Raw genomic sequence first — 230,686 nt, forward strand, 5'->3', positions numbered from 1 at the left:
AGACTCCAGGTCGAGAACGGCAGGTCGTGTTCGACCGGCCTGGACTTGACGATCTTCTTGATCTCGCGGCGTTCGGGCAGCGTGAACGTCCTGGGTCGACCGCCGGAGTATTTCGGATACAGCGAGTCGAAGCCGTCGGCGTTGAAATTGTGGATCACGTCCCGGACCCGGTCAGCACTGGTGAACGTCACCTCGGCGACCCTGGCCACCGCCATGCCCTGGGCGGACAACAGCACCATCTGCGCCCGTCGCCATGTCACCACCGACCCGGTGCCCCGACGGACGATCCGCACCAGCCGCCGACCCTCGTCCTGATCGATCTCCCGGATACGTACTCGCTCTGCCACCGGGCCAGCCTGACGCACACCCACCGCCCGGACCGAGAACCCGAGCGGCGCGTCATGTCATAGCAGGGCGAACCTTGTCTGATGCGGCACTAGTCGACGCCTTGCATCAACGCCTTGATCCGGGGCGAGAGCACGAGCAGCAGCACGCCGAGCCCGATGGCGATGGCGCCGAGCACCCCGAAGTACACGACGGACGAGTCGTCGCTGTAGAGCTTCACGACCTGCGCCCCGACGCCCTGACCAGCGGCGCTGGACAGGAAGAACAGCCCCATCGTCTGCGCCGCGAACGCGCGCGGCGCCAGTTTGGTGGTCACCGAAAGACCGACCGGGGAAAGCAGCAGCTCACCGCAGGTCATCACGAAGAACACCAGCACCAGCCAGAGCGGGGACACCTTGTCGTCGGGTCCGCCGGACTGGCTCGCCGCCATCGCGACGAGGAACGAGAGCCCGATGAACAGCAGACCGCCGCTGAACTTGCGCGGAGTGGCGGGCTGGCGGGTGCCGAGCTTCGTCCACAGGAATGCGAACACCGGCGCCAGGACGATGATCATCACCGGGTTGATGGACTGGAAGAACGACGGCGGGAACTCGATGCCGAAGATGCTGTTGCGCACGCTCGTGTCGGCGAAGGCCGCGATCACCGTGGAGGTCTGCTCGTAGAGCAGCCAGAAGATCACGGCGGCGACGAACAGCGGGATGTAGGCGACCAGCCGGGTGCGCTCGACCGGGGTGGTCTTGGCGCTGCGCATCATGACGGTGAAGTAGACGACCGGCAGCACGACGGACAGCACGCTGAGCAGGTTGACCATGCCCTCACCGGACAGGACGCCGAGCACGATCAGCAGCACCAGGACGACGACCACGGCCGCGGAGACGCCGGCGATGCGGCCGATGATCAGACCGCGGTGCTCGTCCGGCAGCGGGTTGGCGGGCCGGTCGCTGGCCTCGCCGAGGTTCTTGCGGCCGAGCTGGTACTGGACGAGGCCGAGCGCCATGCCGACCGCGGCGGCGCCGAAGCCCAGGTGCCAGTTGACCTCCTGGCCGAGGAAGCCGCAGACCAGCGGGGCGACGAACGCGCCGAGGTTCACGCCCATGTAGAAGATCGAGAAGCCGCCGTCGCGCCTCGGGTCGTGCTCGTCGTAGAGCCCGCCGACGATGTTCGACACGTTCGGCTTGAGCAGCCCGGTGCCGAGCACGATGAGGATCAGACCCAGGTACACGCCCGCGAGCCCGATGGGCAGCGCCAGCGCGATGTGCCCCAGCATGATCAGGGCACCGCCGTAGAGCACGGCGCGCTGGCTGCCGAACACGCGGTCGGCGAGCCAGCCGCCGCCCACGCCCGCCATGTAGACCGACGAGCCGTAGATCGCGACCAGCGAGAGCGCGGCGCTCTTGTCGACGCCCAGACCGCCCTCGGACACCGAGTAGTACAGGTAGTAGGCGAGGATCGCCTTCATCCCGTAGTAGGAGAACCGCTCCCACAGCTCGGTGAAGAACAACGTGCTCAGGCCCTTCGGGTGACCGAAGAACCCTTGCTGCGGTGCCTTGGCTGCGCTTGTGGCGCTCAAAGCTCAACTCCCTCACGTCGACGTCGGCACACCGGCGTGCCGACCACGCAGATTAGGCCGTACGGGTGTACCGGCCGAACCGGGGCGTCCACCATGTGGCCCAGGCCACTTCCTCGAGGTGCGTACCCCGAAATCCTTTGGTCCACTCGTGGGTGTGGAACTGATCGAGGCACACGGACTGGCCATCAGGGAGTTCGACCGGCGGGTGCGGCGGGTGCGACCGGAGCAGTGGTCGCTCGACACGCCGTGCGAGAAGTGGTCGGTCCGGGATCTGGTGGGCCACATCGTGCACGAGCAGCTGTGGGCGCCCGAACTGCTGGCGGGCTGCACGCCGGAGCAGGTGGGCGACCGCTTCGACGGCGACAACCTCGGCGCCGACCCGGTGCACTCGTGGGTGCTGGCCGCGGCCGCCGCGCGCGAGGCGTGGATCACGCCGAAGGCGCTGCTGCGGCCCGTGCACCTGAGCTTCGGCAAGAGCACCGCCGTGGAGTACGGGTGGCAGATGACGACCGACCTCGCCGTGCACTCGTGGGACCTGGCGCGGGCCATCGGCGCGGACGAGCGGATCGACCCGAACCTGGCGCTGGCCGTGCTGGAGTACCTGGAGCCGCAGGTCGACTCGTGGCGCTCGATGGGCGTGTTCGGGCCCGCGGTACCGGTTCCGGACGACACCGACGTGGAGACCCGGCTCCTCGCCGTCACCGGCAGAACGCCCTAACCGGACATAGATCCAGGTTTCACCCACCGCCCTTGACCGCCGTCGGCCGCCGGGGCCATAGTCAGCACGCCGCCGCATTAGAAAGGAAACTTTCCTATCGAAAGAGGTGGCTATGCGTAGGCCCTCCCGCTTCGGCGCCGGTCTGCTCGTCCTCGGCGCGGTCGTCGCGTCGACCCTGACCTCCGCCGGCGCGCAAGCCGACGTCCGCGGCCCGGACACCGCCGCACGGGACGTGTCGGCGCAAGCAGGTCCGACCGCCGCCGCGCTGCTCGCCAAGCTCACGTCGTGCTCCCAGATCTCGTCGGGCAAGTACCGCTCCGACGAGGAGACGTCGGCGAACATCCCGGTCTGCGGCAAGAACGGAGCCGTCTGGTACAAGGCCGACCTCGACATCGACTGCGACGGCAAGGTCACGGCGAAGTGCAACGGCGACACCGACCCGTGGTTCCAGGACGACACCGCGTTCCACGACTCCAAGGGCGCGCCGCTGCAGGCCGACAAGCTGCCCTACGTCGTCGTGCCCAGCCCGAGCGGCACGTGGGACTACCGGAACTCCGGCATCTCCGGCGGCGGCATCGTCGCGGTGATCTACAACAACAAGGTCGAGTACGCGGTGGTCGGCGACACCGGACCCACCGCGATCATCGGTGAGGCGTCCTACGCCACCGCCGTGGACCTGGGTATCAACCCGGACCCCGAGAACGGCGGCACCGACGGCCCGGTGCACTACCTCTACTTCAAGAACTCGAAGGTCTCCCCCATCGAGGACCACGCGAAGGCCACCTCGCAGGGCGCCGCGCTGGCGCAGGCGTTCATCGACCAGAACTAGCGCCTTCCAGGTCGGGTCATGGGTTCGCCCATCGGGAGCTCACCCATGACCCCTACCTGGAACGGGCGGGGCTCCCGAACCATGCCTCGGACCCGCGTTCCGCCCCCTCGGCCTCTCCCCCTGCGGTCGAGGGGAGCGGAACGCGTCGTGCGGCCGTCGCCATGCCCCTGGCGGCCCCCCGGTCCGCCGCACCACACCGTTCTAGCCGCTGGGCGTTGTCCGGTGTCGGCGAGGCGAAGCCTGACAACCAGGTCCGGACAACGCGAGGGCCGCTCGTGATCGGTTCAGGGGCCGTTGACGCCCGGCTGCCAGCTCTCCGGGTGGCCGCTCTCGGTCAGCAGCAGCTGCCAGTCTCCGAACCCGGCCGGGGCAGTCGGCTGCCACGGCCAGTCGCCCTGCGGGGTCGGCACGACGAGCTGCACCGCCGGGAAATCGCCCTTGTAGTAGAGCAGGAACGCGCTGCCGAAGAACTCCGGGTAGAACCCCTTGAACACCCGCTCGAACGTGACCGGGACACCCTGGAAGAAGTCGTGGTAGAGCTGCCCCGGCACGAACCGCTCACCCTCGCGGGCGCGTTTCGCGTAGGCGTTGAGGAGCACGGTGGCGGCGTCACCGGGCAGTCCGACGACGACCGCCTCGGCCACCCCGAACCGCCGCCAGTTGCCGACCGTGAACGAGTACGGCGCGCCCTCGGAGTCCTCCGGCACGCACACGACGGCGTGGCCGTGCAGGTCGGCCTGCTGGAGCAGCCAGGCACGGAGGTCGATTTCCTCTTGGGGGTAGGGCGGGATCGTCACGCCCCCATTCTGCCTGCCCCGCACAACGGCGAAGGGACCCCCACCGACGGTGGGAGTCCCCCCTGGCACGGCGAGCTCTAGTCGATCTCGGCCATGACCTCGTCGGAGACGTCGAAGTTCGCGAAGACGTTCTGCACGTCGTCGCAGTCCTCCAGGGCGTCGATCAGCTTGAAGATCTTGCGGGCGCCCTCGGCCTCCAGGGCCACGGTGACCGACGGCAGGAAGTTCGAGTCGGCCGAGTCGTAGTCGTACCCGGCGTCCTGCAGCGCCTTGCGCACGCCGACCAGGTCCGTCGCCTCGGACACGACCTCGAAGCTGTCGCCCAGGTCGTTGACCTCCTCCGCACCCGCGTCGAGCACGGCCATGAGCACGTCGTCCTCGGACAGCCCGGCCTTGGGCAGGATCACGACGCCCTTGCGGCTGAACATGTACGACACCGAGCCGGGGTCGGCCATCGAGCCGCCGTTGCGGGTCATCGCGGTGCGCACCTCGCCCGCCGCGCGGTTGCGGTTGTCGGTGAGGCACTCGATCAGCACGGCCACGCCGTTCGGGCCGTAGCCCTCGTACATGATCGTCTGCCAGTCGGCGCCGCCCGCCTCCTCACCGCCGCCGCGCTTGCGGGCGCGCTCGATGTTGTCGACCGGCACCGAGTTCTTGCGCGCCTTCTGGACCGCGTCGTACAGCGTGGGGTTGCCCTCGAGGTCACTACCACCGGTGCGAGCGGCCACCTCGATGTTCTTGATCAGCTTCGCGAAGAGCTTGCCCCGCTTGGCGTCGATCGCGGCCTTCTTGTGCTTGGTGGTAGCCCACTTGGAGTGGCCGCTCATCTTTCCTCCGTCACATGCGACACAACACGCTCAGCCCGCTGAGCGAACGATTTCCACGAAAAGGCGGTGCACTCGCCCGTCACCGGTCAGCTCCGGGTGGAACGCGGTGGCGAGGACGTGCCCCTGCCGGACCGCGACGATCCTACCGGCGGCCTCGCCCGCCGTCGGGGATTCCGGCACCCTGGCGAGCACGTCGACACCGCCGCCGGAGGACTCGACCCACGGGGCGCGGATGAAGACGGCGTGCACCGGGCCGTCCTCGACACCCTGGAAGTCCAGGTCCTCCTCGAACGAGTCGACCTGCCGGCCGAACGCGTTGCGGCGCACCACGACGTCCAGCCCGCCGAGCTGGTGCTGGTCCGGCCGCCCGTCGATGACCTTGTCCGCGAGCAGGATCATCCCCGCGCACGACCCGTAGGCGGGTAGTCCGTCGGCCAGCCGGGCGCGCAGCGGTTCGAGCAGCTCGAACGTGTGCAGCAGCCTGCTGATGGTGGTCGACTCGCCACCGGGGAGCACCAGGCCGTCGACCTCGGCCAGCTCCTCCGGGCGGCGCACCGGGCGGGCTACGACGTCGCACTCGGCGAGGGCGATGAGGTGCTCGCGCACATCGCCCTGGAGGGCGAGCACGCCGACGACGGGCTGGGCTGGCGACACGGCTGCGTTTTCCCCGGTCTGGTCGTGGGCTTCGGTCGCACCACCCTAGTACGACGCGTGATCACGGCTGGTGAAGGGCCGTGGTACCGGCGGACGGGCGGTCCGTCCGCCGGTGGCGGGCTCAGTTCTCCGGGAGGGCGACCCGCTCCTCGTCGGGCACGACGGCGGGGCGGCGGGCCTGGACGGCCTTCCAGCCGACGGTCAGCACGACGACGAGGACGGGGATGGACCAGAACGCCACCCGTTCCGCCGTGCCCGCGAACGCCATCAGCACCAGCACCAGCGCGAGGAAGCCGAGGGTGGCCCAGTTCGTGTAGGGCGCGCCCGGCATCCGGTAGCCGGGCCGTTCGACCTCGCCGCGCAGGGCCGAGGCCCGCAGCCGGAGCTGGCAGACGATGATCGTGGCCCAGGTCGCGACCACGCCGAGCGAGGCGATGGCGATCGCGATGTCGAACGCCTCCTTCGGCACGACGTAGTTCAGGACCACACCCGCCAGGTAGACCACCGACGTGAACAGCACGCCGCCGTAGGGCACGTGGTTGCGGCTCATCCGGCCGGTGAAGACGGGCGCCTCGCCCTTCTGCGCCAACGACTTGAGCACCCGGCCGGTGGAGTAGAGGCCGGAGTTGCACGACGACAGCGCGGCGGTGAGCACGACGGCGTTCATCACGTCGCCCACCCACGCCAGGCCGAGCTGGGAGAAGACCGTGACGAACGGGCTCTCCAGGCCGCTGTAGGCGTGCCACGGGAGCAGCATCGTCAGCAGCAGCACGGAGCCGACGTAGAACACCGCGATCCGGTAGACCACGCCGTTGATGGCCCTCGGGAGGACCTTGCCGGGCTCCTTGGTCTCCCCCGCCGCGATTCCGACGAGCTCGATACCCGAATAGGCGAAAATCACCGCCTGGAGGGTCATCAGCGCGATTCCGACACCTGCCGGGAAGAATCCACCGGATCCGGTGACGTTGTGCAGCCCGGCCGTCGTGCCGCCGATCTCGGCACCGCCGACCACGAGTGCGACACCGGTGAACAGGAACACCACGATCGCGGTCACCTTGACGACGGAGAACCAGAACTCCAGCTCGCCGAACAGCTTCACCGACAACAGGTTCACGACCACCAGGAACGCGAGCGCCACCAGTGCGGTGATCCACTGCGGCAGGTCCGGGAACCAGCGGTGCATGTAGATGGCGACCGCCGTGATCTCCGCGATCCCGGTCATCGCCCAGTTCACCCAGTACATCCAGCCGGACGCGAACCCGGCCCACGGGGCGATGAACTCGCGGGCGTACTCGACGAAGCTGCCGGTCGTCGCGCGGTGCAGGACGAGCTCCCCCAGGGCTCTCATCACGAAGAACGCCGCCGTGCCGCACAACGCGTAGGACAGGATGAGCGCCGGGCCCGCCGTGGCGAGCCTGCCGCCGGCACCCAGGAACAGCCCGACCCCGATGGCGCCGCCGATCGCGATCATCTGCACCTGGCGCTTGCTCAGCGCCTTGCTGAACTCGTCGGCGTCGGGCACGTCGTCGCCCTCCGCGGGCGTCGTTGCCTGCACGGTGAAATCCTTTCGCGAATTCGTTTCGCGTCGGAACCTCCCGCGTTCCGACCCGGACCCGCGGGTGACGCGCGCCACCCGCAGGTCGCAGGACGTTAGAGGTTGTGCACGCTCAGTGGGAAATCGCTTGAGGAAGCCTTGACGTAATCGAGGTCACAGGAATTCCATTCACGCGAAAGGGCTTTGTCGAGATCTTCCCAAATGTCCTCGACGTCCTCCAGACCGACGCTGAGCCGCAGCAGGTTCTCCGGGACCCCGCACGCGTTCCGGTCCGCGCTGGGCACGAGCCGGTGGGTCAGCCCGGCGGGGTGCTCGATCAGCGTGTCGACCGATCCGAGGCTCACCGCGGGCGTGATCAGGCCCAGTCCGCGCACCACGTCCGTCGGGTTCTCGCGGGTGGTGAACGCGAGCACCGCGCCGGGTCCGCGCAGCTGCCGCCCGAGCAGACCCGCCGGGTCGGCGCCCGGCAGGCTCGGGTGGCGGACCGCGCCGACGGCCGGGTGCTCGGCCAGCCTGCGGGCGATCTCGACCGCGCTGCGCTGCGCGGCCTCCACGCGCAGCGGCAGCGTGGCCAGACCGCGGTGCATCAGGTAACCGCCGAGCGGGTGCAGCACCGCGCCCGTGACGATCCGCACCTGGCGCAGGGCACCCGCCCGTTCGGCGTCGCAGGCCACCACGCCGCCCAGCACGTCGCCGTGGCCGCCGAGGTACTTGGTGCCGGAGTGCAGGACGTAGGCGGCGCCGTGGGCGGCCGGGTTCTGCAGGACGGGCGTGGCGAAGGTGTTGTCGACCATCACCGGGACGGTCCCGGCCCCCGCGACGACCGCGGCGATGTCGGCCAGGTCGAGGTTCGGGTTGGCGGGCGTCTCCAGCACGACCAGACCGGTGTCCGGAGTGATCGCGTCGGCCACCCGGTCCGCGGTGGCGTAGGTGGTGCGCACGCCGAGCAGGCCGGAGGACAGCAGGTGGTCCGTGCCGCCGTAGAGCGGGCGCACGGCCACCACGTGCGACTTGCCGCGCAGGACGGTCGCGGCCTGGACGACGGCGGTCACGGCGGCCATGCCGCTGCCGAACGCCACCGCCTGCTCCGTGCCCTCCAGCCGCGCGAGCGCGCGCTCGAACCGCGCCACGGTCGGGTTGTGCAGCCGGGCGTAGACCGGCGACGCGGCCTCCGCCGCCCCGTCCGCGAAGCTCTGCAACGCCTCGCCGCCCGCGGCCTGGTCCGGGATCGGGTAGGTCGTCGACAGGTCGATCGGCGCCGCGTGCACCCCCAGCGCTCCGAGGTCCTCGCGTCCGCCGTGCACGGCAGTCGTCCGCATACCCGCCATCACTGACCTCCTGTGGATCGTTCGGCCGCTCAGGTGGATCGTGGCAAGAGTTGCGGACGGTCGGTGATACTTCCGCAGGACCTTCGGTGTGATGAGGAGATGACCGTGATGGATTCGGTGGACGCCGCGATCGTGCACGAGTTGCAGAAGGACGCGCGGCTGGCGAACAAGGACCTGGCCGACCGCGTGAACGTCGCCGCCTCCACCTGCGTGGTCCGCCACCGCGCCCTGCGCGACCGCGGCGTGATCACCGGCTACCACGCGGAGATCGACCTCGCCGCCATCGGCAGGCCGGTGCAGGCGATCATCGCCGTCCGCATCCGCCCCCACACCCGTGCGATCGTCGGACCGTTCATGGAGTACGCGCTGTCGCTGTCCGAGACGCTCGCGGTGTCGCACGTGACGGGGCCGGACGACTTCCTGGTGCACGTGGCGGTGGCCGACACGGCGCACCTGCAGCGGTTGGTGCTGGACGGGTTCACCGCGCGGCGGGAGGTCGCCGAGGTGCACACCAACCTGCTGTTCGAGCACGTTCGCAAGCACACGGTGCCCGCGCGGTAAGCGGCGGCGCCCCCGCGGCTGTGCTAGAGAAGTGCATGCCGACCGATGTCCTGCGCGACCTCCTCGACGGCCGGTGGGCCGATCTCCGACGGACCTCCCGCGAGCTGCTGGCCACTGTGGAACCGGCACCGCCGGGGGACCTTGAGTCCCAGCGGGCCCGGACGTTCGAGCAGCTCCGGCTGCTCGCCGACGGCGGCCACGCGCTGACCGGGTTCCCCAAGGCCTACGGCGGGGCGGACGACGTGGGCGGGTCGGTGGTCGCGTTCGAGGTCCTGGGGTTCGGGGACCTGTCGTTGATGGTCAAGGCAGGCGTGCAGTGGGGGCTGTTCGGCGGGGCCGTCCAGGCGCTGGGCACGCAGGACCACCACGACCGGTACCTGCCGGGGATCATGAGCCTGGCGATCCCCGGCTGCTTCGCGATGACGGAGACCGGCCACGGGTCCGACGTGCAGCACCTGCGGACCACCGCGACCTACGACGCGGAGACACGGGAGTTCGTGGTCAACACACCGGACCGGGACGCCCGCAAGGACTACATCGGCAACGCGGCCCGCGACGGGCGGATGGCGGTGGTGTTCGCGCAGCTGGTCAGCGGAGGCGAGGAGCACGGCGTGCACGCGCTGATGGTGCCCCTGCGCGACGAGCACGGGCAGGCGCTGCCGGGTGTGTCCATCGAGGACTGCGGCCCCAAGGCCGGGTTGAACGGGGTGGACAACGGGCGGATCTCGTTCGACCACGTGCGGGTGCCGCGCACGGAGCTGCTCAACCGGTACGGGGACGTGGCCGAGGACGGGACGTACAGCAGCCCGATCGACGGCGCGGGGCGGCGGTTCTTCACGATGCTCGGCACGTTGGTGCGCGGGCGGATCAGCGTCGCGGGCGGCGCCGGGAGCGCGACGAAGAAAGCGCTCGCGCTGGCGGTCCGGTACGGGGAGGAGCGCAAGCAGTTCACCCGACCGGACGGCGAGGAGGTCGTGGTGCTGGACTACCTCGCGCACCAGCGGAAACTGCTGCCCGCGTTGGCGAAGACGTACGCGCTGCACTTCGCGCAGGAAGAGCTGGTGTCCGCGCTGCACGACGTGCAGGACGACCGGGGCAAGCGCGAGGTGGAGTCGCGGGCGGCCGGGATCAAGGCGGTCGCGACGTGGCACGCGACGGAGACGATCCAGGTGTGCCGGGAAGCCTGCGGCGGAGCCGGGTACCTGGCGGAGAACCTGCTGCCCCAGCTGAAAGCCGACACGGACGTGTTCACGACGTTCGAGGGCGACAACACGGTGCTGCTGCAACTGGTCGCGAAGGGGCTGCTGACGAGCTACCGCGACCACGTCGGGGACCTGGACGCGTTGGGGATGGTGCGGTTCGTGGCCGACCAGTTCGTCGGGGTGGCCATCGAGAGGACGGCGGCGCGGGCGATCATCGCGCGGCTGGTGAGCGGTGGGGACGACGGGCTGCTGGAGCGGGGGTGGCAGCTGCGGCAGCTGGAGTTCCGGGAGACGCACGTGCTGGAGGGGTTGGCCCGGAGGTTGAAGAGGGCTGGTGCTGGGGACGCGTTCGAGGTGTTCAACGCGGCGCAGGACCACGTGTTGCATGCGGCGCGGGCGCATGTGGACCGGGTGGTGATGGAGGCGTTCGTGGCGGGGGTGGATCGGTGTTCGGATCCTGGGGTCGCGGAGTTGTTGGGGAAGGTTTGTGACTTGTACGCGCTGTCGGTGATCGAGGGGGATCGGGGGTGGTTCTTGGAGCACGGGGGGTTGACGGCGGCGGGGTCGAAGGGGGTTACGCAGGCGGTTAACGGGTTGTGCGGGGAGTTGAGGGGGAGGGTTGGGGAGTTGGTGGAGGGGTTCGGGATTCCGGAGGTGTGGATGAGGGTGGGGATGGTGGGGTGAGGGTTTGGTTGTGGTCGCTGGCGACTGGGGGGCCCGGCCCTCGGTTGCGTTGTGGCCACCCGTGGGAAGCCCGGCCCCCGGCGCGCGATTGTCTCAATGCTCGATCTTGCTTGTCAAGACGATAGGGCTGTCTTGACAAGCAAGATCGAGCAGGAGGGCGCTGTGGATCGGGGGCAGAGGGGAAGTCTGGCTTCGCCAGCATCGAGCTGCGCTCGACAGGGCATCCTCGCTCCGCGTCAGACGAGGCATCGGGCTCCGCCCGACAAGGCATCCTCGGCTGCGCCGTCGGACAAGGCATCCTTGGCTTCGCCGTTGGACGGGGCATCCGCGCTTCGCGGCGGACAGGGCATCCTTGCTGCGCGGCGGACAAGGCCCCAGGCGCTTCGCGCCGGATGCGCGCTGGCGGGCTGCGCCCAGCGTGGAGGGGGTTGGTGGGTGCTTGTTTTGCGTTGGGCTGGGTGGGCGTTAGTAGGTGGTTGGTGGGGTTAGAGGCATTTTGCGTTTGTGTCGCGTAGTTGGACGAAGGTGACTTCGTTGGTTGTGGGGTTGAAGTCGAAGTCGAGCATCCAGCCTGCTTGGCCGTGGGCGGGCATTTCGTAGCGGCCCGGGGAGGTCAGGCCGAGGCCGCGGCCTAGGTAGGTTTTGCGGAGGTCGGTCAGTGAGGAGCCTTGGCCGATTCCATCAGCTGTTCTGGCGGTTTTGGGGGCGCCGATGAGGCGGAGTTTGCCTTGGCCGAAGGAGACGACGCCGGTGGGGTTGGTGGGGCCGACCAACTGGGCGATGCGGTCGGTGGTGGAGGAGGCCATGACGGCCGCGGCGCTGACCGCCAGAGCGGCGTCGGCGCTGCGGGAGGCCCAGGAGAGCTGGTCTGCGGCGGGGGCGTCGGGGGCCGGGGAGGGGCCGATTCTGGTGGTGAGGTCTTCGACTCTGCGGACGGCGTCGCGGTAGGCGGTGTCGTTGGCCTGGTCGGCGGCCAGCGCGGCGGGGTCGGGGGTGGGGCCGTTGGTGAAGGAGTAGTAGTCGCAGCCTGCGATGACGGCCAGGGGCTCGGGTGAGAGCTCGCCGGTGGCGAGGGCCTCCTGTTTCGACATGCCGGGAGTGAGCGGGCCCCAGCCCTCCGCGCCGAAAACCCGGGTCGCGGGCGGCCCACCGTCGGTCGCGGGCATGCACGCCGTGGTGGCGAGCACCGCGGCGACCGCGGTGAGCCCGGCTAATCGGCCAGTGTTCACAAGATCGACGGTAGAGGAGAAAACCATTGCGGCGAAAAGGTTTCCACGCCAACGGGGAATAGTCGGGCTAGGCGACTCCGGCAAGCCGCAGTCCTGCGGTCGTGGCGGCGGCGAGCACGACGACGAGGACGAACGGGGCCTTGCGCCAAGCGGCCAGACCGCCGACGGCCACGCCGACGGGGAGCGCCCAGCCTGCGAAGTGGGCGCTCTTGGTGAGCGAGGCCGTGGCGACCAGGGCCACCAGGAGGACGGTGGCGGCGGTGGACATGAGCTCGCGGACGCGGTCGGACAGGGTGATCCGGTCGCGCAGGAACGGGCCCGCGACGCGGAACGCGTAGGTGCCGACGGCGAGCAGGAGGACGGCGAGGACGGTCATCGGCGCACCGCCGGGACGGGCAGGCGGAGGGCCAGCAGGCCGACCAGGGCCAGCAGGACGGGCACGCCCGCGGGGACGAACGGGGTCGCGACGAGGGCGACGACCGCGCCGAGCACGGCGGCGCGCAAGGTGGCCGAGTCGCGCAGGGAGGGGAGCACGAGGGCCAGCAGGGCGGCCGGGAACGCGGCGTCCAGGCCGAACGCGCCGGGGTCGCCGATCGACTGGCCGACGAGCGCACCGGCGAGGTCGCCCGCGTTCCAGGCGACGAACAGGGTGGCGCCGCAGGCCCAGTAGGCGGTGCGGGCGCGCACGGGGTCGCGTTGGGCGAGGGCGAAGGCGACCGTCTCGTCGACCAGCAGGTGGCTGCCGACGAGCCTGCCGAACCAGCTGCGACCGAGCAGGTCGCCGAGGGCCAGGCCGAACGGGAGGTGCCGGACGTTGAGCACCAGACCAGCCAGCACGGCCGCGGCGGGCGAGCCGCCCGCGGCGACGATGCCGACCGCCATGAACTGGGCACCACCGGCGAAGATCACCACGGACATGAGCACCGGCATCCACCACGGGGAGCCGGAGGCCACCGTGATCGCGCCGAACGAGGCGCCGTTCACCGCCGCCCCGGCCGCTATCGCGAGGACGTCGCGCAGCAGCGCCGCATCGAGTGTTCGCCAAATCGAACGCATGGTCCTCTACGATGAACACCGGACCGCCGTTCGTCAAGGCGAACGCCAAGACTGCTGTAGCGAACACAGGAGCACCATGGAACGGACCACCGCGCCGCTGGAGGTCATCGCGGCGGCCCTGCGCCGGGAACGCGGCCGCGTCGGCCTGTCGCTCAGCGAGCTGGCGAAGCGGGCGGGCATCGCGAAGTCCACGCTGTCGCAGCTGGAGTCGGCGAGCGGCAACCCCAGCGTGGAGACGCTGTGGGCACTGGGCGTGGCGCTGAACGTGCCGCTCAGCAGGCTCGTCGACCCGCCGGTGGGCCGGGTCCAGGTCATCCGCGCGGGCGAGGGCCCCGCGATCTACTCGGAGCGCTCCCACTACACCGCGACGCTGCTGGCCTCCTGCCCGCCCGGCGCCCGCCGCGACGTCTACCACGTGGCCCTGGAACCGGGTCCGGCGCGCGAGTCCGAACCCCACATGGCGGGCACCGTCGAGCACATCGTCGTCAGCACCGGCAGCCTGGTCGCGGGTCCGCTCGACGCCCCGGTCGAGATCGGCGTCGGCGACTACCTCGTCTACCCCGGCGACCTCGCCCACACCTGCCGCGCCCTGGAGCCCGGCACCACCGCGATCATGGTGATGGAGCACGTGTAGCGGGGCCCCGGAACGCCGGAAGGGCCCACACCCCTTCGGGTGCGGGCCCTTCCGGACGGACGAGGGACTACCAGCCGCGCTCGGCGAGGCGGTGCGGCTCCGGGATCTCCTCCACGTTGATCCCCACCATCGCCTCGCCCAGCCCGCGCGAGACCTTGGCGATCACGCTCGGGTCGTCGTAGAACGTCGTGGCCTTCACGATGGCCTCGGCGCGCTGCTCCGGGTTGCCGGACTTGAAGATGCCCGAACCGACGAACACGCCCTCGGCGCCCAGCTGCATCATCATCGCCGCGTCCGACGGGGTGGCGATGCCGCCCGCGGTGAACAGCACGACGGGCAGCTTGCCCGCCTCGGCGACCTCGCGGACGAGGTCGTACGGCGCCTGGAGCTCCTTGGCCGCCACGTACAGCTCGTCGGGGCTGAGGTTCTGCAGCCGGCGCAGCTCGCCGCCGATCTTGCGCATGTGGGTGGTGGCGTTGGAGACGTCACCGGTGCCCGCCTCGCCCTTGGAGCGGATCATGGCCGCGCCCTCGGTGATGCGGCGCAGCGCCTCGCCGAGGTTCGTCGCACCGCAGACGAAGGGCACGGTGAACTGCCACTTGTCGATGTGGTTGGTGTAGTCCGCCGGGGTGAGCACCTCGGACTCGTCGATGTAGTCGACGCCGAGGGACTGGAGGACCTGCGCCTCGACGAAGTGGCCGATGCGCGCCTTCGCCATCACCGGGATGGACACGGTGGCGATGATCTCGTCGATCATGTCGGGGTCGCTCATCCGCGACACGCCGCCCTGCGCGCGGATGTCGGCCGGGACGCGCTCGAGTGCCATCACCGCGACGGCACCGGCGTTCTCCGCGATCTTCGCCTGCTCGGCGTTGACCACGTCCATGATCACGCCGCCCTTGAGCATCTCCGCCATGCCGCGCTTGACGCGCGAGGTCCCGGTCACCTGACCGGCGTCGGAGTCGGAAGAAGTGGTCACGGCCAGCCTTTCGAAAAGGGGTGTTCGGACCAGGCCATCCTACGACCGACGTGGACCGCCGGCGCGGGCCAATCCAGCCCGTTCCCGGCAGTCCACTTCACATCCCGCCGCAGGTGGTGGCCTACGCCACGTGGAAGGGCCACCTCGTCGGCGTGCGCAGGTCCGCCTCCCAGCCGAGGACCACCCTCGGCCGGACCAGGAACGCCGAGCCGACCGTCCCGTCACCGTCGCGCACGCCGTCGCCGTCCGGCTCGAACGTCCAGGAGTACTTGGCGTTGTAGGCCGCGAGCGCCTCCGGGGACACGTCGACCGAGGCGGCGCCCTCGACGACGACCACCTCGTCGGCCGCGGCCGGGTGCACGGAGATCTCCGGGTTCTTGGCCAGGTTCCGCGCCGCGGACGACCCGGTGGAGAACCAGAACCCGCTGTCCAGCCACACGCCCCAGACCGGCCGGGTGTGCGGACTGCCGTCCGGCCTGGTGGTCGCGATCCAGAAGTCGCGAGCGCGGTCGAGCCGCTCGCGCGCCCACGACCAGGGCAGCAGCTCGCCCTGCGCCACCGGCTGACCGAACAGCACCGGATGCTCCGGAATCGGCTCCAACGTCTTGTCCCCTCAGCGGGTTCGGGTGTGAGATCGGACACTAAACACCGGCAACCGTTGACGTCCGCGGGTCATGGAGGGCAGATCCATGGGAACCAAGAACAACGACAACGGCCACTCGGCAGGCCCGGTCGCTGTGGACGACCCGGCCAAGGTCCGCAACGTCGTGCTGGTCGGCCCCTCGGGGGCGGGCAAGACCACGCTGACGGAGGCGCTGCTCGCCGCGAGCGGCGTCGTCTCGCGGGCCGGGTCGGTCACCGAGGGCACGACCGTGTGCGACCACGACCCCGCCGCCGTGCGCCAGCAGCGCTCGGTCGGCCTCGCCGTCGCCCCGCTGCGGCACGGCGACTTCAAGATCAACCTCATCGACACCCCCGGTTACGCCGACTTCGTCGGGGAACTGCGCGCGGGTCTGCGGGCCGCCGACGCCGCCCTGTTCGTCGTCAACGCCTTCGAGGGCCTCGACGCCTCCACCACCGCGCTGTGGGCGGAGTGCGCCGCCGTCGGGATGCCGCGCGCGGTCGTGGTCACCAGGACCGACCACCACCGCGCCGACGTCCGCGACGCGGTCATCGCCTGTCAGAACGCTTTCGGCGCCGGTGTGGTTCCCCTGTACGTGCCGCGCGGCGACGGGCTGGTCGGGTTGATCACCGGCGACCCCGCCGTCCTGGAGGGCTACGCGGCCGAACGGGCCGAGCTGATCGAGGGGATCATCGCCGAGAGCGAGGACGAGACGCTCATGGAGCGCTACCTCGACGGCGAGGAGATCGACCAGTCGACGCTGATCGCGGACCTGGAGACGGCCGTGGCGCGCGGCTCGTTCCACCCGGTGCTGACGGTGTGCGCGGCGACCGGCATGGGCCTGACCGAGCTGCTGGACGGCATCGTCCGCGCGTTCCCGTCGCCGCTGGAGCACGCGCTGCCCGACGTGATCGGCCTCTACGGCTTCCCCCGCCCCCGGCTGGCCGCCGACCCCGAGGGCCCGCTGGTCGCCGAGGTCGTGCGCACCGCCGTCGACTCCTACGTCGGCCGGGTGTCGGTCGTGCGGGTGTTCTCCGGGACGCTGCGGCCCGAGCGCCCCGTGCACGTGTCCGGGCACGGCATGGCCGACCGCGGCCACGAGGACCACGACGCCGACGAGCGGGTCGCGCACATCTACTCGCCGCTGGGGTCCGCGCTGCGCGAGGTGCCCTACTGCGTGGCGGGCGACGTGTGCGCGTTGACGAAGCTCGGCTCGGCCGAGACCGGCGACACGGTGTCCGACCCCGACAAGCCGATGCTGATGGCGCCGTGGCCGATGCCCGAGCCGCTGCTGCCGGTCGCGGTCGTGCCGCGCAGCCGCAGCGACGAGGACAACCTGGCCCGCAACCTCAACCGGCTGGTCGCGGGCGACCCGACGCTGCGGCTGGAGCGCAACGCCGAGACCCACCAGATGGTGCTGTGGTGCATGGGTGAGGCGCACGCCGACGTCGTGCTGGCCAGGCTGCGCGCGGGCGGCGCGGAGGTCGACACCGAGCCGGTGCGGGTGTCGCTGCGCGAGACGTTCGCGGCGGCGGCGAAGGGCCACGGCAGGCACGTGAAGCAGTCCGGCGGGCACGGCCAGTACGCGGTGTGCGACATCGTCGTCGAACCGCTCCCCCGCGGCGGCGGCTTCGAGTTCGTGGACCGGATCGTCGGCGGGGCCGTGCCGCACCAGTTCGTCCCCAGCATCGAGAAGGGCATCCGGGCGCAGCTGGACCGCGGTCTGCAGGACGGTCACCCGGTGGTCGACATCCGGGTCACCCTGGTCGACGGCAAGGCGCACTCGGTCGACTCCTCCGACGCCGCGTTCCAGACCGCGGGCTCGCTGGCGCTCAAGGACGCCGCCGCGAACTCCCGCCTGGCGCTGCTGGAGCCCACCGACGAGGTCTCCATCCGCCTGCCGGACGAGCACCTCGGCACGGTGCTGGGCGACCTGTCCGGCAGGCGCGGACGGGTGCTCGGCACCGAGACCGACTCCACCGCGCACACCACGATCCGCGCCGAGGTGCCGAGCTCGGCGCTGCTCCGGTACGCCGTGGAGCTCCGCTCGCTCACCTCGGGCACGGCGTCGTTCAGCAGGCGCTTCGTCCGCTACGACCCGCTGCCCGGCTGAGCCCCGTCACCACTTGCCGAGCTCGGCGGTGCGCGGGCCGGACATGTGCAGGCGGAACACCGCGACGCCGTGGCTCGTCCTGATGTCCACGACCTCGCAGATCTGCCGGGTGATCCACAGCCCGTCGCCGGTCTCGCCCGAGGCGTGCATCTCCGGCGGGCGGAACCCGGCGAACGGGCCCAGGTCGCCGGACGCGGCACCGCTGAGCTCGCAGACCACGGCGCCGCCGTCGACCCACATCGCCACGTGGCCGTCGTCGCGCAGGAACGCCAGCGCCTCGCCGACCGCGACGGTCAGCATCGCCGCGCTGTCCTCGGACAGCCCGAGGTCGACCGCCGTGCCGACGATGAAGCGGCGCAACGCGTTCGGGTCGCCGCGCAGCGGCTGCACGGCGGCGTCGGCCGGGCGTTCGGGCAGCGGCACGGCGTCGCAGGCGTGGGCGTACTCGACCGGGTCGACGTACTCCGCCGACGGGACGTACTCGGTGCCGCGCACGTCGGCCGGGTGCGTCCTGAGGGCGTGCGACACGCCCTCCTCCGACACGACCCTCGTGTCGTACGGGCAGATCATCCACACGTTGGTGTCGGCGAGCACGACGTTGAGGCCGGACTCCATCCGCCGCCACGCGCGCACGTCGCGCTCGGTGCGACCGGCCCACAACGGCTCCGCGAGCACGCGCACGTTGCGGCCGGAACCGGGCGACCTGCGCTGCCAGTAGCGGAAGAACTCGGTCGCGCGCTCCGGCGGTCTGCGGCCGAAGTACGCGGTCTCGGCGTGGTCGAAGTCGTCGGCCCGCCCGCCCAGCGCGCGGCGGAGCAGGTCGATGTTGGCGGGCGTCGTGGTGACCAGGACGGGCTCGCCGAGGTCGAGCCCGCCGACGACGAACGGCACGGCCATCGCGAGGAACTCCTCGTCGCTGCCGTACACCGCCGCGTCGTGCCGGAAGTTCGCGTTGGTCATCGCCGCACTTCTCCGTTCACCATGACCAGGCCGGGGGCGTTGGCCCACCCGACAGCACCGATGGCCCATTCGTGGTGGGGCGCGAGGGCGAGGACGAGGCTGCGGCCGTCCTGCGCCAGCTCGCCCGCGGTCCTCACCAACGTCCGCACGGTGCCGAGCAGCAGGAACGGAACCTGCCGCACGTCCACCCTTACCTCGCCGTGGGCGGAGGTGCTGCCGTCGAGGAGGGCGGATCGCAGGGTGTCGAGGTCCGCGACGCCTATCGTGCCGGTCAGGACCAGGCCCGGAGGGTCGCCGTGGGGCGTGATGACCACTTCTTCTGTGCTCCTTGCGCGAAATTCCGCGGACACCACCCCGGCCCCGGACGGGATGCGCACGTTCCGGGAAACCGTACGTGATCGGATGTCGCGCGTTCAACTCACCCGATCAGGTAAACGTCATTCCACTCCGACGCGAAACGGGGACCGCCCGAGAACTGCGGTCCCCGTCGGATTCCTCAGCTCACGGGGTGACCGGGACCAGCGCGATCGCGTTCACCTGCGGCTGGTCCTCCTTGCCGCGGATGAAGTCGATGGTGACGGTCCCGGACTCACCGACCACCGCCGTGAAGTCGCGCTCCACGCCGAAGGAGTTCGTGCCGTCGGCGCCGCGGGCGATCGCGGTGGCGATGATGTCGAAGTCGGTCAGCACCTTGGTGCCGTCGACGGCGACGTCGAAGACCCGCTTGCCCGGCTTGCCCTTGAAGTACCAGTCCATGAAGTACAACCGCACCTCGTAGGTGGCGCCGGGCGTGAGACCGGTGACCGCGTAGGTGGACTCCAGGTAGCGGGACGTGTGCCAGATGTCGGCCGGGATCGGGTGCGCGGTCGTGGGCCCCCAGTTGGGCAGGCTCGGCGCGCTCGCGGGCTTGGTCTCGGTGAGCCCGCCGGTGCCGAAGGCGTCGGGGGCGAAGGTCGCGTCACCGGCACCTCCGACGTCGATCAGCACGGCCGTCGGGTCGGCCTGCGCCACGCCGGCACCGCCGAACGCCAGCGCCAGCGCGGTCACCACCGCCGCTGTCGTCCGAAATGGGGAGAAAGCAGTCTTCACGAGCACTCCAGTCCTTGGAACGGGGACTTCCCTCGAACTCCAAGCTAGAGCGGAGGACTGGTGAAAAGAATGTACGCACGGGCACGAAGCCCATCCCGAAAACACCCGGAGAACAGGGGTCGGAAAATGGTTATGGGGCGTGCACCCCATAACCACTCCCGACTTTCCTCCCGATCAGGTGTTGCGCGGGAACCCGAGGTTGACGCCGCCGTGCGACGGGTCGAGCCACCGGCTGGTGACGACCTTGGTGCGGGTGAAGAAGTGCACGCCCTCCGGGCCGTAGGCGTGCGAGTCGCCGAACAGCGAGTCCTTCCAGCCGCCGAACGAGTAGTAGGCGACCGGCACCGGGATCGGCACGTTCACGCCGACCATGCCGACCTCGACCTCGTTCTGGAACCGCCGGGCGGCACCGCCGTCGTTGGTGAAGATCGCCGTGCCGTTGCCGTAGGGGTTGTCGTTGACGACCTCCACGGCCTCGTCGTAGGCGGGCACCCGCAGCACGGACAGCACCGGACCGAAGATCTCGTCGGTGTAGACGCTCATGTCCGTGCCGACGTGGTCGAACAGCGTGGGCCCGAGCCAGAACCCGGCGTCGGCGCCGTCGATCGGGTGCCCGCGGCCGTCGACCACCAGCGACGCGCCCTCCGCGACGCCTGCCTCCACGTAGGACACGACCTTGTCGCGGTGCGCGCCGGTGACCAGCGGCCCCATCTCGCAGCCCGGCCGACGGCCGTCGCCCACGTGCAGGTCGGCGATCCGCTCGCGGATCTTGGCCACCAGCTCGTCGCCGACCGGGTCGACCGCGACCACCACGGAGATCGCCATGCAGCGCTCCCCCGCGGACCCGAACCCGGCCGACACCGCCGCGTCCGCGGCCAGGTCGAGGTCGGCGTCGGGCAGCACGACCATGTGGTTCTTGGCCCCTCCCAACGCCTGCACGCGCTTGCCGTTGGCCGTCCCGGTCTCGTAGACGTACCGCGCGATGGGCGTGGACCCGACGAACGACACCGCCTTCACGTCGCGGTGCTCCAGGATCCGGTCCACGGCGACCTTGTCGCCGTGCACGACGTTCAGCACCCCGTCGGGCAGCCCGGCCTCGGCGAAGAGGTCCGCGATGAAGTTCGCCGCGGACGGGTCCTTCTCGCTCGGCTTGAGCACCACGGTGTTGCCGCACGCGATCGCGTTCGGCACGAACCACAGCGGGACCATCGCCGGGAAGTTGAACGGCGAGATCACCCCGACCACGCCGAGCGGCTGCAGGATCGAGTACACGTCGACCTTCGTCGAGGCGTTCTCGCTGAAGCCGCCCTTGACCAGGTTGGGGATGCCGCAGGCGAACTCGACCGCCTCCAGCGCCCGCTGGATCTCCCCCGCCGCGTCGGGGAGGACCTTGCCGTGCTCGGCCGTGACGATCGCGGCCAGCTCGTCCTTGCGGGCGTTGAACAGCTCGCGGAACGCGAACATGACCGAGGCCCGCTGGGCGAGGGAGGCGCCGCGCCACTTGGCGAACGCGCCCTTGGCCGCGGCCACCGCCTCGTCCACGTCGGCCGTGCTCGCGAAGTCGACCGTGCTCGCCACCTCGCCGGTGGCCGGGTCGTAGACGTCGCCGGTCCGCTCGCCGACACCGGCCCACGTCTTGCCGCCGATCCGATGCGTGATCCTCACGCGGACGCCTCCCCGATAGCTCCGCGCAGCGCCACGAGCGCCTCCTCGACCTCGTCGGCCGTCACCGTCATCGGCGGTGCGAGCCGGATCACGTTGCCGTACAAGCCGCCCTTGCCGATCAGCAGGCCGCGTTCGCGGGCGCCCTCGAGCACCGCGAGCGCCGCCTTCGGGGCGGGTTCGCCGTCCGGGCCGACCAGCTCGATGCCGACCATCAGGCCCTTGCCGCGGACGTCGCCGACGACCGGGTTGTCCTCGGCGATCGAGCGCAGCCCCTCGGTCAGCCGGGCGCCGAGCTTGAGCGCGTTGGCCTGGAGGTCGTGCTCCAGCACGTAGTCCAGCGTGGCCAGGGCTCCGGCCGTGGAGACCGGGTTGCCGCCGAACGTGGACAGCGAGTTCGCGCCGAGGCAGTCCATCAGGTCCGCGCGCGCCACGACGCCGCCGATCGCGAGCCCGTTGCCCAGGCCCTTCGCGAACGTCATCGCGTCCGGCACGACCCCGTGCGCCCCGATGCCCCAGAAGTGCTCGCCGGTGCGACCCCAGCCGGTCTGCACCTCGTCCGAGATGAAGAGGATCCCGTACTCGTCCAGGACCTCCTTGAACGCGCCGAACAGCCCGTCCGGCGGGGTGGTGAACCCGCCGACGCCCTGGATCGGCTCGGCGATCATGCAGGCGACGTCGCCCGCCGTGGTCACCTCGATGACCTCGCGCAGGTCGTCGACGCAGGCCTTGACGTAGTCGGCGTCGGACAGGTGGCGGAACGGGCTGCGGAAGCGGTAGCCGCCGTGCACCCAGCTGACCTTGACCGGGCTCAGCGAGCTGGCCGACCAGCCGCGGTTGCCGGTGATGGCGACGGTCGCGAACGCGCGGCCGTGGTAGGAGTTGCGCAGCGCCATGACCTGGTCGCTGCGGCGGTACTGGGTGGCGAGCATGAGCGCCGTCTCGTTGGCCTCGGTGCCCGAGTTCGTGAAGAACACCTTGGCGTCCGGGATGCCGGACAGCTCGGCGATCCGCTCGGCCAGCTCCACCTGCTTGTCGATCAGGTAGAGCGTCGAGGTGTGGAACACGCCGGTGTCGAGCTGGGCGCGGATCGCGTCGGAGATCTCGGGGACGTCGTAGCCGACCGCGTTGGTCAGGATCCCCGCGAAGAAGTCGAGGTAGGTGCGGCCTTCTCGGTCGGTCACGCGCCTGCCGCTCGCGCTCGCGATCTCGATCGGCTCGTCGTAGAACAGGGCCATCCAGTTGGGCATGACCGCTCGGTGCCGGGCGAGCAGTTCCCGGTGTGCCGCCATCGCGTCCTCCGTCTGTAGTCCTGTCCCCGAGTCTGGTGGGACCGGTGTCCGGCCACCATGCACAACCTGTACCCCTTTGCCGTTGATCGCATTACGTTGTGTCCATGTACCCCACGGTCGCCGAAGCGCTGGCCCTCCCGGTGGTCCGGCGCGGCAGGCCGCGGGTGATCGCCGGGGCCGCGGGGATGCAGGGGCGGGTGCGCTGGGCGCACGTGGCGGAGGTCGCCGACATCGCGCACCTGCTGCGCGGCGGCGAGCTCGTGCTGACGACGGGGCTGCTGCTGCCCGCGGACGACGCGGGGCTCACCCGGTACGTCGACGACCTGGCCGCGGTCGGTGCCGCGGGACTGGTCGTGGAGCTGGTGCGGCGGTGGAGCGACGAGGTGCCGGGCGCGCTGGTGAGCGCCGCCGAGCGGCACGGGCTGCCGCTGGTCACGCTCGCCCAGGAGACCAGGTTCGTGACCGTGACCGAGGCGGTGGTGGCGCTGATCGTGGACGCGCAGCTGGCCGAGCTGCGGGCCGCCGAGCAGGTGCACGAGACGTTCACCGCGCTGACCGTCGCGGGCGCGGAACCGGCCGAGGTGCTGCGCGAGGTGGCCCGCACCGCCGGGCTGCCGGTCGTGCTGGAGACGCTGGGCCACGAGGTGCTCGCCTACGACGCGGCGGGCGAGGACCCGACGGCGCTGCTGGCCGACTGGGGGCAGCGGTCGCGGGCGATCTCGGTGTCCGAGCGGACCGCCTACCACGAGGAGTCCGGCTGGCTGGTCACCGTCGTCGGCGCCCGCGGCGCGGACTGGGGGCGGCTGGTGCTGGTGTCGCCGGAGGCCCCGCCGCACCGGCACGTGGTCGTCGCCGAACGCGCCGCGTCCGCGCTGGCCGTGCACCGGCTCGTGGCGCGCGACCGGGAGTCGTTGGAACGGCAGACCCACCGCACGCTGCTGGCCCAGCTGCTGGGCGAGGCGCAGCCGCCGACGGACCTGTCCGCGCGGGCGGCGGCGTTGGGCGTGCCGCTGGAACGCAGGCAGCTGGTCGGCATCGCGATCCGGCCGGGCACCTCGCCGTCACCCGCGCAGGCGTTGGCGACGCAGGAGGTGCTGCGGGACCTGGCGGAGGCGACCGCGTTGGCCGCGCGCCGGGTGACCGTGCCCGCGCTGGTCGGTGTCGTGGACGACACCAGTGTGCGGGCCCTGCTGTCGCTGCCGTCGACGGCCGGGCTGGACGGGGTGCTGCGCAGGCTGGCCAAGGAGGTGCACCGGATGGCCGCCACCACGCAGCACGGACTGCCCGTCGTCATGGCCGCGGGCACCACCGTGACCGTCGTGGCCGACGTGCGCCGCAGTCTCGGCGAGGCCGCGCACATCGCGGGTGCGGCGCTGCGGTCGCCGGGCACCCGGCTGTACCACCGGCTCGACGACGTGCGGCTGCACGGGTTGCTGCACCTGCTGCGCGAGGACGAACGGCTGCGCGCCTTCGCCGACCGCGAGCTGGGGCCGTTGCTGGCCCGCGACACCGCGCAGGGCAGCAGGCTCGTCGAGCTGCTGCGGTGCCTGTGCGAGCACGGTGGCAACAAGTCCGCCGCCGCGGCCGCCGCGCACCTGTCGCGAACGGCGTACTACCAACAACTCGCGAGGATCGAACAGGTGCTGGGGGTTTCGCTGGAGGACCCGGAGTCGATCCTGTCCTTGCACGTCGCACTGCTGGTGCACGACCTCAAGGCGTGAACGCACAACAAGCCCATGACGCAGGTGCCACTGCGTCATGGGCTCGTCGACGTTGTGCGGGGGCCTAGCCCAGTGCGGGCAGACCCGTCGACGGCAGCGGGCCGACGACCGGGAGCGACGGCAGCTCGTCGAGCTGGTTCACCGGCAGCTGGTTCACCGGGAGGTGGTCCGCGGACGGCACGGCGGGGGCGGCCGGGAGGGCGCGCTCCTCGGCGGCGGCGGGCAGCGCCGGGGCGGCGGGCTCGGACACGGGCAGCGCGTGCGAGGGGTCCGGGGCCTGCGGTACCTGCGGGGTGTTCGGGACCTGCGGGGCCTGCGGCAGCGCGGCGGGCGCGGGCAGCTTCACGGTCTTGCCGCTCGCGATCTTGCCGGTCTGGTCGGACACGGTGGACTTCAGCTCCGGCGCGTCGCCGACGTTGCCGTTGACGCCGTCCAGGGACGGGGCGGCGGCCGCGGAGGCGGCACCGGCGAGGAGCGGGGAGACACCGACGGCGAGCAGGGCGGCGGCGCGGAGGGAACCACGCGGGCGGGTGCGAAACACAGTGTTCCTAACCTGAGGGGACCTGACGGGGGACCCCTTTCACATCGGCAGGGGTCCCGTGGACCTACACCCACCCGATGGGGTGACTGACTCTGCGTGCCCCCGTCACCCTGTCGTGGAAACCGCGAACCGGCGGTGATCCGGGGACGAACACCGACGCCGCACGCCAGACTGGGCGGATGTCCACTGCAGACGACGCGCACACGAGGCACCTGGCCGCCGCGGACCCGACGGGCTGGTTCGAGCACCTCTACGCGGAGGCGGAGAACGGCACGGCCAACGTCCCCTGGGACGTCGGCGACCCGCACGGCCTTCTCGTCGCGTGGGCGCGCGACCTCGACGGCACCGGCAGGCGGGCCCTCGTCGTCGGCTGCGGCCTCGGCCGCGACTCGGAGTTCGTCGCCGCCCGCGGCTTCGCCACGACCGCGTTCGACATCGCCCCCACGGCCATCGCCACCACCCGCCGCCGCTTCCCCGACTCCCCCGTCGACTACCGCGTCGCCGACCTGTTCGCCCCTCCCGCCGACTGGCACCGCTCGTTCGACCTGGTCGTGGAGAGCATCACCGTGCAGGCGCTCCCCGTCGCCCTGCACCAGCGGGCCATCGCCGCGATCGCCGACTTCGTCGCCCCCGGCGGCACCCTCCTCGCGATCGCCGTCGCCCGCGACGACGTGGTGCCGGAGGGCCCGCCGTGGCCGCTCACCGAGGCGGAGGTCCGCTCGTTCGCCACCGGCGGGCTGCGCGAGGTGTCCGTCGACCGCCCGGACGGGCGGTGGTGCGCGGAGTTCCGGCGCGGGTAGAACTGTCCGATGCGCAACGAGAACTCCGGCACCGTGCACGGCTCGTTGGTGCAGGCCGAGTCGATCGGCACGGTGAACGTCACCACCGCCCCGTCGCTCCCGGCCGCGCTCGACGGCCTGCCACCGGTGTCGGGTGCGTTCGCGGGCCGATTACCCGAGCTGGAGCGGCTCAAGGCGGGCAGGGGACTCACCCTCGTCCACGGTCTCGGCGGCATCGGCAAGACCCAGCTGCTCCTGCACTACGGGCACGACTCCAAGGCCGACTTCCCCGGCGGGCGGCTGTACATCGACCTCCAGGGCTACAACCCGAACGGACGGGTGGAGCCGACCGACGCGCTGGCCTCGCTGCTGTGGATGCTCGGCCGGGAGAGCCCTCCGGGCGAGGCGGAGCGCGCGGCCCTGTTCCGGACCGAGATGGCCGCCCGCGAGGGCGTGCTCCTGCTGCTGGACAACGCGTCGGCCACCGACCAGGTCGCACCGCTGCTGGTCGCGGGCCACCGGGTCGTGGTGTCCAGCCGCAACACCCTGGCCAGTCTCCAGGCGGAGTCGCTGGAGCTGGGCGTGCTCACCCCCGCCGAGGCCGTCGAGCTGGTCGGCGACGAGGAGATCGCCGAGCTGTGCGGGCGGCTGCCGCTCGCGCTGCGGATCATGGCCTCGCTGATCGAGTCCGAGCCGGACACCGACTGGGCGGCGGAGCTGCGCGACACCCGGCTCGACGTGCTCGACGACGGCGACGACAACGCCGTGCACAAGGCCTTCCGCTTGTCCTACAACGCACTCGAGCCAGACCGGCGGAGCCTGTTCCGCCTGCTGTCCCTGCATCCCGGCGACATCGACCCGGAGAGCACGGCGGCACTGGCGGACCTGCCCATCCCGAAGGCCCGCAGGCTGCTGGCGGACCTCCGTGCGGCGCACCTGCTGGAACGGGGGAACCGCTTCCACGACCTCGTGCGGCTCTACGCGGGCCAGTGCCTGGTCGAGGCGGGCGTGCCCGACCCCGACAGCGCGGCGGCCCTGCTGCGGCTGGTCGCGTACTACCCGCGGGCGGCCGCCGAGCGCGCCAAGTCGATCCAGAACCACCGCTGCGACCCGAAGGCGTTGGCCTGGATGGACCGGAACCACCCCGCGGTGCTGGTGATGGCGATCTTCGAACGCGACCGGGGCCGCAACGTGGTGCCCGTCGCCAACGCGATGTTCCGCTACTTCTCGCTGCGCAAGCACCTCGCGCCGTGGCTCCGGTTGCAGCGGATGGCCGTCGACTCCGCGCGCAAGGCGGGCGACCGCCGGTCGCTGGCCACGGAGCTGAACCGGCTGGGCACCGCCCACCGGCAGGCACGGCGGTTCGAGGAGGCGATCGCGCTCGGCGAGGAGGCGCTGCGGATCAACGAGGAGGTCGGCAACCGGATCGGCATCGGGTCCACGCTGATCACCCTGTCCGCGACCTACCGCAACATGGGCCGCCCCGACCTGGCGCTCCCCTGCTGCGAGCGGTCGCTGCGGATCAGGCGCGAGATCGACGACCGGTACGGGCTCGGCATCACCCTGACCAACCTCGGCGACACCCACCTGGCCCTCGGCGATCCCGACCTGGCGATCACCCACTACCTGGAGGCCCTGGAGCTGCAGGAACGCCTCGGCTACGAGGGCAGCGTGGCGATCACGCTGCACGACCTCGGCAAGGCGCACCAGGCCAAGGGCGAGCCGGACCTGGCCGTCGAGCACTTCCTGGCCGCGCTGGAGGTCCACCGGCGGCGCGACGACCGGTTCCTGGCGGGCGTGACGCTGCGGGACCTGGGCACCACCTACCGCGGGCTGGGCCGGGTGGCCGAGGCGCACGAGGCCTACCGGGACGCGCTGGCGGCGTTCGAGGAGGTCGACGCCAAGTACGACGCGCACACCGTGCGGGACCTGATCACCGCGCTCACCCCGTAGGGGCGAGTGGCGCGGGATCGGCGTGCAACCTACAGAGTGTTCACTGATCATGGGAAGCGTGGACACTTCGACACTGCCCTCGGCGCACCCTCCATCCCAGGATTCCGGGATGGAAAGCGCACACCGACCACGCTGTTTCGCCAGCGTAACAGGGATGTGACCGATGGCCGTCGACCCGTCAGAGCCCACCTCAGCAAGCCAGGTCACAACGACCAAGCAGATCAGTCACCCGGATGGCCGAGTGGAGTTGCGCGACTTCTCCGGGATCTCGGAGAGCCGGTACTTCAACCCGGAACTGGCACCGGTGCCGCTGGAGCAGCGGACCTGGACGACGTACAACTTCTTCGCGCTGTGGATGGGGATGGCGCACAACATCCCCAGCTACACGCTCGCGGCGTCGCTGATCGCGCTGGGCATGGACTGGGTCCAGGCCTTCATGACGATCACGCTCGGCAACCTGATCGTGCTGGTCCCGATGCTGCTGAACAGCCACGCGGGCACGAAGTACGGGATCCCGTTCCCGGTGTTCGCCCGCGCGTTCTACGGCGTGCGCGGGGCGAACCTGGTGGCGCTGCTGCGGGCGTTCATCGCCTGCGCGTGGTTCGGCATCCAGACGTGGGTCGGCGGGCTGGCGCTGCACGTGATCGTCGGCAAGCTGGTCGGCGGCTGGTGGCTGACCGCGCCTGAGGTGCTCGGTCAGAAGTGGACGCTGTGGCTGTGCTTCCTGGGCTTCTGGGTGGTGCAGATGCTGATCATCTGGCGCGGCATGGACGCGATCCGCCGGTTCGAGAACTGGACCGCTCCGCTGGTGTCGGTCGGGTTCCTGATCCTGCTGGCCTACGTCGCGGTGAAGGCGGGCGGTTTCGGGCCGATCCTGTCCGAGCCGTCGAAGCTGGGCTGGGGCGCGGACTTCTGGAAGATCTTCTTCCCGTCGCTGATGGGCATGATCGCGTTCTGGTCGACGCTGTCGCTCAACATGCCGGACTTCACCCGGTTCGGCGGCAGCCAGAAGAAGCAGGCGCTCGGCCAGGTCCTGGGCCTGCCGACCACGATGTCGTTCATCGCGATCGTGGCGATCCTGACCACGTCGGGGTCGATCGCGCTCTACGGCGAGGCGATCTGGGACCCGGCGACCCTGGCGAGCCGGTTCGACAACCCGCTGGTCGTGGTGGTCGCGCTGGTGGCGCTGGTGCTCGCCACGATCTCGGCGAACCTGGCGGCGAACGTGGTCAGCCCGTCCTACGACTTCTCCAACGCCTTCCCGCGCCGCATCACGTTCGCGGTCGGCGGGTTGATCACCGGGGTGCTCGGCGTGGTGATCCAGCCGTGGCGGCTGATCTCCGACCCGAGCATCTACATCTTCGCGTGGCTTGGCTTCTACGGCGGCCTGCTGGCGTCGGTGGCCGGTGTGTTCATCGCCGGGTACTGGCTGCTCGGCAGGACCAGGATCGAGCTCGACGCGCTGTACATGGACGGCAAGGGGGCCTACTGGTTCGCGGGCGGGTGGAACTGGCGCGCGGTCGTGGCGACCGTCGTCGGCGGTGTGCTCGCGGTCGGCGGCGCCTACGGCGGCCCGTTCCCGGCCGACGGGCTGGTCCCGTTCCTCAAGCCGCTCTACGACTACAACTGGGTGGTCGGCCTGGTGGGCGGGCTCGTCACCTACCTGGCACTGTCGCGGACAGCGACCGACCGCTCCAACGAGGGGATGATCAAGTGACGAACATCGTCCGGGCAGGTCTGATCCAGGCCAAGTGGACCGGTGACAAGGAGTCGATGATCGCCAACGCGGTGTCGGCCATCGCCACCGCCGCCTCGCAGGGCGCGCAGGTGGTCTGCCTGCAGGAGCTGTTCTACGGCCCGTACTTCTGCCAGGTGCAGGACGCGGACTACTACTCCTACACCGAGGGCATCCCCGACGGTCCGACGACCGAGCTGATGTGCCAGGTCGCCGAGCAGCACGGCGTCGTGCTCGTGGTGCCGTTGTACGAGCAGGAGCAGCCGGGCGTGTACTTCAACACCGCCGCGGTGATCGACGCGGACGGCACGTACCTCGGCAAGCACCGCAAGAACCACATCCCGCAGGTGAAGGGGTTCTGGGAGAAGTTCTACTTCAAGCCCGGCAACCTGGGCTACCCGGTGTTCGACACCGCGGTCGGCCGCATCGGCGTCTACATCTGCTACGAGCGCCACTTCCCGGAGGGCTGGCGGGCGCTGGGCCTGGCGGGCGCGAAGATCGTGTTCAACCCGTCGGCGACCAGCCGCGGCCTGTCGGAGTACCTGTGGCGGCTGGAGCAGCCCGCCGCGGCCGTGGCGAACGAGTACTTCGTCGGCACGATCAACCGGGTGGGCGTGGAGCCGTTGGGCGACAACGACTTCTACGGCCAGACGTACTTCGCGGACCCACGCGGCCAGCTGGTCGGCGAGGCGGCGTCGGACACCGAGGAGGAGATCGTCGTCCGCGACCTGGACATGGACCTGCTCGCCGAGGTCCGCGACCTGTGGGCGTTCTACCGCGACCGCAGGCCCGACACCTACGACTCCCTGGTGCAGCCATGAGCACGCTGATCCGCGGCGGCACCGTCGTCAACGCGACGGGCGCGGTGGCCGCAGACGTGCTGGTGCAGGGCGAGAAGATCGCCGCCCTGGTCGCGCCCGGCTTCGAGGTGCAGGCCGACACGGTGATCGACGCGACCGGGAAGTACGTGATCCCCGGCGGCATCGACGGCCACACCCACATGGAGATGCCGTTCGGCGGGACGTCGTCGGTGGACACGTTCGAGACCGGCACGATCGCGGCGGCGTGGGGCGGGACGACCACGATCGTCGACTTCGCCGTGCAGGCCAAGGGGACGTCGCTGCTGTCCACGTTGGACAAGTGGCACTCGAAGGCCGACGGGAACTGCGCGATCGACTACGGGTTCCACATGATCGTCTCCGACGTCAACGACACGTCGTTGAAGGAGATGGAGTCCTGCATCGACGCGGGCGTGAACACCTTCAAGATGTTCATGGCCTACCCCGGCGTGTTCTACGCGACCGACGGCGAGATCCTGCGCGCCATGCAGAAGGCGCGCGAGACCGGCGCCACGATCATGATGCACGCGGAGAACGGCATCGCGATCGACCAGCTCGTCGCGCAGGCCATCGCGAACGGCGACACCGACCCGGTGCAGCACGCGCTGACCAGGCCGCCGGAGCTGGAGGGCGAGGCCACGTCGCGGGCCATCGCGCTGGCGAAGGTGACCGGGGCGCCGCTCTACATCGTGCACCTGTCCGCCGCGCAAGCGCTGGACGCCGTGACGAAGGCCCGCGACACCGGGCAGAACGTGTTCGCGGAGACGTGCCCGCAGTACCTGTACCTGTCGATCGAGGACCTGGCGAAGCCGGACTTCGAGGGCTCGAAGTACGTCGCCTCTCCCCCGCTGCGCCCCAAGGAGCACCAGGGCGAGCTGTGGCGCGGGCTGCGCACCAACGACTTGTCGCTGGTGTCGACCGACCACTGCCCGTTCTGCTTCAAGGACCAGAAGGAGCTGGGGCGCGGGGACTTCTCGAAGATCCCCAACGGCATCCCCGGTGTCGAGCACCGGATCGACCTGCTGCACCAGGGCGTCGTGCGCGGCGAGCTGACGGTGGAGCGGTGGGTCGAGATCAGCTCGACCACCCCCGCCCGGATGTTCGGCCTCTACCCGCGCAAGGGCGTCATCGCGCCGGGTGCTGACGCGGACGTGGTGGTGTACGACCCGATGGCCCGGCAGACGCTGTCGGTCGAGACGCACCACATGAACGTGGACTACTCGGCCTACGAGGGCATGGAGCTGACCGGGAAGGTGTCCACGGTGCTGTCGCGGGGCAAGGTCGTCGTCGACGACGACGGCTTCCACGGCGGCGCCGGGCACGGCAGGTTCCTCGGCCGCGACCTCAACCAGTACCTCGTCTAGGAAGGGCGGCAACGTGGACTTCGGTGTCGTACTGCAGACCGACCCGCCCGCCAGCGACGTGGTGGCGGGCATGAAGTCGGCCGAGGACAACGGGTTCCGCTACGGGTGGACCTTCGACTCGGCGGTGCTGTGGCAGGAGCCGTTCGTCATCTACTCGCAGGTGCTGGCGGCGACGTCGACCCTGGTGGTGGGGCCGATGGTGACCAACCCGAGCACGCGGGACTGGTCGGTGACGGCGTCGTTGTTCGCGACGTTGAACGACATGTTCGGGAACCGGACCGTGTGCGGGATCGGGCGCGGTGACTCGGCCCGACGGGTGATCGGGCAACCGCCCGCGTCGTTGGCCACCCTGAGCCGGGCCATGACGGTGATCAAGGAACTGGCCGAGGGGCGCGAGGTCGAGCACCACGGGACACCCGTGCGGATCCCGTGGGTGCGGGACGGGAAGCTGGAGATCTGGATGGCGGCCTACGGGCCGAAGGCGCTGAAGATGGTCGGGGAACAAGCCGACGGTTTCATCCTCCAGACCGCCGACCCGGACATCGCGCGGTGGACGATCGGGTCGGTGCGGGACGCGGCGGTGGCCGCCGGGCGCGACCCCGAGGCGATCACGATGTGCGTGGCCGCCCCGGCCTACGTGGGCACGGACCTCGGGCACCAGCGGGACCAGCTGCGGTGGTTCGGGGGGATGGTGGGCAACCACGTCGCCGACCTGGTGGCCCGCTACGGGGACTCGGGTGTGGTGCCGAAGGCGTTGACGGACTACATCAAGGGGCGCGAGGGGTACGACTACTCGCACCACGGGAAAGCGGGGAACCGGTCGACGGACTTCGTACCGGACGAGATCGTGGACCGGTTCTGCCTGACCGGGACCGTGGAGTCGCATGTGGACCGGCTGGTGGAGCTGAAGGAGATCGGGGTGACGAACTTCGCCCTGTACCTGATGCACGACGAGAAGGAGAAAACCTTGGCTGCGTATGGGAATGAGGTTATTCCGCGCGTGTGAACTCCCACTTAGGCTGCGGCGAACGGGTGTCACCCGTTCGCCGCAGGGGTGTCTCAGGTGGGTGGGAATTTTGTCCCGTGTTTTTCACCCCGAGTCGCCTAGTGTTCTACACCCGTCGAACCTTGTCAAGACGATAGGGCTATCTTGACAAGGTTCGACGGGTGTAGAGGGGCTTTCTCGTCGGGGTGCGTGGGGGGAGTGTGGGTGGGAGGGCATCCGACGCTCCGCGACGGACAGGGCATCCTTGGCTTCGCCGTCGGACAGGGCATCCTTGCTGCGCTGCGGACAAGGCCCCAGGCGCTCCGCGCCGGATGCGCGCTGGCGGGCTGCGCCCAGTGGGGGATCCTCGGCTGCGCCGTCGGAAGGGAAGGCATCCTTGCTGCGCGTCGGACGAGGCGTGGTGGGGGTTCTGTGTTGGGTGGGTTGCTTTGTTAGCGGACTGGGCGGAGGGAGCCGTCCCAGTCGGCGCGTAGTAGGTCTGGGAGGAGTTCGGCTAGTTGGGCGGGGTAGACGGCGTCCTCTGTGGTGCGCAGCTCTTCCGCGGACCACCAGCGGTGGCGGCGGATGGTGCGGGTTTCCACTTCGTTGAAGCCGGAGGTGTCGACGGTGAAGTGGGTGGGGAGGGTGGGGCGGGCGAGGAAGAACCATTCTTCCGCGGCGTAGCTGAGGCCGTCGAGGCTGAAGACGGTGTGGCGTTTCCAGATCGGGCCGACGAGGTCGTTCCGGGTGAGGGTGAGGCCGGTTTCCTCGGAGACCTCGCGGATGGCGGCCTCGTGCAGTTCCTCGCCGGGGTCGACGCCGCCGCCGACGGTGAACCAGAAGGACTCCTGGGGGCGGGCGGGGTCGTAGCCCTCGAAGAGCAGGACGCGGCCGGAGGCGTCGGTGACGAGGACGCGGGCGGCGGTGCGGGGGGTGAGGACGCTGGACTCGGCGGCCTCCATGGGTTCGGCGATCTCGAAGTACTCGGGCTGGGGGGCGGTGCCCGCGAGCTTGAGCCAGCGGATGAGGCGGCGGCGGCGCAAGGACAGGGTGTCGCGGACGGCGTCGTTGTGGACGCGTCTGGAGAGGACCACGCGCTGCTCGGCGTCGGCCAGCTCGGCGGCCAGCACAGGGGGCAGGGCGCTGCGGTCGAGGTCGGCGAGGAGGCCGCTGAGCTCGTTCTCGGCGGCCTCGCGTTCGGCGCGGGCCGCGCGTTCCGCGCGGTCGGCGACGTTGCGGAGCATGGTGGCCTGGTCGGGTTCCAGGCCGACGACGGTGCGGGCCACGACGGCGCGGCGGGCGAGGGAGGCGTCGAGGCCCGCCCAGGCGGCGTCGGTGCGGACGTGGAGGCGGTCGAGGCGGTTGGCCATGCCGAGGACCCACGGGCCGACGAGCAGGAGCAGGGCGAGCACCACGAGGAGGGTGGTGGCGAACCAGGAGCTGCTCACTCCGCGGCCTCCGCCACCCGGCGGGGGTCGGCGGCCATGGCGCTCTCGTACACGCGCAGCACCTGGTTGGCCACGACGGACCAGTCGAACGTCATGACGCGCTGCCGGGCGTTCTCGGCGTACTGGGCGCGCAGGCCGGCGTCGGCGAGCAGCCCGCGGAGAGCGGCCGCGAGCGCGGCCGAGTCCTCGACGGGGGTCAGGACGCCGGACTTGCCGTCCTCGAGGACGCGGCGGAAGGCGTCGAGGTCGCTGGCCGCCACGGCGGTGCCCGCGGACATGGCCTCGGTGAGGATGATGCCGAAGCTCTCGCCGCCGGTGTTGGGGGCGCAGTAGACGTCGACGCTGCGCAGGGCGCGCGCCTTGGTCTCGTCGTCGACCTGGCCCAGCAGCACGATCCGCTCGGCGAGCTCGGGACCGGCGGACTTGAGCAGCTCCTCGTCGTCGCCGCGGCCGACGACGAGCAGGCGGAGGTCGGGGAGCTCGGGTGCGAGCAGGCGGACGGCCTCCAGCAGCACGGGCATGCCCTTGCGGGGCTCGGTGTAGCGGCCGACGAACCCGATCGTGCCGCCCTCGCGCGGGTAGCCCTCCAGCGGCGCGGCGTCGGCGAAGAAGCCGACGTCGACCCCGTTCGGGATCTCCACGGCGTCACCGCCGAGGTGTTCGACCTGGACGCGCCTGGCCAGCGCGGACACCGCGATCCGGGCGGTGATCTTCTCCACGAACGGCTGGAGCACGACCTGGAACGCGGCGAGGATCTTCGACCTGGGCGTGGAGGTGTGGAACGTGGCGACGATGGGCCCGTCGGCCACCATCAGCGCGAGGAAGGACAGGCTGGGCGCGGTGGGCTCGTGCAGGTGCAGGACGTCGAAGTCGTTCTCCCTGATCCAGCGCCGCACCCTGGCGTAGGACACCGGCCCGAACGAGAGCCGAGCCACGGAGCCGTTGTACGGGATGCCGACCGCGCGGCCCGCGGAGGTGACGAAGTCCGGTAGCCCGCTGTCCTCGTCGGCGGGCGCGAGGACGTTCACCTCGTGCCCTAGCCTCTTCAGCGCGCGTGCCAGGTCGACAACGTGGGCCTGGACACCACCGGGGACGTCGAAGGAGTACGGGCAGACGATGCCGACCTTCACATCGACTCCCGCCTGCGGGACAGCGCGCGCTGCCTGCCCTCCGGCAGGTCGGCCAGCCAGAGCTTCTGGAGCATGTGCCAGTCCGCGGGGTGCGCGGCGATGTCGGCGGCGAAGACGTCCGCGAGCGCTTGCGTCGCCACGCCGACCTGCGCGGTGCCGGAGACCCTGATCGGCGGGTGGATGCGGAACACCCAGCCGTCGTCGGTGAACCACAGGCCCACCGGCAGCAACGCGGCACCCGTGGTCGCGGCCAGGTGCGCCGGGCCGGCGGGCATCATCGTCTGCTCGCCGAAGAACGTGACCGGGACGCCGGTGGAGGTGAGGTCGCGGTCGGCCAGCAGGCAGACGACCTTGTTCTCGCGCAACCGCTCGGCCAGCACCTTCGCGGGCGCGCGGTCGCCGCCGGTCAGCGGCAGCACCTCGAACCCGAGCGTCTCGCGGAAGTCGATGAACCGCCGGTAGAGCGACTCGGGCTTGAGCCGCTCGGCGACGGTGGCGAACGTGCCGGAGTGCCCGACCAGCCACACGCCCGCCATGTCCCAGTTGCCGCTGTGCGGCAGCGCGATGACCGCACCGGTGCCCTGGGCGAGGGCGGCGTCCAGGTTCTCCTGGCCGCTGACCAGGGAGTCGCAGGTGGCGTAGACGGCCTTGAGGTCCATCGAAGGCAACCGGAACGCCTCGCGCCAGTACCGCGCGTAGGAGCGCAGCGACCGGCGGACCAGCTCGTCCAGCTCCTGGGCGCCCGCCTGCGGGACGACGCGGGACAGGTTCGCCCGCAGCTGCCTCGTGCTCGGCCCACCGCGCTTGGCGGCGCGGTCCGCGGCGAAGTCGAACACGGCCCGGACCCACCGCTCGGGCAGCACCCGGACGAGCTTCCACCCCGCCGAGTAGCCGAGGACGGTCAGCTTCTCGCCGATGCTCATCCGACGACCTCCGTCGCGGCGCGGTGCACCAGGACCAGGCGCTGCACGACCGTCGCGGCGGTGAGCACCGCGCACAGCCACAGGGCCACGTCCAGCACGTACGGCACGCCGAGCCCGGACAGGCCGGAGCCGACCAGCGTGATGATCAGCCGCTCGGCGCGTTCGGCGATGCCGCCGTCCGCGCTGAGCCCGGACGCCTCGGCGCGCGCCTTCACGTACGACACGACCTGGGCGCTGACCAGGCTGACCAGCGCGGCGACCGCGAGCCAGCGGTTGCCCGCGACGAAGGCGTACCAGGCGAGCGCGGCGAACAGGGCGCCGTCGGCGATGCGGTCGCAGCTCGCGTCCAGCACCGCCCCGAACGGCGTCCCGCTGCCCTGCGCGCGCGCCATGGCGCCGTCGAGCAGGTCGAACAGCACGAACGCGGTGACCGCGATCGTGCCTGCGAACAGTTGGCCCCTGGGGAAGAACCAGAGGGTGGCGGCGACCGAGCCGATGGTGCCCAGCACGGTGATGGAGTTCGGGGTGAGCCCGCGTCGGACCAGCCACGCCCCGATGGGATCGGTGACGCGCGAGACCGAAGCGCGGGCGAAGATGTTCAGCATGGGGCTGCGGCTGCACCTACCGGCGGGGACGATGTGTCCACGGCAGCGTAACCGCCCAGCTCAGCCGAGCTGGCGGTGGTCCCTGGAGATCCTGGCCAGCAGTGCCTCCAGCTGGTCGCCGCGGGCCGCCAACCGCTCCAGCCTGGCGAACAGCGCGACGTACTCGCGGACGTCGTGCGGGTCGGTGATGGTGGCGTTCCCGGTGAGCACGCTGACGGTCACGACGCGCTCGTCGTAGACCTGGAACCCGTGCAGCGCGACCATGTTCGCGTCCGCCGACCAGGGCACGACGCCCAGCTGCACGTTGGGTCTGCGCATGGTCAGGGCGAGGTGGTCGATCTGGTCGCACATGAGGTCCGCGCTGCCCATCCGCCACCGCAGGGCGCTCTCGCTGAGCAGGAAGACGAACTTCTTGTTCGGGTCGTCGAGCCGGGCGCGTCGGGTCCGCAGGGTGCTGATGGCGGTGTCCTGCTCGCGGCCGGGGGTCGCGGCCAGCACCACGCGGAGGTAGCTCTCGCTCTGCAGCAGCGACGGGACCCCGGCGAGCTGGAAGAAGCGGCTGGTCGTGGCGCGGGCCTCGATGCGGGCGACGGTCTGCTGGTGGCGGTGGGCGCCCCGGTGCAGCACAACACGGCGCGTTTCCGCCTCCGCGTGGAGTTGGCGGGCCAGTTCGACCAGCTCTAACCTGGTCTCCCTGGTTGCCGATAACTCCGCCACCAGACGTTCGACATCGATCACGGACGGCAGCAGCATGCCGTTCTCGATCTTGGACAGTTTCGACTGGCTCATACCGGTCGCCTGCGCCGTGGCCGTACCGGTCATCCGGGCCTCGGTCCGCAGCCTGCGTAACTCGCGCGAGAGTCGATCTCGCGCGAGCCTTGAGCGCTCGGGTGCGGTCATGGGTCGCACCGTATCGATCGGAGTCGCCTCTTGACGATCAGCCAAGTGGGTCTGCAAGCGATCAACCGGATGCGGAGAGTGATCCATGACACAGGCCGGAATAGCTTGATACTTCAAGCGTTTTAGTTCAATATTCAACAGAACCGCAAGTCGTACCCAACGGAGGACAACGCCATGACCACTGCCATCCAGATCCCCGGCTACATCGCCGGCACCTGGGTCATCGACGCCGCGCACAGCGATGTGTCGTTCAGCGTTCGGCACCTGATGGTCAGCAAGGTGCGCGGCAGCTTCCGCACCTTCGAAGGCACCCTGGTTACCGCCGAGAACCCCCTGGAGTCCTCGGTCACGGCGACGATCGACCTCGCGTCGATCGACACCAACAACGCCGACCGCGACGGCCACATCCGCTCCGCGGACTTCTTCGAGGTCGAGAAGTACCCGACCATGAAGTACACCTCCACGGGCGTCCGCGTGGACGGCGACGACTTCATCGTCGACGGCGAGCTGGACCTGCACGGCGTCACCAAGAGCGTGCCGCTGAAGCTGGAGCTCAACGGCTTCGGCCCGGACCCGTACGGCGGCAAGCGCGCCGGGTTCTCCGCGACCACGGAGATCTCCCGCAACGACTTCGGCATCGACATCCACATGCCGCTGGACGGCGGCGGCGTGGTGATCGGCGACAAGATCTCGATCACGCTGGAGATCGAGGCCGTGCTGCAGGGCTGATGTGAGGTGTGCGAAGGGGCCCCGTCGTCGACGCGGGGCCCCTTTTGCGTGTTTGGGGGTGTCGCTCGGGTGGGTGGTTTTTGTCGCCCGTTGGGGTGGGCCGCTGTGCGGGTTTTGAGGTGCCCATCCCCGGCGAGTCCGGCTCCCGACCCTCCCACCCCCGGGAAGCCCGGCCCCCGGCGCGCGATTGTCTCAATGTTTGATCTTGCTTGTCAAGACGATAGGGCTGTCTTGACAAGCAAGATCAAACAGGAGGGCGCTGTGGATCGGGGGCAGAGGGGAAGTCTGGCTTCGCCAGCATCGGACTCCGTCCGACACCGCATCAGGCTTCGCCTGACTCAGGCATCCTCGCTGCGCGTCGGACAAGGCCCCAGGCGCTGCGCGCCGGATGCGCGCTGGCGGGCTGCACCCGACGTGGAGGGGGTTGCGCTCGGCTTTGCCGTCGGGTGGCGGGCTAGGGCTTTGGTGGGTGGCGTAGGCCGGCGATCAGGGCGTCGATGAGTTTGGGGGCGTTGTAGGTGGGGTCTTCGTGGGCGCCGATGCAGAGGTTGCCGATGCCGCGCATGAGTTCCAGGGGGCGGATGTCGGAGCGGATTTCGCCGGCTGTTGCGGCGGCGTCGAGGAGTTGGGCGCAGACGGGGACGAGGCGGTCCAAGAAATAGGCGTGGAGGGTGTCGAAGCCGGTGTTGTCGGAGCGCAGGACGGCGGCCAGGCCGTGTTTGGTGACGAGGAAGTCGACGAAGAGGTCGATCCAGTGGCCCAGGGCGGCGTGAGGGGTTGGACCTGCGGCCAGCAGGGCTGGGCCGGCCTCGGCGCAGGCCTCCACCTGGTGGCGGTAGACGGCGATGATGAGGTCGGCGCGGGTCGGGAAGTGGCGGTAGATGGTGCCGGTACCGACGCCCGCCCTCGTCGCGATGTCGCGGACCGGGGCCTCCACACCCGAGGCGACGAAGACCGCCGCGGCGGCTTCCAGCAGGGACTGCTCGTTGCGCTTGGCGTCCGAGCGCTTGGGTCGGGCGGTGCCGTCGTCGCTCACCACGACACTCCTCTCCAGCCACCTTGCAAAGCGGAACAAGGTTCCGTATCGTCAGCGGAACAAGGTTCCGTTTGCACATCGTGCCAGAGCACGGGCCTTGTGACCAAACCAGGTGTGCCGCGCGCGGAGGCGTCGCGGTCCTCGGCGTGCGCGTTTTCGCCGAGTGCGAGAGATGGAAGAACAGCCATGAGCAAGTCGAACTTCGGCACGCCGACGCCGGTCATCTCGGTGACGCCGGTGGTGCTCGCCGCCCCCGGACGCGGTGAGGAGCTGCGGGTGCGGGTGTCCGCGCCGACCACGGGGGAACAGCTGCCGGTGGTGGTGTTCTCGCACGGGTTCGGGCAGTCGTCGGACAGCTACGACCCGCTGGTCGACTTCTGGGCCTCCCACGGGTTCGTGGTGGTGCAGCCGACCCACCTCGACTCGCGGACGCTGGGCCTGCCGCCGGAGGACCCGCGCACGCCGCTGATCTGGCGGATCCGGGTCGAGGACCTGAGGAGCACCGTCGACCAGCTCGACGTGGTGGAGGCCGCCGTGCCCGGACTGGCGGGTCGCGTGGACCGGGACCGGGTCGCGGTGGCCGGGCACTCGTGGGGTGGGCAGACGGCGAGCATGCTGCTGGGGGCGCGGGTGGTCGACCCGGCCGGTGGGCCGGGTGAGGACCTGTCGGACGCGCGGGTCAAGGCCGGGGTGCTGCTGGCGACGCCGGGGGCCGGTGGCGCGGACCTGTCGCCGTTCGCGGCGGAGAACTTCGCGTTCATGAACCCGGACTTCGAGAACATGACCACGCCGGCGCTGGTGGTCGCGGGTGACCACGACGAGTCGGCGCTGACGGTGCGCGGACCGGACTGGTTCACCGACCCCTTCACGCTGAGCCCCGGCGACAAGAGCCTGGTGACGTTGTTCGGGGGCGAGCACTCGCTCGGCGGGCTCTCCGGCTACACCGTGACGGAGACGACGGACGAGAATCCGGAACGGGTCGCGGCCGTGCAGCGGCTGACGTGGGCCTACCTGCGCAGCGCGCTGGACCCGACCGACCCCGCCTGGACGCTGGCGCGCGACGAGTTCGCGGGGGCGGCCGAGCCGCTGGGGCGGATCGAGGGCAAGTGAGCACCGCGGGAGCCCCCAGCTTCGGGATCATGACCGCCCCCATGCAGGTCGGGTACGACGACCTGCTGCGGGTGTGGCGGGAGGCGGACGGGATCCCCGAGATCGAGCACGCGTGGCTGTTCGACCACCTGATGCCGATCGGCGGCGACCCCGGCGGACCGGCGTTCGAGGGCTGGACGCTGCTCGCGGCGCTGGCCGCGCTCACGGACCGGGTGCGGCTCGGGGTCATGGTGACCAGCAACCGGTTCCGGCCGCCCGCGGTGCTGGCCAAGATCGCCACGACGGTGGACGTCGTGTCCGGCGGGCGGCTCGACTTCGGCATCGGCGTGGGCTCGCGGCCGGACCACCCGCTGGCGCGGCGCGAGTACGCGGCGCACGGGCTGCCGTTCCACGACACCGCGCACGCCGTGGCGAGCCTCGCGGAGGCGTGCACGGTGATCCGGCGGCTGTGGACGGAGGAGGAGCCGTTCGACTTCCACGGCGAGCACGTCGACCTGGTCGGGGCGTTCGGCAGCCCCAAGCCCGTCCAGCGCCCGCACCCGCCGATCCTGATCGGCGGGCGGTCGGTCGCGACGCTGCGCGTGGTGGCCCGGCACGCCGACCTGTGGAACATCCCCGGCGGCGACCTCCAGGACGTCGTGCAGCGCAGCGCGATGCTCGACCGGTACTGCCGGGAGATCGGCCGCGACCCGGCGTCGATCACCCGCTCGATCCACCTGCCCGTGTCCTACGACCAGCCGGGGCCCACGGTGGAGGCGATCCGGGAGGCGGTCGACGCCGGTTTCGGGCACGTCGTGCTCGGGCTGCCCGCGCCGTACCCGGTGGGGGTCGCGCGGTGGGTGGCCGACGAGCTGATCGGCCCGTCGACCTGAGCCGCGCCGAGCGGTGGGCACCGACCGCGGCCGGTGCCCACCTCGGCGACTAGTCGACCTCGCCCCAGGAGTCCGCGAGCAGCTGGCGGGTCTCCCCCAGCAGCTGCGGCAGCACCTTGGTCTGGCCGATGACGGGCATGAAGTTGGCGTCGCCGCCCCACCGGGGCACCACGTGCTGATGCAGGTGGGCGGCGATGCCCGCGCCCGCGACGACACCCTGGTTCATCCCGATGTTGAACCCGTGCGGGGCCGCCGCGTGCCGGATGACGCGCATGGCCTTCTGGGTGAACTCGGCGAACTCGACCGTCTCGGCCGGGGTGAGGTCGGTGTAGTCGGGCAGGTGCCGGTACGGCAGGACCATCAGGTGGCCGGGGTTGTACGGGTACAGGTTGAGCACCGCGAACACCGCCTCGCCACGGGCGACGATCAGGCCGTCGGCGTCGTCCATCCCCGGCACCAGGCAGAACGGGCAGCCGTCCGGCTCGCTGCCGACCGGCTTGCCCTCGCCCTTGATGTAGGACATGCGGTGCGGGGTCCACAGGCGCTGCAACGCGTCGTGGACCCCCACACCACCCTGCTCCTCCAGTTCGGGGGTCACTGGACCGCCGTGACGGACTCCGCGGTCGGCGAGGAGTTCTCCCGCCGCGCGACCCAGTCCACGATGGTGTCGACCGCCTTCTCCACCGGCACGCCGTTGACCTGCGTGCCGTCGCGGAACCGGAACGACACTGCGCCGGACTCGACGTCGTTGCCGCCCGCGACGAGCATGAACGGCACCTTCTGCATGGTGTGCGTGCGGATCTTCTTCTGCATGCGGTCGTCCGAGGCGTCCACGTCGACGCGGATCCCCTTGGCGCGCAACGCCTTCTGCACACCCAGCAGGTGGTCGACGTGCTCGTCGGCGATCGGGATGCCGACGACCTGCACGGGCGCCAGCCACGCCGGGAACGCGCCCGCGTAGTGCTCGGTGAGGACGCCGAAGAAGCGCTCGACCGAACCGAACAGCGCGCGGTGGATCATGACCGGGCGCTGGCGGGTGCCATCGCTGGCCGAGTACTCCAGCTCGAACCGCTCGGGCAGGTTGAAGTCCAGCTGGATCGTGGACATCTGCCACGTGCGGCCCAGCGCGTCCTTGGCCTGCACGGAGATCTTCGGGCCGTAGAACGCGGCGCCACCGGGGTCGGGCACGAGCTCGAGACCCGAGTCCTCGGCCGCGACGCGCAGCGCCTCGGTCGCCGTCTCCCACACCTCGTCGGAGCCCACGGACTTCTCCGGGTTGCGGGTCGACAGCTCCAGGTAGAAGTCGTCGAGGCCGTAGTCCTTGAGCAGCCCCAGCACGAAGCCGAGCAGCGACTTCAGCTCGTCCTGGATCTGGTCGGGCGTGCAGAAGATGTGCGCGTCGTCCTGCGTCATGCCGCGCACGCGGGTCAGGCCGTGGATCACGCCGGACTTCTCGTAGCGGTACACGGAGCCGAACTCGAACATCCGCAGCGGCAGCTCGCGGTAGGACCGCCCGCGCGACCGGAAGATCAGGTCGTGGAACGGGCAGTTCATCGGCTTGAGGTAGTAGTCCTGGCCGGGCTTGCGGACCGTGCCGTCCTCGTTGTGCTCGGCGTCCAGCTGCATCGCCGGGTACATGCCGTCCTTGTACCAGTCGAGGTGACCGGAGGTCTCGAACAGCGAGCTCTTGGTGATGTGCGGCGAGTAGACGAACTCGTAGCCCGCCTCGGTGTGCCGCTGCCGGGAGTAGTTCTCCATCTCCTGCCGGATGATGCCGCCCTTGGGGTGGAACACCGCCAGGCCGGAGCCGATCTCGTCCGGGAAGCTGAACAGGTCCAGCTCGACGCCGAGCTTGCGGTGGTCGCGGCGCTCGGCCTCGGCCAGCAGCTCCAGGTGCGCGTCCAGCGCCTCCTGCGACTCCCACGCCGTGCCGTAGATGCGCTGCAGCTGCGGGTTCTTCTCGTTGCCGCGCCAGTAGGCCGCGGCCACGCGGCTGAGCTTGAACGCCGGGATGTGCTTGGTCGTGGGCACGTGCGGACCGCGGCACAGGTCACCCCACAGCCGGTCGCCCGACCGCGGGTCGAGGTTGTCGTAGATCGTCAGCTCGCCGCCGCCGACCTCCATGACCTCGGCCGTGTCGACATCGGACTTGATGTCGACCAGCTCCAGCTTGAACGGCTCGGCGGCCAGCTCCCGCTTGGCGGCCTCGACCGACTCGACCACGCGGCGGGAGAACCGCTGCGAGCCCTTCACGATCTGCTTCATGCGCTTCTCCAGCGCGGCCAGGTCCTCCGGCGTGAACGGCCGTTCGACCTGGAAGTCGTAGTAGAAGCCGTCCTTGACCGGCGGGCCGATGCCGAGCTTGGCCTCCGGGAACTGCTGCTGCACGGCCTGCGCGAGCACGTGCGCCGCGGAGTGCCGGATGACGCTGCGGCCGTCGGGCGTGTTGGCCGCGACGGCCTCCACCTCGACGTCCACCTGCGGCACCCAGGACAGGTCGCGGAGGTGGCCTTCGGGATCGCGGACGACCACGATCGCGTCGGGGCCCTTGCCGGGCAGATCGGCTTCGCGCACCGCCGCCCCCGCGGTAGTCCCCGACGGCACCACCACGCGCGGTGGGGTGACGACGGCTGCGGGACGCGACTCGGACACGGTGACTCCTCGTTGGGTGAACTGCGGTGCGAACCAGTCAGATGTTATCGGTGCTCACCACCGCCATGAGCAGAGCGTCGTGCCACTCCCCCTCCCAGAGCAGCGCGTCGCGCGCCCTGCCCTCCTCCACGAACCCGCACTTGCGGTAGGACGCGATGGCGCGCGGGTTGAAGTCGAAGACCTCCAGCTCGACCCGGTGCAGGCCGACGACGTCGAACGCGTAGCGCAGCAGCAGCCGGATCGCCTCCGTCCCGTAGCCCCTGCCCTGCTCCGCGACCAGGGCGATGCGGAACCCCATGCTCAGGTTGTCGGCGTCGAGGTCGTTGAGCACGATGTCGCCGAGCACCTTCCCGTCCACGGCCCGCAGGACGGTCAGGTCCACCCGGTCGGTCTGCTCGGCACGGGTGGCCGCGTGCCGCTCGACCTCCTCGAACGTGAACACCCGGTGCGTACCGGTGAGCCTGCGGACCTCGGGGTCGTTGACCCCCTTGAACAGGTCGGGGGCGTGCTCGGCGACGAGCGGGACCAACCGGACGAGATCACCCGACAGGGTGGGCTTGTCGACCAGGGCCTTGAGGTTCAGCATGACCTGATCGAACCCCTTCCGGGGACGGTTGTCGCGCCGATTTCCGCCGCTCAGGCGACCGACAGGTCGTGATAAGGGTCTTCACAGGTCCGAGGCGCATCCTGGAGGCCGGGGCGGTGACGGACCGACCCCGCCGAAGACCAGGAGCACGCCATGTCCGACCCGAAGGTTCCCGAGGGCAGTAGGCCTGAGCCGGTGTCGCAGCCGGGGCAGTCTGTGGAGCAGGGGGCGACACAGCCGATTGAGCAGCCGGGGCAGCCTCAGGGTGGGCAGTCGGGGCAGCCGGTGGTGGAGGAGCCGGCGGTGGCGCCTGTTGGGCAGGGGGTGCCGGTGGGGGCTGCGGCTGGTGGGGCGCGGGGGCGGTTTCGGAGGGTGGCGGCGCATCGGGGGGCGCAGTTGGTGGCTGTGGGGGTGCTGGGGTTGATCATCGGGGGTGGGGTGGTGGCTTTGCTGGACCACGACGGGTACGGGCGGGGTCCTGGGAGGGTGGGGATCTCGCGGATGGATGAGCGGGGGCCTGGGCCTCGGGTGGGGCATGGGCCGCGGGGGTGGGAGAACCACGGGCGGTTCGAGAGGTGATCTTGCTGTTGGTGTTGTGCTGGGGCGGCGCGTGTAGCTGAGAGTGGTCAATCGGCGGGGGTCGCATCCGCCGTGCGTTGATGCCGGGTATGGGAGGCGCCGTGTTGTCTCGCCCGGTGTCGCTACCACGGTCTCCGGGTGCGGTCGGCTTGACTTGGGGCCCCTTTTTTGGGCTTCGTCGGGCGAAAAAGGGCAGGTGGTAGAGCCTGCCCGCCGCCGCAAGTCTAAGCCCAAAAACCCCAAGTCAAGCCGACCGCACTAGCGGACGAGCACTGCTCGCTTCCAGCTTCGTTGGGCGGCTTGTGTTCGCTTCCAGCGTCGTTGGGCAGGTTGCTCGCTTTCAGCATCGTTGGGCTGTTACCGCTGTTGCCTGGCTGGGTTAGGCCAAGAAGCCGCGTAGTAGGGATGCGGTGCCGTCGAGGTGTTCGGCCATGGCTTTTCTTGCCGCGTCCGGGTTGCCGTTGAGGATGGCGGTGATGATGCGTTCGTGCTGTTCGTTCGAGTGGGCGAGGTTGGGTTCGAGCAGGGGGATGGTGTCGAGGAGTTCGGTGACGCGCATGCGGACGTCGGCGACGGCGGCGGTGAGGGAGGCGGAGCCGGTTGCTTCGGCGATGGCCAGGTGGAGGCGGGAGTCGCGGCGGCGGTATTCGGTGATGTCGGAGGTGAGGCAGTCCTGGAGGCGGGCGCGGAGGTTGTGGTGGTCGGACTGGTCCAGGGGGCGGGAGGCGGCGGATTCGGCGGCGCCGGATTCGAGGACGTGGCGGAGGGTGAGGGTGTCGGGGAGGTCGACGGGGCCGCGGTCGGAGAGGGGGTGGGGGGTGGGGAGGACGTCGTTGACGAAGGTGCCGCCGTAGCGGCCGCGGCGGGACTCGACGTAGCCGGCCTCGTGCAGGGAGCGGATGGCCTCGCGGAGGGTGACGCGGCTGACGCCGAGGCGGGTGGCGAGCTCGCGTTCGGCGGGCAGGCGGTCGCCGGGGACCGCGACGCCCAGCCGGATCGCTTGGAGCAGGCGTTCGACGGTCTCCTCGAACGCGTTGCCCGCGCGAACCGGCCGGAACACCGCGGCGTCCGCTGTGGACGGTGCCTCCCGCCGGGAACCGGTCACTACAACGGGGTCACGTAGGCGCCGGAGATGCCGCCGTCGACCAGGAAGTTCGACGCGGTCATGAACGACGAGTCGTCGCTGGCCAGGAACGCGACCGCGGCGGCGATCTCCTCGGGCTCGGCGAACCGGCCGAGCGGCACGTGCACGAGGCGGCGGGCGGCGCGTTCGGCGTCCTTGGCGAACAGCTCCTTGAGCAGCGGGGTGTTCACCGGGCCGGGGCTCAGCGCGTTGACGCGCACGCCGTCGCGGGCGAACTGGACGCCGAGCTCGCGGCTCATCGCCAGCACACCGCCCTTCGACGCGGTGTAGGCGATCTGCGAGGTGGCGGCGCCCATGGTGGCGACGAAGGACGCGGTGTTGATCACCGAGCCCTTGCCCGCGTCGAGCATGTACGGGATGACGTACTTGCAGCACAGGTACACCGAGGTCAGGTTGACCCTGTTCACCCGCTCCCACGCCTCGATGCCGGTGGTCAGGATCGAGTCGTCCTCGGGCGGCGAGATGCCCGCGTTGTTGAACGCGATGTCGATCCGCCCGTGCATGCCGTGCACGGCGGCGTAGAGGGCGCGGACCTCCTCCTCGCTGGTCACGTCGACCGGGTAGAAGTCGCCGCCCAGCTCCTCCGCGGCGGCCTTGCCCGCGGTCTCGTCGATGTCGACGACCACGACCCTCGCGCCCTCCGAGGCGAGCCTGCGCGCGGACGCGAGCCCGATGCCGCTGCCGCCACCGGTGATGACCGCGACGCGGTCCTCCAGCCGTCGTACCATCAGATCCGCTCCTCAGACGAGATGAACACGTTCTTGGTCTCGGTGAACGACGCGAGCGCGTCGGGACCGAGCTCCCGGCCGAGACCGGACTGCTTGAAACCGCCGAACGGCGTGGAGTACCGCACGGACGAGTGGGAGTTGACCGACAGGTTGCCCGCCTCGACACCGCGGGAGACGCGCAGCGCGCGGCCGACGTCGCGGGTCCAGATCGAGCCGGACAGGCCGAACTCGCTGTCGTTGGCCAACCTGACCGCGTCGGCCTCGTCGGTGAACCGGAGCACCGACACGACGGGGCCGAAGATCTCCTCGACCGCCGCCGGGTCGCTCGGCGACACGGGCGCGAGAACCGTTGGGGGGAACCAGTAACCGGGTCCGTCGGGGGCGCTGCCGCGGAACGCGACGGGCGCGTCGGACGGCACGTAGGACGAGACCTTGGCGTGGTGGGCCGCGGAGATCAGCGGGCCCATCTCGGTCTTGTCGTCACCGGGCGCGCCGACGACGACGCCCTTGACGGCCGGTTCGAGCAGTTCCATGAAGCGGTCGTAGGCGCTGTCCTGCACCAGGATCCGCGACCGGGCGCAGCAGTCCTGGCCCGCGTTGTCGAACACGCCGTACGGCGCGGTGGCGGCGGCCCGCTCCAGGTCGGAGTCGGCGAACACAATGTTCGCGCTCTTGCCGCCCAGCTCCAGGGTCACCCGCTTCACCTGGTCCGCGCAGCCCGCCATGATCTGCTTGCCCACGGCGGTGGAGCCGGTGAACACGACCTTGCGCACGTCCGGGTGCGTGACGAACCTGTTGCCCACCACCGAACCCTTGCCGGGCAGGACCTGGAACACGTCCTCCGGGATGCCCGCCTCGCGGGCCAGCTCGCCGATCCTGATGGCCGTCAACGGGGTCAGCTCGGCGGGCTTGAGCACCACGGTGTTGCCCGCCGCGAGCGCGGGCGCGAAGCCCCAGCCCGCGATCGGCATCGGGAAGTTCCACGGCACGATCACGCCGACGACGCCGAGCGGCTCGTGGAACGTGACGTCGACCCCGCCCGCGACCGGGATCTGCCTGCCGAACAGGCGTTCCGGGGCGGCGGAGTAGTAGTGCAGCACGTCGCGGACGTTGCCCGCCTCCCAGCGCGCGTTGCCGATGGTGTGCCCGGAGTTGAGCACCTCCAGGGCCGCCAGCTCCTCGACCGCCGCGTCCACGGCGTCGGCGAACCGGCGCAGCAGCCTGCCGCGGTCGGCGGGCGTGACGTCGCGCCAGGCCGGGAAGGCCTTCCGGGCACGGGCGATCGCCGCGTCGGTCTCCTCGAGCGGGACGAGGTCGACGGTGCGCACGACCTCCTCGGTCGCCGGGTTGATCACGTCGAACGTGCTGGTCACCTGCTGGTCCTCTCCTTCGCGGTGCGGACCAGTGCGGCGAACAGCCGCACGTCCTCGATGTCCTGCTCCGGGTGCGACTGCACGCCGAGCACGAAGCGGGCGCCCGCCAGCTCGACCGCCTCGACCAGTCCGTCCGGCGCGGTCGCGACCACGCGCAGACCGGTACCGAGCACGTCCAGGGCCTGGTGGTGGTGGCAGTGCACGGTCGTGCGCGCGCCGACGATCCCGGCCAGCGCGCTGTCCGGCACGACCTCGACCTCGGTGCGCTCGAACACGCCGGGGCTCGGGTTGTGGCCGGGGACGTGCTGGTGCAGCGTCCCGCCGAGGGCGGTGTTGAGCACCTGCATGCCCCGGCACACGCCGAGCACCGGCAGGTCGAGCTTGAGAGCGGCGTCCAGCAGCGCGAACTCGGTGTCGTCGCGGCTCTGCCGCGACGGACCGGTCAACGGGTGCGGCTCCTGGCCGTAGCTCGCCGGGTTGAGGTCGGCGCCGCCGGTGAGGACGAGGCCGTCGAGCCAGCCGAGGGTCTCGGCCCGCCAGTCGCCACCGGGCGGCAGCAGCACGGGGTTGCCGCCCGCCAGCCGCACCGAGTCGAGGTAGGCCTTGTGCAGCACGGCGGCCTCGGTGTCCCAGACGCCGAACCTGGTCGGCTCCAGGTACGTGGACAGGCCGATCAGCGGCCTGGTCTCAGAGCCGTTCGAAGCCACGGATCCGCTCCCAGTCGGTGATCGCGGCGTCGAACGCCGTCAGCTCGACCTTGGCCGCGTTGAGGTAGTGGTCGACCACGTCGTCGCCGAACGCCTCGCGGGCCAGCGCGCTGCCGGCGAGCGCGGCGGCGGAGTCGCGCAGCGTCGTGGGCACGGTGTCGCGGTCGGAGCTGTAGGCGTTGCCGGTGAACGGGTCCTCCAGCGCCAGCCCGTCGTCCACGCCCTTGAGCCCGGCCGCGATCAGCGCGGCCACGGCGAGGTAGGGGTTCACGTCGCCGCCGGGCACCCGGTTCTCGAACCGCAGCGACTGGCCGTGGCCGACGACCCGCAGCGCGCACGTCCGGTTGTCGTGGCCCCAGGCGATGGCCGTCGGCGCGAAGCTGCCGGGCACGAAACGCTTGTAGGAGTTGATGTTCGGGGCCAGGAAGTAGGTCAGCTCGTGCAGGTGGGCCAGCTGGCCCGCGAGGAAGTGCTCCATCAGCTCGGTGAACCCGTGCTCGCGGTCACCGGCGAACGCCGGCTGGTCGTCGTCGGTGCGCAGGCTCAGGTGGATGTGGCAGGAGTTGCCCTCGCGCTCGTTGTACTTCGCCATGAACGTCAGGCTCTTGCCGTGGTTCGCGGCGATCTCCTTGGCACCGGTCTTGTAGATGCTGTGGTTGTCGCAGGTGGCCAGCGCCTCGGTGTAGCGGAACGCGATCTCGTGCTGGCCGGGGTTGCACTCGCCCTTCGCCGACTCCACCTGCATCCCCGCGCCCTCCATGCTGTTGCGGATGTCGCGCAGCAGGGGCTCGATCCGGCCGGTGCCCAGCATCGAGTAGTCGACGTTGTACTGGTTCGCGGGCTTGAGCCCGTGGTAGGCCTTGTCCCAGGCCTGCTCGTAGGTGTCGTTGAAGACGATGAACTCCAGCTCGGTGCCCACGAACGCCCGCAGCCCGCGCGCGGCGAGCCGGTCGAGCTGGCGCTTGAGGATCTGCCGGGGCGAGGCGGTGACCAGGTCGCCGTTCTCCCACTGCAGGTCGCACACGACCAGCGCGGTGCCCTCCTGCCACGGGATCCGGCGCAGCGTGGTCAGGTCCGGGAGCATCACGAAGTCGCCGTAGCCGGTGTCCCACGACGACATCGCGTACCCGCCGACGGTGTTCATGTCGACGTCCACGGCCAGCAGGTAGTTGCAGCCCTCGGTGGCGTGCGACAGCACCTCGTCGACGAAGTACCGCGCGGCGCACCGCTTGCCCTGCAACCGGCCCTGCATGTCGACGACGGCGACCAGCACGGTGTCGATGTCACCCGCGTCGACGGCCACGCGGAGCTCCTCGACCGTGAGCAAACCCTCGCTGCGCATCGCGGTCCCTTCCCTAAAGGTCTACTGCGGAACCATTGCAGCTATTGCTACACGGGCTCACCAGCGCTGTCAACGGATGCCTTGCGCAGGCGGACGCGCGTCATCACCTGGCACTCCCGCGCGGTCCGCCACCGTCAAAAGGCCTGTCGGGCACGCGGTGGACCGCTCAGCGAACTCGTTCCCGGAGCCACTTCACCAACTGCTCAGCCTGATCCCGAACCGAAGGATCGCGCAGGCACAACTGGGCCATCTCGTCGACGAACTTGCGCCTGCCACCCAAGACCCGCGACAGTTCGATCACCCAATCGTGGTGGTCCAGCCCGTCGTACCGTTCCAACGCCAACTGCAGCGCGTGCCGACCTCCGGGGAACGACGGCGTCCACTCCGGGTCGGCGTCCGCGCGCCAAGCGGCAGCGAGGTCCCGCATCACCTCTTCAGGAGCGACATCCCCCATCAGGTAACCGAACTCCGCGCCTTCCGCACGCTGATCGCCGTCCAGGACTCCCAGGACGGCGAACGCCGTCGAGGACTCGGAAGCCTTCAGTTCGGCAACGGTTCGCCTCACGCCTGACTCACCCGACTCCGCGAACTTGATGCTCACCTTGGAAGCCAGGTCAGGAGCGGTGTGGTCCAACACCGACGCGAGGAACTCCGCAGCGACCACGTCCTCCACGACAAGAATGGCGTCACGCGCGGGCTGGAGCCCCAGGTGCTGCGCGACCTCGGAGGTCGTCAGTCCGGAACGGATCAGCGGGACAGGTGACGCGCTGAGCATGATCGCGTGATCCAGAGGCAGTCGATGGATGAACCCCGGCGAGTGGCTCGACACCACCACCGTCAGATCCCTCTCCACGACGATTCCCACCACGACTTCCGCCAGAGCCTGCTGGGAGAACACGGCCAGATGACTTTCCGGCTCCTCGAGAAGAACCACCGACCCTTTCTCGACAGCACCAAGCCTCCAGATCAGGTATGCGGCGGCCAGCTCGCCGCGACCCATCTGAGTGAGGTCGTACTTCTGTCCCATAGATTCGAGCGTGAAGAAGGGCGTCGGCGTGTCGTCTTCACTGAAGGCCGTGATCTCGAAAACGTTCACTTCGGTGTAACTGCGCCGCAGCACGTATGACAGCAGATCGACCTGCTCCGCAAAGAAGGGCGCCGAGTCGATCCCTTCGACGAGGTCACCAGGGTTGTCGTCCTGTCGGATCAACGTGAGGATCCGCTCTGTTTCTGCGGATGCGTCGATGTAGACGACGGGGATCGGGCAGGTCCCACTCCGCGTCGCGCTTGCGCAGTCGTAGTGCGCTTCCCAAATCTCACCGTGGTAAGAACCTTTCACGGTGATACCGGCGAGCCAGTACGGCACACGTGCGAAGGTGGATGACTCCGCTTGATCATCACCCAGACAACGCAGGATCGCGCCTAGCATCGACGACTTGCCCGCACCGTTGCCACCGCAGACAACGGTTACCCCAGGAGCGAAAACCATTTCATGACTACCCGCCTCGGAGCCGTTCAGCAACGCCGAGGTCAGCGACGTCGTGTATTTTCGCCGCGCCAAGCTCGTAAACGTTTTTTCACGTTCCGCAAACCTCACAACCATTCTTTGCCGCCCCACCTGTTGGCGGCCGCCCAGTCACTCAGCCGCTTCTCCGGACTGGGCCCGGTACCCGTCACCTTCCAAGCCTCGACAGCTTGCTGCAGGAATACCGCGTCGCGCACGCCCACCCGGCTGTCACGCACGAAGATCATCCACCCCGTGAGGTCGCGCAGCATCACCGAGGACGTGTCCGCGACCCTCGATGTGGACCTGTCGTGGAACACCCCCAACGCCTTGGACCTCGGATCCTCGTCCGCGGCACTGCGATTCAACCGCGCCCGCTCCACGTACTCCACCGTGGCCGCCAACTCCGATCGCATACCCTGGAGGATGCCGTGCCTGTGGAGCTTGGCCGCCATGCAGAGCCACGAGTGGATGGTCGCCTTGTTGGGCTTCAACCCGCCCACCCTGTTGTCGAGGAGGTCAAGCCCCAGGAAGAAGTTCAGGGACGCCTTGGCCGCGACCACGACGTCCTCGGAGAACGAAAGAGCGTCCCGGTACCTGTTGGTTATCCGCGCCGCGGTGACCTTCTCCAGCAAAGTCCGCTGCTCCAACGTGATGAGGAACCTTGCAAGAAGGTCGTCATAACTCATCCGGGCATTCGAGAAACCGATTCTACTCGCTTCCATGCCGATAGCCTCGGACCACTTGACGAGATCCTTGACCTGGTTCCTCGGCCCGCCGATGAACGCGTTCCTCTTCTCGGCTTCGGTCAGGGCCGTGGGCTGATTCAAGCGAAAAAAGAGCTCGTGCGGTTCCTGCGGTGTGTAGTCATGGAGTTCGAATACTCGGATCGGGAAGCTCTCGAACTGATTTCTGACGCCTTCAGGAAGTTGGTTGAACCGCAGCCCGTCCAGTGTCTGCAATTTCTCCTCGTGCGGCTCGATGCTGGCATCGACACCGAACAGTCCGTCGACAAAATCCCGGATGGCGGTCAAGCGCTGCTGACCGTCCAGGACGTCGAAAAGTCCCTCGTCCTTAGCTACGAGGTGAATGGGAGGCACGTGCCACCGTCGCAGGATGGTGTCGATCAGACGTTGCTTCTTGTTCGTGGACCAAACCTCACCTCGTTGGAACTCAGGTTGGAGGTCGATCACTTTGCGCTCGATCCTGCGCACGATCGTCGCGATATCCGGATCACTGGTATTGAACTGCACTACACCTCCCGACGGGTAACCCGGATCACAGTACACCGGAAGAATAGACCGAGATCCCGCGAGGCCGTTTACCCACAGCGGAGACCGAGCCGTCCCGCAGCCGTCCGATTGGCTCGATCACATCGACGCACCCGACAAGTCGGTGACACTCGAACCGCCGCTCTCGGCATCCCCGCCCCGAGTGCGGAGGGAATCTTCACCCTGCACCTGTCACTGAATCCACCATTTGGCGGATCAAGGGGGAGGTCGTGGGGTAACCCAGTGGATGTTTCCTGGGCTTTCCCTCCGCGTCACCAAGATGGAAAACACGAACGGTTACCGGGATCACTCGAACGAGTTAGGGTGTTGGCCGCCAGGTCTGGGGGCCTCTGCTGGTAGCTCACGACGTCCCCTTCCGACGAGGGGTCACACGTGAGAGCCAGACAGCTCGCCCTGTTCGCCACCGCAGGCCTGGTCGCGACGACGCTCGCCGCGATCTCGGCGCCCGCCGCGCACGCCGTCGGCGCCACCTGCGCGCCCGCGGCCCGCATCATGGTGGTGAAGGCCGACGGGACGCTGTGGAAGTACGACCACACCGGTGTCGCCGAGGGCGTGAACTCGTGGGGAGCGGCCGCGCAGATCGGCTCCGCGTGGGGAGGCCGCACGCTGGCGGGCCCCGACGGCGTGGTCTACAACATCACCGACACCGGTGAGCTGCGCCGCTTCCGCTACACCGACACCGGCGGCTGGGCGACGTTCCCGAACGGCCTGGGCTACGAGGTGCTCGGCACCGACTGGGAGGCCTACGTCGACGAGGCGTGGCGCGACCGGATCGCCGTCGACTCGCTCGGCCACCTCTACGCCGTCGACGTCGACAACCACCTGCGCGTGTGGGTGGACCAGCCCGGCCCGTGGCTGCCCAACTCCACCGGGCGGCTCGTGGACGCGCGCAAGACCGGTCCCCTGGTGTTCGGCGAGATCACCGCGGCGGGCCCCGGCGTGATCCTGGAGCGCGACTTCTTCACCGGCGAGCTGCGCCGCTACCGCTACGAGTACGCCTCGCAGCGCATGGTCGTCGAGCCCGTCGTCTCGGGCTCCGGCTGGGGCGCGTTCAGCACGGCCTTCTCCCCCGGCGGCGACGTGATCTACGGGATCCGCGCCGACAACGGCGAGCTGGACTGGTTCCGCTACGACCAGGACACCAACACCACCCCCAGCCCGACCGCGCGGATCGTCGGTACCGGGTGGAACGGCAACAAGGACGTCATGGCCGTCCCCAACTCGTGCGACCGCACCGATCACGTGGTCACCCCGCGCCCCGCCGTCGTCCAGGCGCAGAACACCCCGAGCTCGGTGGCGGAGACCGCGAACGGCCTGCTCGTGCAGTACCGGGTCAACAACTCCGGCCAGCTCGTGAAGCTCACCGAGAAGGCCAACGGCACCGGCTTCAGCCAGAAGGTCGTCGCGAACACCGCCGTGAACGGCGTGCCGCAGGGTGTGCTGAACCCAGACCTGCCCGAGGAGGTCTTCGCGGGCGCCCAGAACAGCGAGGTGCTGCGCGGCGACAGCACGGCGCTGGCCGTGTCGCTCGGCGGCTTCTTCCCCACCGAACCGGCCGCGGTCAAGCGGTCCGGCGGCCGCACCGCGCTGTACGCGGTCGGCGAGGACGGCGCGCTGTGGGCGACCAAGCGGGTCGAGGACGAGGGCGACTTCGGCGCCTGGCGCAAGGTCGGCGGCACGAACCTGGTCGGCCCGGCGGCCGCAGTGGTCGGCGACAACGACGGCGAGTGGGTCGTCGCGCGCACTTCCACCGGCTCGGTCGTGCGCTACCGGCAGGACGAGGACGGCGTGCCCGGCGAGCTCGTAGACCTCGGCGCGGTCGGGGCCGCGGGCACCCCCGCACTGGCGATCTCCAACGGCAAGCTGTGGACCGCGACCCGCGACACCTCCGGCGGCGTCCAGGTGCAGCTCGGCACCGGGGGCTGGGTGGGCGTGCCCGGTGTCGCGGCGGCGGGCTCGCCCACGATCACCCGCTACGGCGACCGGGTCGAGCTGGCCGTGCGCGACGCCGCCGGCCGGGTCTACACGACCGGCACCGTCGGCGTGGACACCCCGGTGTTCCGGCCGTGGACCGAGGTGCTGGAGGACTCCGACGACGCGGGCTCGCACGTGAAGGCCGTGCTGGACCCGACCCTGTTCACCAGGGCCGACGGCGCGGTGGCGCTGGTGTTCCGCAACGTGCACCCCGGCGTGACCGTCGAGGAGCTCTACGACGCGGCGCCCGACCAGCTGACCCCGGACTACGTGCGGGCCTTCGGGGCCTGAGCCGCTGGTCGTGGAACAGGGCTGGCGCGCACGTCCTGTTCCACGACCTGGCACCATCGCGGTGTGAGCGACATTCAACGTGTGGGCGTGGTCGGGTCCGGGCTGATGGGTTCGGGGATCGCCGAGGTGTGCGCGCGGGCGGGCCTCGACGTGCTGATCGCCGAGGTCGACCTGGGCGCCACCGAGGCGGCGAAGGCGCGGATCGCGACCTCGCTGGGCCGGGGCGTGCGCAGCGGCAAGCTGTCCGAGTCCGACCGCGACGCGGCGCTGGACCGGATGCGGTTCACGACCGACGTGGCCGACTTCGCCGACCGCAACCTGGTCGTCGAGGCGGTCGCGGAGAACGAGCAGGTCAAGACCGACGTGTTCACCGCGCTGGACAAGGTCGTCGAGGACCCGGACGCGATCTTCGCGTCGAACACCTCGTCGATCCCGATCATGAAGCTGGGCATGGCCACCAGCCGTCCCGAGCAGGTCATCGGGGTGCACTTCTTCAACCCGGTGCCGGTGCTGAAGCTGGTCGAGCTCGTGCCGTCGCTGCTGACCGGCCAGCAGACCCAGGACCGGGCGCGCGACTTCGTGACGACCGTGCTGGGCAAGGAGGTCATCCGGTCGCAGGACCGCGCGGGCTTCGTGGTCAACGCCCTGCTGATCCCCTACCTGCTGTCGTCCATCCGGATGCTGGAGTCCGGGTTCGCGTCGGCGGAGGACATCGACAGCGGCATGGTGCTGGGCTGCGCCCACCCGATGGGCCCGCTGCGGCTGACCGACCTGATCGGCCTGGACACCACGAAGGCCATCGCCGAGTCGATGTACGACGAGTTCAAGGAGCCGCTGTACTCCCCGCCGCCGCTGCTGCTGCGGATGGTGGACGCCGGCCTGCTCGGCAAGAAGAGCGGCCGCGGCTTCCACAACTACGCCGGGTGAGCGCTCCGTGAACGGAGGCCGTACCGCCGACGCGGTGCGGCCTCCGTTCACGAGCACGTCCGATCGGATCCGCACCTTCGACCTGCCGCGCGGTCGCCCGCACACCCCTGTTGAGCAGACCGCTGTCGGCGGTGGTTGCGAAACATCTCGGCCGAGATCGATACTGCGAATGCACGTGCGGACGACTGCGCGTTCCGCGGACGGGACCGCGCCAGGTCGAGGTGGAGGTGCCGGGGTTGGTGGACGAGGACCCTCGTGAAGCCCTTGGTTCGTTACCCACCTTCGCCGAACGACTCGACCACCTCATGTCCCACATCCCCCGGTCACGTCCCGACGAGAACCGCCGTCGCCGGTCGCCGTACTACTCGAACGCCGAGATAGGCCGCTTGATCGGCAAGAGCGAGCCGTACATCTCCAACTTGCGCAACAACAAGAGCGACAACCCGACCATGAACGTCATCATGGCGATAGCGGAGGTGTTCGCCGTGCACCCGGGAGACCTCATCCCGGTGGCCACGTCGACCCGCCGCACCCACTCCGGCCGGGCGATGCGCATCGCCGCCCGTGCCCAGAACCTGAGCCCCAGGTCGCTGGAGGCGCTGGAGGCCATGATCGAGCACTTCACCGCGACCGACGCGGTGCACGACGGCGTGTGACCGGCGCTGTTCGTCCACCTGCGGACTACCGCACACGAGCGCTGTTTGCCGGCCCGCGAAAGACCGACATGTGATAGCGCGTGCCGTGCCGGGATCCCAGCCGGTGAGCAGGACATCCGACCCTTTCACCAGAATCGCCGCGCAATACCGGTCTCGATTTCCGCAACTTCAGTTAAGTTCACAACCCCGGTGAATGCGCGGAAATCACCATCGGTAACGATCGGGACGGCCAGGCTACTGCAATCGAATGAACTTCCCTGAGACGGCCAAGCCGATCAGACCAGCCACCCCTGGGTCGTCGATCCACAAGTGGCCCTTAATTGACGCTTGACGACAAGTCAATAGTGTGAAGGTTCACTCATATGCGAGTCAACCGTTCCTGCATTCGGGTGGACAAGTACGTCTACTAAAGAGTAGCTTTCCCTGCGCCACGGACAAGGAGTGTCGCACCGTGAACAGCACAGACGTCTCGATTCGAGATTTCGGCAGCCGACAGTTGCACGCACTGCTACATTCCGTCCACCTGGGCGATCTCGCGAATAATTCAATCGAACTCTTGTGCGAATCACTCGGGCCAGGTGGGTTTCGACCATTGTCCACAGTGCCTGCTTGGACTTCCGGGGTGGCCGACGACGGCACGCCGTTCGAGTTCTCCACGGCTTTCGCCGAGGGCCAGCCGACCACGGTCCGCGTCCTGCTGGAGCCGACCGCCGCGGACCCCAGCCCGATGGGCAACATGGACGCCGCGGTCGACGTGCTGGAGGCGCTGAGCCGTCGCCACCACCTGCCGCTGGACCGCTTCGAGGCCGTGCGCGACCTCTTCCTCCCCTCCGACCCCCAGGGCCACTTCTCGCTGTGGCTCTCCCTGGTGTTCCGCAAGGACGCCCCACCGGCCGTCAAGGTGTACCTGAACCCCGAGGTGCGCGGTGAGGCCGAGGCTCCGCTCCTGGTCAGCGAGGGCCTGGCGCGACTGGGCTACGGCGCGGGGCACGCCACGATCGTCGAGCACGCCCGTCGGCGCGGCGACGGGCTGGACCACTACTCGTTCTTCGCGCTCGACCTCAACGACTCCCCCAGCGCGCGGGTCAAGGTGTACCTGTCGCACCGGGACGCCACCGCCGACGACGCCGCCCGCGCGGCGGTCGGGGCGCGCGGCGTGTCCGGCGACAGCGTGCGCGACTTCTGCGTGATGAGCAGCGGCGGCGCGGGGCCGTACACGGAACGGCCGCTCGTCTCCAGCTACACGTTCCTGCCGGGCGACGTCGACCGGCCACGGGGCTACTCGCTGTACATGCCGGTCAGGACCTATGTCAACGATGACGTGGAGGCCCGCGAACGGGTCCTCGCGGTGCTGGACCACCACCGCATGGACCCGGCGCCGTTCGAGAACGCGCTCGCCGCCGTCTCCCGTCGTCCGCTCGCCGACGGTGTCGGACTCATCGCCCACGTGTCCCTGCGCGCGGGCGTGCCCCGACCGGGGGTCACCGTCTACCTGTCGTCCGAGGCCTACGCCAAGGCGTCACCGCGAGTAGCAACACTGGTCAGCTAGGGGAGAAACCGCCGCAATGCCCATCATGGAGCCGTACCGGATCAAGGTCGTCGAGCCGATCCCGATCACCACCCGCCCGTACCGCGAGAAGGCCATGGCCCGCGCCGGGTACAACCCGTTCAACCTGACGGCCGAGGACGTCACGATCGACTTCCTGAGCGACTCGGGCACCAACGCGCTGTCGGCCGAGCAGCAGGCCGCGGGGATGCGCGCCGACGAGACCTACGCGGGCGCGCGGTCGTTCTTCCGGTTCAAGGACGTCGTCTCCGAGCTGACCGGGTACGAGCACATGTTCCCCGTGCACCAGGGCCGGGCGGCCGAGCGGATCCTGTTCACCACGCTGCTCAAGCCGGGCCAGGTGTCGGTCAGCAACACGCACTTCGACACCACGCGGGCGAACGTGGAGATGGCGGGCTGCGTGGCGCGGGACCTGCCGTGCCAGGAGGCGGCGGACCTCGACAGCGACGCGCCGTTCAAGGGCGACATCGACCTGGAGGCGCTGCGCGGGGCGCTGGCCGGGCCGGACGACGTCGGCGTGGTGCTCATGACGATCACCAACAACGGCGGCGGGGGCCAGCCGGTGTCGATGGCCAACCTGGAGGCCGTCGCGAAGCTGGCCGCGGAGTTCGGCGTGCCGTTCTTCCTGGACGCCGCCCGCTTCGCCGAGAACGCGTGGCTGGTGAACCAACGCGAGCCCGGCTACCGGGACGTGTCGCCGCGCGAGATCGCCCGCAAGGCGTTCGCGCTGGCCGACGGGTGCGTGGCGAGCCTGAAGAAGGACGGCATCGTCCACATCGGCGGGATGCTCGCGATGCGCGACCCGGAGCTGGCCAAGCGGTGCGAGCTCGTGCTCATCGCCACGGAGGGCTTCCGGACCTACGGCGGGCTGTCGGGCCGGGACCTGGACATGCTCGCGCAGGGCCTGCTGGAGGTCACCGAGCCGACCTACCTGCGCGCCCGCGCCGAGGCCACCGCCTACCTCGCCGACCAGGCCCGGCTGGGCGGGGTCGACAGCGTGCGCCCGGCGGGCGTGCACGCCCTCTACCTCAACGCCGGACGCCTGCTGCCGCACATCCCGCCGGAGCGGTTCCCCGGCCACGCGCTGGCGTGCGAGCTGTACCTGGCGGGCGGCATCCGCTGCGCGGAGCTGGGGTCGCTGTACCTCGGCGAGCTGGACGACGACGGCAACCTGCTCAAGCCCGCGCCGTACGAGCTGGTGCGGATGGCGATCCCGCGGCGGGTCTACACGCAGAGCCACCTCGAGTACGTGGCCGAGGTCCTGACCGGGATCGCGAAGGCACCGGAGAAGGTGCCCGGCTACCGGCTGACCGAGGTGCCCAAGCTGTTGCGGCACTTCAACTGCCGGTTGGAGCAGGCCTCGGACTGAGGACCGGGGCCCCGGTCCGCCGGGGCCCACCGGGTCTCACGCCTCGACCGGCCACCGCACGGGCAGCGCGCGCACACCGCGCAGCACCCCGAAGGTGCGCTCCGGCTCGAAGCCCGGCTCCAGCTCGAACGACGGGATCGCGGCCAGCAGCTCCTCGAACACCACCCGCAGCTCGACCCGCGCCAAGTGCTGGCCGAGGCAGCGGTGCACGCCCGCCCCCCAGCCCAGCTGGCGGCCGCGTCCCCGGCCGAGCCGGAACACGTCGCCGTCGTCCACGACGTCCTCGTCGCGGTTGCCCGAACCCCAGAGCAGCAGCAACCGCTCCCCCGGCTTCAGGTCCACCTCGCCGATGCGGGTGTCGACCAGGACGCGACGACCGGTGGCGGCGACCGCGGACTCGTGCCGGACGGACTCCTCGATCAGCTCCGGAATCAGAGCGGGGTCGGCGACGACCCGGCCGCGCAGCTCGGGGTCGAGCGCGAGCACCAGCGCGGTGTTCGCGATGGTGTCGGTGGTCGTCAGGTGGCCCGCGGCGACCATCAGGAACGCGAACTTCAGCAGCTCGCCGTCGGAGGCCGGGCCGCGCCCGAAGTCGGCGTTGACCACGGCGGTCAGCACGTCGGAGCCGGGACGGCCGCGGCGGTCCCGGATCTGCGCGGACAGGAAATCCGCGAACGCCTCCCCGGCGGCGGCCGCCTCCGCCGCCGACGTCGCGGAGGTCATCGAGCGGGCGTGGCGGGCGAGGTCGTCGTGCTGCTCCGGCGGGACGCCCAGCAGCACCGCCACGAGCACCGGCGGGATCCTGGCGGCGAGGTCCGCGACGAGGTCTGAGCGGCCCTGTGGGCGCAGCTCCCGCACTACCCGGCGGGTGAGCACCCGGACGCGCTCCTCGTGCTCCGCGGCGGCCGTGGGGGTGAAGAACGGCGACATCAGCTTGCGCCAGTCGTTGTGCTCGGGCGGGTCGCTCTCGAACAGCGGCGCGTTCACCCCGCCGGTGCCCGGCAGGAGCATCGTGGCGCCGATGCCGTCGACCGCCGAGCTGAACTCGTCGTGCCGCATCGCGGCGGTGATGATGTCGGCCTGCTTGGTGAGGGCGACGAACCCGCCGTGCGCCCCGCTGCGCGCGACGGGGCACCCGCGCCGGAGCTCGGCGGTCGTCTCGTGGATCACCCGCGCGACGGCGGGGTCGAGGTGGTCGAAGTCCTTGGCGAGGTCGTGCGCCGAGGCGCCCCCCGGTTCACCGTTCGACCGCAACGAGCCCCCCGACTTCCCGAACCAGTAGGCACATCACGCTAGTCATGCGCCCGGCACGTGTCGACACCGCCGTGCCGATGGCCTTCCCCCGCTCGCGGCGGAAGGCCCGCGTCCTCAGGCCATCGCGTCGAGCCGCGACAGCGCGTGCTCGATGATGCCCACCAGCACGGCCTTGCTCGACTCGCGGTTGCGCACGTCGCACAGCACGACCGGGATCGACTTGTCCAGGTCCAGCGCGCCGCGCACCTCGTCCGCCGTGTACTTGTGGGCGTCGTCGAAGCAGTTGACGGCCACGATGAACGGGATGTCCCGGCGCTCGAAGAAGTCGATCGACGGGAAGCTGCTGTCCAGCCTGCGGGTGTCGACCAGGACGACGGCGCCGATCGCGCCCTGCGCCAGCTCGTCCCACATGAACCAGAAGCGGCCCTGTCCGGGTGTCCCGAACAGGTACAGCACGATCTCGGGGCTGATCGTGATGCGGCCGAAGTCCAGCGCGACCGTGGTCGTCGTCTTGCCCTCGACGCCCGCGAGGTCGTCGACGCCGACGCTCGCCTCGGTCAGCAGCTCCTCGGTGTGCAGCGGGGCGATCTCGCTGACCGACTTGACCATCGTCGTCTTGCCGGTGCCGAAGCCACCGGCGATGACGATCTTGACCGGGGTGGGAACGAGCAGCTCTCCGCCCGGCCGCTCAGATTCCACGGACGCCATTCAGCACCGCCTGCAGTAGGTTCCTGTCTGGAATTTCCGCGACCCGCGCGGGGTCCCGGATGACGACGTCACCGCGCTGGATGAGATCGCTCAACAACACCTTCACCACGACGAGCGGAACATCGAGGTAGGCCGCGACCTCGGCGACCGACAGCGGCCGCCTGCACAGCTCCATGATCTCCAGGTGCTCGACCGTCAGCGACTCCGGGTCGGAGGCCGACGGCATCGCCCGCACCTGCGTCACCAGGTGCAGCTCGGCGGTCACCGGACGGGTGCGGCCGCGCACCATCGCGTACGGGCGCACCACCGGACCCGCGGCCTCGTCGTACCACCAGTCGTCGCGGCCGTTCATCAGGACGACCTACGAGCCGAGGGCAGAGGCGGGACTACTTCGGCCCGCGGCGCCGAGGAGAGGTAAGTTCCGACTCTTTTCACGAGCATGTTCATCTCGTAGGCGATCATGCCCATGTCGGCGTCCTCCTCCCCGAGCACAGCGAGGCACGCCCCGTGGCCCGCCGCTGTGACGAAGAGGTAGGCGTGCTCCATCTCGACGATGGTCTGCCGCACCGCGCCGCCGCCGAACTGGCGGCCGGTCCCCCTGGCGAGGCTCTGGAACGCCGACGCCATCGCGGACAGGTGGTCCGAGTCGTCCTTCGACAGTCCGGGCGAACGGCCCAGGAGCAGGCCGTCGGCGGAGAGGACCACGGCGTGCCGCGCCCCCACCACTCGACTGACCAGGTCTTCCAACAACCAGTTCAGCTCGTTGTGCTGGCTGTTCATGTCGTTCATGTGGAGATTGCCCCTTCCCAGGCTCACGTCATCCACGACGAATCACGGTTCGAGGTCGTTGTCGCCGCGACGGGCCTCGCGCGCGCCCTTCTGGAATGCGGCCAGACCCTGCCGAGTGCGTTCGGCGGACCTCTCGATCTCGGCCTCCGCGATGGGCTCGGGGGCGATGAGGTGGTCGTCGGTCGCCAGCTGTGGTGCCAGGTTCTGCTGGCGACGTCTACGGGGGAGCTCAGGCCTGCTCCGCGGCAAGTCCATCTTCATCTGCACGGTCTCCGGCGCCTCCGGGTCGTCCACCGGCCACTGCGCCTCCCTCGACCTCCGGGGCAGCTCCACCTGCGCGATCACGGGGGACCGCTGCGCTGCGTGGGAATCTCCGGCGATCTCCGTCTCGGCCTTGGCCCAGAAGTCTTCCACTCCACTGGAGGACTCGCCCGGTGCTCCGGGAAACCGGGCCTCCCCGCTGAGGTCGCCCTGGCGGGCCGCCTCCGAGTGGACCAGGTCGTGCTCCGGCGCACCACGCCGCGCGGTGATCTCGTTGGCGTTGGCGGGCTCGACGTTGGACGAGGGGCCCGCGACGATCTCCGAGGGGATCAGCACGAGCGCGAGGGTTCCGCCGTAGAGCGACTCGCGCAGCTCCACGCGGATCTTGCGGCGGTCGGCGAGCCGGGCGACCACGAACAGGCCGAGCCGGGACTCACCGCGCAGCGACATGGCGTCGAACTCGGGTGGGTTGGCTAGCATCTCGTTGGCTCGGGCCCGGTCCTCCGGGCTCATGCCGAGGCCGTGGTCCTCGATCTCGACCACGATGCCCTGGGGCACCTGACTGCTGTGCACCTGGACCTGGGAGCGGGGCGACGAGAACGCCGTGGCGTTGTCGACCAGCTCGGCGATGAGGTGGATCGTGTCGGCGACCGCGCCGCCCACCAGGGCGGTGTCGGGCACCGGGTTCATCTTCACGCGCACGTACTGCTCGGTCTCGGCGACACCGGCGCGCAGGATGTCGATCATGCGCACGGGCTTGCGCCACTGACGTCCCGGCTGCTCGCCCGCGAGGATGATCAGGTTCTCGGCGTTGCGGCGGGCGCGGGTGGCGAGGTGGTCGAGCTGGAACAGCGCGTCCAGCTGCTCCGGGCTCTCCTCCTCGCGCTCCAGCTTGTCGAGGATCTTGAGCTGGCGGTGCACGAGCCCCTGGTTGCGGTGGGCGATGTCGAGGAACACGCGGTTCACACCGTCGCGGACCTGGCTCTCCTTGACGGCCGCGGCGACGGCGGTGAACTGCGCCGCGTTGAACGCGTCGGCCACCTGCCCGATCTCGTCCTGGCCGTAGTCCAGCGACGGGACCTCGGCCTCCACGTCGACGTGCTCGCCCTTGCGCAGCCGTTCGACGATGTCCGGCAGCCGCTCGTGCGCCAGGTCGAGGGAGTCGTTCTTCAGCTTGACCAGTCGCGAGATGAGGGCGCGGTTGACCAGGCGGTTGGAGATCCGGACGGCGACGAAGATGCCGATGACCACCGCGAGGAGCGCGATCAGGCTGCCGATGAGGACCGTGTTGAACTTGTTCTCGCCGTTGACCAGCGTGACGTCGGTGGCGTCGACGGACTGCTCCGTCACCAGCTTCGTCAGCTCGGTGCCCAGCGCGCTGGTGGCGGCCTGCCAGTCCTGCAGCGAGACCACGCTGGTGGGCCGCTCGCCGTCGCTGCGGATCAGCCCGGCCTGGTAGTTCTCGACCTTCTTCCAGTCCTCGCTCTCGGTGATCCGGCGGTGGTGCTCGCGCACCCGCGGCTCGGCGTAGGGCTGGATGTCGCTCAGCGACGACCGGTAGGCGCCGACCAGGTTCGCGAACTCCACCCGGTCGTCGTCGGTGAACTCGTTCGCCGCCAGCGAGCCGGACGCGATGGACGTCGCGCGGGACATCCAGTCGGCGGCCTGGAAGTACTGGGTCGAGGCGAGACCGCCCTGCACCGCCACCGGGTCGGGCACGATGCGCGCCTGCGTGGTGAACAGCGTGTGGGCCGCGTCGAGGAGGCTGTTGTAGTAGTCGTAGATCTCGCGCTTCGGGGTCTTCCCGGCCTCGACCTGGGCGCGCCGGTTCGGCAGCTGCGACAGCAGGCCGTTCATGTTGTTGATGCCGTCGACCACCTGCTGCGGCGCCGATCCCGAGAGCGTGGCGAACGCGGATCTCATCACGCCGAGGCCCTCGTCGGTCCGGGCCTGCTGCGCGCGCAGGTCCGCCGACGATCCGGGCTGGCTCAGGCTCGTCATCGTCAGCTCGCGCTCGCGCTGGATCGCGGCGAACGTCTGGACGGCCGGAATGGAGGCGTCCTTCACGCCCTGGGCGACAGCTCGCTGGTAGAAACCGTCAAACACGGTGTACGACGAGAACAGCGCCCACATCAACAACAGCACGACGCTCGGGACGACCACGACACCGGTCAGTCGTGTCCGGATGGTCTTGTAGTTCGTCTCCGAACTGCTCTTCTGCTTCACAGCGCTCCGCAGCTTCGTGAATCTGGTTTTGCCAGGGCAGGCGCTGCACGTGAGATCCGCCTGCGGCCACGTCACTCGATTGGCCACGAAACGGTAACACTGGAAGATCATCATTACCAACAGGCAGCGATCACTCGCACGGCGCGAGCGAGAGGGTACCCATTCGTGTGAGGCATGGGAACACGGGGCCGACGTGGAATCCCGCGAAAATCCACGCCGACCCCGTCACCACCTGGTTTACTGCGCGGTTTGCCCGCGGGCGGCCCTCACGGTTTGGGGATCGCGACCGCGTTGTAGGTCGTATCCGGCGTCGGCGGCGTCGAGAACCGCGCGTTCGGCAGGTACAGCGACTTGCCGAACGAGGCCACCGTGGTCGGGACGTCGAACCGGGGATCGGTCACCGAGGTCACCAGCTCACCGCGGGTTCCGGTGCGGTTCAAGGAGAACTCCGCGACCGTGTTCAGCCGGTTCTGCACCACGTAGAGCGACCTCCCCAACACGAGCAGTCCATCACCATTGGCCAAAACCTGCCCTCCCAGGTCGACCTCCTTCGTGACCCCGTTCGCCGGGTCGACCCGGAACAGCTTCCCGGTGTTGCTCTGCACGACGAGCAACGCCCGACCATCGGGCGTCTCCGCGATCCCGTTGGCGTTGTTGACACCGGGGGTCAGCACGAGGTCACCGGTCAGCGGCACCGTCTCGGCGGCGTCGGGCAGCTCGCCGTGCCGACCGAGGGAAACCTTGTACAGCACCGACTTGCGCGAGTCCGTGAACCACGCGGCCCGGTCGGTGACCACCACGTCGTTGACGAAGGTGTCGGCGTCCGGCGAGAACTGGTAGCTCTTCAGCACCGCGCCGCCGCGCGCGTCCACGACCCTCCCGTTCCCGGCCCCGCCACCGGCCACGAACAGCCTCCCGCGGTCGTCGACCTTCAACCCGACCGACGGCGTACCAGGCCCTTTGCTGAAAACCTCCCCCTTCCCGGTCCTCAGGTCGACCCGGTAGAGCGACCCGTCGCCCCGCGACCCGAAGTACGCCGTCGGCTCGTCCCCGATCGCGATCCCCTCCGGCAGGAACCCGTTGGGGAGCGCGAGCTCGGTCGGGAACACCCGCCCCCGGTCCGCACCTGCGGGACCCGCTCCCACCAGCGAGATCCCCAGCACGCCGACGGCGACCAGCACGCCAAACCCATGAGACATGTCCAACTCCTGTCGTTCGCACGGTTCGTCCCCACGACCTCCGGAGTCTTTCGCAGCGAGAACACCGCAACCACCGCCGCGAGGACCGCTTCAGCGAACCGACAGGTCGGTTAGCGGTTCCGATCCGCCATAAGAGACGTGAATCGGTCTCATGGTCTGCCGAAATGGAGTCGAATGTCGCAAGAAGTGGACAGGGGGATCGGGAAACCGACGCACAGCCATTTCGTCCACCGTCCAAGCCCGTTCGGACACCGGCGTCGACGGAATCGGCGACCTCTCCGGATCGGATCCGCGCCCGGCCCGATTGACCGATTGCCGGACAAGTCGCGGGCGGTTCCGACCGGAACGGCGCTTCCCGATGATCCACAAGTCGTCGGACCGCTCGCGACTATCGCGCCGAACAGCGGTGACAGCACCTCGAACGGGCCGAAAACCGTTGCCGCCCAAGGAGTTCCGCCAGACCGCGCGGTCTGGGGACCGAACGGTCCGCAGGGTCTCCGGTTAGCGGTCGGTGGTGACCGAATCACCAACTGCCAGGGAATCGTGAAACCGCACGTCATGCGCCCTGCGTGACCGGCGTGCCGCACTCGGTGAACATAACGAGCCGATAACGACGAGGTCGCGGAGGAGCATCGGGAGCGGATTGGTACGTATGCCCCAGTGTCCACCGCCGTCAGGCGGCCGGGGATCGAAGCGCACTGCGCGTACCAAACGACGAGGTGACACATCACATGACGCGTTCCCAGGGACGGCATTCCTTCTCCCGCCGCGCGAAGCTGACCGCTGGAATGACCGGATTGGCACTCACGGTTGGTCTGGCCGTCGCGTTCACCACGACCGGGGACCAGGGGGAGGCTCGTGCCGATGGCGCGGACAAATCGCTGTTCGTCGACATCACCACGGTCAAGCCGAACGTCAAGACGCCGAAGGCGCAGCAGGACGCGACCACCGGCACGTTCACGGTCGACTGCGGGTTGAACGAGAACAAGCACTTCAACGGCGACAACTTCATCGCGGCCCCTGGGGTGAACAACGGCGCGGAGCACCTGCACGACTACGTGGGCAACCTGACGACCGACGCGAACTCCAGCAACCAGAGCCTCCAGGCGGGCGGGACCACCTGCGCGAACGGCGACAAGTCGGCCTACTTCTGGCCGGTAATCCGGATCGACAAGGGCGAGGAGGAAGCCGCGGCGGGCGGCGACGCGGCAGCCGACGGGGATGCGGCTGCCAGCGCCCAGCCCAGCGCGACCAACCAGAACGGCCAGAACGGCCAACGCGGTCAGCGCGGCGGCCAGGGCGACCAGCAGGGTGACCGCCAGGGCGGCAACCAGCAGGGCGGCAACCAGCGCGACGGCCAGAACGGCCAGCAGGACAAGCCGCAGGGCTTCCAGCGCGACAACGGCCAGAACGACAACGACAACCAGCAGCAGCGCAACGGCCAGCAGGGCGGCAGGCAGGGCCAGGGCGGCAAGGACCAGGCGGCCAAGGACTCCGCGGCAGCCGGCTCGAACGCGGCGGACGCGAACGCCGGTCAGGACGCGAACGCCGACGCCGACGCCGCCCAGAACGAGGCCAACCTCGGCAAGGACGCGGCGGAGGACCTCCCCGGCAACGACGGCGTGATCCAGGAGCCGAAGGCCGCCGACATCACGTTCCGCGGCAGCCCCGTCGGCGACGTGGTCGCGATGCCGAAGTTCCTGAAGATCCTCTACGGCGACGCGAAGCGCTCGATCAACGGCGACAAGAACACCAAGGCGTCCTGGACCTGCGCGGGCTTCGAGGACAAGGTGCTGCTCGACAAGTACCCGATCTGCCCGAACGGCGCGGCCGTCAAGCGGATCCACGACTTCCCCGGCTGCTGGGACGGCAAGAACACCGACAGCGCCAACCACCGCGACCACGTGGCGTTCGCCGACGCCAACGGCCAGTGCGGCAACGGCTTCAAGGCCATCCCGCAACTGCGCATCACGCTGACCTACGACATCCCGGCCGATGTGCAGCGCAACGCCCAGTACAAGGTCGACTCGTTCCCGGCCGAGGAGCACGACCCGCTCACCGACCACGACGACTTCGCCAACGTGATGTCCGACCAGATCATGAACAGGCTGGTCGACTGCATCAACGGCAACAAGACCTGCAAGGAGTGAGCCGTGATCGAGGCGCACTACTCCGTCGCCGTCGAGGGAGACCGGAGTTGGCTCGGCCAGGTCGACGAACTGCGCCAGGGCGAGGACGTCAGACGGCTCCTCGACAAGCTCACCGATCCCCGTAGCGACAACGCCCTGCTCATCCACACCGACCGCCCCACGCTGGACTCCGGCTACCCGGACCACGAGGTGACGGTCGGGGTGCGGGGCGACCGCGGCGCGATCCTCTTCACCGACAGCAACACCGGCACGTGGGTCACGCTGGGCGAGGGCCCGGCGCGGCGCACGGTGTACGCGGGGATCGAGTTCCCCACGCACTGCGAGATCCCGGTCCCGTCCCTCGTCTCGGCCATCGAGGAGTTCCTCCTCACCGGCGAGCGCCCGACGAGGGTGCCGTGGCAACAGGCCCGGTGACGTCCCCCGTCATCGGAACCGCCGTGGAGGAGCGCACCCTCCTCCACGGCGGTTCACGGGATCACGAGTCCCGCGGTCCTCAACGACTCCTCGACGCGCAGCCGTTCCAGCTCGCGGTCCATGCCCTCGGGCAGGTAGCCCAGCCGGTGGTCGACCTCCACGGCCCGGCACGCCTGCACCAGCAGCGCGTCGTAGGCCTGCCGGGTGCCCGCCCTGCGGACCGCCGGGATGCCCGACTCGTAGCCCGCCAGGATCCGGTGCACGCGCCGGAGGTCGGCGGAGACCTGCTCGATGGACGGCCCCGCGGGCACGACCGGCACGCGGCGGCGGCGCTTGAGCCGCCGGACCACCTTCGGCACCACGATCGCCGTCCAGCAGAGCACCGCGGGCGTCGCCGTCAACGCCGCGTACGCCACCAGGTTCTGGACCGGGACCTCGGCCATCCCCCGATTCTACGGCTTTCCGGGCCCCGCTTGGAGTGCCAAGTACAGGTCCACACGGGTGGCGAAGTCGCCGAGGTCGACCCCGAGCAGCTCCTCCACCCGGCCGATCCGGTAGCGCAGCGTGTTCACGTGGACGTGCAGCTCCGCGGCGGCGGTCGTCCACGACCCCGAGCCGTCCAGGAACGTCCGCAGCGTGCCGACGAGGTCGGTGCCGTGCTCGGCGTCGTAGTCCAGCACCGCGCCCAGCAGCCTGCGCCGCACCGACGAGCGCAGCTCCTCCGGCACCCCGGCGAGCAGCAGCTGGTGCAGCGCGATCTCCTCGCCCGCCACCACGCACGTGCGGCCGGGCCGCGCCTCTCCCAGCCGCCGCGCGTGCGACGCCTCCTCGACCGCGCCGCGCAGCCCGGCGACGCCGGTCGGTGAGCTGATCCCGACCAGGAGCCGGGTCGAGCCGAGGCCGGGTTCCAAGGCGCGCAACGCCTTGCGCGCCACGTCGGCGGGCCGGTCGACGTCGGCGGGCGCCAGCGCGTACACCTCGGTGCCGACCGCGCCGACGAGCGCCCGCGGGGCGATCTCCGCGACCAGCTCCTCCAGCACGGCCGTGGCGAGGTCGACCCGGTGGTCGGACGTCGAGACCGCGAGCACGCGCAGCGGCGCGTCCGGCTCGAACCCCGCGGCCGAGACGCGCGAGCGCAGCTCCCCCGGTCCGGCCGAGCCGTCCAGCACGAGCCGCAGCAGCGGTCCGGTCGCGCGGTTCTCGATCACCCGGCCCTGCGCGATCCGCGACCGCTCCAGCGCGACCAGGCTGGCCAGCTCGGCGGCGACCTCGTCGTCGCGCCGGTCGCCGGTCGCGGCCAGGATCCAGCCGGTCAGCCGTCCCCCGCCGCGTTCGGCCACCGGCAGCAGCGTCGTGCCGCGGACGAGCTTGGGCAGCCGGTCGGCGCGCAGGAAGTCGCGCACCAGCGCCGCGGGCTGGTCGACCTCGGCGCCCGCGACCAGCCTGCCGGTCGTGGACAGCACCGAGCACGCCGCGCCCAGCTCGCGGGCGCCCGCCTCCACCAGCGCGGGCAGGCCCTCCGCGACCACGGTCAGCAGCCTGCGGTGCCGCCCGAGCATCGTGCCCGCGTCCCCGACCCGTTCGGCCGCCAGCTCCAGCACCACCCGTTCGGTGATGGTCGCGAACGACAGGTCGACGGGCACCTCCAGCAGCGGGACGCCGTGCCTGGCGCAGGCCTCCAGCAGCGCCGCCGGGAGCTCCCGCGCCTCGGCCTCGCTGGCCGCCAGCGCCGCGACACCCGCGCGGGCGAGCGAGGAGACGAACACCTCGCAGTCGGCGGGTCCGCGGTGCCACAGCAGCCCGGTGAGCACCAGCTCCCCGCCGGAGAGGTACCGGGCCGGATCGGGGAGCTCGGTGCCGTAGAGCCTGGTCACGGGCCGGTCGAGCAGGTCCTCACCGCACCTCGGGCGCAGTCGCAGCTCGGGCATCCCGAGCAGGGCCCGCACGAGCACCGCGACCACCTCCCTCGTCCGATCGGGTTTGTAGGAAAGCACAACCGCACCGACTGTAGGAGCCTGGGTTTCATGCGCCCCGCCGTAGCTGTCCCCCGGTCCCGCTCTGTGTACTGGCCCACACACCGATTGGAGGGCGAGTGACGATCTCCACCCACGTGCTGGACGCGCAGCGCGGCAGACCCGCCACCGGGCTCGCCGTGCGGCTGGAACGCGCGGACGGGACGCTCCTGTCGTCCGGGCGGACCGGCGCCGACGGCCGGATCACCGGCTGGGACGCCACCGAGGCGGGCGTCTACCGGCTGGTGTTCGACACCGGACCGGTCTCGCCGTTCTTCCCGGAGGTCGTGCTGACGTTCCGCGTCGCCGACCCGGCCGAGCACCACCACGTGCCGCTGCTGTTGTCCCCGTTCGCGTACTCGACCTACCGAGGCAGCTGATGGACTTCCTACGCCCCAACACCTTCGCCGAGGCGCTGGCCCTCAAGGCCGAGCAGCCCGACGCCGTGCCGATCGCCGGTGGCACGGACGTGATGGTGGAGCTGAACTTCGACCACCGCAGGCCGCCCGCGCTGCTCGACCTGACCCGGATCGCCGAGCTGCGCGAGTGGTCGGCGGTGGACGGGAAGCTGCGCGTCGGGTCCGGTGTGCCGTACGCGCGGATCATCGAGCAGCTCGGCGGGCAGCTGCCGGGCCTGGCGATGGCGTCGCGCACGGTCGGGTCGCCGCAGATCCGCAACCGCGGCACGGTCGGCGGGAACCTCGGCGCCGCCTCCCCCGCCGGTGACACGCACCCGGTGCTGCTGGCGGGCGACGCGGTGATCGAGGCCGCCTCCGCCCGCGGCACCAGGATGATCCCGGCCGCCGAGTTCTACCTCGGCGTGAAGCGCAACGCGCTGGAGCCCGACGAGCTGATCGCCGCCGTGCACCTGAACGCGGCGCCGGGGCCCGAGCAGTTCGCGAAGGTCGGCACCCGCAACGCCATGGTGATCGCGGTGTGCTCGTTCGCCATCGCCCTGCACCCCGCCGAGAAGCGGGTCGGCGCGGCGGTCGGGTCGGCCGCCCCGACGCCCCGGCACGCCACGGCCGCCGAGGAGTTCCTGGCGGGCGAGCTGGACTGGGACGCGCCGAAGCCGCTGCTGGACTCGGTGAAGCGCCGGTTCGGCGAGCTGGTCGCCGAGGCGGCGAGCCCGATCGACGACGTGCGCGGCAGCGCCGCGTACCGCAAGCACGCACTGGCCGTCCTCGCCCGCCGCACGCTGGGCTGGGCGTGGCAGGACCACCTCGGCAAGGAGACCCGCGAATGCGCGTGACCGTGACCGTCAACGGCGAGCAGCGCCGGGCCGACGACGTGTGGGAGGGCGAGAGCCTGCTGTTCCTGCTGCGCGAGCGGCTGGGCCTGCCGGGGTCGAAGAACGCCTGCGAGCAGGGCGAGTGCGGCTCGTGCACGGTGTACCTGGACGACGTGCCGGTCTGCTCGTGCCTGGTGGCCGCGGGCCAGGTGCAGGACCGCGAGGTGCGCACGGTCGAGGGCTTGGCCGAGGGCGACCGGCTCGACCCCGTGCAGGAGGCGTTCGTCGAGGCCGGCGCGGTGCAGTGCGGGTTCTGCACGCCCGGTCTCGTGGTCGCCGCGCACGACCTGCTCGACCGCGTGCCGCGGCCCAGCGACCCGGAGATCCGGGAGGCGCTGGCCGGGAACCTGTGCCGCTGCACCGGGTACGAGAAGATCCTGGACGCCGTGCGGCTCGCGGCGGCCCGCCGGTGATCACCGTCATCGACCGGGTCGCGGTGTCCACGGTGGACGCGGCGGGTACCGAGCACCTGCACGGCCACGTGGTCGTGGACGGCGACACCATCGTGTCGGTCGGCTCGGGCCCGGCTCCCGCGCGGACCGGTCCGCACACCTACGTGGACGGCTCCGGCTGCCTGGTCACGCCCGGCCTGGTCAACACCCACCACCACCTCTACCAGTGGGCCACCAGGGGGTTCGCCCAGGACGCCACGCTGTTCGAGTGGCTGACCGAGCTGTACCCGGTGTGGCGCGGGCTCGACGCGGGCGTCACGCACGCCGCCGCGTCGGCGGGGCTGGCCCGGCTCGCGGTGACCGGCTGCACGACCGCGGCCGACCACCACTACGTGTTCCCGCGCGAGGGCGGCGACCAGTTCGAGGCGCTGGTGTCGGCGGGCAGGCGGATCGGCATCCGGCTGCACGCCGTCCGCGGCTCGATGGACCGCGGCCGGTCGCACGGCGGGCTGCCGCCGGACAACCTGGTCGAGGAGACCGAGGCCGCGCTGACCGCGACCGAGAAGGCGATCGACGAGCACCACGACCCCGCGCGCGACGCCCTCGTCCGGGTCGCGGTCGGCCCGTGCTCGCCGTTCTCGGTCAGTCCCGAGCTGATGACCGGTGCGGCGGAACTGGCCCGCCGCAAGGGGGTCCGGCTGCACACCCACCTCGCCGAGACGGTCGACGAGGAGGAGCAGTGCCTGGCCGAGAACGGCTGCACGCCCACCGAGTACGCCGAACGGCTCGGCTGGCTCGGCGACGACGTGTGGCTGGCGCACACCGTGCACCTGTCCGGCGACGCCGTGCGGCGGCTGGGTGCCACGAGCACCGGGTCCGCGCACTGCCCGACGTCCAACGGACGGCTGGGCACCGGTATCGCGCCCGTCCGCGACCTGCTCGACGCGGGCGCGCCGGTCGGTCTCGGCGTCGACGGGGCGGCGTCCAACGAGGACGGCGGCCTGGTGGCCGAGCTGCGGCAGTCCGTGATGCAGGCCCGGCAGCGCGGCGGGCCGAAGGCGATGACGTTCCGGCAGGCGCTCTGGCTGGGCACGATGGGCGGCGCCCGCTGCCTCGGCCGCCAGGACGAGATCGGCTCGATCGAGCCGGGCAAGCTCGCCGACCTGGCGCTGTGGCGGCTCGACGGCGTGGACCACGCCGGGATGGCCGATCCGGTGGCCGCACTGGTGTTCGGCCCGCAGCCGCCGTTGAAGCTGCTGCTCGTGGGCGGCAGGACCGTGGTCTCCGACAACGAGCTCCGCACCGCGCCCGCCGACGACCTGGCCCGTGAACTCCGGACCGCCAGCGCGAAGCTGATGACCGAAGATCCGCTTGCGGGATCGAGCATTCCAGGAGGATCCCGATGAGCCTGACCCCCGCCGAACTCACCTCCAGCGTCACCGGGGGCATCGGCACGAGCCCCCAGCGCCCGGACGGCAACCTCAAGGTGCGCGGCGAGTTCGCCTACGCGTCCGACCTGTGGCACGAGGACATGATCTGGGGCTCGACGCTGCGCAGCCCGCACCCGTACGCGCGGATCGTGTCGATCGACCTGACCGAGGCGCTGGAGGTGCCCGGCGTGTACGCCGTGCTGACGCACGAGGACGTGCCGGGCGCGAACCTGTACGGCCTGGAGCACAAGGACCAGCCCGTCCTCGCGGTCGACGTCGTGCGCTACCAGGGCGAGGCGGTCGCGCTCGTCGGCGCCGACCACCCGGAGACCGCCACCCGCGCGATGAAGCGGATCAAGGTCGAGTACGAGGTCCTGGAACCCGTGGTGGACATGGAGACCGCGGCCGACGACACCCCGCTGCACCCCGGCGGCAACCTCGTCCGGCACGTGCCGATCCGCCGCGGCGGCCAGGCCCCGACCGCGGACGTCGTGGTCACCGGCCGGTACGAGGTCGGCATGCAGGACCAGGCTTTCCTCGGCCCGGAGTCCGGACTCGCGGTACCCGCCGAGGACGGCGGCGTCGACCTGTACATCGCCACCCAGTGGCTGCACGTCGACCAGGGCCAGGTCGCCTCCGCGCTGGGGATGCCGCTGGACAAGGTGCGGCTCACGCTGTCCGGCGTCGGGGGTGCGTTCGGCGGCCGCGAGGACCTGTCGATGCAGGTGCACGCCTGCATGCTGGCGCTGCACACCCGCAAGCCGGTGAAGATGGTCTACAACCGCGAGGAGTCGTTCTACGGCCACGTGCACCGCCACCCCGCCGTGCTGCACTACGAGCACGGCGCGACCAACGACGGGAAGCTGGTGTACGTCAAGGCGAGGATCTTCCTCGACGGCGGCGCGTACGCCTCCAGCACCGGCGCGGTCGTCGCCAACGCCGCCACGCTCGGCGTCGGCCCGTACGAGGTCGACAACGTCACGATCGACTGCTACGGCGTCTACACCAACAACCCGCCGTGCGGTGCCATGCGCGGATTCGGTGCCGTGCAGGCGGGTTTCGCCTACGAGTCCCAGATGGACAAGCTCGCCGACGCGCTCGGGATGGACCCGGTCGACGTGCGGATCGCCAACGCGATGACCGAGGGCTCGGTCATGCCGACCGGCCAGGTGGTCGACTCCGCGGCCCCGGTGGCGCAGCTGCTGAAGCTGGTGAAGGACAAGCCGCTGCCGCCGGTGTCGACCACGCTCGACCTGCGCTCGATGCCCGGCGGCGTCTCCAACACCACCCACGGCGAAGGTGTCGTGCGCGGGATCGGGTACGCCGTGGGCATCAAGAACGTCTGCTTCTCCGAGGGCTACGACGACTACTCGACCGCACGGGTGCGCGTCCAGGTCATCAACGGCGAGCTGGTCGCGCTGGCGCACACCGCGGCGTGCGAGGTCGGTCAGGGCCTGGTGACGATCATGCAGCAGATCGTGCGCACCGAACTCGGTGTGCAGCGCGTGACGATCCTGCCGATGGACACCAGCATCGGCAACGGCGGCTCCACCTCCGCGTCCCGGCAGACCTACGTCACCGGCGGCGCGGTCAAGGCCGCCTGCGCGGCCGTGCGCGACAAGCTGGCCAAGCTCGCGGGCGGCCGTGATCTGTCCGAAGTGGACCTGGTGGAGCTGCTGGGCGACGACGTGGTCGACGAGACGGTCGAGTGGCGGCACCGCGCGACCGAGCCGCTGGACCCGGAGACGGGCCAGGGCAACGCGCACGTGCAGTACGGGTTCGCGGCGCACCGCGCCGTGGTCGACGTGGACGTGGAGCTCGGGCTGGTCAAGGTGGTCGAGCTGGACTGCGCGCAGGACGTCGGCAACGCGCTGAACCCGCAGGCCGTGCTCGGCCAGATCCAGGGCGGCTCCGCACAGGGCCTCGGCCTCGCGGTGATGGAGGAGATCCAGACCTCGGGCGGCAAGGTGCGCAACCCGTCGTTCACCGACTACCTGATCCCGACCGTGCTCGACATGCCGCCGATGAGCATCGACGTGCTCGAACTGGCCGACCCCAACGCGCCCTACGGCGTCCGCGGTGTCGGCGAGCCGCCCACCATCTCGTCCACCCCGGCCATCGTGGCCGCCATCCGGGCCGCGACCGGCCTCGCGCTCACCCGCGTCCCGGTCCGACCCGAGCACATCACCGGAACCTGAGTCCCACCCCCGTCCACGTCGCGGCCCACCCGGCCGCGGCGCGGACGAGCACGCCCGAGGAGACCCCCATGACCACATCCGTCAACGCCGACCAGGCCTGGCTGCGCGAGGCCGTCGACCTGGCGACGAAGAACGTCGCCGACGGCGGCGGCCCGTTCGGCGCGGTGATCGTCCGCGACGGCGAGGTCATCGCCGCCGGCACCAACCAGGTCACCCCGCTGCTCGACCCGACCGCGCACGCCGAGGTCGTGGCCATCCGCGCCGCCTGCCGGGTGATCGGCGACTTCAAGCTCACCGGCTGCGTGCTGGTGTCGTCGTGCGAACCCTGCCCGCTGTGCATCTCCGCCGCGCTGTGGGCGCGGGTGGACCGGGTCGTGTTCGCCGCGGACCGCGACGACGCGGCGGCGGCCGGGTTCGACGACCGCGAGTTCTACGAGCTGTTCGGCAAGCCCAGGGAGGCCTGGAGCCTGCCCGTCGACCGCGTGAGCACCGACGTGGACAACGCGCCCTTCAGCGCGTGGCTGTCCCGCGCCGACCGCGTCGACTACTAGAGACCGGTGCTCGGATCTGACTCTCGGCTCGCCGAGACCCGGAGCGCTGTGAAGCAGAAACGCGTCCGACGGGGCCGAAGCCGGCAAGCACGGGCCCCGCCGGACGCGCCCACCGGCACGGGAAGGACGTCATGACCCAGCTAAGGAATGACATCCCCGCACGAACACCCCTCGACCGGTTCTTCCGCGTCAGTGAACGCGGGAGCACCCTCGGCCGCGAGGTGCGCGGTGGGATCACCACCTTCGTGGCGATGTCGTACATCGTATTGCTCAACCCGCTGATCCTCGGGGCGTCCGCCGACATCACCGGCGCGAAGCTCTCGATCGAGCAGGTCACGACCGCCACGGCGCTGGCGGCGGGCGTGATGACCATCCTCATGGGCCTGGTCGGCAACGCCCCGCTGGCCCTGGCGGCGGGCCTGGGCGTCAACGGCGTGGTCGCGTTCCAGATGGCCCCGACGATGACCTGGGCGCAGGCGTTCGGCCTCGTGGTGCTGGAGGGCTTCTGCATCGTCGTCATGGCGGTCTCGGGGGTGCGGGAACGGATCATCAACGCCATCCCGGAGCCCTTGAAGATCGCCATCACCGTCGGCATCGGCCTCTACATCGCCTTCGTCGGCCTGGTCAGCGCCGGTTTCGTCACCCGGACCCCGGACGCGGCCCACTCGACCGTCCCGGTCCGCATGGGTGTGGACGGCCACCTGGTCGGCTGGCCGATCGTCGTCTTCGCCGTGGGCCTGCTGCTGATGATCGTCCTGGTGAGCCGGGGCGTCCCCGGCGCGGTGCTGATCAGCATCGGCACCGCCACCCTGCTGGCCGTCGTGGTCAACGCCGCCTTCCACGTGCAGGGCTGGGGACTGGTCGAACCGACCCTGCCCGACCGGGTCGTGGCCGCCCCGGACTTCGGCCTGTTCGGCCAGGTCGACCTGTTCGGCGGGTTCGCCTCGGCGGGCGCGATCAGCGCCACGGTCTTCCTGTTCACCCTCGTGCTGTCCGGGTTCTTCGACGCCATGGGCACCATCACCAGCGTCTCCGACGAGGCCGGCCTGACCAAGGACGGCAAGGTCGAGGGCATGGGCCGCATCCTCCTGGTCGACGGCGCGGGCGCCATCGCGGGCGGCATCACCGGCTCGTCGCCGAACACCGTGTTCCTGGAGTCCGCGGCGGGCGTCGGCGAGGGCGCCCGGACGGGCCTGGCCAGCGTCGTGACCGGCGCGATGCTCGGGGCGACGCTGCTGTTCACCCCGCTCGCGGCCGTCGTCCCGGCGCAGGCGGCCGCACCCGCGCTGGTCGTGATCGGCGGCCTGATGATGGCGCAGGTCCGCCGCATCCCGTGGCAGGACACCGACTACACGATCCCGGTGTTCCTCACCGCCGCGCTCATCCCGTTCACCTACTCCATCACCAACGGCATCGGCGCCGGGCTCGTGTCCTACGTGCTCATCAGGGTCTGCAAGGGCCGGTGGCGCGAGGTGGGCGGGCTGATGACCGTGATCGCGGGCCTGTTCGTCCTGTACTTCGGCGTCGAAGCCGTCACCGCCGTCCTGCGCTGAACCCGGAGGTACCCCGTGGCTCTGATCTTCCTCAACGGCGGCGGCATGCGCGGCGGCCCGCTGCACCACCAGCTCCAAGGGACGCCGCTGCTGTGCGTGGCCCGCAGCGCGCCCAAGTACCGCTACTTCTCCGTCGGCGACCGCTTCCCCGCCATGCACGGGTCCGGCACCGGCTCCGTCCTCGGCGAGGTCTACGACCTCCCGCTCACCGTCCTGCGCGACCACCTCCTCCCCGCCGAACCACCCGAGCTGGAGATCGGCGTCGTCGAGCTCGCCGACGGCAGCGCCTGCCTGGCCACCGTGCTCCGCGACAGCCACCTCGACTCCCCGGACCTCGTCGACATCACCCACATAGGTGACTGGCAGGCGTGGCTGGACCGCGACCGGCCCTGACCACGTATCCGACCACCCACCCCGCGCTCTTGCAGTGGTGGCGGACCTCGCCGCTGGGGGTGGCGAGGAGCGCCGAGGGGGAACGCAGGGGCTGTGGGCGGTAGGCGGTCGAGGGGCCTTCTACCGCCCACTCCTTTGCGCGCTAACGTGTTCGCTCATCCGCACTCGGGGGGACACGTTGGCTATCGCGGTCACGGACGACGGCTACCGGCTCTGGTACGAGGCGGAGGGCACCGGCCCCGCCATCGTCTTCCCGGCCCGGTTCCGCATCGAGCAGGCCGCACTGGCCAAGGCGCTCGCCCACAACCACCGCGTCGTCCGCTACAAGCCCCGCCAGGTGGTCGGCGTCCTCGAACCCGACGACGACGCGGGCGGCCCGTGGACCCCCACCACGTGGACCGACTACCCGATGGACCAGGAGATCTCCGACCTGCACGCCGTCGCCGACGCCGCGGGCGTGGACGACTTCGTCCTCGCGGGCTACTCGGGGATGGCCGCACTGGCGGGCTTCATGGTCACCGCCACCACCCGCGCCACCGGTCTCCTGATCGGCGGCTTCCCCCTGCTCGCCGGGTACGACTACTGGCTCGGCTACGTGGAAGGCGCACGCGCCGCACTGCTCCAGGCAGGCCTGCCGGACAAGGCGAACGAACACCACATGGGAGTCCTGCTCTACCGCACGTGGTCCGACCGCGACGACACAGCGACCCTGACCGCACTACCGGGCCCGAAGATCCTCTGGTACGGCTCCCAGGACGGCGAACCCGACTGCCGGATGCACGACTACGTGGGCGGCAGCGCCATCGCCCGCCGCATCCGCGCGACCGCCCCTGTGCTTGATGGGGCCGGTTTCACGCTTCTGGAGTTCGAGGGCCACGACCACATCGCAGCACTGTCCACAACGGATGAAATCGCTCCGAGGCTGCTGATCGCTTTGGCAGAGGCCGGTTGGTGAGGGTGGGTCCCTCGAAAACGGGTATCGCTACAGCGGACCCAGGTGCGGCCGACTTGACTTGGGGCCCCTTTTTTGGGCTTCGTCGGGCGAAAAAGGGCAGGTGGTAGAGCCTGCCCGCCGACTAATTATAAGCCCAAAAACCCCAAGTCAAGTCGGCCGCACGGCGGACGAGTGCGCTCGGTTGCGCTGTGGTCGGGCTGTTGGCTCGGTTGGGTGGTTCATTCAGAACAAGCCCCGTTCGAACGCCACCGCCACGGCGGCGGCGCGGTCTTTCACGCCCAGCTTCGCGTACACGTGCAGCAGGTGGGTTTTCACGGTCGCCTCGCTGATGAAAAGCTTCGCCGCGGCCTCGCGGTTGGTCGAGCCTCGTGCCACCAGCCCCAGCACTTCGAGTTCCCGTGAGCTGAGGGGGTCCGCAGCAGGTGAGCGCACCTGTCCCAGCAAGGTCGTCGCCACTGATGGGGACAGCACTGCTTCGCCGCGGGCGGCTGAGCGCACGGCGCGGAACAGTTCGTCGCGCGGTGTGTCCTTCAGGAGGTAGCCGGTGGCGCCCGCTTTCACGGCGGGCAGCACGTCGCTTTCGGTGTCGAAGGTGGTCAGGACCAGGATGCGGGCGGGGTTCCCCTTCTCCCGCAACGAGGTGATGGCGCCGACGCCGTCCACCCTGGGCATCCGCAGGTCCATCAGCACGACGTCCGGTCGCACGGCCTCGACGAGCGTGACGGCCTCCGCGCCGTCCGCGGCCTCGCCGACGACCTCGAAGTCGCCGTCCCCCGAGAACATCCCGCGCAGCCCGTCGCGCACCACCGGGTGGTCGTCCACGATCACCAGCCGGATCACGTCGTCACCGCAGTGGGGATCGCCGGGACGCTGGCGGAGACGGCCGTGCCCAGGCCGGGCTCGGACTCCACCTCGAACGCGCCCGCGAGCCTGCTCACCCGCTGCCTCATGGTCATCAGACCGAACCCCTCGCCACCGGTGGCACCGGGGTCGAAGCCGACCCCGTCGTCGCGGACGTCCAGCGTCACCACGTCCTCCATGTACGACAGCGTCAGCCCGACCCTGGACGCCGCGGCGTGCTTGGCGACGTTGGCCAGCGCCTCCTGCGCGGTGCGCAGCAGCGCCACCTCGACCTCGGGGTGCATCGGCCGCGCGGTGCCGGTGGTGGTGACCTCGACCGGGACGCCGGTGGCGCCGCGCCAGCCCTCCACGACCTCGGCCAGCGCCTCGGGCAGGGCCGCGTTGGCCAGCGGCGCGGGCCGCAGGGCGTGGACGGACCTCCTGGCCTCGGTGAGGTTCTCCCTGGCGAGCCGGGTCGCGGTGGCCACCCGTGCGCGCCAGTCACCGGTCTGCTCGGCGGCCTCCAGCTGGGTGATGATCCCGGTGAAGCCCTGCGCCAGCGTGTCGTGGATCTCCCGCGCCATCCGCTGCCGCTCGTCGAGCATACCGGCCTCGCGGGCCTGGACGAGGAGCTGGGCGTGCAGACCCGCGTTCTCCTCCATCGTGGCGGCGAGCTGGGCCACCATCTCCTTGCGCTTGCGGCTCTGCTCGGTCGTCACGTGCCCGACGAACGTGAACGTGCACGCGATCGTCACGAAGAGGAGGCCGAAGATCAGGAACGCGGTGAACTCCGGGCCGCTCGGCACCCCGCCGAACAGCGACATGGTGGCGAGCACCGCGGTCGTGGCGACCGCGACGAACATCCACCGCACCTTGAGCACTTCGCCGGCGTAGACGTAGACGGCGAACGACACGGCTCCGAACCACGTCTCGCGCAGGCCGAGGTAGCCGTAGAGGACCAGCATCCCGATGATGAAGACCGCCATCAGCCCCTGGCGCGTCCGCCACTTCGGGTGGGCGGTGAACCACCAGAACATCCACGCGTAGGTGAAGGCCACGACCGCGAGGCTGATCAGCTTCGCCCCGCGGTCGTGCGGCGACAGCACGAGGTAGAGCGCGGTGGTGACGGTGAGCACGAAGTACGGGATCACGTGCCCCACCGCCAGCATCCGGCGTTCCCACCTGTCCAGCGCGGTCTCGGCCACCTCTACTCCCAACGGAAGGTCCTGGCGGCGACGGTACCCGCGAACGCCGTGATCAGGGCCATGATCACGAGGTGCAGCGGTTCGGGTGCGGTGCCGACCCAGGCGTTCTGGAGCGCGGCGACGCCCGGCGGCAGGTACCGGCCGACGGTGTTGACCGCCTCCGGCAGCAGGAACCGCGGCAGGTAGGCGCCGCCGAAGAACATGATCAGGATGAACAGGACTCCCGCGACGCCGGTGGCGGCCCGCGCCGTCGGCGCGAGCGCGGCGATGACCAGCCCCAGCGCGAACAGCGAGGTGGCGCCCAGCAGCGTGGCCAGGACGAACCCGACCGGGTGGTGCGGCAGGTCGATGTCGAACACCAGCTTGCCCGCCGCCACGACGAGCACGACCGACGTCACCGCCGCGGCCAGGTTGACGACCAGCTGCGCGGTCAGCACCTTCGCCGGGTGCAGCGGCGTCGTGGACAGCCTGCGCAGCACGCCCTTCTCCCGGTAGGTGGCCACCGTCGTGGGCACCCGCTGCAACCCCAGGTACCCCAACGTGATCACCACCAGCGTGCCGACGTAGCCGTCGATGAACCGCAGCCCGCCGAACGTCGGGTCGGGTGAGCGCAGCATCGGGATGGCACCGAGCACCAGCAGCAGGATCGTCGGGAACAGCAGCGAGAAGTAGGCCATGACCCCTTCGCGCAGGTACAGCTTCGCCTCGACCCGGATGACCTTGAGCACGTCTTCTCCCCCGTCAGCTGCTGAGCTTGCGCCCGGTGAGCTCGACGAACGCGTCGTCGAGACTGGTCTGTTCGATGCGCAGCTCCGCGGCCACGACTTGGTTGCGCGCCAACAACGACGTGACCGCGTGCAGCAGGTTCCCCGTGCCGGTCACCACGATCTGGCCGCCGTGCGAGCGCACGTCCGACACCTCGGCGAGCTCGCGGAGGAGCTGCTCGGCGATCGGCTCGGAGGGCCGGAACCGCACCCGCTGCTCACCGTCCACACGCGACACGAGCCCGGCGGGCGAGTCGATCGCGACCACCCTGCCCGCGTCGATCACCGCGAGCCGGTCGCAGAGCCGTTCGGCCTCCTCCATGAAGTGCGTGACGAGCAGGATCGTCACGCCGGAGTCCCGGACGGCCTCGACCAGGTCCCAGGTGTCGCGCCGCGCCTGCGGGTCGAGTCCCGTCGTCAGCTCGTCCAGCACGGCGATCCGCGGCCTGCCGACCAGTGCCAGCGCCACCGACAGCCGCTGCTTCTGCCCGCCGGACAGCTTGCCGAACTCGACGTCCCGCTGCCCTTCCAGGCCGAGCCGGACCAGCAGGTCCCGCCAGTCGGCCGGGTCCGGGTAGAACGAGCTGTAGAGGTCAAGCGCCTCCCACACCCGCAGCCGTTCCGGCAGCAGGCTCTCCTGCAGCTGCACACCCATCCGCCGCCGCAGCTCGTCCCGGTCGCGCCGCGGGTCCAACCCGTCGACCCGGATCGTGCCGCGGTCGGGCACCCTCATCCCTTCGACGCACTCGACCGTCGTGGTCTTGCCCGCCCCGTTCGGCCCCAGGATGCCGAAGATCTCGCCCTCTTCCACGGTGAACGACACGCTGTCCACCGCGACCTTCGGCCCGTACCGCTTGCCGAGGTCCACCACCTCGATGATCGCCATGCCACAACACTGTCCGGTCGCGACGTCCGGCGGATCGACCGGCGAGCCATACCGGCGGTCAACCGATCGGTTGACCCACCTCGGGGTTCTTCCCCGACCTGACCCGCACCACGACCCACCCGAACACCGCCGCCACCGGGAACATGAGCACGCCGTAGACGGCTCCCGGCACCGCGATGTCCGTGCTGCCCAGGACGCTGATCGCGATCGTGATCGCCAGCGTGCTGTTGTGGACGCCGATCTCGAACGCGCTCGCGATCGCCTGCCGGTGCCCGATGCCGAACACCAGCGGCGCGATGTACCCGAGCGACAGGCTGACCAGGCAGAACACCAGCACCACCGCACCGCTGGCCGCCAGGTAGGGCCCGAGGTTCGCGCGCTCCGACACGACCGTCGCCACGATCACCGAGGCCAGCACCACCACCGAGAAGATCCGCACGGGCCGGTCCATCCGGTCGGCGAACCCGGACCACCTCCGCCGCACCACCATGCCGATCACCACCGGCACCAGCACGATCGCGAACACCTGCAGCACCTTGTCGAACTGCAGGTCCAGCGCCCCGCCCTCGGGCGCGAACACCTTGATCGCCAGGTTCGTGACCAGCGGCAACGTCACCACGGCCAGCACGGAGTTCACCGCCGTGAGCGTGATGTTGAGCGCGACGTCCCCGCGGAACACGTGGCTGAACAGGTTCGCCGTCGTCCCTCCCGGCGAGGCCGCCAGCAGCATCATCCCGACCGCCAGCAACGGCGGCAGCCCGAACAGCACCACCAGTCCGAAGCAGACCGCGGGCAGCAGCACCAGCTGGCAGACCAGCGCCACGAACACCGCCGCGGGCTGCCGCCGCACCCGGACGAAGTCCGCCACCGTCAACGACAGCCCGAGTCCCAGCATCACCACGGCCAGCGCCACCGGCAGCAGCACCGAACCAAGCACGGAGTCCATTCAGCGCCTCACAGTCCACCACCCGACGGGCCACGACCCTCGCAAGCCCACCGCCCGCGGTCAACCGTTATGTCCGATTCGATACGCACTCCGCACCCCTAGGGGTCAACCAGGGGCCGCGCAAGCGAGGATGCCGACGGATCGACCGCCTACGAGGCGATCAGCACCAGGTCCTCGGAGTGCTCGAACGTCTCGACCGCGTTGCCCGTCACATGACGAGCGATCCCCTTGTTCCGCGCGTGGGCCTCCCGGAACGAGTCCGACGCCACCCAGGCCCGGAAGTCCGCCTCGGTGTCGAACTCGTTGAGCGACACGTAGGGCTGGTCCGGACTCGTGGGCCGGAGCAACGTGCTGCGCCGCAGCCCCGGAACACCCGGCAGGTAGGTCCGCATGTTGTCCCGGAACTTCGCCTCGAACTCGTCGGCGCGATCCGCCGGGACGAAAAGGCGGTTGGTGGCGATGAACATGTCGCACCTCCGAGGTTCCCGACGCTGTGTAGGCAACTATTCCAACGGTGCGTCGGGAAAGCAAGAGGACCTTCAGCCGCTGGACACCTCACCAAGCAGACCGTGCAGAACCTGCCCCACCAACGCGCGGATCACGGTCTCGTTGTGATCCTCACGCCCAGGCGCGATGGCACGCGCAGCGGACTCCACCATCCCGTGGATCAACAACGCACGCAGACCCGGCTCGCCAACACCCGCCTCCTCCAACACCCCCACCAACGGCGCCAACAGCCGTTCGTGCTCGGTGCGGATCAACTCACGACTGGCATCCGGCAACGCATGGGCGGACAGGGCGACAACCGCACCATGACTACCGTCAGTGATCACACCCAACTCAGCCCTCAGGTACGCCTCGACCTTCGCCGACACACCCTCCGCCCCAGCCACAGCCCTCTCAAGAAACCGCGCCCACTCAGGAAGCTCATCGGTCACGATCGCCGCGACCAACTCCTCGCGAGACCGGAAGTACTCGTAAAGGCTGGGACGGGAAAGCCCCACACGACGAGCAAGCGCAGCAAGCGTAAGCGCCTCAGGCCCACCCTCGGTGACAAGATCACGACCAGCATCCAGGAGCGCACGCAACCGGTTCGCCCGATGCTCCGCAACCGTGTCAGCACTAATCCTGGGCACCACCCGATGCTAGCCCCAACACACACCTTGCCCGACCCCACCGAGCACCCACCCACCAACCACCCCACCAACCCAGCCAACCCCACCCCGTTGGGCGCAGCCCGCCAGCGCGCATCCGGCGCGAAGCGCCTGGGGCCTTGTCGGCGCCAGCCGATGCCCTGTCGAGCGCAGCTCGATGCCTTGTCCAACGGCGCAGCCGAGGATGCTTTGTCGGGCGGAGCCCGATGCAGTGTCGGACGTAGTCCGATGCTGGCGAAGCCAGACTCCCCCTCTGCCCCCGATCCACAGCGCCCTCCTACCTGATCTTCGTTGTCAAGACAGCCCTATCGTCTTGACAACGAAGATCAGGTATTGAGACAATCGCGCGCCGGGGGCCGGGCTTCGCTCTTTCTCTTCACACCCCCTACCCCAACCCCAACCCCTGCATCCGATTGATCTCATCCGTCTGCGTGGCGATCACGTCGGCGGCCATCTCCTCCACCTTCACGTCCACCCCGCTCGACAGAACCTCCTCCGCCATCGCCAACGCCCCCTTGTGGTGCGCCACCATCAGCCTCACGAACACCCGGTCGAACTCCTCCCCCCGCGCCGCTTTCAGCTCCCCCATCTGCTCCGCCGTGGCCATCCCCGGCATCGCGGCGTGGTCGACGTCCGGCATCTTCCCCGAGTGCCCGTGCTCCCCGGCCGTGGCCGCGTACTGCCGCTGCCACTGCTCCATCGCCCCGATCTCCGGGCCCTGCGTGTCGTGGATCCGCGCCGCCAACCCCCGCACGACCTCGTTGGACGCCCTCTCCGGCGCCAGCTCGGTCATCTCCACCGCCTGCCGGTGGTGCACGACCATGCCCGCGACGTAGGCCAGGTCGCGGTCGTTGGGCGCGATGTACCGGTCGGTGCCAAGATCGTCGGGCGAGATCGTCTTCGCGGTCTCGCCCGGTGCGCCCGGGACGATGACCGGTGCCGCGTCCTCGGTGGAGGAGGTGCCCGTGCAGCCCGCCAGCAGCAGCGCGACCGCCGCCACTCCGACCTTGATGCGCATGAGCTCCCCTTCCGTCCGCGACGCCAACGTACCCAGGGTTCCAGCAGCCGGGAACGGGGCACTACCCGTCGATCGGACCTGGTCGCACTTCGGTCGAAACGGTGATACTGACGTTCCTGCATCAGCTTTTCGAATAGGGGGACTCTGTGCCCACAGCATCCGTCCCGATCCGACGGCGCCGTGCGCCGCTCGCGGTCCTGGGAGCGTTCGCGCTGGTCGTGTCCGCCGTGGCGCTCAGCCCACAAGCTCTGGCCCAGCCCGACCAGGACAACCTCGACGGCCTCTCCGAGACCCAGCTCTCGGCGCCCGCGGAGCCCAGCGCCGGCATCCCCGCCGTCGACGAGGTCGTCCGCAGCCGCAACGTCAAGCACCTGGTGAACGTCCCGAAGCCGGGCACGTTCGCCACGACGACCAACTCCGACCTCGCGTTCGCGGACAACCACGCGTTCATCGGCAACTACGACGGCTTCACGATCTACGACATCCGCAACCCGCAGAAGCCGAAGCTCGTGAGCCAGGTCCTGTGCCCCGGTTCGCAGAACGACATCTCCGTGCAGGGCAACCTGCTGTTCCTCTCCACGGACTCGTCGCGCTCGGACAACTCCTGCTCCAGCGTCCCCCAGCCCGCAACGGAGAAGAACTCGTGGGAGGGCGTGAAGATCTTCGACATCAGCGACAAGCGCAACCCGAAGTACGTGGCCGCCGTGGAGACCGACTGCGGCTCGCACACGCACACGCTGGTGCCGGACAAGAAGGGCCGCAACGCCTACCTGTACGTCTCGTCGTACTCCCCGAGCACGACGTTCCCGGACTGCCAGCCGCCGCACGACAAGATCTCGATCGTGAAGGTGCCGCTGAAGGACCCGGCGAAGGCGTCCCTGCTCTCGGCCCCGATCATCTTCCCGGACGGCGGCAACCCCGGCCGGGGTGGCACGGTCCCGGACGGCTACGTGACGCCCACCAGCGGCTGCCACGACATCACCGTCTACCCGTCGAAGGACCTCGCCGCCGGTGCCTGCATGGGTGACGGCGTCCTGTTCGACATCTCCGACCGCGAGAAGCCCCGCGTGATCACCACCGTCCAGGACAACGTGAACTTCGCGTTCTGGCACTCGGCCACGTTCAACAACGAGGGCACCAAGGTCATCTTCACCGACGAGCTCGGTGGTGGCGGCGCGGCGACCTGCAACGAGGCCATCGGCCAGAACCGCGGCGCGGACGGCATCTACGACATCAAGGGCCGCGGCGACAACCGCACCCTCGAGTTCAAGAGCTACTACAAGATCCCGCGCCCGCAGTCCGACACCGAGAACTGCGTGGCCCACAACGGCTCGCTGATCCCGGTGCAGGGCCGCGACATCATGGTCCAGTCCTGGTACCAGGGCGGCGTGTCGATCTGGGACTTCACCGACTCGTCCAAGCCGAAGGAGATCGGGTTCTTCGAGCGCGGCCCGCTGCCCAACGGCGGTGGCGGCGGCACCTGGTCGGCGTACTACTACAACGGGTTCATCTACTCGTCGGACATCGCGAAGGGCCTCGACGTCCTGGACGTCCGGGACCCGCGGACCTTCTCCGCGAAGTTCGTGCGGGTGAACGAGCTCAACGTGCAGACCCAGGGCGCCTACCGCGAGTGGTAGTCACCTGACGTGCGACCTCGGGGCCCGTGTCCACTCCGGACACGGGCCCCGAGTCGTCCGGTCACCCGCGCGAGGCCCGTTCGGCGGTCACGACGACGGCGACCAGCGCCGCCAGCAGCACCGCGGTCACGTGGATCGGCGCGGGCCCGAACGACGCGGCGAGCACGAGCGCCGCCCCCACCGGGAACGCCCACTTGGCCGTGCCGCGGGCGGACGGGAAGACCTGGAGGAACCACACGACCAGCAGGTACACCGCCACCGGCACGGTCGTCGTCATGGCCGCCGCGAGCGACGGCAGGTGGGTCGCGTGCGTGTCGTAGTCCACCGACACCTCCAGACCCGCCCCCACCGCGGCGGCCGAGGCGAACACGAGGTAGTGGCCGTAGCCCCAGGTCAACGACTTGCGCAGGGTGGTGAGCTGCTCCTCGGCCGGGTGGTCGAAGTACAGCCACCAGAGCGCGAACACGATCACCAGCCCGGCGAACGCCAGCGACACGAGCCCCGGCACGTCGGCGGCCGCGTCCAGGCCCGCCCGGATCGCGTTGCTGGCGGCGAGGATGGACTCGCCGAGCACGATGAGCGTGAACAGCCCGTAGCGCTCGACGACGTGGCCGGGGTGGAACGTCGTGCCCGCGGCCCGTTCGGCCCACACCGGGACCAGCATCTCCAGCACGGCGAGCACGATGAAGGCCGTCAGCAGCAGGCCGTCCGGCAGGAACAGCCGGGCGACCCACCCGAGCTGGACGGCGGTGATGCCCGCGGCGTAGCGCAGGGCGGTCCCCCGGCGGTCCTGGTCGCCGTGCCACGCGCGCAGCCACTGGCTGACCATCGCGAGCCGCATCACGACGTACCCGGCGGTGACGATCTTGAAGTCGCCGTCCTCGAACGCCCGCGGCACCCCGGCGGCGAGCACGAGGACACCGGTGACCTGCACCAGCGTGGTGACCCGGTAGACGACGTCGTCGGTGTCGTAGGAGGAGGCGAACCAGGTGAAGTTCAGCCACGCCCACCAGATCGCGAAGAACACCGTGACGTAGCCGAGGACCCCGTGTCCGATGTGGTCTTCGGTCAGCGAGTGGTGCAGCATGGCCGCCGCCGACGCCACCGCCACCACGAAGCTGAGGTCGAACAGCAGCTCGAGCGGGGTCGAGGCGCGGTGCGGCTCATCGGGCCGACGGGCGGTCATCGGACGGTACGGGACGGTCATGCGTGGATGATGCACGACCTGTGCCGGGGCCACCACGCGTGACCCCGGCCGCAGGTCAGGCCGGTACGACCAGGAACCGGGAGGCGTTGAAGTCCAGTGCCACGGCGGTTCCCGGCGGGTAGGCCGCGGCGAGGTTGGACGGCTGGTCGACGCGGACCAGCTGCTCGTCGCCGTCGAGCCGGACCACCAGGCGGGTGACCGGTCCGAGGAAGCTCTGGGTGAGCACGCTGCCCAGCAGCGACCCGTTCGACTCGCCCTTGTGCTCGACGATCCCGATGTCCTCGGGGCGCACGATCACCTTGACGTCGCTGCCGTCGGCCAGCTCGGCGGCGGCGTCGGTCGGGAGGGTGAACGTCCCCAGCCGGACCGCTCCGGACGCCGCCTTGCCCAGCACCGCGTTGGTCACGCCGACGAACTGCGCGACGAACGCGGACGCGGGCTCGCGGTAGACGACCGCGGGCGAGTCCAGCTGCTCCAGCTTGCCCTGCGACATCACGCCGACCCGGTCGGAGACGGCGAGCGCCTCCTCCTGGTCGTGCGTGACGAACAGGGTGGTCATGCCGAGCTCGGTCTGGATGCGGCGGATCTCGTCGCGGAGGCTGACCCGCACCTTGGCGTCCAGCGCGGACAGCGGCTCGTCCAGCAGCAGCACGCGCGGCTGGATGGCCAGCGCGCGGGCCAGTGCCACGCGCTGCTGCTGGCCGCCCGACATCTGGTGCGGGTAGCGGGCGCCGAACTCGCCGAGGCCCACCAGCTCCAGCAGCTCGTCGACGCGCTTCGCGCGCTCGGGGCCGGACGCCTTGCGCAGCCGCAGGCCGAACTCGATGTTCTGCGCCGCGGTCATGTTCGGGAACAGGCTGTAGGCCTGGAACACCATGCCCATGTCGCGCCGGTTCGCCGGGACCGCCGTGATGTCCTTGCCCGCCACGACGACGTGCCCGGTGTCGGCCGTCTCGAACCCGGCCACGATCCGCAGCGCGGTCGTCTTGCCGCACCCGCTCGGCCCGAGCAGGCTGACCAGCTCGCCCTCGGACAGGTCGAGGTCGAGCCCGTCGAGCGCGGGCTGGCCGCCGAAGGACTTCCGGAGGCCCTTGAGCTCTAGGTAACCCATGAAACCCGGTCTTTCTCTAGTCCTCGACGACGGTGACCCGACGTCGTTGACCGACGTAGGAGAGCAGGAACAGCAGCACGAACGCGAACACCAGGCAGGCGAGGGAGACCGCGATCGACAGGCCAGCGTTGCGCTTGCCGATCAGGTTGACCTGGACCTGGAGGGTCTCGAAGTTCAGCAGCGAGGCGATGGTGAACTCGCCGAGCACCAGCGCCACCGACAGCAGCGAGGCGCCGATCAGGGCGGTGCGGATGTTCGGCACCACGATCCGCCACAGCACCGTGCCCCAGGACGCGCCGAGGCTGCGAGCGGCCTCCGCGAGCGTCTTGAGGTCGATCGAGGCCAGGCCCGCGTCGATGGCGCGGTAGGCGAACGGCAGCACCAGGACCGCGTAGACGAAGGTGAGCGTCAACGGCGAGTCGCCGAGGAAGTAGTTCACCCACGCGTACAGCGGCGCCATGCCGACCACGAGCACGATCGCCGGGATCGTCAGCGGCAGCAGGCACAGGAACTCGACGAGCCTGCCCAGCTTCGGCAGCCGCAGCCGGATCCACGCCATCGTCGGCACGAGCAGCACGAGCATCAGCACGGAGCTGAGGACCGCGAGCTCGACCGACGTCAGGATCGCGTCGACCAGGTCGGGGTCGGAGAAGATGCCGGTCCACGAGTCCAGGCTGCGGGTGTTGTTGATGCCGCGGGTGGAGAACTCGCCCATGGCCACGAGCGGCAGGACGAAGTAGAACCCGAGCACGACGAGCACGACCCAGCGCAGGACCGTGCCGCCGATCTTCCTGCCGGGCTTGGCGGTCACTGCCATTTGGACACCCTCCGCTGGAGCAGGGCGTAGATGCCCATCGCGACGCCGACGACGACGACCATGCCCAGTCCCAGCGCCTTGCCGAGGTTCTCCTGGCCCAGCAGCACCTCGCCGGTCAGGAAGCCGCGGATCTGCAACGGCACGATGGGACTGCCCTGCGACACCAGCGCCGCGGCGGTCGCGTACGCGGAGAACGCGTTCGCGAACAGCAGCAGCACGGCGCCCAGGAACGGCGAGAACAGGATCGGGCCGCCGACGTGGCGCCAGTACGTCCACGCGCTGCCGCCGAGGCTCTCGGTCGCCTCCCTCCACTGCGGACGGAGGCCGTCCAGGGCGGGGAGGAACACGATGACCATCAGCGGGATCTGGAAGAACGTGTAGACCAGGGTCAGGCCGGGCAGGTCGAAGATCCAGGCGCTGCCGGCGAACAGGTCGATCCCGAGGCTGTCGCGCAGGAACTGCGTGACGAAGCCCTGGAACCCGACGGTCGCGAGGAACGCGAACGCCAGCGGCACCCCGCCGAACTGGGCGAGCACACCGGCGGCCGCCACGACGACCCGGCGCAGCAGGCCCTGGGGGTTGCCGGTCGCGACCGCCCAGGACAGCAGGGCGCCGAACACCGCGCCCAGCAGGGCGGTGATCGCGGACAGCTCGATGCTGCGCCAGAACGCCTGGAGGTAGACGCCCTTCATCAGATCGGTCAGGTTGCTCAGCGTGAAGCCGCCGTCGGAGTCCTGGAACGCCCCGGCGAGCACCAGGATCGTCGGGTAGACCAGGAACGTGCCGACGTAGGCGAGGAACGGGACGACGACGAGCCACGCCAGGAGAGTCGAGGGCCCGCTGCGTCCACCTCCTCGGCTGGGGGTGGCCGCCTTCGCAGCGCCACCCCCGGTCGAGGTCGTGACGGGTGCGACCAAGGGTCAGCCCACCGCCTGCGCCCACGTGGCGGTCAGGACCTGCTTGGCCTTGTCGGCCTGCTCCTGGGTCTGGAACACCTGCTTGCCCTCGGTCTTGGGCAGCTTGGCCGCCGCGGCGGAGTCGGCCTTGCCCGACTTCGTCATGGCCTCCAGCCGGACCGGGCGGGACAGGCCCTGCAGGTAGGTGTTCTGGCCCTCGTCGGAGTACAGGTACTCCTGCCACAGGCGCGCGGCCGCGGGGTGCGGGGCGTCCTTGTTGATGGCCTGGTTGTAGTAGGCGCCGATCTGGGCGCCGGTCGGGACCACCGTCTTCCAGTCGATCTTGCCCGCGAGCTTCGCGGTCTGGGCGGCGTTGGTGTAGTCCCAGTCGATGACGACCGGCGTCTGGCCGGACTCGATCGTCGCGGGCGACGGGTCGACCGGCAGGAAGTTGCCGGCCGCCTTGAGCTTCTTGAAGAACTCCACGCCGGGCGCGATGTCGTCGGCGGAACCGCCGCTGCCCAGTGCCGCCATCACGACGCCGGAGTAGGCGGCGCCCGCCTGCGTCGGGTCGCCGTTGAGCGCCACCTTGCCCGCGTACTCAGGCTTGAGCAGGTCCTCGACCTTGGTCGGCGCGGGCACCTTCCCCGCGTCGTACCCGATCGACATGAAGCCGCCGTAGTCGCCGTAGTAGAGGCCGCTCGACTCCTTCAGCTCCGCGGGGATGTCGCCCCAGGTCTCCACCTGGTACGGCGCGAAGATCGCCTTGTTGGCGACGGCCACGTTCAGGCCGAGGTCGAAGACGTCGGGGGCGCGGTCACCGCCCTTGAGCTGCTCGGCGGCCTTGATCTCGTCGGCGCTGGAGCCGTCGGGCTGGGCCGACTCGACCTTGATGCCGTACTTGTCCGAGAAGGCCTTGATCATCACGCCGTAGTTCGCCCAGTCCGGGGGCAGCGCGATGACGTTCAGCGTGCCCTCCTTCTTCGCGGCCTCGACGAGCTTGTCGATTCCACCGAAGTCGGCAGCGGACTTGGCCGTCGCCGCGGCGGTGCCGCTGGACGAGCTTTCCTTGGCGGGAGGGGCCCCGCAGGCGGCGAGCGCGATGGCCAGCGCTCCGACGCCGAGCAAGCGCACAACTGGGGTGGGAGTCAACGAATCGAACCTTCCTCGTCGGGCGTGCCCGCGGGCGGTGCTCGCCCGCGAGTCGGATACCCCGAAACGTGTCAGTTGGCGCGAGGATTGGTCACATTGAGCGGCCTTGTCAAGCTCGGCGCGCGTACTGATACCAATTCGAATGACAAGGCGAATTCCGCGTGGTGACCACATGTACCAACGGTTAACCGGACACCGTTGTGCGGACCGCCCCAAGATCGCCCGGACCGCGCCTGCGCAGGCCCGTTGGCCCACCACCCGGTGCGACGCCGCGCTTTCGGGCCGTGGTCGGGGGTGTGTTCGGGAGCGCGGAACGGGCCGAAACCGGGCACGGATCCACCAGGACGGGCGACGGGGTGCGGACGAATCAGACGACATCCGGTTCCTATTCGGCGCAGGCGCGTTATTGGAAGTGGATTCACCAGCGATTTCTGGACCGTTCCAGGCCCGTTCGCGAAACGCGGTGACGATATCCGCCGCCTCCGCGCGGCCATGCGTAGCTGTACTATGCATCGCACGGCTACCTATGGGGGGTTCTCGTGGCGCAGCGGAAGTTGCTGGTGTGGTTGCACGTGCTCGGCCCGGTCGGCTGGATGAGCCAGGCGCTAGCCCTGTTCGCCTTGACGACGTACGGACTGGGCGCGACCGGCCCGACGCGCGCGAGCGCGTTCGAGATGGCCAACGTGATCGACACCGCCGTCCTCCAGGTCATGGCCACGACATCGGCCTACACCGGCTTCATGCTCTCCGCACTCACCTCCTGGGGCTATTTCCGGCACTGGTGGGTCCTCGCGAAATTCGTGATCACGTTGTCCCAGCTCTACCTCGGGATCTTCCTGCTCAGCCCCAATCTCGACCTCGGCGAACAAGGAAATCCGATACTGATGCGACTCGGATCCCTGTTGATGGCGGCCGCCCTGGCGACCCAGGTGTGGCTGTCCGTCGCCAAGCCCGGCAAGCGCACCCCGTGGACCCCACCAGGCAAGTTCCCCTCCGCGCCCGGATGGGTGATCGGCGCGTCCGCCGCGGTTCCGCTGATCGACTACGTGTTACTCCGCGGTATTCCCGCGGTGTCACTCCTGGTCGCCATCGCCTACCCCATGTGGCGCCGGTGGAAAGTCACACCTCGGCAATCGGCCACCTCCACTGGGCCACGTAGGCTCAAGGGTGGAATCGACTTGACCCACCACCAGAACTGAGAACGGGGTGATCGGTGTGACGGTTGGCGATAGCCACCGCCGCGACTCGGATCTGCTGCGCGAACTGGAACCGATCGTGGAGGTGAACCTCGACCGCCACTTGTCGATCGCCAAGGAGTGGATGCCGCACGACTACGTCCCGTGGAGCGAGGGCCGCGACTTCGCGTTCCTCGGCGGCGAGGACTGGCGCCCGGAGGACTCCCGGCTCGACCCCACCGCCAAGACGGCGATGATCATCAACCTGCTGACCGAGGACAACCTGCCCTCGTACCACCGGGTGATCTCCCAGTCCTTCGGCAAGGACGGCGCCTGGGCCACCTGGATGCACCGCTGGACCGCCGAGGAGGCCCGCCACGGCATCGCCCTGCGCGACTACCTCGTCGTCACCCGCGGCGTCGACCCGGTCGAGCTCGAGCGCAAGCGCATGGAACACATGTCGGTCGGCTTCGAAGGCCAGACCGAGTCCGCGATCCGCAACATCGTGTACGTGTCCTTCCAGGAGCTCGCCACCCGCATCTCCCACCGCAACACCGGCCGCGCGACGAACTGCCCGCTCGCCGACCAGCTGCTCGCCCGCATCGCCACGGACGAGAACCTCCACATGGTCTTCTACCGCAACCTCGTCACCTCGGCCTTCGAGGTACAGCCCGACGAGACCATGCAGGCCGTGCGGGACGAAGTCATGAACTTCAAGATGCCCGGCGCCGGCATCTCCGACTTCCTGCGCAGCTCAGCGACTATCGCCAACGCCGGCATCTACGACCTCAGGCTGCACCACGACGAGGTGATCATGCCGATCCTGAGGTTCTGGAAGGTGTTCGAGCGGACGAACCTCGGCGGTGAGGGGGAGAAGGCGCGTGAGGAGCTGGCGGAGTTCATGAGCGTGCTGGACGGGAAGGCGAGCAAGTTCGTGGAGATGAGGGAGCGGAGGAGGGAGCGGGCGGCGAAGGCTGCTGAGTAGTTGGATTTCGGGTAGTTGGGTTTTAGGGAGTTGGACCGGTTTGGCCTTGGCCGTGGGTATGCGCGGCCAAGGGTCGGTCGTGGGTTCTTCCGGCGTTGGGGTTGGGTGGTGGGGAACATGCCTCCAACCCGCTCGCCGAGTGTTCTATGCTTGCCACCCCTTGTCAAGACGATGAAGCTGTCTTGACAAGGCGTGTCAAGCATAGAGATGGCTTCGGATCGGGTTGCCGGGTGGATCTGGCTACGCCAGCATCAGGCTGCGCCTGACCGGGCATCGGGCTACGCCCGACAAGGCATCCTCGGCTGCGCCGTTGGACCAGGCATCCGCGCTTCGCGGCGGACCAGGCATCGGCTGGCGCCGACAGGGCATCCTCGCTGCGCGTCGGACAAGGCCACAGGCGCTCCGCGCCGGATGGGGGTGACGGGCTGCGCCCCGCTGGAGGTCCTCGCTGCGCGTCGGGGCTGGCAGGCCTGAGTTGGGCTGGGCCGGTCTCGGCTGTGCCTTTGGGTGGGGATACCCCTCTCTTTGCGTCGGAACAAGATGGGCGGGCGCTCCGCGCCGGTTGCGAGGTGGCGGCTGTGCCGGTCGCGAGGTGGGGGCTGCGTCGGAGCAGGTGTCGGGTCCTGCCTGTCGGTGCGGCAGCTTCGTCGGGAGTTCGATGGGTTCCCTGCGGCGGGCAGGGTATCGGGGGCGGTTGGTGGACGCTGGTGGCCCTTGTGGGCCCGGTGGGCGGGTGGTTTGGGAGATATATGGATATCCGGCCTGCTCGGGCTGTGTGGGCAGGTCTGAACAGGGGTACTCGGTGGGCGTTGGGATGGATGTCCGTCGGTTGGCGGGCCTGATGTTCATGGGGAGGCTCGTGAAACCGACCTTGCGCTTGCCGGCGTCGCTTGACCTGAGCCGGTTCCCGCACCCGCCGCTGTCGACCGTGCGGCAATGGGTGACCGATGTGCTGACCGGAGCGTCGGAGGAATGCGTCGACGACGCCGTCCTCCTGGTGAACGAGCTGGTCTCCAACGTGTACGACCACGCAACCCCTCCATGTCGGGTACGGGTGTCCGAGCTGCCTGAACAGCACGGAGTGCGAGTAGAAGTCGACGACGGCGAAGCCGACCTGATGCCAGTGGTGGGCACATCCCGACTGGGCAAGTACCGCGGCCGCGGCCTGCTGCTGGTGGAACGGGTAGCCGAACGCTGGGGCATCTCCCGACGCACCTGGGGCAAAACCGTTTGGGCAGAACTCCCCTACCGCATCGGCATCCCCCGCCAAGCCGCCCACCAGTAACCACCACCAGGGGCCTCGCCTGCGGCATCGAAGACCACCCGGCGACGCAGCACCGCCACCGAAGCGCCCCAAAGTCAGGCCACCCCCACCCGACTCGCGACCTCGACCACTCAGGCACCAGTCAGCCACCCCAGCCGCCGAGAGCCAAGCGGCCAGCACCCACACGCAAAGCAAGCCAGCCGACCGGCCAGCCGATCGCGCACCCAACCGAGCAAACCTGCCGAGTGAGCACCCAACCGAGCAAGCAGCTCGACCACAACGACACCGAGCACGCTCGTCCGCTCGTGCGGTCGGCTTGACTTGGGGTTTTTGGGCTTAAACTTGCGGCGGCGGGCAGGCTCTACCACCTGCCCTTTTTCGCCCGACGAAGCCCAAAAATAGGGGCCCCAAGTCAAGCCGACCGCACCCGGAGTCCGTGGTAGCGACACCCCGCTTTGACCTCGCCACCGATTCCCGACCTTGCCCTCGGCAGCGATCCACACCCCCAGCATCACCCCCTCACCCCGACAGCAAAGCCACCACCTCCGCATCCCTCGGCTCCATCACCTCCAACAACCCCGAAGCCCCCACCCCCGGCCCCAACCCCCGCACCCTCTCCTCCACCGCCCGGTACTCCACACTCCCCACCGGCAAAACCCGAAGCAACTTCACGTTCGCGATGAACTCCGTGATCACCCTCCCCCTCACGTCCGCCCCCAGAAACCCGACCTCATCCACCCTCACCTGCGGAACCATCGACATGGCTACCCCTCCCAAGAGTCACAACTACGTGCCCCCGGCACGCAAAACAGACCTTACACCATATACGTGCCCCCGGCACGTACACTGATCGGGTGCATTCCGCCGCCTCCCGCGTAGAAGCCGCCCTCGGCCTCCTCCTCCGCCGCACCACCAGGGCGAACCTGTACGACAACCTGGTCGAGGACGTCGAGGGGGTGGACGAGACGACGTACCCGGTGTTGAGCGGGATCGCGCGGTTGGAGCCGGTGAGCTCGACGCGGTTGGCGGACGAGATCGGGATCGACCGGACGGCGACGACGCGGTACGCGGCGCGGTTGGAGAGGGCCGGGTTGGTGCGGAGGGAGCCGGACGCGGGGGACGCGCGGTCGACGTTGTTGCTGCTGACGCCGGAGGGGCGGAGTGCGATCGACTCCGCGCGGCGGAAGGTGGTCGACCGGTTGGACGGGATCGTGGCGGAGTGGACGCCGCTGGAGGCCGAGCTGTTCGCGACGGTGCTGGAGCACCTGGTGGGGAAGCTGCGCACCGAGTCCTGAGTGGACGTTCTACACGGTTCTTGTGCGGGTCACCGCGGTTGTATCAGAATGGTGCCCCTCGGCGAGGCTGGTGAAGCAGATGACGGACGTCGCACACCCGAGGGTGTCGAGACGGCGGGAAGTGAGCCACGCCAGCGCGCGGTCGGTCTTGATGACGGTGCTCGGCGAGTACGTGCTGCCGCGTGACGTGCCGGTCTGGACGTCGACGCTGGTCACCGTGCTGGCGATGTTCGGCATCGAGGAGAAGTCGGCGCGGCAGGCGCTTTCCCGGACGGCGGCCGAGGGGTGGCTGGAGTCGGAGCGGGTGGGGCGGCGGGTGCGGTGGAGCCTCACGAAACCGGGGCACCGGCTGCTGTCGGAGGGCGCGCACCGGATCTACGAGTTCGGTCGCGGGCCGGAGAGCTGGGACGGGCGGTGGCTGATGCTGTTCGTGTCGGTGCCCGAGTCGCAGCGCGACCTGCGGCACCGGCTGCGGACCCGGTTGGCGTGGGCGGGGTTCGGGTCGCCGCAGCCGGGTGTGTGGGTCAGCCCGAACACCCGCAGGCAGGTGGAGGCGGCGAAGATCGTGGCGGAGCTGGGCGTGGAGACGCCGGTGACGTCGTTCCTCGCCGAGCACGGCGAGATCGGCGCGGAGGCCGACCTGGTGACCAGGGCCTGGGACCTCAGGGAGCTGGAGGAGCGCTACGAGGACTTCATCGACGAGTTCACCGCGATAACGCCCACCAGCGGCCAGAAGTCGCTGCACGCGCAGACGCTGCTGGTGCACGAGTGGCGCCGGTTCCCCTTCCTCGACCCCGGCCTGCCGGCGCGGCTGCTCCCGCCGAACTGGAGCGGCGCGAAGGCCGCGGACCTGTTCCACCGCAAGCACGACGACTGGCGCGCGGACTCCCAGCGGCACTGGGAGACCGTCATGGCGTAGGCAGCGCCAGGTCGCCGCGGACGAGGTCGCGCAGCACGTTGCGGCGGATCTTCCCGGTCGCGGTCTTGGGCAGCTCCGCCAGCACGACCACGGCCCGCGGCCGCTTGAACGACGCCAACCCCTGCCTGCACCACCGGATCACGTCGTCCGGGTCCACCTCGCGCCCCGGCACCGGCACGACGCACGCGACGGGTTTGTCCAGCTCGTCGGCGTCCAGCACGCCCACGACCACGGCCTCCGAGATGTCCGGGTGCTCCAGCAGCCGTTCCTCGACCTCGCTCGGCGTCACCCAGATCCCGCCCGCCTTCAGCATGTCCCCCAACCGCCCCAGGCAGCTCAACGTGCCGTCGTCGTTGCGCACGTAGGTGTCGCCGGTCCGCGTCCACGCCCCGAGGAACACCGCGCGCGACGTCTCGGTGCGGCACCAGTACCCCGTCGCGACCGACCCGCCGCGCACGTGCAGCTCACCCGGCTGCCCGGTCGCGTCGACCACGGCACCGCGCTCGTCGCGCAGCTCCACGTCGTAACCGGGCACAGGTGTGCCGGACGACCGCGTCCGCACCCGACCGGGCCGGTTGGACACGTAGATGTGCAGCATCTCGGTGGACCCGATGCCGTCCAGCACCTCGACGCCGAACCGGTCGCGCATCCCCTCGAACATCCGCGCGGGCAGCGCCTCCCCCGCGGAGACCCCTTGGCGCACCGAGGAGAACGCGTCATCCGGCACGTCGGCGACCAGCAGCGGACCCCAGAAGCTCGGGGTGCCGAACAGCAGCGTCGCCCCGTCGCGCGCGGCGCGGGCGGCGAACAGCGCCGGGCTGGGCCGAGCGGGTTCCAGCAGCGCCGTCGCGCCGACGGACAGCGGGAAGAACAGCGAGTTGCCGATGCCGTAGGCGAAGAACAGCTTCGCCACCGACAGGCACCGGTCGTCGCGGGTGATGCCGAGGACGCCGCCCGCGTAGTCCCGCGCGACCAGCAGGATGCTGCCGTGCCGGTGCATCGCGGCCTTCGGCACGCCGGTCGTGCCCGAGGTGTAGAGCCACAACGCGGGCGAGTCCGGCCACGTGGCGTAGGGTTCCGCGGGCCCGTCGCGCAGGAGGTCCTGCCAGGCGACGCCTTCGACGCCGGGCGGCAGCCCGTCGACGTCCGCGTCGACCAGGACGACGTGCCGCACGTCGGGCGCGTCGGCGACCGCGACCCGTACCGCGCCCGCGTGGTCCGCCGACCCGACGACCACCCGCGCCCGCGAGTCCACCACGATGTCGTGCAGCTCGCGGCCGGTCAGCATGGTCGACGACGGCACGGCGACCGCGCCGACGAACATGGTGGCGAGGATCGCGGTGAACAGCTCGACCTCGTCGACCATGCACATCAGGACGCGTTCCTCGGGCCGCACGTCCAGTGCCAGCAACCCGGCCGCGACGCGCCGCACCTCGGCGTCCAGCTCGGCGTAGGTCAGCGAACGGGTCGGGGTGACGACGGCGGTGCGGTCGCCGTCGCCCTCGCGGAGGTGCCTGCCCACCAGGTGGTCGGCGGCGTTGAACGTGGTGGGAGCGGCAGTCGGCATGGCATCCGCCTCAGGGGAGGTAGACGTACTCGTAGTCGAACGGCTTGTCGTTGACGCCGTTCACCGGTGGTGCGACCCAGCTCGCGATCCTGCCCCGCTCGTAGACCGGGTGCATCAGGGACCGGACGAACGCGAGGTCCTCCGTCGTGGGCAGCCACTTCCGCCGGTTCGCGGCCCACGTCGCCTCGTCGACGATAGTGCCGTCCGGCGTGACGCGGAACCCCGCGTTGAGCCCCACCGCGCGGTTGAAACCGGGGTGCGGCAAGGAGAACCGGAAGCCGATCCCGTTCTCCTCGAGGATCCTGTTCCACCGCTTCACACCCGTGCGGCAGTCCGCGATGTACTCGCCGCGCAGGTCCAGGTTCAACGCCAGCAGCGTCTGCACCTCGTCGGTCGTCCAGGTCCCGTCGGCCGTCGGCTTCTCCAGCACCGTGCCGCCCTCGGTGAGCCGGTGGTCGTCCTTGCGGCGACCTTCCTGCCAACGCCCCTTGAGCCCGGCGGTGTAGTAGTTGGCGGCGTTGGTGGAGGTCTCGCCGCCGAACAGGTCGAGCGAGACGGTGAAGTGGAAGTTGATGTACTTCTGGATGACGTCCAACGGGATCCCGCCGCACGCCCCGATCTCCAGCGTGTCGTTCTCCCTGACCAGCTGCGCGCTGCGGGTCACCACGCGGTCGACACCGGTGGTGCCGACGAACATGTGGTGCGCCTCCTCCTTCAGCATGAACTCGCAGGTGCGCGACAGCGGGTCGAAGGCGCTCTCCTTCAACGTGCCGAGCTGGTACTTGCCGTCCCGGTCGGTGAAGTAGGTGAACATGTAGAACGCCAGCCAGTCCGCCGTCTCCTCGTTGAACGCGCCGAGGATGCGCGGGGCGTCCGGGCTGCCGGAGTTGCGCAGCAGCAGGCCTTCCGCCTCGTCGCGCCCCTCCTTGCCGAAGTAGGCGTGCAGCAGGTAGACCATCGCCCACAGGTGCCTGCCCTCCTCCACGTTGACCTGGAACAGGTTGCGCAGGTCGTAGAGGCTGGGCGCGGTGAGCCCCAGCAGCTTCTGCTGCTCCACCGAGGCGGGCTCGGTGTCGCCCTGGATGACGATCAGGCGCTGCAGGTCGGCCCGGTACTCCCCTGGAACCTGTTGCCACACCGGCTCCCCGGCGTGCTCGCCGAAGCCGATCCGCCGGTCGGCGTCGCGCTCGGCGAGGAAGATCCCCCACCGGTAGTCGGGCACGTTCACGTGGTCGAAGTGCGCCCAGCCGTCCCGGCCGACGGCGACCGCGGTGCGCAGGTACACGCCGTTCGTGCGCAGCGTGGGCCCCATCTCGCCCCACCAGTCCAGGAACTTCGGCTGCCAGCCCTCCAGCGCGCGTTGGAGCCTGCGGTCGCCGGACAGGTTGACGTTGTTGGGGATCTTGTCGTCGTAGTCGATCTTCTCCGGCATCGCTACACCCGATTCCTGTCGAAAACGGCCTTCCGCCCGGTGCCGTAGCGGCGCAGGGCGCCGTCGGGGCCGGACGCGTTCGGGCGGGTGAAGATCCAGTTCTGCCAGGCCGCGAGCCTGCCGAAGATCTTCGTCTCCACGGTCTCCGGGCCGACGAACCGGTGGTTCGCCTCCATCCCGGTCAACGAGTCCGGGCTCAGCGCAGCCCGGCCCTCCACGACGAGGCGGATCTCGTCGTCCCAGTCGAGGTCGTCGGGCGCCTCGGTCACCAGGCCGAGCCCATCGGCCTCCGCGGCGGACAGCGGCCGGTCGGACTCCCGCGCCAGCCGGTCGACGTGGTCTTCGTCGCGGTAGAAGCGCGACCGCAGCCGGGTCAGGCCGTTGCCCATCGGGAACGGCCCGAAGTTGGCCCGCGACAACGTGACCGACGCGCGTTCCGGGCTGTCCTCGTCGTCGACCGGCGGGCCGTCGAGCATGTACTGCCGGTCCGCGGCGAGCGCGAGCTCCAGGAGCACACCGGCGAAGCAGCCGCCCGGCTCGACGAGCGCGACCAGGCTGCGGCTGGTGACGTCGAGCCGCTTCAGCGTGCGCTTCCACAGGTGCAGGACCTCGTTGCACAGCCAGTCGGTCGCCGCGTTCTCCAGCACGACCCGCTCGTGCGCGAGCACCAGCTCCGGGTCCCCGTCGGTGCGGATCAGCCACGTGCCCAGCTCGGTCTCGTTGGTGCGCAGGCGGAGGATGAGATCGTCCAGCTCGCGCGCCGAGGCCAGCAGCCAGCCGGACGCGCCCTGCTCGTGCAGCGCCGCGACGGACGACGGGGCGCCCTCGCGCGGACCGCGCACGGTGATCGCGACGGTGCCCGCCGAGCGGTCGAACGCGGCGGTGACGTGGGTGTACTCGATCCCGTCGGCGGTGGCCTTCCGCCGCAACGGGGTCAGCTCGACGCCGACGGCGTCCCGCGGCCGCGTGCCGGACTCGGCCAGCTCGGCGGCACGGGCGGCGACCGCCTCGGTGAACCCCCGACGCGGCGCCAGCTCGTCGACCAGCCGCCACTCGACGGCGGTCTTGCCCTTCACGCCGTCGCTGCGGGTGGCGAACACGTCCGCGCGGTCCTTGCGCACCCGCCGCTTGTCCACCAGCCGGGTCAGCCCGCCGGTGCCGGGCAGCACGCCCAGCAGCGGCACCTCGGGCAGCGCCACGGTGGAGGAGCCGTCGTCGACCAGCACGATCCGGTCGCAGGCCAGCGCCAGCTCGTACCCGCCTCCCGCGCAGGTCCCGTTGACCGCCGCCAGGTACGCCTGGCCGGAGTGCTCGGTCGCGTCCTCCATGCCGTTGCGGGTCTCGTTGGTGAACTTGCAGAAGTTCACCTTCCACGGGTGCGAGGACGCCGCCAGCATGCGGATGTTGGCCCCCGCGCAGAACACCCCCGGCTTCGCGCTGGTCAGCACCACGGTGCGGACGCCGGGGTGCTCGAACCGCAGCCGCTGCGTGGCGTCGTGCAGCTCGATGTCCACGCCGAGGTCGTAGGAGTTGAGCTTGAGCTCGTAGCCCGGTACCAGGCCGCCCTGCTCGTCGACGTCCATCTCCAGCCACGCCACGGGGCCGTCGACGCGCAGCTTCCAGTGGCGGTAGGAGTCGGGGTGACGGTCGAACGAGACCTCCATGCGAACACCCTCCTCGTTGTGGGGTTCGTCACAAGTGTCTACACATCACCTCCAGGGCGTCAAGGTTCTGTAGAACGATCTAGAAGTCGTCCGGCTCGACGCTGCCGCGGGTCAGGTACCCGGCCCAGGACGCCTTGGGGGCCTTGGCGGGGTTGTGCGCGACCTGGTCCACCACCAGCCGCTTGAGCTCGCGCTCGATGTCCCAGCGCGGGAACTGCTCCTCGAACGCCGGGTCCGGCTCGTCGAAGTCCGCGACCACACCGCGCCGGGTCAGCATCGTGATCGGGCCGCGCCGCTCGGCGATCTGCGCCGAGGTGTGCAGCGCGATGGCCTCCCAGACCTGGTCCACCACGTCCGCCGGCACCTTCTCCGCGGTCAGGAACGCCGCCGCGCCGTCCGCGCCCTCCACCTCGAACCGGACCGGGCCGTCGAAGGCGTGGGCGGTGCCGAGGTCGTGCAGGGCGCAGGCGTGGAACAGCACCTCGCGGTCGTGCTCGACGCCCTCGCGCGCGGCGATGGCGGAGGCGTGCAGGAAGGTGCGGATGCTGTGGTTGAGGATCGGCGGCACCACGTGCAGGCGGGCGAAGTCCAGGACGCGCTGGGACAGGGGGTCGTTCGGCAGGATGATCACGGCGTCCACGGTAGTGCCGGGGCCCCGACCTCCCGCGACGCGGCGGATCCGGCCGTTGTCCGGCGCCGGACGTCGGGGAGTGGTATAGCGGAACGAGTTCACCGGAGCGGGTGACAAGAACGCGGTTGGTCACGCGGTCTATCAGGATTTTCTCAGTTTTCGCACTTCAGAGGGACAGATTCTCAGGCAGCTCACAGCGAACTGACCACTCACCGTGATTACATGGCTCCTAGTTCGCGGTGTGCTGGGAGGGGTGACGTACATGCGTGGTCTTGTGGTGGTGGCTGTGGTCGCCGTGGTGCTCGTCAGCGGGGCACCCGCGTCGCTGGCCCAGCCGGACCCGTCCTCGGCGGTCCCCACGACGACCACCCCGCCCCCGGTGACGACCACCCCGCCGCCGGTCACGACGACTCCCCCGCCGGTCACCACGACGACGACCACGCCGCCGCAGACCACGACTCCCCCGGTCACGACGACGAAGCCGCCGACGACGACCACCCCGCCCTCCAGCGGGACGAGCACGACGCCGCCGACGTCCTCGACGCCGAGCGCTCCGCTGCCCACGCCGACCGTGCCGGGCCAGCCCGCCGTCCCGAACACCGCGGAGATGACCAAGTACCTGGAGGCGAGCCAGGCCGCCGCGCTGGCCAACCAGGACGCGCTCACCGCCCAGCAGAACCTCGCGGACAAGCGCGAGGCCGCCGACAAGGCGACCACCGCGGCGAGCAACTCCAAGCAGGCCGCCGCCGACGCCGTGAAGGCGGAGGAGGCCGCCAAGACGATCGAGATCCGGGCGCACGCGCAGGCCATCACGCTGCAGGCCGAGGTCGACACCCTGGTCGAGATCACGTTCAAGGGGCTGCGGCTCAACGGGCTGGCCGCGGTGTTCAGCAGCGAGTCGCCCGAGGAGTACCTCGACGCCGCGATGATCATGGACGTGTACGCCGAGCGGCACGGCGAGATGGTCAAGACCGCGCAGAAGGCCGCCGACGACGCGCTCGACGCGCAGAAGAAGGCGAAGGAGGCGAGCGACCAGGTCGAGGCCACGAGCAAGAAGGCCGAGGAGGACCGGGTCACCGCCCAGCGGCTGGCCGACGAGGCCGCGGCGGCCGTGACGCTGGCCGAGCAGCGCAAGGCGAACCTGGACGGCAAGTCCGGTGACGTGCGGCAGGCCCTGGGCGTGCTGAGCCCCGCCGACCTGGCCCGGTTGACCAACACCGGGCCGTCGATCAACGTGCCGCTGCCCACCGGTGCCGCGGGCGACGCGGTGAAGTTCGCGCTGGCGCAGCTCGGCAAGCCCTACGTGTGGGGTGCGATCGGGCCGGACACCTACGACTGCTCCGGGCTGATGCAGACCGCGTACAAGTCGGTCGGCGTGTCCATCCCGCGCACCACCTACGTGCAGGCGCTGGTCGGCAACGCCGTGCCCCGCGACCAGGTGAAGGCAGGCGACCTGATCCTCTACTACGCCGACCTCGGGCACGTGGCCATGGCGATCGACGGCACGTACGCGGTGCACGCTCCGACCGCGGGCGAGCCGGTGAAGGTGTCGTTGATCAACGCCATCGGGCCGATCGCGACGATCCGACGGGTGACCGGCTGACCGGGCTTGGTCGCGAACCGATTTCCCCCACCGGAGATACTGGGCTGAAAGCAGTACGAGCCTGGAGGTCCGAAGGTGTTGCAGGGTGACGTCGGTGTGGAACTGGGGCGCAGGGTGGCAGCGGCGCTGCACGCGGCCCTGGGTGTGGAGATCACCCCTGCCGAGGCGGTCATCCGACCCTCCGCCCGCGAGGGCGTGGACTACCAGTGCAACGTGGCGATGAGCCTGGCCAAGAAACTGGAGAAGGCCCCGCGCGAGGTGGCGCAGGCCGTGGTTGAGCACCTGGACGCCGCGGACCTGGTGGAGGCGCCGGAGATCGCCGGGCCGGGGTTCGTCAACCTGGTGCTGCGCCGGGAGTGGCTGCAGGAGCAGGCCGCCGGGCTGCTCGGCGACGAGCGGATGGGCGTGGGGACCGCGGAGGTCGCCCGACGGGTCGCGATCGACCTGTCGAGCCCCAACGTGGCCAAGGAGATGCACGTCGGGCACCTGCGGTCGTCGATCATCGGTGACGCGCTGGTGCGGCTGCTGCGGTTCGCCGGGCACGAGGTCATCCCGCACAACCACCTCGGGGACTGGGGGACGCCGTTCGGGATGCTGATCGAGCACCTGGTCGACGAGGGCTGGTCAGCCGACGGCACCACCGCCGACCACTCGATCGGCGACCTGAACGGGTTCTACGTGGCGGCGCGCAAGAAGTTCGACGCCGACCCCGAGTTCGTGGACCGCGCGCGGCTGCGGGTCGTGGCGCTCCAGGGCGGGGACGAGGACACGCTGTCGCTGTGGCGGCAGCTCGTCGACGAGTCGACGCGGCACTTCGAGAAGGTGTACGCGATGCTCGGCATCGGGCTCGGGCCCGACGACGTGTACGGCGAGAGCTTCTACAACCCCTACCTGGCCGAGACGGTCGCGGAGCTGGAGGACAAGGGGCTCACGGAGGTCAGCGACGGGGCGGTGTGCGTGTTCCCGCCGGGGTTCGCCAACCGCGAGGGCGACCGGCTGCCGTTGATCGTGCGCAAGCGCGACGGCGGCTACAACTACGCGACCACCGACTTCGCGACGATCCGCTACTGGGTGCGCGACCGGGGCGTGACGGACCTGCTCTACGTGGTCGGGACGCCGCAGTCGCAGCACTTCAAGATGGTGTTCGCCGCCTCCCGGCAGGCCGGGTGGCTCACCGACCAGCACGCCGAGCACATCGGGTTCGGGTCGATCCTCGGCGAGGACGGCAAGACGATCCGGTCGCGCGAGGGCGGGACGCTCAAGCTGGTGGACCTGCTGACCGAGGCGGTCGACCACGCCGCGGCGGTGATCGCCGAGCGGACCGCGTTCGACGCCGAGGAGCAGGCCGCGCTCGCCCGGATCGTGGGCATCGGCGCGGTGAAGTACGCCGACCTGTCCAACGACCGCGAACGCGACTACGTGTTCACCTGGGCGAAGATGCTGGCCAAGGAGGGCAACACCTCGGTGTACCTCCAGTACGCCAACGCCCGCATCCGGTCGATCCTGCGCAACGCGGGCGACGTGCCGGAGCCCGGCGCGCGGGTGGTGCTGACCGAGCCCGCCGAGCGGGCGCTGCTGGTGAAGCTGATCGGGTTCCCGGCCGCGATCGAGGCGACCCTCGAGTCCTACGCGCCGCACAAGCTGAGCACGTACCTGTTCGAGACGGCGACGACGTTCACCGGCTTCTACGAGAACTGCCCCATCCTCAAGCCGGACACCACCCCGGAGGCGCGCGAGTCCCGGCTGGTGCTCGCGCGGCTCACCTCCAGGGTGCTCACGCTCGGCCTGTCGCTGCTGGGCATCGAGGCACCCGAACGCCTCTAGTCCGGCGCCGCGGTCCGGTTCACGTCGACCATGGACCGGATCGTGGTGTAGCCGAGCGCGAGGTTGACCGCGACCATGTGCTCGTTGTCGGCGTTCGTGCTGGTGATCACCGAGTCGACGGCCAGGTCGTCGGCCACGAGGTCGCGCAGCATGCGCGCCTTGACGCACAGCCCCAGCCCGTGGCCGCGGTGCTCGGCGTGCACGCCGGTGTCCTGCTGGACGGCCTCCCGGTTGGGCGGCACCGGCAGGCGCAGCTCGGTGAACCCGGCGACCTCGCCCGTCGCCTCGTGCACGGCGACGACGACCCGGTGGTCACGGCCGCTGCGGCGCAGCTCCTCCTCGGTCCGGCGCACCCGTTCCACCGTCCACTCGGGATGGTGGAACGCGGCGGATCCCGTCGGCGCGTCGTGCATCGCCGCCTTCGACCGGACGTAGGACTCGACGACGTGGTCGGGCGCGGCACCGGACCACGTCTCCAAGCGGTAGCCCTCGGGCACGTCGACGTCCCACCGCGCCGCGTCGACGTCGGCGATCCGCAGCTCCTGCATGACGGTCGCGTTGACGGTCCGGAACCCGAGCGCGTGCGCCCACCGCTCACCCGCGCCGCCCGCGACCACCTGGAGCCCTTCCACGACCCGCCTGCCCCGCAGCCCCGGCAGCACGGCCTCGAGCAGGGCGGTGCCGATCCCCTGCCGCCTCGCCTTCGGGTGGACCGTCACGTCGACCAGCGCCACGTGCTCGTTCCCGCCGTCCGGGAAGTACGCGAACGCGACCGCGATCACCTCGCCGCTGCGCCGGGCCACCCACCGGTCCGCCCGGCCGAGGCCGGGGTGCGGCAGGCGCACCGACCGCACGACGGCCTCGTAGGCGATCGGCACCGCCTCCGCCAGGTCCACGTCCCGCGCCGACTGCACCACCCGGTGGTAGGCCAGCAGGTCCGCCTCTTCGGCGCGCTCGCCGTCGAACGCCGTGATCTCGATGTCCACTTCTCCCCCTCGTCCAGGCCACCCATTCCAGCAGAGATCGGGCCGCCGCTCTCAACCTTTCGGCGGCCCCGCTCGTACACACCAGTGCGGGAGTGCGCGCGGAGGAGGCATGTGAGCAGGGGTGACCGCCAGTTCGTCGAGTTCGTGGAGGCGAACTCGGCCCGGCTGCTGCGGGCCGCGCACCTGATGACCGGCGACCGCCACCAGGCGGAGGACGCCGTGCAGACCGCGCTGGCCAGGACCTACGCGTCGTGGTCGCGGGTGCGCAGCCAGGACGCCTACAGCTACACCCGCCGGGTGCTCACCAACCTGACCATCGACCGCTGGCGCCGCCCCATCCGCGAGCACGTGCAGGAGACCCTCCCGGAGCGCCCGGAGGTCGGCGACTTCACCGACGACCACGCCGAGCAGGAGTGGCTCATGCGGGTCCTCGGTGGTCTGACCGCACGGGAACGCGCGATCATCGTCCTCCGCCACTACCTCGACCTCCCAGAGGCCGAGGTGGCCGCCGAGCTGAAGGTGTCGCTCGGCACCGTGAAGAGCACGAACTCGCGCGCACTGGCCAAGCTGCGAGTCACCTTGTCGCCCACGCGGGAGGAGACCCGATGACCGACCTGGACGCCCTCCGCACCGCCCTGCGCACAACCCCGGCCGACTCCCCCGCGATCGACGTCGCCCAGGTCATGAAAACCGGCAGGCGCATCAGAACCCGCCGCAGACTCGCCCTCAGCGGCAGCGTCGTCACCACCACCGCCGCCCTGCTCGTCGGCATCATCGCCCTCGGCCGCGCGGGCCCACCCCCCACTCCCCCACCCACCGTCGAGATCACCGCCGCCAACCCGACCAGCTCAGCACCGGGCCCGGTCGGCGACATCATCAACACCGGCTTCGACGACGAGGTCCTCTACTTCACCACCAACCACCAAGACCCCGCCCGCCCCGACGGCTCAGCCACCACCCTCAAGGACAGCACCCTCCGCGACACCGACACCGGCTACGCCCTCACCCTCGCCACCGGCCCCAACCACCACGCCGTGCAAACCACGCCCCTCTACGCACGCGGCACCGGCTTCGCCACCATCACCACCCACACCGGCACCACAACCCGCCTCTACGGCATCTACCAGGGTCCCGTCCACCGCATCGTCCTGGAACTCGACAACCAGGTCATGGGCGCCGCCCACCAAGCCCAGTGGAGCACCGACAACACCATCACCGTCTTCTGGTTCACCCCAGACGAAGTCCCCGACGGCACCCCCCTGGACAACATCACCCTGTCCGCCTACGACCCCCAGGGCAACCGCCTACCAACCTGACGACAACAACCAAAGCCAGAACGCCCCGCCACGAAGGGCGCAGCCGCCACCTCGCATCCGGCGCGTAGCGCCCACCCGCCTTGTCCGACGGCGAAGCCAAGGATCCCCACGATGGGCGCAGCCCGCCAACGCGCATCCGGCGCGAAGCGCCTGGGGCCTTGTCCGACGGCGCAGCCGAGGATGCTTGAGTCGAGCGCAGCTCGATGCTGGCGAAGCCAGACTTCCCCTCTGCCCCTGATCCACAGCGCCCTCCTACCCGATCTTCGTTGTCAAGACAGCTCCATCGTCTTGACAACGAAGATCGGGTATTGAGACAATCGCGCGCCGGGGGCTGGGCTTCCCAGGGGTGGGAGGCCCGAAAGCCGGACCCACGGGGTGAGAGGGCCGGACTGGACTTCACCAGGGGCAAGAGGGGCGGGGCCGGGCTTCACACGTTGGAAAAACCGAAAACCGAACCCCCCCTACGCCCGAACCCCCGACCTCCTCTTCGTCCACACGTCATAAGCCACAGCCGCCAACAACACCAGCCCCTTGACCAGCATCACCCGTTCACTGGGCGCCCCGATCAACGACATCCCGTTGTTGATCACCGCCATGATCAAACCACCGGTGATCGCCCCGACCACCTTCCCGACCCCGCCCTGCACGGCCGCCCCGCCGATGAACGCCGCCGCGATCGCGTCCAGCTCGAACGCGTTGCCCGCCGTGGGCCCCGCCTGGTTGAGCCTGCCCGCGAAGATCACTCCCGCGAGCGCCGCCAGCACCCCCATGTTCACGAAGATCCAGAACGTCACCGACTTCACCTTCACGCCCGACAGCGTGGCCGCCTGGAGGTTGCCGCCCACCGCGTAGATGCGCCGGCCGAACACCGCCCGGTTGGTGAGCAGCGAGTACCCGAGCACCAGCGCGGCCAGCAGGACGAGCACCCACGGCAGGTTCTTGAACCGGGCGAGCTGCACGATGACGGCGAGCACCACCAGTGCCGCCGCGACGATGCGCGCGACGAAGATCGGGAACGGGTCGACCGTCTGGCCGTAGCCCGCGCGGCCCTTGCGGGACCGCCACTGGGTGAACGCGATGCCCGCCACGACCACGACCCCGACCAGGAGGGTGAGCAGGTCGGCGCCGCCCAGCGGGCCGAGGCCGACGTTGCCGAGGACCCCTTCGATGAACCCGTTGGAGAGGGTGCGGATCTGGTCGGGGAACGGGCCGATGCCCTGGTTGCCCAGCACGGTCAGGGTGAGCGCGCGGAACACGAGCATGCCCGCCAGCGTCACGATGAACGCCGGGATGCCGAAGTAGGCGACCCAGTAGCCCTGCCAGGCCCCGATCGCGGCGCCCGCCACGAGCGTGACCAGCACGGCCAGCGGCCAGGGCATGCCCATGTTCACCGTGAGGACCGCGCAGATCGCGCCGGTCAACGCCACCACCGACCCGGCGGACAGGTCGATGTGCCCGGCGATGATGATCAGGATCATCCCGATCGCGAGGATCAGGACGTAGGAGTTCTGGACGATGATGTTCGAGATGTTCTGCGGCTGGAGCAGCGCACCGTCGGTGAGGATGGTGAACAGCACGACGATCAGCCCGAACGCGACGTAGATGCCGCCCTGCCGGAGGTTGATCGAGAACCGGCGCGGCGCGCGCTCCGGCGGGCCGTCGAGAACGGGGCTGGGGACGTCGGCGTCCGTGGGGGCGGTGCTGGTCATGGCGCTACTCCTGTCCCTTGGTCATGTACTGCATCAGTCGCTCCTGGGTGGCTTCCGCGCGGTCGACCTCGCCGGTGACGTGCCCGGCCGACAGGGCGTAGATCCGGTCGCAGAGGCCCAGCAGCTCCGGCAGCTCCGAGGAGATGACCAGCACCGCCTTGCCCTCGTCCGCGAGCTTGTTGACGATCGAGTAGATCTCGTACTTGGCGCCGACGTCGATGCCGCGGGTCGGCTCGTCGAGGATCAGCACGTCCGGATCGGTGAAGATCCACTTGGACAGCACGACCTTCTGCTGGTTGCCGCCGCTGAGCGTGCCGGTGGTGGTCGCCACGCCGGGGGCCTTGATGTTCATGCTGCGCCGGAACCCCTCGGCGACGCGGTGCTCCTCGTTCTCGTTGACCCATCCCCGTCTGGCGAGCTTGCCGAGGCCGACGGCGGAGACGTTGCGCTTGATGTCCTCGATGAGGTTGAGGCCGTAGCGCTTGCGGTCCTCGGTGACGTAGGCGATGCCGTGGCGGATCGCGTCGCGCACCGACCTCACCGAGATCTCCTGGCCGTTCTTGAAGATCCGCCCGGAGATGTCGGTGCCGTAGGCGCGGCCGAACACGCTCATCGCCAGCTCCGTGCGGCCCGCGCCCATCAGCCCGGCCAGCCCGACGATCTCACCCCGGCGCAACACCAGGTTGGCGTCGGAGACGACGACCCGACCGCGCTGGGTGGTGCTGTGCACCGTCCAGTCCTCGATGCGCAGCACCTCGTCGCCGATGTTCGGCGTGTGCGGCGGGAACCGGTCGGACAGGTCGCGGCCGACCATGCCGGAGATGATCCGGTTCTCGGTCACGTCGTCGACCTTCATGTCCAGCGTCTCGATCGTCCGGCCGTCGCGCAGGATCGTGATGGAGTCGGCGATGGCGGCGATCTCGTTGAGCTTGTGCGAGATGATCACGCAGGTGATGCCCTGCTCGCGCAGGCCGCGCAGCAGGTCGAGCAGGTGCGCGGAGTCCTCGTCGTTCAACGCGGCGGTCGGCTCGTCGAGGATCAGCAGCCGCACCTCCTTGGACAGCGCCTTGGCGATCTCCACGAGCTGCTGCTTGCCCACGCCGATGTCGAGCACCGGCGTGGTCGGGTTCTCCTTGAGGCCCACCCGTTCCAGCAGGGCGGCGGCCTCGTGGTTGGTGCGGTTCCAGTCGATCAGGCCGCGGTGCGACAGCTCGTTGCCCAGGAACAGGTTCTCCGCGATCGAGAGCTGCGCGCACAGCGCCAGCTCCTGGTGGATGATCACGATCCCGCGGCGCTCGCTGTCGTGGATGCCGGAGAACTCGCACGGCTCGCCCTCGAACGTGATCTCGCCGTCGTAGGACCCGTGCGGGTACACGCCGGACAGCACCTTCATCAACGTGGACTTGCCCGCGCCGTTCTCCCCGCAGATCGCGTGGATCTCGCCGCGCCGCACCGAGAGCGCGACGTCCTGCAGCGCCTTGACGCCGGGAAAGGTCTTCGTGATCCCCCGCATGCGCAGGATGTCGTCTGCCATCGCTGGTCGGTTCCCTTCACACGGCCGGGCCCCGAGCGGGGCCCGGCCTGCGGCGTGCTACTTGATCTGGTCGGCGGTGTAGTAGCCGGACTCGATCAGGACCTTCTGGTAGTTGGTCTTGTCGACGGTGACCGGCTGGAGCAGGAACGACGGCACGACCTTCTTGCCGTTGTCGTAGTCCTTGGTGTTGTTGACCTCGGGCTTGGAGCCCTTGAGCACGGCGTCGGCCATCTTCACCGTGACGGCGGCCAGCTCGCGGGTGTCCTTGTACACCGTGGAGTACTGCTCACCGGCGATGATCGACTTGACCGAGGCGACCTCGGCGTCCTGACCGGTCACGATCGGGTAGGGCTGGGTGCCGCTGCCGTAGCCGTTGCTCTTGAGCGCCGACAGGATGCCGATGGACAGGCCGTCGTAGGGGGACAGCACGCCCTGCACCAGCGCGCCGCCGCCGTAGCTGGACGTCAGCACGTCCTCCATGCGCTTCTGCGCGGTGGCCGGGTCCCAGCGCAGGATCGCGACGGTCTTGAAGTCCTTCTGGTTGCTCTTCACGACCAGCGTGCCCTTGTCCAGGTACGGCTGGAGGACGGACATGGCGCCGTTGAAGAAGAACGTGGCGTTGTTGTCGTCCGGCGAGCCCGCGAACAGCTCGATGTTGAACGGGCCCTTGGCGTCGCCCTCGGAGCCGTCGGCCTTCTTCAGGCCCAGTCCGACGAGCAGCGACGTGGCCTGCTCGACGCCGACCTTGGCGTTGTCGAACGTGGCGTAGTAGTCGACGTTCGGGCTGTTGCGGATCAGCCGGTCGTAGGCGATGACCGGGATCTTCTTGTCCGCGGCCTCCTGCAGCTGGGTGGTGATCGCGGTGCCGTCGATGGACGCCACGATGAGCACCTTGGCGCCCTTGGTGATCTGGTTCTCGATCTGGTTGACCTGCGTCGGGATGTCGTTCTCCGCGTACTGCAGGTCGACCTGGTAGCCCTGCTTCTCCAGCGCGGCCTTGATGTTGTCGCCGTCGTGGATCCACCGCTCGGAGGACTTCGTCGGCATCGTGACGCCGACCAGCGAGCCCGCACCGGACCCGCTCTCGGCCTGCTGGTCGACCGTCTTGGTGGACGAGCCGCACGCGCTCAGCGCGGCGGTCAGCGCGAGTGCGCCACCCACCGCTGCGATACGGGTGAACTTCATCGTTCTCTCCTGTCGGGTTCGGTACGTGCTATCGCCAGCCGGGCAAGCCCTGGGCGAGTCGGTAGTAGGCCTGGTTCCAGCGGAGGCGGTCCCCGAAGTCCGCCGTGGTGGTCGACCCGTCGATGACCACGAGCTCGGTGTGCGCCATGTGCGCGAAGTCCCGCAGGGTCTCGGCGCCGACGGCCTGGGTCAGCACCGTGTGGTGCGGACCGCCCGCGGTGAGCCAGGACTCGGCGGAGGTGGAGAGGGCCGGTGCGGGCTTCCACACGGCGCGGGCCACCGGGAGGTTGGGCAGCGGCTCGTCCGGTGGCACGACCTCGATCTCGTTGGCCACCAGGCGGAAGCGGTCGCCGAGGTCGGACAGCCCGATCACCACGCCCGCGCCCGGAGTGGCGTCGAAGACCAGGCGGACCGGGTCCTCGCGGCCGCCGATGCCGAGCGGGTGGATCTCGCACGACGGGCGGTCGGCCGCGATCGTCGGGCAGACCTCCAGCATGTGGGCGCCGAGGATCTTCGGCTCGCCCGGCCCGAAGTGGTAGGTGTAGTCCTCCATGAACGACGTGCCGCGCCCGGTGCCCGTGCCCATCGCCTTGACCGCGGCCAGCAGCGCCGAGGTCTTCCAGTCGCCCTCGCCGCCGAAGCCGTAGCCGTCGGCCATCAGCCGCTGCACGGCCAGGCCGGGCAGCTGGCGCAGGCCGCCGAGGTCCTCGAAGTTCGTGGTGAACGCGCCGAACCCGCCGTCGGTGAGGAACCGCCGCAGCCCCAGCTCGATGCGGGCCGCGTAGCGCAGCGACTCGTGCCGGTCGGCGCCCCTGGCCAGCTCCGGGGCGAGCGCGTAGGCGTCGGCGTACTCCGCGACCAGCACGGAGACCTCGTCGTCGGCCACGTCGTCCACCACGGCCACGAGGTCGTTGACGCCGTAGGTGTTCACCGAGACGCCGAACCGCAGCTCGGCCTCGACCTTGTCGCCCTCGGTCACCGCGACGTCGCGCATGTTGTCGCCGAACCGGGCCAGCTTGAGGCCGCGCAGGTGGCTGTGGCCGGTGGCGGCGCGCACCCAGCCGTCGATCCGGGCGGCCAGCTCGGGGTCGGAGGCGTGCCCGGCGACGGTCTTGCGGGCCACCCCGAGCCGGGTCTGGATGAACCCGAACTCGCGGTCGCCGTGCGCGGCCTGGTTGAGGTTCATGAAGTCCATGTCGATGGACTCCCACGGCAGCGCCGCGTTGAGCTGGGTGTGCAGGTGCAGCAGGGGCTTGCGCAGCACGTCCAGCCCGGTGATCCACATCTTGGCGGGCGAGAACGTGTGCATCCAGGCCAGCACGCCGACGCACGCCGGGTCGGCGTTGGCCTCCAGCATGACCTGGCGGATGGCGCCGGAGTCGGTCAGCACCGGCTTCCAGATGATCTCCGCGGAGATCCGGCCGGAGTCCGAGAGCGTGCCCTGGATCTGCTGGGACTGCTTGGCGACCTGGTCCAGCGTCTCGGGGCCGTAGAGGTGCTGGCTGCCCGTGAGGAACCAGAGCTGGGGCTTGGCTGCGGGTGGCATGGCGGGCTCTCCTCGTGGTTCCACGTCCTAGGCCTGCCCGTAGACGGTGCGGTAGCGGACGTACAGGCTGTCGATGTCGTCCTGGCCGATGCCGGTGGGGCTGCCGAGCTGGTGTGCGATGTGGACGGTCCTGGCCACGTCCTCCACCATCACCGCGGCCTTCACCGCGGCGCGGGCGTCGGACCCGATCGTGAACGGGCCGTGGTTGCGCATCAGCACCGCCGGGGAACGGCTGTCCCGCAACGTCTCCACGATGCCGCGGCCGATGGAGTCGTCGCCGATCAGGGCGAACGGCCCGACCGGGACCTCGCCGCCGAACTCGTCGGCCATCATCGTCAGCACGCACGGGATCGGCTCGCCGCGGGCGGCCCACGCGGTGGCGTAGGCGGAGTGCGTGTGCACGACCCCGCCGACCTCGGGCATGTGCCGGTAGACGTACCCGTGCGCCGCGGTGTCCGACGACGGCGACAGGTCGCCCTCGACCAGCTCGCCGTGCAGGTCCGTGACGACGATCGTGTCGGCGGTCAGCTGGTCGTAGGCCACCCCGGACGGCTTGATCACCATCAGGTCCTCGCCCGGCACCCGCGCCGACACGTTGCCCGCGGTCCACATCACCAGGCCGTACCTGGTGAGCTCGCCGTGCAGGGCCGCGACGGTCTCGCGCAGGTCGGCGATCACCTGCCGCACCAACGGCATCAGCTCTTCCCCTCGGTAGCCGTGACGGCGCGCTTGCGCGCCTTGAGCCGGTGCATCACGTCGTTGCCGCCGCGCCCGAAGTGGTCGTGCAGCTCGACGTAGTCGGCGTAGAGGTGCTGGTAGGCCTCGACGTTCGCGGGGACGGGCAGGTAGGCGCCGCGGCGCACAGACCCCATCGCGGCCGCGGCCGACCGGATGTCGGGGTAGGCGCCCGCGGCGACCGCCGCGTGGATCGCCGACCCGAGCGCGGGCCCCTGCTCGGACCCGATCACCGACAGCGGCAAGCCGGTGACGTCGGCGTAGACCCGCATCAGGAAGGTGTTGCGCAGCAGGCCACCGGCGACGATCAGCTCGGTGACCGGCACGCCGGACTCGGCGAACGCGTCGATGATCCGGCGGGTGCCGAACGCGGTCGCCTCGATCAGCGCGCGGTAGGTGTCCTCGGCGCGGGTGGCCAGGGTCTGGCCGACGACCAGGCCGGACAGCTCGTGGTCGACCAGCACGGACCGGTTGCCGCTGTGCCAGTCCAGCGCGACCAGGCCGTGCTCGCCGATCTCCTGCGCCTCGGCCAGCTCGGTGAGCAGCTCGTGCACGGTGATGCCGCGGTCGACCGCGAGCCGGTGGTAGGACGGCGGGACGCAGTTCTCCACGAACCAGCCGAAGATGTCGCCGACGCCGCTCTGCCCCGCCTCGTAGCCCCACAGGCCGGGCACGATGCCGCCGTCCACGACGCCGCACATGCCGGGCACCTCGCGCAGGTCGGCGCCGCTGAGCACGTGGCAGGTCGAGGTGCCCATGATCGCGACCATCTGGCCGGGCTCGACGGCGTTCGCGGCGGGGGCGGTGACGTGCGCGTCGACGTTGCCGACCGCGACGGCGATGCCCTCGGGCAGCCCGGTCCACGCGGCGGCCTCGGCGGACAGCCCGCCCGCGCGGTCGCCGAGCGCGCCGATCGGGTGGTCGAGCTTGTCCGCGACGAACCGCTCGAAACCGGGGTGCAGCTCGCGCAGGAAGTCCGGCGACGGGTAGCCGCCGTCCTGGCGGATGCCCTTGTACCCGGCCGAGCAGGCGTTGCGGACGTACTGCCCGGTGAGCTGCCAGATGATCCAGTCGGCGGCCTCGACCCAGTGGTCCATCGCCTCGTAGACCTCGGGCGCCTCCTCCAGGAGCTGGAGCCCCTTGGCGAACTCCCACTCCGAGGAGATCAGCCCGCCGTAGCGCGGCAGCCACGGCTCCTCGCGCTTGCGGGCCAGCTCGTTGATCCGGTCGGCCTGGCCCTGCGCGGCGTGGTGGCGCCACAGCTTCACGTAGGCGTGCGGGTTCTCGGCGAACGCGGGCAGCTCGGACAGCGGCGTGCCGTCGGCGGTCGTGGGCACCATCGTGCAGGCGGTGAAGTCCGTGCCGACACCGATCACCAGCGCCGGGTCGGCGCCCGCGGCCTCGAGCGCCCTGGGCACCGCGTCGCGCAGCACGTCGACGTAGTCGGACGGGACCTGGAGCGCCCACTCCGGCGGCAGCGCCCTGCCGGTGGCGGGCAGCGTGCGGTCGAGCACGCCGTGCCGGTACGCGTGCACGGCGCTGCCCAGTTCGGCGCCGTCGTGCACCCGCACCACCACTGCTCTGCCGGACAGCGTGCCGTAGTCGACTCCGACCACCAGCGCGTCCTGCGGATCGATCGGCATGGCGTGACACCTTTGTCCGTGCGGCTTGTGCGACGGATTGTTATCGCTAACAATGCGGCCGTCAACAGGGTGGCGCAACGTTTCGGTAACTCGACGGACACCTTGTCAGCGCACGGGATCAGACCCCGCAACGGGCGGGATGAGCGTTCTCAACGCCCGGCGGGCGGGGCCACGCTGTCGCGCACCACCAGCTCCGGCGCGATCGTGTGCCGGGTGGCCGTCGGCGTGCCGGACTCGATCTGGCCGAGCAGCATCGCCAGGGTCGCCCTGGCCACGGCCTCGAAGTCCGGCCGGATCGTGGTCAGCGGCGGGATGAAGTACGCGGCCTCGGGCACGTCGTCGAAGCCGACCACGCTGACGTCCTCGGGCACCCGGCGCCCGCGTTCGCTCATCGCGCGCAGGATGCCGAGCGCGAGGTGGTCGTTGGCGGCGAACACCGCCGTCACCTCCGGCATCCGCGCCAGCATCTGCCCGGCCCGGTAGCCCGACGCGGCGGTCCAGTCGGCGGGTACGACCGGAGGCACCTCCACGCCCGCCGCGGTCAGCGCGTCCCGCCAGCCCTGGACGCGGCCGGTGCTGTCGAACCAGTCGTTCGGCCCGGACACGTGCCACACCGTGGAGTGGCCCGCGTCGAGCAGGAACTTGGTGGCGTCGCGGGCCCCGGCGGCCTGGTCGACGGTCACCAGCGCGGCCGGGCGCGACGGGTCGCCGTCGATCGTGACCAGCGGGACGTCGGCGGGCAGGTGTTCCAGGGCCTCGTTAGCGGACTCGACGGGCGCGATCACCACGATCCCGGCGACCCGCTGGTCGAGGTGCTGCTCCACCGCGCGCCCGATCGAGTGCCGGTCGAGCACGCTGACGTTGCCCACGCTGACGGTGAACCCGGCCTCGGCGGCGGCGTGCTCGAAGGCGACCAGCAGCGAGGCGGGCCCGTAGAGCGTCGAGTTCTGCGCCACCACGCCCAACACCTGCGAACGGCCGGTGACCAGGGCTTTCGCCGCCCTGTTCGGCCGGTAGCCCAGCTCGGAGATCGCGGCCCTGACCCGGTTGCGGGTCTGCTCGCGCACGTTCGGGTGGCCGTTGAGCACCCTCGACACCGTCTGGTGCGACACACCGGCCAGCCGCGCCACGTCCGTCATCGCGGGCTCTCGCGTCACCTTGTCCACCGGCACATGTTATCGATCACATCGCGTTGTGGCGCACATCCGACCATTCCACGGCTCGGCGCGCCGGCATGTTCGTGCCGAGGCGGAATGCGGGCACCCGACCAGGGCGTTGCCCCTGTGCGGACCCACCCCTCGACCCCTAGGAGCAGTCGCGCATGACGGCACCGGCCCCGCTCACCCGGAAGCAGCTCGGACTCCGGTCGGACCGAGGCCCCGTCCTCATAGCGGTCATGCTCACCACCGGCCTGGTCGCGCTGGACAGCACGATCATCGCGACGGCGGTCCCGTCCATCGTGGACGACCTCGGCGGGTTCTCCCAGTTCCCCTGGCTGTTCTCGATCTACCTGCTCACCCAGGCGGTCACCGTGCCGCTGTACGGGAAGTTCGCCGACATCCTCGGCCGCAAGCCGGTGATGTTCTTCGGCATCGGGGTGTTCCTGCTGGGCTCGGTGCTGTCCGGAGCAGCGTGGAGCATGCCGGTGCTGATCGCGGCCCGCGCCATCCAGGGCATCGGCGCTGGCGCGGTGCAGCCGATGAGCATCACGATGCTGGGCGACCTGTACACCGTGCAGGAGCGCGCGAAGGTGCAGGGCTACGTGACCAGCGTGTGGGCGGTCGCCTCGCTGATCGGCCCCGCGCTGGGCGGCGTGTTCTCCGACTACCTGTCGTGGCGCTGGATCTTCTTCGTCAACGTGCCGCTGGGCGCGATCGCCGTGGTGTTCCTGGCACTGCGGTTCCAGGAGAAGATCGTCAAGCAGGTGCACAAGGTCGACTACCTCGGCGCGACGCTGCTGACGATCGGCCTCCCGCTGGTGCTGCTCGGTCTGCTCGAGGGCGGGGTGGCCTGGCCGTGGGCGTCGTGGCAGAGCCTGCTGGTGTTCGGCGTCGGCGCGGTGGTGCTGGTCGTGTTCGTGCTGGCCGAGCGCCGGGCCGCGGAGCCGATCCTGCCGATGTGGGTGTTCCGCCACCGCACGCTGGTCGGCGGCAACCTCACGTCCCTGGTGGTCGGCGCGCTGCTGATGGGCCTGACCTCCTACCTGCCCACGTTCGTCGAGGGCGTGCTCGGCACGGGGGCGCTGGTGGCCGGGTTCGCGCTGGCCGCGCTCACCCTCGGCTGGCCCGCGTCCGCGGCGATGTCCGGCCGGGTCTACATGCGGATCGGGTTCCGCGACACGTCGCTGATCGGCAGCGCCTTCGTGATCGTCGGAGCCGTGCTCGTCACGCTGCTGTCGCAGGACTCGGCCGTGTGGGAGGCCGCGGCGGGCTCGTTCGTCATGGGCGTGGGCCTCGGCCTGGTGTCGAGCCCGACCGTCATCGCCGTGCAGTCGACCGTCGGCTGGGACCGCCGGGGCGTCGTCACGGCCACCAACATGTTCAGCCGGTCGCTGGGCAGCGCGGTGGGGGTGGCCGTGTTCGGCGCCATCGCCAACGCCTCGCTCGCGTCCAGGTTCGCCGAGCCGCCCGCGAACGTGGCGGGGCAGCTGCCGCCGAGCGTGGACGCCACGACCGTGGTGCTGGGCGGCCACGCCGACCCGGACTCCCCAGTCGTCACGTTCGTCCGCGGCGCCCTCGACGACGCGACGCACAACGTCTTCGTCGCCATGGCGCTCGTCGCGGCGTGCAGCGCGCTGACCGTCCTGCTCATGCCCCGGCGAACGAAGGAAATCACTTTCTGAACCGGTCACGATTTGGGAATCACCATTGCCGAACGGCGCCGACCGTGATCCGAATGGCGCGTACCACCGGATGCCGGCCGGAAACACGGCCGACATCCGAATCGACCGGAATTCACCCCGCCGTGCCCTTGGGTTCGGCGAGCATGTCGTTCTCCGAGGTGAACAGCGTCCACAGCAGGACGGCCACGACGAGGCCACCGAGCACGAAGACCGGGAACACGAGGTCGAACACGTCGGTGCCGACCGGCGGGACGATCGACGGGTTGACCTCGACCCTCACCGCGGCCATGCCGGTGAAGTGCATTCCGGTCACGGCCACACCCATGATGAGGCCCGCGCCGATGCGGGCCGGGGTCGTCTTCACCACGAGTGTGAACCAGAAGGCGGCCGTGGCGGCGACGACGGCGATGAGGCAGGACACGGCGACGAGCAGCGGGTCGTAGGAGATCTCGCCCTGGAACCGGATCGCGGACATCCCCATGTAGTGCATGCCCGCCACGCCGAGACCGGACACCACGCCCGCGCTCACGAGCCGCACCTTGGTGAACCGCGCGAGGGTGACCATCGACAGGCCGATGCCGACCATGACCACGGCGATCAGCGCGGACAGCGCCGTGAGCGGCGCGGAGTACTTGACGACGCCGGAGCTGACGTCGAAGCCGAGCATCGCGATGAAGTGCATCAGCCAGATCGCCACACCACCGATGGCGAACGCCCCGAACACCGTCCAGGTCACCTTGGCGCGGCGGCCGTCCTCCGCCCTGGCCTTGGCCATGCACGACAGGCCGATCAGCGACCCGATCACCGAGATCGCGTAGGCGAGCAGCGGGGTCCACAGACCCGAGGAGAAATGCTGCATCGAATCGTGGTTCACAAGTACACCGGTCCTTGGGTGGAGGTGGTCCCCGGTCGTCGCTCCCGCGCAGGGCGCGTTAACCGCGCGACCGGTCTGGCTCTCAGAGGCACGCCCAACTAGTAACCCCCTCGCCAGGCATCCACCAGTTGTATTCGCCCGCCGTGATCCATTCGAGATATTATTTCGGATTTCAGCTACCTTGTGTAGTCGACAGGGCACCGAGCGACCCCGGTAACCGATTCAGAACACCCCCTACAACGCCTTGGACCGGGAGCGTTCCCAGAGTTCACCGAATCGGCGTTATCGATCTCCCGGACCCGGACGCTAGATCATCCGAGTGGCGAAAGAAGTCGGATGACGTCGAGGGCGAAATCGGCCTCCAGAACGCCGTAAACGGGACTCGAATCCCGGAAATAGTGATGAACGATCACTTTCGCCGACGATGCATTTCGTGGCGACGACATCTCCCGAAACGGTGTTTCGTCACACGGCCACGCGGTGAGACCGCACACGATCGGGGCGATCGGACGCCCTCGTGTGGCGCTCGGGACAGGACATAAGGGACACTGTTCGCGGTAAGCGGAGGGGAGTACTCCCAACGCGGTGGTGCCGTCAACACGGAGGCAGTTCGAGCTCCCGGTGCCGCCGGTCGGTCGCAACCGGCGGAGGAGACCTCCGGTCATCGGCGTGCTCGCCATGTTCCGGAGGGTGTGTTCCCGCATGTCTGTTCCACTGTGGTTGTGGCTTGCGACGGTCGCGGGGCTGCTGCTCCTGCTGGCCGTCGACCTGGTCCTGGTCGGTCGCAAGCCCCACGAGGTGTCGCTCGGCGAGGCGGGCAGGTGGGTGACGTTCTACGTCTCCGTCGCCGTGCTCTTCGGCATCGGCATCTGGTACTTCGCGGGAGGCGTCCCGGCGAGCGAGTTCTTCGCGGGGTACATCACCGAGTACTCGCTCAGCATCGACAACCTGTTCATCTTCCTGATCATCATGAACACGTTCAAGGTGCCCGCCGTCCACCAGGGCAGGGTGCTGCTGGTCGGCATCCTGATCGCGCTGGTGATGCGCGGCATCTTCATCGCCGTCGGCGCGGCGGTCATCGCCCAGTTCAGCTGGGTGTTCTACCTCTTCGGCGCGTTCCTGATCTACACCGGCTACAAGCTGGCGCGGTCGGGCCACGACGAGGACGAGGAGTTCAAGGAGAACGCGTTCCTCCGCTTCGTGCGCCGGATCTTCCCGGTGGCCGACGAGTACCACGACGCGAAGTCGTTCATCAGGATCGACGGCAAGCGGTTCGTGACCCCGATGTTCATCGTGATGATCGCGATCGGCAGCACCGACCTGCTGTTCGCGCTCGACTCGATCCCGGCGATCTTCGGCCTCACCAAGGAGCCGTTCCTCGTCTTCACGGCCAACGCGTTCGCCCTGATGGGCCTGCGCCAGCTGTACTTCCTGCTCGGCGGCCTGCTGAACAGGCTCGTGTACCTGTCGATCGGCCTGTCGCTGATCCTCGCGTTCATCGGCGTGAAGCTGATCCTCGAGGCGCTGCACACCAACTCGCTGCCGTTCCTCAACGGCGGTGAGCCGCTGGCCGTCCCGACGATCGGCATCGAGGTGTCCCTCCCGGTGATCATCGGCATCCTGGTGGTCACCACGGTGGCGAGCCTGGCCAAGTCCCGGCGCGACGAGAGGGCCGCGCGCCCCTCGTAGGCCCTTCGGATCCCCCTGGGCGCGGCTCAGGGGGATCCGGCGCGGTCAGAAGTGGGTGACCGGCCGTTCCTGGAGCACGCCGTCCAGCAGGACGTCGACCTTCTCGTTGTAGAACGCGACCAGACCGGCGATCGGCAGCATTTCCTTCGTGGGGAAGCTGTAGCTCCAGGCCAGGTCCTGGTGCGTGCCGGTGGGCGTGACGATCGACCAGTAGTCGGTGGTCGTCCCCTTGTACGGGCACGCGGTGACCGTCGCGGTGCGGGTCAGCACGCGGAAGTCGACGTCGGTGCGGCTGAGGTAGTAGCGGGTCGGCAGGCCGGTCTCGAACACCAGCACCGGCGTCGACGACTCGGCGACCACCACCCCGTCCAGCTCGATCCGCACCGTGCGCGACGACCGCAGGGCGTCCACCCGCACGTACGGGCTGCGCGGGTGCACGAAGACCTGCTCGTCCTCCTCGAACCACAGGTCCGCCGCGGCCCAGTCGAAGCGCACGGCGTCGTGGAAGTCCGGGTAGTGCAGCGCCGCCCCCGCCCGGTGCTCCGCGCCCGCGCGGACGCCGTGCAGGCGGGCGACGCCCCGGCTCGTGGGCTTGTCGCGGTGCTCGTCCACGAGCACCGCGGGGCGGACGTCGGCGCGCGGGACGTAGTACTGCGGGTAGTACGGGTGCTCCCAGACGTAGAGCGCGCGCGTGGTGTCGAGCAGGACCTCGCCCGCCAGCAGCGCGCGGATGCGGCGCGGGACGGGCTGCACGTGGTCCACGGGCACGGGAGGGGCGGGGTGGTCGGCCATGTCCGCACGGTAACCCCCGGTGCGGGGACGTGTGATCGAAAAATGTCGGTGCTGCCGGCTACCTTGGTCCCATCGCGCCACCCGGTCCCCGAGGAGAGATCAGAATGCCTGCTGCCACCACGTACCTGGAGCTGTCCGAGTCCGACGGCGGTGCGCACAAGTTCTACGAGGTGCGGGTGGTCGACACGAAGGTGACGATCACCTACGGGCGCATCGGCGAGACGGGGACGATCCGCGACGCGACGTACCCGGACGCCGCCAAGGCCGTGAAGGCGGCCGAGAAGAAGATCGGCGAGAAGGTGCGCAAGGGGTACGCGCCCGCCGTGAAGGGCGTGCGGCAGCGGCGCGCGGTCACCAGGCGGCAGATCACCAGCGTCGTGTCCACCGCGCACCAGGCGCCGGTGCTCTGGCGGTTCGCGTCGGGCGCGCCCGCGTTCGGCATCTTCGTCGGCGAGGACCAGGCGTGGGTGGGCAACGAGAAGGGCGACGTCTACACGCTCACCCACGACGGCGCGGTCACCGGGCGGTACGGCCTGCCCGACGGGGTGAAGTGCATCGTCGCGGACGACTTCTGGATCTACGCGGGGTGCGACGACGGCCGCGTGTACGACCTGGGCGGCAAGGTGCCCAGGGTCGCGTACGAGATCGCCAGCAACGTCGACATCTACTGGCTGGACATCGACGACGGCGTGCTCGGCGTGTCCGACCGCCAGGGCGGCATCACGGTCGTCGACCACGAGGACGAGTTCCAGTGGTCGCGGCCCAGCAGCGGCGACGGCGCGTGGATGGTCCGCTGCGCGCCGGAAGGCGCTTACCACGGGCACTCGCGGGGCGTGACCCACTACGCGGCGCGCTCGGGCGACCAGGTGTGGCACACCGACACCAACGGGGACGTGCTGTTCGGCTGGCAGGAACCGGCGGAGGTGTTCGCGGGGACCAGCCGGGGGTGGGTGCACCGGCTGGCGAAGTCGACGGGCGCGGAGGTCGCGCGGTACCGGTGCGACGCGGCGGTGTTCTCGTGCGCGACGTCCCCGGACGGGGAGTACGTGTTCGCCGGGGACAGCCACTCGTCGGTGTACTGCTTCGCCGCCGACGGGACCCGGCTGTGGAAGCTGGGGACGGGGTGCGGGTCGGCGTTCTCGATGCAGTACCGGGACGAGCGGCTGTACATCGTGACGACCGACGGGTCGCTGGCGTGCATCGACGCGAGCCCGGCGGCGGTGGGGGCGGCGGAACAGGGGAAGGTGCCGGTCCGCAGCGACGTGAAGGCGGACGGGTGGAAGAGGGTGGAGGCGACCGCTGAGGTGGAGACGGTGGCTTCTGGTGGGGGTGGGGTTGTCGTGGAGTGCGTGCAGGTCGGGGGGAGGTTGAGGGTGAGGGTGGTGTCGGAGGGGTATGACCCCGGGCGTGGGGTGCAGTTCCCGAAGGACATTCGGGTGGCTGGGGCGAGGTATGTGGTGGCGGAGGTGCACAGTTCGGTCAGTGGGGGGTTTTATCGGGCTCGGGGGGAGATCAAGAGGTTGGTGTGAGGTGGGGGTTGGGGGGTGTGCTGGTGGCCGTGGGGGTCGCCCGGTGTTCGAGCCGCGGTGTGTGTCGCCCGGTGTCGGTGCCGCGGTCTCCGGGGGTGTCGCTACAGCGGACTCCGGGTGCGGTCGGCTTGACTTGGGGCCCCTTTTTTGGGCTTCGTCGGGCGAAAAAGGGCAGGTGGTAGAGCCTGCCCGCCGACTAATTTTAAGCCCAAAAACCCCAAGTCAAGCCGACCGCACGAGCGGACGAGCCCCGCTCGCTTCCAGCGTCGTTGGGGGCTTGTCTGCTGCTTCCAGCGTTGCTGAGCCTTTGTGTGCTTGTTCCAGCGTCGCCGGGGGCTTGCGTGTTTGTTCCAGCGTCGTTGGGTGGCTTGTGTGTCGCTTTCCAGCGTCGCTGGGTGGTTACTCAGGCTGGGTGGTGAAGGCGGTTCGGAGTAGGGCTACGTCGGTGTTGATGTTGGGGGTTGCTAGGGGGCCGTTTGCTTGGGGGGTGAAGGCGGCTTGGGCTAGGACCAGGCCGCCCAGGAGGCGGGTGGCGGTGGTGGGGGTGGCGGTGGGGGGTGCTTCGCCGCGGGTGATGGCGCGGTTGAGCATGGTGGTCAGGTGGGCGTGCATGGGGGTGATGACGCCGGTGTTGATCAGTTCGGCGAGTTCGGGGTCGTGGCGGGACTCGGCGAGCAGGGCGATGAGGGTGGCGCCGGCTTTGCCCGCCATGGGGAGTTGTTTCCTCGTGAGGAGTTCGCGGAGGTCGCCGTCGAGGGAGCCGGTGTCGATGTCGTGGGTCTCCGAGTCGGCCACCTGCTGGGCGGCGGCCAGGAGGAGGTCGCGTTTGGTGGGCCAGCGGCGGTAGAGGGTGGCGGTGGAGACGCCGGCGCGTTTGGCGACGGAGGCCGTGGTGAGGCGGGCGTAGCCGCCCTCGGCCAGTTCGTCGAGCACGGCCTCGATGATGGCGGGGCCGAGGGTGGCGTCGACGGGTCGGCCCGGTGGGCGGGGGGACTCGTTCGTCGAACCTCGGCTTGTCACAGGTCCATGGTCTCCTACGGCGTCGCGGCGGGTGGAGCGGTGTTGAAATAGATACGAAGTGACTTCGTTTCGTATCGTGCTAGCGTGGAGGTGAGGCCTGCGGGCGGAGTGCGGTCGAGGGGTGCGGATGAAGACGATCGTGATCACTGGCGCGAGTGATGGCATCGGTGCCGCGGCGAGCGGGATCCTGGCGGGCGAGGGGACGCGGTTGATCCTGGTGGGGCGCAGTGCGGTCAAGACGAAGGCGGTCGCGGAGCGGGTCGGGGCGGAGTACCACGTGGTCGACTTCGAGCGGCTCGACGAGGTGCGGGACCTCGCGACGGTCCTGGTGGACGGTTGCGAGTGGATCGACGTGCTGGCCAACAACGCGGGCGGGCTGTTCTCGGGGCCGACGCGGACGGTGGACGGGTTCGAGAAGACGTTCCAGGTCAACCACCTGGCGCCGTACCTGCTGACCAACCTGCTGATCGGGCGTCTGCTGCACAGCGGCGCCGCGGTGGTGAACACGTCCAGCGTCGGGGCGCGGATCTACGGGCGGATCGACCTGGACGACCTGAACTGCTGGAACGACTACGACGCGAACAAGGCGTACGGCAACGGGAAGCTGGCGAACGTCCTGTTCACCAGGGGACTGCACGAGCGGTTCCACGCGGCCGGGCTGTCGTCGGTCGCGTTCCACCCCGGCGGCGTGGCGACGAACTTCGCGTCCGACACGACGAGCTACATGCGGCTGTTCAACAACACCCTGCTCAGGCGGCTGCTCACGACCGCCGAACAGGGTGGCGCGCACCTCGCGCACTTCGTGACGGGCGTTCCGGGCAAGACGTGGGCCTCCGGCGAGTACTACACGCCACGACACCGGATCGGACGCACCAACAAGCAGGCCTACGACCCCGAACTGGTCCGGCGGCACTGGGACCTCAGCGCGGACATGCTCGGCGTCCGATGGTGAGACAGCACCACCGCCAGAGGTGATTCCAGCAGCTCAGCCACCGAGGACACCCGACGCCCAGCGGTGAACCAAGCAACCACGGACCGCGGGCCCCGGAGCCCGACGTGGAATACTTGACATCGGCAGAGCCCCGGCACAACCGCCAGCGACACCGACAGCCCAGCGCGGCGGAGCTCGGCGCCTGGCGGCGAGACGACCCGCTTCCAGCGGTAACCGCCACAGCCGGCGGTAGCGACAGCTCGGCCCGAGACTGCTCGACCCCTGGGCTGAGACGCCCGCGCCCAGCGGTCGCCAACACAACCACCGGTAGCAACAGCCCAGCGCGAGGGTACTCGGCACCCAGGCCGAGACGCCCGCGCCGAGGGGGTGCCGACACAACCGCCGATATGGCTGCTCAGTGTGGAGATGGGCGGTGTTCGGTGGTGGCGGTCGCGTTCCAGCGCTGGCGGGGGCGGGCGGGGTGGCGCATGGTGAGGGGATGGGTGGTCGCACTGGTGCGGTTCGGGTTGTGGGGCAAGCGGCGTTGCTCGCCGTGCTGGCGGTGGGGACGTGGTGGGTGTTCCTCGGGAGCGATGACGAGCGGCGGGTTGATCCGGTGAGCGGGTCGGCCACGGGGCCGTACGAGGTGCCGCAGGTCGTGGGGTGCGTGCTGGTGTTGGTGGTGCTGGTCGTGGCCGGGACGCTGGTGGGGCCCGGTTGGGTTGCCGTGGTGGCGGTGGCGGTGCCGTTCACGGCCGTGTGGTCGTGGTGGGCGCGGGCGCACGACGACTCGGGGCTGTGGGTGGTCGGGAGCGGGTTGGTGTTGCTGGGGACGGTGGCCGGTGGGGCGCTGGTCGCCGCTGTGACGCGCGCGCTCCGGAGGCGGCGCGTGCACAACGGCTGAGCTCAGCGCGGGACGCAGGTGAGAGCGGTGACCTTGGGCGGTGGACCGGTGCCGACGAGTCCGAAGCTGATGGACTCCGAGACCTCCACGGTGCCGTTGTAGTCGGCGTTGACGGCGCGGACGGACCGGCCGTTCTGGGTGACGGTGGCGTCCCAGGAGTTCTGCACGCGCTGGTCGCCGGGGAACGTCCAGTCGACCTCCCAGCCCTTCAGCGGGCGCCCGCCGGAGTTGGTGATCACCACGGTGGCGGTGAAGCCCTCGGCCCAGGTGGTGCCGACGGTGAGCTGGGCCGTGCAGGCCGCGGGCCCGAGGGGTTTCGAACTGGCCGGGGGCCGCGACTCGTCCACGGTCACGCTGAACTGGTCGATGGCGTTGCCCGCTCCCCCGCGCCACAGGTTGAAACCCGCCTCGACACCGATGAGGTACCACTCGGGCTTGATCCAGCCCCTGGTCTGGGCGTCCTTGGTGAACGCGCGGATGTCCAGCCCCTTGACCGAGGTGACGTCGCCGACCCGCTCGTAGACCACCCGGTTGCGGCCGTCCGCCTTCTCGAACCAGACGTCCCAGCTCGCACCCGCGATCGGCATCGCACCCGCGACCATCACACCGCTCGGCCGCACGTCACCGTTGCTGCGCAACCAGATCGCCATCTCGGCACCGTCGGGCGGGCCGTCGACAGCAGGCCTGCTGTGGAACCAGACGGCGTAAGCGGCGTTGTACGTGCCGCCCTCCCCCGCCGTGCCCACCAGATCACTGGTGATCTCCGGCATCCGCGACACCTGCACCGGCAGACCGCTGTTGTCCGAGCACACCCCGAAGTGGCAGCCCTTGACCAGCGCGGGCGACGCGGCCGGGGCGCCGTTCGGCGGGCGGTCGTGCTCGGCGCGCTCGACCTTGAGCGACTGGTCCCCGACGCCCACGCACTGCTCGGTGTCGGCACCCCAGACGTTGTTCAACGCCAGGTAGTCCTTGCCGCCGGCGGGGGCGATGTCGTCCTTCCCGCACAGCTGGGTGGTGGTGGCGGAGGCCGCGGGGCCGGAAGGGAGGGCGGCGAGGAGGACCAGGCCTACGGCGGCGGCCAGGACGGCGCCCACGATGCCGACCGCCGCGAGGGTGAGGGAGACGCGGAAGGCCAACTGCGCCAAGGGATGGCTCATCTAGACCCTCCTCGGGGGAGGCGGTGTGGGGCTTGACGCGCTCATGTTGGGAGTACGGGAGATCGGGATGGGTGGTTCAAGGGGTGACTGATCGGTCCGTTTGGGGGGTGGGGGTGTTGGTGGTGGGGGTCGGCCTTTGTGCGGGTTCTTCCTGCGAGGCCCGGCTCATGACCCTTTCGCCCTGTGAAGCCTGCTCCGGCCGTCCCACCCCTGGGGAAGCTCAACCCTCGGTCACGTCGTGCCCACCCCTGGCGAAGCCCGGCCCCCGGCGCGCGATTGTCTCAATGCTTGATCTTGCTTGTCAAGACGGTGAAGCTGTCTTGACAAGCAAGATCAAGCAGGAGGGCGCTGTGGATCGGGGGCAGAGGGGAAGTCTGGCTTCGCCAGCATCAGGCTCCGCCTGACTCAAGCATCCTCGCTGCGCGTCGGACAAGGCATCGGCTGGCGCCGACAAGGCCCCAGGCGCTTCGCGCCGGATGCGTGCTGGCGGGCTGCGCCCAACGGGGTGGGGTGGGTGTTGCTGGTTGTTGGTGGGTTAGGTGGTCATTCTCTTTTCGATCAGGTCTGCTGCGCGGGTGGTGCCGCCGGATTCTGTTACGCGGTCGCGCATCCAGTTGAGGCGGGCGGTGGTTGGGGTGTCTGTGGAGAGGTCCAGGACTGCTTGGCGTAGGGATTCCGGGGTGATGGTGGAGAGTTCGACGATGCGGCCGAGGCCTAGTTCTACGACTTGCCTGGCGTCCATGTCCTGTTCGGCTACTTCAGGGGCGAGGAGGAGGGGGGTGCCTTGTTGGACGGCTGCCATGACGCCGCCCAGGCCGCCGTTGGAGAGGAAGACGGTGGCGTGTTCGAGGACTGCCAGCTGGGGGAGCCAGGGGTGGACTTCGAAGTTGGGGGGTAGGTCGCCCAGGTCTTCCGCGGTCCAGCCGCCGAGGGTCACCACGACGTGCCAGTCGAGGTCGGCGAAGGCGGTGGCGAAGAGGCGGAAGAAGTCGGGGCGGGCGTTGTGGACGGTGCCGAGGGAGATGAAGAGGACCTTGCTGTCGGGGGTCGGGGGCTGCCAGTCGCCCTGGAAGATGGTGCCGTCGTTGCAAGGGCCGACGAAGGCGTAGTGGTCGCTGAAGGAGTCGCCCTGGGGTTGGAAGGCCTTGGGGACGAAGACCAGAGCGAGGTCGTTGGGTTGGTGGAGAAGGGTTTCGTCGATGCCGTGCTGGAGGAAGAGGTCCTGGAGACCTGACTCCACAGCGGCTGCCTCGGCGCCGCGGGGACCTGCCAGCAGCTCGGCGCGGCGGGGGGCGGTCCAGTCGACGGTGTCGTTGAAGGCGAGGTTGGGGTGGGTGAGGACGATGGGGACCGTCCACTTGCGACCCAGGACGGCGGCGGCGCCGTACATCATGGGGTCGAAGACGATGAGGTCCGGGGTGGTGTCGACGAGGGCTTCGACGGAGGCGACGCTGCGGAGGCCTTCCTCGTAGAAGCGCATGCAGGTGAGGACGATCTCGGCGGTGTCGGCGTGGTCGCTCAGGCCGGCGGGGATGGCGGCGAGGGTGGGGCCGTAGATCAGTGGGGTGACGCCGGACTGCTCGGCGTACTGGGCAAAGAACTCGGTGGTGGCGTAGCTGACGCGGTGGCCGCGTCGGGCGAGGGCCTCGGCGATGGTGAGGGTCGGGAAGACGTGGCCGAAGGCCGGGGCGCTGAGGAACAGGACGTGCTTGGGCATGGTTCTCCTCAGGTGAGGGCGGTGTGCACCTTCCGCACGGCGGTGCTGATGTCGTCGACGTCCGCGTCGGTGTAGTGCTCGTTCCAGAACAGGACCAGCAGGGTGGTGGCGAGCAGTCGTTCGGCGGCCGGGCAGAGGCCGGGGGCGTAGGTCCAGTCCTTCCTGGACGGTGGGCTGGACAGCGGGAAGGCGGAGTTGCCGTAGACGCGGCCGTTCGCGAGCACCGGCGAGGCGTAGGCGGGGTGGTCGAGCAGCCTGCCCTCGGCAAGGATGCCCTCGGCCCGCAAGGCCGCGGCCCAGCGCAGGTTGGTGCCGCCCGCCAGTGACGGGTCCAGGACGAGCGGGAACGACCAGAAGCTGTGGCCGTCCTCCGCAGGCAAGGTGATGCCGGGCAGGCCGCGCAGCGACTCGACCAGCCGGTGGGCGGCCCGCCTGCGTCGTTCGACGACGCCGCGGAGCCTGCCCAGCTGCACCTTGGCGACCGCGCCCTGCAGCTCGGTCATCCGGTAGTTCATCCCGAACGACAGGTGCGTGCGGGCCGCCGTGTCGCGCGGCCGCCCCTTGTCCCCGAACAGCCGGAGCCTGCGGGCCAGCGCGGGGTCGTCGGTGATGGCGAGGCCGCCGTCGCCGCAGGTGATGTGCTTGTACTGCTGGAGGCTGAAGCAGCCGATGTCGCCGACGGTGCCCGCGAGCCTGCCGGGCGCCGGTTCGGTGAGCAGCGCCTGCGCGCAGTCCTCGATGAGCGGGACGCCGTGGCGGTGGGCGATGTCAGCCAGCTCGACGACGGGCGCGGGCGCGCCGAGCAGGTGCACGGCCACGACGGCGCGGGTGCGCGGGGACAGGCAGCGGCGCACGCTCTCCGGGCTGAGGTTGCCGGTCAGCGGGTCGACGTCGGCGAACACCGGCACCGCGTTCTGCGCCAGGATCGCGATGATCGTGCCGAAGTCGGTGACCGGGGTGGTGACGACCTCGTCGCCCGGATCGGGGTCGAGCGCGCCGATCGCCATGTGCAGCGCGGCCGTGCCGGAGCTGCACGCCACCGCGTGGCCGACGCCGTGCAGCCGGGCCATGTCCGACTCCAGCCCGGCGACGTGCGAGCCGCCGAGCGCGTTGAGCCTGCCGCCCGCCAGCACCTCCAGCACCGCGGCGCTCTCCTCCTCCCCGAACGTGCGCCCCGCCGCCTCGGTCGCCACCGGGAACGGGCGGGTGCGCACCGGGGTCCCGCCGTGCAGCGCCAGCCCGTCGAGGGTGCTGGTCACCCGACGTCCCAGGTGACCGGCAGGCTGTGCGTGCCGTAGACCACCATCGTCTCGCGCAACGGGACCTCGGCCGCGGGCACGGCGAGCCGCAGCGTCGGGAACCGGCGCAGCAGCGCGGTGAGCCCGATCCGCAGCTCCGCGCGGGCCAGCTGCAGGCCGGTGCACAGGTGCACGCCGCCGCCGAACGACACGTGCCCGGCCGCCGAGCGGGTCAGGTCCAGCACGTCGGGGTTCGGGAACCGGACGGGGTCGCGGTTGGCCGCGGCCAGCGACATCGTGACGGACTCCCCCGCCTTGACCAGCGTGCCCGCGACCTCGACGTCCTCGACCGCGGTGCGCACCGGACCGATGTGGCTGACCGTCAGGTACCGCAGCAGCTCCTCGACGGCGTTGTCCACCAACGACGGGTCGGCGCGCAGCGCGGCCAGCTGCTCGGGGTGCTCCAGCAGCGCGAACACGCCGAGCGTCAACGTGTTCGACGTCGTCTCGTGGCCCGCCATCAGCAGGATCATCGCCACGGTGACCAGCTCGCCGTCGTCGAGCTCACCGCTGGCGACGAGCCTGCCGAGCACGTCGTCGGTGGGCTCCTCGTGCTTCGCCTTGATGGCCGTGGTCAGGAAGTCGATCATCGACAGCCAGGAGGCGACGGTGTCCTCCTCCGACGCGCTGAGGTCGAACAGCGTGTCGGAGTCGTGCTGGAAGCGGTCGTGCTCGGCGTAGGGCAGGCCGAGCACCTCGCACATCAGCAGCGACGGGAGCGGCAGCGCGTAGGAGCGCAGCAGGTCGACCGCGGGCCCCCGGCGCTCCATCTCGTCGAGCAGCGACTCGGCGATCTGCTCGATCCGCGGCGCGAGCTCGTTCGCCCGGCGCAGGGTGAACTCGGACGTCAGCAGCTTGCGGTACTTGGTGTGCTCCGGCGGGTCGAGCCGGGTGAACATGCCGGGCAGCACCTCGGGGATCTCCACCCGGTCCATGGCGAGCGTCGGCCGGACGAGGTCCGCGCGGTGGCTGAACCGGGGGTCGGTCAGCACCGTGCGGACGGCCGCGTAGCCGGTGGCGATCCAGCCGAGGTGGCCGTCGGGGAACGAGAACCGGCTGATCGGCGCGACCTCCCGCGCCCGGCCGAGCTCGTCCGGCGGGTCGAACGGACAACTGCGCGCGGTCGGGATCGACCGCATTGTGCTCCCGGTTTCCACAGCAGATCACTCCAAGGCATTCGCCGAAGTCGCAAGAGGAAAATGCGGGACATTCCCCACCGCATCGACGCAGATGCTGGCACACCTCCGAGCGAACCCGCAACGACCAGGTCGTACCCATTTCCCCCTAATTCGCAGTCCTATTGTTCCGACTTTGTCGTTCAACGCTTCCGGCTCGACGTCGTACAACGTCCCCGTGTTAGGAGGACAGCCCCGCGCACGCCGCGGGAGGCGCTCCCCCGTCGTGGAAGTCCGAGGCCAGCGCCCGGCACAGCTCCCCGAGCGCGGCCTGCACGTCGGTGGTCCACGGCGTCACGGTCAGGTCCCGGCTGGCGCTGGCCAGCGTGCCGTCCGGGCTCCACGCCAGGTCGGTCACCGGGCCGGTGTGCCCGGACAGCACCGCCCACCGGGTGAGCGTGGCCGCGTCGAGCAGGGTCACCGTGTCGTCGTGGTCGAAGGTCGCGATGAGCCGCCCGTCGGGGCTGTAGGCGAGGAAGCTGAACCGGCCGCCGGGGTCGGTCAGCTCCCCGGTCCGCCGATGGCTCGCGGCGTCCCAGAGCACGACCCGCCCGGCACCGTCGTGGTAGGTGGTGGCGGCCAGGACCGTCCCGTCGGGGCTGAACACGACGGTCGACGCGTGCCCGTTCTCGGCCACGACGACCTCGTCGTCGGTCTCGGTGTCCCAGACCAGGACCCGGCCGCGGACGGTCGCGACGGCCAGCGAACGGCCGTCCGGGCTGTAGTTGACGTCGAGCGCCCCGTCGCCGTCCACGGTCCGGTCGCGGTGGCTCCCGGTCGCCAGGTCGACGAACCGCACGGTCCTGGCGTCCACGATCACCGCCAACGTCCGCGAGTCCGGGCTGAACACCGCCTTCTCCACCACGTGCCCCTCGATCACCGTCCTGACCTCGGCCAGCGTGGCGGCGTCGCGGAGCACCACCTTGCCGCCGTAGCCCGCGACCACCCACCGCCCGTCCGGGCTCACCCACGGGCCGCGCGTCTCCAGCGACGACGTCCCGCCGCCCGGCACGGACGCCAGCGGTGCGCGGGTCTCGCGGTCCCAGACCAGCAGCGACCCGTCCGCGCTGCTGCTCACGACGTTGCCACCGACCGGGTCGAACGCGACCCCGCTGACCGTGTCGACGTGGCCGATGAACGGGACGCGGGTGCGGTCCCAGAGCAGGAAGCCGGACTTGCTGCTGCCCGCGATGAACCGGCCGTCCGGGCTGAACACCGCGGCGCCCACACCGTGGTTCTTGTTGCGCAGCAGCTGGCCGACGCGGGCCCGGCGGGCCAGGTCCCAGACGACCACCGTGCCGCCGATGTCGACCGAGAACAGCCGTCCGCCGGTCGGGTCGAACTCGACCTGGGCGACGCTGTCCACGTGGTCGAGGTCGGCCACCCGCTGCCGGGTGCCCGTGTCCCACAGCCGCACGGAACGCCCGGCTCCGGCGGTGGCGACCGTGCGGCCGTCCGGGCTGAACGCCACCGAGCTGAGCAGGCCCTCCGGTGAGGGCAGCGTGCCGACGGCGGTGGCGGTGCGCAGGTCCCACAGCACGACCCCGCCGCCGTCGGTGAACGCCAGCGTCGTGCCGTCCGGGCTGAACGCGAGCGACCCCGACCCCGTGCCGGAGCCGGGGGTGGCCACCAGCCGGGCGTCCCCGGTGCCCAACAGCCGGGTCGCGCCCGCGTCCGCCACGGCGACCACCCGGCCGTCGGGGCTGAACCGCAGCTCGCGGACCGGTTCGGGCGAGGCCGCCGCGCGGGCCACCAGCGACCGGTCGGCCAGCCGCCAGATCAGCACCTCGCCGTCCTCCGTGCCCGCCGCCAGCAGGGCGCCGTCCACGCTGACCGCGACCACCAGCACCTGGCCGAACGAGCCGCTCAGCTCGGTGCGGCGGGTGTGGTCGACCACGTCCCACAGGTCGACGCGCCCCGGTGCGCCGGGCGCGGCGAGCAGGCGGCCGTCCGGGGTGAACGCCGGTTTCGTGCGCACGTCCGACGGCGAGGGCAGCAGTGCCTGGTAGTCACGCCGCGACGCGAGGCTGAGCACCTCGCTGCGCGCCTCGACCGTGGGGTAGCTCTGGTAGGCGTCCAGGCTCGCGCGCATGGCTCGGGCGACGTCCTTGCCCGCCAGCGTCTCGGCCTCGGCCGCGAGCTGCCGCGAGGTGCTGACCAGGCCTTCGCTGACGGCGTCCTGGCGTTGCCGGACGGCCACGAACGTGACGGCGACGGCCACCACGAGCAGCACGGACAGCGCGGTGGTGAGCCAGCGCAGCTGCCGGTTGCGGCGCTGGCGCAGCGCCTGGTCCGCCTCCTCGGCGTGCGTGCTGGAGTCGAGGAACGACCGCTCGTGCGCGGTCATGTCGTCGGCGTGCCGCTTCGCCCAGTCGCCGGTGACCGCGAGCCGGACGCCCCGGTAGAGCGCGCCGGGATCGCGCCGCACGGCCTCCCAGGCGGCGGTGGCCTCGGTGAGGCCGCGGTGGACGCGGATGTCGGCGCGGTCCTCGGCCAGCCAGTCGCGCAGCCGCGGCCACGACCTGATCAGGGCCTCGTGGGCGATCTCGACGGAGTCGCGGTCCAGCGCCACGAGCCGGGCGCGGGCCAGCGCGTCCAGCACGGCGGCGGTGTCCGGGTCGTCGTCCAGCTCGCCGCACGGCACGCGGCGGCGGGTGTCCTCGTTGCCCTCGCCGAGGGTGATCAGCCGCAGCAGGATCTGCCGGGCGCGGCGCTGCCTGCCGGGGTCGAGCGCGGTGTAGACCTGCTCAGCGGTCTGCGCGATGGCGCCGTGGATGCCGCCGGACGCCTCGTACCCCGCCACCGTCAGCGCGTTGCCGCGGCGGCGGCGCCAGGTCTCCAGCAGGGCGTGCGACACCAGCGGCAGCATCCCGGCCTGCCCGGTGGCGTCGGCGATGATCTTGGCCAGCAGCGGTCCCTCGACCGTGCACCCGGCCTGCACGGCGGGCTTGATGATCGCCTGCGGGAGCTCGTCGCTGCTCATCGGACCGACCGCGACCTGCGCCTCCGCCAACGCGCGCGCGAGCCCGGTGTGCGCGGCGCAGCGGTGGTAGAAGTCGGCCCGGATGCCCACCACGACCCGGCGCGCCCCGACGTCGGACTCCGCCTCGGCCAGCAGCGCGTCGATGAACCGGGCGCGCTCGGACTCGTCGCGGCAGAGCGTGAAGACCTCCTCGAACTGGTCGACGACCACCACCAGCTCGTCGCCCGGCGGATGCTCGGCGAGCACCCGCGCCAGCTCGCGCATCGGCCGGGCGCCGGGGGTGAACAGCGCCGCGCGCAGCCCCGGCAGCAGGCCCGCCCGCAGCAACGACGACTTGCCCGCGCCGGACACCCCGAGCACGCCGACGAACCGGTGGTCGGCCAGCCGGGCGCGTACCTCCTCGACCAGCCGTTCCCGGCCGAAGAACCGGGCGCTGTCCTCGGGCTGGAACGCCGCCAGGCCCACGTACGGCGAGCCCGCGTCGCCGTCGGCCGGTTCCCCGGCGGCGCTCAGCTCGGCCGCGAGGGCGTGCCAGCGGGCCTCCCACTCGACCGGGTCGCCGCCGCACGCGCGGACGTAGGCGAGCGTCACCGCGAGCCTCGGCAGCTTCCGGCCGCCCGCGGCGTCGGACAGGGTCGCGGCCGAGTAGTGGGCGACCACACCCAATTCCCGATAAGGCGGGCTCCCGGCTTTCTCCCGGACCGCGCGCAAATCGGCGGCGAATCCCAGCAACGGGCTGTCGCCCACATCCAATGGGCGTTCACGACGCGGCATGTGCACCATCCCCAGATTTCGCGCCCATTGTCCAGACGTTGTCGTACACCGTCCAGACGTCGACATCGAACAACGAAAGGGCACTAGACAAAGCGGCAGGACACAGGGCAACGAAACAGGGGACGCACCGTGACCCGTTCCGCACGCATTCCGCTGACCGCGGCCCAGCGCGACATCTGGGCGGCGGCCTCGCACCTGCCGCACCTCGCGCAGCACAACTCCATCGCCCTGGACCGGCTCACCGGGGACGTCGACGTCGCCGTGCTGCGTGCGTGCCTGGCACGCGCGCTGGACCGCAACGACGCCCTGCGGCTGCGCTTCGACGAGCACGACGGCGTGCCGCACCAGTGGCCGGACCCCGAGCCTGCGCCCGCGGAGGTCGTGGAGCTGGCCGACCGGGACGCGTGCGACGCGTGGGTCGACGCCGTGTTCCACCGGCCGTTCCCGCTGCGCGGTGGGCCCGTGGTGCGGGCAGCGCTGCTGGTCGAGGGCACCGCCGCGGTGCACGTGTGCATCGCCGCGCACCACGTCGTGGCCGACGGCTGGGCCCTGCACCAGGCGCTCTGCCAGGTGCTCGACGACTACTCCCACGTCGTGCGCACCGGTGAGCCGCTCACCTTCCCCACCCGCTCCTACCTGCCGTTCGTCGACCGCGAGTGCCGCTACCGGGAGTCGGCGGACTTCGAGGCGGACCGCGACTTCTACCGGGGCTTCCTCGCGGGCGTCGAACCGGTCCTGTTCCCCCGCAAGGCGATGAGCGGCGCCCGGACCACCGCCCGGCACAGGTTCGTGCTGCCCGGCGCGCTCATCGACCGGATCCGCGCGGGCGGCCACTCGCCGTTCACCGCGGTCACGGCGGCGTTCGCGGCCTACCTGGCACGGGTGCACGGCGCCGACGAGGTGGTGCTCGGCGTGCCCTCGCTCAACCGGCGGACGTTCGCCGACAAGCAGACCGTGGGCCAGTTCGCGAGCACCCTGCCGCTGCGCCTGCCCGTGCCGGGCGACCGGACGCTTCGGGATTTGGCTACGGAGGTCCGAACCAGGACTTACGGGCTCAAGCGGCGCGACCGGCTGTCGCTGGGCGACCTGCTGCGCGCGCTGCCCGCCGGTTCGCCGCGGCAGCTGTTCGACGTGACCGTCTCCTACATGCGCTACCCCGGTCGCGCGGCGATCCCCGGCGTCGCCCGCGACATGGCCGGGGTCGGGCACTCGCACGACCAGGACGCACTTGCCGTCGTGCTGACCGAGTTCGACGACACCGCCGACGTGGTGGTGGACCTGGACTACGCGTGCGACGTGTTCGACGCGGACTTCCCGGTCGAGGCGATGGCCCGGCACGTGTACGCGCTGCTGGTGGGCGGCCTCGCCGAGCCGGAGCCGGTGCTGGCCGCGCTGCCGATGCTCACCTCGGCCGAGCGCGACCGGCTCGTGGACGCCGACGCGCCCTCGGTGCCGGTCGACGACCGCACCCTGCACGAGCTGATCTCCGAGCAGGTCGCGCGGGAGCCCGGTCGGACCGCGGTCCTCGGCGACTCCCCGATGACCTACGCGGAGCTGGACGTGCGGGCCGACCGGGTCGCCGCCGGGCTGCGCGCCACCGGGGTCGGGCGGGACGACCGGGTGGCCGTGCTGCTCAACCGGGGGCGACCGCTGCTCGTGGCGCTGCTGGGCATCCTCAAGGCGGGTGCGGCGTACGTGCCGCTCGACCGCGGCTACCCGGAGGACCGGCTGCGGTTCATGCTGGCCGACAGCGGGGCGAAGGTCGTGCTGGTGGACGGCCCGACCTCGCTCGACGGGCCGCTGGTGCGGCGGGTGGACGACCTCACCGGCACCTGCGACGGCGTGGCGACCGACCCCGGCGGACTGGCCTACGTGATCTACACGTCCGGCTCGACCGGGCGGCCGAAGGGCGTGGCCGTCGAGCACCGGTCGGTGGTGAACCGGCTGGAGTGGATGCAGCGGCGGTACCCGCTCGACGAGCACGACGTGCTGCTGCAGAAGACACCGGTGTCGTTCGACGTGTCGGTGTGGGAGCTGTTCTGGTGGGCGCTGGCGGGGGCCCGGCTGGCGCTGCTGGAGCCGGGTGGGGAGAAGGACCCGCTCGCCGTGCTGCGGGCCGTCGACCGGCACGGGGTCACGGTGGTGCACTTCGTGCCGTCGATGCTCGGGCCGTTCCTGGACCAGGTGGAGGCCGACCCGGCGCGCGCGAGGTCGCTGCGGCGGGTGTTCTGCAGCGGTGAGGCGCTGTCGCCCGCGCTGGTCGAGCGGTTCTACCGGGTGCTCGGCGGCGCGCGGCTGGTCAACCTCTACGGGCCGACCGAGGCGACGGTCGACGTGTCGTTCCACGACTGCGTGCCCGGTCCGCGCGTCCCGATCGGCAGGGCGATCGACAACATCCGGCTGTACGTGCTGGACCGCTACGGGTTCCCGCAGCCCGCGGGCGCTCCGGGTGAGCTGTGCGTGTCCGGGATCGGCGTGGCGCGGGGCTACCTGGACCGGCCCGCGCTGACCGCGACCAGGTTCGTGGCCGACCCGTTCGCGCCCGGACGGCGGATGTACCGCACCGGCGACGTCGCGCGGTGGCTGGCCGACGGGACCCTGGAGTACCTGGGCCGCGGGGACGGGCAGGTGAAGATCCGCGGCAACCGGGTCGAGCTCGGCGAGGTGCGCGACCGGCTCGCGTCCTGCCCCGGCGTGCGCGACGCGGTGGTCGTGGACCGGTGGACGGCGCACGGCGCGCGGCTGGTCGGGTACTACGTGGCCGACCAGGACGTCGACCACGCGCGGGAGCACCTCGCGAAGGCGCTGCCGGACTTCATGGTCCCCGCGCACCTGGTGCGGATCGACCGGATCCCGTTGACGCCCAACGGGAAGGCCGACCGGGCCGCGCTGCCCGACCCGACGCACCAGACCGTGGACGACCCGCCGACCACGGCGGTGGAGGCGGCGCTGGTGGCGGTGTGGGCCGAAGTGCTCGGCGTGCCGTCGGTGGGCGTGCACACCGACTACGCCTCGCTCGGCGGCGACTCGATCCTGTCGTTGCGGATCCGCGCGGAGGCGGCGAAGCGGGGCCTGCACTTCAGCCTGTCCGACCTGGTCGCGCACCCGACCGTGGCCGCGCTCGCGACGCAGGTCACCGCGGGCCACGACGTCGTGGACCTGGCGCCGTTCGACCTCGTGCCCGCCGTGGACCGGGCCGGGCTGGCCGGGGCCGTGGACGCCCACCCCGTCACGGCGTTGCAGCTCGGCCTGCTCTACCACAGCCGCGCGCACGAGAAGTCGGCCGTGTACCACGACGTCTTCCGCTACACGCTGGGAATCCGCTGGCACGGCGCGGAGTTCCGGCGCGCGTTCGCCGCGCTGGTCGCCCGGCACCCGGTGCTGCGGTCGTCGTTCGAGCTCGCCGGGACGCCGTTGCAGGTCGTGCGCGCCGAGGTGGACGGCGGGCTGGACGTCGTGGACCTGCGCGCGGTCGACCCCGCCGAGGCCGAGGTGGAGGTGCGCAAGCACGTCGAGGACCGGCGGTTCCACGACTACGAGTTCGACCGGCCGCCGCTGTACCTGTTCCGCGCGCACGTCCTCACCGACGACCGGGTGGACCTCGTGCTGAGCTTCCACCACGCGATCCTGGACGGCTGGAGCGTGGCGAGCCTGGTCCGCGAGCTGCTCCAGGACTACCTGCACGCCACCGGGTCCGGCATCGGCCCGGTGCCCGCCGACCCGCCGCCGTCGGCCGCGCGGCACGTGCTCGACGAACGCCGGGCGCTCGCCTCGGAGGTGCCGCGCGAGTACTGGCGGAAGCTGCTGGAGGGCGCCACACCCGCGCTGCCGACCGGGTTCGGCGCGCACGCGGCACCCGGCGGCCGCGACCTCGTCGTGCGCTCGGCGTCCCTGCCCACCGGCCTGGACAAGCGGCTGCGCGCGTTCGCCCGCGAGCACGGCGTCCCGGTGAAGTCGGTGCTGTTCGCCGCGCACTGCCTGGTGCTGCGGATGTTCTGCGGGCAGGACGACCTGGTGACCGGGTTGGTCGCGCACGCCCGGCCGGAGGAGGCGGGCGCGGACCGGACGGCCGGGCTGTTCCTCAACACCCTCCCGGTGCGCCTCGACGGCACGCCCGGCACGTGGCTGGATGTCGTGCGCGAGGTGCACCGGCAGGAGGTCGCCGGGCACCCGCACCGGCACTTCCCGATCAGCGAGATCCGGCGCGACCACGGCGGACCGGTGCTGGAGACCGCGTTCAACCACGTGCACCTGCACGTCGTCGAACCCGTGCTGGCGCTGCCGGACGTGGAGCTGCTCGGGTTCGAGGTCTGGGAGGAGACCAACTTCGCGCTGGTGGTGACCGCGTTCGTCGACCCCACCGACCAGCGGATCCGGGTGCGGGTCGACTGCGAGGCGCCGCGGTTCACCGCCGACCAGGCCGAGCTGCTGGCCCGCGCGTACATCGACCTGCTGGCCAGGGTCGTCGACCGGCCGGACGAGCCGGTCGACTTCGGGTTCCTGGCGACCGAGGAGCCGCCGCACGTGGTGCGCGAGTTCGAACGGCGGGTGGCGCAGGCGCCCGAGGCCGTCGCGCTGGTGTTCGGCGAGGACACCTGGACCTACCGCGAGCTGGACCGGGCGGCGAACCGGGTGGCCCGCAACCTGGTGGCGCGGGGCGCCCCCCGCGGCGCCCGGATCGGCGTGGCGGTGGACCGGTCGTTCGAGCTGGTCGCCGTGCTGCTGGGGATCGCGAAGGCCGGTGGCGCGTGCGTGCCGCTGGACACCGGCTACCCGGCGGCCCGGATCGCCGCCGTGGTGGAGGACGTCCGACCGTTCCGCGTCATCGTCCACAAAGGACACGCCGGGCTCATCGCCGACCCGGCGGTCGTGCTCGACCCCGAGGTGCTGCTGACGGGCGACGGGGAGCCGGTGGCACTGGGGGTGTCACCGGACGACGCCGCCTACGTCCTGTTCACCTCGGGGTCGACCGGAACGCCGAACGGGGTGGTGATGCCGCACCGGGCGCTGGCGAACGTGGTGGAGGGCCAGAACAGGTCCGCGACCGGTGTCGTCGGCGGCCGGACGCTGCAGTACGCGCCGATCGGGTTCGACGTGTCGTTCCAGGAGGTCTTCTCCACGCTGTGCGGCGGCGGCGCGCTGGTGCTGGTGTCCGACGCGGACCGGCGCGACCCGGTGTCGTTGCTGCGCCTGGTGGACAGCGCGCGGGTCGAGCGGATCTTCCTGCCGTACGTGGCGCTCCAGCAGCTCGCCGAGGCCGCGGACGCGCTCGGCGTGGCACCGCGCGCCCTGCGGGCGGTGGTCTCCTCCGGCGAGCAGCTGCGGGTGACCGACGAGATCCGGCGGTTCTGCGCGTCCGTTCCGGGGCTGCTGCTGGAGAACCAGTACGGGCCGACCGAGACGCACGTGGCGACGACGTTCACGATGTCGGGGAACCCGTGGGACTTCCCCGCGCTGCCCCCGATCGGCAGGCCGTTCGACGGGCTGCGGGTGCTGCTGCTCGACGAGCGGTCGCGGCCGGTCCCGGTCGGCGTCCGCGGCGAGATCCACATCGGCGGCGAGGGCCTGGCCGTCGGGTACCACGACCGGCCGGAGCTGACCGCCGACCGGTTCGTGCACGTCGACGGCGAGCGCCTGTACCGCACCGGCGACCTCGGCCTGCGACTGCCCGACGGCGACCTGGTCTGCCTGGGGCGGCGGGACACCCAGCTCAAGATCCGGGGCTACCGGGTCGAACCGGCCGAGGTCGAGCTGGCGATCACCGCGCTCGGCGTGCACGAGGTGGCCGTGGTGGCGCGGCGGCGGGAGAACGGCGAGGCGCAGCTGGTGGCGTTCCTGGTCGGCGAGCCCGGTGACGCCGAGGAGCTGCGGACGGCGCTGCGGGCCGCGCTGCCGGAACACCTGGTGCCGTCGCACTTCGAGTGGCTGCCGAGCCTGCCGTGGACGCCGAGCGGGAAGCGCGACGACGCGGCGCTGCGGCGGATCGTACCGACAGCGGCCGTCACGACCGCGTCCGCGCCGCCGCGCGACGAGTACGAGCGGGCACTGGTCGAGGTGCTCGCCGAGCTGGTGGGCGTGCCGGAACTGGGGGTGCACGACGACTTCTTCGCGCTGGGCGGCACGTCGTTGACGGCGATGCGGCTGGTCGTGGTGCTGGAGAAGCGCTACGGCGTGCACATCCCGCTGTCCGCGTTCGTCACCGCGCCGACGGCGGCGGGCCTGGCCGAGCGCCTGCGGTCCGACCACGCCACCGCGCACTTCGACCCGCTGGTGCCGATCCGGGAGCACGGGAGCGGGAACCCGGTGTTCCTGGTGCACCCGATCGGCGGGAACGTCCTGTGCTACCTGCCGTTGGCCCGGCACCTGCCCGGCGACCGGCCGCTGTACGCGTTGCAGGCGGCCGGGAGCGAGCCGGGCACCGAGCCGTTGCGGACGGTGGAGGAGCTGGCCCGCGGCTACCTCGACGCGATCCGCCGGGTGCGGCCCACCGGGCCGTACCTCGTCGCGGGCTGGTCTTTCGGCGGGTTCGTGGCCGTGGAGATGGCCCGGTTGATCCGCGCGGAGGGCGACGAGGTCGAACGGCTGGTGCTGATCGACACCATCGCGCTGGCACCGGGTCCGCGCGACGAGGTGTCCGACGACGTGCTGCTGACCTGGTTCCTGTGGGAGCTGCTGCGCGGCGACGACGTTCCGCGGCTGCCCGAGAACGACCGGTTCGACCACGCGGCCCGGCTGGCGGTCGACGCGGGTGTGCTGCCGCCGGGCAGCCCGGCGGCGGTGGTGCGGCGGCTGTTCGGGGTGTTCGCGGCGAACTGGCGGGCGGTGCTGGACTACCGGCCGGACGTGCTGGCCGAGGACGTCGCGCTCATCCGCGCCACCGCCGCGCTGCCCGGCCTGCTCGAACCGGCGCACGACGCCGCCCGCAGCCTGCACCGCGACCCCGCCAACGGGTGGGGTGGCCTGGTCGGCGGCCGCCTCGACGTCGTGGACGTGCCGGGCGACCACCTGGAGATGATGGAGGAGCCCCACGTGCGCGAGGTCGCTAACGCCCTGTCCGAGCTCATCGAGGGCGAGGACCGGTGACCAGGGTGGTCGTCGTCGGCGCGGGCATCGGCGGGCTGGTCGCCGCCGTCGCCCTGCGCCGCGTCGGGATCGACGTCGAGGTGTACGAGCGGTCGCCCGAGCCGCGGGTCGAGGGCACCGGGCTGTCGATCATGAGCAACGCCGTCGCGGCGCTGCGCGGGCACGGCGTCGAGCTGGCGCTGGAGGACCGCGGCCGGGCCATCGAGTCGTTCCACCTCAACACTTTCGACGGCCGTCCGATCAGGGCGGTGCCGGTGAGGTCGATCGGCGACCGGCTCGGCGCGCCCAGCGTGTGCGTGCACCGGGCCGACCTCCAGCAGGCGCTGCTGGAGGCCGCGGGCGACTGCCCGATCGCGGTCGGCGCCGTGGCGACCGGGTTCACCGCCGACGGCGACGGCGTGCGGGTGGACTTCGCCGACGGCCGGGTGGCCCGCGGCGACGTGCTGATCGGGGCGGACGGGTTCCACTCGGCGGTGCGCGGGCAGCTCGTCGGGCCGGAGACGCCCCGTGACGCGGGGTACGCGTGCTGGCTCGCGACGATCCCGTTCGCGCACAAGGCGTTGCCCGCCGGGCACGTGGCGCACTACTGGGGGCGCGGCAGCCGGTTCGGGCTCGTCGACATCGGGCACGGCCGCGCCTACTGGTGGGGCACCAGGAACAACACCACCTGGGACGGCACCAAGGAGCAGGTCCTGCGCGCGTGCGACGGGTGGGCCGACGAGGTGCGCGCCGCGGTCGAGGCCACCCCCGTGGAGGCGATCGTCGGACTGGCCGCGCGCGACCGGCCGTTCCTGCGGACGTGGGGCGACGGCCCGGTGACGCTGCTCGGCGACGCCGCGCACCCGATGCTGACGAGCCTGGGCCAGGGCGCCGGGATGGCCGTCGAGGACGGCGTGGTGCTCGCCCGCTGCCTGGCAGGCGCCACCGACCCGCGGCAGGCGTTGCGGCGCTACGAGGACGAGCGCCGGGCGCGCACCCGGCGGATGGTCCGGACCTCCCGCGCGCTGAGCCGCTTCGAGCAGGCCGAACGACCGTGGGCGCGGCTCGTGCGCGACGCGGCGTTCCGGTGGATGCCGGAACCGCTGCTGCACCGGCAGAACGCGTCCGCCATGACCTTCCCCGCCACGACAGGAACGAGGAGCACGTGACCGAGGTCAACCGGCCGCTGAGCCCGGTCGAGCGGTGGTACTGGATCGCCGACCGGCTCTCGCCGCTCAACGTCGTCGCCCGCGTCCGGGTCCGCGGACCGCTGTCGCCGCGAGCGGTCCGCGCCGGGCTCGACGCGGTGCAGGGCCGACACCCGTTGCTGCGCACCACGATCGTCGCCGACGCGGCGGACGCGAACCCCGAGTTCGTCGCCACCACCGGAATCCCCATCCCGCTGCGGGTCGTCGACGGGGACACCCGCTGGGAGCACGAGGTCGACGAGCGCGAGCTGGTCGACCGCGTCGACGTGGCCACCGGTCCGCTGTGCCGCGCGGTCCTGCTCGACCACGGCGACGACACGCACGACCTGCTCCTCACGGTGTCGCACTGCGTCTCCGACGCGGTCACCGCGCTGGCGCTGCTGCGGGAGCTGCTGGAGTTCGCGGCCGAGCCGGGGTCCGCCGTCCCGCTGGCGCCGCTGCCCGCGCCGGAGGACATGTTCCCGGCCAGGCAGCGGGCACTGGGCGGCGCGCTGGGCATCGCCTCGCGCGTGCTGCCCGACCAGCGGCGGTTGCGGCGCAACACGTTGCGCCGCCTGGTGCCCACCGAGGTCGTGCCCGACGAGCGGCGGCGGTCGCGGTTCGTGCACCGGGCGCTGGACTTCGCGCGGCTCGACGCGCTGTCGCGGTCGTGCAAGCGGGAGGGCGCGACGGTGCACGGCGCGCTCGCCGCGGCCATGGTCACCGCGGTCGCGCGGGACGCGCGGGTGGCCAAGCGGTGCGCGTTCGCGATCGGCTCCCCCGTCGACTTCCGCGGCGAGCTGGCCCAACCGGTGTCCAACCGCGACGTGGGCGCGTACATCGCGACCGTGCCGTCGTTCGTCGACTACGAACCGGGGGAACCGTTCTGGGACATGGCGAGGGCGGTCAGCCGGGACGTGGCCCGGCGCAAGCGGCGCGGCGACCACTTCGCCGTGATCAACCTGCTGCGCTGGGTCTGCCCCGACGACGTCCCCGGCAGCGCCTCGTTCCGCGAGCTGGTCGAGGCGCAGGGGCCGGGGAACCTGTGCCTGTCCAACATCGGCCGCTACCACTTCCCCGACGCGATCGGGCCGTGGCGGCTGTCGGAGGCGCAGTTCGTCGCGGGACCGTCGATCAGCGGCTACCTCGTGGCGACCGTCAACACCAGCCACGACCAGCTGTCGTGGAACTTCTCCTACGTCGACGACGCGGTGCCGACCGAGCGCGCCGAGCGCATCGCCACCGCCAGCGTCGACATCCTGCTCTCGGCACTGGAGGGGACGTCGTGAGGATCTCACCGGACGACCGGTCGGTCGTCGTCACCGGGGCGTCGTCCGGGCTCGGCAAGGCGTGCGCCCTGCACCTGGACCGGCTCGGCTACCAGGTGTTCGCCGGGGTCCGGCGCGAGTCCGACGGCGACATCCTGGTCGCCGCCTCGACCTCCGGCAGGCTGCGCCCGGTCCTGCTGGACGTGACCGACCAGGCGACCGTGCGGGCGGCGGTGAAGACCGTCGGCCACGAGCTGTGGGGACTGGTCAACAACGCGGGCGTGTGCGTGCCGGGGCCGGTGGAATGCCTGAGCCCGCAACGGCTGCGCGACCAGCTGGAGATCAACGTGGTGGGCGCGGCGACCGTGACGAGCGCGTTCCTGCCGCTGCTGCGGGAGGCCTCCGGGCGGGTCGTCAACGTCAGCTCCGGCCTCGGCCGGATCGCCTCGCCCTACCTCGGCGCGTACGCGGCGTCCCAGTTCGCCAAGGAAGGGCTCAGCGACGCGCTGCGGCGCGAGCTGCGGCCGTTCGGCGTGGCGGTGTCGGTCGTGCAGCCCGGCGCGATCATGACGCCGATCTGGACCAAGCTCGCCGCGCAGGGCGACGACCTGCTCGACACCGCCGACGCGGACGTCGCCGACCTCTACCGGGTGCCGTTCCGGCACTTCCTGGCCACCAACGACAAGCGCGCGCGGCGCAGCGGGACCATGCCGGACGACTTCGCCAGGACCGTGGCGCGGGCGCTCGACGCGCGCCGCCCGAGGTCCCGCTACCAGGTCGGCCCGGACGCCCGCGCGGGCAGCGTGCTGTACCGGCTGCTCCCCGACTCCCTGCTCGACCTCGTGTTCGCGAAAGCCGCATCACCCGGAGGCCACCGATGACCACGTCGTTCGCGCAGTCCCTGCGCCTGCGCGCCATGCTGCTGGGGTTCAAGGCGGTGACCAAGCCGCTCGCGTGGCGCGGCGACCCGATGGCCCGGATCCTCACCGCGGGCCGCGACACCGACCCGTACCCGTTCTACGAGCACGCCCGGTCGCTCGGGGACCTGAGCCGCAGCGGGCTGGGCATGTACGTGTCGGCGTCGCACCGGGTCAGCGACTCGGTGCTGCGCGACCCGCGGTTCGGCGTGGACACGCGGGCGTCGCTGATGGACATGAAGAAGCTGCTGCTCGACACCTGGGGCAAGCGGCCCATCCACCCGGTCGACGACTCGTTCATCGCCCTCGACCCGCCCCGGCACACCCGGCTGCGCCGCACCGTGGCGCCTTGGTTCACCCCCCGCGCGCTGCGCGACCTGACGCCGTTGGTGGAGAAGGTCGTCGGGGAGTTCCTGGACGAGGTCGAGGGCCGCGACCAGTGGGAGCTGATGGACGACTTCGCCTCCCGCATCCCGATCCGGATCATCTGCGAGATGTTCGGCATCCCCGAGATCGACTACGCGCGGTTCATCCGCTGGGGCACTGTGCTCGGCGCGACCCTCGACGGCATCCGGTCCGCCGCCGAGCTCGCCCGCGTCCGCGCCGCGCTGGTCGACCTGGAGGCGTTCTTCGTCGACCTGGTCGACGGACGGCGGCGCAACCTCGGCGACGACCTGGTCAGCAGCGTGATCAGGGCGCAGTCGGACTCGGACGAGTTCCTCCGCGAGGACCTGCTGGCGACGTGCGAGCTGCTGATGATGGCCGGGTACGAGACCACGCTGAACCTGATCGGCAACGCCGGGTTGGCGCTGCTCACGCACCCAGGGGCCCGCGAGCGGGTGATCACCTCGCCGGAGTCGGCCGAGAACGCCGTCGAGGAGGTCCTGCGCTGGGACTCCTCGGTGCAGTACACCGTCCGCGCGACCACCGAACCGCTCACCCTGGAGGGCGTCGACCTGCCCACCGGCTCCCTCGTCGTCCTGCTGCTCGCCGGCGCCAACCGCGACCCGGACGTCTTCCCCCACCCCGACGTGCTCGACCTGGACCGCCCGAACAGCCGCGACCACCTGTCGTTCTCCTCCGGGATCCACTACTGCGTCGGCGCCGGACTGGCCAGGCTGGAGGCCGCCGTCGGCATGCGGATGCTGTTCCAGCGCTACCCCGACCTGCGCATCAGCGGGCCCGTCGTGCGACGGCGCTCGCGCAACATCCGGGGGGCGCTGAGCATCCCGGTGTCGCCGCGGTGAGGCCTTGACGGAGGTCAGCGGGCTAATTACCGTCCATTCGGTCAGTAACGCCCGACGACGGGGGAGCCCACCAGTGACGACCAGGCACGACGGTGTGCGGCTCGGGGACGCCCCGGCGGTGGACGGGCTGAGCGACGTGGAGCGGCTGGGGGTCGACGAGCTGCGGGCGGTGCAGCTGGAGCGGCTGAGGTGGACGCTGCGGCACGCCTACGAGAACGTGCCGTTCTACCGGGCGAGCTTCGACGCGGCCGGGGTGCACCCGGACGACTGCCGGGAGCTGGCGGACCTGGCGAGGTTCCCGCCGACGACCAAGCAGGACCTGCGGGACAACTACCCGTTCGGCATGTTCGCGGTGCCGCAGGAGGACGTGCGGCGCATCCACGCCTCCAGCGGCACGACCGGGAAGCCGACGGTGGTCGGGTACACCGGCAAGGACATCGACACGTGGGCGACGGTGATGGCGCGGTCGATCTACGCGGCGGGCGGCAGGCCGGGGCACAAGATCCACGTGGCGTACGGGTACGGGCTGTTCACGGGCGGGCTGGGGGCGCACTACGGGGTCGAGAAGCTCGGCGCCACGGTCATCCCGGCGTCGGGCGGGATGACGGCCCGGCAGGTGCAGATCATCACGGACTTCCAGCCCGAGGTGATCATGGTGACGCCGTCGTACATGCTGACGCTGCTCGACGAGTTCGAGCGCCAGGGCGTCGACCCCAGGACCAGCTCGCTGCAGGTCGGGATCTTCGGCGCGGAGCCGTGGACCGAGCGGATGCGCGTGGAGATCGAGGAGCGGGCAGGCCTGCACGCGGTGGACATCTACGGGCTGTCCGAGGTGATGGGGCCGGGCGTCGCGCAGGAGTGCGTGGAGACCAAGGACGGGCTGCACGTCTGGGAGGACCACTTCCTGCCCGAGGTGGTGGACCCGGAGACCGGGGACGTGCTGCCCGACGGCGAGGACGGGGAGCTGCTGTTCACCTCGCTAACCAAGGAGGCGCTGCCGATCATCCGGTACCGGACCCGCGACCTGACGAAGCTGCTGCCGGGGACGGCGCGGCCCGCGTTCCGGCGGATGGAGAAGGTCACCGGGCGGACGGACGACATGATCATCCTGCGCGGGGTGAACCTGTTCCCGACGCAGGTCGAGGAGATCGTCCTGCGGGTCGACGGCGTGGCACCGCACTTCCAGCTGGTGCTGACCCGCAAGGACCGGATGGACCACCTGACCGTGCTCGTCGAGGCCCGGCCGGACACCTCGGCCGACCGGCGGCGGGGCGCGGCCGCGGAGATCCGCTCCGGGGTCAAGGAGGGCGTCGGCGTGAACGTGGACGTCGAGGTGGTGGACCCGGAGTCGTTGGAGCGGTCGGTCGGCAAGATGCGCCGGGTGGTCGACCAGCGCCCGCCCGCCTGATCCTGGGCCCCACCCGCGCCCGATGCACCCCGGTTCGGGTGAAGCGCTGTCCACCTGCCGGTTTACCGACACCTAGGCGTTCCGATACCCCGGCCTCCCAGTATCTGCGTGTCAGGTCGAGCACCTCCGGACGACGGAGGACCGGCTCGACGGTCACGGTTTTCCTGGGGAGCAACATGTCCATCGGCACGATCGCCCGCCGAGCCGCAGTCGTGGCAGGCGCGGCCTCGCTGGGGCTCGGCGCGAGTCTTGTCTTCAGCGCACCGGCGAGTGCGGAGACCAACCCGTCGTGTTCGTCCGTCACGCAGATCGGGGTCACCGGTCACGTGACGGTCGGTGGCGCGAACGTGGCGTCGGTCAAGCAGTTCAAGGGGTGCGGGAAGAACTGGGCGTACACCTACGTGTGGGAGGGGTACCGGAACAACCACAGCAGCTGGGAGGTGTGCACCTCCATCGCGACCGGTTCCAGCGGCCCGTTCACGCTCGTGGACCTGAGGTGCACCAACAACAAGGTGGAGACCTGGTCGTCCGGCGCCGACACGCTGTCAGTCTGCACGCACGCCATCGGCACCCTGCCGAGCGACTCGCGCCAGGAGTTCGGCAAGACGGACATCCGGTGCTGACCCGCACAGCGGACGTCCTGCGGCGCGCGGCCGTCGGACTGGTCGGGGTCACCCTCGTCGGATCCGGGATGGTGGCCTGGAACGGGACCGCCGCCGCCGCGACGCGGAGCTACCCGGTGAAGACCACTTTGGACGGTCGGACCGTCAAGGACCCGGACGTGGCGGTCGGTGCGAAGCGGGTCGCCGACATGTACCCGGCGGGCAGCAGCGTCGCGCTGGTGTGCCAGGACCTCGGGCCGAGCTACGGCGGGAGCGACATCTGGGACCTGACCGACGACGGGCTGTGGGTGCCGGACGCCTACGTGGACACGAACTCCACGGGCATGGTCATGGGCAGGTGCGCGATCCCGAAGTCGTACCCGGCGAAGGCGGACCTCAACGGGCGCAAGAACAAGGGCGAGGCCGCGAACGCGCCGGGCGCGGTCGTGGACAAGTACAGGTCCGGCCAGGCGGTGCCGGTCGACTGCCAGGCGCTGGCGGGCGGCGTGATCTGGGACCACACCACGGCGAACCTGTGGGTGCCCGACGAGTACGTGAAGACCGGGATCACCGGGTTCGTCGAGGGCCTGCCCCGGTGCGACACCGACGGGCTGCGCGCCGGCACCGGGACCGAGGTCCACGGCCGCAACACCGGCCCGGCGGGGCCGACCACGGGTACCCGCCAGCAGAAGGTGGACCGGGTCATCGCCGCGGCGAAGTCGCAGCTCGGCAAGGGGCTGCTGTACTCGTGGGGCGGCGGCGGCAAGGGCGGGCCGTCCTACGGCATCCACCACTACCCCGACGGCGACCCCGCCAACGGCGACGACTACGGCCGCTTCGGGTTCGACTGCTCGGGCCTCACGCTCTACGCGTTCTGGAAGGGCGCCGGGATCGACATCGGCGCCAACACCACCGCGCAGTACAAGAGCGCGCACTTCGTGTCGCTCGACGCGCTGCTGCCCGGCGACCTGATCTTCTGGGGCGACGGCGACGACCGCACCACCACGACGCACGTGGTGCTCTACCTCGGCGGGGGCCAGGTCCTCGAAGCCGCCCCGCCGCGCGACGCGAGCAGCGTCCACATCCGTTCCACCTACGGCCAGGCGAGCTGGATGGCGCACGCCGTCCGCTACATCACCTGACCGGCCAACCCGGCGGGGAACCCCCGCCGCGGCGCAGTGATCGGTTCCGGCTCGATCGCCGGGACCTCTGGGAAGGGAAACCAAGAAACGCATGAAGCTCAACAAGTTCGCGGCCGCGGGCCTAGGCCTGCTGGTCGGCATCGGGGCCCTCACCATCGGCACGGGGGTGGCGGCGGCGGCACCCACGTTCCAGCTCCCGTTCCCCTGTGGACAGACGTGGGAGGGGCAGACCCGCTCCGACCACAGCCCCGCCAACGCCGTGGACCTCAACCGGGCGAACGACGACGGTGACGCCGTCGTCGCGGCCGCCTCCGGCACGGTCAGCCGGGTCGAGAACGAGGGGTCCACCAGCTACGGCCGGTGGATCGAGATCAACCACGGCAGCGGCTGGACCACGCGCTACGCCCACCTCTCCGCGCAGCGGGTGTCGGTCGGCCAGAGCGTGTCCCTCGGCCAGACGATCGGCAACGTCGGCAGCACCGGCGGCTCGACCGGCCCGCACCTGCACTTCGAGGAGCGGCAGGACGGCGCGGCCGTGAAGGCCAAGTTCAACGGCACCACCGCCCTCTACTGGGGTTCGAAGAGCTACAAGAGCAACAACAGCTGCGGCAGCGGCGGGGACGACAACCCCTACGACGCCGAAGAGGTGTGCGGCTCCGGCTACAAGGTCGTCGACTCCGCGGCGTTGAGCACCAAAGGTCGGGTCTACCTGACCTACAACGCCAGCAACGGCAACAACTGCGTCGTCACGATGAAGCACACCAAGCTCGGCACCGGCTCGGCGACCTCGGCGTTCCTCGAGGTCCAGGGCAGTGCGAGGGTCACGGACTCCGGCAGTTTCGGCTACTACGCCGGCCCGGTCCGCAAGCAGGCCGCCGACACCTGCGTGAAGTGGGGCGGCTCCGCTGACGGCTCCTCGTACACCAGCGGTTTCGAGCACTGCGGCTGATCCGCGGCCGACGGCCGCCCCGGTACCCCAATGCCGGGGCGGCCCGCGGTACGACCCCGTCAGTCCACCAGGACGGGGTCGAGGTAGCCGAGGAAAGACTCGAAGAACACGGGCAGCCGCACGTCGGCCCCGTCGAACAGGGTCCGGGAGGCCGTCCGGTGCACCTCCGCCTCCGCGTGGTGTCCCGTGGCCAGCAGCGCTCGGGCGACCTGCCGGTGCCCCGCCGCCCGACCGTAGGCGCTGCCGAGCTGGCTGGTCATCGTCAACGACCGCCGCGCGTCCGCGAGCGCCGCGTCCACGTCGCCGCGCCGCAGGTGGACCTCGGACCGGCTGAGCAGCGTCGTCCACTCGTCCTCGCGGTTGCCGACCTCCCGCGCCCTGGCCATGCACTCGTCGAGGTGCGCCAACGCCCGGTCGAGGTCCCCGAGGTCGCCGTAGAGCAGCCCCAGGTCCGCCAGGCAGATGGCGATGCTGTGCGGGGCGTCGTTCGCCAGCGCCAGCGAGAGCGCGTGACCGGCCAGCGACAGCGCCGTCCCGGTGCGACCGGCGAGGTGGTGCGCGCGGGCCAGCACGTGCAGCGTGCCGACCGTGGTCCCCGGAGCGCCGTGCGCGCGCAGGATCTCCAGCGCCTCCTCCAGGTGCGGCACCGCCTCCACGGCCTGGCCCATGTAGTTGGTGAGCAGCCCGCCGAGGCTGACCAGCACGCGGGCCCGGCCGACCTCGTCGCCGTCGGCCTCGCACAGCGCCAGCGCGCGGTGGAACCGCCCGCGCGCCTGGGTGTAGCGGCCCGCACCGCGGTCGGCGACGGCCCGCACGACCAGCGCGAGGTGCTCGGCGTTCGCGTCGAGCCCGTGCTTGGAGGCGATGACCGCGATGCGCCCGGTCTCGTCGATCTCCGCGTGCTGGTCCTGCTTCCACAGGTGCTCCTGGAGCATGCGGGCGATCTCCAGCGCGGGCAGCGCGGTCTCCGGCCGGGCGGCGCCGTGCGCGGCGGCCACCAGCAGGTTCGACGTCTCGTCGGCCATCCAGGCCAGGCACTCCTCGATGCCGCCGTGCGGTTCCGGCGGACCCGCGGCCGAGGAGTGCACGACGTCCAAGGGCCGCAACGTGGTCTGCACGGCGTCGAGCGTGCGGCAGTAGTACCGCAGCGCGCGGGTGATCGCCGCGGACCGCTCCCCCGCCGGTTCCTCGCGTTCGGCCTCCTCTATCGCGAACAGCCGGAGCAGGTCGTGCATCCGGTACTGGCCGGACGTCTCGGCCTCCACCAGGCCCGCGTCCACCAGCGGGTCGATCGCGCGCTCGGCTTCCGTCTGGTCGAGCCCCAGCAGTGCCGCCGCGACCGGCAGCCGCAACGTCGGCAGCGCCAGCAGACCCAGCAGCCGGAACGCGTGCGCGGCGGCCCGACCGCGCGCGGAGCCGTCGCGCAGCAGCTCGTCGTAGCTGAGCCGGACGCTGGAGCGGACCGCGAGGTCGTCGAATCGCAGCTCGTCGAGCCGGTGCCGTTCGTCGTCGAGCCGGTGGGCCAACGAGGCCAGCGTCCAGTCCGGTCTGCTGCGCAGCCGGGCGGCGGCGATGCGCAGCGCGAGCGGCAGGTAGCCGCAGTTGCGCGCCACGTCGGCCGCGGCCCGTCTGCTCGTCTCGTCGGTGACCAGCCCGGTCACCGCGCCGAGCAGCCCGACGGCCTCGTTCTCCGCCAACGGGTCGAGCACGAGGTGCAGACCGTCCACAGTGGCCAGCATGCGCCTGCTCGTGACCAGGACGGCGGTACCGGGGCCCGCGGGCAGCAGCGGGATGACCTGGCTCGCGTCGACCGCGTTGTCCAGCACCACGAGGACGCGGCGGTCGGCCAGCAGCGACCGGTACAGCGCGGCGGCTTCAGCGGGCTGCGACGGCACGGCCAGCGGCGGCGAGCCGAGCGCGCGCAGGAAGCGCTGGAGCACGTGCGTGGCGTCGAGCGGTTCGCGGCCCGGCGTCGAGCCCTGGAGGTCCACGTAGAGCTGGCCGTCCGGGAACAGCCCGGCCGCGAGGTGCGCGACCCGCAGGACCAGCGCGGACTTCCCCCGGCCGCCGGGGCCGTGCACCGCACCGACCACGGGCTCCCGGTCGGCGCGCGCCAACAGGTCCAGCAGCATCTCGCGCTCGCGGTCGCGGTTCATGAAGACCGCCGGGTTCACCGGCAGCTCGCGCGGCGCGAACCTCTCCTCCGCCACCGCCTCGGGCGCAGGAGGAGCGTCACCGGCCAGCACCGCCGCGTGCAGCGCCCGCAGCTCCTGCCCCGGATCGAGCCCCAGCTCCTCGGCCAGCAACCGCTGCCCCTCGCCGAACACCGCAAGGGCCTCGGCCTGCCGTCCGGAATGGTGCAACGCCAGCATCAGCTGACCGCGCAAGCGTTCGCGCAACGGCTCGTCGGCGACCAGGGCGGTCAGCTCCGGCACGAGATCGCGGTGCCGACCCGCCCGCAGATCGGCGTCGACCCGGTACTCCACCGCGCTGAGCCGCTCCTCCTCCAGCGCCGCGCCCAACCTGCCCCCACGACCGGTGTGCCGCAGATCCGGCACCGCGTCACCCCGCCACAACCCCAGCGCCTCGCGCAGCAACGCGCCCGCGGCCACCGGATCAGCCGTGGCGGTGGCCCGGCGCACCAGGTCGCGGAAACCGTGCAGGTCCAGCGCCTCGGGCGGGATGTCCAACCGGTACCCCTGCCGCGACCCGGTCAACACCACCCCGCCGTCACTGGCCAGGAGCCTGCGCAACTGGGAGACGTAGACCTGGACGACCTTGCGACCACTGGCGGGCGGCTCGTCCTCCCACAACACGGCGAGCAAGGTCTCGACCGAGACCTCCTGGCCGGCGCTGAGCAGCAAAGTGGTCAGCAACCGCCGCTGCTGGGGAGCGGCGATGAGGAGCCCCTGGTCCCCACACCGCACCTCCAGCGGCCCCAGAACACCAAACGACCAGCTCATCTGCCCACCAGACACACATCGGCCGATCCTGGTCCGCGGTCGTCGACCGCGTCTCGCTGTGTGGTGACGCACGCCTGTTCAAACAAGTTGCCTTGAACCCCAGAATTTCAAGGCGACAGTCCAACAGTTGGGCTTCGAGGCTGTCAAGCGTTGGGGATTGGGGGGGGTATGGGCTGGTGGGAGGGGGCCAATCGAGACGGGGGTGTTGGGTGGTGCGGTGTTGTCTTGCCGCGGTGTGGGTGCCGAGGTCTCCGGGGGTGTCGAGGTCTCCGGGGGTGTCGAGGTCTCCGGGGGTGTCGCTGCGGTGGACTACGGGGTGTCGCTGCAGCGGACCTGGGTGCGGTCGGCTTGACTTGGGGCCCCTTTTTTGGGCTTCGTCGGGCGAAAAGGGCAGGTGGTAGAGCCTGCCCGCCGCCGCAAGTTTAAGCCCAAAAACCCCAAGTCAAGCCGACCGCACGGCGGACGAGCGTGCTCGCTTCCAGCCGAGCTGGGCGTATGTCTTTTGTTCCAGCGTCGTTGGGCGACTTGTGTTCGCTTTCGGCGTCGTTGGGCGGTTGATCGGTTGGTGGTTAGCGGTGGTCCAGTTCGTCGAGCAGGTGGGTGCCTGCGATGAAGGCGGTGGCGGACAAGGGGCCGTGGTTGGTGGCCAGTTTGCGGAGTTCGCGGAGGGCGGCCTGGTGGTCGCCGAGGTGGCGATAGCTTTCGGCGACCAGGTAGCGGGCGTTGTCGGCCCAGTCGGACCAGTCGGCGGTGTCGAGGCCGTGGGGGTGGTCGCGGAGGTGGTCCAGCCAGTTGGCGGCGACCAGGCCGGCGTCGACGGCGTCCTCGTAGCGGGCGGCGGCGTGGTTGGCGTAGGTGGATTGGTACCACTGCTCGACTCTGGCGCCTTCGCGCAAGGAGGCCTGGCCGATGGCTTCGTTGAGGTCGTCGGCGGCGGCCGCCGGGTGGCCCGCGTCGATGAGGGCGCAGGCGCGGAGGTAGCGGAGGTGGCCGTGGAGGCGGTTGGAGCCGGTGGGTGGTGGGGACTCCAGGAGCCGGGTGACCAGGGACTGGAAGGAAGCCAGGTCGTTGAGGTGTTCGTAGGTGTTCCTGAGGCGGGCCAACGACTCCAGGGCCTTTTCGGGTGCGTCCGCGGCGATGAAGGCGGTCAGGGCGGCGGTGGCCGAGTCGATGGCGCCGTCGGGGCTGATGCCGCTTTCGAGGTCCAGCAGGGAGCCCAGGGCGAGGAGGTCCTCGGCGGCACGGGCGTGCTGTTTGCCGCGGGTCAGGGACGCGCGGGCTTCGGGGTGCCTGCCCTGGCCCGCGAGCACGTGGGCCAGCCAGTGCTCGCCCCAGGCGCAGGCGCTGTCGTCGCCGGTGGAACGCAGTGCCGCCACGGCGTCGGCGGTGGTGGCGAGACCTTCGTCGGTCCGTCCTTTGTAGACGATCCACAGGCCGAGCCAGCAGTGGGTGAGCAGGGCTGAGCACTCGTCGCCGTGGCGGCGGTAGACCTCGGCGCAGCGGCGGAGGACGGCCTCGGTGTCGTCGTCCTGGAAGAACTTCGCGCGCAGCTCGGCGACGCCCGCGGCGACCGGTTCCGGTGGGGTGGCGGAGATGGCGGCCAGGCAGGCGCGGGCCTCGTCCTGTTCGCAGCGCAGGTCGTGGAGGCGGGCGAGGTGGAGCAGGGCGGTGTCGGACAGGCCGTCGGTGCGGGCGCGCAGAGGTGGGCGGCTGGTCGGGCTCAGCGGGACGAAGTCCGCGAGCGGGCGGGCGGCGAGGCGGGTGCGGACGCGGTCGCTGACCACGGTGGAGGCGTTGCGGCGGTCGAAGCGGTCGGCCAGCTCCAGCGCGACCCGGCGCATCCGGCGGGCGACCTCGTGGAACGGCACGGAGTTCGGGTCGTCGCCGAGGTCGAGGCGGGTGTCGCCGCGGCCGGCCCGGACCAGGGCGTCGGCGAGGACGGCGACCGAGGTGGCGTACTCCATCGTGGCCAGCGGTCGCTTGCGCGACTCGAAGCCCTTCATCGGGCCGAGCCGGTCGACGCCCGCGGTCTCGTTGCCGGTGAGCGCGCAGAACTCCACGAGCCTGCCGTGGTTCTCCAGCGAGTGCGCCTCGCCGGACATGCCGCGCTGCACCCGCCGGTACGCGAGCACGGCCTCGTCCCACCGGCCCGCTTCGGCCAGGGGCAACAACATCAGGCAGCGCACGAGCACCGTCGGCTCGTCGGAGACCGCGGTCTCGGCGAGGATCGGCGCGGCCAGGGCGTGCGCGCGCGACACCGACTCGGCGTCGCCGCGCGCCAGGGCCTGCTCGATCCCGACGACGCTGAGCCACCGGTCGTCCTCGTCGACCGCGGCCGTGGCGGTCCACCGCAGGAAGGCCGCCTCCGCCGCCTCCCAGTCGCCGAGGTGCGCGGCCACGCCCCGGCGCACCGAGTGGACCTCGTGCGGATCGCGTCCGGCGGCCAGGAACCGCTGCTCCACGTCGTCGACCGCCCGGTCGATCTCGTCGAGGCCGAAGTCGGGGAAGTCCACCATGCACTCGACGAGCCAGGCGTACCACTGCAGCAGCGTGGCCACGTCCTCCTCGGTGAAGCGCCACGGCCGCCGGTCGTGGTCGGCGAGGCACTCGCGCAGCAGCCGGTACACCAGGTCCCAGTGGCCGCGGCGGCGGTAGGCGTCGGACAGGTCGCGGCGGGCCAGGAACAACACCCTGGGCACGTCGGCGTCGTCGGCCCTGCCGACCAGGTCCTCCAGCAACGCGGTCCGGGCGCCGGTGTCGTTCGTGGCGCGCGCTTCGTTCAGGGAGACCCAGAGCTGGAACTCGGTGGGGTCCATCGACGGCCCCGCTCCCGGTGTGCTCACACCGGAGTAGCTTAGGCCCCCGCGACCGTCCACACGGTGTTCCCGCCCACAACGGGGAACGGCCCGGACGTGACGCCCCCTTGTGCGGCTTGGCGGGATTCCGAGGGCAGGAGAGCGATGAGCAGGGTGGTCGAGGACGTCCGGACCAGCCCCGGCGTGCCGAGAACGGCGCTCGTCCTTGGTGGACTGACCGCGTTCGGGCCGCTCTCGATCGACATGTACCTGCCCGCGCTGCCGCGGATCGCGGACGACCTGCACGCCGCCGACGCCACCGTGCAGCTCACGCTGACGTCGTTCATCGTCGGCCTGGCGATCGGCCAGCTCGTGCTCGGCCCCCTGTCCGACTCGCTCGGCAGGCGCCGCCCGCTCCTGGCCGGACTCGCCCTCTACGTCGTCGGCTCGCTGCTGTGCGCGATCAGCCCCACCAGCGGTGTCCTGATCGCCGCCCGCGCGCTCCAGGCGCTCGGCGCCGCCGCGGGCATGGTGATCGCCAGGGCCACCGTGCGCGACCTGTTCTCCGGCATCGCGATGACCCGCTTCTTCTCCACCCTCACGCTCGTCATCGGCCTCGCGCCGATCCTGGCACCGGTCATCGGCAGCCAACTGCTGGCCTGGACGTCGTGGCGAGGGGTGTTCTACGCGCTCGCGGGCTTCGGCGCGCTGCTGCTGACCGTCGTCACCCTGCTGCTGCCCGAGTCGTTGCCACCCGCGCTGCGCTCCCCCACCCGCGTCGGCTCGGCGTTGCGCGCCTACGCCCGCCTGCTCGGCGAGCGGTCGTTCGTCGGCTACGCGCTCGCGTCCGGCCTCATGTTCGCCGCGCTGTTCGCCTACGTCTCGGGCTCGTCGTTCGCGCTCCAGGGCGTCTACGGCCTGAGCCCGCAGGCCTACAGCCTGGTGTTCGGCCTCAACGGGGTGGGCATCATGATCTCGGGCGTCGTCAACCGGAGGCTGGTCGGGCGGTTCAGCGGGCACACCATGCTGCTGTCCGGTCTGGTCCTCGCGGCCGTCGGGGGGACCGGCGTGCTCGCCGCGGTGCTGCTCGACCTCGGCCTGGTCGGGCTGCTGGTGCCGCTGTTCCTGCTGGTGTCGGCGTTCGGGATCGTGCTGCCGAACGCCACGTCGCTGGCACTGGCCGAGCACGCGAAGTCGGCCGGTGCGGCCTCGGCACTGCTCGGGGTGCTCCAGTTCGTGATCGGCGGCGGCGTGGCCACACCGCTGGTGGGGCTCGGCGGCCCCGGCACCGCACTGCCGATGGCTCTGGTGATCGCGGGCTTCGCCGTGCTCGCCCTGGTCGTGTCACTGGTCCTCAACCGGCCTGCCGCGGGCCGCACGGTCTAGTGGTGTGTCGCAGAGGGTTGACCCGGTAATCAACTCGGCCACGTGGAGAGGCAGGCTTGTCCCACATGTCGAGTGGGGAAGTGGGTGTGGGGATTCGCGGCACTGGACCCAAATGAAGCGGCGGACGGAGTCGGAGGATCGGTGAGGCGATCCGGCAACGGATCTGCCCGATCGCCCGGACCTCGCCCGCCGACTTGGGCATCACCAGCTTCGCCACCTGGTCACTGGCCAAGCTCCGCGACCACCTGCTCGACCGCGGCACCGTGGCCGCGATCAGCCGGGAGACCCTGCATCGCATCCTGAGTAGGGCTGGGATGCCCTGGCAGAGCACCACGACCTGGAAAACGTCCACCGACCCGGACTTCCTCGCGAAGACACACCGGATCCTGAACCTCTACGACCACCCGCCCGACGTGAGTACCTGGACCTTCCCAAAGCCCTCCGTCGTCAGTGGCCCGAGGGCGCGTCGCACCTGGTCATGGACAACTTCTCCCCGCACCGCCATCCCGTCGTCCGGACATGGGCGGCGAGCAACCGGGCCGCCCATCCGAACCTGGACCAGTTACCCGGCCTGCCGCGCGCCGCGCGAGCTAGGCGAACAGCGACCCGGCCAGGTACTTCAGCCCGGTGTCCGCCGCGACGGTGACCACGGTGTGGCCCGCGCCCAGTTCCTGGCCGACCTGGATCGCGCCGAGGACGTTGAGGGCGGACGAGGTGCCCGCGAACACGCCCTCCTCGCGCACCAGGCGCAGGGCGAGCTCGCGGGCCTCGGGTTCGTCGATCGCCAGGGCCTGGTCGTAGCCGCCCGAACGCAGCAACGGTGGCACCGCGCCGGTGGCGGTGCCCTCGACCGTGTGCGGGCCGTTCGTGCCCTTGGTCAGCACCGGTGACGTGGCCGGTTCCAGTGCGACCACGCGCACCTCGCCCGCCGCCCGCAGCACGGCCGCGACGCCGGTGAGCATGCCGCCGGTGCCGACCGCGCCGCAGAACGCGTCGACGGCGCCCGCCTGGTCGACGATCTCCTGGCCCAGCGCGGTGTAGCCGTCCAGGGCGTCGGTGTTGTTGAACTGGTCGGTCCAGAAGGCGCCGTCGCGCTCCACGACGCGCTCGACCTCGGCCCTCATCCGGTCGAACAGGTCGGGGGTGACGCGGCCGCCGTCGCTGGGGACGACGGTCAGGTCGGCGCCGAAGGCGCGCATGGTGCGCAGCTTCTCCGGCGAGAACGCGTCCGACGAGACGACCGACAGCGGGTAGCCCTTGACCGCGCAGACGAACGCGAGCGACGACCCCGTGCTGCCACCGGTGAACTCGACGACCCGCCGACCGGGCGTCAGCTCGCCGCGGCGTTCGGCGCCCTCGATCATGGCCAGCGCCATCCGGTCCTTGTAGCTGCCGGTCGGGTTGCCGCCCTCGATCTTGACCAGCACCTCCGCCGCGCCCGCCGGGACCACGCGGCGCAGGCGCACGACCGGGGTGCCGCCGATGGCCTGGAGCGGGGACGGGAGCACGCCTGGGAAGTTCACGGATCTCCTCCTGGTCCGGGGGCCGACCAGCGGACCGTACCGGGCCCGGAGATCGCTCCGCCAGGAGCCGAACGCCGTCATCGCGACCACCGACCCGGAGGTCGGAGACGGCTCAGGCGGCCGCGCAGAGCGCGTGGTCGACCAGGTCCACGGCGACGTCCTTGGTCGGGGCGGGGACACCCGGCTTCGGCGTCATGGAGTCGGTGTTGATGGAGACGACCACGCTGCGGCTGCCGTCGGGGCTGACGCCGTTGCGGGTCTTGAAGCCGTGGATGTCGCCGCCGTGCGACCAGGCGCCGCCGCAGGAGTTCGGGACCCACATCAGGCCGAGGCCGTAGCGGGCGCCGGGCCACGCGCCGTCGAACTTGGCCGCGCGCACGGTCTTCCGCATCTCGGCGAGCTGCGCCGGGCGGAGCACCCGACCTCCCAGCAGCGCCTTGAGGAACGTGTTGCCGTCGGCGGTGGTGCTGATCATCTCCCCGGCCGCCCCGCCCCAGGACGGGTTGAGCGCGGTCGCGTCGATGTCCTCGCCCTCGGGGGTGAACCGCTCGTACCCGACGGCGTGCGGGCCGGGGACGAGCGGGGAGGTGCCGGGCGTGTAGGTGTCGCGCAGGCCGAGCGGGCGGACGATCCGCGCCTGGACCTCGTGCTGCCAGGTGTTCCCGGTGACCTCGGCGATGATCATCCCGACGAGGGCGTAGTTGGTGTTGGAGTAGCTCCAGTCCGTGCCGGGGGCGAACTCCGGCTTGGACCTCATCGCCAGCGCGACCGCCTCCTGCGGCGTCAGGGTGTCGAAGCGGTGCTGCTCGAACCCCGCCTGGTCGAACAGGTACGGCAGCTGCGCCAGGTACTCCGGCAGTCCGCTCGTGTGCTGGAGCAGCTGCCGCACGGTGATCTTCGCGCCGTCGTTGTCGTTGCCGGTCACGACACCGGGCAGCCACCGTTCCACGGTGTCCTCCAAGGACAACCGGCCCTCGCCGACGAGCTGGAGCAGCGTCGCGGCGACGAAGGTCTTGGTGTAGCTGCCGATCCGGAACCGCGCGTCCCACGGCACCGGCGTCCTCGCCGCCACGTCGCCGAACCCGCTGCGCACCTTCGCCCGCCACGTCGGGGTGTCCAGCTGCACCAGCACACCGGGAGCGCCGAGCGCGAGCAGCGCGTCCGCGTCGCGCTGGAGGGTCCTCGTGCCGGTCCGCTCGCCGGTGCCCGCGTCCGCGACCCCCACCGCCGTGGTGCCGAGCACCGTCGTCATCGCCATCAACACCGCACAGGTTCGTTTCATGAGGACAACGCTAGGGACGGACCAGGTGCCGGACATCGCCCTGGGAAGGGATCTTCGCCTACCCCCGTGGGGGTACCGGCGGATACCTCCGCGGGTCGGCGCGGGGGCGGGCGTCCGCCGCTACCGTGGGCCTGTGAGGGTGAACCCGCGACCTGCCATGGTGGACGTGCTGCTGGCGACCGTGCTCACCGGGCTGACCATCTGCACGCTGCTGGGCCGCACCGGCCGCCTCGACTGGCTCGCCCTGGTGCTCGCCTCGCTCACCGCCGCGCCGCTCGCGCTGCGGCAGCGCGCACCCGTGACGACGACGCTGGTCATCGGGGGCGCGCTGGCGGTGTACAGCCTGAACGGCTACGGCGAGTTCCCCAACGCCGGGATCGGCGTGCTGATCGCGCTGTTCACCGTCGCCACCCTCCGGCCGCCGTCCGTCACGGCGGTGATGTGCGTGGTCACGATGGGCGTGATGACGTTCATCTACCTCACCTCGACGGTCCCGTTCGTCTGGTCGGAGGTCGTCCAGACGATCCTGGAGACGCTCGGCGCGTGCGCGCTCGGCGAGGGCACCAAGCGGTGGGGGCGGCGTGCCGAACGGCTGGCCGAACGGGCTGCGCGGGCGGTCGCCGAGGAACGGGTGCGCATCGCCAGGGAGCTGCACGACATCGTCGCGCACCACATGTCCGTGATCTCGCTCCAGGCCGGGCTGGCGCAGTACGTGCTGGACACCGACCTGGCCACGGCCCGGAAGGCGATCACCACCGTGGGCGACACCAGCCGCGAGGCGCTGGCGGAGATGCGCAGGCTGCTGGACGTGCTGCGGGTGGACCACACCGAGGACTCCGAGGACGCCGACCTGACCCCGCAGCCGGGGCTGGCGGTGCTCGGCGAGCTGGTGGACCGCACCCGCGGGGCCGGGCTGCCGGTCGACATGGTCGTCACCGGCCGGGCCAGGCCGCTGCCGCCGGGGCCGGACCTGTGCGCGTACCGGGTGGCGCAGGAGTCGCTGACCAACGTGCTGAAGCACGCCGGTCCGGCCAAGGCGCGGATCGACCTCGACTACGGGGAGAGCACGCTGACCCTCAAGGTGTCCGACGACGGCGCCGCGGTCCGCACCCGGCCCTTGGCCAAGACCTCGCACGGCATCCGCGGGATGCGCGAGCGGGCCGAGCTCTACGGCGGGGTGCTCACCGCGGGCCCCGCCGAGAACGGCGGGTTCACCGTCGTCGTCCGACTTCCGATGGGTGAGGACCTGTGACGATCCGCGTGCTCGTGGCCGACGACCAGGCGTTGATCCGGGCCGGGCTGGTCGCGCTGTTCACCGCCGCGCCGGGGTTGGAGGTCGTGGGCGAGGCCGCCGACGGGGCGCAGGCCGTGGCGGTCGCCGCGGACACCGCGCCGGACGTGGTCCTGATGGACATCCGGATGCCGGTGATGGACGGGATCGCGGCCACCAGGGAGGTCCTGGCGTCGCCCGGTGAGAGCCCGCCGCGGGTGGTGGTGCTGACCACGTTCGACCTCGACGAGTACGTGTACAGCGCGCTGGGCGCCGGGGCGTCCGGGTTCCTGCTCAAGGACACGCCGCCGGACCGGATCATCGCGGCGGTGCACACGATCGCGGGCGGGGACATCCTGCTGGCGCCGCGGATCACGCAGCGGCTGATCGAGGCGCACGCGCGGCACCACCGGAGCACGGCGGTGGGGGCCGCGGAGCTCGGCGAGCTGACGACTCGGGAGACCGAGGTGCTCCGGTTGGTGGGCAACGGCTTGAGCAACGGGCAGATCGCGCAGCGGTTGGTGCTCAGCGAGGCGACGGTGAAGACGCACGTGAAGAGGCTGATGGGGAAGCTGGGGCTGAGCAGCCGGGCGCAGGCCGTCGTGGTGGCCTACGAGACCGGGCTGATCGTGCCCACGACCGCGCGCCCCTGAGGGGTCGGTTCACCCCTGCCTGGACGGCGCGCCCGTGCCGGGCAGCCGGACCGTGACGACGAGACCTCCGGTCGGGCGGGGCGCGAGCTTGAGGATCCCCTGGTGCGCCCGGACGACGCTGTGCACGATGGCCAGCCCGAGACCGACGCCCGCGTGCTCGTCTGCGCGCACCCGTTCCGCCCCGCGCTGGAAGGGTTCGGTGAGGGTGGGCACCAGGTCCGAGGGCATTGGGAGGCCGGTGTTCTCGACCCGCAGCACGCTCGCACCGTGCCTCGTCTCGGTGTGCACGACCACCGAACCGCCGGCGGGGAGGTTGTGCACGATGGCGTTCTGCACGAGGTTCGCCACCATCCGCAGCAGGAGCGCCGCGGAACCGGCGGTGAACGTCGTGCAGCCGGTGACGTCGAGCGCGATCCCGCGCTGCTCGGCCAGCGGGAGCAGCGTCTCGGCCGCCTCCTCGGCGAGCAGCGAGAGGTCGACGGGCTCGCGGTCGAACGCGCCCCGGTCGCCGTGGCTGAGCAGCAGCAGGGCCTCGGTGAGGTCGATCGCCCGCGTGTTGGCGGTGTGCAGCCGGTCGAGGAGCTCACCCTGGTCCCGCTCGGGGTCGTTGCGGGCGACGTCGAGGAGCGTCCGCGAGATCGCCAGCGGGGTGCGCAGCTCGTGGGAGGCGTTCGCGGCGAACCTGCGCTGCTCGGCCACGTGGGACTCGAGCTGTTCGAGCATCGTGTCGAACGCGTCGGCGAGCGCGCGGAACTCGTCCTGCGGGCCCTCCATCCGCAACCGGTGGGACAGCGACCCCTCTGCGGCCAGCCGGGCGGCGTCCGCGATCCGGGTGAGCGGGGCGAGCATCCGGCCCGCGAGGATCCATCCGCCGACCAGGCCGAACAGGAGCAGGGAGACCATCGCCACGGCCGCGGCCGGGAAGAAGATGCGCACCAGCAGGTACCGGTTGGGCGAGACCCCGAGCAGGCCCTTGTCGTTGTCGGGGACGAAGCGCAGCAGGTACGCCCACACCACCGCCATCAGCACGACACCCGCGACGAGGAGGAACCCGGCGTAGCTCACGGTCAGCTTCAGCCGCGCGCTGAGCCCCGGAGGCCTAGGCACGGCTGCCGCCGGTGTCGATCCGGTAGCCGACGCCGGGCACCGTGGCGATGAGCCGCGGCTCGCCCAGCCGTTTGCGCAGCGAGGAGATGGTGATGCGGACGGCGTTGGTGAACGGGTCGGCGTTCTCGTCCCAGGCCCGCTCCAGCAGCTCCTCTGCGCTGACGACACCGCCTTCGGCCGCGACCAGCACCTCCAGCACGGCGAACTGCTTGCGGGTGAGCGCGACGTAGTGCCCGTCGCGGAAGACCTCCCGGCGGAACGGGTCGAGGCGCAGGCCCGCGATCTCGCGGACCGGGGGCCGGGCGTGCGTGCGCCTGCGGTCGAGCGCCCGCAGCCGCATGACGAGCTCGCGGAGGTCGAACGGCTTGGTGAGGTAGTCGTCGGCGCCGAGCCCGAACCCGGACGCCTTGTCGTCGATCCGGTCGGCGGCGGTGAGCATCAGGATCGGGATGCCGCTGCCGGAGGCGACGATCCGCCGGGCGACCTCGTCGCCGGAGGGGCCGGGGACGTCGCGGTCGAGGATCGCGAGGTCGTAGGAGTTGACGCCGAGCAGCTCCAGCGCGGAGTCGCCGTCACCCGCGATGTCGGCGGCGATCGCCTCCAGCCGGAGGCCGTCGCGGACGGCCTCGGCCAGGTGGGGCTCGTCCTCGACGATCAGCACGCGCATCACCCGAGCCTAGGTGGCGCGGCCTATCGCCGACGTATGTGGACCGGCCGCGCCACCCGTCGTGGTGAAGGGTCCTCCCCGGTGGGACGGGGACATCGTCCACAGAGGACACCAGTGCTGGGTCAGTACCGCCCGGTGACGGCCTGCGCCTCCTGCTGGAGGATCTTCTGCAACGGCGCGTCGTCGCTGTTGCTCAGGACGACGCCGACCCAGTCGGTGTGCGGGTAGACGTTCCAGCTGGCGCCGCTGCCGGGGTTGACGCCCGCGCGCCCCCACAGCCACTGGCCCCCGACGATCGCGACCGCCATCAGGTAGGCGCCGAACGAGGTGTCGACCGAGGTGGCCAAGGAGGCGGCCCGGCCGCCTTCGGGCTGCGGACCGTGGGGGACCTTGGCCGCGGTCAGCACTTCGCCGTAGGGGCGCTCCAGCACCGTGCCGTCGTGGATCGCGCGCGCGAACCTGACCAGGTCCGGCGCGGTGGCGAAGCCGTCGTAGTCGATGAAGGCCCGGCCGGGGTTCTTGTCCAGCTCGTAGGGGAACGGGCTGCCCTGGTCCAGGTTGCGCACGGCGTCCACCTGGCCGCCGTCGGCCACCGTCATGTACGAGTGCGCGATGTGCTCGTCGGTGAGCCACTGCGGCCTGGTGTAGAACGCCGAGCCGGTCATGCCCGCGCGCCGGAAGACGTTCTCCTCCACGTAGTCCCAGTAGGTCATGCCGGTGACGGCCTCGACGATCTGGACGGGGATGGCGAAGTTCGCGCCGGAGTGGCCGTCGGTACCGGTGCCGGGAGCGGCGACGAGCTCGGCCTGCCGGGTCCACCGCTCGTGGTGCTCGCGCACCTCGTCCCGGCTGGTGAAGACGCGGTGCGGGTCCTGCTCCGGGGTCCGCAACCCGGAGGTGTCGGTGAGCATGTGGTGGACGGTCACCTGGTCGGCGATCTCGGGGGCGAAGCCCGTCAGGTGCGCGCCCACCGTGTCCGTCAGCTTCAGCCTGCCCTCCTGCACGAGCCGCAGGACGGCCACCGCGCAGAACGGCTTGGCCGCCGAGCTGAGGCTGACCGCGATCCCCTCGTGGTTGCGGATCCCCTTCTCCCGGTCGGCCATGCCGTAGCTGCGGGACAGCACCGTGCGCCCGCGGTGCGACAGCAGCACCACCCCGGAGAACCTGCCCTCGGCGGCCAGCCGTGCCACGTACCGGTCGTAGGCGCCACCTGGCAACGTGTCCGGCGGCGGGCCCGCCGGTTCCGCGTGGCCGGTACCGGTGCCCACCAGCGGCATCCAGGTCGCCGCACCGACCGCCGCCAACCCGCCCCACCCGAGCAGCCGCCGCCTGCCGACACCGCCCGCGGAGTCCGACCCCATGGTCACAGCCCCTTCCCGTCGGCGGACCGGCCCGCGCGCCGCCCGGACGGGGACGCGCCGCGGTCCGCACCCCCACCCAAGAGGGGGTGCTGTTGCCGCGGCGTATCCGGATTTCTATACGGCCGCGATACGCCTGGTCACGGTGCGTGAGTGGCCGCCTGGTGCGGGGTGGCGGGGAGGGCGACCTGGCGGCGGGCACAAGTCGACTTGTCGAGCGAGTCGACACTCAGGTGTTCGACCACGGCCCCGGCAGGGCATCCTGATCACCAACCCACAGGAGGATGCCGATGACCGACCAGCCGAACGCCCCTTGGTGGACCTCAGCCGTCGTCTACCAGGTGTACCCGCGCAGCTTCGCGGACTCCACGGGAGACGGGATCGGCGACCTCGTCGGCATCACGTCGCACCTGGACCACCTGCGGCGGCTCGGGGTGGACGTGGTCTGGCTGTCGCCGATCTACCTGTCGCCGCAGGCCGACAACGGGTACGACATCTCCGACTACCAGGCCGTCGACCCGGTGTTCGGCACGCTGGAGGACTTCGACCGGCTGCTCGCCGAGACGCACGCGCGCGGCATGCGGCTCGTCATGGACCTGGTGGTCAACCACAGCTCCGACGAGCACCCGTGGTTCGTGGAGTCGCGCTCCTCCAAGGACAACCCCAAGCGCGACTGGTACTGGTGGCGGCCCGCGCGCGAGCCGTTCGCCGCGGGCGAGCCGGGCGCGGAGCCGACCAACTGGGAGTCGTTCTTCTCCGGTCCGTCGTGGACGCTCGACGAGACCACCGGCGAGTACTACCTACACCTGTTCGACCGCAAGCAGCCGGACCTCAACTGGGAGAACCCCGAGGTGCGCGCGGCCGTGCACGAGATGATGCGGTGGTGGCTGGACCGCGGGGTCGACGGCTTCCGGATGGACGTCATCAACCTGATCTCCAAGGACCCCGCGCTGCCCGACGGCGCCACCACGGGAGCGGGCGGCCTCGGCAACGGCTTCCCGCACTACGCCACCGGCCCGCGCGTGCACGAGTTCATCCAGGAGATGCGCCGCGAGGTGTTCGACGGCCGCGAGGGGGCCTTCCTGACCGTCGGCGAGATGCCCGGCGTGACCTGGGAGGACGCCCGGCTGTTCACCGATCCGGCCCGCGGTGAGCTGGACATGGTGTTCCAGTTCGAGCACGTCTCCCTCGACCACGGCCCCGGCGGCAAGTTCGACCCCAAGCCGCTGGACCTGCGCGACCTGAAGGCGTCGCTGGGGCGGTGGCAGACCGCGCTCGCCGACACCGGGTGGAACAGCCTCTACTGGAACAACCACGACCAGCCGCGGGTGGTCTCCCGGTTCGGCGACGACGACCGGTGGTGGCGCGAGTCGGCGACCGCGCTGGCCACGGTGCTGCACCTGCACCGCGGCACGCCCTACGTCTACCAGGGCGAGGAGCTGGGCATGACCAACGCCCCGTTCGCCACCGTGGACGACCTGCGCGACGTCGAGTCCCTCAACCACTACCGCGCGAGCGTCGAGGCCGGTCAGGACCCCGGCGAGGTGCTGAAGGCGCTGCGCGCGATGGGCCGCGACAACGCCCGCACGCCGATGCAGTGGGACGCCTCGGCCAACGCCGGGTTCGGCGACGGCACGCCGTGGCTCGCGGTGAACCCGAACCACGAGTGGCTCAACGCCGCCGCCCAGTACGACGACCCGCGCTCGGTGTTCCACCACTACCGGGCGCTGATCGAGCTCCGGCACACCCTCCCCGTGGTGGCCGTCGGCGACTTCACGATGCTGCTGGCCGACCACCCGCACGTGTACGCCTACGAGCGGTCGCTCGACGGCACCCGGCTGCTGGTCGTGGCGAACCTGCACGGCACGGAGCAGACCTGCGAGGTCGATCCGGTGTGGGACGACGCCGACGTCGTGCTGACCAACTCCGAGCAGGGCAGGATCGAGGGGGGTCGGGTGGCGCTGCGTCCGTGGGAGGCGTTCGTCCGCCGGCTCTCCTGACACGATGGGTGTCACAGCGGACCGACGGAGGGGCAGTGCGATGCCGAAGAACTGGGCTGGCAACGTCGTGTTCTCCACCGGGCACCTGGAGGCGCCGACCTCCGCGGGCGGCCTGCGCGACCTGGTCGCCGGGGCCGACCGGGTCCACGTGCTCGGCGCCGGGCACTCGTTCAGCCGGATCGCCGACACGACCGGCACGCTGGTCACGTTGCGGGACATGCCGGACGTGTTCGACGTGGACACGAGCGCGGGCACGGTCCGCGTCGGCGCGGGCGTGCGGCTGGCCGAGCTGGCGGCCCGGCTGCACGAGCGCGGGCTGGCGCTGCACAACATGCCCTCGCTGCCGCACATCACGGTCGCGGGCACCATCACCACGGCGACCCACGGGTCCGGCGACACCAACCCCTCCCTGGCCAGCGCCGTCCGCTCGGTCGACCTCGTCACCGCCGACGGCTCGACGCTCACCCTCGCCGAGGGAGACGACCGCCTGGACGGGGCGGTCGTCTCCTTCGGCGCGCTCGGCGTCATGACCGCCGTGGAGCTCGCCGTCGTGCCCGCGTTCGAGGTCGAGCAGCGGGTCCACGAAGGACTCGCCTGGTCGGTGCTGTTCGACCACTCCGCCGAGCTGTTCGCCCAGGCGTACAGCGTCAGCGTGTTCACCGACTGGCAGGGCAGCTGCTCGGCGTGGGTCAAGCGCCGCGTCGACGACCACGCCCCGGACCTCGCGTGGGCGGGCACGCACCCGGCGGACGGGCCGCGCCACCCGATCCCCGGCATCTCCGCCGAGCACTGCACCCCGCAGCTCGGTGAGGTGGGGCCGTGGCACGAGCGCCTGCCGCACTTCCGCCCGGAGTTCACCCCGAGCGTCGGCGCCGAGCTCCAGTCGGAGTACATGGTGCCGCGGGCGCACGCCGGTGAGGCGGTGCGGGCGGTGCACGAGCTGGGGTCGGTGATCGGCCCGGTGCTGCAGACCGCCGAGATCCGCACGGTCGCGCCGGACCGGTTCTGGCTCAGCTTCGCCTGCGGCAGGCCCAGTCTGGCGTTCCACTTCACCTGGGTGCCGGACCCGGCCGCCGTCCGGCCGGTGCTGGCCCGCATCGAGGAGGCGCTGGCGCCGTGGGCGGTCCGGCCGCACTGGGGGAAGCTGTACGAGGCGGGCGCGGAGGTGCTGGCGCCGCGGTACGAGCAGTGGTCGGCGTTCGCGGGTCTGCTCACCGACCTCGACCCGGAGGGCAAGTTCCGCAACGAGGCCGTGGACGGGCTGTTCCCGCGACCGTGACCCCGGCCGTCACGGTCCCGCGGCGACGAGCCGGTCGACGAGCAGGTCGACGTCGGCGCGGGTGGTGCGGTAGTTGGTGACGCAGGCCCGCATGGCCGAGCGGCCGCGCACCGCCGCGGGACCGAGCAGGGCGGTGCCCTCGGCGGCCAGGCGGGCCAGCACGGCGCTGTGGTCGGCGACCCCGCGGAAGCCGAAGCAGACGGCGGTCAGCTCGACCGGGGCCAGCAGTTCGAGGGTCGGTTCGGCCTCGATCCGGCGGGCTAGGTGCCGGGCGAGCTCCAGGGTCCCCCCGATGGCGGTGCGGAAGGCGTCCACGCCGAACACCCGCAGGGCGGCCCAGACCTTCAGCGCCTTGAAGTCGCGGGAGAGCTGCGGGCCGTGGTCCATGTAGTCGGTCATCAGCGGGTCGGCGGCGACGGTCAGGTAGGAGGAGCTGAACGCGAACGCCGAGCGCAGCTTGGCGGCGTCGCGGACCAGCAGGCAGCCCGCTTCGAGCGGGGCGAACAGGAGCTTGTGCGGGTCGAGGCTGATCGAGTCGGCGCGGGCGCACCCCGCGAGGAGGTCGCGCTTCTCCTCGCACAGCAGGAAAAGCGCGCCGTACGCGCCGTCCACGTGCAGCCACAGGTCCTCGGCGGCGCACAGGTCGGCGATCGGGTCGAGCGGGTCGACCGAGCCGGTCGTGGTGGTGCCGGAGGTGGCGACGACGCAGAACGGGCGCAGGCCCGCCTCCCGGTCGGCGGCGACCATCGCGGCCAGCGCGTCGACCCGCAGTCGGTAGCGGTCGTCCACGGGGACGTGCCGGACGTGGTCCAGGCCGAGCCCGAGGACCGCCGCCGCCTTGTCGACGCTGCGGTGCGCCTCGGCCGAGGTGTACACGACCAGGGGCGCGGGCTGTCCTTGCAGGCCGACGGACCGGAAGTCCGGCGCGCGGTCGTGCAGGGCGACGGCCAGCCCGGACAGGGTGGCGAGCGAGCCGCCGCCGGTGAGGACCCCGTCCGCTCCGGCCGGGTAGCCGACCACGTCGCCCAGCCAGGTCAGCACCGAGCGCTCGACCACGCTCGCGGCGGGCGAGAGCTGCCAGAAGTTGCAGTTCTGGTTGATGGCCGCGGCGACGGCCTCGGCGTACGGGCCGATGCCGGTGGGCGGGCCCTGGACGTAGGCGAGGAAGCGCGGGTGCGCGACGGTCGTGGAGTTCGGCAGGATCCGGTCGGTGATCTCGTCGAACAGCGCGTCGACGCCGATCCCCTTGGCGGGCATGGGCGTGCGCAGCAGCTCGGTGAGCAGGTCGCGGTCGAGGTCGGGCACGATCGGCGCCTTCCGCAGGCCGCGCTCGTGGTCGTCGAGCAGGGTCAGCAGGCGGTCGCCCGCCCTTCGTCGTTCCTCGGCGTCCAACGCCAGCACGGGGGTGTCGTCCATGGGAGCAACACTAGGGAAGACGATGCGGCACGCGATGCCAAGTTCCACTCCTGAATGTCGTCTGGTTAGCATCTTCTGCCATGGACAAGGTCGATCGCGCAATCATCGCCCACCTGCGCCAGGACGGTCGGTTGACCAACACCGAACTGGCCGACCGGGTGGGCCTGTCACCGTCGCCGTGCCTGCGCCGGGTGCGCGCGCTGGAGCAGGAGGGCGTGATCACCGGGTACCACGCCGAGGTGGACCCGGCCGCGCTCGGCCGCGGGTTCCGGGTGCTGCTGCACATCGACATGGCGGTCCAGGACCGGGCGACGATCGAGGCGTTCGAGGCGGAGGTGGGCTGGATCGACGCGGTGGTCGAGTGCCTGCGCATGTTCGGCCAGCCCGACTACCAGCTGTGGGTGGCGGTGGCCGACCTGGCCGCCTACGAGCAGCTCTACATGGCGACGCTCACCGGGCTGCCCGGTGTGGCGCGCACCAACTCGCAGTTCCCGATGAAGGTCGTGAAGCGGGCCGCGGGCTGAGCGCAACCGGTAGCCGACCGCCTTCTGTGGTCGAATCGACGCGACCCACCACGTCGAACACCTGGGATGCCACCGATGCCCGAGCACACCGACATCGCCTGCCTGGCCGTGCTGTTCGACTGCGACGGGGTGCTGGTGGACTCCACCGCCGACGGTGAGGCCGCGTGGCGCCGGTGGGCGGGCGAGTACGGAGTGGACGAACACCGGGTGCTGGACGGCCTGCACGGCCGCCGCTCCCCCGACACCGTCGCCCTGTTCCTGCCCGAACACCTGCGCGCCGAGGCCCTGGCCCGCATCGAGACGATCGAGATCGCGGGCGCCACCGGCACCAAGCCGATCGCGGGCGCGGCGGACCTGCTCGCGTCGCTCCCGGACAACTGGGCCGTCGTCACGTCCGCGTCCCCGGCGCTGCTGCACGCCCGGATCACCGCGGCCGGGCTGCCGGTCCCGCCGGTCGTCATCACCGGAACCGACGTCGGGCGCGGGAAACCGGCACCCGACGGCTACCTGGAGGCCGCGCGCAGGCTCGGGATCCCGATCACCGAGTGCGTGGTCGTGGAGGACAGCGTCGCGGGCGTCCAGGCGGGACTCGAGGCGAAGGCGCTGCACGTGCTCGGGGTCGGGTCGGGGCACGCCACGTTCCGGGCGGACAGCGTCGTGGAGGACCTGGCGGACGTCACGTGGACCGGCAAGGCCCTCCGCATCCCCGCCTGAGTCCTCTTCGGACGGTCGATTCACCCGTCAGGTCAACGGATCCGGTCGAGCTGGGCGGCGAGCCCCCGACGTCCGGCCGCCTCGGCCCAGCGCCGGACGTCGGGCAGCCCCACCTCGCCGAGGTCGAGCTGCACGGCCATCCGGCGCACCCGGTCCAGCAGCTGGTCGCGGTCGACCCGCGACCGCGCGGCCAGCAGCGCGTCGACCCGGCCGAGCAGCGCCCGGCGCCGGACCCCGACGTCGTCGCACCAGAGCTGGAAGAACCCGTTGCCCTGCACCACGAACGAGCCGACCCGGTGCGACGGCAGCCGGTCGCCGTCGCCGAACGCGGTCGCGGGCAGCCCGACCCGCAGCAGGCCGTTGGGCAGCCGCTCCGGCCGGTGGTCGCCCAGGTCGCGCCTGCGCAGCCACTCCCGCGCGCGGTCCACCACGTCCTGGGGGCGGGCGGAGGACAGCTCGGCGTCCAGCACGGCGAGCACCTCCGGAGTCGCGTCGAGCAGGTCGCCCAGGTCGGGATCGGCCTCCGCCGCGGCCTGGCCGTAGGCCAGCAACCGGATCCGACCGTGCCGGTCCGCGCCGCGCACCACGTGCAGCGGCAGGAACACCAGCTCGGCGGCGTCCAGCTCGCGCAGCCGGTCGATCCGCTCCGGCAGGTTGAACCGGTCCCGCCGGGGGTTCGCGGCCAGCGCGCCGAGCGCGCGGTGGTCGAAGCCGCGGGTGGAGTGCAGGGCGTGGAACCGGGGGCCATCGTCGAGCCCGCCCGCCGGCAGTTCGGCGGCGGGGATCATGGTGACGCGGCGGGTGTCGTAGCAGGGCCTGGGCAGCGGTCGGGAGCCGAACGCGTCGAAGTACAGCTTGCGCCGGTCCTCCCGCGTGACGACGTACCGCTTCCGGTCCTGGACCGACCGCAGCCCGAGGGTGGTCAGCGCCCACCGCCCGTCCGCCGAGCGGGTCACGTGGCCGATCGCGCCCAGCGCCCGCAGCGCGCGGTCCACCAACTCGGACTCCAGCGCGTAGAAGTCCGCCAGCCCGGCCGTGGTCGACAGGCCGCCCTCGGCGATGCCGCGCGCGAGGTACCGGTCGATCAGCTCGTAGTCCTCGGCCTCGGTGACGTCGGCCTGGATCGTGACGCACCAGACCGGCAGCAGCACCCCGAAGATCCTGGTCGGCGTCACCCCGCGGGCGAACGCCGCGTCCTCCAGCACGCGCTGCTCCGGATACGGGAAGAGCCTCGTGCGGGTCACTCGCCCTCCAGGATCGCGTCGACCTCCGCGTACTGCCGGATGTCGCCGTGCCGCGCGACGTGGTCGCGCAGCGCCAGCGCCAGCTCCCGGAACGGCTGGTCGAGCGCGGTGGTCAGGGTGTCCAGGTCGCCGACGAGCACGAGCTGCCGCTTGGCGCGGGTGAACGCGACGTTCGCCCGCCGCAGCTCGGCGAGGAACCCCACCCGCCCGTCGGCGTTGCTGCGGACGGAGCCGTAGAGCACCACGTCGCGTTCGCCGCCCTGGAACGAGTCCACCGAGCCGACGTTGAGCCGCACCTTCCCCGGCTGCCCGACCAGCTCGTCGAGCTCGGCCACGACGGCCGCGACCTGCGCCCGGTACGGCACGATCACCGCCCACTCCCGGCCCTGCCGCTCGTAGTGCGCGGCGAGCCTGGCCAGCAACCGCGCCTCCGCCGGGTTGTCGTAGCCCTTGAGCCCCCGGTCGCGGTCCCGCGCCGGGCGTTCGCGGCGTCGCGACTCGGGCAGCCGCGCGGTGTCCACGAACGCGAACGCGCTCCGGAAGATCCGGTCGTCGTGGTCGCGCACGACGTCGGTGCGCAGGGCACCCCGGTAGAACGTCCGCGAGATGAACTCCGCGACGACCGCGGGCATCCGGCGCTGCACGGTCAGCGGGACCACGTTGGCCGCGGGCAGCTCGTCGACCAGCAGCTCCAACGCGCTGTGCGACAACAGCCCCAGCACGTCCGGGTCGTCGACGTCCTTGCCCCAGGCCGCGACCTCCGAGTCCAGGAACGGCGGCAGCTGCTGGTGGTCGCCGACCAGGACCGCGCGCCGGGCGCGCACCAGCGGCACGAGGACGTCGGCCACGCCGATCTGCCCCGCCTCGTCCACGACCGCCAGGTCGAAGTCCACATCGGACAGTTCCGGCCGGGACGCGGTGCCGATCGAGGTCGCCGCGATGACGTCGGCGTAGCGGACCAGCTCCGGGTGCAGCTGGCCCGTCGCGCCGGACACCTCCGCGTGCCACTCCGACAGCAGCGCGGATCGGCGGCGCAGCAACGGGATCCGCTCCCCCAGCCAGCCCAGCAGCACGCCGAGGTCGGCGTGGGCCTCCTCCGGCGCCACCCCGTCGCGCACCCGCGGCGCGGGCTCCCCGCCACCGACGGCCGCGCGGGCGCTGTGCGCGGCGACCAGCGCGGACGCCAGCGACTCGGCCACCCGGCGGTCGGCCGAGTCGAACCCGGCGCGGGCGGCCCCGACCTCGGGCTCGGCGTCGGTGACCTGCTCCCACAGCTGTCGCGCGGCGGCGAGCTCGGCCTCGGTCGCCGCCTGCTCGGCGTGCAGGACGCGGGTCCGCTCGGCGAGCCGGGCGAGGCGGCGGTGCCACCAGCTCGCGGGCACGCCGATCCGCGCGCCGAGCGCCGTGGTCCACCTGGTCGTGCGAGCCGTGCGCGCGATCCTCCGCGATCGCTTGCGGTGCACGGCGAGCAGCCGGTCGACGGCGTCGAGCACGGGCCCGCCGACGGCCCGGCGGGCGGCGACCAGCAGGTCGTGCGCCCGTGCCCGTTCCCCGAGCGCCGTGCCGACCGACGCGGTCCGGTCGCCGAGCTCGACCGCCCACTTCCCGGCGACCTCCAGGTCCCCGGATCCGCGCAGCGCGACCCCCACCGCGGCGAGGATCCGTTCGCGCAGCTCGCGCGCCTGGGTCTCCAGCAGGTACGGCCTGCCCTCGTCGGTGACCGAGCCCTCGTTGCCCACCCGCACCACGGTCAGGTCGGCGGGCAGCCTGCCGAGCACGTTGTCCACCGCGCGGTTGGTGTGCGCGGTGACGAGCACCCGGCTCGGCGGGCGGGTACCGCCGCCCACCGCGGTGGCGTGGGCGATCCGGCTGATGACACGGGTCTTGCCGGTGCCGGGCGGCCCGAGCACCAGCGCCACGTCCGACACGGCCAGCGCGGTGCGGAACGCGTGCAGCTGGCCGGGGTCCAGACCCTCGGCGTGCTCCGGGGCGGGGACGAGCGGGCGGACCCGGTGCTCGACCAGCGCGTCCAGCAGCCCGGTGTTGCGGGAGAGCCGGTCGCGCAGGACCGCCACGGCCTCGCGCTGCCTGCGGAACACCACCGTGCTCGGCGTGGTCTCCAGCTCGCCGGTCTTCGGCACCCGGTCCCAGTCCACGGGCTGGTCGAACCGGACCGTCACCGAGCGGCCCGAGGTCCTGGTGACCTGGCCGCGCTGCTCGACCTCGCCGCGGACCTGGACGAACGCGTCCTCCTTCGGCGCCTTCCCGCCGACCAGCGCGAACTCGTACACCGCGTGGGCGCCGTGCCTGCGCTCGCCGACCGGGTCGACCGCGCGGTAGGAGAACGGCCGTTCCGCGCGCGCCTCCGCCGTGGTGATCCGCTCGGTGGCGTCCACCACCTGGTCCACCTTGTCCAGGAACAGCCGCTGGGCGTCGGTCAGCTCGGCGGAGGGCCCCCGCGTCCGGACCGACCGCTGCCGGGTGAACAGGCCCCACTCGCCTCCCAGCCGCTCCCACTGCGCGTCGGCGTGGTCGGCCAGCTGGCGGACGTCGCGCACCCGCAGCCACAGCGGCGCGCCGACCACCAGGTACCCCTGCGCCAGCCGGTGGTGGTCGCGCAGCCGCAGCGGGTCGACCCCGGCGAGCGCGTAGCCGCGGCGGGTGCCCCGGAACTCCTTGGTGGGGAACAGGCGCGCGACCCAGGTGGGGCCGTGCACCAGCAGGCTCCAGTCCGAGCCCGCCCTGGACGGCAGGTCGAACGAGACCGGGACCGCGTGCCGCTGCCGGTTCAGGTCCTCGACGAGGTGGTCGACGCTCGCGGGCAGGGTGGGGTGCTCGCGCCTCTTGCGCCGCAGCCGGGCCTCGGCCTCCTCGGAGGCGACCACGTGGACCGGGCGCTGGAGCACTACCGGGCGCAACTCGGTTCCTCCCGGCCGGTCCGGTCGTGCACCGCGCGCAGCCGCTCCCCGAACCAGCGGACGTCCGGACGGGCCGGGGGATCCACCGCGAGGCAGGCGTCGACGGCGGTGGCGAGCGGTTCCGGGACGCCGGGCTCCCACGCGCGCACCGGCAGCGGGGTGCCCGTGGTCGGCGGTCGGCCGGTCAGCAGGAGGTGGACGACCGAGGCGACCTGGTGCACGTCGGTCCACGGGCCGGGGCCGCGGGTGGACCGGCCGCGCTGCTCGGGTGCCTGGTGGTCGCCGGGGTGCTCGCCGACGCGCGCTGGGTGTGCGGCCAGGCCGAGGTCCCGCGGCACCGCGCGGCCGTCGTCGCGGACGATGATCCCGGCGGGTGCCAGGCCGCGGTGGGCGACGCCGAGGTCGTGCCAGGCGCCGAGCGCGTCGCACAGCGCGGCCAGCGCACCGCACCAGCGCAGCGGGTGGTCCGGGGTCTGGTCGACCAGCACGTCGAGGCTGTCGCACGGCCGTCCGGCGCGGTCGCGGGGCCACGAGGTCACCAGCGTGGTCGTGCGGTCGTCGCGGTGGAACTGCACGACCTCCGGCGCGTTCCCGCGGGCCAGCAGGTCGTGTTCGGCGGCCAGCGCCCGTCCGCCCCACCCGTCGTCGCGGTCCTCGACCTGGCGCAGCCACCCGGTCGTGCCGCCGCCGCCCAACGCCGAGACGCGCCCCCGCCTGAAAAGGGTTGCGGCGTCGGCGGAGTACGACTCCTCGACCGCGTGGTCGTGCACCAGGTACTCGCGGTCGCCGACCCGGACCCGCGCGCCCGCGCCGAACGACCGGCGGACGTCGGGCGTGGTGGGCACGACCACGTGCACCGGGGAGGTGTCGTGGTGCACGTGCACGTTGCCCTGGACGGTGCCCGCCTGGAACACGGGGCCGTAGGTCGGGCCGTGCACGGTGTTGACGGAGGAGGCCCGTCCCGGTTCGCCTTGTGCCACGCCACCACTCGCACTCGTCGAAGTGTCCGCAAGGCGGGCCAGCGTAGCTGTCCCGAAAACTGCGGAGTCGCTCCGACCTGCGGTTACCGGCTGACGGCGTCGTCCGGTCGCGCGGTGGCCTCCAGGGCCTCGTCGACGGTCGCGCAGAGGGTCAGGACGCGGTCCACGAGGGTGGACTCCAGCGGCCGCAGCACCGGGCGCCCCTTGGTGACGACGGCCAGCCGGATCCCGTGGCCGTCGGCGCCCTTCTGGGCGTCCACGAGCGCGGAGATGCCCGACGAGCCGAAGAAGGCGACCTCGCCGAGGTCGATGACGACCGCGGGCGGGCCGCTCTCGAGCAGGCGGTCGAACTCCTCGCCGAGCTCGGCGGCCGAGAGCATGTCGACCTCACCGGAGCAGTGCACGACGGGCACGTCCCCGCGGTACTCGGTGGTGATCACGGCGGTGTTCGGCGTGGCCGATCCTTCGGACATCCGAAGCCGACCTCCTTCCCGTGGTCCGCTGTGGACCGGCAGTCGCGCACGGAGCGCAGGGTGCTGACCACCCAACGCTACGCCGTGGCGCGGTCGCGGGCAGGCCGGCGGGGAGCCGGACGGGGTCGACCGGGCCGTCCGACACCTTGCGCGAGCCGACCGGAAGTGCTTCGCGGCGGACGACCGGGAAGGGGCGCGACGAGCGGCATCGCCTCCGGCGGGTGACCTCGACCATGCTGGAAGTAGAACGGGATCAAGGCGGCACCACGGGGAAAACGGGCATGCCGGACCACCGCGCACGGCGCGGAGGGGCTGATCACCAGTTCGTCAACACCCGTTCCCGCGGCACCCCGAAGCGATCAAGGACATGGGTGCGACCCCGACGATGTTGTGCCATAGTCGCAAAGAAGCCGGGGTTCCACCGAACCCGGCGGCACTGGGGCAACTACTGGGGAGTAGCAACCTTTCGCCGTGGCCGTGCCACGTGGACCGCCGTCGTGGGCGCACGCCCCGAAGGCGGTCCTAGGAGAGGATCGTCTATGCACGACAGGACAAGGCCGTCCGCGAACCGACCATCCACAACGGACACCGCCGACCCGCGCGCCACCGCGCTCGGCAGACCGCCGTCGGGCGGTGAACCACACCGGCGCCGCCCGCGGCCCAGCGCCGACAGCCCGGCGGAGGCGTCCCGATGACCGACCTCGTCACGGTGTTCGAGGCGCGGGTCGACGCGGACCCGACCAGGACCGCCGCGGAGTTCGGCCAGTGGACGTGGACCTACGGCGAGCTGGACGCGCGGGCGAACCGGCTGGCCAACCACCTGATCGAGGCCGGGGTGACCCGCGGCGCGTTCGTCGGGATCTGCACCGACCAGCGGTCGGACGAGCTGGTCGCGGCGCTGGCGATCCTCAAGGCGGGCGCGGTGTACGTGCCGCTGGACGTCGACCTCCCCGCCGACCGGCTGGCCTGGATGGTGCGGGACGTCGGCCTCGCCGTCGTGGTGGCGCGCGGCAGGTTCGTCCCGCTGCTGCCCGCGACGGGCACCCCGGTCGTGCGGCTGGACGCGGACGGGGCGCAGATCGCCGCCGCGTCGCCCGCGCGCCCCCGCGGCCAGTCTGCGACGACCCCGGTCTGCCTCACCTACACCTCCGGCCCCACCGGCCTGCCCAAGGGCGTGCCCGCACCCCAGCGCGGTGTCCTGCGACTGGTCGTGGACGCGGGCTACCTGCCCATCTCGCCGGTCGACCGGGTCGCCTTCGCGGCGCACCTGCCGTTCGACTCGGCGCTGTTCGAGCTCTGGGGCGCGCTGCTCAACGGCGCGTGCCTGATCGCGGTGCCCCGCGAGGTGATGGCCTCCCCGCGCGACCTCGCCCGGTTCGTCCGGCGGGCCCGGATCAGCACGATGTTCCTGACCACCGCGCAGTTCACCGAGGTGGTCGGGGCGGACGCGGGCGCGCTGTCGTCGGTCGGGCAGCTGCTGGTCGGCGGCGAGCCGGTCGACCCGGACGTGGCGCGGGCCGCGCTCGCCCACCACGGCGGCACGCTGCTGCACTGCTACGGCCCCACCGAGACCACGGCGTTCGCCGTCGTGCACGAGGTCGACGACGTCCCGCCGGACGCGCGGTCGGTGCCGCTCGGGTCGGCCATCGACGAGACCCCGCTCTACGTGCTGGACGAGCTGATGCTGCCGGTCCCGGACGGCACCGTCGGCGAGCTGTACATCGGCGGCTCCGGGGTGGCGTCCGGGTACTGGCGGCGGCCGAGCCAGACCGCGCTCGCGTTCATGGCGGACCCGTTCGCGGGGCACGGCGCGCGGATGTACCGGACGGGCGACCTCGTCACCAGGCGACCCGACGGCGTGCTGGAGCTCGCGGGCCACAAGGACGGCCGGGGCGGGGTGCGCGGGTTCCGGATCGACCTCGGCGGGCTCGAACCCGTGCCGAACGCGGCGGCGGACCGCGGCGACCACCGGATGACCGCGTACCTGCTGCCCGACGCGCGCGCGACCGAGCCGGAGCCCGCGGTGGAGGCGCGGCGGGCGCTGGTCGACGAGAGCCTGCGCGCCGACGCCCGCGAGCCGAAGATGGACGACTGGCGGCTGAGCACGCTGTCCCTGCTGCACGAGCTGCCGCACGACACCGTGCTGGAGATCGGCTGCGGCGCGGGCGACATGGCGCGCGACCTCGCCGCGGACACCCGCCGCTACGTGGCGACCGACTCCTCCGCCGCCGCGCTGGACCGGCTGCGCGCCAGGATGTCGCAGGACGGGCCGCCGGTCGACCAGCTGGAGCTGGTGGTCGCGACCGCGGACGACCTGTCCCCGGTGGGCCCGACCCCGGTCGACATGGTGCTGCTGGAGTCCGTGGTCCAGCTCTTCCCCGACCTCGACTACCTGCGGCGGGTGCTCGCCGAGGTCACCGGCCGGGTGCGCGACGGCGGGGTCGTCGTGGTCGCCGACGTGCGCAACCTGGCCCTGCTCAAGCACTTCCGCGCCCCGGCGGCGGACGAGCTGGTCGTGCACCCCGCGTGGTTCCGGGCGCTGCCCGGAGCCGTCGACCGGATCGCCCACGTGGAGGTGCGGCACAAGCGCGGCACCGTCGCCGACGAGCTGACCCGCTACCGGTACGACGTGGTGCTGCACGTGGCCCCGACCGTCGCCGCCGAACCGGCGGAGTGGCTGGACTGGGGCGCCGAGGGCGACCCGGCGCGATCGGCCACCCCACCGTCCGGTGTGGACGGACCTGGACCCGACCGGGGTGGCCGTCCGCGGGTGGTGCCGGACAGGGGCGACTCGTGACCGGGCCCCGGCGGTACCTCGTGATCCTCAACGAGGAGGAGCAGTACACGCTCTGGCCCGAGGACGGGACGGTCCCCCAGGGGTGGCAGCCCACCGGGTTCGCGGGCACGCAGGACGAGTGCCTCGCGCACGTCGACGAGGTCTGGACCGACATGCGGCCGCGCTCGCTGCGGCTGCACGTGGACGAGCAGGTCCGGTAGGCCCGGTTAGGGCGTATGTCGAAGTCTCGTTCGATGGGAGTCGCGCCTGAGGTGGTTCCTGGCGGTGCGGCCTGGTGGTCCGCATACCGCTGTTGTATGCGGGCCAGTCGGCCGTGCCCCCAGGAACCACCTCAGGCCCGGCTACCGCGAACACGGACTTCGATACACGCCCTAGGGTTCGTCGGTGCCCTTCGCGCTGACGGACGACGACGTCGACATCCACTACGAGGTCCAGGGCGACGGCCCGCCGCTGGTCCTGCTCGGCGGACAGGCCAACAACCACCACTGGTGGGACGGGGTGCGGCCGGACTTCGCCGCGGCGTTCACCGCGGTCGTGCTCGACTACCGGGGCACCGGCGACAGCGGCAAGCCGGACACGGACTCCTACAGCACCAGGGGGTTCGCCGACGACGTGCTGCGCGTGCTCGACCACCTCGGCGTCGACCGCGCGCACGTGTACGGCACGTCGATGGGCGGCCGGGTCGCGCAGTGGATCGCCGCCGACCACCCCGAGCGGGTCGACCGGCTGGTGCTCGGGTGCACCTCGCCCGGCGAGCCGCACGGGGTCGAGCGGAGCGCGGACGTGCGGCGCTCGCTGGCCCAGGTCGACAGGGCGGCGTCGCGGCGGGCGCTGCTGGAGCTGATGTACACGCCCGCGTGGATCGCCTCCCACGACGGTCCGTTCACCACCCTCGGCGATCCGGACATGCCGCCGCACGCCCGGCGCGGGCACCTGCTGGCCAGCGGCAGGCACAACAGCTGGGACGCGCTGCCGTCGATCGGGGCGCCGACGCTGGTCGTGCACGGGACGGACGACGTGTTCAACCCGACCGCCAACGCCCCCCTGATCGCCGGGCGGATCCCCGGTGCCGAGCTGCACCTGGTGCCCGGTGGGCGGCACGCGTACTTCGAGGAGTTCCGCGAGGTGGCGAGCCCGCTCGTGCTGGAGTTCCTGAGCCGCTGAGATCGGTTGTTGACAGATCCGGCTAATGCCATTAGCTTTTGGGCTACAGACATTAGCCAGCGAGGAGATGGACATGACCGAGTTCCTGGAGCACGACGGTGGACGGATCGCCTACGACGTGGTCGGCGCCGGGCCGCTGGTCGTGCTGGCGCACGGCATGGGCGACAACCGCGACGCCTACCGCGAGGTCGCCGTGGCCCTGGTCGACGCCGGGTACCGCGTCGCCAGCGTCGACCAGCGCGGCCACGGCGAGTCGAGCACCGGCTGGTCCTCCTACACCCGCACCGACTCGGCGGGCGACCTGCTCGCCGTGGTCCGGCACCTCGGCGGCCCGGCCGTGCTCGTCGGCCACTCGTTCTCCGGCGGCTCGGTCACCATCGCGGCCGCCCAGGAGCCCTCGTTGGTCACCGCCGTCGTGGAGATCAGCCCGTTCACCCGTGCGCAGAAGGTCGACTTCGGCGGGCTGTTCTCCAACGCCCGCTACCGCAAGGGCTCACTGCTGCTCATGGGCGCGGGGGTGTTCCGCAGCGTCGGGCTGTGGAAGCGCTACCTCGACCACGCCTACCCCGGCACCAAGCCCGCGCGCTACGAGGAGCACGTCGCCGCGCTCGACGCCGAGCTGAGCAGGCCGGGCCGGATGGCCGTGCTGGGCAGGATGGGCATGTCCGCGCCCACCGACGCGGGCGCCAGGCTCGCCGACATCCGCTGCCCCGCGCTGGTCATCGAGGGCTCGCTCGACCCCGACTGGACCGACGCCCGCGCCGAGGGCGAGGGCATCGTGGCGGCCATGCCGTCCGGGCTGGGCAGGCTGGAGGTGGTCGAGGGCGCGGGCCACTACGCTCACGTGCAGTTCCCGACCGTGGTGGTCACGGCGATCCTGACGTTCCTCAAGGAGGTCCCCCGTGGCTAGGGCGGCGCTGTCGGCGGACGCGGTGGTCGACGTCGCGCTGCGCCTGGTCGACGAGGAGGGGCCCGCCGCGCTGACCCTGGCGGCGGTGGCCGCGCGGGCCGGAGTGGCCACGCCGTCGCTGTACAAGCACGTGCGGAACCTGGCCGAGCTGCGGTCGCTCATGTCGGCGCGGATCGCGGAGGAGCTGGGCGACCGGATCGGCGAGGCCGTGCTCGGGCGGTCGGCCGACGACGCGATCCGCGCGCTGATGATGGCCTGGCGGGCCTACGTGGTGGAGAACCCGAACAAGTACGGGTCGCTCGACCAGTCGCCGGACCCGCAGCGCGCGGAGGCCGCGAAGAGGGTGGTCGACATCATCGTGGCGTCCCTGCGGGCCTACGGGCTGGAGGACTCCGACGCGATCCACGCGACGCGCTGCCTGCGCGCGGCGGCGCACGGGTTCGCGGTGCTGGAGGCGGCCAAGGGGTTCCAGATGGCGGAGGACCTCGACGAGAGCTACGACCTCCTCGTGCGCATGGTGACCGCGGGGCTGCGGTTGCCGGTCCACGGCGGCTGACGGCCGCGGGTCTCACGCGCCCGCGGGGCTGACCAGGCCGGTCTCGTAGGCCACGACGACGGCCTGCACGCGGTCGCGGAGGCCCAGCTTGGCGAGGATGCGGGCGACGTGGGTCTTCACGGTGGCCTCGGACAGGTGCAGCGCGCCCGCGAGCTCGGCGTTGCTCAACCCCTTGGCCAGCAACGTGAGCACCTCCAGCTCGCGCGGGGTGAGGGTGGCGAGGTCGCGGTGCGGAGGGGGCGTCCCGGTGTCGGTGCGGGCGAAGCGCTCGACCAGCCGCCGGGTGATGGTCGGCGCGAGCAGGGCGTCGCCGGAGCGGACCATGCGGACGGCGGCGACCAGGTGCTCGGGTGTGACGTCCTTGAGCAGGAACCCGCTCGCCCCGGCCGACAGGGCCGCGTAGACGTAGCGGTCGAGGTCGAACGTGGTCAGGATGATCACCCGCGGCTCGCCCTCGGCGCCGGTGAGGATGCGCCGGGTGGCCTCCAGGCCGTCCAGCTCGGGCATCCGGACGTCCATCAGCACCACGTCCGGCCGGGTGCGCCGGACCGCGTCCACGGCCTGGGCCCCGTTGGCGGCCTCGGCGACCACGTCGATGCCGTCGGCGGTGAGGATCATCCGGAACCCGGTGCGCACCAGCGCCTGGTCGTCGGCGACCACCACGCGCAACGCCTCGGTCACAACGCCTCCAGGGGGATCGTCGCGGTGACCCGGTAGCTGCCGAGCGGGCGGAGCCCGGCCCGCAGGGTGCCACCGTAGACAGCCAGCCGCTCGCGCAGGCCGATGAGGCCGCGCCCGCTGCCCGCCGTGGCCCCGCCGGGCTGGCCGCCGACGTCGGTGACCTCGACCAGCAGCCGGTCGGCGCCGTAGTCGACGAGCACGTCGGCGGACGCGCCGACCGCGTGCTTCACCGTGTTGGTCAGGGCTTCCTGCACGACCCGGTACGCGGCCAGCCCGACGCCGGAGGGCAGCGGGCGCGGGGTGCCGGACACGGTCAGCCGCACCGGCACCCCGGTGTCGCGGATCCGCGCGACCAGCGCCTCCAGCTGGTCCACGTCCGGCTGCGGCGCGAGCACCGGCTCGGCGCCCTCGGTGTCCATCGTGAGCAGCCCCATCACGTGGCGCAGCTCGGACATCGCGGCCCGGCCGCCCGCCTCGACCGCGAGCAGCGCCTCGCGGGCCTGCTCCGGCTCGGCGGCCATGACCTTGCGGGCGGCACCGGCCTGGATGACCATCACGCTCACGTTGTGCGTCACCACGTCGTGCAGCTCACGGGCGATGCGGGCGCGCTCGTGCTCGACCGCGCGGCGCAGCGCCTCGTCGCGCTCGCGCTCCAAAGTGGACACCTGGGCTAGGCCCTCGTCGGTGCGCAGCTTCCACGTGCGCAAGCCGTTGGCGGCCACGACCATCGGGACCAGGACCATCAGCGCGATGTACTGGTTCGGCACGACGGGCTGGGTCGTGCCGGTGAACTCGCTGACCGCCAACGCCATCACCAGCAGCGTCCCCAGCGTCGGCAGCCGGTACTGGCTGTAGGCCGCGGCGCTGTAGGCGGCGACGACGCAGGCGTAGAAGGTGACCCTCGGGGTGTCCGGCGGGGTGAGCACGGCCAGGCAGGTCACGACGCACAGCACGGTGAACGGGTACCGCCGGCGCACCACCAGCGCCACCGACGAGAGCACGGCCAGCACGACCAGCACGCCCCAGTCCACCGACCCGACCGACGGCGCGGGGACCCCGATCCAGCCGCTCCCGCCGGGCGCGGGGACGATGTCGACCCGCGTGGGGACCGCGTTCGCGGGCGCGTCCCCGCGGTCGACGGCGTAGACGACCGTGGCGACCCCGATGAACAGCGCCACCAGCAGGTCGAACACCTGGCCGCGCCGGGTGAGCAGCGGCGGCGGACCGGTCGGGCGTGCCAGCGGGCCCGCCCACTCCCGCAGGCGCTCCACGACGTTCTTCACCGGCCCATTCTCGCCGACTCCCCCGGCGCGGACATCCACCGCGAGACCAACGGCGGCGCCCCGTTTCGACTACATCGCGAGGATGACGCCGAAGACGATCATCCCAGCGCGGTACCGGATGTGCCCCGGCCGACCGACGCGCCCGGACCGCCCGCGCTCCTAGCGTCCGGCGGACCAGATCCGCCTAGTCCGGGAGACCCGACCATGACCACTCCGGTGATCGAGCTGCGCGACGTGCGCCGCGCCTACGACGACGGGCCGCCCGCCCTGCACGACGCGTCGCTGACCGTCCTGCCGGGCGAGGCCGTCGCGATCCTCGGACCGTCCGGCAGCGGCAAGTCCACGCTGCTCAACCTGATCGCGGGCCTGGACCGCCCGGACTCCGGCACGGTGACCGTGGCCGGGGTGCGCGTCGACCGGCTCGGCGAGGCCGCCTCGGCGCGGTACCGGCGGGCGAAGATCGGCATGGTGTTCCAGTTCTTCAACCTGCTCGACGACCTCACCGTCGCCGACAACGTCGTGCTGCCCGCGCAGCTGGCGGGCATGGCGCGCGCCGAGGCGCGCAAGCGCGCGGCCGAGCTGCTGGGCGCGCTCGGCGTCGACCGGCACGCCGACACCTACCCCGGCAGGCTGTCCGGCGGTGAGCGGCAGCGCGTCGCGGTGGCCAGGGCGCTGGTGAACCGGCCGCCGCTGCTGCTGGCCGACGAGCCGACCGGCGCGCTGGACAGCGCCTCCGGCGAGGAGGTCAGCGCGCTGCTGGCCGAGCTGAACGCCGACGGCCAGACCATCGTCGTGGTCACGCACGACCTCGCGCTGGCCAAGTCCTGCACGACCCGCACGATCCGGCTCGTCGACGGCCACGTGGACGACGACCTCACCGCGGGGACCGCCCGATGAGCGCGCTCGGCCGGGTGGTGCGCTCGGGTGTGGGACGGCGCCGGGTGCAGACGGCGGTGATCGGGCTCGCCACCGCGATGGCCGTGGCCGCCGCGGTACTCGGGGGATCGCTGCTGACGGCCTCCGCGGCGCCGTTCGACCACGCCTTCGACGACCAGCACGGCGCGCACCTGTCCGTGCGGGTCGACGGCGAGAAGGCCACGGCCGCGCAGGTGGAGGCGTCCACGAAGGCCTCGGGCGTCACGGCGGCGGCGGGCCCGTTCGCGACGGTGACCGCCGCGGCCCGCGACAAGGACGGGCACGACCTGCCGCCGCTGACCGTCGTCGGCCGGGCCGATCCCGGCGGCGCGGTCGACGCCGTCACGCTGCTCACCGGCGCCTGGGCCACCGGCCCCGACCAGATCGTGCTGTCCTCCGACGCGCCGGTGGGTGTCGACCCGAGCAGGAGCCCCCTCGGCAGGCAGCTGGCGTTCCCCGACCTGCCGGGCTCCCCGACGCTGACCGTGGTCGGCCTGGCCAGGTCGGTCAGCCGCACCGCGGGCGCGTGGGTGGCGCCGTCGACGATCGCGCGGCTGACCCGGCCCGGCTCGACGGCGGGGTTCCAGGTGCTCTACCGGTTCGCCGCGGCGGACACCGCCGAGCAGGTCGAGGCGGGTCGCGCCGCGGTGACGGCGGGGATCCCGGCCGAGGCGGTGAGCGGCACGCGGTCGTGGCTGACCCTCCGGCAGGAGGCCGCCCGCGAGACCGCGCTGCTCGTGCCGTTCCTGGTCGCGTTCGGCGTGCTGGGGCTGGTGATGTCGGTGCTGATCGTCGGCAACGTCGTCGCGGGCGCGGTCGGCGCGGGGCTGCGCCGGATCGGCGTGCTCAAGGCGCTCGGGTTCACCCCGGCGCAGGTCGTGCGCGCCCACGTGGCCCAGGCGCTGGTGCCCGCCGCGATCGGCACGGCGGTCGGCGTCGTCGCGGGCAACCTCGTGGCGCTGCCGGTGCTCGCCGAGACCAGGGACCTCTACGGCGCGGCGACCGCGGCGGTGGACCCGCTGGTCAACGTCGTGGTGGTCGCGGCCGCGCTGGTCGTGGTCGCGGTCACCGCGTGGGCGAGCGCGTGGCGGGCGGGACGGCTGCGCACCGTGGACGCGCTGGCCGTCGGCCGCACCGGGGGGCCCGCCCGCGGTCGCCTGGCCGCCGCCCTGGCCTCGCGGCTCCCGTTGCCGAGGTCGGTCACGCTCGGCCTGTCCCGCCCGTTCGCCCGGCCCGCCCGCGCGGTCGCGATGCTCGCGGCGATCGTGTTCGGCGCCGCCGCCGTCACGTTGGCGGTCGGGCTGGCGGCGTCGCTGACCGAGGTGCAGAGCGCCCTCGACCACGACACCGCCGACGTCACCATCGGCTCCCCCGACCTGCGCCTGCCACCCGGCGTCCAGGCCGTTCAGGGCCCGGATGGCAGGACCATCAGCCGGGTGCCCGACACTGCCGACCGCGCCGCGATCGACGCGGCGATCGACGCCCAGCCGGGGACGCTGGCGCACTACAGCAAGGCCACGAGGCCGGTGGTCGTCGCGGGCCTCTCCTCGCCCTGCCCGGTCTCCGGGTTCACCGGCGACGTCTCGTTCGCGGGCTACCGGATGATCTCGGGGCGCTGGTTCACCGCACCGGGCGAGGTCGTGGTGCCGTCGACGTTCCTGACCGCCACGGGCACCGCGGTCGGCGACACCGCGGCGCTCGACGACCAGGGCCGGTCGGTGGTCGTCCGGATCGTCGGCGAGGTGTTCGACACCCGCGACGACGGCATGGGGATCTTCACCGACGCCGCGACCCTGTCGGACCTGAAGGCCGACTCGTACAGCATCGCGGTGCGGCCGGGGACCGACGTCGCGGGCTACGTCACCGCGTTGGACTCCGCCCTGCGGCCGCAGTCGACGACCGCGGAGGCGGCCACGTCCCGCGGCACCAGCGACACGCTGCTCCTGATCGCCGGGATCACCGCGACGCTCACCCTGGTGCTCGTCGCCGTCGCCGGGCTCGGGGTGCTCAACGGGGTCGTGCTCGACACCCGTGAACGCGTCCACGACATCGGCGTCCACAAGGCGCTCGGCATGACCCCGCGGCAGACCACCGCGACGGTGCTGTCGTCGGTCGTCCTGGTCGGGCTGGTGGGCGGCGCCCTCGGCGTGCCCGCGGGGATGGCGCTGCACGGCGAGGTGATGCCCGCCATGGCCCGCGCCGCGGGCACCGGCATGCCGAGCACGGTGTTCACCGTCTACCACCCGGCGGAGCTGGTGCTGCTCGGACTGGGCGGCCTGGTGATCGCCGTGCTCGGCGCGCTGCTGCCCGCGGGGTGGGCGGCCAGGACGAGGACGGCCACCGCGCTGCGCACAGAGTAGGTCAGCCGAGCCGGACGACGACCGCCAGCAGGAAGAGGGCGAAGGCCAGGATCGCCGCGGAGGAGCGGAACACGTCCGTCCGCTCCCACCGGCGGAACACGGCCCTCCAGTCGGCGGGCGGCGCGTCGGCGTCCCACTCGGCGATGCGCTGGTTGATGGGCACCGTGCCGAGGAACGTGAACAGGACGAAGGCCAGCAGGGCCGCGCCCCCGGCGAGCCGGAAGCCGAAGCCCGCGCCCGTCCCGCCGAGGACCACCACGGCCGCGGACGACAGCACGGCGGGCACCATGATCGACGGCACCAGCACCTTCAGCCGCGCGATCAGCCCCTGGCGGGCGAGGACCTGGCCCCGCTCGTCCAGGACGGCCATCGCGCCGTGCACGCCGTAGCGGACCACGAGCTCCTCGCCCGCCAGCAGGCCGAGCAGGAACAGGCCGACGAGCTCCAGGTAGTGCATCTCAGCTCTCCACGTCCGGGTGTCGCGACATCCCGTTCTCCTGAACGGGCGTTCGTTCACCGGAACCGTAGCCGAACGGGCGTTCGGTCGGCAAGCGACGTCGAAAACCGGGTGAGGACGACCCGACACCGCTGCTACGGTCGCCGGACCCCGCACCTGGAGCGACCCGATGCCGCGGTTCTACGTGACCACCACCGGCCCGTCTGCCGACCTCGTCCGGGCGGACGTGCTGGCCAGGCACCAGCGGCAGCACGGGGACCGGGTCCGGTTCCTCAGCGCCGTCGACTCACCCGACCGCGACGTGCTGGCTTTGTCCTACAACGACTTCGTCCGCCCCGCGCCCGCACGACCGCGGGAACCGCACCGGCTCGCCGACCACGCCGCGGCGGTGCGCGACCTGGTCGCCGGCGACCGGCTCCGGATCCGGCCGGCGGGCCCCCGCGCCGACGTGCTCGCCCACCTGGACGCCGGACTGCCGGAGCGCCCGCTGCCCGACGCCGTCGTGGCCGGGCTGTGCGCCCCGATCACCGCGCTCGGCCACGACACCGGCGGACCGAACTACCGGCGCTGGTGGCTGGAGGGCGACCGGCGCGTCCACGTGGTGGACGACGGCTCGCTCCTGCTGCACGCCGCGCAGTGGCCCGCGTTCCTGCTGGCCGCCGGGATCCCGCCGCCGACCGACGTGGTCGTCACCACCGACCTCGGGGTCGACCTCGGCGCGCTGGCCCGCGCGCACGGCACCGACGCCGTCCGCTGGTGGGTGCTGCGCCACGCGCCGGGAGGCAGCGCGGGCAAGGCGGGCAAGGAACTGCTCAAGCACCTCGGCGGGCTGGTCGACCAGGTCACCTCCATGATCCACCGCTACCGCGACGGCAGGCCGCCGACCGCCGCCGCGCCGGGGACCCCGCCGCTGGTCGCGGTGTGCCGGGAGGTTCCCGAGCGGGTGCACGCGGCGCTGGTCGACGCGGACTTCCGGCGCGCCACCGACGTGGTGTGGGGTGTCGTCGAGGAGGCGACCCGCCACCTCGCCGACACCCGGCCGTGGGACCTGGTGAGCGCCGAGCGGCAGGGCGACACCGGGGCGTCCGCACGGCTCGACGCCGTCCTGGCGGTCCTGCTCGCCGCCTGCCGCACCCTGGCCAACGAGCTGACCCCGTTCGTCCCGTCGGTGGCCACCCGGATCGCCGAGCGGTGCGCCGCCCTGTCCGGGACGCTCACCCCGCCGGTGCCGCTGTTCCCTCAGACCAGGTAGCAGCCCTTCACCACACCGGGGATCGGATCGGTGCCGAAGGCGGCGGAGGTGCAGGGCAGCGGTCCGGTCGCCCACCGCGTGACGAAGGCACCGCGGGCGCCGTAGACGACCGTCCGCGCGGAACCGGGCGCGCACGTGCCGTTCTCGGACGCGCAGGCCGTGGTGCCCGGCGGACCGCTTCCCGTTGCCGCGTAACAGCCCTTGGCCACGCCGTGCACCGGGTCACCGCCGAACGCGACGTTCGTGCACGCCGTGTCCCCCTTGCCCACCAGGCGGTAGGTGAACGCCCCCACCGCGCCGTAGGCCACGACGGCGGGACCGTCGACCGAGCAGGTGCCGTTCTCGCCCGCGCACGAGGAGAACCCGCTCGGACCGCCGTCCGGCGCGGTGTAGCAGGCCTTGCGCGTCCCCACGAGCGGGTCGCCGCCGAACGCCGCGATCGCGCAGTCGACCCCGTCGGCGGTGGTGCGGAAGCGGTAGGACGTGCCCGCGCCGTAGGCGACGACGCGCGTTCCGGTGAAGGCGCACCGGCCGGACTCGTCGGCGCACCTGGCGAACCCGGCGGGCACGCCGTCCGGCGCGAACACCGGCGTCGCGCTCACGTCGGTGCTGAACTTGAGGTCCCGCAGCGGTTCCGCGGTGAACGACCGGCTGTTGTCCACGCTGTACGCCTCACCGCCCGCCGGGTACGGGTTGCCGTCGTTGTACTCCCAGCCGTAGCACCCGCTCGTCGTGGCCGACCGCAGCCGCAGCAGGTAGGGGTGCCCCGCGGTCACGGCGACGTCGGGGTGCGCGGCCAGCGCGGTCGGCGCCCACGGCACGGCGCCGACCGGGAAGTCCTTGCGGCCCAACACGGTCCCGTCGGCGGCGTCGACGACCTCCAGCGCCAGCGGCGCGTTCGGCGAGCCGTTTTGGAACGCGGTGACCGAGGCGGAGCTGAGCGTCCCGGTGCGCGAGGGCGTGAAACCCTGCTGACGCGCGACGTTCCCGGCCACGTCGCAGTGGTGCCGGAAGCCGTCGAACCCGCTGCGCTGGTCGAGGTCCGGTGAGCTCCGGTACGAGCCCGCGGCACCCGGCAGCGGGAGCGGGAAGCTGTTCACGCACTGGATGTCGCGCAGCGTCCCGTCGGCGGTGAACGACATGGGCCCGATGAAGAAGTTGGCCAGGGACTCGTTGGGGGCGCGGTTGTTCCACCGGTCGGACACGAAGTAGTAGGTGGTCGACCCGTCGGCCGCGACGACCGGCAGGCTCGCCAGCGGCTGCCCGCCGCAGTTGTCGGCGTTGACGATCCTGGCCCGCCACCGCGGTTCGGCCCGCCCGCTCTGGTGCACGCCGTTCGGGTCGTACCAGGACCCGGTCCACGGGCCGAGCATCGACGTGGCGGTCATCTCGCCGGTGCCGCCCGAGCAGTACGCGCAGGTCGGGTCGGACATCAGGGCGTGGTAGACCCCGTCGCGCTCGAAGACGGCGAACGCCTCGACGTCGCCGAGGCCGAGCCGGGTGTACTGCCCGGTGGTGGTCAGGTAGTCGGGGGTCAGCCGCTCCACGACCATGTCCGCGGTCAGCCCGGCGGCGACCTGCGTGGTGTTGTGGACGACGTAGCCGGTCCCGTCGGTGTCGACGAACAGCGACTCGTCCACGGCACCGCCGACGGCGAGCGACGGCGTGGGCGCGGGGGTGAAGATCCCGGTCGGCGTCGGGCTCGTGGCGACCAGGTAACGACCGCCGCCGTCGGCCCACAGCACGTACCGGCCGGTGGCGGCGTTGTGGATGACGTGCGGTCGGAAGCAGTACTGGCAGGCGCCGGGTGCGGTGATGTAGCCGCGGTCGGTCCAGTGCACGAGGTCGGGCGAGCTGTAGGCCTTGAAGCCGCAGAAGTCACTCGTCTGCTGGTACCGGTACCCGCACGCGTAGCTGGTGCCGTAGAGGTAGAACACGTCCCCGACCTGGAGCAGCGAGCCGTCGTGCGCGTCCAGGGAGTTGCCGTCGACGTCGAACCGGCTCACCTGGGCACCGGCCGCGTCGGAGTTGACGACGGTCACCGTCGCGGCGGCGCCGGTCGGTGCCCCGGACAGGGCGGCGGTGGCGCCCAGGATGAGGACGAGCACCAGGAACAGGCGTTTCATCCGCGGCCTCCTTGCCAGTGCATGAAACGTTTCAGCAACGTAGGCGCCGTGCCACCGGCAGTCAAGACGACCGTTCGGCGTACCGGACCACCTGCGGAATGGCGGATTTTCCTGACGTCGATCGGACAGCATCACCACTGCTTCTTGTTTCGAGCCGTCGACGGTTGTAAACATGGCGCAACATTTGAAACGTTTCACCCATGTGAGGGGAACGCCCATGGACCCGTCGGGAATATCGGAGGGTCGGCGTTCGCGCCGAACCGCGCTGGTCGCCGCAGTGCTCGCCGCCTCGTCCGCCCTCGTCCCGACGGCGGCCTCCGCCGACCCCCACGGTGGCGCGCTCGCGCCGACCTCCTTGCGCGCCAACGGACAGGCGTCGAACGCCCTCGTCGGCGGCGCCCCGTTGGCGCTGGCGTGGACGGTGAACGACTCCGGCCGCGCCCAGGCGCAGACCGCGTACGAGATCAGCGTCGACGGCCCGCGCGGCCACTGGAGCTCCGGCCGCGTGTCCTCGTCGAACTCGGTCGACGTCCGGTACACCGGCCCCGCGCTGGCGAGCGACCGCACCTACCAGTGGACCGTGCGCACCTGGAACAGCCAGGGCGTGCGCTCCCCGTGGTCGGCGCCCGCGAAGTTCGACACGGGCCTGCTCTCCCCGTCGGACTGGACGGCGTGGTGGGTCCAGGCCGATGACGGATCCCTGCTGCGGGACGACTTCGAGCTCACCAAGCCGGTCGCGCGGGCCCGCCTGCACTTCGGCGCGCAGGGCCTCGTCGAGCCGCACCTCAACGGCGCGCGCGTGGAGCCGAAGCAGGTGCTCGACTCCTCGGTCACCGACTACGCCCAGCGCGTGCTGTACCGCGACCTCGACGTCACGGGCCTGCTCCGGAAGGGCCGCAACGCCTTGGCGTTCATGGCCGCCAAGGGCCAGTTCGCGGGCAAGCCGACGTTCGTCGCGCAGCTGTCGGTGACCTACCAGGACGGCACGACCGCGACGTTCGGCACCGACCCGAGCTGGAAGACCCACGCGGGGCCGGTGGTGGGCACCGACTTCTACTACGGCGAGACCTACGACGCCCGCCGGGAGGTCGCGGGCTGGGACACCGCCGACTTCGACGCGACCGCGTGGTCCGCTGCCCGCAGCGTGGCACCCGCGTCGCACCGGCAGAGCCTGGCGCAGGGCAAGCCGGTCACCGCGCTCGACACGACCTCCTGCTGCGGCTGGTCCCCCGCCGCCGCGACCGACGGGATCGACGGGTCGACCGACTCCTCGCAGGGCTACCACTCGCTCACCGAGCCGACCCCGGACGCCACGAAGTGGGTGCAGGTCGACCTCGGGTCGGCGCAGCGCCTCTCGTCCGTGTCGCTCTTCCCGGCCCGGCCGACCAACGACACGGCGGGCGACATCGTCGGCGCCGGGTTCCCGGTGCGCTACCGGGTCCAGGTCGGCGACGACCCGACGTTCGCCACGTCCACCACGGTCGCCGACAAGACCGGTGCCGACCAGCCCAACCCCGGCACCGCGCCGGTCACCCTGCCCGTCGACGTGACCGGCAGGTACGTCCGGGTCACCGCGACGAAGCTGTTCTGCACCGGCACGATCTGCACGTTCCGGCTGGCCGAGCTCGGCGTGCAGGGCGCGAGCCCCGCGGTGGTCTTCAGCGGTCTCACCACCCTGCAGGCCGACTCCACCCCGCCGACCCGGATCACCTCCACCACCGCGCCCGTCGCGGAGACCCGGCCCGCGCCGGGGATCCGGGTGTACGACTTCGGCCAGAACCGCGCGGGCCAGGTCGCGCTGACCGCCGCGCAGCCCGCGGGGACCACCGCGGCGGTGAAGAAGGGCGAGATCCTCGACGCGAACGGCCGCGTCACCACGTCGAACATCAGCTTCAACTCCGGCGAGCCGCCGAGGCAGAACGACCGCTACACGTTCAGCGGCAACGGGACCGAGACCTACACGCCGCACTTCAACTACGCCGGGTTCCGCTACGCCGAGCTGACCGGCGTGCCCGACGACGCCGTCGTGACCGTCGCGGCGCTGGAGCTGCACAACGACGTCCCGACCACCGGGTCGTTCACCACCTCCGACGCCGGGATCAACCGGATCCAGGCCGCGGTCGCCCAGACCCAGCTGAACAACCTCGAGTCCATGCCGCTGGACTGCCCCACCAGGGAGAAGCACGGCTGGCTCGGCGACGCGGGCGACACCGACCAGGAGGCGATGGCCAACTTCGACATGCAGTCCTTCTACGCCAAGTGGTTGGGCGACGTCGTGACGAGCGCGGCACCGGACGGCAGCATCCCGTCGGTGGCCCCGGTCAACGGCGACAACGGGTGGCGCCCCGACCCGGCGTGGGGGACGGCGTACCCGCAGATCATCTGGGACTCCTACGTCCAGTACGGCAACACCGGCGTCATCACCGAGCACTACGACCACGTGAAGGCCTGGGTGGACTACCTCGGCACGATCAGCGACGCCGACCACGTCGTCGTGAACGCGCCGATGTCCTGGGGCGACGACTGGCTCTCCACGGTGACCACGCCGCACCAGTACTTCCACACCGGCTTCTACTACCTCGACACCCAGCTGCTCGCGAAGATGGCCGCCGCCACCGGGAAGTCCGCCGACGCCGCCCGCTACTCCGCGCTGGCCAAGCAGATCGCCGAGGGCTTCACCAAGCGGTACTACTCCGCCGACACCGGGGTGTTCTCGACCGGGACGCAGCTGGCCTACGCGCTGCCGCTGGTGTTCGACCTGGTCCCGAAGGGACGCGAGCAGGCCACCGTCGACCGGCTGGTGTCCGACATCGCCGCGCACGGCAACCACGTGACGACCGGGTTCGTCGGCACCACGCTGGTGTTCCAGGCGCTGGGCAGGTACCGGCGCGACGACGTCGCGCTCGCCATCGCGCAGCGCAAGGACTACCCGAGCTTCGGCTACATGCTGGACCAGGGGCCGGGCACCATCTGGGAGAAGTGGGACAACTCCTCCGCGCCGGACGGCACCTCGTCCAAGGACCACATCGGGCTCGGCGGCGCCGTGGGCCAGTGGTTCTACCAGCAGCTGGCCGGGATCCAGCCGGGAACGCCTGCCTACGGCGAGTTCACCCTCGCGCCGAGCGTGGTCGGCGACCTGACCCACGTGAGCGCGAAGCAGCAGACCGTGCGCGGCACGGTCGTGAGCGAGTGGAAGCGCGACGGCAGCACCGTCACCTACCACGCCACGATCCCCGTCGGCGCGAAGGCGACGATCAGGCTGCCCCTGTTGGGAGGCAAGCAGTCCACGGTCCGCGAGGGCCGGAAGACGATCTTCACCGCGGGCCGTCCCGCCGAACGCGCCACCGGCCTGAGGGTCGGCGCGGCGGACGACCGGACGCTCACCGTGACGGCGGGCTCGGGCGACTACGCGTTCACGGTCACCGCGCCGCGCAAGCCGTTCACCAGCCTCTCGATCACACCCGGCACCCCGGACGCGATCACCGCGGGCGGCAGCGGCGCGGTTCCCGTGGTGGTCGAGGGACGGTCCACTTCGGACACCTCGGCCGTGGTGGGCACCAAGCTCCCCGACGGCTGGACCGCCACGTCGACCCCGGCGCAGGTCCCGCTCGGTCCGGCCGACACGGCCACGTCGGCGAACGTCCGGGTCACCGTGCCCGCAGGCGCCAAGAGCGGCGTCTACCCCGTGGCGGTCACCGCGAAGTCGCCCGACGGCACCACGGCGACGACCACCGTGCAGGTGCCCGTGTTCGGCAGCTGGCAGGCGGGCACCACCGCGTCCGGGTCGACCGAGCACCCGCCGAACACGGTCAACGGCGCGGTCCGCACCTACGTCGCCTCGAACGCCGTCGACCACGACCCGGCGACGTTCTGGAACGACGACACGGACAACCAGTACCCGGACGCCCTCACGGTCACCACGCCGTCGACCAGCCTGACCGGGGTCGGCTTCGCCTCGCACCCGGACGGCGTGCCGACCGACTTCACCGTGCAGACCTGGGACGGGGCGCAGTGGGTGACCCGTGCCCAGGTGGTCGGCAACTCCGCGGTGCGCCGCTGGATCCCGTTCGCCTCACCGGTGACGACGACGCAGGTGCGCGTCACCGTCACCGGCGCTCAGAACAGCTACACCCGGATCGCCGAGCTCACCCCGTGACCGCCGACCGTGACGGGGCACCCGCCCCGTCACGGTCGGTCGCAGCGGGCCCGCCGGATGCCCCCGGCGCACGTCGGCGGGTGACCGCTCGGCCGGACGCGCGGGACCGAGAGTGCGCCGCCGATCGGTCCGCGCCGGTCCCCGTCACTCGTCCAGCCGATCCGGTACGCATTCGGCGCAATTCGCGTCATCTGAGGACAATTCACACTTTCCGGTGACTGACCATTGTTTTCCCGACCCACCGACTACCGTCGGACGTGCCATCCCGAATCTCCACCTTTTCCATTGCGGGAATGACCGAGAGAAAGGCACCGGGTCAATGCGCGCAGAGGCACTCGACCGCGTCACCCTCATCTTCTCCCTGTTCGACGTCAACGGCACCGGTCACCTGGAGGCCGACGACTTCGACATCATGGCGGGGAACGTCGTCCGGGCGGCCCGCGATTCCGACGACAACTCCAAGCACGCGATGGTGACGGCGTTCCGGCGGTACTGGGAGACGCTGGTCGCCGAGCTGGACACCGACCACGACGGCCGGGTGAGCTTCGACGAGTTCACCGCCTGCGTGCTGTCCCCGGAGCGCTTCGAGGAGACCGTCCGCGACTTCGCCGAGGCGCTCGCGGCCCTGGGCGACCCGGACGGCGACGGGATGGTCGAACGGCCCCTCTTCCAGGCGTTGATGACGGCGATCGGTTTCGCGCCGGGAAATGTCGACGCCCTTTTCGACGCATTCCGACCGTCGCGTTCGGACCGCATCACGGTAACGGCGTGGATCGCGGGCATCAAGGACTACTACCGCCCCGACAAAGCGGGAATCCCCGGTGACCACCTGGTCGGCAGCACGGCTTCCTGAGCGCGTTCCCCGACCAGGAGAGGAGCAACGTGGAACCGGTCATAGGACTCGCGGTCGGCAGGGGAACCGGCCCGGAGCTGGCGGCGGTGTTCGAACGCGTCCTGGAAGGCATCGGCCGGTCGTACTCGGTCGGCGTCGAGGTCGTGCGCTCACCCCGGACCTACCACTCCTACCACTCGGCGAAAGCCGAAGGGGGGACACGGCGGATCCGCGAGCTCAACCGCGACGACGCCGAGCACTACGAGGCGTTCTGCCGGGCGCGCGCCGACCGCGGCACCACCGCGATCTTCCGCACGGCGATCAACGCCCAGTCTCTGTACCTGGTGCGGCAGCACCTCCAGGCCGTGAAGGTCGACGTCATCGCCACGCCGACGGCGTCGCTGCTGATGGTCCGCGACGAGGCGCAGGGCTTCTACACCGGCGAGAACAGCCACGCGCCCGGCGTGGTCACCCGCACCGCGGAGTTCAGCAGGGAGATCACCGACAAGGTCATCTCCTACGCGCTGCGGCGGGCCCGGCGGGAGTGGCCGGACGGCGAGGTCGACCGGATCCTCATGGCCTACAAGTTCCACCTGCTCGACGGCGCGCTCGACGAGTGGGTCGCCGACGCTTCCGCCCGGCACGGCGTGGAGATCGGGCTGTTCCAGCCGGACACGGTGAACCGCGACCTGGTCGAGCACGGGCTCGCGCCGCGCACCGTGATCATCGCGGGCAACGAGTGGGCCGACATCATGCACGTGGTGCTGCTCGACCGGTTCTGCTCCGAGCGGCAGGAGAACCGCTTCACCGAGAACGTCCACCTGCACCCCGACGTGGCCGGGCTGGTCGAGTACCAGACCGTGCACGGCTCCGCGGACGACATCGCGGGCCAGGACGTCGTCAACCCGGTCGCGACCGTGCGGGCCGCGGCGACGATCGCCGAGCGGCACGCGGGCTGCGCGGGGGCGATCGGGGCCGTGGAACGGGCCCTGCGGTCCGTCGCGCGCCGCGGTGTCCTGACCAAGGACCAGGGCGGGCGGTACTCGACCACGGAGGTCGTCTGCGCGCTGCTGGACGTGCTGGAGCCGCACGAGCTCCCGGCGAGCCTGGTGGCGGGGTCGTGAGCGCGCGGGAGGGCACCGCGCTGGTCGTCGTGGACGTGCAGAACGACTTCTGCACCGGCCCGGTCGCCACCTCGCGCTACCGCGGCTCCCCGGCGACGCTCGACGCCGTCACGACGAACACCGCCCGCGCGGTCGACGTGGCCAGGAGCCGCGGCACCGAGGTGCTGTTCGTCCGGTACCTCGGCGACGTCGAGCACCAGGGCCCGAGCTGGCGGCGCCGCGACCACGTGCTGGGCAAGCGGCCCAAGTGCCGGGAGGGCACGTGGGGTGCGGAGTTCCACAAGGTGTCCCCGGCGCCGGACGAGGAGGTGTTCACCAAGCGCGTGTGCTTCGACGCGTTCCTCAGCGAGGGCTTCGAGGAGCACCTCGTCCGCAACGGCATCGGCCACCTCGTGTTCGCCGGTCTGTACACCGACGTCTGCGTCGACTCGACCGCGCGCACCGCGTTCCAGAAGGGCTTCCACATCACCGTCCTGACCGACTGCACCACCAGCCTGCACCTGCCGGACGAGGAGATCCTGCGGTTCATGAGCGTCGTCTACGGCGCCCGCACCACCACCCACGACACCCCGGAGACCTGGTCGCCGGGACGAGGAGAGGAGCCCACGTGGTCAGCACCGGCGTGGAGGACGGCGTCGGCCTGACGGCGCTGATGGTCGCCGCCGCCCGAGCCATCGAGACCCACCGACCCGACACCCTCGCGACCGACGCGTACGCCGAGCACTTCGTCCGCGCGGCGACGACGTCCGCGGGCTGGCCGCTGCACCCGGACGACGTCCCCCACGGCGACGCCAACCCCCTCTGGGGCCGCCTCGCCCGCTACTTCGGCCTGCGCACCAGGGTCCTGGACGACCACCTGCTCGACACCACCCGCACCGGCATCCGCCAGGTCGTCATCCTCGGCGCGGGCCTGGACTCCCGCGCCTACCGCCTCGACTGGCCACCCGGCGTCGCCGTCTACGAGCTCGACCAGCCCGGCGTCCTCGCGTTCAAGCAGAACGTCCTGGCCGACCTCCAGGCCACCCCGCGCACGACCCGCACCACCATCCCGGTCGACCTCCGCGACAACTGGGCGGCGTCCCTGCTCGCCACCGACTTCACCCCGGCCCTGCCCACCGCCTGGCTCGCCGAAGGCCTCCTCCTCTACCTCTCCAGCACCGAGGAGACCGACCTCATCACCACCGTCGACCACCTCAGCCCACCCGGCAGCACCCTCGCCTACGAGGTCAAACCCGGCCACGAGCTCCCCTCGGTCCGCCTCAACCCCCTCTACGCCTACACCTCGCACCACCTCGGCCTCGACCTGCTCGCCCTCTTCAACCAGGACCACCGCCCCGACTCCACCACCACCCTCACCCAGGCGGGCTGGACCACCACCGCCCACACCCCCTTCGACTACACCCGCCTCCACGGCCGCGGCCCCACCCCCGAACCCAACGACCCCCTCGCCCGCAACCAGTGGGTGTTCGCGACCAAGGCGGGGTGAGGCCGCACTGGTCCTCGTGGTCGACGCCCTTGCATCGAGCAGATGACCGCTGGGGCAGGCCTGTCCCCAATATCACCGAACGTGTCTTGGGACATAGCCGCTGGTAGTGGCATTTCGGCCTTACGCTGCTGGAGAGGCGACGGGGGCTCGCCGCAGTAGGGGTCGGGTGGTATGAGTTGCACCGAAGAGGATGACGACAGGCCGACCGCCCCGGCGGGGACGCGCAACAGCATCGGCGGTGTGGTGAGCGGGAACGTCGTGCAGGCCGCGGTGATCCACGGCGGTGTGCACTTCGGCGGTCCCGCGCCACCGGTCCGGATCCCCCGGCAGCTGCCGCACGCTCCGGCGCACTTCACCGGGCGGGGCCGCGAGTCCACGGCGTTCGACCGGACCGTGGCCGAGGCGGTGGGACGGCCCGCGCTGGTGGTCGTGTGCGGGACCGGCGGGGTGGGCACCGGGGACGTCGGCGCCGCGCGTTCGCACCTCCAACGAGCCGCCGCGCTCTACGCGCGGTCGTCCGGACCGCAGGCCGAGCACGTGCGGGCCCGGCTCGATCGGCTCGACCACAGGTCCGCCAGCTCCCCGAGCGAGCCCCCGGAGACGACCCAGGAGTAGGCCCACACCGACAGCGAGGCCTCCGCCGCGGTGGAGGCGGGCAGGCCGACGACGGCCTCCTCGCCTCCGCGCACCGAGACCAGGCACCGGTGGCAGCCCCACGGCGTCACCACGACCGTGGCACCCGGAAACGCCGACAGCACCTCGCGTGCGGCCGTTCGGGCCTGCGCGTGCTCCTGCCGGTGCGCGCCCCACACGACGTCGGCGAGCTGCACCCACTCCGACCGGGCGAGAGTGGCGTGGGCGAGCACGAGCCGGTCCCGCTCGCCGTCCCACTCCACCAGCACCACGCCCGGCACCCCGGCGCTCGTCGTCGCGTCGCTCAGCACGCCTCGTCCACCCCGTCGTTCCAGCCCGCCATCGGGACGGGGAGGGGCACCGGCCCCGAGACCGGCGTCCTCCGCTCGGGTTCTTCCAGGCGCAGCAAGGAGTAGATCCTCCGCCGGACCAGCGCGGCCGCCCGGCCCGGCCGCGAGGTGACCCGGCCCGCCACCCACGAGTACCGCTCGAGGTCGTGCGCCGCGATCGCCTCGCGCACCTGCAAGTCGACCGGACGCGCGTCGTCCAACCGCGGCGAGAGCCCGCGCAACCGCGCCGTCAGGCTGCCGGACGCCTCGTCCCGCGCCGACGCCGAGCTCATGACCACCGGCACGCCGAGGGCCGCCGCGTACACCGTGACCGACCCGTGGTCACCGATCACCGCGTCGGCCGCGACCACCGCCGCGCGCCAGCCCTCCTCCGGCGGCAGCAGCGCGTGTCCGGCGTCGAGGTAGTCGGCCAGCCACGAGCGCACCTGCCACGACCCGTGCAGCGACCAGATGTTCGGGTGCAGCGCGGTCACCACCCGGTACCGGTCGGCGGGCAGTTCCGCCGCCACCCGCGCGAAGAACTCGGGCTCGCCGCCCAGCAGGGAGTGGCGAGACCAGGTCGAGCTCACGACGACGAGCGTCCGCCCTTCGAGCACGCCCAGAGCGTGCCGGTACCGCGCCCGGAAGGGAAGGCTCGCCACGAGCCGGTCGTAGCACGGGTCGCCCACCACCACGGCGGTCGGCACCGCCTCCGGGCACACCTCCCGCAACCGCTCCAGCTCCGCGTCGTGGGTGAGGAGCACACCGGCGGGCACCACCCGACCGTCCCGCACCAGCAGCTCACGCCCGAGCCCCGACACCGCCCGAACCCCTTCCTGCACCCCGTCCCACGGGCTCAACCGCGACTTCACCATCCCCACCCCGTGCGGCGACACCAGCACCGGCCCCGAAACCCGGTGCACCTCCTGGAAGCTCGCCGCCAGCACCAGGTCGAACCGCATCCGCACGACCTGCTCCCACGGCAGCACCACCCCACCCCAACCCCGCACGTACTGCTCCACTCCATGCCACGCGTCCGCCATCGCGGGCACCGTGAAAACAATTTGCAACCGGTGATCGCCCGAAAGGAGCAACAACAGATCTGCCAGGCGAGTTCCCGCGGTCATGTGCGGAACGACCACCAATACCGTCCGACAACCCTCCCTGGTCAACCACCGGTCCGCGAACGGATTACCCGGAGTCTTCACCCACCCCTGCGAAACGCACATTTGCGGTCTCCCCACCTCGAATAGCCGTGATGAACAGACCGTCCCGCGCGGAGTTTTCATTCGACCATCAGTGGCGTAATCGCAGCTCAGGACCCCCGTGAATCGCGTATGGACAGTGCACGGCAACCCATTCGGACGGTCTCGTCAACGGCCTGTCAGCCGGCTGTCAACTCAACCGAATGAGCGCATTGCGCCTGGACAGGGGCACGAGCACACTTGGATTCCAGGGTGCGGGGGTGGCGCTGGTGGACATCGACTTTGCAATCCTGGGCCGGGCTTCGGTGCGAATCGACGGGCGACTCGACGCGAGTTGGGGGCCGCCCAAGCTGCGCGCGCTGCTGACCGCATTGCTGGTACGTCCGGGAGTCTCGGTCACCCCGGACGAGCTGGCCGACTGGATCTGGCGGCCGGACGACCTCCCCGGCAACGTGGCACAGGTCCTCGCCCTGTACTCGTCCCGACTCCGCCCAGTCCTGAGGCGGGTGTCGGACGACGCCGGGATAGTCGTCCACAACGGGAACTACCGCCTCGAGGTGGACCCCCGGAAGATCGACTACTCCGCCTTCAAGGACCAGGTCCACCACGCCCGCGCCCACGCCCGGCGTGGCGACCCCCAGCGCGCGCTGGACACCATCCGCCGGGCGTTCGGGCTCTGCGGACCCCAGCCGCTGGCCGACGGCGCGGGCGAGGCCGCGGACGCCTGGCGCCACCGCCTGCGCGAGAACGTCCTGCTGCCCGCCTACGACACCCTCTTCGCCCAGCAGCTGGAGCTCGGGGAGGCGGACGCTGTGCTCGCGAAGCTCGACGAGCTGGCCACCGACCACCGGACCCACCTGGCGCTGTTCAAACGAAGACTCGAAGCCCTGCACGCCCTGTCCCGCGCCGACGAGGCGACCCGGCAGTTCCTGGCGGTGTACAAGGCTTTGCGCGCGGACTTCGACGACGTCGGCGCCACGGACCTGCGCGAGTTCCACGACCGCCTCAAGGCGAAGGCCTCGTCCCCACCGACCGCGCCGCCGGTCGTCACCGCGACCCGTGCGCCGAACCAGCTCCCCCCGGACGTGCGCGAGTTCTTCGGCCACGAACAGCTCCTGCTCAAGCTGACCGCCGTCACCACCCGCCCCGGCCTCGTCGTCGTCGACGGCGTGGGAGGCGTCGGCAAGACGACCTTCGTCGTGCGCTGGGCGCACACCAACGCCCACCGCTTCCCCGACGGCCTGCTCTACATCGACCTGCACGGCTACTCCAACGGCCCCGCCGTCGAACCCGCCACCGCCGTCGACCGCTTCCTGCAAGCGTTCGGCGTCACCACCGACCGCATACCGGAACCGGAGCACCGGGCGACCAAGCTGCAGTCCCTGCTGGCCACCAGGAAGATCCTCATCCTCCTGGACAACGCCCGCGACACCGACCAGGTCAACCCCCTGCTCCCCCTCCTGACCTCCAGCGTCGTCGTGGTCGCCAGCCGCTCCCACCTCTCCGGCCTGGCCGCACGGCAAACCCCCTACCGCTTCCCCCTCGTCCCCCTCGACACCGAACAGTCCTCCCACCTGCTCGCGGCGCAGATCGGCGTGCCGGTCCAGGCCCACCGGGACGTGCTCACCGACCTGGCCAGGCTGTGCGGCGGACTGCCGATCGTGCTCAAGACGCTCGCGCAGTACATCGCCACGCGCGCGTCCGTGCCGCTGACCGTCTTCGTCGACCAGCTCAGCCGCGACCTGAGGCTGCTGGACATCGGATCGGTCGGCGACAGCGCCAACCACGGCCCGCGCGCCGTGTTCGAACAATCGCTCCGAGCCCTCGCCCCCGACGTCCAGCACCTCTTCTGCCTGCTCGGCACCCATCCCGGCCCGGACTTCGGCGTCGGTGTCGCCGCCGCGCTGGGCGGTACCCCGACGCGTCGAACCAGGCTCGTCCTGGACGCGCTGGTCGAGGCGAACCTGCTCGAGCAGTCGTCGGCGCTGGGGCGGTACAAGTTCCACGACCTGATCCGCGAGTTCGCCGCCGACCGCGTCGAGAGCGACGAGGAACGACAGGCCGCCGAGCTCCGGGCGCTGGACTTCTACACGAGGACCGCGGAGAATGCCGACAAGACGGTCTTCCCCACCCAGGTGCGGGTGCGCACCACACCGACCACCGCCGAAAGCGGCGGGATCACGTTCCAGGACGAGGAATCAGCCCGCTTGTGGTGCGTCGCCGAGCGCCACAACCTCACTTCCGCGATAGCCCACGCGGTTCGCTCCGGCTATCCGCAGGCAGCACAGCTACCCCACCTCGTGGGTCAGATATTGTTGCGCCACGGATATTTCGAGGAAGCGCTCACAATCCTGCACACCGGCCTGTCCGCCGCGATGTCGGGATCCGATGTCGAATACCAGGCCGACGCGCTGCACAACATCGCGACGATAAAACTGCTGCGCCAGCGGTTCGGCGAAGCGGAGCACCACGTCCAGCTCGCCCACGTCAAGTACGCCGAGATAGGTGACGAGGTCGGCATCGCCGCCTGCCTGCACACCGGTGCACGGATAATGGTCGAGACCGGCAACGTCGTGATGGGAATCGACTCCCACGAGCGGGCTCTTCGGATGATCCGCCGCACCAGGGAGGCCGGGCTCGAGGTGACCATGCTCTACCGCGCCGCCGAGGCGTACCAGCGGGCGTACGAATACGAACGCGCGGCGTCCTACTACCGCGAGTCGCTCCACCTCGCCCGCGACCTTGACGACGTCCTCGCACAGGGGCGCATCCTCACCCTGCTCGGCTCCCTCAGCTTCGCCCGTGAGCAGAACGCGGAAGCCCGCGACCACCTCCGCGCCGGCTTGGCACTGCTGGCGCGGGTCTACGACATAGGCGCGGCGGGAACGGCCTGCGGCCTGCTCGCCAGGGTCGAACTCGAATGCGGCAACCTCTTCGAGGCCAGGGAGTACGGCCGCCAGTCCGTCCGCCTGTGCAAGCGCGTCTTCGACTCCCGCGGCGAAGCGGACGCGCTCCAGAACCTGGCCGTGGTCTTCCGCAGGACCGCCCGCTACGAGGCCGCCGTCGAGGCGTGGGAACAGGCCAAGACGATCCTCGACGACCTCGACCCGCAGCGGGCGGCCGAGATCGCACGTCTGCTCCGCGAAACCCCGGACTCCGCCGCCGGCATCCCCACGGGCAGACGGGAATCACCTTCGGAAAAGCCGCACAGGTCGAATCGGCGTTAGCAGCTCCATTCGACCAGCGCATTCCCGAAGCGCAATCCGCACATTGTCGATGTGCGCGAATCATACCACGAGCCGTCGCTCGACCAGTCTGCGCACACCGCACCACTACAGGGGCAGATCGCCGCCCCTGGAGCAGTTCCCGACTTCGCCTGGACCATTCGATCCCTCCGTGGTAAAACGCCGCGCGGGCGCACCGCATCACCCTGAGGGATCGGGTGGCACTGCTCACTCGTTCGTGGTACAAATTCGGCCACCTGTCCATGTGGGACAGTCAGCACGAGCATCTCGCAGGAGTGGAACTCGACGTCGGGGTGGCGTATTCGCCCCCGTCCCATGCACACAAGGAGCAGTCATCAACACCCGTTCAGCATTTGTCGTGTTCGCCGTGTCGGCTCTTCTGTCCCTGGGCGGCATCACCATCGCCGTTGTCGCCGGAACGAACGCCGCCACCCCGCAGGCGAGCAAGGTGTGGATCCAGGGCGTCGACGAACCCGCGAGCGGCGGACCGCGCACGCTCGCCTGAGCCGACCGGGCATCACGCCGCCACCCGTGGACGTCAGTGCAGCAGCTTCAGCCCCACGACGCACCCCACGATGCCGGCCACGAGCAGGATCTTGGCGAGGGATGCGGGTTCGGTGCCGGTCCACATCCCGTAGCCCACGGTGAGGGACGCGCCGATGCCGACCCACACGGCGTAGGACGTGCCGACGGGGAGGTCCTTCATGGCGAAGGCGAGGCCGCCCATGCTGAGCAGCAGGGCGGTGCCGAACAGCACCGTGGGCAGGGGGCGGGTCAGGCCGTCGGACCTGCCGAGGGCGGTGGCCCAGACGGCTTCGAGCAGGCCGGAGATGATGAGGACGAGCCAGGACATGAGGGCCTCCAGGAGCGCCGTCTTGTCCGGCCGGGTACGGCGTCGCTCGTCCGGGGGCCTCGGTGATGAGGCGTCCGGTTCGAGGATGGCACATCAGCCCGTCGGGGTGGAGGGCTCGGTGGCGGAGGTCTCCATCCGCCACCGAGCCCCCGATCAGCCTTCGACGCGGTGCTGGGCCCAGAAGGACGTCAGGTCGGTCGAACCGGCGGCCGCCTGCGCCGCGGCCTTGAAGTCGGCCGTGGTGGAGATGCCGTACCAGTGGGACTGCGCGTAGCTCTTCAGCAGGGTGGTCATGGCGGTGTCGCCGATGAGCCTGCGCAGGTCGTGCAGCGTGCACTTGCCGTAGTTGTAGACGACGCTGGAGTAGCGCGACGAGTGCGCGTCCCAGTAGGCCATCGAGTTGCTGAGCTTCTCCGCGCTCGACTGCCACGTGATGCCGCAACCGCTGCCGGAGATGCCCTTGTAGACGTCGGTGGCGTAGTCGGTGAAGCTCTCGTCCAGCCACGGCGAGTTGTACTCGTCGTTGCCGACGATCCCGTAGAACCACTGGTGCGCCAGCTCGTGCGGGAGCGCGGTGGTCGACACGAGGTCGAGGACGAAGCCGGGGTACTCCATGCCGCCGAACCAGAAGTTGTTGTCGAGCACGACGTCCATCTCCTGGTACGGGTAGTCGCCGAACCGTCCTGAGTGGACGTCGAGCGCGTCCTTGGCGAGGGTGAGCATGGAGTTGGCGTCACCGCTGGAGATCCCGCCGACGCCGTACACGTTGACCTTGAAGCCCTTGGCCGACGTGCCGGAGATCTTCGAGAACGGGCCCGCCGCCCAGGCGAACTCGCGGACCTTGGTCGCGGTCGCGCGGGTCGTCGTGGTGGTGCCGCTGGTCGTCTCGGTGGACGTGCCGGTGGCGGGGGTGAGCAGCGACGTCGGGTGCACGAGGGTGACGTCGAAGTCGCTGATGAGGGCGTAGAACGACTCGCCGTTGTTGGTGTACGGGTCGAGGTGCCAGCCCGCGCCGTCGCGGACGGCCAGCACCGGCAGCGCGTTGCCGATCATGTTGTAGGCGCCGTCGTGGCCGAAGCGGTCGGCGCCGCTGGGGACGACGATCCTCAGGTCGAACCCGATGGTCGCGGACTGGCCCTGGGCGAGCGGGCTCGGCAGGGTGATCTTCAGCGCGGTGCAGTTCACGCTCAGCGCGGCCGGTGTGCCGCCGGTGACGTTGGTGACCGTGATCGGCGTCGTCGGGCAGGTGCCGTGGTAGTTGTCCCACAGCCTCAGGTAGACCTCGGGCAACGCGGTCGCGGACCCGTTGGTGAAGCTAACGGTCTGGTGTCCGGTCCACGTGTCGCCCGCCGTGTTCGACGTCAGGCTCACCGTGTACGCCGGGTTGATCGGCGTGCGCGTGGTGTCCGGCGGCGTCGTGCCGCCGACGGTCCAGGTGAACGTCGTGCTGCCGCTGTTGTTCGCCGGGTCCTTCGCCGTCACCGTCACCGTGGACGTGCCCGCGGTCGTCGGCGTCCCGGTGACGCGGCCCGTGGCCGACGCGATCGCCAGCCCCGCGGGCAGACCGGTGGCGCTGTAGGTCAGCGCGTCGCCCTGCGGGTCGGAGGCCTGGATCTGCAGCGACACCGCCGAACCGACCTGCGTGGTCTGGTTGCCGGGGTTGGTCACCGACGGGTTCTGCGCGCCGCCGCCGCCGGCCGTCGTCAGGGTGAGGTCGTCGAGCAGGAAGTTCGTCGCCAGCCCCGAGTCCTCGACGCCGGTCACTTTCAGCGTGACCGTCTGGCCGAGGAACGCCGACACGTCGAACGTCTTCTGCGCGTACCCCGTGTTCTTGTCCAGGTTCGAGTAGGAGGCCACCGTTGTCGACCCCACCTGCACCGTCAGCTTGTCGTACTGGGTGGAGGTGGTCGTCTCCTTCGTGTCGACGTGCAGCCAGTACGCCAAAGTCGCGGAAGCACACCCGGCAGGGAGGGTGACCGACTGCGACAACGTGTCCGTGTGGCTGCTTCCGTACCCGTCCAACCACGCGTCCATGGTCCCGCCGTGCGCGGGCTCCGCCGTCGTCGCGGCCGAGATCACCCCCGACGTCTGGGTCCACGGGGTCGTGCCGCTCTCGAAGCCGCCGTTCGCGATCACCTGGTCCCCGCACACCGAGGCCTGGGCCTCGGTCGCGGTCATGGTGATGCCGAACGCGCTGACAACGAGCGCGAGCGCGGCAGGGAGCGCTCTGCGTCTCATCGGAACATCCTTTCCTGGCCCCCGGAGGCGGGGTAGCCACAGGGTTGCCCGAGGTCAGGACGTGGTTCAATCACGGGTTTTTCACAGGGAACGAATTTGCCGCAATTGTCTCGGTAAAGCAGGAATTCCCGCGTCTGATCGGGTGAGGGGCGATGCCGGCGTCCGGGACGAACTAAACTCCACCCCGTCGGGAAGGAGGGAACGTGACCGACGAGGAACTGATCGTGGAGTTCGCCCTGACCCGACTGGACAACCCCGGTCTGGACCTGGAGGAGATCGCGGCGCTGGTGGTTCGGCGGATGGGGCCGGAGGGGGAGCTGGAGTTCGCGTCGCGGAACCTGGCGGTCCGGGGTGAGCTCAGGGGTGCGGTGTTCCCCTCGGCGGTGGAGCAGGTGCTGCGGGTCGTGCTGATGCTGCGCGGTCCGGCGGACTAGGACCGTGTCCCGGCGGCTCACGGTGCTGGGCGGGTGCGGCGCGTTCCCGGAGCCCGGTCGGGCGTGCAGTGGTTTCCTCGTGGACTGGGACGGGTTCCGGGTGGTCCTGGACCTCGGGTACGCCACCCTCCCCCGCCTGCTGGCCCACTGCCCCGACGGCGCGGTCGACGCCGTGGTGGTCACCCACGAGCACCCCGACCACTGCGTCGACCTCCACGGCCTCTTCCGCGTCCGCTTCTACGGCCCGCCCGGCCCCAGGATCCCGCTGTACTGCACGCCCGGTGTGCTGACCCGCCTCTCCGCGCTGGAACCCGAGGTCGACCTCCGCACCGCCTTCGACGTCCACGACCTGACCAGGACGGCAATCCACCACCTGGGGCCATTCACGCTCACCGCGCTCCCCCTCCCCCACCACGTCCCCGCGGTCGGCGTCCGCCTCCAGGCAGGTCCGACCGCCATCGCCTACACCGGTGACACCGGCCCCGACCCGCTGCTGGCCGAGCTGGGCCGCGACGCCGACCTGTACATCGTCGAGGCCACCGACCGCCCCGGCGAGGAGTCCCAGCCCACCCGCAACCTCCTCACCTCGACGGAGGCAGGCCACTGGGCGACCCGCGCGAACGCCAGAAAGCTGATGCTCACCCACTTCTGGCCCGGCAACGACCGGCAGGCGGCGGTAGATGCCGCCAGGTCGGTCTTCCCCGGCGAGGTCCTGACGGCCGAGGAAGACCTGACCCTCGCCTTCTGAGGCAACCACCGCGTCGGCCCGATCGTCCTCATCACGTGGACACCACCCGGCGCACGCCGATCCTCACCGCCATCGCCTGCGCCGTCGCGTCGGCCGCGGCGGTCGCGCAGTACGCGGTCCCCGGCATGATCCCGGCGTTGGAGCGCGGTCCTGACTGGTGGCGGCTGGTCACCCCGCTGCTCGTGCAGACCCTCGGCTGGTACCAGGTGGTCACGAACCTGGTCACCCTCGCGCTGGTCGGCGCCGCCGCCGAACGCGCGACGGGCCGGTGGCGCTGGGTGGTCCTGTTCGCCGCGGGCACCGCGGGAGGCCAGATCGCCGCCTACTCCTGGCACGAACCGGGTGGCGGCGACTCGATCGCCATCTGCGGCCTGGCGGGCGGTCTGGTGGTCTGGCTCCTCGCCGGTACCGCCACGCCCTGGGCCAGCTGGGTCGTCGTGGGCTACGTCGCGATGCTGACGGGCTGGGGGCTCAGCGGGATCAGGGCCGCCGCCGCAGCCGCCCTGGTCGCCGTCGTCGTGCTGGTCGTGGTGCGCGACAAGCGCTTCGTCCTCGCGGGTGCCGTCGTCTGCGCGCTGGTCCTGGCGGCCGCCTCCGACCTGCACGGCGTCAGCCTCGTCGCCGGGATGCTCGCCGGCGCCGGACTGGTGCTGACCCGGCCCCGGCGTCACCGCGGCGCGCAGGTCACCCCGGTCACGGGTCTGTCCACTCCGGACACCACCGCACCCCAGCTCGTCGACGCGCCGGGCATCAAGGACCCGTTGTAACCCTGGTTCACCGCCACGACCTGGCTGCCGGACTGGGTGACCACGGCGTTCCACGGGTTGCCGAACCACTGCGAACCGCTGGCCGTGAACGTGGTCTTCCAGCCGGACAGCGGTTTCGCGCCGGTGTTGCGGACGATCACCTCGACCTGCCGCGCCCCCTGCCACGAGTTGACCACCCGGTACGTCGCGGCGCAGGCCGCCTGGACGGGTTGGACCGTGGTCCGCGGGATCGTGCTCCTGGTGGCCGCGATGGCCGTCGTGGTCGTCGGCGCGGTGGTGGTCGTGGTCGACACCGTCGTCGTCGGCACGTCGGCGGACCCGAACGTCTCGGTCGTCGGCGACTCCGTCGTGTAGTCCGCCTCCGTGTACGTGCCCGTGCATCCCCGCGCGCACGCGGCGGGCAGCGAGAACCGGTACACGCGGCCGTTGTTCACCAACGAGTCCGACGCGTCGCGCACCCGGACGCGGTAGTCCGTGCCGCCGTCCTGGGTCGGCCTCAGGATGAACGACTGCCCCATGTCGCCGTTGGGCCGCGCCTGCTCCCACCCGCCCTCCGGGCCCTGGTACTCGACGCCGTGGATGCCGTTGGGCAGGTGGGACACGGCGATGACCGGGTTGGTGCCCGTGGCGTCGCGCAGGAACCCCACCCGCAGGTCGCCGTGGTAGTCGGGGGTGGGCACGTAGGACCACGACACGCGCCGGTTGTTCCAGTGGTCGGGGTCGATGGGACCGACCCGCGCGCCGTCCTTGAGGAAGCGCGTCAACGACGTCGTCGACAGCCCAAGGTGGTCGGGGTCGTCGCGGCACCACGCGGTCGCGTCGGCGCAGCCGTCGGCGACGACCATCGTCAGCGAGGCGCCGTTGAACTCGTCGGAGACCCAGGAACCCTCGCGGCAGAACGGTTGCCCGGTGGCGCCGTCGTTGGTCCCGGTGCAGCGGTTGCCGATCGTCACCTGGACGAACCTGCCGCAGTTGCGGCCGTTCTCGAACCGGCCGAGGTGCCCGGACTCGAGCGGTGACAACGGGCGGGCGCGTGGCGAGTAGTCGCCAGGTGTGTCGAACACGTTGAGGGACACGAAGTCCGGCGAGTCCAGCACGTGCTGGGGGAGGCCGCAGCCGCCGTAGGACGACGCGAAACCGGAGAAGTGGGTGGCGTTGCCCTTCACCGGCGGGGCGCTGCCCGCGGCCTGCCGTCCCGGCACCACGAACAGCAGGAGAGCGCCTACCAGTGCCGCTACGACGGCCAACGCCGCCGCCGCGAACACCGCCGCGCGGGTGGTGCGCCTGTCCGACCGGGCCTCGGTGATCACTTCGCCCTCCACGAGCCGGGCGCGCGGGGCGGGCCCGACCCAGCTGATGATCGACTGGGAGCCGGCCCAGGATTCTCACCGGAGTGCGCCGTGTCAAGGAGTTGACCGGTTCTGTTAGAACCGCCGGTCGAGCTCGGGGACGGCCGAGGGCCTGCCCAGGTGGTAGCCCTGCGCCTGGTCGCAACCGAGTCTTCGCAGGATGTCCAGTTGCAGCACGTGCTCGACGCCCTCCGCGACGACGGTGAGGTCGACGGCGTGCGCCATCGCGATGACGCTCGTGACGATGGCCTCCGCGTCGTCGGACTTGCCGAGCCCCGCGGTGAACGACTGGTCGATCTTCAGGATGTCCAGCGGCAGCGTCAGCAGCTGGGCCAGCGAGGAGTAGCCGGTGCCGAAGTCGTCGATGGCGAGCCGGACGCCGAGGTCGCGCAACGCGGCGAGGGTGCGGGCCGCGGCGGTGGGGTCGCGCATCAGGGCGCTCTCGGTGATCTCCAGGCACAGCGCGCCCGGCGGCAGCGCGGTCGTGCGCATCGCGTCCCGCACCGAGGCCACCAGGTGCGGGTCGTCGAGCTGGCGCGCGGACAGGTTCACGGTGAGCAGCAGCTCGGGGTTGTGGGCCGCGCGCAGGTCCACGATCCCCCTGGTCGCGAGGCGGAGCATGTGCGCGCCGACGATGTTGATCAGGTCGCTCTCCTCCGCGAGCCCGATGAACTCCCCAGGGGGGATCAGGCCGTAGCGGGGGTGCGACCAGCGCAGCAGGCCCTCGACCATGGTGGTGCGGCCCGTGCGGAGGTCGACGATCGGCTGGTAGGCCACCCACAGCTGGTCGTTGCGGGGCGCCTCGCGCAGGTCCTGCTCCAGCCGCAGCCGCCGCTGGGTGCGCTCGCGCAGGTCGACGTCGAAGAACGCCAGCCGCCCGCGCCCCCGCGTCTTCGCCTCGTACATCGCCAGGTCCGCGTCGCGGAGCAGGTCCGCGCCGTCGCGGGGGTCGTCGGGGTCCGCGATCACGATGCCGACGCTCGCGTCGATGTGCAGGTTGCGGCCGTCCACGGAGATCGGCCGGTTCAGCTCGCCGCGGATGTGCTCGACGAGCGCGGTCGCCTCCTCCGGGCTGGTGGTGCCGTAGGCGATGACCGCGAACTCGTCGCCGCCGAGCCTGCCGACGACGTCGCCGCGCCGCACGCTCTGGCTCAGCCGCAGGCCGAGGACCTGGAGGACCTTGTCGCCCGCGCTGTGGCCCAGCGAGTCGTTGATGATCTTGAACTTGTCCAGGTCGATGAACAGCACGGCGGTCCGGCCGGAGCGGTGCTGCCGCGCGGTCCGGCTGAGCCGTTCGATGATCACGGTCCGGTTGAGCAGTCCGGTGAGGGCGTCGTGGGTCGCCTCGTGCTCCAGCATCCCGTCGATCATCCGGCGCTCGGTGATGTCGGTGAACGACACGACCGCGGCCGACGGCCCGTCGCCGACCGAGTCGAGCGCGTGGCAGCTCAGCGACAGCCAGATGCGCGCGCCGTCCGGCCTGGTCAGCGAGAGGATCCGGCCGTTCTGCGCCTCGCCGGTGAGCCGGGTGCGGGCCGACAGGTAGTTCGACGCGGGCAGCCGCGCGCCGGTCTCGTCGTAGAGCTCGGCCAGGGTGGTCGGCAGGCCGACGACCTGCTCCTCGGTGATCCCCAGGATCCGCTCGGCCGCGGGGTTGGCCGACTCGACCAGCCCGGTGGGGCCGACCACGATGACGCCCTCCTCCAGCGCGGCCACCACGGTGGTGAAGTGCTGCTCGGCGCGCCTGCGCGCGGTCTCGTCCGCGCAGACCAGCACGTACCCGTCGCCCATCCGCGCCACCGAGACGCGGACCGCGAGCGCACCGCCGTCGGCGCCGCGGTGCACGGCCTGCACGACGCCGCCCGCCTCCAGGATCGCCACGGGGTCGAGGGGCGCGTCGACCACGACGTGGATGGGCTGCCCGATCGCCTCGGCCGCCGACCGCCCGTACACGGTCTCGGCGGTCGGGTTCCAGCTGGTCACCAGCCCGTCGGCGGTGGTCGCGACCAGCGCGTCGCTCACGTGGGCGACCAGCGCGGCCTGGTAGTGCAGCGCGGCGGCGGCCGCCTTGCGGGCGGTCACGTCCCGCATGATCACCTGGAACGCCGGGCGCCCCTCCCACGTCGTGCGCACGGACACCGACTCGATGTCGAGGGTGCCGCCGTCGAACCGCAGCAGGACGGCCTCGGCCGGGTCGCTCGTGGCACCCGGCACGCCTAACTCGGAGATGCGGTGCAGCATCGGCGACACCGAGTCCGGGTGGACGAAGTCGGTGATCGGCCGGTCCAGGATGTCGGCGGGCGACTCGGCCCGCACGAACCGCACCGCCGCCGGGTTCGCGTAGACGACCTGGCCGGCCTCGTGCACGACGATCGCCTCCGGCGACAGCTCGACCAGCAGCCGGTACCGGTCGGCCAGGTCGGTGAGCGCCTGCTGCTGGTGGTGCCTGCCGGTCACGTCGGTCGCGATGCCGACGAGCCGCTTGCTGTCCGGGTGCTCGGAGAGCCGGGCCCGGAACTGCACCCAGCGCGTCTGCCCGTCGGGGGTCTCGCACGGCTGTTCGAGCTCGAAGTCCTGCCACACCGGGGCGGCCTTCGCGGCGACGGTCAACGGGGCCACCAGCTCGGCCAGCCGGGCCTCCACCACGTCGTCGGCCGCGCCGGGCACGCCCACCATCTCGTCGAGCCCCGTCATCCAGGTGATGGTGTCGGTGGCCAGGTCGAACCACCACGCCACGGCCTGCCCCGCCGACAGCGCCAAGCCGACGACCAGCTCACGGTCGGATCCGACGTCGCCCATGAGTTCCTTCACGTCCTGGCTCCCGGGCCCGTTGTTCCGTCCGATTCGCCGTGGTGTTGGCATCGTGGAGTACTACTACATCGTCCGCGCAAAGCCCACCCATCCGAAGCACACGGTGTGTCGTTATAGCCGGTCCCCGCGACGCACGCCGTCCAGGGTGGCCATCCGGGTGATCCACGCAGGTCAGTCCACTGTGGAGCGGTGTGCCCGATGGCCGTCGGACCGTGCCCGAACGTGCCCGGAATGCGTCCTGCGCGGTGTCTGGGACCGTTACCATCGGTGGTGTTGGCGGTGGAAACGGTGCGTTCCGGCGCATCCGGGTGGTGTCCTGCGGTGCCACTGGCGAGCCTCCGGCCAACACGAGTCCACACGGCTGACCGCGCTCCCATCGGCGGCGCGCCCGTCATGGTCGCGGTGCAGCGGTGTCGGCCCTCGAGTCGGGAGGGAGCGGAATGGTTGCGCGAGGTGTGGGGATCTGCGGGATCGGCGTCGTCAGCGGCTACGGGTGGGGTCGCGAGCCGATGTGGGACGGGCTGCTGGGCGGCAAGCCCGCGGCCGCGGTGGTGCCGGGGCTCGGGATGAACGCCGACGAGACCGTCTGGGCGGCACGCGTGCCCGACGGCGGTGACCCGGTGGACGGTCCCGGCCGGTTCGCACGGGCGATGCGCGCGGCGGCGCGGGAGGCCATCCGGGACGCGGGCGACCGCGGTTGGCGCCCCGGCAGACGGGTCGGCCTGCTGCACGCGGTCGTGCTGGGCGAAGTGGACCTGTGGCGCGACTTCTACACCACCCGCGGCGGCACGGTGCCGGTCCGCGAGTACCTGGCCCTGATGCCGTCCACACCGATGTCCATGTTCATGCGCGAGTTCGGGTTCCACGGTCCCGCGATGAACGTCTCCGCCATGTGCGCCTCCGGCAACGCCGGGCTGATCACCGCGAAGTCCTGGCTGGACGCGGGCATCGTGGACGACGTGGTGTTCGTGGCCACCGACCTGTCGCTCACCCCGGAGAACGTGTCCCACTTCGTCCGGCTCGGCGTCGCCATCGCGGACTCCGAGCCGCTGGACGCGTGCAGGCCGTTCCAGCAGGGCAGCAGGGGTTTCGTCATGGGCGAGGCGTCGGTGTCCTTCGTGCTCTCCCGCCGGTCCACCCGGCCCTACGCCTACGCGCTCGGCGGCGCCATGTCGCACGACGCCTACCACGCCACCTCGATCGACCCGGCCCTCACGCACGTCACCGCCACGTTCGAGGACGCGCTGGCCAACGCGGGCGTGCCCGCCTCGGCCGTGCGCTACCTCAACGCCCACGGGCCCGGCACCGCGCAGTGCGACCTCGCCGAGGCGGCGGTGCTGGACCGGCTGTTCCCGGAGGACACCGAGGTGTACTCGGTCAAGCCGCTCACCGGGCACTGCCAGGGCGCGGCGTCCGCCGTGGAGGTCGCGGTCGCGGCACTCGGGTACGACCGGGGAACGGTCCCCGCGCCGCCGACCGTCGCTCCCGGACACCCGCGGTTGCTCAACGGGCCCTCGCCCGTCGAAGACGGGCTCACCGTCAAGTCCTCGCTCGGCATGGGTGGTCACAACTCGGTAATCGTCCTGGCGCCGCCGGCGTGACACCACCCCCACGACCGCGGCCCGCCGGCTGAGCCGACGGGCCACCTCCACCGCACCGGGGTCAGGCGCGCAGCCCGGCCAGCAGCTCCGGCGTGCACGGCTCGGCGGTGCCGGTGGACTTCGCGACCTGGACCAGCTCCCGGTCGGCGAGCAGCGAGAGGTGCTCGGACGGCTCGGTGCCGAAGCTGGTGTGCGCCACGCCCATCGGGATCCGGACCAGGTCACCCGGCCCCAGCTCGGCCACCCCGCGCTGGGACACCAGCGTGCGCCGCCCGCTGACCTGGTACTGGACCTCGTCGGCGTCCAGCGTGCGCCGGTACTCGCGGCCGTCCGACGACGGCAGCAGCACGCTGCCCAGCCGGAACGAGGCGGTGGCGTACACCCACGTCACGCCGGGGGTCGCGGCCTTCGTGAACACCCGCATCCGCTCGGTCTCGACGTGCACCCGGTCCAGCAGCCGCTGCTCGTCCACGGGGAACACCACGACGTCGAGGCCGGTGCCCTCCATGAACCGGGTCACCGCCTCGTTGGCGGGTTTCGCCACCCAGCCGGGGAACGGCGGGGACACCGCCTCCGACGTGCGCGCGGCCTCGGCCACCTCGGCGACCGGGGCGGGCGTGTAGAACAGCAGGTGGCTCTCCCGCCTGCCGTAGTTGTCGTGCCCGATGCCGCGCGGGATGCGCGAGAACTCCCCCGGCCGGTGCTCGACCACGCCGAGCTCGGTCATCAGGGTCCGCTCCCCCGCGATCTGGTAGCCGATCTCGTCCACGTCGCAGTTGCGGTGGTAGAACGGCTGCCGCCCCTCCATCTTCTGCCACTCCACGCGCAGCCCGGCGTTCTCGTAGACGCTCCGCGGCGCCGCGAACGCCTCTTCGACGTACTCCTGCGGGTAGTGCACGACCTGGAGCGGTTCGTGGTCGCTCCAGAGCTTCACCGGGAGGTGGCCGGCGTGCGGTGGGGCGAGCAGCAGCTCCTCGTCCCGCTCCACCACGCCCAGCGGCTCGTCCGAGCCGATCAGCGCGAGCACCTCCGTGACGGTTCCCATGGTCCTTCTCCTCTGGTCGGGGGTCGCCTGCCCGGCGGCCCTGCGACGAGAATCGGCCGGAAGTCGCCGATCCGGGTGCACACCGGGATCCTTCCGCCGGAACCCGACACAATGTTGACCATGAAGAGGGAATCCGTCGTCCTCGACGACGTGGACCGGGGCCTGCTGCACGCGCTGGACGTCGACGGCCGGGCGTCGTTCGCGCGCATCGGCGAGGTCCTCGGCGTCTCGGACCGCACGGTGGCCCGCCGCTACGCCCGGATGCGCGAGACCGGGCTGGTCCGCCTCGTCGGGGATGTCAACGCCGTCCGGTTCGGCGGCTCCGAGTGGGTCATCCGGGTGCAGTGCAAGCCGGGGTCGGCCGTGGAGGTCGCGACCGCGCTGGCCCGCCGCGAGGACACCCGGTGGGTGCACCTGCTCTCCGGCGGCACGGAGATCTGCGCGAGCCTGCGCTCGTGGACGCTCGAGGAGCGCGACGAGCTGATCCTGCAGCGGTTGCAGCGCACCGCCCCCGTCGTGTCGGTGACCGCGCACAGCGTGCTGCACGTCTTCGGCCAGGACCGCCCCGACCTCGACGGCCGGGGCACCCTGGACGACGAGCAGGTCGCGGCCCTGCGGCCCGCGCGCGGGAACGCCGACCACGTCACCCTCACCGACGACGACCGCCCGCTGGTCAAGGCGCTGGCCGCGGACGGCCGCGCCACCTACCAGGTGCTGGCCGCCGCGACCGGCTGGTCGGAGTCCACCGTCGCCCGCCGCGTCGACGCCCTGCGCGCCGCCGGGCTGCTCTACATCGACGTGGACGTCGACCTCGCCCTCATCGGCTACCGCACGGACGCCCGCCTGTGGGTGTCCGTGCCTCCCGCCCACCTCGCCGAGACCGGTGCCGCGCTCACCGCGCACCCCGAGGTCGCCTTCTGCGCCGCGACGACCGGTCCGACGAACCTGCTGGTCTCCGCCGTGTGCCGGGACGGCAAGGACCTCTACCGCTACCTCACCCAACGGCTCGGCTCGCTGCCGCACGTGCGCGGCGTCGAGACCGCGCCGGTCATCCGGACGATCAAGCGCGCGGGCCCGTACACCTGACCGTCCACTCCGGACCGGAGGTCAGGGCACCGTGACGACGATCCGGCCGCGGACGTGACCGGTCGCGCTGGCCGCCTGCGCTGCTCCCGCCTCGGCGAGCGGGAAGGTCCGCGTGACCGGGAGGGTCATCCGGCCCGCCTCCGCGAGCCGGGCGCCCTCGCGCAGCGCGGGGACCTTCTCCCGGTGGAAGCCCATGGAGAACCGGACGCCCAGGTCGGCCGCGCCGACGTCGGCGATGGACACCACCCGCTCCGCGCCGCCGGTCAGCTCGACGAGCTCGGGGAGGACACCGGAGCCCGCGAGGTCGAACGCGAAGTCCACACCGCCCGGAGCCAGGTCCCGCACCCGCTCGACGAGTCCGGGGCCGTAGGTGACCGGGACGGCCCCGAGCGAGGCGACGTAGTCCTGGTTGGCCGGACCGGCGACCCCGATGACGGTGGCGCCGCGGTCGACCGCGAACTGGACGGCGACCGTGCCGACACCACCCGCCGCGCCGTTGAGCAGGATGGTGTGACCGCCGCCGACCCCCTCGTCGTCGAGCAGGCGCAGTGCCGTCTCGAACGGGGTCGGGCAGCCCGCCGCCTCCTCGAACGACACCTTGTCCGGCTTGGCCGTCCACGACGTGAGGACCGCGTGCTCCGCGTAGGTCTCCTCACCGGACCCGAACACGGCGTCGCCGATCCGCACGTCGACCACGCCCTCGCCGACCTCGTCCACGATCCCCGCGGCGTCGCCGCCGATCCCCGCGGGCAGCGCCAACGGCCGCAGGTGCTGCATGTGACCCGCCCGGATCCGCCACTCCAGGGCGTTGACGCCCGCGGCGCGCACGGCGACGCGGACCTGCCCCGGACCGGCGTGCGGCGCCTCGACGTCGACGAGGTCGAGGACCTCCGGGCCGCCGTACCGGGTGAACCGCACTGCCTTCATGATCTCCCCTTGCGTCGTGTCGGTGTTCGACCCAAGGTTGGCCGTTCTTCGCCGTTCCGCGAACCTGTCGCCGGCCCCACGCGGGAATCCGACATCCAAGGGGACCCGATGAGGGAAACCGTCAAAGCGGAGAGCCCGCGGCACGGGTGCCGCGGGCCCTGCGCTCACCAGGTGACGGGCAGCGCCCGCAGGCCGTAGACGATCTTCTCCGCCGTGTAGGCCAGCTCCGCCGCGGGCACCGCGGACCGCAGCCCCGGCAGCCGCCGGAACAACGTCTCCAGCGCGATCCGCAGCTCGACCCGCGCCAGCGCCTGGCCGAGGCACAGGTGCGTGCCGTGGCCGAACGCCACGTGCCGCTTGGCGTCGCGCGACACGTCCAGGTCGCGGGCGTCCAGGCCGAACAGCTCGGGCTCGCGGTTGGCCGTGGACAGCATGCAGATCAGGCCTTCACCCGCCCGCACCGGGGTTCCGCCCACCTCGACGTCCTCCGTGGCGACCCTGGCCAGTCCCAGGTGGACCAGCGTCAGGTAGCGCAGCAGCTCCTCGACCGCCTGCCGCGTGGCGGCCGGGCTCGCCAGCATCCGGGCGACCTGGTCGGGTCGTTCCAGCAGGGTCCGCACGGCCATCGCGGTCTGGTTGGCCGTCGTCTCGTGCCCGGTGACCAGGAGCATGAACCCCATCGACGCCGTCTCGGCCGGGGTCAGGTCCTCCCGCGCCACCAGCCTGCTCAGGATGTCGTCACCCGGCTCGGCGCGCTTGCGCTCGGCGAGCCCGGCCAGGTAGGTCATCAGCTCCCGGTGCGCCGCCGACGCCTGCTCCGCCGTGATCGTGTTGTCCAGCAGGGTGGCGCTCAACGACTGGAAGAGGTCGTGGTCGTCGAACGGCACCCCGAGCAGCAGGCAGATGACCAGCGACGGGATCGGCTGGGCGAAGTCGGCGACCAGGTCCGCGGGCGCGCCGCGCTCCACCATCCGGTCGATGGTCCGGTCGACGACCCGCTGGATGTCCGGCCCCAGCTCCTCGACCCGCTTCACCAGGAAGTCCCGGCTGACCATCCGCCGGAGCCGGGCGTGCTCGGGGTCGTCCATCCGGATGAAGCTCGGGTTCGCCGTCGCCAGCTCGCGCTGCGTCGGCGACAGGAACGGGAACCCCGGCCGCCGGGCGTCCGCGCTGAACCGCTGGTCGGCGAGCACGGCGCGGACCTCGTGGTACCCGGTGACCAGCCAGCACGACGACCCGTCGGGCAGCACCGCCCTGCCGACCACCCCGCTCTCGGCGGCCCGCTGGTAGGCGGGCGGCGGGTCGAACGGGCACGTGCCGTACGCGGCGGGCAGTGCCGTGACCCCTTCGGTGATCACGTCGTTCCTCCCACGGGCGTGCGCAGGGCGCGCAACGCCATGCCCGCGGTCGCGCACTGGCCGACGACCATCAGCAGCTCGACGACCCGCGGCTCGTCGAGCACGGCGGACAGCCGGTCCCAGACGTCGTCGGACAGGTCGGCGTCCGCGACCAGCTCGTCCACCGCCTCCAGCACCGCGCGGTCGGCGGCCGACCACAGGTGGTCGGCGACGGGGCCACCCACCGCGGCGGTCTCGGCGCCGGTCAGCCCGGTCAGCGGGGCGGCGTGCTCGGCGTGCCGGGCCCACACGTAGGCGGACCCGAGCCGGTGCGAGGTGCGCAGCACCGCCAGCTCCCGCGTCCGCGCGGGCAGCAGCCCGTCGTGGGTGAGCAGCCGGACCAGCCCGAGCCACGCGTAGGCCAGCGGCGGGTGGTGCGCAAGCGTGCCGAACAGGTTCTCCCGGCCCTCCCCGTCGGCCCGCGAGCCCTCCAGCACGTCCTGGAGCGGTCGCGGCCACAGGGTTCGCGGCACGGGGGCGAGCCGGGTCACCACTCGCACACCACCACTCCGACGCTGGCCCCGCTGGCGTAGCCGAACAGCCCCACCAGGTCGCCCTTGCGCAGCCTGCCGCTCTCCAGCGCGAGGGCGAGCTGGAGCGGGATGGTGTTCGTGGCGACGTTGCCGTGGTCGGCGAACGTGGGCAGCACCTGCTCCGCCGTCACGCCCGCCCACTCGCAGGCGAGCCGGGTGAACGCCACCGACGGCTGGTGCACGCAGGCGAGGTCGAGGTCACCGGGCTTGACGCCGATCTCGACCATGGCGCCCCGGATCCGCTCCGCCATGCCGTCGAACGACGCCACGAGCTTGGCGGAGTCGATCCGCAGGTGCCCCAGGGTGCGGTGGTTCGCGTACGGGTTGGGCAGCGTCGCGGCCTCCCAGCCCCACGAGTTCGCGAAGAACCGCGACCCCAGGATCCCCGGCCGGTCGCGGGCCTCCACCAGGACGGCGGAGCCCATGTCGCCGGTGCTCAGGCTCGGCAACGCGGTCAGGACGTCCTTCGGGTCCTCCAGCGCGCGGCGGGTCTCCCGCGTGCTGACCTCGGCCGACACGACGAGCACCCGGCGGTACCGACCGGCCCGGATGAAGGCGTCGGCGACCTCGATCCCGTTGAGCACGCCGTTGCAGGCGTTCTTCAGGTCGAACACCGGCGCGCGGACGCCGAGCTTGTCGGCGACGACGTGCGCGGTGGCGGGCTCCTCCATGTCGGCGAGGATCCCGCTGTAGATCAGCAGGTCCACGTCCAGCGGGTCGGTCCCGTGCTGGTCGAGCAGCGTCCGCGCCGCGCGGGCGGCGAGGTCCGACGGCTGGTCCTCCGCCGCGGCCACGGTGCGTTCGAGGAGGCCGTACATGTGGTGCAGGACGCCGCGGGACAGGGCGACGTCGGGGTTGTCCGCGCGGAACCGGTCCTCGGCCTCGGCGACGGACTGGCGTCCGGCGGGAACGTGGACGGCGGCGTGCGCGATGGCGCTGTGCACGGTCACGAAGCCCTCCCGGCGGTGAAGACCAGCACGACGTTGTGCCCGCCGAAGCCGAACGAGTGGCTCGCGGCGACCCGGACCGCCTGGCGGCGTTCCGCTCCGATGACGCAGTCGAGCGGGAAGGCCGTCGACGCCAGGTTCGCGATCGGCGGCACGACGCCGTGCCGCAGGGTCAGGGCCGTGAGGGCGGCCTCGATCGCGCCCGCCGCGCCGAGGGTGTGGCCGAGCACGCCCTTCGCGGACGTCACGCTCGGGCCGTGCGGCAGCACGCGGGCGATGACAGCCGCCTCGACCTCGTCGTTCTTCGGCGTCGAGGTGCCGTGCGCGTTGACGTGGTCGACGTCCGAGGGGGCGAGGCCCGCGTCGGCCAGCGCCGTGCGCAGCGCCGCCTCCGCTCCCCGGCCGTCGGGGGCGGGCGCGGTCGGGTGGTGGGCGTCCGACGTCTGGCCCACGCCCACGAGGTCCGCGTACGAGCGCCGCCCGCGCGCCTCGGCGTCCTCGGCTCGCTCCAGGACGAGCACCCCCGACCCCTCGGCGATGACGAACCCGTCGCGGTCGGCGGCGAACGGGCGGGACGCGGACGCCGGGTCGTCGCGCCTGCCGGACAGGGCGCCCAGCTGGTGGAACCCGGTGGTGACCACCGGTGTGACGGCGGCGTCGGTGCCGCCCGCGACGGCGATGTCGCAGGTGCCCGCGAGCAGCAGGTCCCTGGCCACGGCGACGGCGGTCGCGCCGGACGCGCAGGCCGTCTCGGTGGCCATCGACGGACCGCGCGCGCCGAGGTCCAGCGACACCTCGCCCGCGGCCGTGTTGGAGATCAGCTGCGGCACCAGCAGTGCCGACACCCGTTCGGGGCCGGACTGGTGCAGGCGCAGGGTCTGCTCCTCGAGGTGCGCGACCCCGGCGAGCCCGGACCCGATGACCACCGCGACCCGCGTCCCGTCCCACGTGGCCGGGTCGAGCCCGGCGTCGGCGACGGCTTCGCGGGCGGCCGCGACGGCCAGTCGCGCGAACCGCGGCATCCGCCAGGACTTGCGCCCGATCCGCGCGGCCGGGTCGGCGGACTCGGGGACGCGGCAGGAGAAGTCGACCGGCATCCCCTTCAGCTGGGTGTCGCGGTGGGCGGTGGCGAGACCGCGCCGGACGCCCTCCCAGGTCGTGGCGCCGTCGCCGCCGGCCGGGGTGATCATCCCCAGGCCGGTGACGGCGATCGCGCGCGAGGTCGCCGTCACTGGACCGGGGCTGTGGCGCGCTTGGCGGCGAGGGTCGCGGTGAGCTGCGCGACCGTCGTGTCCTTGGTCGCCTCGTGGTCCTCGATCCTCGCCCCGACGTCCTCCTGGAGCGCGAGGGCGAGCTCGGCCAGTGCCAGGGAGTCGATGTCCAGCTCGTCCATCGTGGACTCGGGGGTGATCTCCCGCTCCGGGACGTTGAACCTGGTGGTCAGCAGGTCGAGCAGGACGGCATCGGTCGAGGACATGGTCTTCTCCTGCGGTTCGGCGGCGTGGCGGATCACCGGCACGCACCGTGACGATCTGGTAGATCAACAGTCACGGTGTGTGCCGGTGGTGCGGGAGATTACCTGTTTGATCTTCGTTCCCCGACCGATGGGCGACCCGCCTCGACCGCACTTCTGCGGACGTTTGCGCAGTTCACCGGCCATTCCGGCCGAAGTGGGGCAACCGACTACGCACTATCCGCCGGCAACGCGGTCACCATCGGGCGAAATCAGTACCCGGCCAGGTGACCCCTCGTCGTCAGGCGGACGGCAGGTCGGGCCACACCATGGCGACCGACCCCCAGGTGAACCCGCCGCCGAACGCGGTCAGCAGCACCCGTTCCCCGGCGTGCACCTCGCCCCGCTCGACGGCGTGGGCGAGCGCGAGCGGGATGGACGCGGCGCCGGTGTTCCCGACCCGTTCGATGTTGCTCACGATCCGGTCGTCCGGGATGGACAGCCTGGTCCCGACGGCGCTGAGGATGCGGGCGTTGGCCTGGTGGGCGACGACGCGCTGGACGTCCTCGACGGCCCACCCCGCGGTCTTGAGCACCGCGAGCGACGACTCGGTCATCCGGGTCACGGCGTGCTGGAACACCTCGCGCCCGCTCATCCGGAAGTACCGGTCGACGGGCTCGTACCGACCGGGTTCGGCCCGGTCGCGCGCCCCGCCCGCGGGCACGGTGATCAGGTCGTGGCCCTCGCCGTCGCTGCCGAGGTCGAACGCCAGCAGGCTGCCGGGCTCACCGGGCTCGCCCGCGCGCAGCACCACCGCTCCCGCCCCGTCGGCGAACACGACACCCGCGCCGCGGTCGTCCGGGGAGACAAGCGTCGAGTAGACGTCGGCGGCGACCAGCAGCACCCGCTCGGCCAGCCCTCCCGCGATCATCCCGGCGGCCGTGGCCAGGCCGTAGACGAACCCGCTGCACACCGCGGACACGTCGAACGCCGCCACCGACCCCAGGCCCAGCCTGGAGGCGAGGACCGGTGCCATCGCGGGCATCGGGTGGTCCGGCGTGGAGGTCGCGACGAGCACCGTGTCCACGAGCGGCGAGCCCGCCATGGCCAGCGCTCCCCGAGCGGCCTCCAGGGCGAGGTCACCGGTCGACGTGCCCTCGTCGACCCAGTGCCGGGTGCCGATCCCGGTGCGCCTGCGGACCCACGTGTCGTCGGTCTGCCAGTGCGCGGGCAGCTCGTCGTTGGCGACGACCCTCGGCGGCACCCAGCCCGCGACTCCTTCGAGCACGGGCACCCGACGGACCCCGGACAAGCGGCGTTCGATCAACGCACGGCCTCTTTCTCAAGCCTCCCACCGGAGACGTGGGTAACGGAGAGTACACGAACGGTCACCCGACCCCAAGCCCGCCTCCCGGTGGGGCGGCGGTGGAGCGGCCGTCCGGTGAGCACCGGCGGCGCCACGCACCTCGCCCGGATCCGGTAGGACCAGCCGAGGGGTCAGCTCCGCCCCACCAGCCAGTCGAAGACCCGACCGACGCGGTCCAGGACCGACACGTGCCCGTCCTGCGGGCTCAACCACAGCTCACCGTGCGGGCGGACCGCGTCCGCCATCCACTCGCCGTGCTCGCTGGGCACCATCCGGTCGCGGACGCCGTGCACCAGCAGCGTCGGCACGGCGATCCGCGCGGGGTCGAAACCCCAGGGCGCCACCAGCGCCAGGTCGTCGTCGACCAGTCCGCCCAGCCCCGCCTCCATCGCGGCTTCGGCGTTCGCACCCAACGAGGCCCACGGGCCTTCCAGCGCGGCGAAGTCGGCGGGCGTGAACACCTCCGGGTCGAACTCCGCCGACGCCAGGTGCTCCTCCAGCACCGCCCGCCCCGCCATCGCCGCCCGCAGCTCCGCCTCCCCGCCGGGCGCCATGTGCGCGAACCAGTCGAGCCCGTCGGCCGACACCGGCGCGGGCCCGGACAGGCTCGCCACCGCGGACACCCGTCCCGGCAGCAGGACCCCGCACGCCAAGGCGTGCGGCCCACCACCGGAGTGCCCGGCCACCGCGAACCGCTCCAGCCCGAGCGCGTCCGCGATCGCCCCCACGTCCGCCGCGGCCGCCCCGATGTCCCGCCCCACCAGGGCGGTCGACCCGCCGTACCCCGGCCGGTCGTAGCCCACCAACCGGATCCCCCGCCGGAAAGCCGCCTCCAGCAACGGATCCAGCAGATCACCGGTCTGCGGCGACCCGTGGAGCCAGAACACCGGCACCCCACCGCCCCCGCCGTCATGCACCCGCACCACACGCCCATCGGGCAGCTCGAGATCCACCCGCCGACCCTACGACCAAACCCGCTCCACAGGGCGGCGAGACGACCCCGCCCGACACCCCGACGACGGGCACCTGCCCTCCCCGGCTCACCTGGCGCACTCCTGCCACGGGGAGATCCACACCCGACTATGACCCTTGTCACAACCCTCGGAGCGCTATACGGTGACCCCGTCCCGTTCGACTGAAACGTTTCAAAAACACCCTGCTCCACCCGGTCACGTCCCTGCGCGGCCGGTCGGGAACGGTTCCCACGACGGAGGAAACCGCGATGAGATCGCTTCTGGTGGGGGCTTGCGCCGCACTGGCCGTCCTGCTGGCCGTGCCGCTGCTGGACCCGACCCCGGTGCTGGCGGACCGAGGCGCCGACCGGAGCGCCGGCGGGCGCGGCTCCAGGGCGTTGGACGTCGGCGGGCTGACGGTCGAGCACCAGGTGGACCCGCTCGGGGTCGACGCGGCCAGCCCGCGGTTCGGGTGGGAGCTCGGGTCGGACGTGGCGGGGGCGCGGCAGTCGGCCTACCAGGTGCAGGTGTCGTCGGCGCCGGACCGGGCCGGTGACGTGTGGGACAGCGGGCGGGTGGTGTCGGGGAAGTCGTTCGACGTCCCGTACGCCGGGCCCGGTCTGCGGTCGCGCGCCCGGTACTACTGGCGCGCGCGGGTCTGGGACGCGAGCCAGCGGGCGTCGCAGTGGAGCACCGGGGCGTGGTTCGAGACCGCGTTCCTGAACGGGGACTTCCGCGGTGACTGGATCGGCGCGCGGGCGGAGCGCGCCACGACGGTGCTGCAGGGCGCGAGCTGGATCTGGTACCCGCAGGGCAACCCGGCGGACTCCGCGCCGGTCGGCACCCGGTACTTCCGGCGGGCGTTCGACCTGCCGTCGGGCGCGCGGGTCACGTCGGCGCGGTTCCAGCTCACCGCCGACGACAGCTTCACCCTGCACGTCAACGGCCGGAACGCCGCGAGCTCGCCGCAGGTGGCCGACTCGTGGCGGTCGGCGGTGGACGTCGACCTCACGGCCGACCTGCGGGCGGGCCGCAACGTCCTCGCGGTCCAGGCCGCCAACGCGCAGCCAGGGCCGTCGGGTCTGGTCGGCAGGCTCCACGTCGAGCTCGCCGGGGCGTCCCCGGTCGACGTCGTCACCGACGCCACCTGGAAGTCCTCCGACGTGGAGGCGGCGGGCTGGCAGCAGCCGGGCTTCGACGACTCGGCGTGGCCCGCGGCGCTGGTGGCCGCCGCCTACGGCTCCGGCCCGTGGGGCAGCTCGGTCTCGACCGCGACGCCGGCGGAACCGCTGCTGCGCAAGGACTTCACCGCGACCAAGCGGGTGGGCTCGGCTCGGGCCTACGTCATCGGCCTCGGCTACTACAAGCTCTACCTCAACGGAAAGCGGGTCGGCGACCACGAGCTCGACCCGGCGTTCACCGTCTACGACAAGACGGACCTCTACGCGACCTACGACGTGACCAAGGAGCTGCGGTCCGGGGCGAACGCGCTCGGCGTGAGCCTGGGGCGCGGCTACTACGCCATGACGAACCCGGACGAGTGGGTGAGCTCGCCGTGGCACGGCGAGCCGAAGCTCAAGCTGGAGCTGGACATCACCTACACCGACGGCACGACCGCGCAGGTCCTCAGCGACCCGAGCTGGAAGATCGCCGACGGGCCCACCACGTCGGAGTCGTTGTGGTTCGGCGAGACCTACGACGCCCGGCGCGAGCAGCCCGGCTGGAACCGGACCGGGTTCGACGACTCCGGATGGCGACCCGCGCTCGTCGTCCCCGCACCCGCCGGGAAGCTGACCGCGCAGTCCTTCCCGCCGATCAAGGTGACCGACTCCTTGACCGCCAAGAAGGTCACCACCCCCACCACCGGGACGACGGTCCACGACTACGGCAGCCCGACCGCGGGCTGGGCCGGTGTCGCGCTGCGCGGACCCGCGGGCGCGCAGGTGACGATCACCTACGGCGAGAAGCTGAACGACGACGGCACCGTAAACAACGTCGGCGGTTTCGGCATGCAGCTGCAGAAGTACACCTACGTCCTGAAGGGCGGCGGGACCGAGTCGTTCACGCCGAGCTACTCCTACGCCGGGTTCCAGTACGTCCAGGTGACCGCGTCCGCCGGCGTCACGATCAGCTCGGTCACCGCGCAGCGCGTGCACACC

The 230,686-nt window shown here is 71.3% G+C and carries 192 protein-coding genes and 1 riboswitch (1 of these 193 cut by a window edge); of the genes, 85 read left to right on the forward strand and 107 right to left on the reverse strand.

Going from position 1 to position 230,686, the window contains the following annotated elements; all coding sequences use genetic code 11:
• Together CLV43_RS20380 and CLV43_RS20385 are read right to left on the reverse strand one after the other, a co-directional pair.
• Positions 1 to 371: helix-turn-helix domain-containing protein (locus CLV43_RS20380; protein ID WP_211304451.1), on the reverse strand; the 371-nt coding region annotated here is incomplete at its 3' end.
• Between the two features lie 65 nt (positions 372 to 436).
• Positions 437 to 1,915, reverse strand: a complete 1,479-nt coding sequence (locus CLV43_RS20385) for a peptide MFS transporter (RefSeq protein ID WP_106188853.1) — start codon at positions 1,913 to 1,915, stop codon at positions 437 to 439.
• A 154-nt stretch (positions 1,916 to 2,069) separates the two neighbouring features.
• On the opposite strand from CLV43_RS20385, the gene CLV43_RS20390 reads away from it, so the two are divergent.
• Entirely contained in the window at positions 2,070 to 2,633 is a 564-nt protein-coding gene (locus CLV43_RS20390) for a TIGR03086 family metal-binding protein (protein WP_106189305.1), read from the forward strand.
• A gap of 112 nt (positions 2,634 to 2,745) precedes the next feature.
• Positions 2,746 to 3,462: a glycoside hydrolase family 75 protein gene (locus CLV43_RS20395; protein ID WP_106188854.1), complete on the forward strand. Its 717-nt coding sequence runs from the start codon at positions 2,746 to 2,748 to the stop codon at positions 3,460 to 3,462.
• 284 nt (positions 3,463 to 3,746) lie between these two features.
• On the opposite strand, the gene CLV43_RS20400 is transcribed toward CLV43_RS20395, so the two are convergent.
• The 5 genes from CLV43_RS20400 to CLV43_RS20420 form a co-directional block, all read right to left on the reverse strand.
• Positions 3,747 to 4,259: a DUF4262 domain-containing protein gene (locus CLV43_RS20400; RefSeq protein ID WP_211304452.1), complete on the reverse strand. Its 513-nt coding sequence runs from the start codon at positions 4,257 to 4,259 to the stop codon at positions 3,747 to 3,749.
• A 77-nt stretch (positions 4,260 to 4,336) separates the two neighbouring features.
• The gene (locus CLV43_RS20405) at positions 4,337 to 5,086 is read right to left on the reverse strand and encodes a YebC/PmpR family DNA-binding transcriptional regulator (RefSeq protein ID WP_106188856.1); all 750 of its coding nucleotides are present in this window, start codon (positions 5,084 to 5,086) and stop codon (positions 4,337 to 4,339) included.
• Between the two features lie 30 nt (positions 5,087 to 5,116).
• Entirely contained in the window at positions 5,117 to 5,740 is a 624-nt protein-coding gene (gene pdxT, locus CLV43_RS20410) for a pyridoxal 5'-phosphate synthase glutaminase subunit PdxT (protein WP_106188857.1), read from the reverse strand.
• Positions 5,741 to 5,861: 121 nt separating this feature from the next.
• Complete coding sequence (locus tag CLV43_RS20415; protein ID WP_106189306.1) at positions 5,862 to 7,211, reverse strand: amino acid permease; 1,350 nt, start codon at positions 7,209 to 7,211, stop codon at positions 5,862 to 5,864.
• 179 nt (positions 7,212 to 7,390) lie between these two features.
• Positions 7,391 to 8,626 carry a trans-sulfuration enzyme family protein gene (locus CLV43_RS20420; RefSeq protein WP_211304453.1) on the reverse strand — a complete coding sequence of 412 codons (1,236 nt, stop codon included), beginning with the start codon at positions 8,624 to 8,626 and terminating at the stop codon, positions 7,391 to 7,393.
• Positions 8,627 to 8,722: 96 nt separating this feature from the next.
• Between CLV43_RS20420 and CLV43_RS20425 the strand changes: the two genes are divergently transcribed.
• Together CLV43_RS20425 and CLV43_RS20430 are read left to right on the forward strand one after the other, a co-directional pair.
• On the forward strand, positions 8,723 to 9,184 hold the full coding sequence (locus tag CLV43_RS20425; RefSeq protein WP_106188859.1) for an Lrp/AsnC family transcriptional regulator: 462 nt from the start codon (positions 8,723 to 8,725) through the stop codon (positions 9,182 to 9,184).
• A gap of 35 nt (positions 9,185 to 9,219) precedes the next feature.
• On the forward strand, positions 9,220 to 11,070 hold the full coding sequence (locus tag CLV43_RS20430) for an acyl-CoA dehydrogenase family protein (protein ID WP_106188860.1): 1,851 nt from the start codon (positions 9,220 to 9,222) through the stop codon (positions 11,068 to 11,070).
• A 485-nt stretch (positions 11,071 to 11,555) separates the two neighbouring features.
• Here the strand turns inward: CLV43_RS20430 and CLV43_RS20435 are convergent, their stop codons facing one another.
• The 3 genes from CLV43_RS20435 to CLV43_RS20445 all read right to left on the reverse strand — a co-directional run bounded on the left by CLV43_RS20435 (position 11,556) and on the right by CLV43_RS20445 (position 13,355).
• A complete protein-coding gene (locus CLV43_RS20435) occupies positions 11,556 to 12,299 on the reverse strand; it encodes a hypothetical protein (RefSeq protein WP_146174831.1) in 744 nt (247 codons plus the stop codon).
• Between the two features lie 67 nt (positions 12,300 to 12,366).
• The gene (locus tag CLV43_RS20440; RefSeq protein ID WP_106188862.1) at positions 12,367 to 12,675 is read right to left on the reverse strand and encodes an AzlD domain-containing protein; all 309 of its coding nucleotides are present in this window, start codon (positions 12,673 to 12,675) and stop codon (positions 12,367 to 12,369) included.
• Complete coding sequence (locus tag CLV43_RS20445; RefSeq protein WP_106188863.1) at positions 12,672 to 13,355, reverse strand: AzlC family ABC transporter permease; 684 nt, start codon at positions 13,353 to 13,355, stop codon at positions 12,672 to 12,674. Before CLV43_RS20445 ends, CLV43_RS20440 begins: the two co-directional genes overlap by 4 nt.
• A gap of 76 nt (positions 13,356 to 13,431) precedes the next feature.
• Here CLV43_RS20445 and CLV43_RS20450 point away from each other — a divergent pair, with 76 nt between their 5' ends.
• On the forward strand, positions 13,432 to 13,989 hold the full coding sequence (locus CLV43_RS20450; protein WP_106188864.1) for a helix-turn-helix domain-containing protein: 558 nt from the start codon (positions 13,432 to 13,434) through the stop codon (positions 13,987 to 13,989).
• A gap of 67 nt (positions 13,990 to 14,056) precedes the next feature.
• On the opposite strand, the gene pdxS is transcribed toward CLV43_RS20450, so the two are convergent.
• Positions 14,057 to 14,968 (reverse strand): pyridoxal 5'-phosphate synthase lyase subunit PdxS, encoded by a 912-nt coding sequence (gene pdxS, locus CLV43_RS20455; protein WP_106188865.1) that lies wholly within the window; start codon positions 14,966 to 14,968, stop codon positions 14,057 to 14,059.
• Between the two features lie 121 nt (positions 14,969 to 15,089).
• A complete protein-coding gene (locus tag CLV43_RS20460) occupies positions 15,090 to 15,545 on the reverse strand; it encodes a pyridoxamine 5'-phosphate oxidase family protein (RefSeq protein ID WP_170155929.1) in 456 nt (151 codons plus the stop codon).
• A 112-nt stretch (positions 15,546 to 15,657) separates the two neighbouring features.
• On the opposite strand from CLV43_RS20460, the gene CLV43_RS20465 reads away from it, so the two are divergent.
• Positions 15,658 to 17,703 carry an elongation factor G-like protein EF-G2 gene (locus CLV43_RS20465; protein WP_106188867.1) on the forward strand — a complete coding sequence of 682 codons (2,046 nt, stop codon included), beginning with the start codon at positions 15,658 to 15,660 and terminating at the stop codon, positions 17,701 to 17,703.
• A gap of 6 nt (positions 17,704 to 17,709) precedes the next feature.
• On the opposite strand, the gene CLV43_RS20470 is transcribed toward CLV43_RS20465, so the two are convergent.
• The 5 genes from CLV43_RS20470 to CLV43_RS20490 form a co-directional block, all read right to left on the reverse strand.
• On the reverse strand, positions 17,710 to 18,663 hold the full coding sequence (locus tag CLV43_RS20470) for an MEDS domain-containing protein (RefSeq protein ID WP_170155930.1): 954 nt from the start codon (positions 18,661 to 18,663) through the stop codon (positions 17,710 to 17,712).
• Entirely contained in the window at positions 18,660 to 18,977 is a 318-nt protein-coding gene (locus CLV43_RS20475; RefSeq protein ID WP_106188869.1) for a hypothetical protein, read from the reverse strand. Before CLV43_RS20475 ends, CLV43_RS20470 begins: the two co-directional genes overlap by 4 nt.
• A 187-nt stretch (positions 18,978 to 19,164) precedes the next feature.
• Entirely contained in the window at positions 19,165 to 19,710 is a 546-nt protein-coding gene (locus tag CLV43_RS20480) for a malectin domain-containing carbohydrate-binding protein (RefSeq protein ID WP_146174832.1), read from the reverse strand.
• A gap of 216 nt (positions 19,711 to 19,926) precedes the next feature.
• Positions 19,927 to 21,417, reverse strand: a complete 1,491-nt coding sequence (locus tag CLV43_RS20485) for a CoA-acylating methylmalonate-semialdehyde dehydrogenase (RefSeq protein WP_106188871.1) — start codon at positions 21,415 to 21,417, stop codon at positions 19,927 to 19,929.
• Positions 21,414 to 22,706 carry an aspartate aminotransferase family protein gene (locus tag CLV43_RS20490; RefSeq protein WP_106188872.1) on the reverse strand — a complete coding sequence of 431 codons (1,293 nt, stop codon included), beginning with the start codon at positions 22,704 to 22,706 and terminating at the stop codon, positions 21,414 to 21,416. Before CLV43_RS20490 ends, CLV43_RS20485 begins: the two co-directional genes overlap by 4 nt.
• A 104-nt stretch (positions 22,707 to 22,810) precedes the next feature.
• Between CLV43_RS20490 and CLV43_RS20495 the strand changes: the two genes are divergently transcribed.
• Positions 22,811 to 24,427 carry a PucR family transcriptional regulator gene (locus CLV43_RS20495; RefSeq protein ID WP_106188873.1) on the forward strand — a complete coding sequence of 539 codons (1,617 nt, stop codon included), beginning with the start codon at positions 22,811 to 22,813 and terminating at the stop codon, positions 24,425 to 24,427.
• A gap of 64 nt (positions 24,428 to 24,491) precedes the next feature.
• Here CLV43_RS20495 and CLV43_RS20500 read toward each other — a convergent pair whose 3' ends face one another.
• Positions 24,492 to 24,968, reverse strand: coding sequence for a hypothetical protein (locus CLV43_RS20500; protein ID WP_106188874.1), 477 nt, complete (start codon positions 24,966 to 24,968; stop codon positions 24,492 to 24,494).
• A 179-nt stretch (positions 24,969 to 25,147) separates the two neighbouring features.
• On the opposite strand from CLV43_RS20500, the gene CLV43_RS20505 reads away from it, so the two are divergent.
• The 6 genes from CLV43_RS20505 to CLV43_RS20530 all read left to right on the forward strand — a co-directional run bounded on the left by CLV43_RS20505 (position 25,148) and on the right by CLV43_RS20530 (position 32,644).
• A complete protein-coding gene (locus CLV43_RS20505) occupies positions 25,148 to 25,768 on the forward strand; it encodes a class I SAM-dependent methyltransferase (protein ID WP_106188875.1) in 621 nt (206 codons plus the stop codon).
• Positions 25,769 to 25,777: 9 nt separating this feature from the next.
• Positions 25,778 to 27,700 carry a tetratricopeptide repeat protein gene (locus CLV43_RS20510; protein WP_106188876.1) on the forward strand — a complete coding sequence of 641 codons (1,923 nt, stop codon included), beginning with the start codon at positions 25,778 to 25,780 and terminating at the stop codon, positions 27,698 to 27,700.
• 163 nt (positions 27,701 to 27,863) lie between these two features.
• Positions 27,864 to 29,417 carry an NCS1 family nucleobase:cation symporter-1 gene (locus tag CLV43_RS20515; RefSeq protein ID WP_106188877.1) on the forward strand — a complete coding sequence of 518 codons (1,554 nt, stop codon included), beginning with the start codon at positions 27,864 to 27,866 and terminating at the stop codon, positions 29,415 to 29,417.
• A complete protein-coding gene (locus CLV43_RS20520) occupies positions 29,414 to 30,256 on the forward strand; it encodes a nitrilase-related carbon-nitrogen hydrolase (RefSeq protein WP_106188878.1) in 843 nt (280 codons plus the stop codon). Before CLV43_RS20515 ends, CLV43_RS20520 begins: the two co-directional genes overlap by 4 nt.
• Positions 30,253 to 31,638 carry a dihydropyrimidinase gene (gene hydA / locus CLV43_RS20525; RefSeq protein WP_106188879.1) on the forward strand — a complete coding sequence of 462 codons (1,386 nt, stop codon included), beginning with the start codon at positions 30,253 to 30,255 and terminating at the stop codon, positions 31,636 to 31,638. The genes CLV43_RS20520 and hydA overlap by 4 nt, the downstream gene beginning before the upstream one ends.
• Positions 31,639 to 31,651: 13 nt before the next feature.
• Positions 31,652 to 32,644, forward strand: coding sequence for a TIGR03842 family LLM class F420-dependent oxidoreductase (locus CLV43_RS20530; RefSeq protein WP_106188880.1), 993 nt, complete (start codon positions 31,652 to 31,654; stop codon positions 32,642 to 32,644).
• A gap of 431 nt (positions 32,645 to 33,075) precedes the next feature.
• On the opposite strand, the gene CLV43_RS20535 is transcribed toward CLV43_RS20530, so the two are convergent.
• From CLV43_RS20535 to CLV43_RS20555, 5 genes are read right to left on the reverse strand one after another with little or no spacing between them, the layout of a single operon-like run.
• On the reverse strand, positions 33,076 to 34,071 hold the full coding sequence (locus CLV43_RS20535; RefSeq protein WP_211304454.1) for an NUDIX hydrolase: 996 nt from the start codon (positions 34,069 to 34,071) through the stop codon (positions 33,076 to 33,078).
• Positions 34,068 to 35,201 carry a glycosyltransferase family 4 protein gene (locus CLV43_RS20540; RefSeq protein ID WP_106188881.1) on the reverse strand — a complete coding sequence of 378 codons (1,134 nt, stop codon included), beginning with the start codon at positions 35,199 to 35,201 and terminating at the stop codon, positions 34,068 to 34,070. Before CLV43_RS20540 ends, CLV43_RS20535 begins: the two co-directional genes overlap by 4 nt.
• A complete protein-coding gene (locus CLV43_RS20545) occupies positions 35,198 to 36,124 on the reverse strand; it encodes a phosphatidylinositol mannoside acyltransferase (protein ID WP_106188882.1) in 927 nt (308 codons plus the stop codon). Before CLV43_RS20545 ends, CLV43_RS20540 begins: the two co-directional genes overlap by 4 nt.
• The gene (gene pgsA / locus CLV43_RS20550; protein ID WP_106188883.1) at positions 36,121 to 36,729 is read right to left on the reverse strand and encodes a phosphatidylinositol phosphate synthase; all 609 of its coding nucleotides are present in this window, start codon (positions 36,727 to 36,729) and stop codon (positions 36,121 to 36,123) included. The genes CLV43_RS20545 and pgsA overlap by 4 nt, the downstream gene beginning before the upstream one ends.
• A 60-nt stretch (positions 36,730 to 36,789) precedes the next feature.
• A complete protein-coding gene (locus CLV43_RS20555) occupies positions 36,790 to 37,629 on the reverse strand; it encodes a helix-turn-helix domain-containing protein (protein ID WP_106188884.1) in 840 nt (279 codons plus the stop codon).
• 174 nt (positions 37,630 to 37,803) lie between these two features.
• Here CLV43_RS20555 and CLV43_RS20560 point away from each other — a divergent pair, with 174 nt between their 5' ends.
• The gene (locus CLV43_RS20560; RefSeq protein WP_106188885.1) at positions 37,804 to 38,358 is read left to right on the forward strand and encodes a YceI family protein; all 555 of its coding nucleotides are present in this window, start codon (positions 37,804 to 37,806) and stop codon (positions 38,356 to 38,358) included.
• 454 nt (positions 38,359 to 38,812) lie between these two features.
• Here CLV43_RS20560 and CLV43_RS20565 read toward each other — a convergent pair whose 3' ends face one another.
• Complete coding sequence (locus CLV43_RS20565; RefSeq protein ID WP_106189308.1) at positions 38,813 to 39,394, reverse strand: TetR/AcrR family transcriptional regulator; 582 nt, start codon at positions 39,392 to 39,394, stop codon at positions 38,813 to 38,815.
• Positions 39,395 to 39,580: 186 nt separating this feature from the next.
• Here CLV43_RS20565 and CLV43_RS20570 point away from each other — a divergent pair, with 186 nt between their 5' ends.
• Positions 39,581 to 40,504 (forward strand): alpha/beta hydrolase family protein, encoded by a 924-nt coding sequence (locus CLV43_RS20570; RefSeq protein ID WP_106188886.1) that lies wholly within the window; start codon positions 39,581 to 39,583, stop codon positions 40,502 to 40,504.
• 29 nt (positions 40,505 to 40,533) lie between these two features.
• Positions 40,534 to 41,376 (forward strand): LLM class flavin-dependent oxidoreductase, encoded by an 843-nt coding sequence (locus CLV43_RS20575; RefSeq protein WP_106189309.1) that lies wholly within the window; start codon positions 40,534 to 40,536, stop codon positions 41,374 to 41,376.
• A gap of 49 nt (positions 41,377 to 41,425) precedes the next feature.
• On the opposite strand, the gene CLV43_RS20580 is transcribed toward CLV43_RS20575, so the two are convergent.
• The 10 genes from CLV43_RS20580 to CLV43_RS20630 form a co-directional block, all read right to left on the reverse strand.
• Entirely contained in the window at positions 41,426 to 41,974 is a 549-nt protein-coding gene (locus CLV43_RS20580; RefSeq protein ID WP_106188887.1) for an HIT family protein, read from the reverse strand.
• Positions 41,971 to 44,028 carry a threonine--tRNA ligase gene (thrS, locus tag CLV43_RS20585; RefSeq protein WP_106188888.1) on the reverse strand — a complete coding sequence of 686 codons (2,058 nt, stop codon included), beginning with the start codon at positions 44,026 to 44,028 and terminating at the stop codon, positions 41,971 to 41,973. Before thrS ends, CLV43_RS20580 begins: the two co-directional genes overlap by 4 nt.
• Before the next feature lie 37 nt (positions 44,029 to 44,065).
• Positions 44,066 to 44,614 (reverse strand): GNAT family N-acetyltransferase, encoded by a 549-nt coding sequence (locus tag CLV43_RS20590; RefSeq protein WP_106188889.1) that lies wholly within the window; start codon positions 44,612 to 44,614, stop codon positions 44,066 to 44,068.
• Positions 44,615 to 45,572: 958 nt separating this feature from the next.
• On the reverse strand, positions 45,573 to 46,298 hold the full coding sequence (locus tag CLV43_RS20600; protein ID WP_106188891.1) for a FadR/GntR family transcriptional regulator: 726 nt from the start codon (positions 46,296 to 46,298) through the stop codon (positions 45,573 to 45,575).
• On the reverse strand, positions 46,298 to 47,065 hold the full coding sequence (locus tag CLV43_RS20605; protein ID WP_106188892.1) for a 3-oxoacyl-ACP reductase: 768 nt from the start codon (positions 47,063 to 47,065) through the stop codon (positions 46,298 to 46,300). Before CLV43_RS20605 ends, CLV43_RS20600 begins: the two co-directional genes overlap by 1 nt.
• Complete coding sequence (locus CLV43_RS20610) at positions 47,065 to 48,438, reverse strand: aldehyde dehydrogenase family protein (RefSeq protein ID WP_106188893.1); 1,374 nt, start codon at positions 48,436 to 48,438, stop codon at positions 47,065 to 47,067. The genes CLV43_RS20605 and CLV43_RS20610 overlap by 1 nt, the downstream gene beginning before the upstream one ends.
• Positions 48,435 to 49,145 (reverse strand): gamma-glutamyl-gamma-aminobutyrate hydrolase family protein, encoded by a 711-nt coding sequence (locus CLV43_RS20615; RefSeq protein WP_106188894.1) that lies wholly within the window; start codon positions 49,143 to 49,145, stop codon positions 48,435 to 48,437. Before CLV43_RS20615 ends, CLV43_RS20610 begins: the two co-directional genes overlap by 4 nt.
• Positions 49,126 to 50,487, reverse strand: coding sequence for a glutamine synthetase family protein (locus CLV43_RS20620; RefSeq protein WP_170155931.1), 1,362 nt, complete (start codon positions 50,485 to 50,487; stop codon positions 49,126 to 49,128). Before CLV43_RS20620 ends, CLV43_RS20615 begins: the two co-directional genes overlap by 20 nt.
• Before the next feature lie 166 nt (positions 50,488 to 50,653).
• Complete coding sequence (locus CLV43_RS20625; RefSeq protein WP_170155932.1) at positions 50,654 to 52,084, reverse strand: ATP-dependent nuclease; 1,431 nt, start codon at positions 52,082 to 52,084, stop codon at positions 50,654 to 50,656.
• A complete protein-coding gene (locus CLV43_RS20630) occupies positions 52,081 to 53,244 on the reverse strand; it encodes a DUF262 domain-containing protein (RefSeq protein WP_170155933.1) in 1,164 nt (387 codons plus the stop codon). The genes CLV43_RS20625 and CLV43_RS20630 overlap by 4 nt, the downstream gene beginning before the upstream one ends.
• A 411-nt stretch (positions 53,245 to 53,655) precedes the next feature.
• Between CLV43_RS20630 and CLV43_RS20635 the strand changes: the two genes are divergently transcribed.
• The 5 genes from CLV43_RS20635 (at position 53,656) to CLV43_RS20655 (ending at position 60,067) form a co-directional block, all read left to right on the forward strand.
• Positions 53,656 to 55,548: a tachylectin-related carbohydrate-binding protein gene (locus tag CLV43_RS20635; RefSeq protein WP_106188897.1), complete on the forward strand. Its 1,893-nt coding sequence runs from the start codon at positions 53,656 to 53,658 to the stop codon at positions 55,546 to 55,548.
• A gap of 63 nt (positions 55,549 to 55,611) precedes the next feature.
• Entirely contained in the window at positions 55,612 to 56,475 is an 864-nt protein-coding gene (locus tag CLV43_RS20640; RefSeq protein ID WP_170155934.1) for a 3-hydroxybutyryl-CoA dehydrogenase, read from the forward strand.
• Positions 56,476 to 56,780: 305 nt separating this feature from the next.
• Positions 56,781 to 57,131 carry a helix-turn-helix domain-containing protein gene (locus tag CLV43_RS20645; RefSeq protein ID WP_106188899.1) on the forward strand — a complete coding sequence of 117 codons (351 nt, stop codon included), beginning with the start codon at positions 56,781 to 56,783 and terminating at the stop codon, positions 57,129 to 57,131.
• Between the two features lie 451 nt (positions 57,132 to 57,582).
• Positions 57,583 to 58,680, forward strand: coding sequence for a tryptophan dimethylallyltransferase family protein (locus tag CLV43_RS20650; protein WP_281262169.1), 1,098 nt, complete (start codon positions 57,583 to 57,585; stop codon positions 58,678 to 58,680).
• 16 nt (positions 58,681 to 58,696) lie between these two features.
• A complete protein-coding gene (locus tag CLV43_RS20655) occupies positions 58,697 to 60,067 on the forward strand; it encodes a tryptophanase (protein ID WP_106188900.1) in 1,371 nt (456 codons plus the stop codon).
• Between the two features lie 36 nt (positions 60,068 to 60,103).
• Here the strand turns inward: CLV43_RS20655 and CLV43_RS20660 are convergent, their stop codons facing one another.
• The 6 genes from CLV43_RS20660 to CLV43_RS20685 all read right to left on the reverse strand — a co-directional run bounded on the left by CLV43_RS20660 (position 60,104) and on the right by CLV43_RS20685 (position 66,504).
• Positions 60,104 to 61,321 (reverse strand): cytochrome P450, encoded by a 1,218-nt coding sequence (locus tag CLV43_RS20660; protein WP_106188901.1) that lies wholly within the window; start codon positions 61,319 to 61,321, stop codon positions 60,104 to 60,106.
• Between the two features lie 114 nt (positions 61,322 to 61,435).
• Entirely contained in the window at positions 61,436 to 62,029 is a 594-nt protein-coding gene (locus tag CLV43_RS20665) for a GTP-binding protein (RefSeq protein ID WP_106188902.1), read from the reverse strand.
• Positions 62,010 to 62,381: a DUF742 domain-containing protein gene (locus CLV43_RS20670; protein WP_106188903.1), complete on the reverse strand. Its 372-nt coding sequence runs from the start codon at positions 62,379 to 62,381 to the stop codon at positions 62,010 to 62,012. The genes CLV43_RS20665 and CLV43_RS20670 overlap by 20 nt, the downstream gene beginning before the upstream one ends.
• Positions 62,381 to 62,818 (reverse strand): roadblock/LC7 domain-containing protein, encoded by a 438-nt coding sequence (locus CLV43_RS20675; RefSeq protein ID WP_106189312.1) that lies wholly within the window; start codon positions 62,816 to 62,818, stop codon positions 62,381 to 62,383. Before CLV43_RS20675 ends, CLV43_RS20670 begins: the two co-directional genes overlap by 1 nt.
• 42 nt (positions 62,819 to 62,860) lie before the next feature.
• Complete coding sequence (locus CLV43_RS20680) at positions 62,861 to 65,305, reverse strand: sensor histidine kinase (protein ID WP_106188904.1); 2,445 nt, start codon at positions 65,303 to 65,305, stop codon at positions 62,861 to 62,863.
• Positions 65,306 to 65,571: 266 nt separating this feature from the next.
• Complete coding sequence (locus tag CLV43_RS20685) at positions 65,572 to 66,504, reverse strand: SMP-30/gluconolactonase/LRE family protein (protein WP_106188905.1); 933 nt, start codon at positions 66,502 to 66,504, stop codon at positions 65,572 to 65,574.
• A gap of 788 nt (positions 66,505 to 67,292) precedes the next feature.
• Between CLV43_RS20685 and CLV43_RS20690 the strand changes: the two genes are divergently transcribed.
• Both CLV43_RS20690 and CLV43_RS20695 read left to right on the forward strand, forming a co-directional pair.
• Positions 67,293 to 68,654 (forward strand): DUF1996 domain-containing protein, encoded by a 1,362-nt coding sequence (locus CLV43_RS20690; protein ID WP_245886735.1) that lies wholly within the window; start codon positions 67,293 to 67,295, stop codon positions 68,652 to 68,654.
• A 3-nt stretch (positions 68,655 to 68,657) separates the two neighbouring features.
• Positions 68,658 to 69,068 carry an Imm1 family immunity protein gene (locus tag CLV43_RS20695; RefSeq protein ID WP_106188907.1) on the forward strand — a complete coding sequence of 137 codons (411 nt, stop codon included), beginning with the start codon at positions 68,658 to 68,660 and terminating at the stop codon, positions 69,066 to 69,068.
• A gap of 53 nt (positions 69,069 to 69,121) precedes the next feature.
• Here the strand turns inward: CLV43_RS20695 and CLV43_RS20700 are convergent, their stop codons facing one another.
• Positions 69,122 to 69,511, reverse strand: a complete 390-nt coding sequence (locus CLV43_RS20700; RefSeq protein WP_106188908.1) for a hypothetical protein — start codon at positions 69,509 to 69,511, stop codon at positions 69,122 to 69,124.
• Positions 69,512 to 69,520: 9 nt separating this feature from the next.
• Positions 69,521 to 71,020 (reverse strand): PucR family transcriptional regulator, encoded by a 1,500-nt coding sequence (locus CLV43_RS20705; RefSeq protein WP_245886738.1) that lies wholly within the window; start codon positions 71,018 to 71,020, stop codon positions 69,521 to 69,523.
• A 140-nt stretch (positions 71,021 to 71,160) separates the two neighbouring features.
• Here CLV43_RS20705 and uraH point away from each other — a divergent pair, with 140 nt between their 5' ends.
• The 9 genes from uraH to CLV43_RS20750 all read left to right on the forward strand — a co-directional run bounded on the left by uraH (position 71,161) and on the right by CLV43_RS20750 (position 79,843).
• Positions 71,161 to 71,460 (forward strand): hydroxyisourate hydrolase, encoded by a 300-nt coding sequence (gene uraH / locus CLV43_RS20710; RefSeq protein WP_106188909.1) that lies wholly within the window; start codon positions 71,161 to 71,163, stop codon positions 71,458 to 71,460.
• Positions 71,460 to 72,332: an FAD binding domain-containing protein gene (locus CLV43_RS20715; protein WP_106188910.1), complete on the forward strand. Its 873-nt coding sequence runs from the start codon at positions 71,460 to 71,462 to the stop codon at positions 72,330 to 72,332. Before uraH ends, CLV43_RS20715 begins: the two co-directional genes overlap by 1 nt.
• On the forward strand, positions 72,323 to 72,784 hold the full coding sequence (locus CLV43_RS20720; protein WP_106188911.1) for a (2Fe-2S)-binding protein: 462 nt from the start codon (positions 72,323 to 72,325) through the stop codon (positions 72,782 to 72,784). Before CLV43_RS20715 ends, CLV43_RS20720 begins: the two co-directional genes overlap by 10 nt.
• Positions 72,781 to 74,169, forward strand: a complete 1,389-nt coding sequence (locus CLV43_RS20725) for an 8-oxoguanine deaminase (RefSeq protein WP_106188912.1) — start codon at positions 72,781 to 72,783, stop codon at positions 74,167 to 74,169. The genes CLV43_RS20720 and CLV43_RS20725 overlap by 4 nt, the downstream gene beginning before the upstream one ends.
• Positions 74,166 to 76,391 carry a xanthine dehydrogenase family protein molybdopterin-binding subunit gene (locus CLV43_RS20730; RefSeq protein WP_106188913.1) on the forward strand — a complete coding sequence of 742 codons (2,226 nt, stop codon included), beginning with the start codon at positions 74,166 to 74,168 and terminating at the stop codon, positions 76,389 to 76,391. The genes CLV43_RS20725 and CLV43_RS20730 overlap by 4 nt, the downstream gene beginning before the upstream one ends.
• Before the next feature lie 68 nt (positions 76,392 to 76,459).
• Positions 76,460 to 76,942 carry a nucleoside deaminase gene (locus tag CLV43_RS20735; protein ID WP_106188914.1) on the forward strand — a complete coding sequence of 161 codons (483 nt, stop codon included), beginning with the start codon at positions 76,460 to 76,462 and terminating at the stop codon, positions 76,940 to 76,942.
• A 131-nt stretch (positions 76,943 to 77,073) separates the two neighbouring features.
• The gene (locus tag CLV43_RS20740; protein ID WP_106188915.1) at positions 77,074 to 78,495 is read left to right on the forward strand and encodes an NCS2 family permease; all 1,422 of its coding nucleotides are present in this window, start codon (positions 77,074 to 77,076) and stop codon (positions 78,493 to 78,495) included.
• 15 nt (positions 78,496 to 78,510) lie between these two features.
• Entirely contained in the window at positions 78,511 to 78,888 is a 378-nt protein-coding gene (locus tag CLV43_RS20745; RefSeq protein ID WP_106188916.1) for an allophanate hydrolase-related protein, read from the forward strand.
• Positions 78,889 to 79,066: 178 nt separating this feature from the next.
• Positions 79,067 to 79,843, forward strand: coding sequence for an alpha/beta fold hydrolase (locus tag CLV43_RS20750; RefSeq protein ID WP_106188917.1), 777 nt, complete (start codon positions 79,067 to 79,069; stop codon positions 79,841 to 79,843).
• Between the two features lie 222 nt (positions 79,844 to 80,065).
• On the opposite strand, the gene CLV43_RS20755 is transcribed toward CLV43_RS20750, so the two are convergent.
• The 8 genes from CLV43_RS20755 to CLV43_RS20790 form a co-directional block, all read right to left on the reverse strand.
• Positions 80,066 to 80,683, reverse strand: a complete 618-nt coding sequence (locus CLV43_RS20755; RefSeq protein ID WP_106188918.1) for a response regulator — start codon at positions 80,681 to 80,683, stop codon at positions 80,066 to 80,068.
• Positions 80,680 to 81,888, reverse strand: coding sequence for a sensor histidine kinase (locus tag CLV43_RS20760; RefSeq protein ID WP_245886740.1), 1,209 nt, complete (start codon positions 81,886 to 81,888; stop codon positions 80,680 to 80,682). Before CLV43_RS20760 ends, CLV43_RS20755 begins: the two co-directional genes overlap by 4 nt.
• Positions 81,889 to 81,890: 2 nt before the next feature.
• Positions 81,891 to 82,616 (reverse strand): ABC transporter permease, encoded by a 726-nt coding sequence (locus CLV43_RS20765; protein WP_170155935.1) that lies wholly within the window; start codon positions 82,614 to 82,616, stop codon positions 81,891 to 81,893.
• A 13-nt stretch (positions 82,617 to 82,629) separates the two neighbouring features.
• A complete protein-coding gene (locus CLV43_RS20770; RefSeq protein ID WP_106188919.1) occupies positions 82,630 to 83,538 on the reverse strand; it encodes an ABC transporter ATP-binding protein in 909 nt (302 codons plus the stop codon).
• Positions 83,539 to 83,596: 58 nt separating this feature from the next.
• Entirely contained in the window at positions 83,597 to 84,484 is an 888-nt protein-coding gene (locus CLV43_RS20775) for a bile acid:sodium symporter family protein (protein WP_106188920.1), read from the reverse strand.
• Positions 84,485 to 84,633: 149 nt separating this feature from the next.
• Entirely contained in the window at positions 84,634 to 84,951 is a 318-nt protein-coding gene (locus CLV43_RS20780; RefSeq protein ID WP_106188921.1) for an antibiotic biosynthesis monooxygenase family protein, read from the reverse strand.
• A gap of 72 nt (positions 84,952 to 85,023) precedes the next feature.
• Positions 85,024 to 85,620, reverse strand: coding sequence for a TetR/AcrR family transcriptional regulator (locus CLV43_RS20785; protein ID WP_106189316.1), 597 nt, complete (start codon positions 85,618 to 85,620; stop codon positions 85,024 to 85,026).
• Between the two features lie 403 nt (positions 85,621 to 86,023).
• Positions 86,024 to 86,656: a DUF305 domain-containing protein gene (locus CLV43_RS20790; RefSeq protein WP_106189317.1), complete on the reverse strand. Its 633-nt coding sequence runs from the start codon at positions 86,654 to 86,656 to the stop codon at positions 86,024 to 86,026.
• A gap of 227 nt (positions 86,657 to 86,883) precedes the next feature.
• Between CLV43_RS20790 and CLV43_RS20795 the strand changes: the two genes are divergently transcribed.
• Positions 86,884 to 88,293: an LVIVD repeat-containing protein gene (locus CLV43_RS20795; protein ID WP_425445766.1), complete on the forward strand. Its 1,410-nt coding sequence runs from the start codon at positions 86,884 to 86,886 to the stop codon at positions 88,291 to 88,293.
• 61 nt (positions 88,294 to 88,354) lie between these two features.
• Here CLV43_RS20795 and CLV43_RS20800 read toward each other — a convergent pair whose 3' ends face one another.
• The 5 genes from CLV43_RS20800 to CLV43_RS20820 are packed head-to-tail and all read right to left on the reverse strand — an operon-like array spanning position 88,355 to position 93,458.
• A complete protein-coding gene (locus CLV43_RS20800) occupies positions 88,355 to 89,500 on the reverse strand; it encodes a low temperature requirement protein A (protein ID WP_106188922.1) in 1,146 nt (381 codons plus the stop codon).
• A gap of 55 nt (positions 89,501 to 89,555) precedes the next feature.
• Positions 89,556 to 90,611: an ABC transporter ATP-binding protein gene (locus CLV43_RS20805; RefSeq protein WP_106188923.1), complete on the reverse strand. Its 1,056-nt coding sequence runs from the start codon at positions 90,609 to 90,611 to the stop codon at positions 89,556 to 89,558.
• Between the two features lie 16 nt (positions 90,612 to 90,627).
• Positions 90,628 to 91,428 (reverse strand): ABC transporter permease, encoded by an 801-nt coding sequence (locus tag CLV43_RS20810; RefSeq protein WP_106188924.1) that lies wholly within the window; start codon positions 91,426 to 91,428, stop codon positions 90,628 to 90,630.
• Positions 91,419 to 92,345: an ABC transporter permease gene (locus tag CLV43_RS20815; RefSeq protein WP_106188925.1), complete on the reverse strand. Its 927-nt coding sequence runs from the start codon at positions 92,343 to 92,345 to the stop codon at positions 91,419 to 91,421. The genes CLV43_RS20810 and CLV43_RS20815 overlap by 10 nt, the downstream gene beginning before the upstream one ends.
• A 3-nt stretch (positions 92,346 to 92,348) precedes the next feature.
• Complete coding sequence (locus CLV43_RS20820) at positions 92,349 to 93,458, reverse strand: ABC transporter substrate-binding protein (RefSeq protein WP_245886840.1); 1,110 nt, start codon at positions 93,456 to 93,458, stop codon at positions 92,349 to 92,351.
• A gap of 557 nt (positions 93,459 to 94,015) precedes the next feature.
• Between CLV43_RS20820 and CLV43_RS20825 the strand changes: the two genes are divergently transcribed.
• The 3 genes from CLV43_RS20825 to CLV43_RS20835 all read left to right on the forward strand — a co-directional run bounded on the left by CLV43_RS20825 (position 94,016) and on the right by CLV43_RS20835 (position 96,921).
• Entirely contained in the window at positions 94,016 to 94,675 is a 660-nt protein-coding gene (locus CLV43_RS20825; RefSeq protein ID WP_211304455.1) for a hypothetical protein, read from the forward strand.
• Between the two features lie 16 nt (positions 94,676 to 94,691).
• Complete coding sequence (locus tag CLV43_RS20830) at positions 94,692 to 95,636, forward strand: acyl-ACP desaturase (RefSeq protein WP_106189319.1); 945 nt, start codon at positions 94,692 to 94,694, stop codon at positions 95,634 to 95,636.
• 859 nt (positions 95,637 to 96,495) lie between these two features.
• On the forward strand, positions 96,496 to 96,921 hold the full coding sequence (locus CLV43_RS20835; protein ID WP_170155936.1) for an ATP-binding protein: 426 nt from the start codon (positions 96,496 to 96,498) through the stop codon (positions 96,919 to 96,921).
• Between the two features lie 498 nt (positions 96,922 to 97,419).
• On the opposite strand, the gene CLV43_RS47865 is transcribed toward CLV43_RS20835, so the two are convergent.
• Positions 97,420 to 97,662 carry a hypothetical protein gene (locus CLV43_RS47865; RefSeq protein WP_106188928.1) on the reverse strand — a complete coding sequence of 81 codons (243 nt, stop codon included), beginning with the start codon at positions 97,660 to 97,662 and terminating at the stop codon, positions 97,420 to 97,422.
• A gap of 92 nt (positions 97,663 to 97,754) precedes the next feature.
• On the opposite strand from CLV43_RS47865, the gene CLV43_RS20845 reads away from it, so the two are divergent.
• Together CLV43_RS20845 and CLV43_RS20850 are read left to right on the forward strand one after the other, a co-directional pair.
• Positions 97,755 to 98,195, forward strand: coding sequence for a MarR family winged helix-turn-helix transcriptional regulator (locus tag CLV43_RS20845; protein WP_106188929.1), 441 nt, complete (start codon positions 97,755 to 97,757; stop codon positions 98,193 to 98,195).
• Between the two features lie 79 nt (positions 98,196 to 98,274).
• Positions 98,275 to 99,114: a PaaX family transcriptional regulator gene (locus tag CLV43_RS20850; RefSeq protein WP_106189320.1), complete on the forward strand. Its 840-nt coding sequence runs from the start codon at positions 98,275 to 98,277 to the stop codon at positions 99,112 to 99,114.
• Here the strand turns inward: CLV43_RS20850 and CLV43_RS20855 are convergent.
• From CLV43_RS20855 to CLV43_RS20870, 4 genes are all read right to left on the reverse strand, one after another.
• On the reverse strand, positions 99,104 to 100,681 hold the full coding sequence (locus CLV43_RS20855; RefSeq protein ID WP_106188930.1) for a benzoate-CoA ligase family protein: 1,578 nt from the start codon (positions 100,679 to 100,681) through the stop codon (positions 99,104 to 99,106). The genes CLV43_RS20850 and CLV43_RS20855 overlap by 11 nt on opposite strands.
• Before the next feature lie 10 nt (positions 100,682 to 100,691).
• Positions 100,692 to 102,113: a benzoyl-CoA 2,3-epoxidase subunit BoxB gene (gene boxB, locus CLV43_RS20860; RefSeq protein ID WP_106188931.1), complete on the reverse strand. Its 1,422-nt coding sequence runs from the start codon at positions 102,111 to 102,113 to the stop codon at positions 100,692 to 100,694.
• A gap of 2 nt (positions 102,114 to 102,115) precedes the next feature.
• A complete protein-coding gene (gene boxC, locus CLV43_RS20865; protein WP_106188932.1) occupies positions 102,116 to 103,777 on the reverse strand; it encodes a 2,3-epoxybenzoyl-CoA dihydrolase in 1,662 nt (553 codons plus the stop codon).
• A 79-nt stretch (positions 103,778 to 103,856) separates the two neighbouring features.
• Entirely contained in the window at positions 103,857 to 104,408 is a 552-nt protein-coding gene (locus CLV43_RS20870) for an HD domain-containing protein (protein WP_211304456.1), read from the reverse strand.
• Positions 104,409 to 104,670: 262 nt separating this feature from the next.
• Between CLV43_RS20870 and CLV43_RS20880 the strand changes: the two genes are divergently transcribed.
• Positions 104,671 to 106,011 (forward strand): C40 family peptidase, encoded by a 1,341-nt coding sequence (locus CLV43_RS20880; protein ID WP_170155937.1) that lies wholly within the window; start codon positions 104,671 to 104,673, stop codon positions 106,009 to 106,011.
• 75 nt (positions 106,012 to 106,086) lie between these two features.
• A complete protein-coding gene (argS, locus tag CLV43_RS20885) occupies positions 106,087 to 107,835 on the forward strand; it encodes an arginine--tRNA ligase (RefSeq protein ID WP_106188935.1) in 1,749 nt (582 codons plus the stop codon).
• Here argS and CLV43_RS20890 read toward each other — a convergent pair.
• Positions 107,832 to 108,821 carry a GNAT family N-acetyltransferase gene (locus CLV43_RS20890; RefSeq protein WP_106188936.1) on the reverse strand — a complete coding sequence of 330 codons (990 nt, stop codon included), beginning with the start codon at positions 108,819 to 108,821 and terminating at the stop codon, positions 107,832 to 107,834. The two genes, argS and CLV43_RS20890, sit on opposite strands and share 4 nt — an antisense overlap.
• A gap of 111 nt (positions 108,822 to 108,932) precedes the next feature.
• Here CLV43_RS20890 and CLV43_RS20895 point away from each other — a divergent pair, with 111 nt between their 5' ends.
• Positions 108,933 to 109,430: a SigE family RNA polymerase sigma factor gene (locus CLV43_RS20895; protein ID WP_106188937.1), complete on the forward strand. Its 498-nt coding sequence runs from the start codon at positions 108,933 to 108,935 to the stop codon at positions 109,428 to 109,430.
• Positions 109,427 to 110,137, forward strand: a complete 711-nt coding sequence (locus CLV43_RS20900) for a hypothetical protein (protein WP_106188938.1) — start codon at positions 109,427 to 109,429, stop codon at positions 110,135 to 110,137. Before CLV43_RS20895 ends, CLV43_RS20900 begins: the two co-directional genes overlap by 4 nt.
• A gap of 461 nt (positions 110,138 to 110,598) precedes the next feature.
• Here the strand turns inward: CLV43_RS20900 and mmsB are convergent, their stop codons facing one another.
• From mmsB to CLV43_RS20935, 7 genes are all read right to left on the reverse strand, one after another.
• A complete protein-coding gene (mmsB, locus tag CLV43_RS20905; RefSeq protein ID WP_106188939.1) occupies positions 110,599 to 111,846 on the reverse strand; it encodes a multiple monosaccharide ABC transporter permease in 1,248 nt (415 codons plus the stop codon).
• 4 nt (positions 111,847 to 111,850) lie between these two features.
• Entirely contained in the window at positions 111,851 to 113,380 is a 1,530-nt protein-coding gene (gene mmsA, locus CLV43_RS20910; protein ID WP_106188940.1) for a multiple monosaccharide ABC transporter ATP-binding protein, read from the reverse strand.
• 57 nt (positions 113,381 to 113,437) lie between these two features.
• Positions 113,438 to 114,565, reverse strand: a complete 1,128-nt coding sequence (gene chvE, locus CLV43_RS20915; protein WP_106188941.1) for a multiple monosaccharide ABC transporter substrate-binding protein — start codon at positions 114,563 to 114,565, stop codon at positions 113,438 to 113,440.
• Between the two features lie 28 nt (positions 114,566 to 114,593).
• Positions 114,594 to 116,111 carry an L-arabinose isomerase gene (araA, locus tag CLV43_RS20920; RefSeq protein WP_106188942.1) on the reverse strand — a complete coding sequence of 506 codons (1,518 nt, stop codon included), beginning with the start codon at positions 116,109 to 116,111 and terminating at the stop codon, positions 114,594 to 114,596.
• Positions 116,112 to 116,138: 27 nt separating this feature from the next.
• Positions 116,139 to 116,807 carry an L-ribulose-5-phosphate 4-epimerase gene (locus CLV43_RS20925; RefSeq protein ID WP_106188943.1) on the reverse strand — a complete coding sequence of 223 codons (669 nt, stop codon included), beginning with the start codon at positions 116,805 to 116,807 and terminating at the stop codon, positions 116,139 to 116,141.
• Entirely contained in the window at positions 116,807 to 118,489 is a 1,683-nt protein-coding gene (araB, locus tag CLV43_RS20930) for a ribulokinase (protein WP_106188944.1), read from the reverse strand. The genes CLV43_RS20925 and araB overlap by 1 nt, the downstream gene beginning before the upstream one ends.
• 149 nt (positions 118,490 to 118,638) lie before the next feature.
• Positions 118,639 to 119,628, reverse strand: coding sequence for a LacI family DNA-binding transcriptional regulator (locus CLV43_RS20935; RefSeq protein WP_106189322.1), 990 nt, complete (start codon positions 119,626 to 119,628; stop codon positions 118,639 to 118,641).
• A 182-nt stretch (positions 119,629 to 119,810) separates the two neighbouring features.
• Here CLV43_RS20935 and CLV43_RS20940 point away from each other — a divergent pair, with 182 nt between their 5' ends.
• A complete protein-coding gene (locus tag CLV43_RS20940) occupies positions 119,811 to 121,331 on the forward strand; it encodes an MDR family MFS transporter (protein ID WP_106188945.1) in 1,521 nt (506 codons plus the stop codon).
• Positions 121,332 to 121,443: 112 nt separating this feature from the next.
• On the opposite strand, the gene CLV43_RS20945 is transcribed toward CLV43_RS20940, so the two are convergent.
• The gene (locus CLV43_RS20945) at positions 121,444 to 122,190 is read right to left on the reverse strand and encodes an MHYT domain-containing protein (protein ID WP_106189323.1); all 747 of its coding nucleotides are present in this window, start codon (positions 122,188 to 122,190) and stop codon (positions 121,444 to 121,446) included.
• 717 nt (positions 122,191 to 122,907) lie between these two features.
• Here CLV43_RS20945 and CLV43_RS20950 point away from each other — a divergent pair.
• The gene (locus tag CLV43_RS20950; protein ID WP_106189324.1) at positions 122,908 to 123,894 is read left to right on the forward strand and encodes a TerC family protein; all 987 of its coding nucleotides are present in this window, start codon (positions 122,908 to 122,910) and stop codon (positions 123,892 to 123,894) included.
• Positions 123,895 to 123,939: 45 nt separating this feature from the next.
• On the opposite strand, the gene CLV43_RS20955 is transcribed toward CLV43_RS20950, so the two are convergent.
• Positions 123,940 to 124,686, reverse strand: a complete 747-nt coding sequence (locus CLV43_RS20955) for a DUF427 domain-containing protein (protein ID WP_106188946.1) — start codon at positions 124,684 to 124,686, stop codon at positions 123,940 to 123,942.
• Between the two features lie 104 nt (positions 124,687 to 124,790).
• On the opposite strand from CLV43_RS20955, the gene CLV43_RS20960 reads away from it, so the two are divergent.
• On the forward strand, positions 124,791 to 126,215 hold the full coding sequence (locus CLV43_RS20960) for a WGR domain-containing protein (protein WP_106188947.1): 1,425 nt from the start codon (positions 124,791 to 124,793) through the stop codon (positions 126,213 to 126,215).
• Positions 126,216 to 126,614: 399 nt separating this feature from the next.
• On the opposite strand, the gene CLV43_RS20965 is transcribed toward CLV43_RS20960, so the two are convergent.
• Positions 126,615 to 127,235, reverse strand: coding sequence for a TetR/AcrR family transcriptional regulator (locus CLV43_RS20965; protein WP_211304457.1), 621 nt, complete (start codon positions 127,233 to 127,235; stop codon positions 126,615 to 126,617).
• A gap of 127 nt (positions 127,236 to 127,362) precedes the next feature.
• On the opposite strand from CLV43_RS20965, the gene CLV43_RS20970 reads away from it, so the two are divergent.
• Together CLV43_RS20970 and CLV43_RS20975 are read left to right on the forward strand one after the other, a co-directional pair.
• Complete coding sequence (locus CLV43_RS20970; protein WP_106188948.1) at positions 127,363 to 128,187, forward strand: SDR family NAD(P)-dependent oxidoreductase; 825 nt, start codon at positions 127,363 to 127,365, stop codon at positions 128,185 to 128,187.
• A 508-nt stretch (positions 128,188 to 128,695) separates the two neighbouring features.
• The gene (locus CLV43_RS20975) at positions 128,696 to 129,070 is read left to right on the forward strand and encodes a hypothetical protein (RefSeq protein WP_170155938.1); all 375 of its coding nucleotides are present in this window, start codon (positions 128,696 to 128,698) and stop codon (positions 129,068 to 129,070) included.
• 2 nt (positions 129,071 to 129,072) lie between these two features.
• Here CLV43_RS20975 and CLV43_RS20980 read toward each other — a convergent pair whose 3' ends face one another.
• The 5 genes from CLV43_RS20980 to CLV43_RS21000 all read right to left on the reverse strand — a co-directional run bounded on the left by CLV43_RS20980 (position 129,073) and on the right by CLV43_RS21000 (position 138,060).
• Entirely contained in the window at positions 129,073 to 130,227 is a 1,155-nt protein-coding gene (locus CLV43_RS20980) for a cellulose binding domain-containing protein (protein WP_106188950.1), read from the reverse strand.
• Positions 130,228 to 130,762: 535 nt separating this feature from the next.
• Complete coding sequence (locus CLV43_RS20985) at positions 130,763 to 131,944, reverse strand: macrolide family glycosyltransferase (RefSeq protein ID WP_106188951.1); 1,182 nt, start codon at positions 131,942 to 131,944, stop codon at positions 130,763 to 130,765.
• 8 nt (positions 131,945 to 131,952) lie between these two features.
• Positions 131,953 to 133,203, reverse strand: coding sequence for a DegT/DnrJ/EryC1/StrS family aminotransferase (locus CLV43_RS20990; RefSeq protein ID WP_106188952.1), 1,251 nt, complete (start codon positions 133,201 to 133,203; stop codon positions 131,953 to 131,955).
• Positions 133,200 to 134,381, reverse strand: coding sequence for a cytochrome P450 (locus CLV43_RS20995; RefSeq protein WP_106188953.1), 1,182 nt, complete (start codon positions 134,379 to 134,381; stop codon positions 133,200 to 133,202). Before CLV43_RS20995 ends, CLV43_RS20990 begins: the two co-directional genes overlap by 4 nt.
• A gap of 217 nt (positions 134,382 to 134,598) precedes the next feature.
• Complete coding sequence (locus tag CLV43_RS21000) at positions 134,599 to 138,060, reverse strand: nSTAND1 domain-containing NTPase (protein WP_106188954.1); 3,462 nt, start codon at positions 138,058 to 138,060, stop codon at positions 134,599 to 134,601.
• Between the two features lie 243 nt (positions 138,061 to 138,303).
• Here CLV43_RS21000 and CLV43_RS21005 point away from each other — a divergent pair, with 243 nt between their 5' ends.
• From CLV43_RS21005 to CLV43_RS21045, 9 genes are all read left to right on the forward strand, one after another.
• Entirely contained in the window at positions 138,304 to 145,257 is a 6,954-nt protein-coding gene (locus CLV43_RS21005; protein WP_106188955.1) for an amino acid adenylation domain-containing protein, read from the forward strand.
• Positions 145,254 to 146,405, forward strand: coding sequence for an FAD-dependent monooxygenase (locus CLV43_RS21010; protein WP_106188956.1), 1,152 nt, complete (start codon positions 145,254 to 145,256; stop codon positions 146,403 to 146,405). The genes CLV43_RS21005 and CLV43_RS21010 overlap by 4 nt, the downstream gene beginning before the upstream one ends.
• The gene (locus CLV43_RS21015) at positions 146,402 to 147,712 is read left to right on the forward strand and encodes a condensation domain-containing protein (RefSeq protein WP_170155939.1); all 1,311 of its coding nucleotides are present in this window, start codon (positions 146,402 to 146,404) and stop codon (positions 147,710 to 147,712) included. Before CLV43_RS21010 ends, CLV43_RS21015 begins: the two co-directional genes overlap by 4 nt.
• Positions 147,709 to 148,572 (forward strand): SDR family oxidoreductase, encoded by an 864-nt coding sequence (locus CLV43_RS21020; protein ID WP_211304458.1) that lies wholly within the window; start codon positions 147,709 to 147,711, stop codon positions 148,570 to 148,572. Before CLV43_RS21015 ends, CLV43_RS21020 begins: the two co-directional genes overlap by 4 nt.
• The gene (locus CLV43_RS21025; protein WP_106188958.1) at positions 148,569 to 149,855 is read left to right on the forward strand and encodes a cytochrome P450; all 1,287 of its coding nucleotides are present in this window, start codon (positions 148,569 to 148,571) and stop codon (positions 149,853 to 149,855) included. Before CLV43_RS21020 ends, CLV43_RS21025 begins: the two co-directional genes overlap by 4 nt.
• 73 nt (positions 149,856 to 149,928) lie before the next feature.
• Positions 149,929 to 151,263: a phenylacetate--CoA ligase PaaK gene (gene paaK / locus CLV43_RS21030; RefSeq protein WP_106188959.1), complete on the forward strand. Its 1,335-nt coding sequence runs from the start codon at positions 149,929 to 149,931 to the stop codon at positions 151,261 to 151,263.
• Between the two features lie 176 nt (positions 151,264 to 151,439).
• Positions 151,440 to 151,886, forward strand: a complete 447-nt coding sequence (locus CLV43_RS21035; protein ID WP_106188960.1) for a hypothetical protein — start codon at positions 151,440 to 151,442, stop codon at positions 151,884 to 151,886.
• Positions 151,880 to 153,007, forward strand: coding sequence for a C40 family peptidase (locus CLV43_RS21040; RefSeq protein ID WP_106188961.1), 1,128 nt, complete (start codon positions 151,880 to 151,882; stop codon positions 153,005 to 153,007). The genes CLV43_RS21035 and CLV43_RS21040 overlap by 7 nt, the downstream gene beginning before the upstream one ends.
• 91 nt (positions 153,008 to 153,098) lie before the next feature.
• Complete coding sequence (locus tag CLV43_RS21045; RefSeq protein ID WP_106188962.1) at positions 153,099 to 153,956, forward strand: M23 family metallopeptidase; 858 nt, start codon at positions 153,099 to 153,101, stop codon at positions 153,954 to 153,956.
• A 59-nt stretch (positions 153,957 to 154,015) separates the two neighbouring features.
• Here the strand turns inward: CLV43_RS21045 and CLV43_RS21050 are convergent, their stop codons facing one another.
• On the reverse strand, positions 154,016 to 156,919 hold the full coding sequence (locus CLV43_RS21050) for an AfsR/SARP family transcriptional regulator (protein ID WP_106188963.1): 2,904 nt from the start codon (positions 156,917 to 156,919) through the stop codon (positions 154,016 to 154,018).
• Between the two features lie 569 nt (positions 156,920 to 157,488).
• Positions 157,489 to 159,762, reverse strand: coding sequence for a hypothetical protein (locus tag CLV43_RS21055; RefSeq protein WP_146174837.1), 2,274 nt, complete (start codon positions 159,760 to 159,762; stop codon positions 157,489 to 157,491).
• 117 nt (positions 159,763 to 159,879) lie between these two features.
• Between CLV43_RS21055 and CLV43_RS21060 the strand changes: the two genes are divergently transcribed.
• Positions 159,880 to 161,100 carry a multidrug effflux MFS transporter gene (locus CLV43_RS21060; protein ID WP_106188965.1) on the forward strand — a complete coding sequence of 407 codons (1,221 nt, stop codon included), beginning with the start codon at positions 159,880 to 159,882 and terminating at the stop codon, positions 161,098 to 161,100.
• Between the two features lie 590 nt (positions 161,101 to 161,690).
• Here the strand turns inward: CLV43_RS21060 and CLV43_RS21070 are convergent.
• Complete coding sequence (locus CLV43_RS21070) at positions 161,691 to 162,623, reverse strand: PLP-dependent cysteine synthase family protein (protein ID WP_245886743.1); 933 nt, start codon at positions 162,621 to 162,623, stop codon at positions 161,691 to 161,693.
• A gap of 112 nt (positions 162,624 to 162,735) precedes the next feature.
• Complete coding sequence (locus CLV43_RS21075) at positions 162,736 to 163,905, reverse strand: serine hydrolase domain-containing protein (RefSeq protein ID WP_245886744.1); 1,170 nt, start codon at positions 163,903 to 163,905, stop codon at positions 162,736 to 162,738.
• A 133-nt stretch (positions 163,906 to 164,038) separates the two neighbouring features.
• On the opposite strand from CLV43_RS21075, the gene CLV43_RS21080 reads away from it, so the two are divergent.
• Together CLV43_RS21080 and CLV43_RS21085 are read left to right on the forward strand one after the other, a co-directional pair.
• Positions 164,039 to 165,157: a sensor histidine kinase gene (locus tag CLV43_RS21080; protein ID WP_245886745.1), complete on the forward strand. Its 1,119-nt coding sequence runs from the start codon at positions 164,039 to 164,041 to the stop codon at positions 165,155 to 165,157.
• Positions 165,154 to 165,828 (forward strand): response regulator, encoded by a 675-nt coding sequence (locus CLV43_RS21085; protein ID WP_106188969.1) that lies wholly within the window; start codon positions 165,154 to 165,156, stop codon positions 165,826 to 165,828. The genes CLV43_RS21080 and CLV43_RS21085 overlap by 4 nt, the downstream gene beginning before the upstream one ends.
• A gap of 9 nt (positions 165,829 to 165,837) precedes the next feature.
• Here the strand turns inward: CLV43_RS21085 and CLV43_RS21090 are convergent, their stop codons facing one another.
• From CLV43_RS21090 to CLV43_RS21100, 3 genes are all read right to left on the reverse strand, one after another.
• Positions 165,838 to 166,935 (reverse strand): sensor histidine kinase, encoded by a 1,098-nt coding sequence (locus tag CLV43_RS21090; RefSeq protein WP_106188970.1) that lies wholly within the window; start codon positions 166,933 to 166,935, stop codon positions 165,838 to 165,840.
• A complete protein-coding gene (locus CLV43_RS21095; RefSeq protein ID WP_106188971.1) occupies positions 166,928 to 167,602 on the reverse strand; it encodes a response regulator transcription factor in 675 nt (224 codons plus the stop codon). The genes CLV43_RS21090 and CLV43_RS21095 overlap by 8 nt, the downstream gene beginning before the upstream one ends.
• A gap of 122 nt (positions 167,603 to 167,724) precedes the next feature.
• A complete protein-coding gene (locus CLV43_RS21100) occupies positions 167,725 to 168,963 on the reverse strand; it encodes a serine hydrolase domain-containing protein (protein ID WP_106189327.1) in 1,239 nt (412 codons plus the stop codon).
• A 287-nt stretch (positions 168,964 to 169,250) separates the two neighbouring features.
• Between CLV43_RS21100 and CLV43_RS21105 the strand changes: the two genes are divergently transcribed.
• Both CLV43_RS21105 and CLV43_RS21110 read left to right on the forward strand, forming a co-directional pair.
• Positions 169,251 to 170,960 (forward strand): glycoside hydrolase family 13 protein, encoded by a 1,710-nt coding sequence (locus CLV43_RS21105; protein ID WP_211304459.1) that lies wholly within the window; start codon positions 169,251 to 169,253, stop codon positions 170,958 to 170,960.
• Positions 170,961 to 171,000: 40 nt separating this feature from the next.
• Positions 171,001 to 172,239 (forward strand): FAD-binding protein, encoded by a 1,239-nt coding sequence (locus tag CLV43_RS21110; protein ID WP_106188973.1) that lies wholly within the window; start codon positions 171,001 to 171,003, stop codon positions 172,237 to 172,239.
• 9 nt (positions 172,240 to 172,248) lie between these two features.
• On the opposite strand, the gene CLV43_RS21115 is transcribed toward CLV43_RS21110, so the two are convergent.
• The gene (locus CLV43_RS21115) at positions 172,249 to 173,655 is read right to left on the reverse strand and encodes a pyridoxal phosphate-dependent decarboxylase family protein (protein ID WP_170155940.1); all 1,407 of its coding nucleotides are present in this window, start codon (positions 173,653 to 173,655) and stop codon (positions 172,249 to 172,251) included.
• An 80-nt stretch (positions 173,656 to 173,735) separates the two neighbouring features.
• On the opposite strand from CLV43_RS21115, the gene CLV43_RS21120 reads away from it, so the two are divergent.
• Positions 173,736 to 174,179, forward strand: a complete 444-nt coding sequence (locus tag CLV43_RS21120) for an Lrp/AsnC family transcriptional regulator (RefSeq protein ID WP_106188975.1) — start codon at positions 173,736 to 173,738, stop codon at positions 174,177 to 174,179.
• A gap of 75 nt (positions 174,180 to 174,254) precedes the next feature.
• Positions 174,255 to 174,893, forward strand: a complete 639-nt coding sequence (locus tag CLV43_RS21125) for an HAD-IA family hydrolase (protein ID WP_106188976.1) — start codon at positions 174,255 to 174,257, stop codon at positions 174,891 to 174,893.
• 32 nt (positions 174,894 to 174,925) lie between these two features.
• On the opposite strand, the gene CLV43_RS21130 is transcribed toward CLV43_RS21125, so the two are convergent.
• From CLV43_RS21130 to CLV43_RS21145, 4 genes are all read right to left on the reverse strand, one after another.
• The gene (locus CLV43_RS21130) at positions 174,926 to 176,137 is read right to left on the reverse strand and encodes a hypothetical protein (protein WP_106188977.1); all 1,212 of its coding nucleotides are present in this window, start codon (positions 176,135 to 176,137) and stop codon (positions 174,926 to 174,928) included.
• Positions 176,134 to 179,055 (reverse strand): DEAD/DEAH box helicase, encoded by a 2,922-nt coding sequence (locus CLV43_RS21135; protein ID WP_146174838.1) that lies wholly within the window; start codon positions 179,053 to 179,055, stop codon positions 176,134 to 176,136. Before CLV43_RS21135 ends, CLV43_RS21130 begins: the two co-directional genes overlap by 4 nt.
• A complete protein-coding gene (locus CLV43_RS21140; protein WP_106188979.1) occupies positions 179,043 to 180,035 on the reverse strand; it encodes a protein kinase family protein in 993 nt (330 codons plus the stop codon). Before CLV43_RS21140 ends, CLV43_RS21135 begins: the two co-directional genes overlap by 13 nt.
• Positions 180,036 to 180,118: 83 nt before the next feature.
• Positions 180,119 to 180,508 (reverse strand): STAS domain-containing protein, encoded by a 390-nt coding sequence (locus CLV43_RS21145; protein WP_106188980.1) that lies wholly within the window; start codon positions 180,506 to 180,508, stop codon positions 180,119 to 180,121.
• 691 nt (positions 180,509 to 181,199) lie between these two features.
• Between CLV43_RS21145 and CLV43_RS21150 the strand changes: the two genes are divergently transcribed.
• The 5 genes from CLV43_RS21150 to CLV43_RS21170 all read left to right on the forward strand — a co-directional run bounded on the left by CLV43_RS21150 (position 181,200) and on the right by CLV43_RS21170 (position 185,935).
• On the forward strand, positions 181,200 to 183,305 hold the full coding sequence (locus CLV43_RS21150) for an amino acid adenylation domain-containing protein (RefSeq protein ID WP_106188981.1): 2,106 nt from the start codon (positions 181,200 to 181,202) through the stop codon (positions 183,303 to 183,305).
• The gene (locus CLV43_RS21155; RefSeq protein ID WP_106188982.1) at positions 183,302 to 183,505 is read left to right on the forward strand and encodes an MbtH family protein; all 204 of its coding nucleotides are present in this window, start codon (positions 183,302 to 183,304) and stop codon (positions 183,503 to 183,505) included. The genes CLV43_RS21150 and CLV43_RS21155 overlap by 4 nt, the downstream gene beginning before the upstream one ends.
• 184 nt (positions 183,506 to 183,689) lie before the next feature.
• Positions 183,690 to 184,469: an alpha/beta fold hydrolase gene (locus CLV43_RS21160; protein ID WP_106188983.1), complete on the forward strand. Its 780-nt coding sequence runs from the start codon at positions 183,690 to 183,692 to the stop codon at positions 184,467 to 184,469.
• Between the two features lie 73 nt (positions 184,470 to 184,542).
• A complete protein-coding gene (locus CLV43_RS21165) occupies positions 184,543 to 185,379 on the forward strand; it encodes an alpha/beta fold hydrolase (RefSeq protein ID WP_106189328.1) in 837 nt (278 codons plus the stop codon).
• A complete protein-coding gene (locus tag CLV43_RS21170) occupies positions 185,372 to 185,935 on the forward strand; it encodes a TetR/AcrR family transcriptional regulator (protein WP_106188984.1) in 564 nt (187 codons plus the stop codon). The genes CLV43_RS21165 and CLV43_RS21170 overlap by 8 nt, the downstream gene beginning before the upstream one ends.
• Before the next feature lie 12 nt (positions 185,936 to 185,947).
• Here CLV43_RS21170 and CLV43_RS21175 read toward each other — a convergent pair whose 3' ends face one another.
• Positions 185,948 to 186,616 carry a response regulator gene (locus CLV43_RS21175; protein ID WP_106188985.1) on the reverse strand — a complete coding sequence of 223 codons (669 nt, stop codon included), beginning with the start codon at positions 186,614 to 186,616 and terminating at the stop codon, positions 185,948 to 185,950.
• Complete coding sequence (locus CLV43_RS21180; protein ID WP_106188986.1) at positions 186,613 to 187,899, reverse strand: sensor histidine kinase; 1,287 nt, start codon at positions 187,897 to 187,899, stop codon at positions 186,613 to 186,615. The genes CLV43_RS21175 and CLV43_RS21180 overlap by 4 nt, the downstream gene beginning before the upstream one ends.
• 204 nt (positions 187,900 to 188,103) lie before the next feature.
• On the opposite strand from CLV43_RS21180, the gene CLV43_RS21185 reads away from it, so the two are divergent.
• Positions 188,104 to 188,796, forward strand: a complete 693-nt coding sequence (locus CLV43_RS21185) for an ABC transporter ATP-binding protein (protein ID WP_106188987.1) — start codon at positions 188,104 to 188,106, stop codon at positions 188,794 to 188,796.
• Positions 188,793 to 191,174 carry an ABC transporter permease gene (locus tag CLV43_RS21190; RefSeq protein WP_106188988.1) on the forward strand — a complete coding sequence of 794 codons (2,382 nt, stop codon included), beginning with the start codon at positions 188,793 to 188,795 and terminating at the stop codon, positions 191,172 to 191,174. The genes CLV43_RS21185 and CLV43_RS21190 overlap by 4 nt, the downstream gene beginning before the upstream one ends.
• A 1-nt stretch (position 191,175) precedes the next feature.
• Here the strand turns inward: CLV43_RS21190 and CLV43_RS21195 are convergent, their stop codons facing one another.
• The gene (locus CLV43_RS21195) at positions 191,176 to 191,631 is read right to left on the reverse strand and encodes an anthrone oxygenase family protein (RefSeq protein ID WP_106188989.1); all 456 of its coding nucleotides are present in this window, start codon (positions 191,629 to 191,631) and stop codon (positions 191,176 to 191,178) included.
• 169 nt (positions 191,632 to 191,800) lie between these two features.
• Here CLV43_RS21195 and CLV43_RS21200 point away from each other — a divergent pair, with 169 nt between their 5' ends.
• A complete protein-coding gene (locus CLV43_RS21200; protein ID WP_106188990.1) occupies positions 191,801 to 192,883 on the forward strand; it encodes a methionine--tRNA ligase in 1,083 nt (360 codons plus the stop codon).
• Here CLV43_RS21200 and CLV43_RS47145 read toward each other — a convergent pair.
• On the reverse strand, positions 192,871 to 195,009 hold the full coding sequence (locus tag CLV43_RS47145) for a family 43 glycosylhydrolase (RefSeq protein WP_170155941.1): 2,139 nt from the start codon (positions 195,007 to 195,009) through the stop codon (positions 192,871 to 192,873). The genes CLV43_RS21200 and CLV43_RS47145 overlap by 13 nt on opposite strands.
• 217 nt (positions 195,010 to 195,226) lie before the next feature.
• Here CLV43_RS47145 and CLV43_RS21215 point away from each other — a divergent pair, with 217 nt between their 5' ends.
• From CLV43_RS21215 to CLV43_RS47150, 6 genes are all read left to right on the forward strand, one after another.
• Complete coding sequence (locus CLV43_RS21215) at positions 195,227 to 199,165, forward strand: family 78 glycoside hydrolase catalytic domain (protein WP_170155942.1); 3,939 nt, start codon at positions 195,227 to 195,229, stop codon at positions 199,163 to 199,165.
• A 319-nt stretch (positions 199,166 to 199,484) separates the two neighbouring features.
• On the forward strand, positions 199,485 to 200,018 hold the full coding sequence (locus tag CLV43_RS21220; RefSeq protein WP_106188993.1) for an EF-hand domain-containing protein: 534 nt from the start codon (positions 199,485 to 199,487) through the stop codon (positions 200,016 to 200,018).
• 29 nt (positions 200,019 to 200,047) lie between these two features.
• The gene (locus CLV43_RS21225; protein WP_106188994.1) at positions 200,048 to 201,121 is read left to right on the forward strand and encodes an isocitrate/isopropylmalate family dehydrogenase; all 1,074 of its coding nucleotides are present in this window, start codon (positions 200,048 to 200,050) and stop codon (positions 201,119 to 201,121) included.
• Entirely contained in the window at positions 201,118 to 201,765 is a 648-nt protein-coding gene (locus CLV43_RS21230; protein ID WP_106188995.1) for a cysteine hydrolase family protein, read from the forward strand. Before CLV43_RS21225 ends, CLV43_RS21230 begins: the two co-directional genes overlap by 4 nt.
• A complete protein-coding gene (locus tag CLV43_RS21235) occupies positions 201,729 to 202,607 on the forward strand; it encodes an SAM-dependent methyltransferase (RefSeq protein ID WP_245886750.1) in 879 nt (292 codons plus the stop codon). The genes CLV43_RS21230 and CLV43_RS21235 overlap by 37 nt, the downstream gene beginning before the upstream one ends.
• A 171-nt stretch (positions 202,608 to 202,778) precedes the next feature.
• Entirely contained in the window at positions 202,779 to 203,222 is a 444-nt protein-coding gene (locus CLV43_RS47150; RefSeq protein ID WP_146174841.1) for a hypothetical protein, read from the forward strand.
• Here the strand turns inward: CLV43_RS47150 and CLV43_RS21240 are convergent.
• The gene (locus CLV43_RS21240; protein ID WP_106188996.1) at positions 203,111 to 203,551 is read right to left on the reverse strand and encodes a hypothetical protein; all 441 of its coding nucleotides are present in this window, start codon (positions 203,549 to 203,551) and stop codon (positions 203,111 to 203,113) included. The genes CLV43_RS47150 and CLV43_RS21240 overlap by 112 nt on opposite strands.
• Positions 203,545 to 204,612 (reverse strand): hypothetical protein, encoded by a 1,068-nt coding sequence (locus CLV43_RS21245; protein ID WP_245886753.1) that lies wholly within the window; start codon positions 204,610 to 204,612, stop codon positions 203,545 to 203,547. Before CLV43_RS21245 ends, CLV43_RS21240 begins: the two co-directional genes overlap by 7 nt.
• A gap of 431 nt (positions 204,613 to 205,043) precedes the next feature.
• Here CLV43_RS21245 and CLV43_RS21250 point away from each other — a divergent pair, with 431 nt between their 5' ends.
• Complete coding sequence (locus CLV43_RS21250; RefSeq protein ID WP_170155943.1) at positions 205,044 to 208,001, forward strand: tetratricopeptide repeat protein; 2,958 nt, start codon at positions 205,044 to 205,046, stop codon at positions 207,999 to 208,001.
• A gap of 385 nt (positions 208,002 to 208,386) precedes the next feature.
• Positions 208,387 to 208,524, forward strand: a complete 138-nt coding sequence (locus tag CLV43_RS47870; RefSeq protein ID WP_170155944.1) for a hypothetical protein — start codon at positions 208,387 to 208,389, stop codon at positions 208,522 to 208,524.
• A 33-nt stretch (positions 208,525 to 208,557) separates the two neighbouring features.
• On the opposite strand, the gene CLV43_RS21255 is transcribed toward CLV43_RS47870, so the two are convergent.
• Entirely contained in the window at positions 208,558 to 208,872 is a 315-nt protein-coding gene (locus CLV43_RS21255; protein ID WP_106188999.1) for a DMT family transporter, read from the reverse strand.
• 11 nt (positions 208,873 to 208,883) lie between these two features.
• Positions 208,884 to 208,949: riboswitch (guanidine-III (ykkC-III) riboswitch) on the reverse strand.
• Positions 208,950 to 209,025: 76 nt separating this feature from the next.
• Positions 209,026 to 211,110: a putative Ig domain-containing protein gene (locus CLV43_RS21260; RefSeq protein ID WP_211304461.1), complete on the reverse strand. Its 2,085-nt coding sequence runs from the start codon at positions 211,108 to 211,110 to the stop codon at positions 209,026 to 209,028.
• A gap of 203 nt (positions 211,111 to 211,313) precedes the next feature.
• Here CLV43_RS21260 and CLV43_RS21265 point away from each other — a divergent pair, with 203 nt between their 5' ends.
• Genes CLV43_RS21265 through CLV43_RS21275 form a run of 3 tightly spaced genes read left to right on the forward strand, consistent with a single transcriptional unit; the run spans position 211,314 to position 213,059 of the window.
• Positions 211,314 to 211,544, forward strand: coding sequence for a hypothetical protein (locus CLV43_RS21265; RefSeq protein WP_106189000.1), 231 nt, complete (start codon positions 211,314 to 211,316; stop codon positions 211,542 to 211,544).
• Positions 211,545 to 211,548: 4 nt separating this feature from the next.
• Complete coding sequence (locus tag CLV43_RS21270) at positions 211,549 to 212,292, forward strand: MBL fold metallo-hydrolase (protein WP_211304462.1); 744 nt, start codon at positions 211,549 to 211,551, stop codon at positions 212,290 to 212,292.
• Positions 212,293 to 212,327: 35 nt separating this feature from the next.
• Positions 212,328 to 213,059 carry a rhomboid family intramembrane serine protease gene (locus CLV43_RS21275; protein ID WP_106189001.1) on the forward strand — a complete coding sequence of 244 codons (732 nt, stop codon included), beginning with the start codon at positions 212,328 to 212,330 and terminating at the stop codon, positions 213,057 to 213,059.
• On the opposite strand, the gene CLV43_RS21280 is transcribed toward CLV43_RS21275, so the two are convergent.
• The gene (locus CLV43_RS21280) at positions 212,960 to 214,369 is read right to left on the reverse strand and encodes a cellulose binding domain-containing protein (RefSeq protein WP_245886757.1); all 1,410 of its coding nucleotides are present in this window, start codon (positions 214,367 to 214,369) and stop codon (positions 212,960 to 212,962) included. The genes CLV43_RS21275 and CLV43_RS21280 overlap by 100 nt on opposite strands.
• Before the next feature lie 114 nt (positions 214,370 to 214,483).
• Positions 214,484 to 217,207 carry a sensor domain-containing protein gene (locus CLV43_RS21285; protein ID WP_106189002.1) on the reverse strand — a complete coding sequence of 908 codons (2,724 nt, stop codon included), beginning with the start codon at positions 217,205 to 217,207 and terminating at the stop codon, positions 214,484 to 214,486.
• A gap of 452 nt (positions 217,208 to 217,659) precedes the next feature.
• Here CLV43_RS21285 and CLV43_RS21290 point away from each other — a divergent pair, with 452 nt between their 5' ends.
• Positions 217,660 to 218,820, forward strand: a complete 1,161-nt coding sequence (locus CLV43_RS21290; protein WP_106189003.1) for a beta-ketoacyl synthase N-terminal-like domain-containing protein — start codon at positions 217,660 to 217,662, stop codon at positions 218,818 to 218,820.
• A 61-nt stretch (positions 218,821 to 218,881) separates the two neighbouring features.
• Here the strand turns inward: CLV43_RS21290 and CLV43_RS21295 are convergent, their stop codons facing one another.
• Positions 218,882 to 219,865 (reverse strand): hypothetical protein, encoded by a 984-nt coding sequence (locus CLV43_RS21295; protein ID WP_106189004.1) that lies wholly within the window; start codon positions 219,863 to 219,865, stop codon positions 218,882 to 218,884.
• A gap of 120 nt (positions 219,866 to 219,985) precedes the next feature.
• On the opposite strand from CLV43_RS21295, the gene CLV43_RS21300 reads away from it, so the two are divergent.
• Positions 219,986 to 220,951, forward strand: a complete 966-nt coding sequence (locus CLV43_RS21300) for an Lrp/AsnC family transcriptional regulator (protein WP_106189333.1) — start codon at positions 219,986 to 219,988, stop codon at positions 220,949 to 220,951.
• A 21-nt stretch (positions 220,952 to 220,972) separates the two neighbouring features.
• Here CLV43_RS21300 and CLV43_RS21305 read toward each other — a convergent pair whose 3' ends face one another.
• The 8 genes from CLV43_RS21305 to CLV43_RS21340 all read right to left on the reverse strand — a co-directional run bounded on the left by CLV43_RS21305 (position 220,973) and on the right by CLV43_RS21340 (position 228,527).
• Entirely contained in the window at positions 220,973 to 221,878 is a 906-nt protein-coding gene (locus tag CLV43_RS21305; RefSeq protein ID WP_106189005.1) for an NADP-dependent oxidoreductase, read from the reverse strand.
• A 164-nt stretch (positions 221,879 to 222,042) separates the two neighbouring features.
• Entirely contained in the window at positions 222,043 to 223,236 is a 1,194-nt protein-coding gene (locus CLV43_RS21310) for a cytochrome P450 (protein ID WP_106189006.1), read from the reverse strand.
• The gene (locus CLV43_RS21315) at positions 223,233 to 223,766 is read right to left on the reverse strand and encodes a carboxymuconolactone decarboxylase family protein (RefSeq protein ID WP_170155945.1); all 534 of its coding nucleotides are present in this window, start codon (positions 223,764 to 223,766) and stop codon (positions 223,233 to 223,235) included. The genes CLV43_RS21310 and CLV43_RS21315 overlap by 4 nt, the downstream gene beginning before the upstream one ends.
• The gene (locus CLV43_RS21320; RefSeq protein ID WP_106189008.1) at positions 223,763 to 224,758 is read right to left on the reverse strand and encodes a 3-oxoacyl-ACP synthase III family protein; all 996 of its coding nucleotides are present in this window, start codon (positions 224,756 to 224,758) and stop codon (positions 223,763 to 223,765) included. Before CLV43_RS21320 ends, CLV43_RS21315 begins: the two co-directional genes overlap by 4 nt.
• Entirely contained in the window at positions 224,755 to 225,987 is a 1,233-nt protein-coding gene (locus CLV43_RS21325; RefSeq protein ID WP_106189009.1) for a beta-ketoacyl-[acyl-carrier-protein] synthase family protein, read from the reverse strand. Before CLV43_RS21325 ends, CLV43_RS21320 begins: the two co-directional genes overlap by 4 nt.
• Positions 225,984 to 226,232 carry a phosphopantetheine-binding protein gene (locus tag CLV43_RS21330; RefSeq protein ID WP_106189334.1) on the reverse strand — a complete coding sequence of 83 codons (249 nt, stop codon included), beginning with the start codon at positions 226,230 to 226,232 and terminating at the stop codon, positions 225,984 to 225,986. Before CLV43_RS21330 ends, CLV43_RS21325 begins: the two co-directional genes overlap by 4 nt.
• Before the next feature lie 277 nt (positions 226,233 to 226,509).
• The gene (locus CLV43_RS21335) at positions 226,510 to 227,502 is read right to left on the reverse strand and encodes a beta-ketoacyl-ACP synthase III (protein WP_342749801.1); all 993 of its coding nucleotides are present in this window, start codon (positions 227,500 to 227,502) and stop codon (positions 226,510 to 226,512) included.
• 203 nt (positions 227,503 to 227,705) lie between these two features.
• The gene (locus CLV43_RS21340) at positions 227,706 to 228,527 is read right to left on the reverse strand and encodes an alpha/beta fold hydrolase (RefSeq protein WP_106189010.1); all 822 of its coding nucleotides are present in this window, start codon (positions 228,525 to 228,527) and stop codon (positions 227,706 to 227,708) included.
• Positions 228,528 to 228,796: 269 nt separating this feature from the next.
• Between CLV43_RS21340 and CLV43_RS21345 the strand changes: the two genes are divergently transcribed.
• Positions 228,797 to 230,686 carry the 5' portion of a family 78 glycoside hydrolase catalytic domain gene (locus tag CLV43_RS21345; RefSeq protein ID WP_106189011.1) on the forward strand. Its footprint extends 1,329 nt past the window's final position, so the window shows 1,890 of its 3,219 coding nt (coding positions 1–1,890); the start codon lies at positions 228,797 to 228,799; its stop codon lies beyond the right edge, outside the window.

Source organism: Umezawaea tangerina (genome assembly GCF_003002815.1).
In the GTDB taxonomy this organism is placed as follows: Bacteria; Actinomycetota; Actinomycetes; order Mycobacteriales; family Pseudonocardiaceae; genus Umezawaea; species Umezawaea tangerina.

Bases quoted from the DNA above. Each gene is read 5' to 3' on its own strand.
- CLV43_RS21120 (WP_106188975.1), top strand. From the start codon at position 173,736: ATGGACAAGGTCGATCGCGCAATCATCGCCCACCTGCGCCAGGACGGT.
- chvE (WP_106188941.1), bottom strand. From the start codon at position 114,565: ATGAAGTTCACCCGTATCGCAGCGGTGGGTGGCGCACTCGCGCTGACC.
- CLV43_RS20395 (WP_106188854.1), top strand. From the start codon at position 2,746: ATGCGTAGGCCCTCCCGCTTCGGCGCCGGTCTGCTCGTCCTCGGCGCG.
- CLV43_RS20655 (WP_106188900.1), top strand. From the start codon at position 58,697: ATGCCCATCATGGAGCCGTACCGGATCAAGGTCGTCGAGCCGATCCCG.
- CLV43_RS47150 (WP_146174841.1), top strand. From the start codon at position 202,779: ATGAGTTGCACCGAAGAGGATGACGACAGGCCGACCGCCCCGGCGGGG.
- CLV43_RS20940 (WP_106188945.1), top strand. From the start codon at position 119,811: ATGACGGCACCGGCCCCGCTCACCCGGAAGCAGCTCGGACTCCGGTCG.
- CLV43_RS20720 (WP_106188911.1), top strand. From the start codon at position 72,323: ATGCGCGTGACCGTGACCGTCAACGGCGAGCAGCGCCGGGCCGACGAC.
- CLV43_RS20505 (WP_106188875.1), top strand. From the start codon at position 25,148: ATGTCCACTGCAGACGACGCGCACACGAGGCACCTGGCCGCCGCGGAC.
- CLV43_RS21195 (WP_106188989.1), bottom strand. From the start codon at position 191,631: ATGCACTACCTGGAGCTCGTCGGCCTGTTCCTGCTCGGCCTGCTGGCG.
- CLV43_RS21035 (WP_106188960.1), top strand. From the start codon at position 151,440: ATGTCCATCGGCACGATCGCCCGCCGAGCCGCAGTCGTGGCAGGCGCG.
- CLV43_RS20995 (WP_106188953.1), bottom strand. From the start codon at position 134,381: ATGCGGTCGATCCCGACCGCGCGCAGTTGTCCGTTCGACCCGCCGGAC.
- CLV43_RS20770 (WP_106188919.1), bottom strand. From the start codon at position 83,538: ATGGCGATCATCGAGGTGGTGGACCTCGGCAAGCGGTACGGGCCGAAG.
- CLV43_RS20970 (WP_106188948.1), top strand. From the start codon at position 127,363: ATGAAGACGATCGTGATCACTGGCGCGAGTGATGGCATCGGTGCCGCG.
- CLV43_RS20925 (WP_106188943.1), bottom strand. From the start codon at position 116,807: ATGCCGTTGGTGCGGCAGGTGATCGCCGACCTGCGCGAGACCGTCGCG.
- CLV43_RS20425 (WP_106188859.1), top strand. From the start codon at position 8,723: ATGACCGTGATGGATTCGGTGGACGCCGCGATCGTGCACGAGTTGCAG.
- hydA (WP_106188879.1), top strand. From the start codon at position 30,253: ATGAGCACGCTGATCCGCGGCGGCACCGTCGTCAACGCGACGGGCGCG.
- CLV43_RS21305 (WP_106189005.1), bottom strand. From the start codon at position 221,878: ATGAAGGCAGTGCGGTTCACCCGGTACGGCGGCCCGGAGGTCCTCGAC.
- CLV43_RS21255 (WP_106188999.1), bottom strand. From the start codon at position 208,872: ATGTCCTGGCTCGTCCTCATCATCTCCGGCCTGCTCGAAGCCGTCTGG.
- CLV43_RS20605 (WP_106188892.1), bottom strand. From the start codon at position 47,065: ATGGTACGACGGCTGGAGGACCGCGTCGCGGTCATCACCGGTGGCGGC.
- CLV43_RS20800 (WP_106188922.1), bottom strand. From the start codon at position 89,500: ATGACCGTCCCGTACCGTCCGATGACCGCCCGTCGGCCCGATGAGCCG.
- boxC (WP_106188932.1), bottom strand. From the start codon at position 103,777: ATGGAGGTCTCGTTCGACCGTCACCCCGACTCCTACCGCCACTGGAAG.
- CLV43_RS21330 (WP_106189334.1), bottom strand. From the start codon at position 226,232: ATGTCCTCGACCGATGCCGTCCTGCTCGACCTGCTGACCACCAGGTTC.
- CLV43_RS20880 (WP_170155937.1), top strand. From the start codon at position 104,671: ATGCGTGGTCTTGTGGTGGTGGCTGTGGTCGCCGTGGTGCTCGTCAGC.
- CLV43_RS20440 (WP_106188862.1), bottom strand. From the start codon at position 12,675: ATGACCGTCCTCGCCGTCCTCCTGCTCGCCGTCGGCACCTACGCGTTC.
- CLV43_RS20985 (WP_106188951.1), bottom strand. From the start codon at position 131,944: ATGCCCAAGCACGTCCTGTTCCTCAGCGCCCCGGCCTTCGGCCACGTC.
- CLV43_RS20470 (WP_170155930.1), bottom strand. From the start codon at position 18,663: ATGACCAACGCGAACTTCCGGCACGACGCGGCGGTGTACGGCAGCGAC.
- CLV43_RS20645 (WP_106188899.1), top strand. From the start codon at position 56,781: ATGTCCCACATCCCCCGGTCACGTCCCGACGAGAACCGCCGTCGCCGG.
- CLV43_RS21190 (WP_106188988.1), top strand. From the start codon at position 188,793: ATGAGCGCGCTCGGCCGGGTGGTGCGCTCGGGTGTGGGACGGCGCCGG.
- CLV43_RS20405 (WP_106188856.1), bottom strand. From the start codon at position 5,086: ATGAGCGGCCACTCCAAGTGGGCTACCACCAAGCACAAGAAGGCCGCG.
- CLV43_RS20510 (WP_106188876.1), top strand. From the start codon at position 25,778: ATGCGCAACGAGAACTCCGGCACCGTGCACGGCTCGTTGGTGCAGGCC.
- CLV43_RS20950 (WP_106189324.1), top strand. From the start codon at position 122,908: ATGTCTGTTCCACTGTGGTTGTGGCTTGCGACGGTCGCGGGGCTGCTG.
- CLV43_RS20620 (WP_170155931.1), bottom strand. From the start codon at position 50,487: ATGCGCAGCGAGGGTTTGCTCACGGTCGAGGAGCTCCGCGTGGCCGTC.
- CLV43_RS20665 (WP_106188902.1), bottom strand. From the start codon at position 62,029: ATGGCGTCCGTGGAATCTGAGCGGCCGGGCGGAGAGCTGCTCGTTCCC.
- CLV43_RS20935 (WP_106189322.1), bottom strand. From the start codon at position 119,628: ATGACGGACGTGGCGCGGCTGGCCGGTGTGTCGCACCAGACGGTGTCG.
- CLV43_RS20430 (WP_106188860.1), top strand. From the start codon at position 9,220: ATGCCGACCGATGTCCTGCGCGACCTCCTCGACGGCCGGTGGGCCGAT.
- CLV43_RS20415 (WP_106189306.1), bottom strand. From the start codon at position 7,211: ATGATCGCGATCGGCGGCGCCATCGGGGTCGGGCTGTTCCTGGGTGCC.
- CLV43_RS21295 (WP_106189004.1), bottom strand. From the start codon at position 219,865: ATGGGAACCGTCACGGAGGTGCTCGCGCTGATCGGCTCGGACGAGCCG.
- CLV43_RS21150 (WP_106188981.1), top strand. From the start codon at position 181,200: ATGACCGACCTCGTCACGGTGTTCGAGGCGCGGGTCGACGCGGACCCG.
- CLV43_RS21215 (WP_170155942.1), top strand. From the start codon at position 195,227: ATGGACCCGTCGGGAATATCGGAGGGTCGGCGTTCGCGCCGAACCGCG.
- CLV43_RS20675 (WP_106189312.1), bottom strand. From the start codon at position 62,818: ATGAACGACATGAACAGCCAGCACAACGAGCTGAACTGGTTGTTGGAA.
- CLV43_RS21100 (WP_106189327.1), bottom strand. From the start codon at position 168,963: ATGGGGTCGGACTCCGCGGGCGGTGTCGGCAGGCGGCGGCTGCTCGGG.
- CLV43_RS21185 (WP_106188987.1), top strand. From the start codon at position 188,104: ATGACCACTCCGGTGATCGAGCTGCGCGACGTGCGCCGCGCCTACGAC.
- CLV43_RS21260 (WP_211304461.1), bottom strand. From the start codon at position 211,110: ATGAGACGCAGAGCGCTCCCTGCCGCGCTCGCGCTCGTTGTCAGCGCG.
- CLV43_RS20490 (WP_106188872.1), bottom strand. From the start codon at position 22,706: ATGGCGGCACACCGGGAACTGCTCGCCCGGCACCGAGCGGTCATGCCC.
- CLV43_RS21110 (WP_106188973.1), top strand. From the start codon at position 171,001: ATGCCGAAGAACTGGGCTGGCAACGTCGTGTTCTCCACCGGGCACCTG.
- CLV43_RS20735 (WP_106188914.1), top strand. From the start codon at position 76,460: ATGACCACATCCGTCAACGCCGACCAGGCCTGGCTGCGCGAGGCCGTC.
- CLV43_RS20855 (WP_106188930.1), bottom strand. From the start codon at position 100,681: ATGCCGACTGCCGCTCCCACCACGTTCAACGCCGCCGACCACCTGGTG.
- CLV43_RS20740 (WP_106188915.1), top strand. From the start codon at position 77,074: ATGACCCAGCTAAGGAATGACATCCCCGCACGAACACCCCTCGACCGG.
- CLV43_RS20715 (WP_106188910.1), top strand. From the start codon at position 71,460: ATGGACTTCCTACGCCCCAACACCTTCGCCGAGGCGCTGGCCCTCAAG.
- CLV43_RS21050 (WP_106188963.1), bottom strand. From the start codon at position 156,919: ATGAGCTGGTCGTTTGGTGTTCTGGGGCCGCTGGAGGTGCGGTGTGGG.
- CLV43_RS20560 (WP_106188885.1), top strand. From the start codon at position 37,804: ATGACCACTGCCATCCAGATCCCCGGCTACATCGCCGGCACCTGGGTC.
- CLV43_RS20555 (WP_106188884.1), bottom strand. From the start codon at position 37,629: ATGACCGCACCCGAGCGCTCAAGGCTCGCGCGAGATCGACTCTCGCGC.
- CLV43_RS20690 (WP_245886735.1), top strand. From the start codon at position 67,293: ATGACCGGATTGGCACTCACGGTTGGTCTGGCCGTCGCGTTCACCACG.
- CLV43_RS20900 (WP_106188938.1), top strand. From the start codon at position 109,427: ATGACCGACCTGGACGCCCTCCGCACCGCCCTGCGCACAACCCCGGCC.
- CLV43_RS20980 (WP_106188950.1), bottom strand. From the start codon at position 130,227: ATGAGCCATCCCTTGGCGCAGTTGGCCTTCCGCGTCTCCCTCACCCTC.
- CLV43_RS21220 (WP_106188993.1), top strand. From the start codon at position 199,485: ATGCGCGCAGAGGCACTCGACCGCGTCACCCTCATCTTCTCCCTGTTC.
- boxB (WP_106188931.1), bottom strand. From the start codon at position 102,113: ATGCCGGAGAAGATCGACTACGACGACAAGATCCCCAACAACGTCAAC.
- CLV43_RS20805 (WP_106188923.1), bottom strand. From the start codon at position 90,611: ATGGGTTACCTAGAGCTCAAGGGCCTCCGGAAGTCCTTCGGCGGCCAG.
- CLV43_RS20495 (WP_106188873.1), top strand. From the start codon at position 22,811: ATGTACCCCACGGTCGCCGAAGCGCTGGCCCTCCCGGTGGTCCGGCGC.
- CLV43_RS21245 (WP_245886753.1), bottom strand. From the start codon at position 204,612: ATGGCGGACGCGTGGCATGGAGTGGAGCAGTACGTGCGGGGTTGGGGT.
- CLV43_RS20780 (WP_106188921.1), bottom strand. From the start codon at position 84,951: ATGTTCATCGCCACCAACCGCCTTTTCGTCCCGGCGGATCGCGCCGAC.
- CLV43_RS47865 (WP_106188928.1), bottom strand. From the start codon at position 97,662: ATGTCGATGGTTCCGCAGGTGAGGGTGGATGAGGTCGGGTTTCTGGGG.
- CLV43_RS20960 (WP_106188947.1), top strand. From the start codon at position 124,791: ATGCCTGCTGCCACCACGTACCTGGAGCTGTCCGAGTCCGACGGCGGT.
- CLV43_RS20810 (WP_106188924.1), bottom strand. From the start codon at position 91,428: ATGGCAGTGACCGCCAAGCCCGGCAGGAAGATCGGCGGCACGGTCCTG.
- CLV43_RS20450 (WP_106188864.1), top strand. From the start codon at position 13,432: ATGGAACGGACCACCGCGCCGCTGGAGGTCATCGCGGCGGCCCTGCGC.
- CLV43_RS21165 (WP_106189328.1), top strand. From the start codon at position 184,543: ATGACCGAGTTCCTGGAGCACGACGGTGGACGGATCGCCTACGACGTG.
- CLV43_RS20590 (WP_106188889.1), bottom strand. From the start codon at position 44,614: ATGCTGAACCTCAAGGCCCTGGTCGACAAGCCCACCCTGTCGGGTGAT.
- CLV43_RS21105 (WP_211304459.1), top strand. From the start codon at position 169,251: ATGACCGACCAGCCGAACGCCCCTTGGTGGACCTCAGCCGTCGTCTAC.
- CLV43_RS21025 (WP_106188958.1), top strand. From the start codon at position 148,569: ATGACCACGTCGTTCGCGCAGTCCCTGCGCCTGCGCGCCATGCTGCTG.
- CLV43_RS20850 (WP_106189320.1), top strand. From the start codon at position 98,275: ATGACGGACGTCGCACACCCGAGGGTGTCGAGACGGCGGGAAGTGAGC.
- CLV43_RS20445 (WP_106188863.1), bottom strand. From the start codon at position 13,355: ATGCGTTCGATTTGGCGAACACTCGATGCGGCGCTGCTGCGCGACGTC.
- CLV43_RS20465 (WP_106188867.1), top strand. From the start codon at position 15,658: ATGGGAACCAAGAACAACGACAACGGCCACTCGGCAGGCCCGGTCGCT.
- CLV43_RS21290 (WP_106189003.1), top strand. From the start codon at position 217,660: ATGGTTGCGCGAGGTGTGGGGATCTGCGGGATCGGCGTCGTCAGCGGC.
- CLV43_RS21125 (WP_106188976.1), top strand. From the start codon at position 174,255: ATGCCCGAGCACACCGACATCGCCTGCCTGGCCGTGCTGTTCGACTGC.
- CLV43_RS21300 (WP_106189333.1), top strand. From the start codon at position 219,986: ATGAAGAGGGAATCCGTCGTCCTCGACGACGTGGACCGGGGCCTGCTG.
- mmsA (WP_106188940.1), bottom strand. From the start codon at position 113,380: ATGGCAGACGACATCCTGCGCATGCGGGGGATCACGAAGACCTTTCCC.
- CLV43_RS20515 (WP_106188877.1), top strand. From the start codon at position 27,864: ATGGCCGTCGACCCGTCAGAGCCCACCTCAGCAAGCCAGGTCACAACG.
- CLV43_RS21075 (WP_245886744.1), bottom strand. From the start codon at position 163,905: ATGAAACGAACCTGTGCGGTGTTGATGGCGATGACGACGGTGCTCGGC.
- CLV43_RS21145 (WP_106188980.1), bottom strand. From the start codon at position 180,508: ATGTCCGAAGGATCGGCCACGCCGAACACCGCCGTGATCACCACCGAG.
- CLV43_RS47145 (WP_170155941.1), bottom strand. From the start codon at position 195,009: ATGAAACGCCTGTTCCTGGTGCTCGTCCTCATCCTGGGCGCCACCGCC.
- CLV43_RS20955 (WP_106188946.1), bottom strand. From the start codon at position 124,686: ATGGCCGACCACCCCGCCCCTCCCGTGCCCGTGGACCACGTGCAGCCC.
- CLV43_RS20570 (WP_106188886.1), top strand. From the start codon at position 39,581: ATGAGCAAGTCGAACTTCGGCACGCCGACGCCGGTCATCTCGGTGACG.
- mmsB (WP_106188939.1), bottom strand. From the start codon at position 111,846: ATGACCAGCACCGCCCCCACGGACGCCGACGTCCCCAGCCCCGTTCTC.
- CLV43_RS20730 (WP_106188913.1), top strand. From the start codon at position 74,166: ATGAGCCTGACCCCCGCCGAACTCACCTCCAGCGTCACCGGGGGCATC.
- CLV43_RS20670 (WP_106188903.1), bottom strand. From the start codon at position 62,381: ATGAACGGCCGCGACGACTGGTGGTACGACGAGGCCGCGGGTCCGGTG.
- CLV43_RS21115 (WP_170155940.1), bottom strand. From the start codon at position 173,655: ATGGACGACACCCCCGTGCTGGCGTTGGACGCCGAGGAACGACGAAGG.
- CLV43_RS20790 (WP_106189317.1), bottom strand. From the start codon at position 86,656: ATGCGCATCAAGGTCGGAGTGGCGGCGGTCGCGCTGCTGCTGGCGGGC.
- CLV43_RS21095 (WP_106188971.1), bottom strand. From the start codon at position 167,602: ATGCGCGTGCTGATCGTCGAGGACGAGCCCCACCTGGCCGAGGCCGTC.
- CLV43_RS20700 (WP_106188908.1), bottom strand. From the start codon at position 69,511: ATGGCCGAGGTCCCGGTCCAGAACCTGGTGGCGTACGCGGCGTTGACG.
- CLV43_RS20685 (WP_106188905.1), bottom strand. From the start codon at position 66,504: ATGTCTCATGGGTTTGGCGTGCTGGTCGCCGTCGGCGTGCTGGGGATC.
- CLV43_RS20775 (WP_106188920.1), bottom strand. From the start codon at position 84,484: ATGGACTCCGTGCTTGGTTCGGTGCTGCTGCCGGTGGCGCTGGCCGTG.
- CLV43_RS20945 (WP_106189323.1), bottom strand. From the start codon at position 122,190: ATGCAGCATTTCTCCTCGGGTCTGTGGACCCCGCTGCTCGCCTACGCG.
- pgsA (WP_106188883.1), bottom strand. From the start codon at position 36,729: ATGCTGAACATCTTCGCCCGCGCTTCGGTCTCGCGCGTCACCGATCCC.
- CLV43_RS20575 (WP_106189309.1), top strand. From the start codon at position 40,534: ATGACCGCCCCCATGCAGGTCGGGTACGACGACCTGCTGCGGGTGTGG.
- araB (WP_106188944.1), bottom strand. From the start codon at position 118,489: ATGCCGATCGATCCGCAGGACGCGCTGGTGGTCGGAGTCGACTACGGC.
- CLV43_RS21060 (WP_106188965.1), top strand. From the start codon at position 159,880: ATGAGCAGGGTGGTCGAGGACGTCCGGACCAGCCCCGGCGTGCCGAGA.
- CLV43_RS21200 (WP_106188990.1), top strand. From the start codon at position 191,801: ATGCCGCGGTTCTACGTGACCACCACCGGCCCGTCTGCCGACCTCGTC.
- araA (WP_106188942.1), bottom strand. From the start codon at position 116,111: ATGCCACCCGCAGCCAAGCCCCAGCTCTGGTTCCTCACGGGCAGCCAG.
- CLV43_RS21285 (WP_106189002.1), bottom strand. From the start codon at position 217,207: ATGGGCGACGTCGGATCCGACCGTGAGCTGGTCGTCGGCTTGGCGCTG.
- CLV43_RS20545 (WP_106188882.1), bottom strand. From the start codon at position 36,124: ATGAGCATCGGCGAGAAGCTGACCGTCCTCGGCTACTCGGCGGGGTGG.
- CLV43_RS21045 (WP_106188962.1), top strand. From the start codon at position 153,099: ATGAAGCTCAACAAGTTCGCGGCCGCGGGCCTAGGCCTGCTGGTCGGC.